Genomic DNA, 217,063 nt, shown 5'->3' with positions numbered 1-217,063 from the left:
CGAACGATACCTTGCTCAACACGACCTGTTACTACAGTACCACGGCCCTGGATTGAGAATACATCTTCGATTGGCAGGATGAACGGCTTGTCGATAGCACGCTCTGGCTCTGGGATGTAGTTGTCCAGCGCTTCAGCCAGCTCAACAATTTTCTCTTCCCACTGAGCTTCGCCATTCAGCGCGCCCAGAGCAGAACCCATGATTACTGGGCAATCGTCGCCTGGGAAGTCGTACTCAGACAGAAGTTCACGCACTTCCATCTCAACCAGCTCCAGCAGCTCTTCGTCATCAACCATGTCACACTTGTTCATGAACACGATGATGTAAGGGATACCAACCTGACGACCCAGCAGGATGTGCTCACGCGTCTGTGGCATTGGGCCATCAGTCGCAGCAACAACCAGGATACCACCGTCCATCTGAGCAGCACCGGTGATCATGTTTTTCACGTAGTCGGCGTGTCCTGGGCAGTCAACGTGCGCGTAGTGGCGAGTCGGAGTATCGTACTCTACGTGAGAAGTAGAGATAGTGATACCACGCTCACGCTCTTCTGGCGCATTATCGATAGATGCGAAGTCACGCGCAGAACCGCCGTATACTTTAGACAAAGTAGTACAGATTGCAGCAGTCAGAGTGGTTTTACCGTGGTCAACGTGGCCGATAGTACCAACGTTAACGTGCGGTTTCGTACGTTCAAATTTTTCTTTAGACACGATCGTGTTCCTTCCTAGTTGTGATTCGCCCCACATATTGGTGGGACGCGTCAGAAGTTGTATTTTATGCGGCAACCGAAGCTGACGCAATATTTCTGCTAATGTTTAGCCGCGTTCAGCGATGATTCCATCGGCGATATTCTTCGGAACTTCAGCATATTCGCTGAACTCCATTGAATAGGAAGCACGGCCTTGGGTAGCAGAACGAAGATCCGTTGCGTAACCAAACATCTCAGAAAGCGGAACATGGGCACGGATAATCTTAAGCCCAGCAGGGCCTTCATCCATACCGCCAATGATGCCGCGACGACGGTTTAAATCGCCAACTACATCACCCATCCAGTCTTCCGGAGTGGTTACTTCAACTTTCATCATAGGTTCAAGAATAACTGGTTGCGCATCAAGTGCCCCCTTCCTGAACGCCATAGAACCGGCGATCTTAAACGCCATTTCGCTCGAGTCAACATCGTGGTATGAACCATCGAACAGCGTCGCTTTGACGTCCAGTACCGGATAACCGGCAAGCACACCATTTTTCATCTGCTCTTCGATACCTTTGGCAACTGCACCGATATATTCTCTCGGCACTGTGCCACCGACGACTTCGTCTACAAAGACGAAACCTGCATTCGGCTCGGAAGGCTCAATCTTCAGCCAGACGTGACCGTACTGGCCGCGACCACCAGATTGACGTACGAACTTTCCTTCCACTTCCGTTTTACCACGGATAGTTTCACGGAAAGCAACCTGAGGCTTACCAACGTTACATTCAACGCTGAACTCACGCTTCATACGGTCAACGATGATATCCAGATGAAGCTCACCCATACCCGAAATCAGGGTTTGGCCAGATTCTTCATCGGTTTCTACCCGGAATGATGGATCTTCTGCAGCCAGTTTACCCAGTGCAATACCCATTTTTTCCTGGTCGGCTTTCGACCTTGGTTCAACAGCAATCTGAATCACTGGCTCTGGGAATTCCATCCGCTCCAGAATCACTTTGTGTTCTGGGTCGCACAGAGTATCACCGGTAGTAACGTTCTTCAGGCCAATTGCTGCCGCGATGTCGCCAGCTCGAACTTCTTTAATTTCTTCACGCTTATTGGAGTGCATCTGAACGATACGGCCAAAGCGCTCACGCTTATCTTTCACCGTGTTGTAGACGCTATCGCCTGAATTCACAACACCGGAATAAACACGCATAAATGTCAGAGTGCCTACGAACGGGTCGGTTGCGATCTTAAACGCCAGCGCAGCGAAAGGTTCTTCATCGCTTGAGTGGCGGATCACTTCATTGCCATCCATATCTTCACCACGGATTGCTTTTACTTCCGTTGGTGATGGCAAGAATTCCACAACCGCATCCAGTACAGCCTGAACACCTTTGTTCTTAAATGCAGAGCCGCAGGTTGCCAGTACGATTTCATTGTTCAGCGTACGTTGGCGCAGACCGGCTTTGATTTCATCTTCTGACAAGGTACCTTCTTCCAGGTACTTATCCATCAGCTCTTCTGATGCCTCAGCCGCTGACTCAACCAGATTCGTGTGCCATTCTTCGGCCAGCTCTTGCATGTCTGCCGGAATATCTTCATAAGTGAAGCTCATGCCCTGATCGGCTTCATTCCAGTTGATCGCTTTCATTTTAATCAGGTCGATCACACCTTTGAATTCTTCTTCCGCACCAATATTCAGCTGAATAGGTACTGGATTTGCACCAAGACGAACTTTGATTTGCTCAACCACACGCAGGAAATCAGCACCTGCACGGTCCATCTTGTTGACGAAGACCATACGCGGTACTTCGTATTTGTCAGCCTGACGCCATACTGTCTCAGACTGAGGTTCAACACCGGATGAGCCACAGAAAACAACCACTGCACCATCAAGTACGCGTAGGGAACGCTCTACTTCGATAGTGAAATCAACGTGTCCTGGGGTGTCGATAATATTGATGCGATGCTCAGGAAACTGAGCGTCCATACCACGCCAGAAGGTTGTAGTGGCAGCAGAGGTTATGGTAATCCCACGCTCCTGCTCCTGTTCCATCCAGTCCATGGTAGCTGCACCATCGTGTACTTCACCAATTTTATGGGAAAGACCTGTGTAAAACAGGATACGCTCGGTCGTGGTTGTTTTACCGGCGTCTACGTGAGCGCAAATACCGATGTTACGGTAACGCTCAATAGGAGTTTTGCGAGCCACGGTTGAATCCTCTTACTAAGGTTATCCTTAGAAAATGGTACGGGCGCAGCAGGCCAAGCCTGCTGCGCCCATTCGCTAATAATGAAATTACCAGCGGTAGTGTGCGAACGCTTTGTTCGCTTCTGCCATACGGTGAACGTCTTCACGTTTCTTAACAGCAGAACCTTTGTTGTCGGCAGCGTCCAGCATTTCAGCAGCCAGGCGAGCAGCCATAGATTTTTCACCACGCTTACGCGCAGCTTCAACCAACCAACGCATAGCCAGAGCATTACGACGCACAGGACGTACTTCTACTGGTACCTGGTAAGTTGAACCACCTACACGGCGAGATTTAACTTCTACCGCTGGGCGAACGTTATCAAGAGCTTTTTCAAAAATTGACAGGTGCTCTTCACCAGAGCGCTCAGCCATTGAATCCAGTGCAGTGTAAACAATTTTCTCTGCAGTAGATTTCTTACCGTCAACCATCAGGATGTTGACGAATTTTGCCAGCAATTCAGATTTGAACTTAGGATCTGGAAGGATCTTACGCTGACCAATTACGCGACGACGTGGCATGGAAATTCTCCGTTGTCTTCTTCAGGTTTTATCCAAAACTTTTCAGTTTTTTCAAAATTACAAATAATTTAGTGTTTGGCCTTACTTAACGGATTCCATTAAGACTTAGGACGCTTCACACCGTACTTAGAACGACCTTGTTTACGGTCGTTAACACCCGCACAGTCAAGTGCACCACGAACAGTGTGGTAACGAACACCTGGAAGGTCTTTAACACGACCACCACGGATAAGAACAACACTGTGCTCTTGCAGGTTGTGGCCTTCACCGCCGATGTATGACGTTACTTCAAAACCATTGGTCAGACGTACACGACATACTTTACGCAGTGCGGAGTTTGGTTTTTTTGGAGTAGTAGTGTATACACGAGTACATACACCACGTTTTTGTGGACACGCTTCTAGCGCAGGCACGTTGCTCTTAACAACTTGCTTTGCACGTGGTTTGCGTACCAGCTGGTTAATAGTTGCCATTAAATAGCTCCTGATTATTTACTTTCGTAAAGGTGAAAAATCTGCCTCCCAACAACAGGAGGACGCGAAATTTTAGGCGTCGGACTATAAGGTGTCAAGATATATACAGCGATCACATCTATGATCATTTCTTAACCACCCTCTTTCCGGCCGGTTGAATCCTTTTTAACCGCGTTTATTCAGGCCCATTTCATGCAGTTAGGATGACGTACCGTCAACTCCACCAACATGTTGTGATCAATCACATCCACATCCGCGGCAACCCGCCCTGCCAGGCCTCTCGCCAGTAAATCCGTCTCCAGTACGTACACGGCCGCCGCTTGTTTCAATGCAGATTCAAGCTGACCCGGTGAGGTGGCGGCGACAACGCCGTCTTGCAGCAACACAATTTCATCACCGGGTAAAAGTTGAGCAACGCACTGCTGTAAAGCCCGATTTTGAAAAGGAGAAGAAAAAATCATGTGTAACATAGAAAGTCCTGAAAACTGCACGCAGCATAAGTCACCGAGAAACTAGTAACTGAGAATTTTCTGGCAACGGTGAAGTCTTGCGGTCAGATCCTGCGGAGAAAGCAGTTCCGCCTCGATCAGCAAATCATCCAGTGTGAGCCCGCGCTCCGCCATTGACTCGCGGCACACAAACACATCTTCAAGATCATACAGTGGCAGCATTTTAAAGGCGGCACTGTATTCACGCCCCAGCACCGCCGCACCCTGCTGGCCTTTAAGCAGTTGCCATACCCCATCGCCAATAAAGAATAATTGCAACTCTTCACTGTAAGCAGAAGTTGCCAGTACGGCATCTAATCCTTCACGGCCGCTGTTGAGACCCTGTGGTACGGTGGTGAAAACAAATCCGACAGACATAATACTTTCCGGGATAATTAAAACTGAATCACGCGATCAGCACTCAATAACACTTCGGCCAGCCCGCCCAGCCCGGCCTGTTCAAAGCCAGCGGCCAGATTATGACCAGGCAGCGCATGCTGGCTGGCTTCGAGTTCGCTGACCACCCCGCGGCGCAACGCTGCGGCAACACAGGTTTGCAACTCGACCTGATGCTCACGGCCCAGTAGCTGCCAGGCGGCCAGTAAGTCAAACTCATCCGACGCCGGTGCGGCCAGTGCAGAACCGTTGTGAACTCCATCCTGATAGAAAAATACCCGTTGCAATCTGTGCCCATTGGCAATAACGGCCTGAGCAAACTGATAAGCACTGCGTGCATTCTGCGACCCGTAGGCCGGCCCATCGACCACCAGGGCAAACGTCAGGCTCATTTTTCGCCATCCTCCGTTTTGCGCTGGCGTATATATAAGTAGACAGTGTGTTTGGAGATATTCAGGCGGTCAGCAACCCGGTTGATGGCATCTTTAATATCGAAGATCCCTTTGTCGTACAGCTCCATCACTATCTGACGGTTTTTGGCATTATTCGAGACATTCTTGTCGGCATTGATTTCTTCGATCGTGCGCTCAACCGTCTGATCCACCAGCTCATCAACGTCGCTGGCAAAATTCACGCTGGAAGCGGCCTGCTTGGCCTCATCGGTTGGCATGAAGGATTGCAGAATCTGGGAAAAAGGAGCATCCAGGTTAACGTTGATACACAGCAAACCTATGATATTGTCGTCGGCATTGCGAATCGCAATCGTGATGGACTTCATCAATGCGCCACCCTTGGCACGGGTGAAATAGGCCCGGGAGAAATTGCGCTCTGACCCTTCAATGTCACGCAGCATGCGCAAAGCCAGATCAGTAATAGGCGAACCCACTTTGCGGCCGGTATTTTCACCGTTGGCAATTTTGATCGCCGAGGTATTCAGATCGGCCAGTGAATGCAGCACTATTTCACAAAAAGGCCCAATCAGGGTAGCCAGTCCATCAACCACGGCTTCGTATGAGCGTAATATAACAAAGTCGTGCTCAGTAAAAGTACGGGTCTCTATTAAGTCACTTTCCACCATGACTTCAGTGCCAAAGTTATCGGTCGATACCACTTTCAGTCTTCCTTGCTTGTTCCCGCTCCACTGTTGTTGAAGGCAAGCTTCGATTTAAACGAAACGGGGAAAAATTCAATTCTTGCTTGCAAGTTTATCAGAATATGAAAACAGGTCTTCAGAAAATGAAATCTGCAGCGCACAAAAATGATCCTAAATCAGCGCTATAAATGCAAAAAGCCCAGCATCAGCCGGGCTTGAATGTCTTATTAAACGCAATGCTTACTGCTCTGCAGTGGCTTCTGCGTTCTGATCCGCTTTGACGATATCCAGCAGCTCAACCTCAAACACCAGGGTAGAGTTTGCCGGAATACTTGGGTTGGCTTGCGAACCGTAAGCCAGCTCTGGCGGGATAACAAACTTGAACTTAGAACCGACCGGCATCAGCTGCACACCTTCAGTCCAGCCCGGAATCACCTGATTAAGCGGGAAAGTGGCCGGTTGATTACGCTTATATGAGCTGTCAAATTCCGTGCCGTCAATCAGTGTACCGCTATAGTGCACTTGCACTGTATCGGTTGCTTTTGGCATCTCGCCGTTACCTTCAGTCTCAACCTGATACAGCAGGCCAGATTCGGTTTTCTTCACGCCTTCTTGTTTTTCGAAATCAGCACGGAAGTCATCACCGGCTTTGGTGTTTTTTTCAGCTTCTTCTTTGGCTTTGCTCGCCATCATGTCAGAGACACGCTGATCCAGATCCTGCAACGCCTGCTGTGTTTCTTCCTGGCTCATACGGCTGTTACCGGCAAAGACATCGCTCACCCCAGCCAGTACATCTTCTTTTTTCAGATCCAGACCCAGCTCTTTTTGCTGTTCCAGGTTAGCTGACAGATATTGCGCCAGTGAAGCCCCGATAGCATAAGCCGCTTTCTGATCATCAGACTCGAATGCCTTTGTATCTGTCGCAGCCTGCTGCTCAACTGCCACTGGTTCAGCCGTCTCTGCCGGTGCTGACGTTTTCTCATCCTGACAGCCTACCGCCAGCAGAATTGTTGCTGCCAACACAGACATTTTTAGAACTGGTTTCAGAACTGGTTTCATGTATCTCTCCATTTATTCAGAGTCTAAGCTCTTAATTTTACGCAAGGTTCTACACAGCTATGTTAAAACCATGCCATATCAATATACTAATACCAACTATTTTCTTACCGTCATTCACTGCGTCGGACACAAATGCGTCACAGTCGGGACGCAATAGTCTTAAAACGGAAAGTACGATCCATGCGCCAATCATTTTTAGCAGCAACTTTCATTCTGGCACTCTTTACGCTGGCCGGTTGTGATATTTCCGGCCCGGAACGCCAGCGCTGGGATCTGGCCGCTGACGGTGCCACCACATTCAGCCTGAGCCGGGATGGCCGCTTTGCGCTATTTTATTCCGTCCAACAAGGTATCGTGCTCTGGGATCTACAGCAAAACAAAAAGTTAGCTGATTTAGGTTCTCAAGATCCACATCACACAACAGTGACAAACGGCGAGATATCCGACAATCAGCGATTTGCCATTACAGTAACCGCACAAAACTTTGCGGTATGGGATCTGGCCTGGGGTCAGGCACAGGGATTATGGTCTGTCTCTGACGGCATCATACGTGATGCGGCGATCGCCAATGACGGCAAACAGGTACTGCTGGCACTGTCAAACGGCAAAGCGCTGTTCGTCGACTTGGGCAACGGAAGACGACTGGAGTTCCTTGCCCACAGAGAAAAAGTCAATGCCGTCGCCCTCTCCCCTAACGGCCGTTATGCCCTTTCCGGTGGGGATGACAATCTGGCCTACCTCTGGGATACGGACAGCGGCCAGATTCTTTACCGGTTTGAGCACCCGACGCGAGTCAACCAGGTCGCGCTGCAGCGAGACGGCAAGCTGGCTTTCACCGCAGACAACGGTAACCAGGCGTTTCTCTGGGATTTGTCCGACGGCCAGAAACAGTCGGCACTGGCCATTCGCCTGAGGCAGCAAAACTTTTCCAGTTCACGTTTTTCTGATGACGGCAGCTTTCTGGCAACAGGTACCCCTTCCAAACGGGTAGAGCTGTGGAACACTTCAACCGGCGAAAGAGAAGCTTACTGGAAAGCCGCTACACAAGAAAACGAGCGTCCGGGGTCGGCGGTGGTGTATGATGTCGCCATCACACCAGACGGTGACGTTCGCTCAGGCAGCTCAGCCGGCATCGCCCAGGACTGGTATATCACTGACTGAACACAGTAAACAGCAGCCGACATTGACAATGACAGATATCGAACAAAAGCTACAGACTCAGATTGATGAGCTGGAAATGAAGCAGGCTTTTCAGGAACAGACCATTGAAGAGCTAAATAGTGCATTGACCCAGCAGCAGTTTCTGCTCGACAAACTGCTGGTACAGGTACGCTATTTAGCAGGCAAAGTGCAAGGCTCTCAGGCGTCCAATATCGCCAGTGAAAGTGAAGAGACCCCGCCACCGCATTACTGATGCCGCGCAGAAGGCACTGATAAACTGATGATACAAAAACGGGAAGCCTGAGCTTCCCGTTTTTGTCGTCATGACAAGATGACTTAGTGGTTGCAGCAACCGCCATCATGGTCGTGATCGTGGTCATGACCGCCTTCCTGATGGATATGGCCGTGAGCAACCTCATCTTCGGTCGCCGCACGAGTAGCAACGATTTCAACGTTGAAAGTCAACGTCTGACCCGCCAGCATGTGGTTACCGTCAACCACCACTTCATCACCATCCACTTCGGTCACTTCAACAGGGATAGGACCCTGATCCGTATCCGCCAGGAAGCGCATTCCCACAGTAATTTCATCCACACCCTGGAAGACTTCAGCCGGTACTCGCTGAACCATTTCTTCATGGTGTTCGCCATACGCGTCTTCTGGCGCCACAGTCACTTCGAACTTATCGCCAACTTCACGACCTTCCAGTGCATTTTCCAGACCAACGATCAGGTTGTTATGGCCATGCAGGTAATCAAGCGGCGCCTCAGTGGTTGACTCGTCAACAACGACGCCCTCTTCAGTTTTCACTTGATAAGCCAGGCTTACTACTGTGTCTTTAGCGACTTTCATGTTTACTCCGAATTTGAGCAGGGATTTAATCCGCCATCATACCGGATCTGCCCGCTATGACGCCAATTTTGTTCGTGCCGGCGATTTTACTCCGGCTTGAAAATGCCGATCACCTGTTCTGATGTCGAGCCCGCAACATGTTTGCTGTCTTCAACCGATTTAGGCAGGCGCGTATCGGTATGATGGCAAGCCACACACTCGACTTTCTCTACTTCATTTTCCAGCCACCAGCGAAGGGTGTCTTGCTGCTGGCACGCCGGGCATACCGCCCCGGCGATAAAACGTTTCTTACTCATGGTTCCTTTCCTGCTACTGCCAGGTTCTGTTAATCCGAGGGCCGGTCAGTCCCAGCCATTGTGTCGCTCACGTTCGCCCCGCATTTCCCGATCGAAGATCTCTTCCAGCTCTTTACGGGCTTCTCTGGCCCGGGTGGCTAAGTGGACATCTTCCGAATGCTGGGGTAACAAGTCCCGCAAGGCGGTGGTATCTAATTTGCGAAAATGTGCTTCTGCCCGTTTGGCTTTGTAGGGGTGCATACCCAGTGCAACCAGAGCCTGGCGCCCCAGATCCAGCGCGCCGGCAAAGGTCTCACGAGAAAACCTGTCCACCCCGTGGCTGAGCAACTGATGCGCTTCCACCCGGCTGCGGGCGCGTGCCAGTATTTTCAGGCGCGGGAAATGTTGCTGACAAAGGACAACCACCTGCATCACCTCTTCCGGATTGTCGGTACAGATAATGATAGCTTCTGCTTTTTCTGCGCCGGCCGCACGCAGTAAATCGAGCTGGCTGGCATCGCCATAATACACCTTATAGCCAAACTTACGCAGGAACTGAATCTGACTTGGATCCCGTTCTAATATAGTGACCCGGATTTTATTGGCAAACAGCAGCCTGCCGACGACCTGACCAAAACGGCCAAACCCGGTAATGATCACCCTGGGTTCGCGATCGATCACATCGGATTCTGGTTCATCACTGGCTTCAGCCTTAAAAGTACGTATGAACCATTTATCCTGCAAACGTAAGATCAAAGGCGTGGTCATCATAGACAGACTCACCACCACCAGTAAGAAACTGCTCAAATCCGCCTCTAACAACCCTTCGCTGCGTGCAGCAGTAAAGAGTACAAAAGCAAATTCACCGCCCTGACTGAGAATGGCCGCCATCTGGCTGCGCGACTTGGCCTGAATACCGAACAAGCGAGCCAGCAGATATAGGATTAAACCCTTAACCGTCACCAAAGCCACCACAGCCGCGAGAATTTGTAACGGGTATTCCAGCAGCAGGCCGAGATTGACCGCCATACCAACTGAGATAAAGAACAACCCAAGCAGCAGTCCTTTAAACGGCTCGATGGCGATTTCAAGCTCATGGCGGTATTCGCTTTCCGCCAGCAGCACCCCGGCCAGAAAGGTGCCAAGAGCCATAGACAGGCCGAGGATTTCCATGCCCAGAGCAATACCTATCACCAGCAGCAAAGCCGTGACGGTAAAGAGCTCACGTACCCCGGACATCACGACCCAGCGAAACAACGGTCGCAGGAGAAAATGGCCGCCGACCAGCAACACGGCTATGCCTGCCACCATGGCGCCCAAATCCAGCCAGGTGCCGCCATCGCTGCCTGCCAGCAGAGGCAACACCGCCAGCATAGGGATCACGGCGATATCCTGAAACAACAGCACAGCAAAGCCGGATTGCCCGGTTTGCGAGCCGCCTATGCCCTGCTCTTCAATGATCCGCAGTGCTATCGCGGTGGAAGATAACGCCAGCCCCATACCTATCACCAGGGCTACCCGCCAATCCACCGCTCCGACGAATTGCCCGCACAAGAGCACCAGAGAGGCAATTACTAAACTGGTCAGTACCACCTGACTGCCGCCTAAGCCCAAAATGGGTTGTCGCATCTGCCAGAGTTTGCTGGGGTTCAGCTCCAGTCCAATCAAAAACAGCAGCAGAACGACCCCGAACTCGGAAAAATGCAGCACTTCCTCCACATCATTGATCAGCCCCAGCCCCCAGGGACCAATGCCGATCCCGGCCAGCAGATAGCCCAAAACCGACCCCAGCCCGAGGCGCTGGGCAACAGGCACAGCCACAACGGCCGCCGCCAGAAACACCACACCGGCACTCAATACATCAGACGCCATAACGCTTCTCCCTGTCGGCGCCTGTCTCAGCCAATGGTGAGAGCAGCCACTCCCGGTACAACTGCGCATGTTCGCGCCGTTCAGCATCCGGCACCCGTCGTGCCCAGTGCAGCACCAGCGGCGGTATCCAGTGCATCTGGCACAGCTCGGCAGTGAGTTCAAACGGTTTCAGGATGTCGCCCACACTGCTGCGGTTATAACCATCCGGCGTGTAGGCTTCGGCTGCCCCGCCCGTAGTGATCACTGAACGCCAGTATTTGCCCTTGGTGGCCTTGCCATCCCCGTGGGCGAACCCTTTGCTGAGCACCACATCAATCCATTCCTTGAGCAGCGAAGGGCATGAGTACATATAAAGAGGGTGCTGAAAAACCAAAATATCATGCTGAGCCAGCAAGGCACGTTCATAAGTGATATCGATGAAAAAATCCGGGTACTTGCCGTACAGATCGTGAAATGTCACATGAGACAGGTTAGCCACTGTCGATAGCATGGCTTTATTGGCAACAGACGCATCGGGGTCCGGATGCGCGTAAATCAGCAGAATGCGTGGTGGGGCGTGCTCCATAGGCCTGGTCCTCATTTCCCTGAGTAACATCATGAGCATTAACGGGATGTCCCGGCTCTTGAAACATCATACCGAATTCTGACGCCAAAAGATCGCTTAATTCCTGAGATTTCAACAGCAAAATAATGCGCTGCCCATTCCCGGGTCTTCGGCCTTGTTCGCAGTTAACCGAGGTTTAGTATAGACTGCCGCACCAGAAACCTATTTGTTGTGGAGCGGCAACAGCCGGTAGTAACAGGCGATGATCACTTTTTCTGATATTCAATTACTCAGGGGCGGAAATGTCCTTTTAGATCAGGCAACTGCCACTATTCATCCTGGCGATAAAGTCGGGCTGGTGGGCAAGAATGGCTGTGGCAAATCCACCCTGTTTTCGCTGATCAAAAACGAGCTGACCGTCGATGCCGGACAACATTCTGTTCCATCGCACTGGGAACTGGCCTGGGTAGCACAGGAAACACCGGCTTTAGAACGTACCGCACTGGATTATGTGATTGACGGTGACCGGGAATACCGCCAGCTGGAGCAGGCTCTGCAGGCGGCAGAACAGGCCGATGACGGCAACAAAGTGGCCCTGCTGCACGACAAGCTCGACGCCATTGGCGGTTACAGCATCAAAGCCCGGGCATCCGAGCTGCTCGATGGTCTGGGCTTTTCGCAAGCCCAGATGGAGTGGAACCTGACGCAGTTTTCCGGTGGCTGGCGGATGCGCCTTAATCTTGCCCAGGCCCTGCTGTGCCGTTCCGATTTACTGCTGCTTGATGAGCCGACTAACCACCTGGATCTGGATGCCGTACTGTGGCTGGAAAAATGGCTGCAGAATTACCGGGGCACCCTGGTACTGATTTCGCACGACCGCGATTTTCTCGATCCTGTGGTCGGGCGCATTATTCATGTCGAAAACCAGCGTCTGAACGAATACACAGGCAACTACTCATCGTTTGAAAACCAGCGGGCGGAAAAACTGGTTCTGCAACAGTCGATGTATCAGAAGCAGCAAAAGCAAATGTCGCACATGCAGTCCTATATCGATCGCTTCCGCTATAAAGCCAGCAAGGCCCGGCAGGCACAAAGCCGGATCAAGGCGCTGGAGCGGCTGGAAAAAGTGCTGCCGGCCCAGTTCGACAACCCGTTCAACTTTGAATTCCGCGAGCCGGACTCGCTGCCTAACCCGATTATGATGATGGATCAGGTCGCGGCCGGTTATAGTGACACCCCCATTCTGGATAAGATCCGCCTTAATCTGGTACCGGGCAGCCGGATTGGTCTGCTGGGCCGTAACGGTGCCGGTAAATCCACCCTGATCAAATTACTCTCAGGTGAACTGGCGGTACAGGCCGGCGAGCTGACGTACTCGCAAGGGGTGAAAATTGGTTATTTTGCCCAGCACCAGTTGGAAACCCTGCGCCTGGATGAAACCCCGCTCCAGCACATGAACCGCCTGGCCCCTGAGGCAACAGAACAGCAACTGCGCGACTACCTCGGCAGTTTTGGCTTCAAAGGCGACAAGGCACTGGATCTGGTCGGCCCCTTTTCAGGGGGAGAAAAAGCCCGCCTGGTACTGGCACTGATCGTGTGGCAACGCCCGAACCTGCTGCTGCTTGATGAACCGACCAACCACCTGGATCTCGACATGCGCCAGGCGCTGACGCTGGCCCTGCAGTCCTTTGAAGGGGCGATGGTCATCGTCAGCCACGACCGCTATCTGCTACGCGCGACCACAGACGATTTGTATCTGGTGCATGACAGAAAAGTTGAACCGTTCGACGGCGATCTCAATGATTACCACAAGTGGCTGGCAGAGCAGCAGCGCAGTGAGCGCCGCGAGCAGCAAGCCAGTAAGCCGGACACCGCCAGCAAAGACAACAGTGCCGCTTCACGCAAAGAGCTGAAACGCCTGGAAGCTGAGTTCCGCAAACAAACCGCACCACTGCGCAAGCAGGTTGACAAACTGGAAGCGAAGATGGAAAAGCTCAGCCAGTCACTGGCGACAGCGGAAGCCGCCTTGTCTGATGCCAGCATCTATGAAGCGGACAACAAAGCACGACTGAACCAGACCTTGCTTGACCAGAGTCAGGCCAAAGCTGCACTGGAAGAGGTTGAGATGGAATGGATGGAACTGCATGAGCAGTTGGAAAGTATGGAACAGGAATTCAATGTCAAATTCTGAACACACCACACGTCAGCCTTTTCAGCCTGATCAGTTCTGGCGTTTCTGTCTGCAGCACTACAGCCTGGGCGGCGTCAGCCAGGCCTGCCTGCAACTTCAGGACGATTTCCGTGGCAACGTTAATCTGGCCCTGTTATTGCTCTGGCTCGACAGCCAGCAGTACTCATTGTCAGAGACAGAAATCCGCCAGCTGGATAAAGCACTGGCCGCGAGCGACAGCCAGCTCAAAGCCTACCGCCAGTTGCGCCGCGCGCTGAAACCTCAGCTGGATCAGCCTGGTTATCAGCAGATGCTGGACTTTGAGCTGCTGCTGGAACAAAGCCAGCAGCAGGATCTGATTCGCTGTCTGAACCATCAGGCGCAGCAGGCCAGAGCCGCGTTGCCGCCGCCAGCCGACAACCTGGGCCAGTACTGCCAGCATCTGAATGCCGCCAGCCTGACAGCAGCGATTCGCGGCTGACCACCGTGGTGAAAGCTGTATGATCAAGGCAGCCCGGCTGCCTTACCATATCATCACCACACAACCTGCGGTCAGCGCTCCCATCACCAGATTGAATATCCGTCTGGCTTTCGGCTGGTTCAGCCAGCGGCCAATCATGGTGCCAAATCCGGCCCAGAGTGAGACGCAGGGAAAGCCCACCACAAAGAAAATCAGGGCGACCGCCGCCGCTGACAGCCAGTACCCTTCCCCGCTCATGGTAAAGGTACTGATCGCGGTCACCGACATCATCCAGGCTTTAGGGTTAACATACTGGAACAGAGCCGCCGCGAGAAAAGGCATAGGTCTGGCGTCATTGTCTTCAGCCTGAACCCTGCCCCCGGAAGAGGCAATCTTCCAGGCCAGATACAGCAAATAGCCACTGCCCAGCCAGCGCAGGGCTTCATGCAGCACAGGGTATCGCACGAAAAGCACCCCCAGCCCAGCCGCTACCAGCAGAATCATACTCACCAGCCCCCCGCCAATGCCCAGCATGTGCGGCACAGTGCGCCAGTAACCAAAATTAGCCCCTGAGGCCGTCACCATCATATTGTTCGGCCCGGGTGTCCCGGTCATAGTGGCCGCAAATGCGGCCAGAGACATCAAAAATTGCCATTCCAGGTTCATCTGCCACTCCGTGATTCACGCCTTATTGTATCGATACAATTTCAACTTTCACTTGCTTTAACCACGCCAAAGCGGTCAAAATGCAGACTACCAAGGGTGTAATTTGCGATCAAAGGATTTATTGTCACCATGACAATCGAGACCATTCAGCAAGATTTCTTCGAAAGGTGTGACGATGGGCTGCCAAAATACCGTCGCCTGGCCGAAACCATGGCACATCTGATTGAATCCGGCCTGCTGACAGCTGGCAGCAAGCTGCCGACGCACAGAGCCATGGCCGATAAACTGCAGGTGACGGTCGGGACCATTACCCGCGCCTATGCCGAAGCCGAACGCCGGGGGCTGGTGGAAGCCAGGGTGGGAGCCGGCACTTATGTCTGCCAGAGTAACCGTCCGGGCTGGGTATTCAGTTACCCCTCTCAGGCACCCGATGAGTGCAATTTTGGCTATAACATCCCGCCTTATCTCGACAGATCAGCGCCGCTGGCACAGGCCATGCAGACACTCGCACAGCAAGCGGATCAGCTCAACCACCTGATGCTGTATCAGGATCCGCAAGGGTTGAGCGAACACAGAGACGTGATTTGCCACTGGCTCAACCGCCATGGCATTCTGCTCGACCCGGCGCGTATGCATTTCACCTCCGGCGCGCAGCATGCCATTCAGCTGGTGCTGTCTGTGTTCTGCCGCAGCGGCGATACTCTGCTGACCGAGCAAGTGGTCTATCCCGGCTTTCTCGGGCTGGCCCGTCAGATGCAGCTTAATGTCAAAGCGGTGGAAATGGATCAGCAAGGCCTGATACCCGAGAGTCTGGATACCGCCTGTCGCCTGTATCAGCCGCGGATGCTTTACTGCACGCCTACCCTGCAAAATCCGACAACGGCAGTCATGAGCCGGGAAAGGCGCGAAGCGATTCTGGCGGTGTGCCGCCGCCATCAGGTACTGGTGATTGAAGATGATGTCAATGGCCTGCTGCCTGTCGACGCCCCGCCGCCGATGGTCAACCTCGACAGTGAGCAGGTGATCCACTTCGGCAGCCTGTCTAAATGCCTCGCCCCTGGTTTACGACTGGGTTATATCCAGGTGCCGGGCAAACATCAGGACAGACTGAACACGGCGCTGCACCATCACTGCCTGATGATCAGCCCGCTGCTCAGTGCTCTGGCCTGCGAGCTGATCCACCGGGGCGATGCCGATCGGCTGCTGACCGCGATCCGGGAAGACATAGCCCAGCGAAAATTGTTGCTCGACCGCTATCTGCACTCTTATCACATTCAGCATCACGCGCAGAGCTTCCATGCCTGGCTCACCTTGCCGGACAACTGGCGGTTGAGTGATTTTGTCGCCGCAGCGCAAGCCAGAGAGGTGATAGTCAAATCGGCTGAGCTGTTTACGCCGCCGGGCAGCACCATACCCCAGGCTGTGCGTCTGGCCATCAGCGCGCCGCACAGTCATGATAAACTGGAACAAGGTCTGGCAATCCTTGCTGAGCTGCTGGCTCAGGAGCCATACCCTGATTTTCCGCTGTGAGAGAGAAACTGATGCATCATTTTAAGCCCGCCGCTGGCCTGCGTAACGCCCATATACAAACCATTCTGCCGCGGATTATCCGTCGTCAGGCCCGGTTCGAGCCGCTGACAGAGCGGATTCAGACCCCGGATGATGATTTTCTCGATCTGGTCTGGACCGGCACACCGTCTCACCATCCGGCGCACAAGCCTGTCATGATCCTCTTTCACGGCCTGGAAGGCAGTTTTCGCAGCCCTTACGCCCACAGCCTGCTGTTTGCCGCCAAACAGCAGGGATGGCTGGGGGTGATGATGCATTTTCGCGGCTGCAGCGGCGAAATTAACCGTCAGGCGAGAAGCTATCATTCGGGGGAAACCTCAGACGCCACCTTATTTATCCGCCTCCTGCGTGAGCGCTTTCCCCACAATCCCCTGCTGGCGGTCGGTGTCTCGCTGGGCGGGAACATGCTGGTCAATTATCTTGCCGAAACCGGCGCCGCGTCGGAACTCACTGCCGCTCAGGTCATCTCACCGCCCTTGGATCTGGCGGCCTGCTCTGACCGGATACAGCAAGGGTTTTCGCGTGTCTACCAGCGCTACCTGCTGGGCTCTATGAAAAAAAATGTGCTGAAAAAAATGGCGTCATTACCGGATACTCTGCCATTTCAGGCCGATCAGATTACATCGCTACGCTCGCTGCGCCAGTTTGACGATGCCGTCACCGCACCCTTGCATGGTTTCAGCAATGCCGAGGATTACTACCTGCGCTGCAGCGGACTGGGCAAACTGGCCCTGGTCACGACGCCGTTGCGGGTGATTCATGCCGCCGACGATCCCTTTATGACCAAGGCCGTGATACCCAGACAACCGCTGCCGCCGCACATTGACTATCACCTGACCCGGCATGGCGGCCACGTAGGATTTATCAGCGGCAGTTGGCGGGCGCCGAGCTTCTGGCTGGATCACACAGTGCCGGCCTGGTTCAGGGACAAACTGGGGGCATAACAAAACAACGCCTGCAAGCAGGCGTTGTTTTGTCAGTATTAACCTATCTTACCTGTGTCAATTAACTGCTGGATGAGTGGCCGCATGATCAGCTCCATCGCAAAGCTCATTTTACCGCCCGGCACCACCAGGGTATTGTGGCGCGACATAAACGATCCCTGAATCATCGCCAGCAGATACGGAAAATCCACGTTTTTGATGCCGCGAAAACGGATCACCACAAAACTCTCGTCCAGACTGGGGATCGCTTTGGCACTGACAGGGTTCGAGGTATCCACCGTCGGCACACGCTGAAAGTTGATATGGGTACGGGAGAACTGTGGCGTGATGTAATTCAGGTAATCATCCATCGAGCGAACAATGGACTCCATCACCGCCTCGCGGGAATGGCCGCGATCCCGGGTATCACGGACGATTTTCTGAATCCACTCCAGGTTAACAATAGGCACCATGCCAATCAGCAGATCCACATGCTGTGCCACGTTGACATCACCGTCCACCACACCGCCATGAAGCCCTTCATAAAACAGCAGGTCGGTATTTTCCGGCAAATCCTGCCAGGGGGTGAATGTGCCCGGCATCTGGTTATACGGCACGGCCTCGTCAAAGGTGTGCAGGTAACGGCGAAACTTGCCGCTGCCGTCTTCGCCATACTGGCGGAAAAAGTTGCCCAACTGAGCAAAGTCGTTGGCCTGCGGGCCAAAATAACTGATATGACGGCCTTGCTCTTTGGCTTTACGGATCTCCACATCCATTTCAGGACGGGTGAACCGGTGGAAACTGTCCCCTTCCAGCCAGGCCGCATGAATGTTCAACATGTTAAACATTTTACGGAAGGCTTCCGAGGTGGTGGACGTTCCTGCTCCGGAGGAACCTGTTACTGCAATGATCGGGTGTTTTGCAGACATGACATACCTTGTCGTTAATCCTAACGGAATCAGTTAGTAACAGGGCCAGAGAAAGCAGTCAAGTTTCACGGGCCCGTTCATCGGCGTCAGCTTCCGTTTTCTGCTGCCGCTTTTCATTATGGCAGCTTTATTCTGCGCTCAGTGAACGGCGCAGTTTAATATCAACCGTCTCATGGAGTTCAGAGAACATAATCACGGCCTCGCCGCTGTCCAGTTGCTGCCTGACTCTGGCGACTTTCTGTTCCAGACTCAGCTCGCGTTCGCCATAGTCCGTACCTTCGCGCAGAACAAAGTGTTCTATCAAATTATCGAGTGTCTCGGGATCCAATTCTTGCCAGGGGATGATCATACTACTCACCGAAAAATAAGGGGGAAAACCGGCACGGCTTTCCCGAAACACCATTAAGCGGCGACGATTTCATAAGAATGTGTCAGCGTGACACCTTTGCCCAGCATCAGGCACACAGAGCAATATTTTTCCAGCGAATCACCGACCGCTTTGGCCACCAGCGCTTCATCAAGATCATGGCCTGTCACCACGAAATGCAGATTGACCGAGGTAAAATAACGCGGTGCCTGCTCGCGGCGCTCTGAGGTCATGTTTGCTTCGCAGGCCGTGATGGCCTGGCCGGCACTTTTCAGGCCGTCGACCACATCGACGGAGCTGCAACCGCCCGCTGCCATCAGCACCAGTTCCATCGGACTCGGTGCCGTATTGCCGCCGTTGCCGTCCATGACCACACTGTGGCCAGAGTTTGACTGGCCGACAAAAGTCAAACCTTCTACCCATTTAACACGTGATTGCATGCGATGCTCCTTACTACTCAAACCCGCATTTAAAAACTAAGTCACAACTGTGTGATCATGTGCACAGTAAAGCGTCCAAAATGTGCATTTATCGTCACCCAATATCAAGCAATGCGTGTCGAAAAAAGTTAAACTCTTGGACTGAATGTTCACATGCGCTTGCAGCCCAGCCGTTGACTGAATATCCTAGTTGGCAAACAATGATATTGTTATACCCAACCCCAATTCAAGGAATGACGTTGTTGGGCAACACACTGCAGAGGAAGTTAGTAATATGGTTCCAGGTAAACCGCAAACAGATCCAACCTTGGAGTGGTTCCTTTCTCATTGCCACATTCATAAGTACCCTTCAAAGAGTACACTGATCCATGCTGGCGAGAAAGCAGAGACCCTCTACTACATCGTTAAAGGCTCCGTTGCCGTTCTTATCAAGGACGAAGAAGGCAAAGAGATGATTCTGTCCTACCTCAACCAGGGCGACTTCATCGGTGAGCTTGGCCTGTTTGAAGAAGGCCAGGAGCGTACTGCCTGGGTTCGTGCAAAAACACCATGTGAAGTGGCAGAGATTTCCTTTAAGAAATTCCGTCAGCTGATCCAGGTCAACCCGGATATTCTGATGCGACTGTCTGCTCAGATGGCTCGTCGTCTGCAAGTCACCAGCCAGAAAGTTGGCGACCTGGCGTTCCTGGATGTTACCGGTCGTATTGCCCAGACACTGCTGAATCTGGCCAAACAACCTGATGCCATGACCCACCCGGACGGCATGCAAATCAAAATCACCCGTCAGGAAATCGGCCAGATCGTAGGCTGTTCCCGTGAAACCGTTGGCCGCATCCTCAAGATGCTGGAAGAGCAGAACCTGATTTCTGCCCACGGCAAAACCATAGTGGTTTACGGCACTCGCTGATCACTCAGCTGTGATGCAGCCAATGTGAGTATAAGAAAAGCCGCCAGTGCGGCTTTTCTTGCATTTGCACACCCTCCCCCGGCTTTGCATCGTGTTCCTCTAGTCACCTCACAGTTTTTCAGTTGCCTTCCTCATTCCTATTGCTACATTTGGCATATCAGTTTTATGTGGATGCAGCGATATGGATATCGAACGTTTTGCCCCGAATGCGCAGCACAGCCAGGTGCCAACCCGCCCTGTGGTCACTATGGGCCGCTTCCTCACAGCATCAGTGGAAATGACAGGGTTTCAGTCACCCCGTCTGTTACTGGAACAGGAAGCCGGTCTGCACGCCGGGATCCTGAGTCGTGACAACGATGCCTGGGTGCTGCCTTTGGATCAGCAGCACTGACACCAACAGCCTGACCTAAAAAAACAGCGACCAAAAGGCCGCTGTTTAAGGTGTTTTTCAGTCAGGCTGAATCACATATTGGTACTTTCGAAGATTTTGTCGGCTGACGCTTCGACAAAGCCCGGATAGAGTTCCCCGTCTGCCTGATGGTAGCGCTTGGCAAACTCATAAAAACCACCGGGAATTGTGCGAACACCGTCGGTGAAGGACACATCAACACGGTCAGCCATAGTGGATGACTGCTCCAGCATCACTGCCGGATTGCCTTTCACTTCGCCGCCGGCTTCATTAATGCTGAACCCGTTGTGGCGCAGCAAGCTGTTAACCGCCGCCACTTCGGTGAACTGCTCCAGCTGATTGACGCTTACCGTAAAGTGATTGGCGCCGTAACCGTGAGCGGCCACCCAGCCGGCATACTCGCTTTCCGCGGCCAGCATTTCATAGGTCGCAAAATCCAGCTCCCACAAACGGCCGTTATAAAGGAAAGACGCATCATCCATTGCACCGTCAGGGATCTGCTTTACCAGCGCACGCACCGTGTTCTGCAGTTGTGCAGAGCACTGACCAACCAGCAGTTCACTGATAAACACTTTCGGGGCAGCCGGATTCGGGTGCTCGAAGTGCTCCGCGTACAGTTTCTTCTGCTCGAAATGATAGATACCGCAAGGCTTGTAGCCAATGGCGATAAAAGGTGCAGCCAGAACATCCAGACTGACACCAGGCAGATTAAAGGTACGCAACGCAATATGATCATTCTGCAGAGGCTCTTCCTCTGTCAGCAGATCGTGTACCTGCGCCGCCGACGGGCAAAGACGGGTAGTAAAGTCCTGCCACAGGGCATCAAACAATTTTTCCACTCTTTCCATGATGCGGTTCCCCTTCGAAAATACGGGTTAAGTATGAATTACAGTTGGATCCCTGGAGACAGCTGTGCCGGCAATTCGGTTGCCTCACCTTCCATAGATGCCATTGGGTATGCACAGTAATCCGCAGCGTAGTAAGCACTCGGACGCAAATTACCCGAGGCACCCGGACCACCGAACGGCGCATCGCCGCTGGCACCGGTCAACTGGCGGTTACGGTTGACGACGCCCGCACGGATATGATCGATAAAGTATTCCCACTCACTGTCGTCAGTAGAAACCAGACCGGCTGACAAGCCGTAACGGGTATTGTTCGCCATCTCGACCGCCTGAGGCAGTTCCTGATAACGCGCCACCTGCAGCAGCGGCCCGAAGTATTCTTCATCCGGCAGTTCGGCTATCTTGCTGACTTCAATGATGCCCGGAGTCACTATGGCGCCCTGGCCGCGATCGGCTTTCAGCAGCGGCTCGCCGCCCATAGCAATCAGACGCTCCTGGGCTGCCACGATATTATCGGCAGCCAGAGTCGAAATTTGCGGGCCCATGAAAGGTTGTGGCTCGGCAAACGGACCGTCCACCTTAATGGCTTTGGCCGCTTCGACCAGCGCCGTAACCAGTGCATCACCTTCTGCCCCTTCAGGGACATAGAGGCGACGGGCACAGGTACAACGCTGTCCGGCACTGATGAAAGCCGACTGGATAATGGTGTACACAGTAGACTTCAGATCACCGTACGCCTTGGAGATAACCATAGGGTTGTTGCCGCCCATCTCCAGCGCCAGCATTTTACCCGGCTGGCCGGCAAACTGACGGTGCAGGATATGACCTGTATTAGCGCTACCGGTAAACAGCAGACCGTCAATACCGGTAGACTGTGCCAGGGCTTCACCGGTTGCACGTGCACCCTGAACCAGATTAAGCACACCGGCTGGCAGACCCGCCTGCTCCCATAATCTGATGGTTTCTTCCGCCACTTTTGGCGTCAGATCAGAAGGCTTAAACACCACAGTGTTCCCCGCCAGCAGCGCAGGTACAATATGGCCATTTGGCAGGTGACCGGGGAAATTATACGGACCGAAAACGGCCATCACGCCCAGCGGACGGTGGCGTAGCACAGCTTTGGTACCTGCCACGTCTTTTTCACGCTCGCCGGTACGCTCATTGTAAGCACGCAGAGAAATCGCAATCTTACCCACCATGGCACCGGCTTCAGTACGCGTTTCCCACAGCGGTTTGCCGGTTTCTTCGGCAATAGTGCGGGCAATGTGCTCGCTGTTGTCTTTGACCAGGGCAGCGAAGCGCTCAACGATAGCCTGACGCTCTTCCAGACGGGTATGACGCCAGGTAACCAGTGCCTGACGCGCGCTGGCCACAGCCTGCTCAACCTGCTCGGTTGTGGCACTCTTACCTTCCCAGATCACTTCACCGCTGAATGGGTTCAGCGACTGCATCGCTTCACCCTGACCGGCTTGCCAGTTACCTGCTATCCATTGTGTCATTTTGTATTCCACCCTAGTTATTGAGCAATCAGGCGAACCTGATCCCCGTTTTTCACTTCTAACACCTTGGCCATTTCCGGAGAAATGATGGCCAGATTACGTTCACCATCCAGTGCCGCTTTACCTACCGTTGCACGGAAACCGGCAAAACGGGTATTACTGATGATGTAATTATGCGAGCTGTGATGTTCGCCGATCTCAACCGTACAGCGCTGAGATGCACGGACCGACTCAATATGGCGAAGATCGCACTCCACCGTGGGGCCGGCATCAAAAATATCGACATAACCGCGGTTGACGAAACCTTCTGCTTCCAGCAATTTTAGCGCCGGGCGCGTATTGTCATGTACCTGCCCAATCACGGCCTGGGCCTCTTTGCTCAGCAGGTTGACGTAAATGGGCAATTTCGGCATCAGATCGGCAATAAATTCTTTCTTACCGATACCTGTCAGGTAATCGGCTTCGACAAAATCAATCGAGAAAAAGTGCTCTTTCAGCCATTCCCAGAACGGGGAATTTCCCTGCTCATCTGATACACCGCGCATTTCGGCAATCACAGTGTCAGAAAAACGGTGGCTGTGCTCGGCCAGCATAAGGAAACGGCACTTGGACAGCAGCTTACCGTTCAGTCCCTGACGCCACTGAGGACGCAGGAATAAGGTGCACAGTTCACTCACACCCGTGTAGTCATTACCGAACGTCAGTACCTTCAGCACTTTGTGCACATCCAGATGATGTGAATTATGGACCAGGGTGCTGAGGTGATAAGTATAGAATGGGTTATCCAGTCCGACTGCCGCTTCCAGGGCGGTCGTACCAGCAATTTCGCCTGTCTCAGTATCTTCCGCCACCATGAGGTAGCCTTCCGGACCCGGTGCAGTGACGTCTTTATTAAAGCTTTCCACTGAATGCGCGATCCGATTGCTGAGGATCTCCTCATTAACCGGCAATGATGTGAAGCCGTGACCTGATTCGTCGGCGCACATCATCAGTGCAGGTAAATCAGCTTTTGTAATTGGACGTATAACCAGCATCGAACTCCCTCCTGATGCAGGTAGCAACACAGGTTGCTAACTCTGAATATCTGTAATTTCTTTCTCTTCTAAAAACTACCCCGGGCGACACCCGGGGCAGCAAGCAGGGCAAGCTATTGTGCCTGCCCTTGTCTTATTATTGGTTGTAAAGCTTGGCGATGGCACGTTCCAGACGGGCCAGACCTTCTTCGACATCCGATTTTTCAATCACCAGAGAAGGCGTGAAACGCACGACATTGGTACCGGCTACCAGCACCATCAGACCTTCTTCACCAGCAGCCAGTAGCACATCACGTGCACGGCCCTGCCACTCAGCATTCAGTGCAGCGCCCAGCAACAGGCCTTTACCGCGTACTTCAGCGAAGATAGGGTACTGAGCATTGATTTTCTCAATCCCGTCGCGGAACCATTGCTCACGCTCTTTAACACCGGCCAGTACTTCCGGCTTGCTGACTTCGTCAACCACAGCTTCTGCCACGGCACAGGCCAGCGGGTTACCACCGTAAGTCGAACCGTGAGTACCGATTTTCAGGTGCTGTGCCAGCTCAGTGGTGGTCAGCATGGCACCAATCGGGAAGCCGCCACCCAGCGATTTCGCTGTGCTCAGGATGTCAGGCGTCACGCCCAGACCCTGATACGCATAGAATTCACCGGTACGGCCGTTACCTGTTTGTACTTCATCGAAAACCAGCAGCGCGTTGTGCTTGTCACACAACTCACGCACACCCTGGATAAATTCCTGAGTCGGAGAGACGATACCGCCTTCGCCTTGCAGCGGCTCCATCATGACAGCACAGGTGCGGTCAGAGATGTGTGCTGCCAGCGCGTCCAGATCGTTGTAAGGCAGGTGTGTGACCGCCTGAGGCTTAGGACCGAAACCGTCAGAGTATGCCGCCTGACCACCTACGGTCACAGTGAAGAAAGTACGGCCGTGGAAACCTTGTTTAAAGGCGATGATTTCATCTTTTTCCGGACCGAATTTGTCGGCGGCATAACGGCGCGCCAGTTTCAGTGCGGCTTCGTTCGCTTCAGCACCAGAGTTGGCAAAGAAGACTTTCTCGGCAAAGCTGACTTCCGTCAGTTTTTTCGCCAGGCGCAGTGCCGGCTCATTGGTCATGACGTTGCTCAGGTGCCAAATTTTCTCACCCTGCTCTTTCAGTGCTGACACCATAGCCGGGTGGCAATGGCCCAAGCAGCTCACCGCGATACCACCGGCGAAATCGATGTACTCACGATCATCCTGGTCCCACACACGGGCACCTTTACCTTTCACCGGGATGATTTGCATTGGGGCATAACAAGGTACCATGACCTCATCAAAGGTTTGACGTCCTACTTTTTGATCCGTCGCCATTATACTTTCCTTCTGTGTATATCGCTTTGCGCATAGTATTTACATAATTTTAACCGATTCCAATAGCAGAAAATGTTTTTCCTTTGCGGAAAGTGCGTCATATAACTGCGATGGATACATATTTATGCGCGAGTAAGGAAAACTTATTAAGACGATTTTAAGGAAAGGTGTTTTTCCCTGTAGGAATCAATGCCCCTGTTCATGATTTGGCCAAATGCATAAGCTTGCGACAAAGGCCGGATGAATATTTTTCAGTCAATGTTAAGAAAAGTGATGCAGATCGCGCTTGTGAGACAGCCAAAATCGCTAAAAACACCCATTAGAAAGACTAATGGCTCATTAGCCAAGCCACATTTGACAAGGCCTGGCAGCGAAAAAAGAGAAAGAAAGGGGCAGATAACAAGAGAGGTAAAAGCCGGTTTCAGCGACGCAGAAAATTAGCCAGCAGCTGATGACCCTGCTCAGTAAGAATACTTTCCGGGTGGAACTGAACACCTTCCAGCGGCAAAGTGCGATGGCTGATGCCCATAATCTCATCCGGCTTGCCGTCTTTTTCTGTCCATGCCGTGACTTCGAAACAGTCAGGTAAGCTATCGGCCTGCACCACCAGCGAGTGATAACGGGTCACCGTCAGGGGATTATTCAGACCGCAAAACACACTGTGGTTATTGTGTCGCACCGGGGAGGTTTTGCCGTGCATAACCTGCCGGGCGCGCACGACTTTGGCGCCAAAGACCTGCGCCATCGACTGATGTCCCAGGCAGACTCCCAGGATCGGCAGTTTGCCAGCAAAATGAGCAATCGCCGCCAGGGAAATACCGGCATCATCCGGGGTACACGGGCCAGGGGAGATCACCAGATGGGACGGCGCCAGCGCAGCAATCCCCGCCAGATCTATCTCATCATTACGGACCACCTTCACCTCAGCACCCAGCTCACAGAAATACTGGTACAGGTTGTAGGTAAAAGAGTCGTAATTATCAATGATCAACAGCATAAGTCTCCCTGCCCTGGCAAAATCGGCGCCCTATTTTGCAACAGGGAGGGAGAAAGGCAAGCAGGATTGCCTCCTGCCGGCCTTTTTAGCGCCAAAAGCGCAGGATCAGTGCTTCATCTGACAGCTGTCACCGTTATACACAGCTTTCAGGCGGCCGGTTAAGCGCAGCGGCGCGTAGCTGCAAGGCACTTCGAACACCCCGTAAGCCAGCAGGCTCAGGCTCACCTGATCGCCGGCAGCAATGCCGACATGGTTTAAGAACACATTGTCCTCCCGGTAGCGACGCTGCTTGCCCGGCATCAGCCATGTTTGTGTGCTGTCCCAGTACCAGCGATTGAATACCGGATAAACAGGATGGGCACTCTTGTTTTTGAACGTCAGCTGAAACCGGCGCGGATCAGGCTGTGCATAGCGCAGGCTGACCACCACAGGATCATGATCTGAGGCAGAAAAGGGCCCGGCCGATTTCACCAGATCCCCTGTGTGCTTATCTGAGTACTCAAACAAGCTACTTTCGACCGAATTGATGTGCCACTCTTCAATACCCGCCACTTTCCCGGCCAGCGACAGGTTAGCCAGTGCGTGATCCAAACTGCCCAGCTCTCCCTCATAGCTGTAGGAATAAGCCGGCACGTCGTGGCCTTTGTCGGCCAGATTCACCAGGCCCAGCCCTTTGCCTGCTTCCACACCGTGCTCATGCAGCACTTTACCGGCTACCGAAGTGCCGGAAGCCGACAGTATCTTGCGCTCTGCACTGGCCGGATCATAGTCAGTCAGAATGCGGATAGGATCTTCCTTGGCGTACGCATTCATATCACCCAGCACCAGCAGATCACCCTCGATATTTTTCAGTGTCTCAGCCAGTACCATAGCGGCAGAGACCCGGAACGCATTACAGTGGCCCTGTAAATCAGCCGGATCGCTGTCAAATTCACCCCTGACCCAATCTTCGTAGCAACCTGAGCCTTTGGATTTCAGGTGATTCACCACCACGGTCAATGGCTGCGCGTCCGCCGCGCCTTGCACCGCGAAAGTCTGCATCAGGCTGTCACGCTGGTACTTATCCAGCTGTTTCGTCTCGCCCTGAGGACTCTCACCGGACAAGTGCTGCTCCGGCATCCGAATGACCTGCGCCGCTGACGCCGGCTGTACTTTGCCCGGACGGTAAATCAGCGCCACTGTGATGGCATCCGAGCCCAGAAACCGGCCCTGGTGCATGTCAGCCTGCTCAATAGTGATGAAGCTGTAGTGATCCGCCGGATCACTGAACTGCTGGTTCAACGTAGTGACCAGATTGGCCAGCGCACTGTCATCACCAAAACCGTTATTTTCCACTTCCATGATACCGACGATATCGGCATTCATGGCAGTCAGCGCATTGACTATCTTGCTGCGCTGCAGCTGGAAATCACTCAGGGTGTTGGCACCACGGTTGCAGCCATTGGCCGCATCGGCATCGGCCTGATCTTTACACATCGCATTCAGCGCGCCGCCTATGTCACTGTCGCTGGTAAAGAGATTGAGCACGTTGAAACTGGCAATTTTCAGCTGCGTATCCGGCACCGCCTGCGGGGCCGGGGTACGATCGTCATGGTGGATAAAATCCGCTGCCGACAGGGTGTTAGTGGGCAGCAGACGGTACTCGCCGTAGCTGTAGCCAATCACCCCTTCAAGATTCACGACTGTGTCGCCCACCCGAATATAGCCCTGCTCGGCATCCAGTGCCGGAAAATAAGGCATCACGCCATCCGGCGCCTTGGCATCAGTATCAATGTAGAGCTGATTGCGGTCATTCGCTGCCGCCAGTGCTTTGGCTTGCTCGCTGCCGGCCACATAGAGCTGAGTGGGTTTCATTAGCGGCGCAGCGTGTGACAGCACCATATTGTTACGGTACGAGGAGTAATCGAAACCAAAATTGCGGGTCACTTTCAGCTGACTGTCTGTTACCAGCCGGACACGCATGCCTTCATAGCGCTCCATGGCATCAGCCAGCGGCTCACCGTCTCTGACGCTAATGGCAACAGGTGCCGGTACAACGCCCGGCGCTTCGATCACCAGCTTGTCCTGCTCGGCCAGCAACTGCGTCAGGTCGTAGTGCTCTTTAACCCTGGCCTTGAGACACACCGTCATTCCCGGCTGCACATCCGCCGCCACCTTAGTGCCGGTGTAGACAAAGATACCGTCAGAAGTGTCAGGGTTGTCATCACCCTGCGGATCCTGCATGAAGAAGCCTTTATAGAGGCTGTCCGTTTTGGCCGTCACCACCCCGCGCACGTAATAGGCCTCTGAGCTGGTGTACTGGCCGTCAGGGATCACTGGGCTCTTGAGGCCGTCTCCCTGAAGCTGATAAATCGGGATCAGGGTTTGCGTGTCACAGCTAAAGGTGTCGGCCATTGCCTGCACAGGCAATAAGCCCACGGCAGCCGCCAATGGCAAAAGTGTGGTTCGTAGCATGTCTGCAATCCTTTACATTTATTGAGAGCTATATCTAAAAAGGAATGCATTATTTAACACTTATACATCTCATAAATGTGACAGCATTAACAAACACTGCACATATGCACCATGTGACTTCATTTTAGTGATCTTACTCTAAAAAACAGCAGAGGTAATTCGCGGTAAACGGGCACAAAAAAAGCAGAAGGTGCTGCCTTCTGCTTACATTTGTACGCTTAATGAGATTTATGATTAAGGGCGGGCAACAAAACCCACGGCCTGGTAAACCTTCTTCAGCACCTCGGCGGCACGTGCAGAGGCTTTCTCAGCACCGGTTTTCATCACCTGATCCAGGAAAGCGCGATCTTCACGGTATGCGTGATAGCGCGCCTGAAGCGGCTCCAGCATCGCCACCACCGCTTCGGCGGTATCTTTCTTCAGATGGCCGTACATTTTATCGCTGTACTCGGCTTCAATGTCGGCCAGGCTCTTGCCTGTCACACCCGACATGATACCCATCAGGTTCGACACCCCAGGTTTATTTTCGATATCAAACACCACACGTGGCGGCTCTTCAGAATCGGTTACCGCACGCTTGATCTTCTTGGTGATCGCTTTCGGGTCTTCCAGCAGACCAATCACATTGTTGCGGTTGTCGTCTGACTTGGACATCTTCTTCAGCGGATCCTGCAGGCTCATTACACGCGCGCCAACTGGCGGAATGTAAGGCTCAGGCACCACAAAAGTATCGCCATACAGATTGTTGAAGCGAATCGCGATGTCACGAGCCAGCTCCAGGTGCTGCTTCTGGTCATTGCCCACAGGCACCTGATGCGCGCCGTACAGCAGGATATCTGCCGCCATCAGCACAGGATAAGAGAACAGGCCGGCATTGATGTTTTCCGAATGGCGCTGTGATTTGTCTTTAAACTGCGTCATACGGTTCAGCTCGCCCATCTGGGTGTAGCAGTTCAGCACCCAAGCCAACTGAGCATGCTCACGGGCATGCGACTGAACGAACAAGGTGCTCTTTTCCGGGCTGACGCCCACCGCCAGACACAACGCCAGCGCATCCAGCGTGGCTTCACGCAGCGCCGCCGGGTCCTGGCGGACTGTGATGGCATGCAGGTCCACCACACAGTAGTGGCAGTTGTACTCATCCTGCATTTGTTCCCACTGACGCAGCGCACCCATGTAGTTACCAATACTTAACTCACCGGAAGGCTGTACGCCACTAAATACAATGGGTTTACTCATGATGGGATATTCCTGTTTGTCCTAAACATATCCGGCGGCACCTATGCCGCCTGAAAACAATAAGTGACCGGCTAAACCTGACGCCGATCGAGTCAACGCTGCGATTAGGCGATAGCCACTACATCCAGCAACTGGCTGAACTGATCCAGCACCCGGTCCGGGTGACTGTCACTAATCGGCAGGCCATAGTTGTAGCCATAAGTCAGGCCGACAACATAGCATGAGGCCGCCTGAGCCGCCAGAACATCATTACGGGAGTCGCCGACCATCAACATCTCGCTGCAACTCAGGCAATGTTTTTCCATCAGCCAGTGCAGCGCGTAAGGGTCCGGCTTTTTCTTCGGGAAGGTATCGCCGCCGATCACATCGGTAAAATACTGGCTGATCCCGTACTCTTCAAGAATATGCGGCACAAACTGTGAGGGTTTGTTGGTGACAATCGCCATAGGGATCCCTGCCTGATGCAGGGTTTCCAGCGTTTCTGTCACCCCCGGGTAGAGCACTGTTTTCTTGTGACCGCCTTCGCGATAAAAACGGTTAAACATCACCAGTGCTCTTTGATGCAGCTCGGGATCCAGCGCCGGGTCCAGTTCAATACTCTGACTCAGGGCGCGGCCAATCAGAGTCTCAGCACCATTACCTATCCAGGTCTGGGTCTGCGCTTCGGTCACGCCGGGTAAGCCCAGCGCTTGCATGGTTTTATCAGCAGCGTCGGCAAGGTCCGGTACACTGTCGAGCAAGGTGCCGTCCAGATCAAACGCGATAAAGGTAATGCCTTCAATTTTCATTAACGCGTCACCTTGGCCAGTTCTGCCCGCATCTCGTCAATCACGGTTTTGTAATCTGGCTGACCAAAAATCGCCGACCCGGCCACAAACATGTCAGCACCAGCCTGAGCGATTTCGCGGATATTCTCCACTTTCACCCCACCGTCAATTTCAAGCCGGATTTCACGGCCAGAGGCCTCAATCCGCTCGCGCACCATACGCAGCTTTTCCAGGGTATGCGGAATGAAAGACTGCCCGCCAAAACCCGGATTGACCGACATCAGCAAAATCATGTCCAGCTTGTCCATCACGTGGTCGAGATAATGCAGCGGCGTGCCCGGATTGAATACCACACCGGCCTGACAGCCGTGGTCTTTGATCAGTTGCAGGCTTCTGTCCAGGTGCTCGGTCGCCTCGGCATGAATGGTGATCATAGTCGCGCCGGCCTTGGCAAAATCCGGAATAATGCGATCCACCGGCTTAACCATCAAATGCACATCAATCGGCGCAGTAATGCCATAATCACGCAGCGCTTTACAGATGGGGGCACCAAAGGTGAGGTTAGGGACGTAGTGGTTATCCATAACATCAAAGTGGATAACATCGGCACCGGCGGCCAGCACTTTTTCAACGTCTTCACCCAAACGGGCAAAATCGGCAGACAAAATGGAGGGAGCGATCAGAAAATCCGTCATGTTCAGCCTCTGTACTTGAGTGGGTTCCCGCGCGGTATAGCTATACGGGGCAGTAAATGGGCAAAATTCTACCCGATATCCACCCCGATGTCTTACCGATTTGTTCCGCAGCCCTCTCTGTGTTTACAGGCTAAGCTAAAGCGTAAGGAAGCGCAGACGACAGGAGTTACTCATGAAGCACAAACCCGCATCAAAGAAAAACAACCTGTGGCGCAGCGTGGGCGCTGCTCTGCTGGGGGTTCAGTCCGATCACAGCCGGCAACAGGATTTCAGCCAGCCCAGTGCCCTGCCCTTCATTCTGGCAGGACTGGTCGCTATCTTTCTGTTTGTGGGAATGCTGGTGATCATCAGTCGTTTTGTGGCGGGCTGAACAGCGCCAGCAGCTCGTCCACTTTATTGCGGCCACCGCCGTTTCGGCTGATCGTGCGTTTTACCCGCACCACTGACAACGCCGCGCCGTGATACAGGCGGCGGGTCAGCGTAGTGTCGTGATTGGAAATCAGTACCGGAATGTCACGCTCTGTGGCGGCTTTTTCTGCCACATCGGCCAGTGCAGCCTGATCGTCCAGACTGAAACCATTACCGGCATAAGAGGTAAAATTGGCCGTTGTTGACAGCGGCGCATAAGGCGGATCGCAATAAATCACACTGCCTTTGCGGGCGCGGGAAAAGGTCTGGTGGTAGCCTTCACAGATAAAGGTCGCTTTTTTGGCCTTTTCCGCAAAGTGGTACATTTCTGCTTCCGGGAAGTAAGGCTTTTTATACGAACCAAACGGCACATTAAAGCCGCCTTTCTTGTTGTAACGGCACAAGCCATTAAAGCCATGGCGGTTCATATAGAGAAAATACAGGGAACGCAGGTAGGTATCCTGAGTCTGGTTAAACGCTTCGCGGATAGCCAGATAGGCACCTTTCTGGTTGTATTCCGGGGTGAAATACTGCCGAGCGTCTTCGATATAACGCTCGGGTTCATGCTTAATCACATTGTAAAGATTGATTAAATCCGGATTGATATCAGCCAGCAGATAGTCGTCGTAGTCCGTGTTAAGAAACACAGAACCCGCACCGACAAAAGGTTCAACCAGTTTTCGTGCAGGTGGCAGATGTCGTCTGATGTCCTCGACCAGAGAAAACTTGCCTCCGGCCCATTTCAGAAAGGCACGCTGCTTTTTCATTTGGTTAACCTACCACCCATAACGACTGTCTTTTCAAAGGTGGCGGATTGTAACCTATTTCTCACCTGACCCATACTGCTTGGGGACAATTATCCCCCTAACAACTGAATTACTGCCGACCGGGCGCCATGCGGTTACTGAACCCGGTCGATTTCACGGTGAATCTGCGTATAAGATTTCACCCAAGGCTGCACCGATTGCACTTTCGCCGGTAACTGCGCCTGTGCCCGGCGGGCGGCAGCTACGCTACTGTAATCACCGGTGACCACAATATACCAGCGCACACCCTGCCGCTGGGTCTGATACACCTGGGCGGTATCTTCAATCCCGTATTCATTGAGGAAACTGCGGGTGGCGTCCAGCGAATGCATAGCGGCCAGCTGCAGCGCATAATGACGGCTATTGACCGACTTGAGGGTATCTTTATCTTCTGCCATTGCTGCCTGCAGGCCGGTCAGCTGCGGTGCTGTTGGAGCCGCATCTGCCGTTGGCTCTGGCGTCGAAGCGGCGGCGGGAATGCCGGTTTCTCCCCCCTCAGCCGCGGGAGTATTAGCCGCCTGACTGAGAGCGCCCTGGGCTGCCACTGCCAGCTCGCCTGAGCCACCGGTTTCCTGCTCGGTGAGCATGGCATCCACCACATCCGATGGCACCACCACGCGCTGGCCTGCGGTATTGCTGCGGCCAACGGTCAATCCTTCAATCTTGACCGGCTCAGGTAAGATCTCCGCATTTGCCTCAGCAGGTGCGGACGACCCCGCTTCTGCTATCTGGCTATCGCTACTGTCTGTGAGGCCAGCGGCTCCGCTGTCCGTTGCAAGTGGCAGCTCATCATGCTCATCCGGTAACACAGCCAGGCCATCGGCCGATTGCGCCAGCACTTCATCTGCTGCCGTCATATCCGGGCTGGGTGATTCCGTATCGGATTGAGATGATGCCGTCTGATCGGGGAAGTACCAGAACACCAGGCCGGCCGCCGCAATAACCAGCAACAACAGCAAGAGTGCGGCCGGGGAAAAAGCTCTGGAGCTTGTATTGGCCATATACACCACCTCCGTGTGATTGAGTGCCGACAACGCGCCGGGTGTCGGCGCCACATCCTCCGCCTGCGCTTTGAGGGCCCGACGTTGGTTGGCATCGAGTGAATGGGTGGCCAGAACCAATTCCAGAAACGCCTGTACTTCCTGTTCAGGCAGTAAGGGAATTTCCAGCTCCAGTGGCGTCTGTCCCTGACCATGAGAGACCTGATGCAAGGCTTTGGTTAACCGACCAGTCTGACTAAAGAGTAGTACATTCACCTGCCAGTCTGCTGAATCTTGTGCTTTCACCACCAGAGCCCACAGTTCGCCAATCAGTGCCGGACTGAGCATATGGGCATCATCGATCACAAGCAGCAGCTCGACCGGTTTTCCAGCCAGCAGACGCTCGACACTCTGGTGCAGGGGATCACTCTCGTTAAACACTGCGCCCGGGATCAGTTGGTTAAGCAATATGGTTCTGTGCTGGTTGTCATTCTGTGCCGGGTGACACATCAGCAAGGCCTGTCGGGTATTGTTAATACCGTCTGAGTCGGCCCATTGCTCAAGATACCGCTGCGCCAGCCAGGATTTACCGGCCCCGGGTTCGCCGCTGATTTGGATCAAATGGGAGCTGAATCGGGTCAGAAACTGTACCCGGGAAAGCAGTTGGATCTGGCTGTCCAGATCCAGAGACGTCAGAGAAGCGGCTATCGTCATGTATTATTACAACATCAGGGTTCTATCACCTGACGCAGGATATCATTCGGTACATCAGAAACGACCTCAGCACGACCAATTCCAGTCGGTAATACCAGCCTGAGCTTACCTGACAACACTTTCTTATCCCGCATCATGTGCTTGATATAATGGTCAAAGTTCATAGTTTCCGGTGCAACGACCGGCAGGTCAGCTTGCACCAGCAATGAACGGATTTTTTCCGCTTCTGCTGATGTCATCAAACCTAACAGACAAGCCGTTTGTGCTGCTTGTACCGTACCGGCAGCAACAGCTTCACCGTGAAGCCAATTACCATACCCCATCTCAGCTTCAATCGCATGACCAAAAGTGTGACCTAGATTCAGCAGCGCGCGCACACCTGACTCTTTCTCGTCAGCAGCAACCACATCCGCTTTGATCTGGCAGCATCGGGCAATCGCCTGACTCAGTGCTTTGGCATCCAGCGCACGCAATTGATCCAGATGTTGTTCCAGCCATTGGAAGAAATCCTGATCAACGATAATGCCGTATTTGATCACTTCCGCCATACCGGCAGCAAACTCGCGGGCAGGCAGGCTTTTCAGACAGTCAGTGTCAATGATCACCGCCTGAGGCTGATAAAATGCCCCGACCATGTTTTTACCCAAAGGGTGATTGACGGCCGTTTTACCGCCGACTGATGAGTCCACCTGCGCCAGCAGGGTGGTCGGAACCTGAATAAAATCCACCCCACGCTGGAAACAGGCAGCGGCAAAGCCCACGACATCGCCAATCACGCCACCGCCCAGTGCTACCAGCACCACGTCGCGGCCGTAACTGCCTTCCAGCAGAAATGTCATGATTTGATTAAAAGTATCGAGGGTTTTGTACTGCTCGCCGTCAGGGAGGTTGAGCAGGGCCACGTCCTTTGCCAGTGGACTGAGCGTGGCCTGCAGTGTGTCGGCATAAAGAGGGGCGACAGTGTCATTACTGACGATAACAACCCGTCGACCAGTCACAGAGGTGAAATAGTCCGGATCAGACAGTAATCCGGTGCCAATTGAAATATCGTAACTTCTCTCACCCAGACTGACTGTAATCCGCTCCATGACTCGTTGTTTCTCCGTCGTTAACGCTCTTCCAGCATTTTGATAATTTGATTAGCAACGACCTTAGCACTCTGGTCGTCGGTACGTACTGTGTAATCCGCTACTTCTTCATACAATGGATTACGCTCTTCTGCAAGCGCTTCAAGCACTTCACGAGGTTTGTCGGTTTGCAGCAGAGGGCGCTTCTTGTCACGCTGAGTACGTGCCAGCTGTTTCTCAATGGTGGTTTCCAGATACACCACGATACCACGAGCTGACAGACGGTTTCGGCTCTCTTTGCTTTTCACCGAGCCTCCCCCGGTCGCCAGGACTATGCCTTGCTCCTGGGTAAGATCGTCGATGACCGCTTCTTCACGGGCACGGAAGCCTTCCTCGCCTTCTACGTCGAAGACCCAGCTGATGTCGGCGCCGGTACGCTCTTCGATCACAGTATCTGAGTCAAGAAACTCCATATGTAACTGCTGTGCAAGGTGTCTGCCAATGGTGCTCTTACCGGCCCCCATTGGTCCTACCAAGAAAATATTTCGTTTTTCAGCCATGTTTAGCAAATATACGCGCGATTAAAAAATAGACAAAACCGCCCACAGGCTATTGATTTACAAGCCTGAGGCGCCAACTTCCTCACATTTCATTCGTGATAAGACCGAAAATTATCTCAGGACTCACTGCTGTTTGGCAATAGCCAGTCTCAGTCAAGCGTCTAATCTCAGCAAAATAAACACCCCCTGCGCCTGCGCCTGGCCTCACTATCGGAGGATTTTCGGGGTCACGAAAATTAATAATTCACGTCTGGTATCACGTTCAAGCTCTTGCCTGAACAGACTGCCCACTAAGGGGATGTCCCCCAGCAAGGGAACTTTACGCACGGCCTGACTGAACTGGTGCTGGAAAATGCCGCCCAGGACTATGGTCTCGCCATTGTCCACCAGCACCTGGGTGCCAATCCGCTGGGTATCAATCGCCACCGCTTCTCCTGTGCCTGTCATCACCGTCTCGCCGGGCTTATTCTGTGTGACTTCAAGATCCAGCACCAGCTTGTCATCCGGGGTGATCTGCGGCGTCACCATCAGGCTCAGCACCGCTTTCTTGAAGGAAACAGACACCGCGCCACTTGACGAGGCTTCGAGATAGGGAATCTCTGTCCCCTGCTCAATATAGGCCATTTTTTTGTTCGTTGTGACCAGTCGGGGGCTGGAAATGATTTCTGCTTTCTCCTCAGCCTGCAGGGCCGACAATTCCAGATCCAGCAGTTGATCCCCCCACCTTGCCACCTGAAAGGCCATTCTGGCAGCGCCAGCCTGAGCGCCAAGGTTCACATTGAGATAATCACTGACATCCGGTTTAAGGTTATCAGCCCCCAGCGCCGCCAGGTTTCCTTCAATGGAACCCCCGAGCGTCACGCTGCCACTGGTATCTAACATCCCCCAACGTACGCCAAGATCCGTGATATCCTTCTCATTCATACTGACAATGCGCGCTTCTATCTGCACCTGCTTGACCGGTTTATCCAAGGCGTCAATGATAGCAAGCAGGGTCTCCATGCTGTCAGCCACTTCCTTGACAACCAGAGCGTTCGTTCTGTCATCCACATGCAAAGCACCATACTCGGTCAGCAACCCCGATTGGCCGGGTTTACCTGCCAGCATGTCCGCTAAATCCGTGGCTTTAGCGTAACGGATAAGAACCACTTCGGTTTTAAGTTCCCCGTCCTGCAAGGGTTGACGGATAGCCTGCGGCTCCTGAGCAGCCATTGCCGCTCTTGGCGCCACCACCATGATATTGCCGTGCCGCTGATAGGCCAGTCCTTTCATCTGCAACACAATATCCAGCGCCTGAGACCAGAGCACATCTTTGAGATTCAGGGTAATATTGCCCTGCACTTCATCGGAAACCACCAAGTTATGCTGCTGGTGTTCAGCCATCACCTGTAATAACTGGCGTACTGGGACATCCTGAAAATTAAGCGACAATCGCTTCCCATTCGCAGAAGATAGTCCCTCAGACCCTGCCATTGCCGAGGCAGTGCCAAGCACAGAGATCATGCAGTATGTCAGCATGAACAGTGCACAAAAAGTATGCATGTTTTTCTTTCCTGAATAATTCTGCTCAGACTGGAGTCAGGAGGGGTTTTCTGGCGCAATCAACCGCCCACCCCGCCGAGACAGATGAAGAATGTGATGAGTCACAACAGGGCAACCGGGCACACCGCGGGTCTGTAAAATTAATCCGGTTTGCCCGGCATCCACGCTGAGTACTCTGACTCTGGGCCCGATAACCTGATCTGGCCTGGCTTTGAACAGCCGCCCGTCCTCAGCACTCAGCAGCGCCGCCCATCCGTACTCATCCTTGACGCTGCCCTTCATCATCAGCCCCTTAACCAGCATGTCGCTTGCCGATGCTTGGCACGCTACAGGTTCGGCCTCAGTCGCCTCAAAGCGCTGAAACGGAGAACCAAGCGGACTGACGTTATATTCAGGCGCCTCTGCCAGACTGAACCCTGTGACGGGCACAGCCACTAACAGCAAAGCAAAGCTGCCCATGCGATAAAGAAAGAGACGGTAAAAAAAGGGGCGGAGGAATAAATGGCGGAGGAAAAAAGTGATCATTGGTGCATCTCCAGTCTCTGCTCATCAGTCAGAATCGTGTCTCCGGACGGCACAGCTATCTGGTACAGGTGCGCACTTCCAGTGACCCGCAGCTCAGTTGATTGCCCGTCGACAGACTGCATTGTCAGCTCATTGACCACCAGCAGCCAGCGCATGGATGCCAGCCCGGCTAACAATGTCCCTGACGAGTCATAGTCGCCCCGCCATTCAAAGTGCAAAGGCTGCACACTGTACCACTGGTGATTTTCGCTTTTCCCCCAGCGGAGATGCTGCAAGGCTACGTCGGCATCCACACTGAGTATTTCAATTTCCGCCAGTACTTGCGGCCAGGCTGATTTATCTGGCAGCCGGGCAGATTGCTGCCGGTACAGGGCCATCATCTTATCTGTCCGCGCCGACCACTCAGGCAATAACTCCGCCTGTGTGCGTTGCCAGGCAAGCTGCGTCCTCAGTGACCGGGCTTGCTCTTGCAGCTCGTACTCTTGCTGGATCACCGCTTTAATACTCCAATGCCAAAACACCAGACTTAGCATCCCCAGCCCCCCCAGACAGGCAACCAACTGATAACGCAGTGGCCAGCCGGGCATCGACTCCAGTGTCAGATCCCGCCAGTCAGTCATGAACATCCCCCAATAGCGGCGACACTAGAGTCATAGTGACGGAAAATCGCTGAAAGGCTCCGTCGCCGGCTGTGAGCGGCTCACCAGATCCCGCCGAGTTATCGCGTTGCACAGAATGCAGCTGGCTGCGGCTCACCCACTCCTGGCGCTCGATCCGGGCCAGAAAGTCCGGCAACGCCGCCAGTTGCCGGGTCTGACCGGCCAGCACTATGGCATTATCTTTCAGTGTCAGCCTCTCCAGCCCGGCGGACAGCGGCAGGAGATCAGGCAAATGATTAAGCAGGTGAATCAAGGGAAAACGCGCATGATGCCAGCGGCTAACCGCCGCCAAGCGAGACTGGTACATCTGATGCTGACGCTGATAATCAGCCAGTTTGGCAAGATCGGGCGCCAGCGCGAGTATTTGCTGCTGAATGCGATCGTTACTGCTTGTCTGGCGCGCCGTCCGTTCCCCGTAATAAAATCGCAAACTCCCCATGCTCAACACCGCCAGCACCACTGTCGCCGCCAGGCAGTACCAAAACCGGCGGGCATGCGCGATACGCTGCGCTTCACGCCAGGGCAAGAGATTGACCGGGATCAACATGTCAGCGCCCCTCTGACCGCCAAAGCCGCCGCTCTGGCCCAGACGGTATCCAGCGGCACAGCCACCGCCGTCGAGTTGTGCCATAAAGGAAACACCTGCCCGGGGGTCAAAAAAGCAACTGGCAATCCACACGCTTGCTGCCACAAAGCCAGTTCCTTGTCAGACAATGATCGGCCCGTCAGCCACAGCCCGGTTAACGGCGACAGGGAATGATAATGTTGCAGTTGCCGGATCAGTTCCGGTGAGGGCGCATTACCAGACCGGCTCAGCAAAAAGGTACGATGCAGCGGCAGGTTGTGCGAGAAACCAGCGGCCAGATCCGCTTCCTCAGCTCCCAAACAAACCAGCGCAGGATTCGCTCCCATAGCCGTGATTGCCTGCCGGTGACAATATTCCAGCAGCCACAAGAGTGCACGTGCCTGCAATTCCATGATCTCAGGTTCAAAACCCGCCTCACGCACACTCTGGGTTCTTGCTTCTACTAGATGAGTTTTGGCCGCAAAGACCTGAAAGCGCAATCCGCTGTCCGCCGCCTCCTGCCCGGGAGTCGGGGATGGATAATAGTCCAGGCTCAGTGCCTCCGGCTCCATCGACAAGGTATCCGCCAGTATCTTTGCCAGTTCGCTTCCGATATCCTGTCCCCAGCGTTGTTCGAGCGTAAGTTCCCGCTGCACCACCTCACTGTCCGGCAGTGACAGCACAGTGCGAACAGAACGCTTTGGAAGCAGAGTCCGTATTTTACGCAAGGCTGACAACAAGATAGGTCCGGAAAGGCTATTGTGATGGAACCCGCCACCGGGGGACGTCCCGGCAAGTTCTGCAGGAGACAAAACGACTTCAGCGTAATGCAATAACGCAAGCCGCCCTTTATTTTGCTTAAGCACGACCGCCTTTACACTATGGTGGCCGATATCTATCCCGGTCCAGACTGGCTTGTGCAACATGGCGTGGTATGCTCCCCTGGTAAAGACAAGGCAAAATTATTCGAATAAACACCTCTGACGGCGTTAAATTTATTTGAGTTATCTTTATACTACTGACTGAAATAGCGCGGATGGCCTAACGAAGGTGTAACGGGAATTCTCAAGTGAAGTTCATAAAGCGATTATTTATTTTTGCAATCATTTGCATCATTCTTGGAGTCAGCACGATTTTTGGTTTCTACCTTTATCTGAAACCGAATCTCCCTGATGTCGCAACGCTTAAAAACGTTGAGTTACAAACACCTATGCAGGTCTACAGTGCTGACGGCGAACTGATTTCCCAGTTTGGTGAAAAACGCCGCATCCCGCTGACTCTGGATCAAATACCTCAGCAGATGATCAACGCGGTGATCGCAACCGAAGACAGCCGCTATTATGACCACCCCGGCATTGACCCTATCGGCATCGCCCGTGCGGCCTTTGTGGTGGCGACCTCAGGATCGGCCAAGCAAGGCGCCAGTACCATTACCCAGCAGCTTGCGCGTAACTTTTTCCTCAGCAATGAGAAAAAAATCATGCGTAAAATCAAAGAGATTTTCATCGCCGTTCACATTGAACAGCTGCTGAGCAAAGATGAAATCCTGGAACTGTACCTGAACAAAATTTACCTGGGTTACCGGGCGTACGGTGTTGGTGCAGCGGCACAGGTCTATTTTGGTAAAGATGTCAGCCAGCTGACGCTGAGCGAAATCGCCATCATTGGCGGCCTGCCGAAAGCGCCTTCCACCATGAACCCTATCTACTCGCTGGATCGGGCAACCACACGCCGCAATGTGGTATTGAGCCGTATGCTGGATGAAGGCTACATCACCCGGACCGAATTCGAACAGGCCAAAGCAGAGCCAATCGTAGCCCGGTATCACGGTGCGGAAATTGCGCTGAATGCCCCTTACTTTGCCGAGCGCGCCAGAGCCTGGATGCTGGATCGTTACGGCGAAGATGCCTATACCTCCGGTATGAAAGTCTTCACCACTGTCAACCCCAAACTGCAGCGGGCGGCGCAACATGCCGCCATACAAAACCTGATGGATTATGACCAGCGCCATGGCTTCCGTGGTGCGGTAGCCACCCTGTGGATGCCGGAACAGGCGGTGTGGGATGAGCAGATGGTTCTGGATCATCTGGCCAAACAGCCAAGCTACGGTGAACTGGAACCTGCCGTGGTAGTTAAGGTCGGTCAGAAAAATGCGGAGGTCATCCTGCGTAGCGGCCAGCATCAGAATCTGGATTGGGACGGCATGAAATGGGCGCGTCGCTTCATTACCGACTCCAGCCAGGGCCCGGCACCGAAAACAGCCACTGAGATCCTGGCACCCGGCCAGCAAATCTGGGTGCAGCACAAAGGCGAGAGCTGGGTGCTGAGCCAAGTGCCCGATGCCAACACTGCTTTTGTCGCCATTTCGCCATACAATGGTGCCGTACAGGCTATGGTGGGCGGGTTTAACTTCGTACACAGCAAATTTAACCGCGCCACCCAGTCTATCCGCCAGGTAGGTTCGAGCATCAAGCCGTTCATCTATTCAGCCGGCCTCAACTCTGGCATGACACTGGCGACCCTGATCAACGATGCACCGGTGAACAGCTGGGATAAAAGCATGGGCACCGCCTGGCGTCCGAAAAATTCACCGCCGACATACAATGGCCCTACCCGCCTGCGTATCGGTCTGGCGCAGTCGAAAAACGTCATGGCGGTCCGCGTCCTGCAGGATGTCGGGCTGGATGACACCATAAGCTACCTGACCCGCTTTGGTTTCAAGCGTAAAGATATCCCCCGGGCAGAAGCCATTGCTCTGGGTGCAGGCAGCCTGACTCCGCTGGAAATGGTGCAGGGTTTCTCTGTGTTTGCCAATGGCGGCTATTTTGTTGAGCCTTATTTCATCGAACGGGTAGAAGATGCCTACGGCAACCTGGTGTATCAGGCCCATCCGAATGTTGTCTGTAATGATGATTGCCAGCGAAAAGAACAGCTGGCCGGTAACCATGTGGTGGCCAGCCGCGCTGTGATGCATGACATCGCCATCAGTGAAGAAGAACTGGGCCCGACGGGCAGTGCCACTGAAGCCGACCAGCAACCGATTCGTATCGCGCCACAAGTTGTCACCGAGCAGAACGCTTTTCTGGTCCGTGAAATGCTGGAAAGCAATATCTGGGGTGGCGGTGACTGGCGCCACGGCAGCGGCTGGAACGGCACAGGCTGGCGGGGTCAGGTACTGAAACGCCGTGATATCGGGGGGAAAACCGGCACCACCAACGATTCCAAAGATGCTTGGTATACAGGATTCGGGCCGGGTATCGTTGCCACCGCCTGGGTCGGCTTTGATAATCACAGCCGCGAGCTGGGCCGCACCAGCACTAACCCTAACATTACTGATGATCAAACGGCCGGTGCAGAAGCTGGCGCCAAAACGGCGCAACCCGCCTGGATTGGCTTCATGGAGCAGGCGCTGCAGGATGTGCCGGAACAACGCAAGCAGTTACCGCCCAACATTGTTCAGGTGCGTATCGACCGTGACACGGGCAAGCTGACCAAGAAAAATGACTTTACCTCTATGTTCGAGTACTTCATTCAGGGAAGTGAACCGAAAGATTATGTCGGTGAAGGGGGCAGCGACGGCGGCCTTTTTGAATCCGACAGCTCGGACGAACTGTTCTGACCCACTGTGCTGAACACGGATTCTGAATAAGGAAAAACAAGCGCGCCCCTGGGCGCGCTTGTTTTATCTCAGCTGTCCAGGTGCAGACTGATACTGCGCCTGATCTGCTCTGCCAGCTGCTCATAGCGCCCTTTAAGCGGCGAGCCGGGACGATAGGCCAGTGTAATCAAACGGCTCGGTTCAGGATCGCAGGCTTTCAGATAGCACACGCCATCGCGCTTGGCCGTGTGAGGCGTTGCCAGCTTAGGCAGCAAGGTAATACCACTGCCAGCCGCCACCATATTGCGCAGGGTTTCCAGGCTGGTCGCCTTGAAACTGCCGTCTTCCTTCGCACCGGCAGCAAAGCAAAACCCCATCGCCTGATCGCGCAGGCAGTGCCCATCCCCCAGCATCAGCAGAGTATGGCCATTCAGCTCCTGCATTGGCAGCTCACTTTTATCGGCCCAGGGATGCCCCTCTGGCACCGCCAACACCATAGGTTCATGGTAAAGAGACAGCTCTTTGAAATGCTCACTTTCTTTTACAGCAGCCAGAATGATGCAGTCCAGTTTGCCTTCTTCTAGTTGCTGCACCAGCACCTGAGTCTGCGCTTCATGCAGATACAGCTCTAACTGGGGAAAAGCCGCTTTAAGTGCTGGAATAATCAGGGGTAATAAATAAGGGCCGACCGTGGGAATAAAGCCGACATGCAGCGGGCCGGCCATACTTTCCCCCTGCTGACTGGCCATCTCTGCCAGTACCTTGACCTCGTGCAGCACCTTTCTCGCCTGAGTCACCAGACTGAGCCCGACATCCGTAAACAGCACCTTGCGGCTGGTCCGCTCCAGCAAAGACACCCCTAACTCGGTTTCCAGCTTACGGATCTGGCCGCTCAGGGTCGGTTGACTGACAAAGCACGCCTCTGCCGCTTTACGAAAATGACGGTGCTCAGACAGAGCCACCAGATATTCGAGGTCTCGGATATTCATCAATCGGTTCCCATTTCATTTAATAGAAATTAACGATTAATAAGATAACAGCAAACGATTATAGCTATCAATCCAAATTTTGCATACTAGCTCCATCAACAGGAACAAGACAAAAACGTTCCACAAAATATTGAAATTAAAACATCTATCAGGAGAACAACATGTTTACATCAAAAGAAGGTCACGCAATTCCACAGGTTACTTTCCGTACCCGCCAGGGCGATCAGTGGGTTGACGTCACAACCGATGAGCTGTTCAGCAACAAAACCGTTGTCGTGTTCAGCCTGCCGGGAGCGTTCACGCCGACCTGTTCGTCAAGCCACCTGCCGCGTTACAACGAGCTGGCTTCCGTCTTTGCTGCACACGGTGTGGATGACATCCTGTGTGTCTCAGTCAACGATACCTTTGTGATGAATGCCTGGAAAACCGATCAGGATGCAGACAACATTACTTTCATCCCAGACGGCAACGGAGAATTCACGCAAGGCATGGGGATGCTGGTGAAGAAAAACGATCTGGGCTTCGGTGACCGTTCATGGCGCTACAGCATGCTGGTGAAAAACGGCGTTGTCACAAAAATGTTTATCGAGAACGACGAGCCGGGCGACCCGTTCAATGTTTCTGACGCTGATACTATGCTGAACTACATCGCCCCTGATCATAAACTGCAGGAGTCGGTCACCGTTTTCACTAAACCTAGCTGTCCTTTCTGTGCCAAGGCGAAACAAAACCTGATCGACAAGGGTCTTCAGTTTGAAGAGGTGATTCTGGGTAAAGATGCCACCACGGTAAGCCTGCGCGCTGTCTCTGGTCGCAGCACTGTGCCTCAGGTCTTTATTGGTGGCAAGCACATCGGTGGCAGCGAAGAGCTGGAAGCCTACCTGGGCTAATCCATGCCCCAAGGCAGGGCTAAGCGCCCTGCCGGTATTGCACACCCTTGAACTGAATGTCGTTGGAGAGAAAAGATGAAAACCTTAACCGTGGATGTGGCCATTATTGGTGGTGGAACGGCTGGTCTGGGCGCTTACCGCGCAGCCAAAGCGCACACAGACAGCGTGGTCATGATAGAAGGTGGCCCATACGGCACCACTTGTGCCCGTGTGGGTTGCATGCCCTCAAAGTTGCTGATTGCGGCGGCCGAAAGCGTCCACAACATTGAAAAAGCCCCCGCCTTTGGTGTTCATCCACAAGGCGAGATTCAGATCAACGGCCGCGAAGTCATGGACCGTGTCAAACGTGAGCGTGACCGCTTCGTCGGCTTCGTGCTGGAGAGCGTCGATGAGATTGCTGCAGAAGACAAAATCAGCGGCTACGCCCGATTTATCGATGACACAACGCTTGAGGTCGACGGCCACACCCGCATTGAAGCCCAGCGGATTGTGATTGCCACCGGCTCCCGACCTGCCTATCCGGGCGCATGGCATGAGCTGGGTGATCGCCTGGTGATTAACGATGATGTCTTTAACTGGGACGATTTGCCGGCTTCGGTTGCCGTGTTCGGTCCGGGCGTGATCGGACTGGAGCTGGGTCAGGCGCTACATCGCCTCGGGGTTAAGGTCAAGATCTTCGGTCTCGGCGGCCAGGTTGGCCCGCTGACAGACGATGAGGTCATGTCATATGCCAATACCGCCTTCAATGACGAGCTGTACCTGGATGCCGATGTCAAAGTCGAAAGCATGAAACGTGTTGGCGACAGGGTTGAGATTCAATTCCTCAGCAAATCGGGCGAGCTGGAAACTCAGATGTTTGACTATGTGCTGGCCGCAACCGGCCGTCGCCCGAACACCGACAAACTGGCGCTTGACAACACCAGTGTGGAACTGGATGAGCGTGGCGTACCGATCGCCGATCATTTCACCCTGCAAACCTCAGTGGCGTCGATTTTCATTGCCGGTGATGCCAGCAACCAGCTGCCTCTGCTGCACGAAGCAGCCGATCAGGGCCGGATCGCCGGTGACAACGCCGGCCGCTTCCCGGATATTCGCGCCGGACTGCGTCGCTCGAAAATTTCCGTGGTGTTCACCGAGCCGCAAATTGCCATGGTGGGGGAAAGTCGCCGCGATATTACCGAGCGGCTCGGTAACTGTGGCTGCTTTGAGGTAGGTACTGTCTCGTTCGAGAATCAAGGCCGTTCGCGGGTGATGCTGCGTAACAAAGGCATACTGAACCTTTACGGCGAACATGGCACAGGCCGTTTTCTGGGGGCAGAGATGATAGGGCCAAATGCTGAGCATTTGGCGCACTTACTGGCCTGGGCACACCAGAGCAAAATGACAGTGGCGCAAATGCTGGATATGCCCTTCTACCATCCGGTGATCGAGGAAGGTGTCCGTACCGCACTACGTGATCTCAACGCCAAACTGCATCTGGGACCTGAAATGATCAAACACTGCATGGACTGCGGCCCCGGCTGTTAATGTAACCCCAATAACATTGACGGGAAACAATCACCACCGCCATAGGCGGTAGTTTAGGGGTGACAAAAAAGCGCCGGATAACCGGCGCTTTGTTATTCACTCACAGTTGCAGTGTGCTTATCAGGCGACGTTGACGCTCGGAATCACATGCTGCTGATCCAATCTGACTTCCAGTGCCACCTCGTCACAGGCATGCTGACGCGGACACATATCGCAGTCTTTCATGACTTTCTCTGGCAGCAGCGATTTTGAGGTCGGAATAAACTCCTGCTTCATGAAAAATTCAGGCACACGCGTCAGCACAAACACCCGCTTGATGGCCATCTGGCTGGCTTTTTCCAGCAAATGCTGTATCAGTGCCTTGCCCTGCCCCTGATGCTGCCAACCGGCCTCAATACCCAGCGAGCGGATTTCCGCCAGACCTGAGTCATAGACATAAAGCGATGCACAGCCTGTGACCACGCCCTGAGTTTCTGCCACCGCAAATGAGCCGATATCACGCACCAGTTCGTTCCTCGGACGAGGCAGGTTCTCTCCCAGTCCGGCCCAGTACGCCACCATACCTTCAATGGCGTCCAGATCGGTAAGGCGTGCACCACGCACTTTCACACCCGGTGCATGGCGTTTCGACAGCCGTTTTTCCGTCTGTGAAATGGCGTGATCGACCTGATTAGGCGCCACGCCGCCCAGGGCACAGCGTTTCTCCAGACAGGATTCAATCGTCAGGATCGGATACACATCCTCAGCAATCACAGGCGAGAAGGCTTGCATCTCCTCCAGCGACAATTCTTCCAGTGCACAGCCTTTCTCGATAGCCGCCACCACAGCCACGCCAACGATATGGTGTGCTTCGCGGAACGGAATGCCTTTGGCCACCAGGTAATCGGCCAGTTCAGTAGCATTCGAATAGCCCTGCATTGCCGCTTCTAAGGTGCGGTCTTTGTTGACCTTAATACCGTCAAAACACAACGCGGCCATTTCCATACATTCGTGCCAGGTGTCGAGTGCGTCGAACAAGCCTTCTTTGTCTTCCTGCATGTCTTTGTTGTACGCCAGCGGCAGCGCTTTGACCGTCATCATCATGCCCGCCAGTGAACCGTAGACCCGGCCGCACTTGCCGCGGATCAGCTCCAGCGCATCCGGATTCTTTTTCTGCGGCATCAGGGAAGAACCTGAGGTGACGGTATCGGCCAGCTCAATAAAGTTGGACTCGCCCGAGTTGTAGAAAATCATGTCTTCTGCCAGACGGGACAGATGCAGCATGGAAATCGACGCCGTCGACAACAGCTCCATCACATGATCACGGTCAGACACAGAATCCAGGCTGTTGCGCGAGGCCCGATGGAAACCCAGACTGTGAGCCAGGGCTTCCCTGTCAATCGGGTAAGCCGTACCGGCCAGCGCACCGGAGCCTAACGGACAGGTATCTAACCGGTGCAGCGCATCACTCAGACGTGAATGGTCACGCTCAAACATTTCCACATAAGCCAGACACCAGTGGGCAAACGTTACCGGCTGGGCACGCTGCAGGTGGGTGTATCCCGGCAGCACAGTAGCCTGATGCTCACGGGCCACCGTAGTCAGCTGGCTTTGCAGGTGATCCAGCATCATAAGTAACTGGTGTCCCTGCTGACGACACCACAGCTTGAGATCGGTCGCCACCTGATCGTTACGTGAACGGCCGGTGTGCAGCTTTTTGCCCAAATCCCCCACACGGTGGATAAGCTGCTGCTCAACCCAGCTGTGGATGTCTTCGGCGTCAGACTGGAGGATCTGTTGCGGATCCTCCATCACAGCCAGCTTAAGCTCATTGAGTGCCAGCTCCAGCTTCTGCTGCTCCTCTTCGGTCAGTACCCCGACCTGACGCAGTGCTTTTGACCAGGCCACCGAGCCAACGATGTCTTGCTCCGCCAGGCGGTAATCAAAACGCAGGGAATCGTTAAACTGCTTGAACCGAGTATCTGCTGCCTGACTAAAACGTCCGCCCCATAGTGCCATGGTACTTCTCCTTTGCTGTACGACCGACTTGCTCACATGTCTTATTAGTAATGCGCTTTACGCTAGTTAGATTATTTTTTCTGTTCGTTCAGGGCACGGATACGGCTTGCCAGCGAGTACAGGCGGATAAAGCCACCCGCATGGCTGTGGTCGTACACTTCGTCTTCACCGAAGGTAGCGAACTCTTCCGAGTACAGGCTGTTCGGCGAACGTTTCTGAACAGCAGTCACCTGGCCTTTGTACAGTTTCAGCACCACTTCGCCATTGACGTCCTGCGCCAGCTCATTGGCCGCGGCCAGCAGTGAACGGCACAGAGGCGTGAACCAACGGCCATCGTAAATCAGGTGCGAGGCTTTCAGGCCGATGCTTTCACGGAATTCAAACGATTCTTTGTCCAGTACCAGCTGTTCAACGGCACGCAGGGCTTCCATCATGATGGTGCCTCCCGGCGTCTCATAACAGCCACGGGATTTGATACCGACCAGACGGTTCTCGACGATATCGATACGGCCGACACCGTGCTCGGCACCTTTTTTGTTCAGATACACCAGAGCTTCATACGGCGACATGGCTTTACCATCTACCGCCACAATTTCGCCTTTTTCAATCAGTACAGATACTTCTTCCGGGGTGTTCGGCGCATCTTCCGGATCTTTGGTCCACACCCAGCACAGCTCGTTGGACTGGTTCCAGGTGTTTTCCAGTACGCCGCCTTCGGTTGAAATGTGCCAGGCATTCGCGTCACGGGAATAGATTTTTTCCAGCGTTGCCGTGGTTGGAATCTTACGCTCGGCCAGATAATCCAGCAGGGCTTCACGGCTGCGCAGATCCCATTCACGCCACGGGGCAATCACAGTCAGTTGTGGTGCCAGGGCCGCGTAGGCACTTTCAAAACGCACCTGATCGTTGCCTTTACCGGTACAACCGTGGCACAGGGCATCGGCGCCCACTTCCAGCGCACATTCCACCTGGGCTTTGGCGATAATCGGACGGGCCATTGAGGTACCCAGCAGGTATTTCCCTTCATAGACAGCACCGGTTTTCAGGCTTGGATAGATATAGTCTTTGACCATCTCTTCTTTCAGATCGGCGATATAACAAGCCGATGCACCTGACGCCAGGGCTTTCTCTTCAATGCCGACCAGTTCCTCTTCTCCCTGGCCCACATCGGCCACGAAGGCGATCACTTCACAGTCATAGTTCTCTTTCAGCCATGGAATGATGGCCGAAGTGTCCAGACCGCCGGAATAAGCCAATACTACTTTGTTCACCTTGCTCATTGTTACTCTCCTTTGTTGCCTGCTCGACGGTCTACCCGTTCAGGCGATATCAGTCTTTACTGTTTGAAACATCAAACAAAATAAGGGTAATTTTTATATCCAAACGCCGGGTTACCGCCAGCGTTTGTACTCAATTCTGCTGGTTCAGAGCACAAATCGGGTGCCGATTTGTTCACCGTCAAACAGATTCACCAATTGTTCCGGGTAGCGCCAGCCAGCAATTTCCACTGCACGTCCCAGCCCTTTGGCTGCCTCAAATGCCGCTTTGACTTTGACAATCATGCCGTCGGTAATCACGGCCTGCTGGATCAGCGCATCTGCCTGAGGCTCGCTCAACGAGGCAATCAGATGCCCTTTGCCATCCAGCACGCCACTGACATCCGACAGCAGCACCAGCTCGGCATCCAGCGCCGCGGCCACCGCCACCGCCGCCTGATCGGCATTGACATTCATCAGCTCACCGTCAGCCGTCAGGCCAATCGAGCTGACAATCGGCAGATAACCTGCCGCTATGATGCCGGACACTAAGTGGCTGTTTCCCGGTGCGGCTTTGCCGACTGCACCCAGCTCAGGGTCCAGCTCAGTGACCTGACACAGACCACCGTCTGCCAAGCTTAATCCCACCGCTTTCACGCCGGATTTGATGGCCTGGCCCTGCAGCATTTTATTGGCCGTGCCCGCCAATGCGCCGGCAATCACGCCAATTTGGTCAGCAGGAGTTACACGTAGCCCCTGCTTTTTAACCGTCGGAAGATTCAGTTTTTTCATCAGGTCATCGACCAGATAGCCGCCGCCATGGACCAGCACCAAAGGCCGGTTGGCCTTGGCCTGATAGGCATTGATGGCACCAAATACTTTTTCCAGCGTGTCGGTGCACGACAGCACTGCTCCACCCAATTTGATTACTAACGGCGACTGTTCCATCCCGGTTCTCCTCTAACAGCCAGACTTAACCAGCCAGCGCAGTCAATGGCGCAAAACCATTGCGAATATTTATGCATTGCATCGCCTGAGACGATGCGCCTTTTAATAAGTTGTCGATAGCCGACGTGAGAATCACATGCTGCCCCTGCACTTTCCAGCCAATATCACAAAAGCAAGTATTAACGACATCCTGCAAACGTGCTGCGTTATTGCCCAGCAAACGCACCGCCTGATTACCCGGCTGGTTATAGGCCGCTTCCATCGCTTCGGTCACCACTTCCGGGGTCACCCCTGGTGCCAGTTTGGCAGTAATAGTGGCCAGAATGCCCCGTTTGAAATTGCCCAGATGTGGGGTAAAGATGACATCAGTGTCCAGGTGCGCGGCAATTTCCGGCTGATGACGGTGAGTAAAGACACCGTATGCCATCAGGCTGACTTCGCAAAAACTGTTGGTCATGCTGGCTTTACGGCCAGCACCTGACACACCGCTGACCGCATTGATCACAGGCCATTGCTGGGTATCGAGCAATCCCGCTGCCAGCAGCGGTTTCAGGGCCAGTTGGGACGCAGTCGGATAACAGCCGGGCACGGCCACCAGCTGGGCTGTGGCTATCGATTCAGCATTCCACTCCGCCAGACCGTACACAGCCGCATCCAGCCAGTTCGCGTGCTGATGCGCAAAGCCGTAATACTGAGTATAAAATTCATCGCCCTTCACCCGAAAAGCACCGGACAGGTCAAATACCTGACAACCAGCCGCCAGGAAAACAGGGGCCAGGTCATGGCTGACTTCATGCGCCGTTGCCAACAGCACAATATCGGAAGCCTGTGCCACCGCGGCCACATCCGTCAAAGGTTGCAGTGGCAGGTCAATCTGCCCGCGCAACTGGCCATGCAGCTCACTGATCGCCTTATTAGCGTCCAGACTGTTTTCAGACACATAAAGTCCGGCCAATTGCAGATGGGGGTGTTTATGGACCATAGCGGCCAGCTCTGCGCCGGTATAACCGCTGGCACCGATGATAGATGTGTTCAACATATTGGATCCCGTTGTCATCGTTGTGAAATTCACTATCAAGAAAATATGATTACTGTGATTAGCGTGTGGCGCCGGCAGGCGCAATAGAAAGGTGCCAGAGGCACCAGGCGATAGAGACTTAGCGTCGTCGGAAGGAATACTGCTTGTAATTCATCGCCTGGTTCATACTACTACTGATGGCCTCTGGTCATTCGGATAAAAGGGTTGTGAAACGTGATTCTCTGGCGAGAAAGGTTCGAGCGAACCCTACAACAGCAGAAAATATTTTTATTCACTTATTATGAATTTTTATATTTACCTTTTCCTGCCTTTTGTGTCAAGTGAAGCAGAAGAAAAAATGCCTTTGCTGGCGCAACACCAGTGTTAAAGCGCACGCTAGAGCTGTAAAGATAAAGAAAGTAAATTACAGGAATGAGACACGTAACGCCCTTATGCAGGATAAACTGGTGGGATTTTGGTCTAAAAAGGGTGCACTTATTGACCTTTCGCCCCAATGAAGGCTAGATTGTTGGCTACGCCTTGGCGATTGGATGTAACAAAATTACGATATGGATGCGATATGAACGAAAAGTACAGTGCGTTAAAAAGCAATGTCAGTATGCTTGGTCACTTGCTGGGTAATACAATCAAGGACGCCCATGGCAGCGAACTGCTGGAGAAAGTAGAAACCATTCGGAAACTGTCTAAGTCGGCCTGCGCCGGCAACAGCGATGACCGGGAAAAACTGATCACAGAGTTGCAGAACCTGCCGGACGATCAGTTGCTGCCTGTGACTCACGCGTTCAGTCAGTTCCTCAACCTGACCAACATCGCCGAGCAGTATCATACGATTTCTCGCCATTGCGAGGAGCTGGTGTGTAATCCGGATGAAATGGACTCGCTGTTCGCCAAGCTTAAAGATGAAAAGATCGGCGAACTCGACTCCTTGCAAGCGGTCCGCGATTTGAATATCGAACTGGTGCTGACAGCCCACCCGACCGAAATTGCGCGTCGCACCATGATTCACAAGCTGGTGCAAATCAACAAATGCCTGTCCAAACTCGAGCTGAGCGAACTGTCCCACAGTGAGCGCCAGAAAGCCGAGCGCCGCCTGGAGCAACTGATCGCTCAGGCCTGGCATTCCGATGTGATCCGTAAACAACGCCCCAGCCCGCTTGACGAAGCCAAGTGGGGATTTGCCGTGGTTGAAAATTCACTGTGGCAGGCAGTACCGGAGTTTCTGCGTCAGTTTGATGAGAAACTGCACCAGCACCTTGGCGAAAGCCTGCCGCTGGACGCGGCACCGGTCAAGTTCTCGTCCTGGATGGGCGGCGACCGTGACGGTAACCCGTTTGTGACAGCCGAAATTACCCGCGAAGTCTTACTGCTGTCGCGCTGGAAAGCCGCCGACCTGTATCTCAATGATGTCCAGGAGCTGGTCAGCGAGCTCTCTATGGTCGAGTGCAACAGCGAAGTGCGCGAACTGGCCAATGGTGCCCACGAACCTTATCGTGAGATCATCAAAGGCCTGCGGACTTTACTGACCCAGACCCGCGATGTGCTGGATGCTCAGATCAAAGGCAGCGACAGCGTGCCGAAAGTGGCCATCCTGGAAGACATAGATCAGCTGTGGCAACCGCTGCACGCCTGTTACCGCTCACTGCATGAGTGTGGCATGTCTATCATTGCCGATGGGTTACTGCTTGATACCCTGCGCCGTATTCAATGCTTCGGCGTCCACCTGGTGCGCCTGGATATCCGTCAGGAAAGCACACGCCATTCGAATGTCATTTCTGAACTGACCCGCTATCTGGGGCTGGGCGACTACGATCAGTGGAGCGAGCAGGACAAAGTGGCCTTCCTGGTTCGTGAGCTGGCGTCAAATCGTCCCCTGCTGCCACGTAACTGGCAGCCATCGGAAGCGGTACAGGAAGTGCTGGATACCTGCCGTGTCGTAGCTGAACAGCCGCGCCAGGCACTGGGGGCCTATGTAATTTCCATGGCCCGTACCGCCTCGGATGTACTGGCGGTCCATTTGCTGCTGAAAGAATCCGGCTGCACCTTCCGTCTGGATGTCTGCCCGCTGTTTGAAACTCTGGATGACCTCAATAATGCGGAGTCTGTGATTACCCAGCTGATGAGCATCGACTGGTATCGAGGTTTCATCCAGAATCATCAAATGGTGATGATCGGCTATTCCGACTCAGCCAAAGATGCCGGTGTCACCGCGGCAGGCTGGGCGCAATACCGCGCGATGGAAGCCCTGGTCAATGTGTGTGATAACGCAGGTGTTGAACTGACCCTGTTCCACGGTCGTGGCGGCAGTATTGGTCGTGGCGGCGCACCCGCGCACGCGGCCCTGCTGTCTCAGCCTCCGCGCAGCCTCAAAGGTGGTCTGCGGGTGACCGAGCAAGGCGAGATGATCCGCTTTAAACTGGGTCTGCCTGATGTGGCCGTCAACAGCCTGAACCTGTACGCCAGTGCCATTCTGGAAGCCAACCTGCTGCCGCCGCCGGCGCCTAAACAGCAGTGGCGTGATGTGATGGACGTGCTGTCAGATGTCTCCTGCGAAGCCTATCGCTCGGTGGTCCGCGGCCATGATTCCTTCGTGCCTTATTTCCGCGCCGCCACACCTGAAATGGAGCTGGGTAAACTGCCACTGGGTTCTCGCCCGTCCAAGCGGAATCCTCAGGGCGGCGTAGAAAGCTTACGCGCCATCCCGTGGATTTTCGCCTGGAGTCAGAACCGTCTGCTGCTGCCAGCCTGGCTGGGTGCCGGTAAAGCAATTCAGCATGTCATCGATCAGGGCCATTCTGAGCTGCTGGAAGAAATGTGCCGTGAATGGCCATTCTTCTCAACGCGACTAGGTATGCTGGAAATGGTATACAGCAAAACCAATATCCAGATTGCCGAATACTATGATCAGCGGCTGACCGATAAGAGTTTATGGCCGCTGGGACAGGAACTTCGCAATCAACTGCAACAGGATATCAAGGTGGTTCTCAACGTGGAAAACAGCGATCACCTGATGGAGCAGGATCCCTGGGGGGCAGAATCTATCCGGCTGCGCAATGTGTATGTTGAGCCACTCAACATGCTGCAGGCGGAGTTACTGCACCGTACCCGCCAGCTGGAGAGCGAATCGCCGATTCTGGAAGAAGCCCTGATGGTCACCATTGCCGGCATTTCCGCCGGTATGCGTAATACGGGTTAATACTTCACCTCTTCGCAACATCAAACAGGCCGCCGGCAGGTGGCCTGTTTTTTTGTCCATAATTTAGACAGCATAACTTTCTTCCTTTCAACTAAGGTCTATATGAGTGCTGTGAATCAATTTGATTGAAACTTTGTGCACTGCGCGCAGTCTACATAATTGGACGAGCGTCACAAGATAAGTAATTGCTCACTGTTCATCATGGAATATTTATGCTTCCAGTGGTTGCAGAGAATAAATTGATGATATCCTATGTGATCTCGACCGGGCACTGCAACAAGACGATTATAAAAACGCCTGAGAGCGGAAGGGTAACGTTATGCCTGGTCGGTTTATTTTTTTGTAGTATTTTAACGGATAGAAGAGATGTCACTACCACACGTCATATTGACCGTGCTGAGTTCGCGCGACGCGACCGGCTACGACATAACAAAAGAGTTTTCTCACAGTATCGGCTATTTCTGGAAAGCCAGTCATCAGCAGGTTTACCGTGAGCTAAACAAAATGGCCACCAACAATCAGGTTACCTGCAAACTGGAACCTCAGGAAGGCAAGCCGGATCGCAAGGTCTACTCTATCACTGATCTGGGCCGTCAGGCGCTGTTTGAGTGGTTCCAGGAGCCTGCCCGCAATCCGACCATTCGTGATGAATTCTCTGCCAAACTCCTGGTTTGCGGTGTACACAACTCACTGCCTATGCAGCGCCAGTTGGAAGCACTGATCGAGGAATCACACACCCTGATGAACCATTACCACGAGCTGGAAAAAGTCCATTTCGCCAATTACAAAGAAATGGATCGTCAGTCGCGCCTCGATCGCCTGACACTGCGTCGCGGTATCCATAACCGACAGGCTTGGATCGACTGGGCGGAAGAAGTCCTGGTGGAACTGCAAGATATCGACAGCGCCGACAGCAATGTCGCCATGGCCGCTGAGTAACCCTGCAGACACTGATACACTGGCATCAGTGACCTATCGGCTCCTCAGCTACTCATCAGGGCCGATTCATCATGTGCCAGCCAGATACAAAAAAAGCCGCAATGCGGCTTTTTCTTTTCCTGCCCGCTACTGTCATCAGGCAATGACGTCAGCTTCGGCACGCACACCTAAGGTATGGCAAATCGCATAAGTCAGCTCAGCACGGTTGAGGGTGTAGAAATGGAAATCTTTAACCCCTTCACGGCTCAGTACCCGCACCATATCAATCGCGTTACTGGCCCCGACCATCTGACGGCTCAGTAAATCGTCATCCAGCCCCTGATATTGTTTCTCTAACCAGTTAGGGATTTTCACATTGTTGGCCTGCGCGAAGCGCTTGGCCTGCTTCATGTTCACCACAGGCAGGATGCCCGGGACGATTTCGACATCAATACCGGCGGCAACACAGCGATCACGAAAGCGCAGGTAGCTTTCAACATCAAAAAAGAACTGAGTGATTGCACGGCTGGCACCGGCATCGACTTTACGCTTGAGGTTAATCAGGTCGGCCTGGGCACTTTTCGCTTCCGGGTGCACTTCAGGGTAAGCCGCCACAGAAATATCGAAATCCGCTTCTTCACGCAACAGCTCGACTAAATCGACCGCATACATATCCGGCTTACCGCCCTGTGGCGGCAAATCGCCCCGCAGCGCCACGATATTGCGTATCCCGCTTTTCCAGTAGTCACGGGCGATGGCACGCAGTTCATCACGCGTGGCATCGATACAGGTCAGGTGAGGTGCGGCCAGCAGGCCGGTCTGATCTTTGATGTCTTTGATGATCGAGTGGGTACGGTCACGCTCGCCTGAGTTGGCGCCGTAAGTCACAGACACAAATTTCGGCTTGAGCGTTTTCAGACGATGTATTGATGACCAGAGGGTTTCTTCCATCGCAGGCGAACTTGGCGGAAAGAATTCAAATGAAACATTGATTGCGCCGTTCAAATCGGCGATGTTTTGATTTAACGCATCCAAGTGACTGGCGTAAGAATAACCCATAATTGAAACCTTCCTGCTGCTGGCCTGCGGCCTTCCCTCTGAACTCTGACGCCAAACAACCATTTAGACGTCTATATGTCCACAGAATGTCTTGTAACCAAATTAATGTCAACCGCGTGAACATGAATTTTTCTCAACATCAAAACCCAGTTTATTCAAGTCCAGAGTTTTACTATGCCGATTGCCCGCCAGGCAGCACCAATGCTGGGAAAAAACAGCAACAAGAAACAAAAAGGGCAGCGCAAGGCTACCCTTTGGATCTATCTCATAACGGGAAAATCTTACAAAAGCCGGGCCAGTCGGTTCAAATCCGACAATAACGCCCCTGCCGTCACATCCCTGCCCGCACCAGGACCGCGGATAACAAGCGGATTGTCCCGGTACCAGCGGCTTTCAATCGCAAAGATGTTGTCGCACGGCAGCAGGTTCGCCAGCGCATGCTCAGGCTCCAGCGCTTCCAGGCCCACCACGGCGTGACCATTTTTGTCCAACCGCGCGATATAGCGCAGGACTTTTCCCTCACGCTGCGCTTTGCTCAGGCGCGCCTGCAAGCGCTCATCAAGCACATCACTTTGCTCAAAAAAGGCGTCCAGGCTCAGGGCTTCCAGCTCCTCTGGCACCAATGACTCAACTTTGACCTGTTCAGGCTCCAGTGCCAGTCCGGATTCACGCGCTAAAATCACCAGCTTTCGCATCACGTCGCTGCCGTCCAGATCGTGGCGGGGATCCGGCTCCGTCAGCCCCTGCTGCCAGGCCTGTTCAAGCAACTGGCTGAAAGGCAGGCTGCCGTCGAACTGCTGGAACAGCCAGGACAGAGTACCCGAGAAAATGCCGGATACAGCAATAATCGTATCCCCGCTGTCGCGCAAATCTTTGACCGTATGGTTGACCGGCAATCCGGCGCCCACAGTGGCGTTATACAGCCAGTGGCGGCTGCTTTTCTCGAACGCATCAACCACAGCGCGGTAGACTTTGCCTTTTGCTGAGCCTGCGACTTTGTTGGCAGAAATCAGATGCAGGCCGTGGCTGGCAAATTCCGGGTAACGCTCAGACAGTGCTTTGCTGGCGGTGACATCCAGTACCACCAGCTCATCATAGTCATGCTGCCCCAGAGCCGGGAGCCAGTCCGTGCCGTCTGTGGCTTCATCATCAAACCGGGTCAGAGCCTGAACTGGCTCAATGCCCTGCAGATTAAGCCAGTAGCGCCGGCTATCGGCCACCCCTATCAGGGTAAAGCTCATGCCGTGACGCTTTTCCAGTGCCACCTTTTCTTCTTCCAGCAACTCCAGCCAACGGCTGCCGATATTGCCCTTGCCGCACAAGATCAGACCGATACGCTTTTGCGCCTGGAACAAATTTTGGTGAATCAGCTGAACCAGGGCCTGGGTATCGGCCTGCCGCAGCACCGCCACCAGACTCAGCCCGGATTCGGCTTCGGCAATAAATTCGACCGGCTGGCCTTTCAACTGCTGCTGGAAGCCATGACAGTGCACAGGGTTTATCACCACCCCGGCCCCTACCGCGGCCACCATAGTAAAACCGTCGCGCAAACGGATCTCGGCTGGTAAACCGCTGTCCTGCAGCAGTGCCAGTACCCCGTTGGCCACTTCAGCGGTATATGCCAGCAGAATCTGTCCTTTGTCGGTTTCCACCGCTTGAGCCAGCGGGATCAGCTGCGCTTTCGGCAGCAGAGTCGCCAGCTCGCGCTCCACCTGCTCCAGCGTCTGGGCTCGGGAGACAGACAGCTCCAGCAGACAGACCTCATCCAGAGAGGTAATAATTTTGGCGCCACGGCCAGATGCCAGTACCCGCTCCACACGAGTCGAGCCAGATTCCGGCAGCAGACTGCAGCGCAGTGTCAGGTCGATGGCACTCTGGGCCACAGGCTGAAGCGTGCGGCTGTGCAGCACAGGAGCCGCCAGACGAGCCAGCTCGTCAGCCTCATCAAGTCGCAGCAAGGGCAACAGACAAGCATCACTGACCAGACGGGGATCCGCACTGTAGACACCGGCGACATCACTCCAGATGGTCACCCGGCTGACACCGGCCAGGGCGCCGATAACAGTGGCGGAATAATCCGAACCATTGCGCCCCAGCAGTACGGTTTCTCCGGCTTGATTGCTGGCCATAAAACCTGTGATCACCATGCGATGACCACTGTGCTGTGCCAGCTCATTTTGCAGCAACGGCAGTGAACGGCCACGGTCAACTTCCGGCTGAGCGGCGCGCTCGGCACGCAGGAAACTCCGCGAGTCCAGCGCACGTGCCGCCATGCCTTTGTGTGTCAGCAGTGCGGCCAGTAATCGGGAGGACCAGAGTTCACCGTGTCCGAGTACCCAGGCTTGTCTGGCCGGGGTGATCTCGCTGTCAGTGAGCTGACCCAGCTCACTGAACTCCAGATGCAGCGAGGTTAACAGCTCATCCGCCACGGTTTCCTCTAACAGCTCTTCGATGAGGTGCTGCTGGAAGGTGCGCAAATCCTGCAGGCTTTCATGCGCCAGCCGGCCATCTTTGCTCAGCAAAGACAGCCACTGAATCAGTCGGTTGGTTGTTTTACCGGCTGCCGAGACCACCACCAGATCATCGGCGCTGGAATACTGCTCGAGAATATGGGCGACATTACGGTAACAGCTGGCATCCGCTAAACTGCTGCCGCCAAATTTGTGCAACTGACGTGTCAGGGTCATTCACTGACCTCCGCCGCTTTGGTAAAGGCCTGAGCCAGATCGGCAATCAAATCATCGGCATCTTCCAGGCCCACAGACAGACGCAGCAGCGACGGCAAGATACCGGCCTCGCGCTGCGCCTCATCCGACATGGCACGGTGGGTCATGCTGGCAGGATGCGCAATCAGGCTCTCCGTGCCGCCCAGTGACTCAGCCAGAGAGAAATCGTGCAAAGACGCCACAAAAACTTCCAGTTGCTGCATGCTGCCGGCCAGCTCAAAACTCAGCATGGAGCCAAAGCCTTTTTGCTGCCGGGCCGCAATCTCATGACCTGGGTGATCTGCCAGGCTGGGGTGATAAATCTTACCCACCAGCGGCTGGGTTTGCAGATAGGCCAGCAGCCGGGCGGAATTTTCTTCATGGACACGCATACGTGCCATCAAAGTACGTACGCCGCGCAGGGTCAGGTAAGCATCAAAGGGCGCGCCGGTGGCGCCGATACAGTTGGCCCACCAGGACAAGTTCTCGGCGTGCTCGCTGTCTTTCGCAATCAGCACCCCGCCAACCACATCGGAATGCCCATTGATATATTTAGTGGTGGAATGCACCACGAAGTCCGCGCCCAGCGCGATGGGCTGCTGCAGCGCCGGCGAGAGGAAAGTGTTATCCACCGCCACCAGCGCTCCCGCGTCATGCGCCTGCAAACACAGCTGCTCGACGTCAATCACCCGCAACAAGGGGTTGGACGGCGTTTCAACCCACACCAGTTTAGGTTTTCTGGCCAGTGCTTCAGCCAGCGCCTTAGGGTTGCCCTGATCGACAAAAAGCACCTTGAAGTCACCTTTGCCGGCACGGGTATTGAACAAGCGGTAGGTACCGCCGTAGCAGTCATGGGGGGCCACAACCAGATCATCCGGCCCCAGCTGCGCCGTTGCCAGCAGGTTAATCGCCGCTGTACCACAGCTGGTCACCACACCACCCGCTCCGCCTTCCAGTTCCGCCAGAGTGTCTGCCAGTAAATTACGGGTGGGATTTCCCGAGCGGGAATAATCGTACTGAGGTAAAGTCCCTAATTCAGGGAAGCCATAGGTTGAGGTCAAGTAAATAGGTGGCACCACTGCACGAAATTGCTGATCGGTTTCAATGCCGCTGCGAACAGCGATAGTAGCTGTTTTCTTGTCACTCATGTAATTTGCTTCCTTGTTTCCGGGACCAGGCCAGAGGCCGACGAGAGTAAGATGCTTCAACCTTAGCGAGATTTAAAAAAGACGTCAACACTTCTAGACGTCTATATGTCTTTGCTTGTGGCAGTAAATGCCGCTAAAATTCCCCCCATACAATATTTCAAAACCCTATATCGCTGAGAAGGTAAACAATGGCAAAGTGGAACGGTGAGTACATCAGCCCTTATGCGGAACATGGCAAGAAAAATGAGCAGGTCAAGAAAATCACTGTCTCTATCCCATTAAAGGTGTTGAAAATCCTCACAGATGAACGCACCCGCCGTCAGGTAAATAACCTTCGCCACGCCACCAACAGTGAACTGCTGTGCGAAGCATTCCTGCATGCCTACACCGGCCAGCCACTGCCAACGGATGAAGATATCCGCAAAGATCGCCCTGACGATTTACCGGCAGAAGCTAAGGCCATCATGGACAGCCTGGGTATTGAGTACGAAGACATCAACGAATAATCAACATAACGCCTTGAGATAAAAAAAAACCAGCCATATGGCTGGTTTTTTCAATCATAAGCACACACTGTGTGTCATTACACTTCCATGTAACCCACAGGCATTTCGATACGGGCAACGCCAGATTCCACAGCCGCGACCGCAACCGCTTTGGCAACCCGTGGCAACAAACGCGGATCCATAGGTTTAGGGATAATATAGTCCGGACCGAACTCCAGCTTATCCACACCTGCTGCTTTAACAACTTCTGCCGGCACCGGTTCTTTGGCCAGTTCGCGGATAGCGTTCACCGCAGCCAGTTTCATTTCATCGTTAATCTCGCTGGCACGCACATCCAACGCACCACGGAAGATAAACGGGAAACAAATGACGTTATTTACCTGGTTCGGATAATCCGAACGGCCGGTTCCCATGATCAGATCATTACGAACCGCATGGGCCAGCTCAGGTTTAATTTCCGGATCCGGGTTTGAGCAGGCAAACACGATCGGCTTGTCAGCCATCAGTTTCAGCGACTCAGGGGCCAGCAGATCCGGGCCTGAGACACCGACAAAGATATCCGCGCCTTCGATAACATCTTCCAGGGTGCGCTTATCTGTGTTGTTGGCAAACAGTTGCTTATACTCGTTGATGTCATCACGACGGGTGTGAATCACACCTTTGCGATCCAGCATGTAGATTTTTTCACGCTGCGCGCCGCATTTGATCAACAGTTCCATACAGGCGACGGCCGCTGCGCCGGCACCCAGGCAGATGATCACTGCTTCTTTGATATCTTTGCCCTGCAGTTCCAGTGCGTTCAGCATACCGGCTGCCGTTACAATTGCCGTACCGTGCTGGTCATCATGGAACACAGGCACCTGGCAACGTTCGATCAGGCGTTTTTCAATCTCAAAACAATCAGGGGCTTTGATATCTTCCAGGTTAATACCACCAAAGGTATCGGCGATATTGGCCACAGTATCAACGAACTCGTCGATGGTACGGTGTTTCACTTCGATATCAATCGAATCCAGGCCAGCGAAACGCTTGAACAGCAGGGCCTTACCTTCCATAACCGGCTTAGAAGCCAACGGCCCCAGGTTACCCAAACCAAGAATGGCCGTACCATTGGTAATCACAGCAACCATGTTGCCTTTACCTGTGTACTTATACACATTCTCTGCATTCTGGGCGATTTCCCGCACCGGCTCAGCCACACCAGGGCTGTAGGCCAGAGCGAGATCTTCTACTGTATTGGCAGGCTTGCTTAGTTCAACCGAAATTTTCCCGGGGACAGGGTAAGCATGATAGTGAAGTGCTTGTTGACGAAAATCTTCAGACATAATTATTAGAATCCTGAATGGATGGATGTTCTGTTCGGTTCGGTATTGAACAATCAATCATATTCGATAGCAGCACAAAATCCTAGTTCGCACAAGCTGGTAATACCAAGACAATAACCGTGACAGGCCAGAAGATATGCAGGGGATGACAGGTTGGAGTCAATGACTACAAATAAATCAGTCATTAAAGGCGGGAAGAAACAGCAAATAGCAAAAAGGGACGCATATGCGTCCCTTTTCTCGACAGTGTCTTAAAGCAATTACTTGCTAGACAGAGCGCCGAAACGCTTGTTGAATTTGTCGATACGGCCACCGGTGCTCACTTGACGCTGCTTACCAGTGTAGAATGGGTGACATTTGTCACACACATCCAGGCTGATGTCTTTTTTCATGGTTGAATTAAAGACAAAAGCGTTGCCGCAAGAACATTTTGCGTTTACAGCTGTGTATTCTGGGTGGATACCTTGTTTCATGGGAAACCTCTAAGCTAAGGCCGTGTCGCTCTCCCGATCCAAAGCCGGGCACCACACGTGGTTAATAAATACTGCCAGGCCAAAGGCGCTGGACAAATAGGCGGCGTATGATAATCAATCAGCCGACACAGATCAACCTGCAATCGCAGTGTCGTCTTGCTTTGCCTCACCCCTTGTGCAAGGTACACTGCCATCTACCTGTAAGTATAAGTGATATCAGCCAATACCCATGACTGCCACCATTGCCAGGGTTGCCCTGCCCGTTCCGCTGGACAAAAGCTTCGACTACCTGATCCCATCAGGCCAACGGCCCGTGGTCGGTGGCCGGGTACGGGTGCCATTTGGCCGTCAGCAGCTCACCGGGATAGTGATTGCCCTGACGGAGCAGTCCGATTTTCCCCGCGACCAGCTCAAGCCCCTCAAAGCCGTTCTCGATAGCGAACCGCTGTGGCAACCGCCATTGTTTCAGTTGCTGGAGTGGACCAGCCGCTACTACCAGTACCCTTTGGGCGATACGCTGGCCAATGCCCTGCCTTCGGCCTTACGTAAAGGCAGACCGGCCAATGCCGAGATTCGTTACTGGCAATTGACAGAAAAAGGCCAGGAACAACCTCTGGCAGCGCTCAAACGGGCACCGCGGCAGGCTAAAGTGCTGACGCTGCTGCGCCATGGCGCGCTGAGTCACGATGCCTTACTCGACCAGGAGGTTAACAGCGCCACCCTGAAAACGCTGGCAGAAAAAGGCTGGGTCGACAGTTTTCACACCACAGCATCCAGCGGCCACTGGCCAACGGATTTCGCCGTCACCGAAGAGAAACCCCGCCTCAACGAAGAGCAGGCACTGGCGATTGCCAGTATCAATGCCAATCCGGGTTATGCCTGTTATTTACTGGAAGGTGTGACGGGTTCAGGCAAGACCGAAGTCTATCTCAACCTGATTGAGCCGGTGCTGGCCGCCGGTAAACAGGCCCTGGTGCTGGTGCCGGAAATTGGTCTGACGCCGCAGACCATCAACCGTTTTCAGCGTCGCTTTAATGTGCCGCTGTTCACCATTCACTCCGGCCTGAATGATACCGAGCGCCTCAGCGCCTGGCTGGCCGGGCGCGACAATCAGGCCGGCATCATTATTGGTACCCGCTCTGCCCTGTTCACCCCGTTCGCGGATCTCGGCATCATTATTGTCGATGAAGAGCATGACTCGTCCTATAAGCAACAGGACAGCCTGCGCTATCACGCCAGAGACATGGCCGTGCTGCGGGCCAGCAAAGAAAACATTCCGGTTGTGCTCGGTTCAGCCACGCCGGCACTGGAAACCCTGCACAATGCCAGAACCGGCAAATACCACCACCTGCATCTGACCCGCCGCGCCGGTAACGCTCAGGCCGCCCGTCACGGGGTACTGGACATGAAAGGACTCCATCTGGAGGCAGGACTGTCCGCACCGCTGATTGCCCGTATGCGCCAGCATCTGAGCGCTGGCAATCAGGTGATGCTGTTTCTCAACCGCCGCGGGTTCGCGCCGGCGCTGATGTGCCACGAATGTGGCTGGCTGGCGGAGTGTAAGCGATGCGATGCGTATTACACTTACCATCAGCACTCCGGCGAGCTTCGCTGCCACCATTGCCAGACCCAGCGTCCTGTCATGCCCCAGTGTCAGCAGTGCGGCTCGACTCAGCTCCAAACCGTCGGGGTCGGCACCGAGCAGCTTGAACACCAGCTCGCCAGCTTGTTTCCTGAGTTCCGTACCGTGCGCATTGATCGCGACAGTACCCGCCGCAAAGGCAGCCTGGACAATTACCTTGAGGCGGTCAGAAACAAGGAGTACCAGATCCTGATCGGCACCCAGATGCTGGCCAAAGGTCACCACTTTCCGGATGTGACCCTGGTAGCGCTGGTCGATGTCGACAGCGCCCTGTTCAGTAATGACTTTCGGGCTGCGGAGCGGCTGGCACAGCTGTTCATCCAGGTCGCAGGCCGTGCTGGCCGCGCCAGTAAACCGGGTGAAGTGCTGCTGCAAACCCACCATCCGGAACACAGCCTGCTTCAGGCCCTGCTCTACAAAGGGTACGACCACTTTGCTGTTCAGGCGCTGACAGAACGCCGTCAGGCCATGTTGCCGCCTTTTACTTATCTGGCACTGTTCAGAGCCGAAGCAGCGCAAAGTGAGCTGGCCGAGCAGTTTCTGCATCAGATGCGCGGCATTCTGGAGGCCAGCCCGCTGTTTGAGGCTCACACTCTGGTGCTGGGCCCCAATCCGGCGCCTCTCTCCCGCCGCGCCGGTCGCTACCGGTGGCAGTTACTGCTGCAGGCGCCCGACAGGAAAACCCTGCAAACTCTGCTGTCTGTGGCCCGTCCTGCCATTAACTTGCTGCCATTGGCGCGGAAAGTGCGCTGGTCGCTAGACGTCGAACCTCAGGATTTAAGCTGAAGATAAGATAATTAATGCGATTTGGATCACAAGCCCAATGTAATTTATGCTATTTGGCACATGTTTAAACCCGCATAAAGCGCCTACAATAACAGGCTTGTTGGACCAGGTTTCTGCACCGATTTGGCTGCGATCCTCCAGCATTATTGAGAGAAATGTCTTAGAGAGGAACTATTTATGGCGACAATGAAGGATGTTGCCCAGCTAGCCGGAGTCTCTACCGCGACTGTGTCGCGCGCTCTGATGAACCCGGAAAAAGTGTCAGCCTCGACCCGTAAAAAAGTCGAACAGGCTGTCATGGATGCTGGCTATTCCCCGAATTCCCTGGCTCGTAACCTTAGGCGCAATGAATCCAAAACCATTGTCGCTATCGTCCCCGACATCTGCGATCCCTATTTCACGGAAATTATCCGGGGGATTGAAGAAGCAGCGATGGAATATGGCTACCTGGTACTGCTGGGCGACAGCGGCCAGCAGAAAAGCCGGGAGAACTCATTCGTGAATCTGGTGTTCACCAAGCAGGCAGACGGCATGTTACTGCTGGGCACGGATTTACCCTTTGATATCAGCAAACCGGAACAGAAAAACCTGCCTCCTATGGTGATGGCCTGTGAGTTTGCCCCTGAGCTGGAGCTGCCGACCGTCCACATTGATAACCTGACCGCAGCATTTGAAGCCGTGAACTACCTGACCCAGATGGGCCACAAACACATTGCCCAAATCACAGGTCCCGACAGTGCCATGCTCTGCCAGTTCCGCTCTCAGGGTTATCAGCAGGCCCTGCGCCGTGCCGGCACAGAACTGAATCCGGCTTACACGGTAAAAAGTGATTTCACCTTTGCCGGCGGTGCCCGCGCTGTGACCACCCTGTTATCGCTGCCGGAGCCACCGACCGCCCTGCTGTGCCACAACGATGTCATGGCCATCGGCGCCATGCAGCAAGCCAAGCGATTAGGGATCAATGTCCCTCAGGACCTGTCTATCGTAGGGTTTGATGATATCCAGTTCGCCGAATACTGCGATCCGCCGCTGACCACAGTGTCGCAGCCACGCTATGAAATTGGCCGTCAGTCGATGCTGATGCTGCTGGACATACTGCAAGGTAAGGACATAGCTGCCGGTTCGCGCCTGCTGGATGCCAAGCTGGTCATCCGGGAAAGTGCCGCGCCACCGCCAACCAAGCCGCAATAGCCACCTCGACCTGAGCTGAAAAAATCACCACTTTGAGCAAAAGGTCACAGAATGATCGGGAAGCTCTGCCTCTGTGGCAGGTACAGGCTTCCCGACACTAGCCAGTGTGGACACTTCTTTGTACCATGTCAGACCATTAGTCCAACAATCATCAAGACATTGTGGCAACCAAAGATTACGTCAAGCGAGGCCGGGCCGCGAAAAAGCCCGCCAGAAGAACGCCTTCCCGCAGCAGTAAACCCAGTGGCCAGTTCCCGGTAAAATGGGCACTGATTGCCCTGTGCCTGGTTATTGCCCTCGGCTATGGCTTATATTTTCTGTCTTCGTCACCCAAGCCTGCAGCACCCCATGCGACCCCGGTTAAGCCGGCGCCGGTCAAAGACAAAACGCCGCCTGCACCAGCCACCAAACCCAAGCAGGAAACCAGCACCAAAGTCGACACCAAGCCTGTGACTGCGCCTAAGCAACAAGAAAAATTACCGCCTAAGCCTGCAGAAAAATGGCGCTACATTGAAGAGCTGGAAAATAAAGAAGTGCAGGTGGAAGCGAAGAAGGTTCCGGATAAGCCGGGTCGCCCTTATCTGATGCAGTGTGGCGCTTACCGCTCGCCAGGTCAGGCGGAGGAGCGCAAAGCCATGATTGCTTTCCAGGGGCTTACCAGCCAGATCAAAGTGTCTCAGGGTGAAAAAGGCAGCTGGTATCGCGTGGTACTCGGCCCATACCCTCAGAAACGCAAAGCCGAAAGCGATCGCAATATGCTGCGACGGGCTGGGATCGAACCTTGCGCCATCTGGTACTGGGACGCTTGAGTCGTTTGCTGACCTGATAACGGCTAACTACACTGATTAAGGATGCTGAAGCAGACAAAACGCTGCCAAGGCATCCTTTTTTATGGCCTCCACCGCGCAGATTGTTTCGTTTGCCTTGAAATCGGAAACCACCATCCCCAGATCTGCGGCTATACCCATACCGGCCCACGAGCCGGACTGATGCTAAGAGGTAATACCGTGACAACCATAGTCTCTGTACGTCGCAATGGAAAAGTCGTCATCGCCGGTGATGGCCAGGTCTCACTGGGCAATACCGTCATGAAGGGCAATGCCCGCAAAGTCCGCCGCTTATACAACAATCAGGTACTGGCAGGATTCGCCGGCGGTACCGCCGATGCCTTCACCCTGTTTGAGCGTTTCGAACGCAAGCTGGAAATGCACCAGGGGCACCTGATGAAAGCCGCGGTCGAACTGGCAAAAGACTGGCGTACCGACCGTAGCCTGCGCCGCCTGGAAGCCTTACTGGCCGTTGCGGATGCCACCGCCTCGCTGATCATCACAGGTAACGGTGATGTGGTTCAGCCGGAAAACGACCTGATTGCCATTGGCTCAGGCGGTAATTTTGCGTTATCCGCAGCCCGGGCGCTGCTGGAAAACACCGAGCTGGATGCTCGCACCATAGCTGAGAAGTCGCTGACCATTGCTGGTGATATCTGCGTTTACACCAATGACTTCCAGACTGTTGAAGAACTCGATACCCAGTAAGGATTCCCCATGTCTGAAATGACTCCCCGCGAAATTGTTCATGAACTGAACCGCCATATTATCGGCCAGGACAAGGCTAAGCGTGCTGTGGCTATTGCGCTGCGTAACCGCTGGCGTCGCATGCAGCTGCCGGAAGAGCTGCGCGTTGAAGTGACCCCGAAAAACATCCTGATGATAGGGCCGACCGGTGTCGGTAAAACCGAAATCGCCCGCCGTCTGGCAAAACTGGCCAACGCCCCTTTCATCAAGGTTGAAGCCACCAAATTCACCGAAGTCGGTTATGTCGGTAAAGAAGTGGAAACCATTATCCGCGATCTGACTGACGTTGCGGTCAAAATGACCCATCAGCAGGCCACCGAAAAAGTCCGCTTCCGCGCTGAAGAGCTGGCAGAAGACCGCATCCTGGATGTGTTGCTCCCGCCCCCGCGTGATGCCTGGGGCAAGAATGAAGAAAGCGACACCAATTCGGCCACCCGTCAGTCATTTCGCAAAAAGCTGCGCGAAGGCAAGCTGGATGACAAGGAAATAGAAATTGACGTGGCCGCCCCTCAGATGGGTGTCGAGATCATGGCCCCTCCCGGCATGGAAGAAATGACCAATCAGCTGCAGGGCATGTTCCAGAATCTGGCGGGCAACACCACCAAAAAGCGCAAGATGAAAATCAAAGATGCACTCAAAGCGGTGACCGAAGATGAGGCCTCCAAGCTGGTTAATCAGGAAGAGCTGAAAGAGCTGGCTATCCACGCAGTTGAGAACAACGGTATCGTCTTCATTGATGAGATCGACAAAATCTGTAAGCGTGGCGAAAGCTCAGGCCCGGATGTGTCCCGCGAAGGGGTCCAGCGTGACCTGCTGCCGCTGGTGGAAGGTTCGACGGTCTCGACCAAACATGGCATGGTCAGAACCGATCATATCCTGTTCATCGCGTCCGGCGCCTTCCAGGTAGCACGTCCGTCTGATCTGATCCCGGAGCTGCAGGGCCGTCTGCCAATTCGTGTTGAACTTGAAGCCCTGACCAGCGAAGACTTCAAGCGTATCCTGACCGAGCCGAATGCGTCGCTGACCGAGCAGTACCGCGCCCTGATGGCCACGGAAAATGTCACCATCAGCTTTACCGAAGATGGCATTGCCCAGATTGCCGATGCGGCCTGGCAGGTCAACGAGCGTACGGAAAATATCGGTGCCCGCCGCCTGCACACTGTGCTGGAGCGCCTGATGGAAGAGCTCTCTTATGATGCTTCCGAGCAGGGCGGTAAAGAGCAGATCATCGATAAAGCCTATGTGCATGCCCATCTGGGCGAGCTGGTGGAAGACGAAGATCTCAGCCGCTTCATCCTGTAACCCGAGTAGTTAACTTAGCCACTCGGTTATCCTTACTCAGCGGGATGCCAGATTATCGACCGGCATCTCGTTTTTTATCTTCTTGTTGCGCCAGAACAACATTCCTTTCTGTAATCGGGCCATACTCACACCCTATACTGTCTTTATCTTGGGATCATGGCTTTGTCCTCTCTTTCCGTCTGGCTGGATGCGACCCGGCCCAAAACCCTGCTGCTGGCCATGGCCGCTTTGCTGTGCGGTAACAGCCTGGCCGCTGCCCAGGGGCACTTTTCACCGGCGATCGCCCTGCTGGCTCTGCTGACAGCTTTGCTGCTCCAGATATTGTCTAACCTGGCCAACGATTATGGCGATGTACGCAAAGGAACGGATAACCGCCACCGACTGGGGCCGCAGCGCGGACTGCAGCAGGGCCGGATTTCCCTACCTGCCATGCGTGCAGCCATAACCGTGACCCTGACGTTAACCACCCTGAGCGGCATCGCCCTGCTCTGGCTGGCCCGACCGTCCCTCACCGTCTTGCTCAGCTTTATGGCCCTGGGTGTCGCTTCTGTGCTGGCAGCACTGGCCTATACCTTAGGCGCGAAACCTTATGGTTATCGCGGGTTGGGCGATCCTGCGGTACTGATCTTCTTCGGCTGGGTCGCCGTCGGCGGCAGCTATTATCTGCAGAGCCAACAGTTCCAATGGGCCATTTTACTGCCAGCGACGGCCAGCGGACTGCTGGCGGTCGGGGTACTGAATCTCAATAACCTGCGTGATATTGATAACGACAAGGCCTGCGGAAAACTCACTCTGGCGGCAAGACTCGGTCCGACAGCAGGCCGCAGGTATCACCTGCTGCTCATGGCAGCCAGCCTGCTCGGCTTTGCGGCCTATGCCCTGCTGACGGCCCGTTCACCGTGGGGCTGGTTGTTTCTGCTGGCCGCCCCCTGGTTGCTGGCGCATGCCGCTAACGTGCTGGCCACGCAAAAAGCGCAATCATTGGCTCCTATGCTGGCCTTACTGGCTAAAATAGCACTGATGACTAACCTGCTGTTTGCCATCGGATTGCTTGCCGACCGCTAAAGCATGGCGTCGAGATTGCAATGCAGCCTGAGCTGGTTATACTTTCAGCAAGTTAGTGAATGGGCGCTTTCTGCTTCCTGTCCTGCTTAATATTACTGCCAATAAAGAAGCGAGCTTATGGAATACAATACCTCTGAACTCTGTGATATTTACCTCGACCTGGTTGACGTGGTTGAGCCAATGTTCAGCTCTTACGGTGGCCGAAGCTCATTCGGAGGCCAGATCACCACAGTAAAATGTTTTGAAGACAATGGTCTGCTTCAGACTGTGCTGGCAGAACCGGGCGCTGGACGAGTCCTGTTAATTGATGGTGGCGGTTCGCTTCGTCGCGCGCTGATTGATGCCGAACTGGCGCAAATGGCAGTACAGAGTGAGTGGGAAGGCATCATAGTGTATGGCTGTGTGCGCCATGTCGATGAATTAGATGAGCTGGATATCGGTATTCAGGCCATGGCTTCAATTCCAGTCGGCGCTGACAAGCAAGGAACGGGGGAAGTAGACGTCGCTGTTAATTTCGGGGGAGTCACCTTCCTGCCGGAAGATCATCTCTATGCAGACAACACCGGGGTAATTTTGTCTCCGGAACCTCTGGATATCGACTGATACCCCGCTGACATTCTGTGCGCTTTAAAGAAAAACAGAGCCAAATGGCTCTGTTTTTCTTGCGGGTGGCAGTTGTTGTGGAAATTATTCCACCGTTTCCATTTTACCCAGCAGCATGCGGACACGCTCCTGCCACGCCTGATGATCATTACGCAGCTTCTCGTTATCCTGGACCAGTGACTCACGATCTGCGCGCAGTTCCTGAGCAAGGTTTACCAGATTATCGTTTTTCTCTTTCAGTTCTTCCACTTCCATCTGCAGCAGGGAAATGGTATCGACAGCCATTTGCACTTTGGCTTCCAGCTGTTCCAGCATCTCTAAAGACATAATTTTCACCCTATCAGCACCTGCGCAAGACCGCAGCTTAAACTGCGTCTACCAGGCAAATTACAATTCCAATGTAGCCCCTATTCTAACTAGGCCTTATTCGTCTGGCATCTACTAATACCACGCTTTGCCACAATCGGATAAAAATCATCCAAACTTCCACAACATTTTACCTTCAGTAAGGCATCGCGCGCTGCCAGACACAGTGAACTGTTAGCGATCACTCAGTTTTCCCCTGCGCATTTTGAACCACTGCGGCTGACATGCTAGTGTTCGCGCCTCTCAGCACGAAATAGAGTATTAACTCTATTCATACCTTTCGCTTTCCTTTCGATATCGACCAATCAAACAAATTATATGCTCGAACGCACATTTTTAATTCACAACCCTTTCGAAGAAATCACCATTCGAGTATTTTTTGGTCACATAACGATAACAACTCTATTACCTATCACTCGACACAAGGATTGGCACATGACAAAACGACAACCCCCTACGCTGCTTGGCGAATGCCTGGCAGAATTCATTGGCACCGGACTGCTCATCTTCTTTGGAGTAGGCTGTGTCGCTGCGCTGGTGTTAGCAGGTGCTGACTTCGGTCAATGGGAAATCAGTATTATGTGGGGACTTGGAGTCACCATAGCGATTTATTGCACGGCGGGTGTCTCCGGCGCGCACATTAACCCGGCCGTCACCATTGCATTAGCCATTTTTCACGGTTTTGATAAAGCAAAAGTACTCCCTTACATCCTGTCTCAACTGGCTGGCGCCTTCTGCTCGGCCGCGTTGATATACGGCCTTTACAGCAATCTGTTCACCGAATTCGAAAGCACGCATGGGATTGTTCGCGGCAGTGTCGAAAGCCTGGCCACGGCTGGCATTTTTTCTACCTACCCGAATCCTGCCCTGTCATTGAGCGGCGCCTTTGCCGTCGAGTTTGTCATTACCGCTGTGCTGATGTTTGCCATTCTGGCCATAGGTGATGAGAAAAACGGTACTCCCCGTGGTGCTCTTGGCCCGGTACTGATAGGTATACTGATCGCCGTGATTGGTGGCTCACTCGGCCCACTGACTGGCTTTGCCATGAACCCGGCCCGGGATTTTGGCCCCAAGTTTTTTGCTTACCTGGCTGGCTGGGGCGACATGGCGCTGACTGGCGGAAAAGATATTCCTTACTTTATCATCCCTATTCTGGCGCCGATTGCCGGTGCCGGCTTCGGTGCCTGGCTGTACCCGAAAGTCATTGGTGTCTATCTGCCGGGCAACCGCTGTACCCTGCCGAACCAATGTGAATCAGACAATGAGAAAGAAGTCGCGCAAGCCTGATTGCAGCGCTATCTATAATTAATCAGAGAAGAGGACCCTCAGATGACCACAGAACAAAAGTACATCGTCGCACTCGATCAGGGAACCACCAGTTCACGCGCTGTGATCATGGATCATGACGCCAACATAGTCTGCACTGCGCAGCGCGAATTCACTCAAATCTACCCCAAAGCGGGCTGGGTTGAGCACGACCCGATGGAAATCTGGGCCAGCCAGAGCTCCACTATGGTGGAAGCCCTGGCCAAAGTCGGTATCCGCACCGATCAGATTGCCGGTATCGGTATCACCAACCAGCGTGAAACCACCATTGTCTGGGACAAGAACACAGGCAAACCTGTCTACAACGCCATTGTCTGGCAGTGCCGCCGTACCGCCGACATCTGCCAGCAGCTGAAACAGCAACAGGATCTGGAAGCCTACATCCGTGACAACACAGGCCTGGTCGTGGACCCGTATTTCTCCGGCACCAAAATCAAGTGGATTCTGGACAACGTCGAAGGAGCCCGTGAGCAGGCCGAAGCAGGTAACCTGCTGTTCGGTACCGTAGATACCTGGCTGATCTGGAAACTGACCCAAGGCCGTGTTCATGTCACCGACTACACCAACGCCTCCCGGACTATGCTGTTTAACATCAACTCGCTGGAGTGGGATGAAAAACTGCTCAAAGTCATGGATATCCCGCTGTCTATGATGCCGGAAGTGAAAGCCTCTTCCGAGATCTACGGTCAGACCAACATTGGCGGCAAAGGCGGCACCCGTGTGCCTATCGCGGGTATTGCCGGTGACCAGCAGGCCGCACTGTTTGGTCAGATGTGTGTGGAACCGGGTCAGGCCAAAAATACCTACGGCACCGGCTGCTTCCTGCTGATGAACACAGGCAAAGAGAAAGTCAACTCGCAGAACGGCCTGCTGACCACCCTGGCCTGCGGCCCGAAAGGCGAGCCGGCTTACGCACTGGAAGGGGCGGTCTTCATGGCCGGTGCCTCGATCCAATGGCTGCGTGATGAGCTGAAACTGCTGGGCGATGCCAAAGATTCTGAGTACTTTGCAGAAAAAGTGGGCAGTGCCAACGGTGTGTATGTGGTGCCGGCCTTCACCGGTTTAGGCGCCCCTTACTGGGACCCGTATGCGCGCGGCGCCATTGTCGGCCTGACCCGAGGTGTCAACAACAACCACCTGATCCGCGCCACACTGGAAAGCATTGCTTACCAGACCCGTGATGTTCTGGATGCCATGCAGGCGGATTCAGGGATCCATCTGGCCGCACTGAAAGTGGACGGCGGTGCGGTGTCCAACAATTTCCTGATGCAGTTCCAGTCTGATCTGCTGAACACCGAAGTGCACCGCCCCGTGGTGACAGAAGTCACCGCACTGGGCGCCGGGTATCTGGCCGGTCTGGCGGTGGGCTTCTGGGACAGCATTGATGAGCTGAAAAACAAAGCCGTACTGGAGCGCAGTTTCACCCCGTGTCCGGATGACAGCAAACGCGCCCGACGCTATAAAGGCTGGAAGCGCGCCGTGGAATGCGCCAAAGGCTGGGCCATCGACGAGGACGAGTAATCCCCGCCGAGCCGTTGTCACGCCGAGTCTTTTCACGCAGAGTGTTTTAACTCTGACCACAAGCCTGCCCTTCCCGCAGGCTTGTTTTTTTATCGATACCTTGCAGCAGGAAACGCTGCGCTGGCGTCTGTGTTACAATTCGCGCAGAGAATCGACACCCCGATATCTGTGACTGACCTGATATCTTTTTACTGAGTAGTTCTGGAGTTCCCATGAAACGCGATTTGGCAATGGCTTTTTCCCGTGTCACTGAAGGTGCCGCGCTGGCAGGTTACAAATGGCTCGGCCGTGGCGACAAAAACGCCGCTGACGGCGCTGCTGTCGAGGTCATGCGTACCCTGCTAAACAAAACCGAGATCACCGGTGAGATTGTTATCGGTGAAGGGGAAATTGACGACGCCCCTATGCTGTATATCGGCGAGCAGGTGGGTGCCGGTGGCGATGCGGTCGATATCGCGGTCGATCCGATAGAAGGCACCCGGATGACCGCCATGGGCCAGAACAATGCGCTGGCGGTGCTGGCGGCCGGTGAAAAAGGGGCGTTTCTCAAAGCACCTGACATGTATATGGAAAAACTGGTGGTCGGCCCGCAAGCCAAGGGACAGATAGATCTCAATCTGCCGCTGGAAGACAACCTGGTCAATATCGCCGCCGCGCTGGGTAAGCCGTTAGAAAACCTGGTGGTGACCACACTGGCGAAACCTCGCCATGACGAGATTATTGCCAAAATGCAGGCCATGGGCATTCGTGTCTATGCCGTGCCGGACGGCGATGTAGCCGCTTCCATTCTCACTTGCATGCCAGACAGCGAAGTCGACGTAATGTACTGCATCGGCGGTGCGCCGGAAGGTGTGGTCTCGGCGGCGGCCATCCGGGCGTTAGGCGGTGATATGCAAGGGCGCCTGCTGCCACGTTTTCTGGTCAAAGGCGGCAGTGATGACAATTACCGCATGGGCCAGCAGGAAATGGACCGCTGCCGCGAAATGGGTATTGAACCCAATCAGGTCCTGCCGCTGGAGCAAATGGCGAAAAGCGACAATGTGATCTTTGCCGGTACGGGTATCACCAAAGGCGATTTGCTGGACGGCATTACCCGCAATGGCAATATCGCCACCACAGAGACCCTGCTAATCCGCGGTAAATGCCGCACGATCCGCCGAATCAAGTCGATTCATTACCTGGACAGAAAAGACCCGGCTATTCTGCCTCATATTCTCTGACAGCGCTCTGCCGTCCCGGTATGTGATAAGTACCGGGATAACCGCCTGATCATAATAAGACTTTCACTGCTTTTTTTATAAAGCTGGGCTATGCTATTTAGTAAAGCCATTGCTTTATATACTTAGCTGGCCACATAATAGGCGCATGAATACAAGTAATACGACTATGAAAACCATAGATAAAATTCTCCATAGAATGAAGCAAGACGGCCCGGTCACTGCCAAAGCCCTGTCAGAGGAGCTGAGCCTGACGACTATGGGAGTGCGCCAGCACTTGCAGGGATTGGAAGACGACGGTCTGGTGGGGTTTGAAGATATCAAAGCCAAAGTCGGCCGGCCAACCCGTCACTGGCACCTGACGGCTCAAGGCCATGAGCAGTTTGCCGATCGTCACGGTGACCTGATCATTCAAATGCTGGATTCAGTGGAAAATCTGTTCGGTCAGGAAGGCTTGCAGAAGATTTTGCTGCAGCGCGAAGAAGGCACGCTGAACCAGTATCAGCAGGCCATTGCAAAGGCCACAGATTTAAAAGAAAAACTTCAGATTCTGACTACACTGAGGGAAAAGGAAGGCTACATGGCACAGCTGGAGTCCGATGAACACGGCTTCATTCTGATTGAGAACCATTGTCCTATCTGCCATGCCGCGAAGCGCTGCCCCTCTCTTTGTCGATCTGAACTGGCGGTCTTCCAGCGTCTGCTGGGAGACAGTGTGACAATAGAGCGTAACGAACACATTATTGCCGGACAGCGCAGATGCAGCTACCGCATTAATCCGTCCTGAGAATCTGACTATGTAAGAAGGAGATCACAATGGCTGACTGGATCCCTGCCAAGGTTATCAGTAATCGTCACTGGAACAGCGAACTGTTCAGTTTAACGCTGGAGGCGAATATTGAACCCTTTAAAGCCGGGCAATTTACCAAGCTGGCGCTGGAATGCGACGGCAAAATGATCCAACGCGCCTACTCCTTTGTCAATCCGCCCAGCAGCCATCAGATTGAAATCTACGCCACCAGAGTGGCTGACGGTTTGTTGTCCCCTCGCCTGCACGCCCTGCAAGCCGAAGACGAAGTCTTCATCACCGCCCGGGCTAACGGCTTCTTTATCTTAGATGAAGTGCCTGACGGGGATAGCCTGTGGCTGTTGTCAACCGGGACGGCCATCGGGCCATATCTGTCCATTTTGCGTGAAGCCACCGCCTGGCAGCGCTTTCGTAAAATCGTACTGGTGCATGCCGTTCGCTTTGCCGCCGATCTCAGCTATCAGGCAGAAATCAACGCGCTCAAAGCAGCCCATCCCGAACAGCTGATCGTCCAGCCCTTTGTCAGCCGCGAGCCGGCACCACTTGCGCTCACCGGCCGCATTCCTCAGGCCATTTCAGACGGCCTGCTGGAACGCCATGTCGGCATACCGCTCAATCCTCAAACCTCGCAACTGATGCTGTGCGGTAACCCGGCGATGGTGAAAGACACCAAGGCGGTACTGGAAGCGCGCGGATTTGTGAAAAACCTGCGCCGTAAGCCCGGCCAGATCACCGTCGAGCACTATTGGTAACCGGGCTGGTAGCAGGCTCAGAAGCCACTGCCAGTCTTATTCCCTGTACACTCAGGTCACTTTTATTGAGCGTCTCATCAATGAGACGTTTTTTTCATTCCCCGCCATCTAGTGTTAAGTAAGTCACAGATTTGACGCTTGGGGAATGAGTTATGCAGACGTTACCATCCTTTGATGAACTCAAAAAACTGGCCGAAACGGCACCTGAAGAGCTGGAAGCCTTGCGACTGCGAATGAGCGAGGAAATCATTGAAAACGCCAGCCCAGCCATGCAACCACGCTTGCGCGCGCAGATGAGCCACATCAACCAGGTCATTGCGCGGGGTAAAAACCCGAACCATACCAATATGCTGCTGCGGGCTGAATTACAACAACAATTACAGCGCTTTGCCCGCTCACTTACAGCGCCGGAAACCCTGACAGAACATGAAGCGAAAGTGATGCCGTTTCGCCGTCAGGCATAATGCCAGCGATACGAATACCGAGGGCCAGCCTGAATGCTGGCCCGTTTTTTTGGTCTGAGAGTTAAAGATAGGATCTCCACTTCCAGCTTCAGCTGTCTTTTCAGCTTCAGCTATCTTTTCGACTTCAAATAGGTGTCGCTTTCCATATCCCGGATTTCAATCGTCAGGCTGTCAATCGTCGCAGCGTGCTGCTCCAGCAGCGGCATCAGACGCTCTGCCAGTCCGCGCTTACAGTCATCGTCACGCCCCGACAACAAAGCCAGTTCCAGATGAATAAAATTATGAGCATCACCGCCCTCTCCCACCTGCCACTGATGACAAGGATAGGCGCGAGATTTCACAGAGGCGGGTTCAAATACCCCGCAGGTTAGCAATGACTGATGAAGATCTTCCAGTAAGGCTGCAACGTTAACGCGCTCAGCAACGGGATCGGCAAATTCCAGCTTCAGGTGGGGCATACAACTCTCCTTGTTGGTCAGGGGCGACCCGATATTCCATTAACTGGCGCATAACTTAGCCGATTTTACTGACGACAGCGACACGGGCATGCAGAAATTCCCTGTTGATCACTTTTCACCATCAATGTGGCTAGCCGCTCTGAGTTGAAAGTGAAAATTTATTACAGCTCAGAGTTCACTTTTGCCGTTGAAACAGGTACAACCGGGCATGGATTTGTTCGAGATTAAGGAAGTTTACGTCTATCGGGCGTATACTGTCGGACGTTTAAACCTGCATTATCAGGCAGGCTGCACTGAACACACTACTGCCTGACAGCGGTGTACTCAGTTTAGTCTGACTTTAGACATCACATAGATATGGAGAAAATCTTATGCGTCATCCTGTAGTTATGGGTAACTGGAAACTAAACGGCAGCAAAGAAATGGTCACCAACCTGCTGACAGGTCTGGATGCCGCGCTGGCTGGCGTTGAGGGCGTTGATGTGGCAGTCGCGCCACCTGTGATGTACCTGGATCTGGCACAGCGTCTGATCAGCCAGGGCAAGAGCAAGATCATTCTGGGTGCCCAGAACGTTGATGTGAACGCCAGCGGTGCTTACACAGGTGATATCTCACCTGAGATGCTGAAAGATTTCGGCGCCAGCCACATCATCATCGGCCACTCAGAGCGTCGTGAGTACCATCACGAGTCGGACGAGTTCGTGGCTCAGAAGTTTGCCTTCCTGAAAGAGAACGGCCTGACGCCTGTACTGTGCATCGGTGAATCTGAAGCGCAAAACGAAGCCGGCGAAACGGTTGCCGTTTGTGCCCGCCAGCTGGACGCTGTGATCAAAACACAAGGTGTTGAAGCCCTGAACGGTGCCATCATCGCCTATGAACCTATCTGGGCCATCGGTACCGGTAAAGCGGCGACTGCCGAGCAGGCACAGGACATTCACGCCGCTATCCGTGCCCACATCGCGTCTTTCAGCGCGGAAGTCGCGAAAAACGTAGTGATCCAGTACGGCGGTTCGGTTAAAGCTGGCAATGCCGCTGAGCTGTTTGCGATGCCAGACATCGACGGCGCCCTGGTTGGCGGTGCAGCGCTGGATGCAGAAGGCTTTGCCGCTATCGCGAAAGCAGCAGCTGAAGCCAAGAAATAAGATACCATCAGGGGCGGCACACGCCGCTCCGGCAGCATCCTGTCTCAGGCAGGAGCACAAAAAAGCCGACCACAGCAGCGTCGGCTTTTTTTATTCACTTGTCCCGTCCTGAAATGATCAGAACAGCTTATCGGCAACCTTGTACAAATCTGTGCGCACCGGGCGTTTCATATTTTCGATGGCATCAATAATGTCGTGGTGGACCATTTTTTCATTCTGCACCCCCACGCAACGGCCACCTTCGCCCTGCATCAGCAAATCAACCGCGTAAGCACCCATACGAGAAGCCAGAATACGGTCAAAGGCAGTTGGCTGTCCGCCACGCTGGATATGGCCCAGCACGGTGGCGCGGGTTTCGCGGCCGGTTTCCGTCTCGATATACTTAGCCAGCTGATTGACGTCTGTCATCAGCTCGGTAATCGCCACAATTGCGTGCTTCTTACCTTTGTAGATGCCTTCTTTGATTTTGGCCAGCAGCTGCTCTTTGTGCAGGCCGGTTTCCGGGGTGATGATGTACTCACAGCCACCGGCAATCGATGCCATCAGGGTCAGATCGCCGCAATGACGGCCCATGACTTCAACAATCGAAATACGCTGGTGCGACGATGAGGTATCACGCAGGCGGTCAATCGCATCAATTACGGTATTCAGCGCCGTCATAAAACCGATCGTATAATCAGTACCGGCCACATCGTTGTCTATGGTGCCGGGCAGGCCGATACACGGATAGCCCATCTCGGTCAGCTTTTTCGCCCCCATGTAAGAGCCATCACCGCCGATCACCACCAGCGCATCGATACCGTGAATTTTCAGGTTTTCGATCGCCTGAGCACGGACTTTCTCATCACGGAATTCAGGAAAACGGGCAGAGCCAAGAAACGTGCCGCCCCGGTTGATCACGTCAGAGACACTGGAGCGGTCAAGTTTCTGAATACGGTTCTGATGCAGGCCCTGATAGCCATCATATACACCGTAAACTTCCAGGCCTTCTGATAAACCTGCGCGAACAACTCCGCGAATCGCCGCGTTCATACCTGGGGCGTCACCGCCACTGGTCAAAACACCAATCTTTTTAATCATGGTTACCCTCTGACTTTGGGAAATGAAAATCCTTTCCTTTGCGAGCTGGCCCAAGTCAGCGACTCCGCCTCGCCTCCCTCACGGTGGCGACTCGCGTAAACTGTAACTTTCCTACTAATGTAGGAGTATTACAATTTAGAAAAACGATGTATTGATTCATATCACGTAAACTTGCCATGTGTCGGCAGCCTTGTTGGCATACTGGAACCCCGAGTGTGTTTTGTACCCCAGGTTGCCGCCAGGCTATATGCCACTAAGTATATGCTTAGTTCGCAATGTCGGCCGCCTCGCCGGCAAATTCTCCCGAACCCTGACGGTAAGTATGGTTTCCGGCCACATGGACAGCTAAATATTATTCGCAGTATAGCGGTTTTGTGATGAAATTTAATAACAAAATTGACAAGTTAAGCTCATGGTGACAACAAAAAAAGCCACAACATTTCGTTGTGGCTTCGGTATTTTCAGTCAAATGCAGCATTATTCACTGTGTTTTTCTTTCCATTTCGCCATGCACTCTGCCTGCTTCTCAGCTTTTAATGTCTTGTACTGTGCTTTCTGCTCCGCTGTCAGAATGTTGAGCATGTCATGACGTTTTTTCATCATGCTCACACGACGCTCAATTTGTTGATCTGACATTTGCTTGGCCAGATCACGCACTGCATTTTCATCAAAGTTGTCGGCTAGCAGCAAATCTTGCATCTTGTCGTGATTTGCTTTCATGGCTTCACGGCCCTGGGCCATGTTTTCGCGCATCTCTGCCTTATTGCTCTCGCGCAGGCTGCGCATCTGCTCTTTTTGCGCGTCGGTCAGATCCAGAGACTGCATAACGCCGCGCTCGGCACGATGACCACCACAGTCGCCATAATGACCTTTACCATGAGACTTGCCCCCTTCCGCCAGTGCCGAAACGGAGCCCAGCAGCATAGGTACCGCTAATACCATAGCGACTGTCGTTTTCATTTTCCGGGTCATAGTCTTATTCATATCCTGTTCTCGCTCTGTTGATGTCCGATAAGCAAATACTACCCGCTAGCAGGTAAACTGTTGTCGTGAAAACGTAAAGCTGGGTAAAGCACTGTCATCCGGCTTGGCCTGCTTTCGGGCATAGGGGATACTTAACCTGAATCATTTAGAGGGTATGGAATCAGTATGGCAAACATTCTTCTGGTCGATGACGATAATGAACTGACAGCACTGCTCAATGACATCCTTCTGCTGGAAGGCTTCACAGTGCGCGTCGCGCACAATGGTGAGCAAGGGCTGTTAATGGTTGATGAAGACACAGATCTGATCCTGCTGGACGTCATGATGCCAGTCATGAATGGCATTGATATGCTGCGTAAACTCCGCGAAACCACCAGCACGCCAGTGCTGATGCTGACCGCTAAAGGCGAAGAGATCGACAGAGTGCTGGGACTCGAGCTGGGCGCGGATGACTATTTACCCAAGCCTTTCAGTGACAGGGAGCTGTTGGCCCGCATGCGTGCTATTTTACGCCGCTCCCGCATGGTGCAGGACAACCAGAGCGAACCAGACTGCATGACCTATCTGGATCTGACCATTTATCCCGGTCGCCAGGAAGTTACCTGTAACGGTGAGCTGATCGACATGACAGCGACTGAGCTGGCCCTGCTCAGCCACCTGATCCGCCACCCCGGCACAGTAGTGACCAAACAGGATCTCAGCCTGGAAGTGCTGGGCAAACGCCTGGCGCCGTTTGACCGCGCCATCGACATGCATGTCTCAAACCTGCGTAAAAAACTCCCCCCGCGCGAAGACGGTAAGCCCAGAATAAAAACCCTGCGCGGCAAAGGCTATCTGTTTGTGGAGGCGGGATGAAGCGGCCCCTGTTTAACCTGCCTGTGTTCAGCCTGCCCATTTTCAACCGGCTCTCCAGCCGGATCTTTGCGATTTTCTGGCTGACCCTGATGCTGGTCGTTGTGGTGCTATTACTGTTACCGCACCTTGACCCACGCTCGCAACACACTATTCCTCAGCCGGAACTGAATCGTTATCAGGACGCGGCGGAGCGCATCTCTGAGCGCTTGAGCAGTCAACCCGGCACCCTGCTGGAAAAACTGCAGCCGCTGGCTGATCCCAAGCGCCACAAAGGTATGCAGTTGTATTTCACCAATGACGACGGCGAGCTACTCACGCCGCATCAGCGCACCAAAGCGTTGCGCAATTTCATTACCAGTGCCGACAGCCCGGACGCGCCGCGCCAGAAACTCTACGGCCGCTGGATGGTGGCCGGGCCTTTTCTGGTCAAGGATCAGCAGCAAAGCGCGCTGATGTATATCGGCAGGGTGTCGCACCGGCCACCGCCTTTCTTTCTGCGCATTCTCGATCAGCCTTTTCATCTGCTGCTGCTGACTATGCTGATCAGTACGCCGCTGCTGTTGTGGCTGGCCTGGGCATTAAGCCGCCCGGCGCGCAAACTGCAGGAAGCGGCGCAGCGGGTGGCAAGCGGACAATTCACCCAGGATCCGGCACTCGAATCCTCCGGGCCGCGCGAATTTCGCCAGGCTGGTGCCAGCTTCAATCAGATGGTCACCTCGGTCAATCAGATGATAGGCGGGCAACAGCGGTTGCTGTCGGATATCTCTCACGAGCTGCGCTCTCCCCTGACCCGGCTTCGCATGGCGACCGCCCTGGCCCAGCGCAAGCAGGGCAACAGTCCGGAACTGGATCGGATTGATACCGAAGCCGAACGACTGGAAGCCATGATCGCCAAACTGCTGGAACTGTCGCGGATGCAGATACACGGGCAGGAAACCCGCGAATACAGTGATGCGGTCAGCCTGTGGCAGGAGATGCTGGATGATGCCGAATTTGAAGCCAGTCAGCACCAGAAAAGCCTGACCTACAGCCCGCTGCTGCCCTGGCCGCTGGCCGGAAACCCCGAGCTGTTGATCAGTGCCCTGGAAAATGTCGTTCGTAATGCCATCTACTACAGCAAAGATCGCATCGAAGTTCAGTTCAGCGCCAATGACCACTCGCTGACCGTGACCATAGACGATAACGGCGAAGGGGTGCCCGATGATCAGTTGAAAGATATTTTCCGGCCTTTCTACCGGGTATCAACCGCCCGGGATCGCCACAGCGGCGGCACCGGATTGGGGCTGGCCATCACAGAAAATGCCATTCGCCAGCACAATGGCAGCATCACCGCCAGCCGCAGTCCGCTGGGCGGACTGAGAGTGACCCTGCTGCTGCCGCTGGCACAGAAAAGCCAGCGTCACTCGTTGTCACAGCCGGAAGCACGATAGTCCCGGATCCCCATGCCGGTCCAGCGTTTGAACGCTTTGGCAAACGCACTGTCGTCCGCATAGCCAAAGTACAGCGCCAGGTTAGCCTGTGTGCTGCCCTTTTGGTTCAGCATCTGCAGCGCCTGCTGTTTTTTTATCTGCTCAGACAATGCCCTGAAGCTGACGCCAAAATCCGCCAGCTTGCGGTTGAGGTGGCGCTCGCTGAGATTACACAAGGCCGCGGTCTGGGCGCGGGTCAGGCTGGGTTGCTGTGTCAGCAGATGGCTGATCTGCTCCAGAAAAGACGCTGGAGCCAGGCGTTTCATCTGCTGCTGGGCCAGCCGTATCAGCTGAGCCTGCAATTCCGGCTGGATGTCACGCCGGCTGCACAGCCAGTCTTGATCACTGAAAACCATGTAGTTCCCTGTCCGGGAAAAACAGACCTGGGTATCGCCAAACACCTCATGGTACAGGGCTAACGGCGCCTGAGGCGAATGCTCGAACGCGACCAGCTTTGGGATCACCGGGCCGCTGGCGACCACGGCAGCGCCCTGCATCACGCTGGCAAAAATGGCTTCCAGCCGCGCGGCTCTGGCCGCTTCAAAATGAGGACGGTAGACCAGGTGCCAGCCTTCCTGACTGTGGAACCGGGCAAAGCGTCCGCCTTCTCCGACCAGATCAGAAAAACGCAGCAAATTGTCCACCGCACCGGCCAGATTGACACTGCTGAGTAACAAAAAGCCCAGCATATCAAACTGATCGATCTGCAGCTGGCGGCCAATCCGCAACCCGACCCCGTCGCAATCGGCGTGATCCGCAATCGCCTGCCAGAGCTGATCCTGCAGCGACAGCGGCAAGCGCTCACCGGCCGGACAGGCAGCCACCTGACGTCGCAGCGCGTCCGGCAGAGCTATCCCCAAAGACGGCAGAAATTTAAGAATCGCTTTGCTGAATCCTGATGTAACAGTGCTGGGGTACATAGCGCTAACCCGGGCAGTCAATTGATCATACTTACCGCCGTTATACCACAGGCCCGCCGGCGAGCACTGTGATACGGCTCGGAACCCGGCTGTTATTTCGGGCCATTACGTCCCGAATTAACCTGTTCACGTCCCGTCTGGGCCATAGCAAAGTGTTAACAAAAAGTTAATGATAGTATTCAGGACCTAAACAGAGAGTCATTCAGTATGCATCCCTACGTTGTGATTGGAGCCGGGCCTATGGGCCTGTGCACAGTGCGCCGCCTGGCCGAACAAGGATTGCCTGTCATCGGGCTGGAAGCCCATGCCGATGTCGGCGGACTGTGGGACATCAGCAGCCCGACCAGTACCATGTACCAATCGGCTCACCTGATTTCCTCCAAGCGAATGACAGAATTCTCTGATTTTCCCATGGCGGATCATGTGGCCACCTACCCGAAACATGATCAGCTTTGTCGCTATTTTCAGGATTATGCACGGCACTTTAATCTGTATGGTCACTATCGTTTCCATGCCTGGGTGGAAAAGGTGGAACCTTGCCAGGGCAACTGGCTGGTCACTTACCGTCAGCATGGTGAGACCTTTACCCTGATGGCATCCGGGGTATTGCTGGCCAATGGTACGCTACATCACCCCAGACGGGGCAACTTTGGTGGTGACTTCCAGGGTGAGCAATTTCACAGCAGCGATTATAAAAGCGCCGAGGTCTTTGCCGGTAAACGTGTACTGATTGTCGGCTGTGGTAACAGTGCCTGCGACATTGCGGTGGATGCCGTGCACCGCGCCCGCTCGGTTGATATGGTGATCCGCCGCGGGTATTACTTCCTGCCCAAATTTGTGGCGGGCATACCCACAGATACCCTGGGTGGCAAAGTGCGCTTGCCGAACCGGCTGAAGCAAATGGTCGACGGCACCCTGGTCCGGCTGATCTCCGGCAAACCCAGCCAGTTTGGCCTGCCAGATCCCGACTACCGTATGTATGAATCCCACCCTGTGGTCAATTCCATGTTCCTGCACCACATAGGGCACGGTGATATCACTGTGCGCCCGTCGATTGAGCAACTGTTGCCGACTGGTGCGCGTTTTCAGGACGGGCAGGAAGCAGAGTATGATCTGATCCTTGAGGCCACCGGCTACTCTCTGCATTACCCCTTTATTGACCGCCAGCACCTTAACTGGAACGGTGATGCACCTGGCCTGTACCTTAATATTTTCACGCCACAGCATGACAACCTGTTTGTGATGGGGATGGTAGAAGCCTCAGGTCTTGGCTGGCAGGGACGCGATGATCAGGCTCAGCTGGTGGCCCGTTTTATCCGGGCCCGCCATGAGAAACCGGCCGCAGCAGAAAAATTCATGCACAAAGTCCGCCAGCAGGCCAGCCGCAGAATTGATGGCGGTATTGCGTACCTGAATCTGGAACGCATGGCCTACTATGTACACAAAGCCGATTATCTGGCGGCGCTGAACCACGAAATTCGCCAGCTGCAATGGGAGAGCTGAATGTCGAGCACTAGCCTGCTGTTACTGAATCTGATTCTGGCGATGATGATGTTTGGCATCGCCCTGAGTCTCAAACCGGCCGACTTCCGCCAGGTTGTTCGCCAGCCCAAAGGCCCCCTGACCGGGCTGGCTGCCCAGTTTGTGCTGATGCCGGCGCTGACCTGGCTGCTCACCCTGCTGGTGCCCATGCCCGCCGAAGTGGCGCTGGGATTAATCCTGGTCGCCAGTTGTCCCGGCGGCAGCTTTTCCAATATCGTCACCTATCTGGCCAAAGGCAACACGGCCATGTCCATCAGTATGACAGGGATAGCCAGTGTCGCCGCGTCCTTCATGACCCCCTTTAATTTCATGTTTTATGCCAGCATGAACCCGCACACCGCCCAGTTACTGAAGCAAATTGCCGTACCACCGGAAAGCCTGTTTATTGTGGTGGCACTGGTGCTGGCGTTACCGCTGACGCTCGGACTGATCTGCAGCCAGATGGCCCCCGGCTTTGCCAAACGCAGCGAACCCTTTTTCCGCATCATCTCGCTGCTCACCCTGTTCGGTTTTGTGGCTATCGCGCTGATCACTAACTGGCCGCGCTTTATCGCCGGCGCCAGTGTCTTCCTGCTGGCCGTTATCTTCCACAATGCTCTGGCGCTGGCCATCGGCTGGCTCTGTGCCTGGGTCATGAAGTTGCCGGTTGCTGATCGCCGGGCGATCACACTGGAAGTCGGCCTGCAGAACTCCGGCCTGGGACTGGGCATCATTTTCACCTTTTTCGGCGATCTGACCGGTATGGCCATTATTGCCGCTGGCTGGGGGATCTGGCATCTGATCAGTGGCATGGGACTGTGCTACTGCTGGCACCGGCTGGATAACCGCCGCGCTGCCCTCACCTCACCTGTTTCATCCACTCGCGAACAGCATAAAGGGACCTTATGACACAGCGAATTTTAATCACCGGCTGCCAGGGCTATCTGGGCCGGCAGCTCAGTGTACGCCTCGCCCAGCACGCCGAGGTATTTGGTATTGATATTCATGATGCTCAGCCTGAGGGCGTCACCTACCAGAAAATGGACATTCGTTCTGCCGCGCTGAGCGATTTCATCGGACGTCACCACATCAGCCATGTCATCCATCTGGCCAGTATTGTGCAGCCATCCCGTGACAGGCAAAGAGACTATGACATTGATGTCAACGGGACGGAAAACCTGCTCAAAGCCTGTATCAATCATCAGGTCGCCCATCTGACGGTCACCAGCAGCGGCGCTGCGTACGGCTATCATGCCGACAATGCCGAGTGGCTGCGTGAATCCGACCCGCTGCGGGGCAACCGGCATTTTTCCTACAGCTACCACAAACGACTGGTGGAAGAGATGCTGGCCGCATACCGCGTCGCCTACCCGGAACTGCAGCAGCTGATCCTGCGCCCGGGCACTGTGCTGGGCGCTGAGACCAACAATCTGATCACTGACCTGTTTCGCAAAGACAAGTTACTGGCCGTTAAAGGCTCGCCGTCGCCGTTTGTCTTCATCTGGGATCAGGACGTCGTCGATATCATCACCGAGGGGGTCAGCCATAGTAAATCCGGGCAATTCAATCTGGCGGGAGACGGTGCCCTCAGCGTTCACCAAATCGCCGATATTCTCGGTAAAGACACCCGTGATTTACCGGCCTGGCTGCTGAAAAGCGCCCTGCGGGTCGGCAAGCTGCTGCGTATGACCCAATACGGACCCGAGCAACTGGATTTTCTTCGCTATCGCCCCGTGCTGGCAAACTACGCGCTGAAATTTGATTTTGGCTATATCCCGAAAAAAACCTCGCTGGAGGTGTTCGAATATTATGCCAGCCAGCAAGGGTTGATCCCGGCCAGGGGGTGTCAGCATGACTGAGCACAAACCTGTTGCCATCCTCACCGGCGCCGCCTCAGGGCTGGGCCGCGATCTGGCGATTCGTCTGTCATATGGCTACCGGCTGTATCTGATAGACAGGGACCAGGATAAGCTGACTGAACTGGCCGCCACGCTGGAAGACAGCCGTTTTTTTGTCTGCGATCTGGCTGACAGCCATGCCATAGACACGCTGATTACTGATATCCGGCAGCGCGAGTCTGAGATTGCGCTGCTGATCAACAATGCCGGTATTACCCACCGCTCGCTGTCCCGCATTACACAACCGGCAGTGATAGAAAAAGTCATGGCGGTGAACTTCTTCGCGCCGGTCCGCCTGACCCAGGGGCTGCTGCCGCTGCTGGTGCAACACCAGGCCAAAGTGGTCAACATCAGCTCGATGGCAGGCTGGATGCCTGTTTTGGGCCGGGCCGGTTACTGCGCCTCTAAATCAGCCCTGCACCAGTATTTTGAAACTTTCCGGGCTGAAATGCACAGCGACGGCGTGACAGTTCTGATGGTCTACCCGAGCTTTCTCGATACCCCCATAGAGCGCAACGCCCTCAATGGCGACGGGGGCCGCAGTCGCCATCAACGCTCTATGGTCGGTAAAATACGCCCCAGTTCGTGGATGGCCGAGCAGATTGTCACTGCCATCAGGCAAGACAAACAACGGCTGTTCCCGGATGCCTTTACCCATTTTTCCAGCCTGCTGTACCGTTTGCTGCCGCGGGTTTTTCTGCACCTGATGAGCCGGAAATTTGCCACTGAGCTTGAGGTCAAACCATGACACTGGTGTGGCTGGGCCTGGCGATTATTCTGGCCTTTGGTATTGAAGCCATGACGGGATTTGGCAGTATAGTGCTGGCGCTGTCGCTGGGGGCGCTGGTCATGGATCTGGCATCACTGGTTCATATTCTGGTGCCGCTGAATCTACTGATGACGGCGCCGCTGGTCTGGAAGCTCAGACAGCACATACAGGTTTCATTCCTGCTGCGTTCCGTGTTGCCCATGATGCTGGTCGGCACAGCCGTCGGCGTCGGGCTGACCCCCTATGTCCCCGAACTGCTGAGCAAAACCCTGTTTGCCGGCCTGATCATCTGGTTCGCCGCCCGAGCCCTGCTGCAACCAGCAGCGGTTGAGATGCCTTCACTGCGGCGGCACTCCACCATCACGGCGGCCGGGATCACCCACGGCCTGTTCGCGTCCGGCGGCCCGCTGCTGGTTTATGCGCTGGCCCGCACCTCGCTGGATAAAACCCAGTTCAGGGCAACCTTGCTGACGGTCTGGCTCAGCCTCAATGGTTGTCTGACCCTGTATTTTATCCAGGCCGGCGAACTGGCACCCTACCGGGAAACCTTGCTCTGGCTGGCACCCTGTGTCGGTATAGGGGCATGTATCGGTAACCGGCTGCACCACAGTATCGATCAGGCGCACTTCAGCAAGCTGGTGTTTGGTGTCCTGCTGGTCGTCGGGCTGATTCTGATGACCAACACATTGTTTTCCTGGGCAGCGCTCAACACTGGTTCCTAGCCATGAATGCAGGCTACAATAGTGTTTTTGTCGCTGTTGTAGCCTGATCATGTTTGATATCGCCCTGTACGAACCTGAAATTGCGCCCAATACGGGCAACATTATTCGCCTGTGCGCCAATTGCGGTGCGCATCTGCACCTGATTGAGCCGTTAGGCTTTGATCTGGAAGAGAAGAAATTACGGCGTGCCGGTCTGGACTACCACGATCTGGCCCATGTGCATCGTCACGCCAACTTTGAGGCCTTCCTGGCCGCCACTGCCGGTCGCCGCCTGTTTGCCTGCACCACCAAAACCACCCAGTACCACACTCAGGCCCGGTTTCAGGACGGCGACATACTGTTGTTCGGCCCGGAAACCCGCGGCCTGCCGGCAGCTGTCATAGAGAGCCTGCCCCAGGCGCAGCGGCTGCGCATCCCTATGCATCCGGACAGCCGCAGCCTGAATCTCTCCAACGCAGCCGCCATCATTGCCTATGAGGCCTGGCGCCAGTTTGATTTTGCCGGAGCCAGATAGCCCGGGCAGCAAGACAAAAAAAGGGGTCTGCCGACCCCTTTTTCACGATGAGATATTGAAGGCAATCGGCACTCAGATACCGTCACCGGCAATAAAAGTCTGGTAAATGCCATTAAACTGCTGGTCCATATCCATGGAAGGTTTGTCGCTGCTCGGACGGCCGACAATTTTCGCCGGTACTCCGGCCACTGTGGTATGAGGCGGCACAGGTGCCAGCACCACTGAGCCCGAACCGATCTTGGCCCCTTCACCCACTTCAATATTCCCCAGCACTTTGGCACCGGCGCCTATCATCACCCCTTCACGTATTTTAGGGTGACGGTCGCCGCACTCTTTGCCTGTCCCGCCCAGCGTCACATCCTGCAAGATAGACACATCGTTTTCGATAATTGCCGTCTCACCAATCACGATACCTGTAGCGTGGTCAAACATGATGCCCTGACCGATGCGGGCCGCCGGATGCACATCCACCTGACAAGTCACTGAAATTTGATTTTGCAGATAAATGGCCAGTGCTTCGCGCTTTTGCTTCCACAACCAGTTGGCAACACGATAGCCCTGCAAAGCGTGAAAGCCCTTCAGATACAGAAGCGGCACAGAAAATTTGTTGATAGCAGGGTCACGGTCAACGACGGCGCGAATATCGCACGCGGCCGATTCCGTCAGCATACTGTCCGCAACATACGCCTCTTCCACCACTTCCCGCACTGCCATTGCAGGCATGGAAGGGGTAGCCAGCTTGTTCGCCAGTATATAGCTGAGTGCGGCACCCAGATTATCGTGCTTAATGATGGTGGCATGGTAAAAACTGGCCAGCATGGGCTCCTGCTCAGTCAGCACCTTGGCCTCTTGCTTGATCGTCTCCCAGACGGCTTGCTGTTGACACTCCCTCACGTCGTCCCCTGTATATCCTTTATGTGTTTGCACCATAGCCTGCACCCTACTCACCTGATGAGTATCGACTGCTGATAATGGTTATAACTTTAAACTTCTCAGAAAAAAAAACAACGCGGGCTTTTTTGCCCGCGCTGTGTTGTTCCGGTAAGGCAACTTTTCCAGCCGCTCACTCGTCTTTCTTGGCCCGTGCCAGCAGATCTCTGGCGGCCTCGCGCGCATCTTTACCCTGATAAAGCACCTGATAAATCTGCTCGGTGATCGGCATATCCACACCAAAACGCTGGGCAAGAACCCAGACTTCTTTGGTATTACGATACCCCTCAACCACCTGGCCGATACTGTGCTGCGCTTCATCAACCTGTTTTCCCTGCCCCAGTGCCAAGCCAAAACGGCGGTTGCGCGACTGGTTATCGGTACAGGTCAGCACCAGATCGCCCAGCCCGGCCATACCCATAAAGGTTTCCGGCTGAGCACCCAGCGCCGCACCCAGACGGCACATCTCGGCCAGTCCGCGGGTGATCAGAGCGGTGCGGGCATTGGCACCATAACCAATCCCGTCTGACATTCCGGCACCGATAGCAATCACATTCTTCACCGCGCCACCCAGCTGCATACCGATAAAATCGTTATTGCTGTAGACCCGGAAGCTTTTATCGCAGTGAATTTTATCCTGCAGATCTTTAACAAACCCGGCATCCGGTGACGACACCGCTATCGCGGTGGGCAAACCGGCGGCCAGCTCTTTCGCGAACGTTGGCCCGGAGAGGACAGCCAGAGGCACCCCCTCGCCCAGGATCTCATGGGCGACATCCTGCAACAGACGTCCGGTTTCCGGCTCCAGCCCTTTGGTGGCCCAGCAGATCCGCGAATCATCACGCAGGAAAGGCTTCATCTGTTTCAGCACATCGGCAAAAGCATGGCTGGGCACCACCAGCAGTAAATCCCGGCTGGCTTTAACGGCGGCTTCCAGATCCACACTTAGGATCAGCGAGTCCGGAAAGGCCACGCCAGGCAGAAATGCCTCGTTGGCCCGATCTGTTTCCAGCTGCGCCATATGCGCAGCGTTATGGCCCCATAAAATGACATTAGCGCCATTACGGGCCAGCGAGATGGCCAGCGAGGTGCCGTAAGAACCGGCACCCAGCACTGTCATCGTTATTGCGTTATCAGTGATTGAGGTCATGCTGTGTCGCCAATCAGGCTTGAGTGCTTTCCTGGTTACCTTCCGCCTGACTTTGCAGGTAGTTCATGAACAGGGCATCAAAGTTAACCGGTGCCAGGTTCAGTTGCGGGAAAGTGCCTTTGACAACCAGGCTGGAGATAGTTTCACGTGCGTACGGGAACAAGATGTTCGGGCAGAATGCACCCAGGCAATGGGCCAGTTGTGGCGCTTCCATACCGGCTACAGAGAAAATACCGCCCTGCTGAACTTCACACAGGAACGCCGCTTCTGACGCATTGTTCACTGTGACTGTCAGACGCAGTACGACTTCGTACACACCTTCCGCCAGCTCACGACTCTGCGTATCCAGATCCAATTTCACTTCAGGGTTCCATTCTTTCTGGAACATTTCCGGCGAGCTTGGCGCCTCGAAAGACACATCTTTCAGGAAAATGCGTTGGATTTGGAAGTTCTGTTGCGCTTCGTTGGTCGCTGCTTCAGCCATGTTATTGTCCTTTTTTGATGATTTCGTTAAGAAATCTGTCATTTTTACCGGAATCTTCCGGCCTGAAATAAAGGGCAGCTGACACCGTCAGCCACCTGAGAGTTCAAGAACTTATTTCTTTCCCTGCACCAGAGGCAAATTGGCCTCATTCCAGGAAATCAATCCGTCCTTCAGCAGGCTAACTTTAGCGTAACCCGCTTTGTGCAGCAGGCTGGCACTTTCCTGCGCCGTCTGACCTGTTTTGCATACCACAATGATGGGGGCTGACTTATACTTTTCAAGCAGTCCAAAGTTCTCGGCTTTAATTTCGCTTGGTAAAATGTGAAGTGCGCCTGCAATGTGGCCACGCTGGAAATCATCTTTGCTGCGAATATCGACAAACACGCCGTCTTCACGGTTGACCAGCACTGTCGCCTGATTAGGGGTGACAACGGCATAACCCGCGGTTTTTTGCTTCACCATGGAAGATATCAGGGCCAGAACCAGGCCAACCCAGACCAGTGACAAAATGGGATTACTCGTAACAAACTCTATGAATTGCTGCATGATTTTCGCTCTATTAACCTTTACTGCCTGCCGGATTCCCGCACAGTGGCAAGATTCAACCAAAATTAAGGAAACTGAGTATACCTGTGGCCGGAATGATGTACAGCCACCCGCCACATTTACGCGTCACGGCTCACTGCTTTCTGCGCAATAACCACACATCGCAAGGCGCCGCCTATAACTACAATAGAAAAAAACGCATTCTCAGATCTTACGTTACACAGTAGAAATGAATATATTCTAGGTAGTAAAGATAACAAACCATTTACAGCAATGTTTGATCTGAACTACAAAGTAGCGGTGATTTTGTAGTAAAATTACCGACCTGACTACTTACCTGAGCGCCTTGATACGACATTACAGCCGGATGTTGAGGTAATTGGTCTACATTTTCAGATTGTTCACATTTATGGAGAGGACAGCTTATGTCTGCTAAGAAACCACTGGCTCTGGTGATTCTGGACGGTTGGGGATACCGCGAAGATACCGCAAATAACGCGATTGCCAACGCCAACACCCCGGTACTGGATAACCTGATGGCGCATGAAGCCAACACCCTGATCCAGGCCTCCGGGCTGGACGTGGGTCTGCCTGATGGCCAGATGGGTAACTCAGAAGTGGGCCATACCAATATCGGTGCCGGCCGCGTGGTGTATCAGGATCTGACCCGCATTGCCAAATCCATCTCCGACGGTGAATTCCAGCATAATCCTACACTGGTGAAAGCCATGGACAGCGCTATCTCAGCGGGGAAAGCCGTTCACATCATGGGCCTGATGTCACCGGGCGGTGTTCACAGCCACGAAGATCACATTGAAGCGGCCGTGAAAATGGCGGCAGAACGCGGTGCCGAGCATATTTACCTGCACTGTTTCCTGGACGGCCGTGACACGCCACCGCGCAGCGCACAAGCCTCTCTGGAACGTTTCGACGCGCTGTTTGCCCAGCTGGGCAAAGGCCGCACCGCCTCTCTGATTGGCCGTTACTACGCCATGGACAGGGATAACAACTGGGAGCGTGTCGAGTCTGCCTATGATCTGCTGACCGCAGCCAAAGGGGATTTCACCGCCGCCTCTGCCGTCGAAGGCCTGCAGGCTGCGTATGCCCGCGAAGAAAACGACGAATTCGTCAAAGCCACTGTGCTGCGTGCCGACGGCCAGCCTGATGCTGCCATGCAGGACGGTGATGCAGTTGTCTTCATGAACTTCCGTGCCGACCGGGCCCGTCAGATTTCCCGCGCCTTCCTGCCTGCTTTCAGCAGCTTTGAACGCAAACAGTTCCCGGCATTGCACTTCGTGACCCTGACCCAATATGCCGCCGATATCGATTTGCCATCCGCGTTCCCGCCGGAAAGCCTGACCAACACCTTGGGCGAATGGCTGTCGAAACAAGGCAAAACCCAGCTGCGCATTTCTGAAACCGAGAAATATGCCCACGTGACCTTCTTCTTCAACGGCGGTGTCGAAACCGAGTTTGACGGCGAGTCCCGCGCTCTGGTGGCATCTCCTAAGGTCGCCACTTATGATCTGCAGCCTGAAATGAGCGCCCCTGAGCTGACCGACAAGCTGGTCGCGGCCATCAAAGGCGGCGAATTCGATATGATCATCTGTAACTACCCGAACGGCGACATGGTCGGCCACACAGGTGTGTACGATGCGGCGGTGAAAGCCTGTGAAGCGATTGATGAAAGTATCGGCCGCGTGGTTGAAGCCATTAAAGAAGCGGGCGGACAGCTGCTGATCACCGCTGACCACGGTAACGCTGAAATGATGGTGAACCCGGAAACCGGGGGCATTCATACCGCCCACACTAACCTGCCTGTGCCGCTGATTTATGTCGGCGACAAGCAGATCAGCCTGAAAGACGGCGGTAAGCTGTCTGATCTGGCGCCAACCATGCTGTCATTGACCGGGCTCCAAATCCCGTCAGAGATGACTGGTCAGGTGCTGTACGATCTGAAATAATCCCTGCCATGCGGGAATTATTTTATTGTGTCATCGGTACACTCCGCGCCAGTGCCTTAGGCACTGGCGCTTTGTTATGCCTGGCGTTCAGTGCATCCGTGTCTGCTGACGGTCAGAATCAGCTTGATGGCATGAAGCAGGAAATCGCACGGCAGCAAAAACAGCTGAGCGATAAAAAACAGCAGCTCAACGATGTCCAGAAAACCCTGAAACAACAGGAGCTGGCCATCGCCAGAGCGGCCGGCAATATTCACGCCGCCGAGCAAAAGGTCGACGGCCTGACACTTTCTATCAGCCAACTGGAAAAAGAACAGCAGGCGCTGCTACAACGCCAGATTGGCCAGCGTGAGCTGCTGAAAGAACTGCTCACCAGCCAGTACAAAATGGGCAAATCCTCGCCGCTCGCCAACTTGCTGGGCGAAAGCGACCCTGCCCGGTTAGACCGAATGGCCATCTACGCCTCGCACCTCAGCCAGGCTCGCAGCCATGCGCTGGATGAACTGGCCGCCACGGATACCGAACTGCAGCTCAAAAAACATCAGTTAAGCGAACAGCGTAATGAGCAGCAAACCCTGCTTAGCCAGCTGAAAAAAGACAGGGCGACACTGCTGGGCAGCCAGCAGGCGCGTAAAAGCACGGTCAGGGAATTGCAGGGCCAGTTGAACGCAGATAAACGCTACTTAACTGAACTGAAAAGCAATGAATCACGCCTGATCACCGAAATTGCCAAAGCCCGCAAAGCGGCCGAGGACGCGGCGCGTCAGGCCAGAGTCAGTATGGATGGACTGGGCAAATACAAAGGTAAATTGCCCTGGCCGGTTTCGGGCAGAATTCGCCACGCATACGGTAGCCCGCTTCAGGGTGAGCTGCGCTGGAAAGGCATGGTGATCGGTCAAGCTGTGGGCAGCGAAGTAAAAGCCGTACATGGCGGGAAAGTCGTCTTTGCCGACTGGTTGCGCGGCTACGGCCTGATGGTTGCCGTGGATCACGGCCAAGGCGATATGACCTTCTACGGTTATAACCAGACCGTGCTGAAAAAAGTGGGCGATACCGTGCAGCGTAACGAAGCCATTGCCTTGGTTGGCGACAGCGGCGGGCAGGAATCACCGGGACTGTATTTTGAAATCCGCCGTAAAGGCACGCCAACCAATCCGCAGCCCTGGCTGACCCGTTAACCGCATTTTATGACACGCAGCACCCAGTAGCAGAACAAGGATGGTTCGAATGAAGGGGTTATTCAGTGTAGGGCTGGTCTGGCTGTGGCTCTGGGCATCGCCGGCACAAGCGGCCAGACTGGCGATTGTGATTGATGATCTGGGTTATCAGCATATGCCTTCCCCGTTATCAGCACTCCCGCCACAAATCAGTGTCTCCATCTTGCCGGAGACACCTTATGACCAGCTGACCGCCCACCAGGCCCGGCGGGAATTCAGAGACGTGCTGCTCCACATGCCGATGCAGCCAAGCAGGACGGCGCCACTTGAAATGACGACCCTGACCGAGGCCATGAGCAAGGAAGAACTTCAGAGTAAGCTCCGCTATGCGCTGACACGCGTGCCGGGTGCGGTTGCGGTCAATAATCATATGGGCAGTGCCCTGACCCAGAATCCGACCGCGATGGGCTGGGTGATGGAAGTGCTGAAACAAGAGCATCTGGCCTTTCTCGACAGCCGCACCACGGCCAGATCCGTCGCGCAATCGCAAGCTCAGGCGGCTCACATTCCCGCCCTGCGCCGCCATGTTTTCCTGGATCATGTCCCGACCGAAACCTTCATCCGCCGCCAGCTGAAACAGGCCGTCTTACAGGCGAAAAAACAAGGCACTGTGATCGCGATAGGCCACCCGCACCCAATCACACTATCGACACTCACTGCCATGCTGCCCGAAATTCAGCAACAGGTCACCCTGGTTCGCTTGTCTGAGCTGTTTCCCGCCGGCAGCTGACAAAAAAACGGTGTGCCGAGGCACACCGTTCCGTTTGTTTGCATCTGAGGGGAAATCAGTCCCAGCTCAGAATGACTTTACCGGACTGGCCGGAGCGCATGACATCAAAGCCCTGCTGGAAGTCATCCACATTATAGTGGTGGGTAATGATTGGGCTCAGATCCAGGCCAGACTGAATCAGGCTCGCCATCTTGTACCAGGTTTCGAACATTTCACGGCCATAGATACCTTTGATCACCAGACCTTTGAAAATCACCTGAGTCCAGTCGATACCCATGCTCGATGGCGGAATGCCCAGCATAGCCACCTTACCGCCGTGGTTCATGCTCGACAGCATGCTGTTAAACGCAGCAGGCACACCCGACATTTCCAGACCGACATCGAAGCCCTCTGTCATGCCCAGCTCTGCCATCACGCCTTCCAGCTTTTGCTCTGCCACGTTGACCGCACGGGTCACACCCATCTTGCGGGCCAGATCCAGCCGGTATTCGTTCACATCAGTAATCACGACATGACGGGCACCTACGTGCTTGGCAACCGCCGCCGCCATGATACCAATAGGGCCGGCACCTGTGATCAGCACATCTTCGCCTACCAGGTCGAAAGACAGCGCAGTGTGCACAGCATTGCCGAACGGGTCAAAAATCGACGCCAGATCGTCAGAAATGTTGTCCGGGATCTTGAATGCGTTGAACGCCGGAATCACCAGATACTCAGCAAAGGCCCCTTCACGGTTGACACCCACGCCGATAGTGTTACGGCACAGATGGGTGCGGCCGCCACGGCAGTTACGGCAGTGGCCGCAAGTGATATGGCCTTCGCCGGAAACACGGTCACCGATGTCAAAACCACGGACTTCCTGGCCAATCGCGACCACTTCACCCACGTATTCGTGACCCACCACCATAGGCACTGGAATCGTATTTTGTGACCACTCGTCCCAGTTATAGATATGGACGTCAGTGCCACAGATAGCGGTTTTCTTAATCTTGATCAGCAGATCGTTATGGCCCAGTTCAGGCTTGTCGACCTCTGTCATCCAGATGCCTTCTTCTGGCTTCAGTTTTGCTAATGCTTTAATTTTCATGATGCTTTCCACAAGTAGCCCAGAAGCGGTATCACACCGCTCCTGCAGCAAATTCAGTGATTATCAGATGATGCCCATCTCTTTACCAATGCGAATAAACGCATCGATAGTATTGTTCAGCTGCTCTGCGCTGTGCGCGGCAGACATCTGAGTACGGATACGCGCCTGGCCTTTCGGCACCACAGGGTAAGAAAAGCCCACCACGTAAATGCCTTCTTTCAGTGCACGCTCAGCAAACTCGGCGGCTACTTTAGCATCACCCAGCATGATTGGGATAATGGCATGATCGGCACCTGCCAGCGTGAAGCCGGCATCAGACATACGGGTGCGGAACTGCTCAGCATTTTTCCACAGCGTTGCACGCAGATCGCTGCTTTCTGCCAGCAGATCCAGCACGCGGATAGAGGCTGACACAATCGCCGGGGCCAGCGAGTTAGAAAACAGGTACGGACGAGAACGCTGGCGCAGCCAGTCGATCACTTCTTTCTTACCTGCGGTATAACCGCCTGACGCTCCGCCCAGGGCTTTACCCAGCGTACCTGTGATGATATCGATACGATCAATCACATCATGATATTCATGAGTACCACGGCCATTGTCACCCATAAAGCCTACGGCGTGGGAATCATCGACCATTACCAGCGCATCATACTTGTCCGCCAGATCACAGATAGCCGGCAGGTTTGCTACCACGCCATCCATAGAGAAGACACCGTCGGTTACAATCAGCTTGTGGCGCACACCGGCTTCATTGGCAGCGATCAGCTGTTGCTCCAGCTCGGCCATGTCATTGTTGGCGTAGCGGAAGCGTTTTGCTTTACACAGACGTACACCGTCGATGATAGAAGCGTGGTTCAGCGCATCAGAAATAATGGCATCTTCAGGGCCGAGAATGGTCTCGAACAGACCTGCATTTGCATCAAAACACGAAGAGTAAAGGATAGTGTCTTCCATGCCTAAGAAGGCCGACAGCTTACTCTCCAGCTCTTTATGTGCGTCCTGCGTACCGCAGATAAAACGCACTGAAGCCATACCAAAACCGTGCTCATCCATGCCTTGTTTGGCAGCCTCAATCAACGCCGGGTGGTTAGCCAGACCCAGGTAGTTGTTGGCACAGAAATTCAACACCTGATCACCGCTGGCAATCGCAATATTGGCTTCCTGAGCAGAAGTGATTACACGCTCACTTTTGTATAATCCTTCTGCTTTCACTTCCTGAATCTGATCGGCGATCTGTTGATAAAAGGCAGCTGACATCTTGCTCTCCAAACATGTAAAGGCGTATTTGCCACTTTTAGCGAACAACCTACTATTAAATTAGCAATCATTCGCCACAATGTTACAAAGTTTGCCGGATTCTAAGAGCTAAACTCTACTCAGTCGACAACTATGAAACATCCCGCTCCACTTGATCACAATAATGTGATTCAAGTTGAAGAACGACATCCCGCCCCTCCATACTGGTCAGAGGTCTTATTACTGAAAGCATCTGCAGCACCCCCTGATAGATGACAGCTTTGGTAATTTTAGCCTCAGGTGCCTGCGCGGTCTGGTAACTGATCCAGCTGGTTGCCACCAGCTTGAGCGTGGTTGCCAGGCTAAGCAAATCATCATCGTTCAGGGTGACCAACCCTAAGGAACGAAAATGGCGCATCACCACCATGATATCCTGATGGAGGTTTTCCTGCGCTTCCAGATACTTATGCTGTAGCACAGGATCCCGGCTGAGAATGTCGGGCAGATTGGCGTAGAAGAAACGGTAACGCCACATCAGCATAAATACCGCATCGAGGTATTGCAGCAGGCTGTCAGCAGACAACACCGCCTCTTCCCGCGGCTGGAAGCGAACCCGCAAATCCTGAGCGTATTCATCAAAAATACTGTGTATAATCTCTTCTTTATTACGAAAATGGTAATACAGGTTGCCTGGGCTGATGCCCATATATGCCGCAATATGGTTGGTGGTGACGTTGGGTTCCCCTCCGTCATTAAACAACTCCAATGCAGCATGAATGATTTTATCGCGGGTTTTCATAAGCCTCTCACTTGCGTCGCCCTGGGCAGTCTCGGTTTGTTATCTTATGTGGGTCAAAATCAAGATCAACAAACCCTGATGATGTTATCATAACTACTGACTAAATTTTGACGCGGTGGTGCAGTTCTTCTGCTACGCTTCTGGCCTCTTACTACCGGGTCCATCTGACAAAACTGGAAGTGCCATGATTATAGTGACTGGTGGCGCCGGCATGATCGGCAGCAACATTGTAAAAGCGCTCAATGAACAAGGGTATAGCGACATTCTGGTCGTCGACAACCTCAAAGACGGTACCAAGTTCGCTAATCTGGTCGATTTGGATATCGCCGATTATATGGACAAAGAAGATTTCATCACCCAAATCATGGCGGGTGATGACTTTGGCCCGATTGAAGCCGTCTTCCACGAAGGCGCCTGCTCTGCTACCACAGAGTGGGACGGCAAATACATGATGCTCAATAATTACGAGTATTCCAAAGAGCTGCTGCACTTCTGCCTGGAGCGCGAGATCCCGTTCCTGTATGCCTCTTCCGCCGCGACCTACGGCGGCCGTGACCGTGATTTCATTGAAGAAAAAGCCTACGAAGGTGCGCTGAACGTTTACGGTTACTCCAAGCAGCTGTTTGACAACTATGTCCGCCGCCTGTGGCAAGACGCCGAAGCGCACGGTGAAACGCTGTCACAAATCACCGGTTTCCGTTACTTCAACGTCTACGGCCCGCGTGAGCAACACAAAGGCAGCATGGCATCAGTGGCTTTCCACCTGAATGAACAAATTGCAAAAGGCGAAATGCCGAAGTTATTCGAAGGGTCAGACACCTTTAAACGCGACTTCATTTATGTTGGCGATGTTTGCAAAGTGAATTTGTGGTTCTGGCAAAATGGCGTCTCTGGCATTTTCAACTGCGGCACTGGCCGGGCAGAAAGTTTTCAGGCCGTAGCAGATGCAGTCATCAAGCATCACGGTAAAGGTCAGGTAGAATCTGTTCCGTTTCCTGAGCACCTGAAAGGCCGCTATCAGGCCTATACTCAGGCAGATCTGACCAAAGTCCGTGCCGCGGGTTATAACGAAGCGTTTAAAACCGTTGCCGAAGGCGTCGCTGAGTATATGGCGATTCTGAACAACTAATACTAACAAACCTTTCAGCGACACCCTGATTCGCTCTGGGTGTCGCTGACTTGTATAAAAAGATTGATTTGATGACTATACCAACTTTCGTTGTCAGCTTAGCGCGGTCTTCTCATCGCCGTGAGCACATGCAAACGTTAATGGCTCAGGCTGAGGTTCCTTTCCAGTTTTTTGATGCCGTTGATGGCATTGACTCTGAACATTTCCTGCACAGTGAAAAGGCTACACCAGCGCTAACCTTCAAACGAAAAGGCTATCAATTGGTCACGGCTGAAGTTGCCTGTTTTGCCAGTCACTATGCCCTGTGGGAAAAGTGCCTTGAACTGGATACGCCAATATTGATCCTCGAAGACAATGTCAACGTGCTGGCTGACGACGTTCACTCCGTGCTGGCTGACATTCAGCCATACATTGAACAATACCATTACATTAAACTGTCAGCGCATCAGCCAAATACATTTAAAGCCCTGTTTGCTGTCTCAGATACCCACTCAATCGGTGTTTACCGAAAAGGCACCTGCGGTACCAGCGCTTACATCATTACACCGGTTGCCGCAAAAAGTTTCCTGGACAATGCCCAGCTGTTTATCGAGCCGGTCGACGACTATATGGAGAAGCCCTGGCGACACGGTATTCATGCCTACCATGTCTATCCGTCAGTGTTTGAACGCTCGCAAACTGCGACTACAATTGGCTCCACCCGCAAACAGAAACAATCTGTGGGATTCTCCCACAAACTGTACATCGAAGGTTTCAGAACATATGAAACTATTATGAGAAAACTGAAAAGCATAAAATAAAAAATAATCAGCCTTATCAATATGACCCACTATTTCAGAGCAATCAGTGATGCAATTTAACGCGCAAATAAAACGACTCATTAACTCTCGGGGCTTTTGTCTGGCGATGCTGTGCTGCATTGTGGGCTATGTGCTGTTCAAGCGCTCTTACCGCGAAATAGGCGATATCTTTCAGTCAGTCTTTTTGCTGGCGTCCGTGGCAGCCTTATTTGTCGACAGAAAACAGTTCGCCAAAGATAAAATGTTGTGGGCACTATTCTTTGCTATCGCTATTCAGATACTCAGCTGGGCCAATTCGCTGATAGACATACCTGAACTCGCCTATTCCAGCCCGCATATTGGTGTGTTAGCTGACCTGTTTGTCTTTATTTTTGTTGCCTATTGGCTGAAAGGATCACTCAACAATGTTTACCTGATCTGGTGGGCTATGTGCCTGGGTATTTTGCTGGCGTTTTACAGCCATTCCGACATTGTTCAGCAGGTGCAATTGGGGCTCCAGGGTGTTCGCATCGATTTCAATATCATCAATGCCCAGTATCCGGCCATGTACAGCGGAGTTGGCTTTCTGCTCTCCTCCTTCTTTCTGGTGAAGTACCTGTGCCTCAGTGTCCGGACCAGAAAGGCTCAATATATTGCTCTTTTCTTCTCTGCGCTGCTGCTGTTTATTGCCTTTGTTTTCGTAGTGATTACTACCCAGTCCCGTCAGGTTTGGGTCGGTTTGCTGGCAGCCTATGTTATAGGCACGGTTCTTTATGCCATATTACATAAAGAAAAGCTGAATAAGATCATTCTGGTAGGTTCATTGTCTCTGTTGGGATTTGCCTTCTACTCCTATGCCAGCATGCCTTTAGTCCATGACAGAGTGCAAAGAGAGATGGGCACCGCCACCAGCATAGTCACTAATGGTGACATGTCTAAAATACCGTTCAACAGTGCGGGTACGCGCCTGCATTTATGGTACGAATCCATCAAATGGATCAAAGAAAGACCACTGCTGGGCAGCGGCTACAACACCCGTGAGACGGTCATTAAACAGGCAACGCATTTTCCACCCAATATCCATAAGTATTTCACGCACCTGCACAGTTCGCACATCGAACTGCTGGTCTCCTACGGTATCGTGGGCCTGGCGTTAATGTATTTTGTCTTCGGATGGGTCATTCGAAGTACTCAAGTTGCCCCAGAGAAACGCGGTATCAACGAGGTTCTGCTGATTTCTGTACTGTTTACTGTTTACTGGCTGACAGTAAACCTGTTCGAGTCATTCTTCTTTTCCAATAATGGTCAGTGGATCCATAACGTGATGTTAGGCAGTTGTTATACCTTCTACCTCACGTATAAACTGAACCGTTTACCGCCTTCAGAACAAGCGAGCTCATGATTAAAAGAATCCACGCCATCTGGCTTGGCAATAAAATGCCACCATTAGCCTTCGTCTGTATTGATGACTGGAAAAAACAAGGTTTTGACTACACCCTGTGGACGGAAAACAATCCGCTGCTTCAGCAATGGATCAGCGAATGCCGGTTTGCAAAAGAGTGTTACGATAAGGGCCTGCTGGCCTTTGTCACTGATTATCTGCGATTGAAAATTCTCCAGCATGAGGGCGGACTGTATCTGGATGTGGATGTCACCATCCAGCAGGATCCTTTCCCGTTATTTGACAATTGCCTGTTTTCAGTAGGTTATGAGACGGAGGCACTGCTGGGCACCGCAGCTATCTATGCAGAGCCGCATTCGACGATTCTGAATCAACTCATTCAATTCTATGAGAATGACATTTATCAGTCCCCGCTGTATATGGGCCCTGACATCATGACTCACTTCCTGATCGAGAAAGCCCTCAGCAACACTGAAAGCAGCCAGCTTTACCCGGTAGCCTATTTTTATAACTATCAGGGTGAACCCATGCATTTTGAAAAACCCGCCAATGCTTATCTGACACACTGGTTTCAGCACAGCTGGAAAAAGTCGAAAGGACTGGTGTTTCTGAAATCCAAGCACATGGGACTACTGGGGAAATTCTACGTCTGGCAGAAGTATTTTTTCCGTACATAATCATGCCGCTCCTGTTTCCAACCGGTTGATTAGAGTTTACAGCTAAAAGAGAGAGCATCTTTTGACTACAGTCCGAACCCGCGTATCACAGGATGAACTGGCACCAGGCTATCGTCCGTCTTTCCAGTGGTCTTTTTTGCACCCCCGTCATTGGGGAACTTGGATCAGTATTCTGCTGTTAAGCCTGCTGGCACTGTTGCCCTGGAGAATCCGCGATCCAATCGCGGGCTTTCTGGGTTTGCACATAGGTCGGAAAGTCAAAAAAGCACGGCACCGTGCCAGAGTTAACCTGACACTGTGCTTTCCGGAACTGACCGATCAAGAACGGGAAGAGAAAATCGACGCCATGTTCACAGTCGCCGCCAAAGTGGTTTTGGCCATGGGCGAATTGTTGTTCAGAAGTCGCCGCCATCTCCAGCAGCGCACTGAAGTTTTCGGTCAGAAAAATATTGATAAAGAAGTTGAAGCAGGCAATCCTGTCATTATTTTAGTCCCTCACTGTTGGGCCATTGACTTTCCGGCTATCTACTGGGCATCACTGGGTCTGCCTGTCGCTGCTTTGATGCAGCCTCAACATCGCCAACCCGTTTTCGACTGGTTAATCAGTTGTCAGCGTCTGCAGTATGGGGGAATTTGTTATGCACGAGAAGGCGGATTAAAGCCTTATTTTCGTGCAATCAAGTCAGGTTTTCTCGGCTATTACCTACCTGATGAGGACTTCGGGCCAGAGCAGAGCCAGTTTACTGATTTCTTTGCGACTCAAAAGGCGACATTTTCTGGTCTGGGTAAGATTGCCAAACTGACAGGCGCCTCCGTAGTACCTATGATCCCTGTATACAACACGACAAACGGTAAATTTGAGATTCATATCTCCCCGGCACTGAAACCACTTCCGGGGCCTGATGCGCAGCATGATGCCAATTTACTGGCAAACGCACTGGAAAAAATGGTCGCCCCCTACCCTGAGCAGTACATGTGGAATCTGCAATTGCTGAAAACACGCCCTGATGGCAGCAAACCCTACTGAAGTTAATGAGCAGCGTCATATGAAAATTCTTATTATCGGTCCATCCTGGGTTGGCGACATGGTGATGTCGCAATGTCTGTATACCAGTCTGAAACAGCGGTATCCGCAGGCTGAGATTGATGTGCTGGCACCGGCCTGGTGCCGGCCTATCCTGGAGCGCATGCCCGAGGTACACCGCGCGCTTGAGATGCCAATCGGCCACGGTGAATTTAACCTCAAAGGTCGCTACCGGATTGGACGCTCTTTGCGTGAGCATGGCTATGATCAGGCGTATATCCTGCCTAATTCGGCGAAATCTGCGCTGATCCCGTTTTTTGCCCGCATTCCGGTCCGTACCGGCTGGAAAGGAGAAAGCCGCTACGGTCTGCTCACTGATCTGCGTGGCAACAAGCGTGATTTCGGCCTGATGATCGAGCGCTACTGCGCACTGGCTTATCCCAAAGCGGACATGACAGGCAGTGCGGCGCTGCCACTACTTCCCAAGCCGGCACTGACGGTTGACAGTCACAATCAGGCCAGCGCAATGAAGCGCCTGGCGCTCAATAGCGATCGCCCTGTGATTGGCCTTTGCCCGGGGGCGGAATTTGGTCCGGCCAAACGCTGGCCTGACGCCTATTTTGCTCAGGTCGCGCAGAGAATGATTGAGCAGGGTAAACAGGTCTGGCTGTTCGGCTCGGCAAAAGATCAGCCTGTCACCGCCGCCATCAAGCAAGCCCTTCCTGCTGAATTACAAGCTTTCTGCCACGATTTAGCCGGACAAACCAGCCTGATTGAAGCGGTTGATCTGCTCGCTGCCTGCCATACGGTTGTCAGTAACGATTCGGGGCTGATGCATGTCTCCGCGGCGGTTGGCTGTAGAGTAGTCGCTATTTACGGCTCGACCTCACCAGACTATACCCCGCCACTGGCAGAACAGGTCGCCATCGTATATACAGATATTGAGTGCCGTCCGTGCTTTAAACGTGAATGTCCCTACGGGCACCTTAAGTGCCTGAAAGACTTACCGGCAGATCGTGTCATTCAAGCCATTGACGACCTAACGACTCCCAAAACAGATTAATGATGACCTTGATACAACGACATAAAAATAACAAAGTCGCTTTTTACAGTCGTAACATACTGCGCTCTCTGACGCCCAAGCTAATCTACCATCGCAGGTTACAGTACCTGCTGAATACGCTGGACAGCTACGACAGGCAGTACATTGTCTCCAGGGTCAATTACTACCTCAAGCACAATGACGCATTCTCATTGCCCGACGATAAAGCCGTATCCATCAAGCGCTATCGCAAAAAAGGTCAGAGTGCCTATTATTACGATCTGAAAGAATACCTGCATTACTTTGATCGGCACTTCAAAGTGACCTACCGCTTTGGCGATGACACCCACCTGGAACCTTACCCGTTCCTGGTCAAAGCCAGACCTATTGCCGGTGACAATGCCAACGCCGTTTTATTTAAGCTCAATAAAGTCCGCCACTTTAATTTCATTGAAGATTCGCTGAGTTTTCGTGAAAAAACTGACAAGGCCGTCTGGCGCGGTGCCGCCTACCAGCCCCATCGTGCCAGCTTCGTCAGGCAATACTACAATCATCCCCTTTGTGATATCGGCCAGACCAACCCAGGCGACACACCGCAGCCGTGGGATAAAGGCTTCATGTCGATTGCTGAGCAGCTCGGTTATAAATTTATTCTCTGTATCGAAGGCAACGATGTCGCCACTAACCTGAAGTGGGCCATGTCATCGAACTCTCTGTGTATGATGCCCAAACCTAAATACGAGACATGGTTTATGGAAGGAACACTCAAGGCTGGGGTCCATTATGTCGAGCTGAAGGATGACTTTTCTGATTTAGAAGAAAAGATTCACTACTACAATCAGCACCCTGAAGCGGCCGAGGCTATCATTGCCAATGCTCATGAGCACGTCCACCAGTTCTGTCATCCGCGGCAGGAGAAACTGATAGGTCTGCTGGTACTGAAGAAATATTTCGAACTGTCCGGCCAATGGCAACGGGAAGCGAATAAGTGATGCTACGCTTTCTCTACACCTGCCTGCTCGCTGTAGCGGCTCCGATACTGCTGGTGTCACTCTATAAAAAGCGGCCGGGTGTCCCGCCTATTGGTCAGCGCTGGAAAGAGCATTTCGGGGTCAGTCCTCAGGTGCAGGGCCAGCGTCCACTTTGGATACATGCAGTGTCCGTCGGGGAAACCCTGGCTGTCACGCCGCTGATCAAAGCCCTGAAAGCCCAATATCCCGATTTACCGATACTGCTGACGACCACAACAGCCACGGGAGCAGAACAGGCCGCACGCCTCGGATCACTGGTTGAGCACCGCTATATGCCGCTCGATTTTCCCTGGGCACTGCGCCGCTTCATCCGAATACAGCAACCGCGGGCACTGTGCATCATGGAAACTGAGCTCTGGCCCAACACGCTGGCGGAAACAAAGCATGCCGGCCTGCCCGTCACTGTGTTCAACGCCCGCTTATCTGAGCGCTCCTGCCAGCGCTATGCCAGAGTACAACCTCTGTTTAACCTGCTTGCCTGTAACCTGGATCAGGTATTATGCCAGCATCAGGATGATGCCGAGCGCTTCATCCGCTTAGGCGTTTCGCCGGAAGCGGTACAGATTACCGGCTCTATCAAGTTTGACCTTGCTTTACCTGAAGGGCTGGAACAGGCCAGCGAAATACTGAGAGATGAGCTGGGCAGCCAGCGTCCGGTGTGGATTGCCGCCAGCACCCACCAGGGCGAAGATGAGCAGGTACTTGAGGCGCACAGACAGATTTTACGCCGCCATCCTGACGCGCTGCTGATTCTGGTGCCAAGGCACCCCGAGCGATTCGACCCTGTCTACGCGCTGATTGATCAACAGGGTTTTACCGCCGCCCGCCGCACTCAGAGCAATGAGCCGCTGGCCGGTAAACAAGTCTATCTGGCCGACACTATGGGCGAAATGATGCTGCTGCTCGGCGCCTGCGATCTCGCGTTTGTCGGCGGCAGCCTGCTGGGCAACAAAGTCGGCGGTCACAACTTGCTTGAGCCTGCCGCACTGGCAAAACCTGTTCTGAGTGGCCCGAGCTATTACAACTTTACCGACATTACCACTCAGCTGTTAAACGCGGGTGGCGCAGAAATCGTCGGCAACAGCGAGGAATTAGCGCGCGCCGTGTCACGCCTGATGGCGGATAAAGCAGAACAAGCCAAGACAGGCCAGGCCGCCCTTGACGTGGTAAAAACCAATCAAGGCGCCATAGCGCGCACCTTGCATGCACTCTCTGCCAGCTTCAATTAATCGGCAGGCGATCGGCGGTAACCTGACAACAGTTGCTGCCAGTCGCTTTCCTGCCAGTGAATACCGGCTTTATCGACTTCTTTGACAAAAGAGCGGCGCAGCCGGGACAAGTTGTCCTCCTGCCAGCCATCATCGTCACGATGAATACTGCATTTATCAAAATCGATCAGCCAGATCTGCTCTTGATTATCCAGCAAAATATTGTGCGCATTCAGGTCAGTGTGATTAACCCAGCAATCGTGCATACGGCGAACCATGTCGCCCACCGCCTGCCATTGCCCGGCTGACAAGGCGCCCTGCTGCAAACGAGCCACCAGGTCAGTCGCCTGCGGTACTTTTTCTGTCAGCAGATCAGCCCGATAGTAAGGCCCGGATTTACACACCCTTGCCGCGACAGGTCTCGGCACTCTGACGCCCTGCTCCACCAGATGCTGCAACAGGGTAAATTCAGCCATGCTGCGGCAAGTTGACCAGGTGTTAAACCAATACTGATCTTTCACCAGCTTACCGAACAGCCCGCCACGGAAGTAATGCCGCAATGCCATATCGATCTGTTCGCCGCGCACAAACCAGGTGGTTCCCCGCCCTTTGGCACTGCCCAGCACAGCCTGCTGACGCTGCCAGAAATCCGGCTCAAAGCACTGCCAGGGATCTTCTGCCAGCAAAGCAGGGTCAAACATGACCTGGCAGTTATCTTGCTCCCGTATTTCCATTGCGCGGTATCCCAAACTACTGAAAAGATCTATTTTATACAGGTTTGTCCGTGCCCGTCATGGGATAGACAGAATCTTTGCACAGTGTTCGCGCAATCACGCTGATTCCGGCATGCTATATGTATATAATTCCCAACACACAATCACATCTATTCCGTTGAAAGCAGGTGTCATGACATTATTCCACTCCGCTCCCCAGTCTTTGTGCATCCTGCGCCTGTCGGCGATTGGTGATGTCTGCAACAGTATTGCCATGGCACAGGCTATCCAGCGGCAATGGCCTCAAACGCGCCTGACCTGGATCTGCGGTAAAGCAGAGGCACGGCTGCTGAAAGATTTACCGGGCATCCGGGTGATCATCTTCGATAAAAAGCAGGGCTGGCAGGGTTACAAAGCTGTCTGGCAGGCACTCAAAGGCGAACGTTTTGATGCGCTTTTGCATATGCAAACCGCCATTCGTGCCAGTATCGTCAGTCTCGGTATCAAAGCCAGATACAAGCTGGGATTTGATGCCGCCCGCAGCAGCGATCTTCAGCAGCTGTTCACCAATGTGAAAGTCCCGTCACCGGATTCCCCCCATGTGCTGGATGGCTTCATGCAGTTTGCCGCCACTCTGGGCGTTACCGATCTGACACCTAAGTGGGATATCCCTTTATCTGAAGATGACCACCGTTGGGCCGATCAGCAAATCCATCAGGACGCAACATTGGTCATCACACCCGCAGCCAGTAAAGGCTATAAAAACTGGACGCCGGAAGGGTATGCCGAATTAGCCCGCCATGCCCGCCAGCAGGGCTATGAGATCATTCTGGCCGGCAGCCCGGCAAAGATTGAGATTGATCTGGGCAATGCCATTGAAGAAAATCTGAATTTTCCGATCACCAACCTGATTGGCCAGAGCAGCCTGAAACAACTGCTGGCCCTGCTACAGAAAGCAGCACTGGTGTGCGCGCCGGATACCGGCCCGGCCCACATGGCGGTGGCTGTCGGTACCCCGGTGCTGGGATTGTATGCCCACCATAACCCCAAACGTACCGGCCCTTACCTGTCACGGCAGTATGTAGTGAGTGTATACGATGAATGCATTGCGGCCGAAACAGGTAAAGCCCCTGAGTTGCTGCCCTGGCGCAGCCGGGTCAAAGATGACGCAGCGATGAAACGTATCACGGCAGAGCGCGTCATCGCTATGTTCGACAAAATTACCTCTGAACTGTGATCGTATGCATTTCAGACGAAATGAAAGCGATAGATTGATCCCTGAATCAGGGCCGGGGTTTTACATTCCCCACCCCGGTCGGCATAATCGTTCGCATATCACTGCTTTGACAGTCACTACTCATCTACCTGAAAACTGGACACCTAATGGCGCCTAACACCTCCAACACCACTTTGGGTGTGCTGATGATCATCAAGAACGAAGCCAAGCATCTGGCTGCCTGCCTGGATACGGTGAAAGACTGGGTCGACGAAATTGTAATTATTGACTCCGGCAGTACGGATGATTCGGAAAACATTGCCCGTCGTTACACAGATAAATTCTTCCGCTATGACGACTGGCCCGGCTTTGGCCCGCAGCGCCAGCGCGCCCAGCAGCATGCAACCACAGATTGGGTACTGGTGCTGGATGCCGATGAGAGGGTCACCCCTGAGCTGAAAGCGGCAATACAGTCTGCGGTCAGCAGCAACCCGACCGGTGTTGCCTTTAAGATAAACCGCCTGAGCGACGCCTTTGGCAAAACCATCCACCATTCGGGCTGGTCGCCGGATTGGGTGATCCGCCTGTACCGCCGCGACGAAACCCGCTACAACGATGCCCTGGTGCATGAAAAAGTGCTGACGGATGGCCTGACTGTCCGCCCGCTAGAAGGCCGGTTACTGCATTTTACCTATGACAATCTGCACCATTACATAGGCAAGACCACTCAATACCTCAAAGCCTGGACGGATGAACGCGAAGGCCGGAAAAAAGCCGGACTGGGTACCGCTTTGCTGCATGCCCTTGCCAGTTTTCTGAAAATGTACATTCTTAAGCTCGGTTTTCTGGATGGTCGCCATGGTTTTATTCTGGCGTGGCTCAGCATGCACTCGACCTTCGTAAAATATATTGATCTCTGGCTACGGAATTATCAAAAAGAGAGAAATCAATGAAAGTCGCTCTCATTATTACGACTTACAACTGGAAAGAAGCCTTACAGGCCGTATTGGACAGCGTGAAGCGCCAATCTGAGTTACCTGATGAAGTGATCATCGCCGATGATGGCTCCCGAGCAGATACCGCTGAACTGATTCAGTCCTACCAAGCGCAGTTCCCCTGCCCCCTGATACATTCCTGGCAACCCGATGACGGCTTCCAGCTCGCCATGAGCCGTAACCGTGCCATGGCTAAATCGCAGGCGGACTATATCATTATGATTGATGGCGACATTGTTATGTCTCCGGATTTTATTCGTTCTCATAAGCAGGCGGCAAAGCTCGGTTATTTCGTTCAGGGTGGGCGCGTGCTGGCTAACAATGATATCAGCCAGCAGATCATGCATCAGCAGGTAGTACCCAATCTGTTCTCTCCCGGCATTAAAAACCGCCACAACTGCATCAGCAGTGCCTGGCTCAGCAAATTATGCTCGTATGAGCGCAATAATGATGCCTCAACGCGTGGCTGTAACATGGCATTCTGGCGAGCCGATCTGATCGAGGTCAACGGCTTTAATGAAGACTTTGTCGGCTGGGGCCGTGAAGACAGTGAATTTGTTCACCGCATGCTAAATAGCAGTAAAAAAAGGCTGTATCTCAAATTTGCCGGCGTAGGCTACCACCTCTACCATGATGAGAGTTCAAGAGCATCGTTAGCCAAGAACGATGAGATACTGGAAAATACCGTCCGTCAGAAACTGACACGTTGCGAAAATGGTATTGATAAATTTCTGGATGAAAAATCATGACAACCCGAGTCATTTACCCCGGCACTTTTGACCCTATCACTAACGGCCATCAGGATCTGATTGAGCGCGCTGCCGCCATGTTCGATCAGGTGGTCGTCGGTATCGCTTTCAGCCCGAGCAAAAAGCCGTTATTCGACCTGCAGGAGCGAGTGAATCTCGCCCAAGCCATCACCAGCCATCTCACTAATGTTGAAGTGGTGGGGTTTTCTGGTCTGTTGGTCGATTTTGCCCGTGAGCAGCAAGCAACGATTCTGGTTCGTGGCCTGCGTGCGGTGTCAGACTTTGAATATGAGTTCCAGCTGGCGAATATGAACCGCCGCCTGATGCCGGAACTGGAAACGGTTTTCCTGACACCGGCCGAGGAGAATTCTTTTATCTCGTCCACCATAGTCAAAGAAGTGGCACTGCACAAAGGACAGGTGGATCAGTTCGTTCACCCGACTGTGGCACAGGCACTGAAAGCCAAACTGGCTAAATAACACTCAAACCGAACACTCAGAACTGACGGCTCGCCACTTAGCGCGCCGTCATGTTTTCCTTCCCCTGATGCCCGTAATACCCCAGATACCAGTCCACAAATTGCTGCACCCCCTGTTCAATACCCACCTGTGGCCTGAATCCTGTCGCCTCAAATAAATCGTCGGTGTTGGCAAAGGTGGCATAAACGTCGCCCGGCTGCATCGGCAGGAAGTCTTTGCTGGCCTCTCTGCCCAGTGCCTTTTCCAGCGCGGCAATAAAGTCCATCAGCTTAACCGGCTGACCATGGCCGATGTTATACACACGGTACGGCGCGGAACTACTGGCCGCAGAGCCCTGTTCGGCGCTCCAGTCAGGCTGGCGGGCAGGAACCACATCCTGAATTCTGACCACACCTTCGACAATATCATCAATGTAGGTGAAATCGCGCTGCATATCGCCGTGGTTATATACCTCGATCAGCTGCCCGGCCATGATCGCTTCAGCAAAACGAAATAATGCCATGTCAGGTCTGCCCCACGGCCCGTACACAGTAAAAAAGCGCAAGCCCGTGGTAGGCAGACCATAGAGGTGGGAATAGGTGTGTGCCATCAGTTCATTGGCTTTTTTGGTGGCGGCATACAGGGATACCGGATGATCGACGCTGTCAGAGGTCGAGAAAGGCTGCTTGCGATTAAGGCCATACACAGAGCTGGAAGAAGCATACACCAGATGCTCAACCTGATGACGGCGACAACCTTCCAGAATCGTCAGGTGGCCGATCAAATTACTGTCGGCGTAGGTCATAGGGTTGTCCAGCGAATAGCGAACCCCGGCCTGCGCGGCCAGATGGATAACTCTCTCAAATCTGTGGGTGAGAAACAAACGGGCAATGGCTTCCCTGTCTGCGATATCGCAATCCAGCACCAAAAGCGCCGGATGGGCAATATGCCTGACTCTGGCCTGTTTCAGCTTCACATCGTAGTAGCTGTTGAAATTATCAATGCCCACCACTTCATGGCCCATATGGCACAAACGCTGAGCCACTGCACTGCCAATGAAACCGGCCACTCCTGTTACCAAAATGCGCATGCACACCCCCGAAGAAGGCGTGTTGCTGCCCTCCTTCTCTTCCCTAAAGACAGATATGAGGGCCTATCTCTCTGACAAACTTATTATCGTTGGCACTCACTACAATAGACTGTAGCACGCTGGCCGATTTTGACCTCATTCAGGATATGTCCACAGTTCGGACAGGGTTTCCCCGCCTTTCCATAGACTTGCAACTCTTGTGCAAAATAGCCCGGCTTACCGTCACTTTGTTTGAAATCTTTCAGTGTTGTACCGCCCTGAGCAATCGCCTTACTCAGCACCCGCTTGATTTCATCGACCAGAGCAGCCAGTCGCTCAGCCGTCAGTTGCCCTGCCGGAGTCTGCGGATGAATACGCGCCGCAAACAGGGACTCATTAGCATAGATGTTACCGACACCCACTACTACCTGGTTATCCATGATGAACTGTTTAATGACGGTGCGCTTGCCCTGGGCTTTTTTCGCCAGATAGCCGGCATCGAAGTTCTCAGCCAAAGGCTCTGGCCCGAGCTTACTCAGCACAGGATGTTCGCTGTCACGCTCCTGCCACAGCCAGGCACCAAACCGGCGGGGGTCGTTATAACGCAGCACTTCACCACTGGCGAGCAGCACATCAACATGATCGTGTTTAACCGGTGGCACTTCGGCGGGCAAGATACGTAAGCTGCCTGACATCCCCAGATGAATAATGGCAAAACCGGCATCCGTTTCCAGTAACAAGTATTTGGCTCTGCGCGTCACACCACGAATGATCTGCCCCTGTAATAACTGTAATTCAGCAGGGATAGGCCAACGCAGGCTGGCATTGCGAACCGTCACACTGATGACGGTCTGGCCCACCACATGAGGCGTGATCCCCATGCGGCTGACTTCAACTTCAGGTAATTCAGGCATCTTCTCTCTGGTTAATCTTAGCTGTTGGTGAGTGCAGGATATCAGATTTCAGGGAACAGGTAGCTGGCCTCGACGGTAATCGCCAGCCATTCTCCCTGCCAGTTTTGCAATAACCAGAACTGAGGAAGCTGATACACAGTCAGGCGGTAAGGCTCTTCATGATTTTCCAGCCACACTTCCACGCTACGCGGCGATGCCAGCTTATCGTTCAGCTGGGCAAAGGTTTCTGAGTCAATTTTAGTACCGGCGACATCCTGCCAGTTTGCCACTATGGCCGACGGATCACCGGCTATGACGGGCTCAGATTGCCATTGGCCAGCGCTTTGCGTGAAAGCAACATTGGGTAAGGCCAGCCGGGTCACCTGTGCATCCGGGGGGAGCAGCCGCACCAGGCCAGCAGTATTCGCCGCTTGCGGTTCATGACCGGCCATCCGCTCTTTCGGCAATGACTGTAATTGGATGATTGCGACAAAAAGCAACACCCCGATAATGATGATGTTATTCCATCCTTTCCGTGACAATTTCATGCCGTCCTCTCCGCAATACACGTCAGTGATGGTAGCCCGCTTGCGGGCGATAGCCAAGCCACCTCAAACGACAGCCATAAAAAAACCCAGCCTTGGCTGGGTTTTTATCAAAAAGCAGAATAAACCAATTACTTGATTTTTGCTTCTTTGTACAAAACGTGCTGGCGAACAACTGGATCAAATTTCTTGATCTCAAATTTGCCTGGCATGTTACGTTTGTTTTTGTCGGTAGTGTAGAAGTGTCCTGTGCCGGCAGATGATACCAGACGGATCTTCTCACGAATGCCTTTAGCCATTCTTCAAATCCTCTTAAACGTTCTCGCCGCGAACACGCATTTCAGACAGAACGGTATCAATACCTTTCTTATCAATGATACGCATGCCTTTCGCAGAAAGACGTAGTTTAACGAAGCGTTTTTCGCTTTCTACCCAGAAACGATGAGTTTGCAGGTTCGGCAGAAAACGACGCTTGGTGGCATTACGTGCGTGTGAACGGTTGTTACCCGTTACAGGACGTTTACCAGTTACTTGGCATACTCGGGACATTACTGTCTTCTCCAAATCGTTTCAGCTCGATATCAACCGCGATTAACCGAACGCAAAAAGCATTCCACCTAACCGAAGCTATCAAAGGTCGCGCATTATACTAAGTCAAAACCAGTTGCTCAAGTCCCGAGCAGATCCTTTCTCGTCTTTTTGATCAATTTCGGCCTAGTTTGACATCAAGCTGCACAATAATCAGCTTGATAGTTACAGCCATCCTCTTTCAGCAAAAGAAACCACTTCCCCGTCTCCGACGACAAAATGATCGAGGATCCGAATATCTACCAAGGCCAGCGCATCGCTGATCCTCTGAGTAATTCGCCGATCGGCCTGACTTGGCTCCGCCACGCCTGAGGGGTGATTATGCGCTAAAATCAACGCCGCTGCATTAAGTTCCAGTGATCTTTTTACCACTTCTCTCGGATAAACACTGGCGGCATCAATCGTTCCTTCAAACATCACCTCACCGCTAATCACCCTGTGCTGGTTATCCAGAAACAGCACATAAAATGCCTCGCGGTGGCGATCACGCAGCATCCGGCTTAAATATTGCCGCGTGTATTCCGGGCTGCTGAGGGCATCCCCTTTTGCCAGTTTCTCTGATAAATAACGCAGGCTCATCTCCAGCACCGCCTGTAACTGGACATATTTAGCCGGTCCCAACCCTTTGTGCTGGCAAAAGGTTTTGCAATCAGCCGCCAGTAACGCACGCAGAGAACCGAACTCTTCCAGCAGCTGGCCGGCCAGCTCAATCACATTCACGCCCGGCAGACCCGTGCGTAGAAAAATGGCCAGCAGCTCTGCATCCGACAGCGCATTGGCCCCACGCTGCAGCAATTTCTCCCTGGGACGCGATTCCGCAGGCAAATGTTTCAATACCATGGCGCTTCAACCCTTTCACTGTGTCTGCGCCAAAGAAACGCACATGTTGCTCCCGAGACAAAGCCCGGTACTTGAAAATGCGGCGGCAGGCGCAGCTCTGGTGTCTTGTTACAATGTTCCGGCCTTGCCGTGTCGAGCGATAGCTCGGTCTCTGCCCTCCATCACAGCCTGACGGCATTTTTCTCACGACTAAAGCGATGAAACCTCATCACTTTGGTGATATCTTGTTGCCAGTTTTTTCACGACACAGGCAAGCGAATGAAAACTCTGGCAGGAAAGAAAATACTTCTGGGGATCAGCGGCGGCATCGCAGCATACAAGTGTGCAGAGCTGACACGGCGTCTGATTGAACGAGGCGCAGAGGTTCGCGTCGTCATGACCCCGGCCGCCAAGGAATTCATTACCCCGCTTACCATGCAGGCCGTTTCCGGTCACCCGGTGGCCGACAGCCTGCTCGACCCCGCCGCCGAAGCCTCCATGGGCCATATTGAACTGGCAAAATGGGCCGATTTAGTGCTGCTGGCACCCGCCTCCGCCGATCTGATTGCCCGGCTTCGTGCCGGTATGGGCAACGACCTGCTGACGACTTTATGTCTGGCCACCAGCGCGCCTATTGCTGTCGCGCCCGCCATGAACCAGCAAATGTATCGTCAGCCTGTCACCCAGGATAACTTGTCTGTGCTGGCAAGCTGGGGACATAGAATCTGGGGTCCAGCCAGCGGCGAGCAAGCCTGTGGCGATGTCGGCCCGGGTCGGATGCTGGAACCTATGGCACTGGTAAGTGAGATAGAAAACGCATGCCAGCCACAAGACCTGGCCGGTGTCCGTATCGCCATTACTGCCGGCCCGACCAGAGAAGCCCTGGATCCGGTACGCTACCTCTCCAACCACAGCTCAGGCAAAATGGGCTTCGCCATCGCGCAGGCTGCAGCACAACGCGGTGCCAGCGTCACGCTGATCAGTGGCCCGGTCAACCTTGCCACCCCGGCCGGCGTTAACCGTATCAATGTGGAAAGTGCTGTAGACATGCACCAGGCCGCCACTGAGCAGGCAAAGGCGCATGATATTTTTATTGGCTGCGCGGCAGTGGCCGATTTCCGCCCGGCGGAAATCGCGTCACAAAAAATGAAAAAACAGCAAGGACAAGACGAGCTGGCACTGAAACTGGTGAAAAATCCGGATATTATCGCCAGCGTCGCTGCTCTGACTGACCAACGTCCGTTTACGGTAGGCTTTGCTGCCGAAACGCAAGACGTCGCGCGCTATGCGCAGGACAAGCTGCAGCGTAAAAACCTCGACCTGATTTGTGCCAATGATGTCGCGCAGCAGGGACAAGGATTTAACAGTGATAGCAATGCCCTTCACCTGTATTGGAAGAACGGTGACAAGGCGCTGCCCCTGACAGACAAAGCATCACTGGGGCGACAATTAATTACTGAGATCATCAACCGCTACAAAGCGCAAGACTAAGCCGATTTCGTTGAACTCTCAGCGAAACCGGCAAAAGCACTAAGCGGTTCATTCATTTTTGGCAGCCAGCTCTCAAGCTTACACTCTGGCTGTCGATACAGATAACACTGCCTGATCCAGACACTTTCCATGCCCTGTGCGCATGGCTAAGATAATCAGGCTTTTTCTGTCCGGACACAGTCTTATATCGAAAAGGAACGGTTATTCATGGCTGGCAATAAAAAAAACAACCGCCGCGAAGAAATCTTACAAGCGCTGGCTGAAATGCTGGAATCCAACCAGGGGAGTCAGCGCATTACTACCGCTAAACTGGCTGCTCAGGTGGGCGTTTCCGAAGCGGCACTGTATCGCCACTTTCCCAGTAAAGCCCGTATGTTTGAAGGCTTGATCGAATTTATTGAAGACTCGATCACTACACGTATTAACCGTATCCTGGATGACGAAAAAGACACCATGACCCGCCTGCGTATGGTGCTGCAGTTATTGCTGGTATTTGCCGAGCGCAACCCCGGGCTTACCCGCATCATGACAGGCCATGCCCTGATGTTTGAGCAAGACAGGTTACAGTCGCGTATCAACCAGCTGTTCGAGCGCATTGAAACCCAGCTGCGTCAGATCCTGCGTGAGCGCAAACTGCGCGAAGGCCGTGGTTTCCCCATTGATGAAAACCTGTTATCCGCCCAGCTGCTGGGCCAGGTAGAAGGCAGCTATAACCGCTTTGTGCGCTCCAGCTTCCGTCACAAGCCGAATGACAATTTCGATGCTTACTGGGAACTGCTGACCGGTCAACTGAGCTAACCTTTTCATCTCCTCTCTTGTATCGGGCTCAGCACACATCAGTATCGAGAACGCAGTCGTATTCAGAACACAGAAAAAAGGGTTGGCACATTGCCAACCCTTTTCCTTTGCACGCTCTGCCCTGCAACAAGCAGAATCAATCAGATACCATACTGAGCGCGATACGCTTTCACCGCTTCCAGGTGCGCGTCCATACCATCCTGCTCTTCCAGATAGCTCACCACATCACCCAGAGAAACAATAGAGATCACTGCACAACCGAAGTCGCGCTCGACTTCCTGAATCGCAGAGAGTTCGCCTTTGCCTTTTTCCTGACGGTCAATCGCCACCAGCACACCGGCCAGATCTGCTCCATTGGCCTGGATGATTTCCATCGACTCGCGGATTGCCGTGCCAGCCGTAATCACATCATCAACCAGCATAATGCGGCCTTCCAGCGGGCTGCCCACCAGATTGCCGCCTTCACCGTGGTTTTTGGCTTCTTTGCGGTTAAAACAGTAAGGCGTGTCCACATCATGGTGATCGGCCAGCGCGACCGCTGTCGTGGTCGCGATCGGAATGCCTTTATAAGCAGGACCAAACAAGACATCAAACTCAATACCGGAATCTGCCAGTGCCGCGGCATAAAAGCGGCCCAGACGCGCCAGATCGCGACCAGTATTAAACAGGCCGGCATTAAAGAAATACGGGCTCTGACGGCCAGACTTCAGGGTGAACTCACCAAACTTCAATACGCCTTTTTCCAAAGCAAATTCGATGAACTGACGCTGATATGCTTTCATTGTTTCTCCTCGAGCGATTGGTCGCATGCTTCAGCCAGACACGGGCGCTGGCCGGTCAATCCCCCGCAGCCTTAGCTTGCTGCAGGCAAAAAAAAGCGGCTCCGACAGGAACCGCTCCAAAAACATTAACTTTCCAGCGAAGCCTGCTGGATAGTGATGATCTCGGCAATGCCGTCTTTGGCTAACGACAGCATCTCCATTAATTCTTCAGTGCTAAAGGCATCTCCTTCAGCCGTCCCCTGAATCTCAATAATCTTGCCATCACTGTTCATAATGACATTCATATCGGTCTCGGCATTCGAGTCTTCCGCATAATCCAGATCGCACACTGGCGTACCCTGGTAGATGCCCACAGACACGGCAGCGATAGTGGTTTTCAGCGGGTTTTTCTTGAGCTGGCCTTTTTCCAGCATCAGATTAATCGCATCTGTCAGTGCCACCATGGCCCCTGTGATAGATGCGGTGCGCGTACCACCGTCGGCCTGAATCACATCACAGTCGACCGTGATCATCTGCTCACCCAGCACTTCCAGATCCACTGCCGCGCGCAGGCTGCGGGCAATCAGGCGCTGAATTTCCAGTGTCCGCCCGCCCTGCTTACCGTTAGCCGCTTCGCGACGGTTACGGGAATGAGTCGCGCGTGGCAGCATACCGTATTCCGCCGTTACCCAGCCCTGGCCTTTGCCTTTCAGCCAGCGCGGCACATTTTCTTCAACGCTGGCAGTACAAATGACCTTGGTATCGCCAAACTCAACCAATACCGACCCTTCGGCATGGGCGGTGAAATGACGGGTGATAGTAATAGGACGAACTTGACTGGCACTTCTTCCACTTGGACGCATCGGGTTTCACCTTGGCTGATATTGAGTGCTGATAACAAAGCCGCTGTGCGGCCGACAGACATTAACCGGCGATTATAGCCAGATCTGCGCCGCAGTGCACGCTTGTCAGCAGGCTCCCGCCCCGGAGAGATTTCCATTATTCGTACCGGCGCGTATAATCAAGCCATCATTTCTTAAGGGCCGACAGCCAATGATTCACAGTATGACCGCCTATGCCCGTCGCGAAGTAAAAGGCGACTGGGGCAGTGCCGTTTGGGAAATCCGCTCGGTAAACCAACGATACCTGGAAACTTACCTGCGCCTGCCAGAACAGTTCCGCAGCCTGGAGCCTGTCCTGCGCGAGCGCTTCCGCCAACGTCTGGCCCGGGGCAAAGTCGAATGCAGCCTGCGCTTTGAAGCCAATCCGGCTTCCAGCAGCGAACTGCGTATCAACGAGCAGTTGGCCAAGCAGGTGATCAAGGCAGCAAGCTGGGTAAAAGAAGCCGCAGGTGAAGGCAATATCGGTCCGTTTCAGGTGCTGAACTGGCCCGGCGTGATGGAAACGCCTGAGCAGGACATGGACACCATCAACCAAGAGCTGCTGACGGCATTTGACGGCGCGGTGGACGACTTCCTGGCAGCACGCGCCAGCGAAGGGGCCAATATGAAAGATCTGATTGACCAGCGTCTGGCCGCTATTTCAGAGGAAGCCGGCAAGGTGCGCGCCCTGATGCCTGAAGTTATGCAATGGCAACGCGATCGCATTCTCAACCGTCTGGAAGAAGCCAAAGTGGAGCTGGATGCCAACCGCATCGAGCAGGAACTGATTATGCTGGCGCAAAAAAGCGATGTCGCCGAAGAGCTGGATCGCCTGGATTCCCACGTTAAAGAAACCCACAAAATCCTGAAAAAAGGCGGCGCCTGTGGCCGACGCCTGGACTTCATGATGCAGGAATTCAACCGTGAATCGAACACCCTGGCTTCCAAATCCATCAACACAGAGATCACCGCCTCAGCCGTCGAGCTCAAAGTGCTGATTGAGCAGATGCGCGAGCAAATTCAGAATATAGAATAAGTTCTTCATCCATCCAAGCACGTCTCAGAAGCCCTGTATTCCCTTGTTAAGAGCATTGTAAATACAGGGCTTTTTTATTTTTCCCGTCCAAAAAGGTTTGCAGTTGTCCGTTGCCAATTGCTGATTAAGTGATAGGCAAAATTCCATTTAATGTCCCTTGCGGACGCCAGAAAGTTTTCAGCCTGTTTCATAAGAAATGGTAGTTAAGCGCGTTGTCTGTGTCGGTAATATTCAGATGAAGCCCATGCTTGCCAACGATCGGGTTTAAGTCATAAGCCGGTGATAACTTCCAACCTTTGTTGGTTATTGTCTAAAAAATCACGGTCAAGAAAATCAGCTGAGCCGGATCGCTTAAAACGAATACCACCCATTCGGTAGGAGTCATGAGTAGTTGAGTACAACATCAGCCGTCTCAGCCTTTAAACCGCTGTAGTGATAATACACCTGAAAAGACGTGGCGGTGATCTCAGCACGGCTTGAAATTTGCCTCAGAGCTTGGCGTTGTTTACTGCCTAAAACTCCGTCCAGACGCTCAAATCGGTAGGATTGATATTCGCTCACGGTAACCTGTTTAACGTTTTATTAGTGCTAAAGTGTGAATTGGAATGTTTGCGCTAACAACGGCTGAAGCTGCACTTTTGGCGGTTTGCGATCTTCTGAAGCAAACCGTTTAGGATCGACAGTGACAAATCCCCAAAACTGTAAAAAGCGTTCAATAAAGCGCGATTCAATTAACACGCCAAGCCTTTTTTCTGGCGAGTAGTAATCGTCTGGCTCGACCTGGCGCAATAAATCAGGGAAGGCCGTGACGATATCATCAATTAATTGATCTGGGCTGGTATGGTTTTGCAAGCGCCACAACATAAAGAGCCAGATGATAACACTGGTCAAACGACTGCCACAGCAACCATAGCTGGCGAAATGACATTTGCCCTGTAAGCTCAAACTTTTTAATGGTAGGAACTGGCAACATTTCAAGGCTTCTGGTGAACAGAATTTTGCCACTATCTCATCGCCGCCGAATACCGCATTTCAAATGCCCAGCCCGCCTTCACCCTCTTCCGCTTTTATTCTGGCTGAGGCGGCGAAAAATTCATACACTGTCGATTTATTATTTTTAGGCACTTTGATGAAATCCCACAATCCATCACAACTGAAGAAGCTATGGGAACTAATCCTCTCAAGCACACCTCTCACTCAACTGCACAGAAGTGAAATTGCGTTTTTATCCGATCCACAAATACTGATGCTCTCGCTTCCCTTTGGCATCAATATGCCTGAAGACGTTTCAGAGAAGTGTGGTAAGACCTTTCTGCAGTATTTTGATTACATGATCAATGAGCTGTGTATTCACCTGCGCGGCTCCCCCAATCAACAGCTACCACAGCAGCTCAGCGATACCATCATTGAACAGATTCAACATAAGACAATGAACCTCTTGATGACCTATGAAATGGTCAAAATCATCAAAGCGCATCAGTTGCCGATTGATCAGCAAATCCTCGCTCGCTTAACCGAAATGCAGATGCAAACATCGGAAAATCATTATTCTGCTTCCCTCGCCCCCGAACAAATGGCAGCAGCAATGAATGAGATAATCCAGCAGCAGGGTATTCGAACCGGCTTTGAATTTTGTCATTTTATCAGTGATGATCTGGCTATATTGCCGCCGGATGCCGTGAGGTTAATGCTCCCCAGCTTTGTTTCAAACGACTGGATAGTCGATGCACTGCTATTACTCACCCTGCATCAAGAGCCGGAATTAGGCCAGGTCGCGGCAGAACTTCTCACCCAGCTACCCGATAAAAAGTGGAAACAACTCACCAACCGCAACTACCTCACACTGGTGCAGCGTTTTGGCGATGACGCAGTCAAGGCCCACCTTCCTGAGTGGAGCCGACTGGCGATGAAATACGCCAGACAAAACGCACCTTGCCAAGTGGTTGAGCTTTACGCTTCGTTCGCGGATGGCAATCAATCCATCCTCTTCTGTGGTCTGATAAAAGAGCCGGAGACAAAGGCTCAGCACCTGATAGGTAGCGTATTCCGTGTAGGTTATGGTTTAGTGGATAGCTACTTTACCCCCCACATCGAACAGGCTCAATACAGACAGATTGCAAATGCCTTTTCCAATGAACTACAAGCAATACCGTGCGATCCACTATTACTGAGCCATGTGATTCCCTGGGCTTTGGCGACGCAGCTAAACAGTCCAGAAAAAATGAATGTGGAAATGCTCCAGTTACTGGCCTTGCTCCCTCCGCAATGGACCGAGCCACAACCCTTCGATCTGAACCGAGTCTCTCAGGTATGTAAGATCGATAGCCAAGACCCTGCATGGAAAGAAAAAAATCGCAAAAGCAGTAAATTTCTGCTCAACACACCAATGACTCGCAGCTGGATTATCGATAATATCGCCCCGCGTTTTACGAAACCACGACAGGTCAGAGATCACTATTACCTGAGCAACCCACAGCCTTATGTTGAAGCGCTTGCGCTGGCTGGATTGCTGTCGTTTTACTATCAGCAACCGCCTTCTCTGGTTATTTCCAGTCCACAACTTTATCTGGCAAGTGCCTATCTGCTTGCAGAAGGCAATCTTGGCCAAAAAAGCTTCCCACTGTTTGACTGGTTAGCCGAAGAGAGCCTGCTGCATCGTGATCACCAGAATAAGCTTGCCTTACTCGATCAACATATTGCTTCGCCGACAGGGTACGTGATCAAAGTTGAACTGGTGGGTTCAAAACCTAAAATATGGCGTCGCTTTACCGTTTCCAGCGCGATGGATTTAGAATCCTTCCATCAACTTCTGCAAGACATCATGGGATGGGAGAATGCCCATCTCTATATGTTCCATACTCCACTGGGCCACATTGATAATACCGATGAAACTGACTTGCCTGCTGATGACATCCCATTGATGGCAGTACTGCAAGAAGAAGGCGACCGCATAGACTACATCTATGATTATGGTGACCACTGGGAGCACCGCATCTCCTTAGAGAAGATCAATAAACGAGGTTGCAGCCTTCCCAAAGTCACTGCAGGAAACGGTGCCTGTCCGCCAGAGGATTGCGGCGGAATTTGGGGCTATGCGTTACTGCTGGCGCTGACCAAGAAGAAAAACCTCAGTGAAGACGAGCAGGATCAGCTGATGTGGTACGGTATGGATGACGACTGGAATGCACGCCAATTCGATAAAGATCAGGTTAATACCCTGATTGAAAATACAATAAGTTAGGATCACATCTACATTCTGCCCCGCAGTCTGCCGCCTCCCAGACCGCGAAGTTGACCCGCGCCAATGTTTGGCCGGTTCATCATGCCGCGCTGAACAGCCGGACGGTTCGCGCGAATGGCAGAGCGGTCGACAGGCCCCTGCTCGCGGCGGGTTTGCAATTGCTGTCGGACGCGCTGTTGCGTCTCCGGCGGCAGACTCTGCCATTTCTGATCAAGCTGGGCTTTGACCGCCGGCAGATTGTCGGCAATATCAGCACGATCACCCTGCCAGTTGTCAAACTTGTTTTTGATCTCCTGCTGCTTGTCCGGATCCAGACTTTGCCACCAGTCTGACACCATATCCTTGTATTCACCATCACCCTGGCAGCAGTTCGGATAATAATGGTGCCAGTAATAGAGGTAATCGTCGTACCACCAATCATTGCTGTAGTGATAGCTGGCTGGACCCGATGAATCAGCTCCAGTGCTGCCGCATCCGGTTAACAGCAAGAGCAGACAAAAAAACAGAGAGCGAATCGGCATCTTGTTGGACTCCGTGTAGCGATGTAATGAAGAGTGCTGGCCACCTAGCCCGGCAATAAATCACAAATAAGCCTGATAATCAGGTTAGCAGATCCGACTCAAACCCGATCAGGCAAGGGATATTTCCCTCGCTTCTCCCCGCTGTTTTCATCTTCTTACCTCAACTTTTGCATGACTTTACTACGTCGACGCTCAGTACCTGCCTGCACTGACTATAGTTAACAATAGCGGCGAAAATATAGCATAAAAGTTCAATTAACAGCCGCAGCTAGCCACTGATTTTCAAGGGATAATGCAGAAGGGCAAAAGCATGACAGCAAAAACAGACAATAAAGTCATCCTGATAGGTGCGGGTTACATATCGGATGTTCACGCTGCGGCGCTCCGGTCGCTGGACGGTATCCGGCTCTGTGCTGTTGTCGATCCCAATCTCTCTGCCGCACAAGCACTGGCAGAGCGTCACCACATTCCGTTGTACTTCAGCACTGTGGAGCAGGCGCTGGCTGAAACCGAATTTACCGCCGCCCATGTGCTGACCCCGCCCAATCTGCATTATGCGCTGGCCAGCCAGCTGCTCAGTCACGGCAAACATGTGCTGGTCGAGAAACCGCTGGCTGAAACCGAAGAGGAGTGCGAGGCGCTGATTAGCCTGGCTCAGCAACATGGCGTCACCCTGGCCGTTAACCAGAATTTCATCTTTCACCCTGTGATGGAGCGGGCAAAGCAGCATCTGGCCAATAATGATATTGGCCCGGTCAAATCGGTTTCCCTGCGCTATGAAATGCCATTACGCCAGCTGACGGCCGGTCAGTTCAGTCACTGGATGTTCCGCCAGCCCGTCAACTTACTGCTGGAGCAGGCCGTGCATCCGCTGTCGCAACTGATGAGCCTGTTCGGACGCCCGACAGCACAGTCGATGGCTAATAAGATGTTGGGTAAGCTAAGCCAGATCCAGCGGCTCAGTAATGGCCAGCCTTTTATTCAACGTTTAGATGCCATTGGTGAGCTGGACATCCCGGTGCATTTTACTTTTGCAATGGGTCAGGACTTTCCGGTGTGGGAAATGCAGATCACCGGCGAAGACGGCTGTCTGAGGCTGGATTTTGTCCGCCAGCAAACCATAGTGCAAAGCCGCAGTCGTTTTCTGCCTGCGCTGGATACCGCGGTGACCGCCTGCGCCCAGGCAGGCAGCCTGCTGTCGCAAGGGCTACGGCAGTTCACCAACTATGCCTTGACCACGGCCGGTCTCAAAGCTTCGCAGGACCCTTTTTTGCTGTCGATGAAAACCAGTATCAGCCAGTTCTATCAGGCTATCTCTACCGGGCAGCCCTTACTGCATGATGGGGAATTTGGCCGTGATCTGGTGGCCCTGTGCCACTATCTGGCCAGCCAAACCCAGGGCGCAGATCGGCTGACAGCAACCACACCGCCCGGTAATCACGCAATCGAAGATGACTTCCAGCCTTTCGATGTGCTGGTGATTGGCGGCACCGGCTTCATTGGCCGTCATGTGGTGGAGCAATTGCTGGCCAAGCACTATTCAGTGGGTGTCATGGCGCGCAATATTCAGGCCTTACCCGCTTTATATCACCAGCCGACCGTTCAGCTGATCCAGGGGGATGTGTGCGACCCTGCCGCCCTTGATGAAGCGGTGCAGCGTGCTACTTACGTCATCAACCTGGCCCACGGCGGTGCCAGCGGTGACTGGGAGGCGATCAAGCACGCCATGGTCGATTCGGCCCGTGATATTGCCCAGGCCTGCCAGACACACCAGATCACCCGGCTGGTGCATCTTGGCTCCATCGCCTCGCTCTATCTCGGCAGCGACAGGATTATGATTCACAGTGACACACCGCCGGATCCCGCCGCTGATCAGCGGGCACATTACGCCCGCGCCAAAGCCATGGCGGATCACCTGCTGCTGCATGAGAGCAAGGGGCAAGATCTGGTCGTGCTCCGGCCCGGCATTGTGGTCGGCCAGGGGGGGCCGGTCAATCACACAGGTGTCGGCTTTTTTAATAACAACCAGTACTTTATCGGCTGGAACTTAGGCCACAATCCCCTGCCTTTTGTCCTGGCCGAGGATGTCGCCAGCGCCACGGTTTCCGCCCTCACAGTGCCGGGCATTGCCGGCAGGTCATTGAATCTGGTCGGTGATGTGCGCCCCAGCGCGCGTGAATATGTGGCCATGATCAGCAAAGGACTGGGCCGTCCCTACCGCTATGTGCCGCAGTTCACCTTCTGGCTGTATCTGCAGGAGCTGGGCAAGTGGGCCATCAAACGCCTGTCCGGCCGCAACACCCTGCTGCCCGCGCTGCGGGATCTGCGATCCCGCGCCCTGAATGCGCGCTTTGATACCAGTGTCGAAAAGCGTTTGCTGAACTGGCAGCCAGTCAGCGACTGGGACTGCTTCTATCAACACGCGATTCTGGTTCACAGAACGCCGCCCGCGACTATGCCAGCCGCAGAAGCCCCCCGTAATGAAAAACCCGTTCCGCTCCCCGTGCAAGCTGACAAGGTGGCATCAGAATGACCCGCATACTGCATGTGTTTTCAACCTTTGCCGTTGGCGGCCCGCAGATCCGCTTCGCACAGCTGGCCAATGCTTTGTCCGGCCAATATCGCCACACCATTATCTCGCTGGACGGCGCCAGCCAGGCGATGTCCCGGCTGGCAACCGATGTGCAGGCCGAGTTCCTGCCGATGCCGACACTGAAAGCCATGAGCCTGCCGCAGCGGTTGCACGCCATTCACCGCACGCTCAGCCATCATCAGTCCGATATTCTGATGACCTACAACTGGGGCGCGATAGAATGGGCGTTTTGCAATCGCCTGCTGCACCTGTGTCGCGGCATTCACTGGGAGGACGGATTCAGCCCGGATGAAGCCAGCCAACTGTACCGGCGCCGCAATCTGTTCCGCCGCCATGCGCTCAGCGGTCAGACTCAGGTCGTGGTGCCATCTCACACCCTGATGGCCATTGCCCGCCAGCACTGGCAGATCCCCGCTCAGCGGCTGCACTATTTTCCCAATGGTATTGCCATGCCGGAGGCAATCAGCAAAGGGCCGCCTTCCGCGCTCACCACACTGATTACCCTGGCGAGCTTACGCGCCGAGAAAAACCTCCACCGCCTGATCGACACCTTTGCCAGCCAAGCCACCCACAGTCGCTTACTGATAGGCGGCGATGGCCCTATGCTGACTGAACTTGAGGCTTACATAGATAGCCTTAATCTGACCAACAGTGTCAGGCTGGCCGGACGCATTGATGATGTCTGGGGATTTCTGGCACAGGGCGACATCTTTTGCCTGTCGTCCGATACCGAGCAGATGCCGCTATCTGTGCTGGAAGCCATGGCCGCCGCCCTGCCGGTCGTCGCCACCGATGTCGGCGATGTAAAAACCATAGTGGCCGCGGAAAACACCCCTTTTGTGGTGCCGCCCGCTCACTACGCCAGCGCGTTTCGCCGGATACTGTCTGAACCCAGGCACTGGCAAGCGATAGGAGAAGCCAATTACCAGAAAGCCCGCCAGCACTACAGCTTCCAGAACATGCTGGAGAATTTCACCCGCCTCACTGCCCCGATCCGCTAACCCGGCAACAAGCTGCTATTTTTTATAAGAGCAGGGTGACAAACGCAGTTTTTGGCCCGAGAGCGAAACTTACACGTGCCGATTCAATTTAGCTGCAGTTCGTGATACCCTGCGCGCCCTTTCTTCCACTTGAGTGACAATGGTAATGAGCAAAGGCACGCTTTACATAGTTTCGGCACCCAGCGGCGCAGGTAAATCCAGCCTGATCAACGCCCTGCTGGAAACCAACCCGACCTATGACATGAAAGTCTCCGTATCCCACACCACACGCGGTATGCGTCCGGGTGAAGTTCATGGTGTGCATTACAATTTTATCGGCGTGGAAGAATTTAAAGAACTGGCTGAACAGGGTGCGTTTCTGGAACATGCCGAAGTGTTCGGTAACTTCTATGGCACGTCACGCCTGTGGATCGAACAGCAGCTGAACAAAGGCATCGATGTGTTTCTCGACATCGACTGGCAGGGCGCGCAGCAGATCCGCCTGCTGATGCCAGCAGCCAAAAGTATTTTTATACTGCCGCCGTCCAAAGATGAGCTGGAGCGTCGTCTGAACGCCCGCGGTCAGGACAGCGAAGCCGTTATCGCCAGACGCATGGATGAAGCACGCTCAGAAATCTCGCATTTCACAGAGTACGACTATGTGATCGTGAATGACGATTTTGATGTCGCATTAATCGATTTTAAAGCGATCATCCGCGCTGAGCGATTGAAGCAAGACAAGCAAGCTGCTAAATATAGCAGCATGTTGACTGCGCTACTGGCGCAACAGTAAGTAATTTTGTACAATTTTCCGTCTTTTTATTAAACCCACTGGAGTCCTCGATGGCACGTGTAACTGTTCAAGATGCTGTTGATAAAATCGGCAACCGTTTCGACCTGATCCAAATTGCTTCTCGCCGTGCACGTCAAATGCAGACTGGCGGTAAGGATCCATTGGTTCCTGAAGAGAATGACAAGTACACAGTGATCGCACTGCGCGAGATCGAAGAAGGCCTGATCACGAAAGACATTCTGGATGCACGTGAGCGTCAGGAAATGCAAGAGCAGGAAGCCGCAGAACTGGCGGCGGTCAGTGCTATTGCAGGTAACCAGCGCTAATTCAAGGAAGCGGGCAATTTGTATCTCTTTGATAGCCTGAAAGAAGTTGTAATTGAATACCTGCCTGAGACTCAGATTGAGGCGCTCAGGCAGGCCTATTTGGTAGCCAGAGACGCCCACGAAGGCCAGACGCGTTCCAGCGGCGAGCCTTACATCATCCACCCGATTGCCGTTGCTCGAATCCTGGCCGAAATGCGCCTGGACTTTGAGACCCTGATGGCAGCCCTGCTCCACGACGTGATCGAAGATACCGATGTCACCAAAGACGACCTCGACAGTCGTTTCGGCTCGACCGTGGCAGAGTTGGTGGACGGCGTGTCCAAGCTGGACAAGCTTAAGTTCCGCGACCGCAAGGAAGCTCAGGCGGAAAACTTCCGCAAGATGATCATGGCCATGGCCAATGACATCCGGGTTATCCTGATCAAACTGGCCGACCGGACCCACAACATGCGAACCCTGGGTGCGCTGCGTCCTGACAAACGTCGCCGCATTGCCCGCGAAACGCTGGAAATCTTCTCGCCCCTGGCCCACCGTCTGGGTATTCACAACATCAAGACCGAGCTCGAAGAGCTGGGTTTCGAGGCCTTGTATCCGAACCGCTACCGGGTGCTGAAAGAAGTGGTGGCTGCCGCCCGCGGTAACCGTAAAGAAATGATCAACCGCATCCACGCCGAGATTGAAGGCCGCCTTCATGATGCGGGGATCAACGGCCAGGTGCTTGGCCGCGAGAAAAACCTGTACTCCATCTACAACAAGATGAAGAACAAAGAACAGCGTTTTCATTCCATCATGGATATCTACGCGTTCCGGGTGCTGGTCGATAACTTGGATACCTGCTATCGGGTACTGGGTCAGGTACACAACCTGTACAAGCCTCGTCCGAGCCGGATGAAAGACTATATCGCCATCCCGAAAGCCAACGGCTATCAGTCATTGCACACTTCACTGGTCGGCCCGCACGGTGTACCGGTGGAAGTGCAGATCCGCACCGAAGACATGGATCAGATGGCGGACAAAGGGGTCGCAGCTCACTGGGCCTACAAAGACGGTGAAAGCTCAGGCACTACAGCACAGGTCAAGGCCCAGCGCTGGATGCAAAGCCTGATCGAGCTGCAGCAAAGCGCCGGTAACTCGTTTGAATTCATTGAGAACGTGAAATCCGATCTGTTCCCGGATGAGATTTACGTTTTCACCCCTAAAGGCCGGATTGTCGAACTGCCGGTCGGCGCGACCGCGGTCGACTTCGCCTATGCCGTTCATACCGATGTCGGCAACACCTGTGTCGGCGCCAAGATTGATCGCCAGCCTTATCCGCTGAGCAAGCCGCTGAAAAACGGCCAGACGGTGGATATCATCAGCGCGCCGGGTGCCCGTCCGAACGCCGCCTGGCTCAACTATGTGGTAACCTCGCGGGCTAGAACCAAGATCCGTCAGGTACTGAAAACCATGCGCCGTACCGAGTCGATCACTCTGGGCCGACGTCTGCTCAATCATGCCCTGGGCGAGCTGAACATAGATCAGATTGAACCGGTAACACTGGACAAAGTGCTCAAAGATCTGCGTCTGAAGGACGTCGATTCGCTGCTGGCGGCCATTGGTCTGGGCGAGCTGATGAGTGTGGTGGTTGCCCGCCGCCTGCTGGGCACGCTGGATGAAGAAACCCAGGCGGATGACAAACGCCGCATGCCTATCCGGGGTGCTGACGGCATTTTGCTGACCTTCGCCAACTGCTGTCATCCTATTCACGGTGACCCAATCATGGCCTATGTCAGTCCGGGTAAAGGACTGGTCATTCACCGCGAAGAATGCGCCAATATCCGCGGCTACCAGAAAGAATCGGACAAATACATGCCGGTTGAATGGAGCCGTGACTTCGAGCAGGAGTTTGTCACCAACCTCAAAGTGGATATGCAGAACCACCAGGGGGCACTGGCCGATCTCACCAACACCATCGCCAATACCGGGTCCAACATCCAGGGATTGTCGACGGAAGAGAAAGACGGCCGCCTGTATACCATTACAGTGCGCCTGACGACCAAAGGCCGTGTCCATCTGGCCAACATCATGCGCCGGATCCGGGTGATGCCGAACGTTGTCCGGGTTGCCCGGCAGAAGAACTAAGGTGCCGCGCTCAGCTGCACTGACTACTCAAACGCCCGTCCCGGGCGTTTGTGCTTTCCCGAGTGCTGAATTATAAGCCGTTCAGCCAGAACTGAAACAAGACAAGAATCATGACGCCAGAACGTTACCAGAGGATCCAGTCAGTGCTGGCTACCCGCCAGCCAGATTTAACCCTATGCCTGGAAGAAGTGCACAAACCCAATAACGTCTCCGCCATTATCCGTACCGCCGACGCCGTAGGCGTGCACAAGATCCACGCGGTGTGGCCGGAAAAAATGCGGGTTCTTGCCCACACGTCCGCCGGCGCGCGCAACTGGGTCGAGCTGGAAACCCACACCAGCATGCCAGAGGCCATCGGCCAGCTGAAACAGCAAGGCATGCAGGTACTGGCTACCCATCTGTCTGATCGTGCGGTAGATTTTCGCGAGATTGATTACACCAAACCCACGGCTATTATTCTGGGCGGCGAAAAAAACGGGATCACTGCCGAAGCGCTGTCACTGGCTGATCAGGATATCATCATTCCTATGGTGGGTATGGTACAGTCACTCAATGTCTCGGTAGCCAGTGCGCTGATCCTTTATGAAGCACAGCGCCAGCGCCAGCTAGCCGGTATGTATGACAGAGAAACCACACCGCTGCCGGCAGACACAGTGCACCGCATCTTATTTGAACGCGGCCACCCTGTGCTGGCGAAAGTCGCCAAACGTAAACAGCTGCCTTATCCGCCGCTGGATGACGCCGGTCAGATAGTGGCAGATGACGCCTGGTGGCAGGCGATACAAGCCAGGGATAAGCCCCGGCGCAACAAATAACCCTGAACGGACAGAGCACAGAGTAAGCAGGCATGAGCGGACAGATGCTAGACACCATCGCCCTGACAGAATTGTCAGGCGTCGGCGCCAAAATGGCGGAGAAACTGAGCAAAATCGGCCTTCACACCGTACAGGATCTGCTGTTTCACCTGCCGCTGCGTTATGAAGACCGCACCCGGATCTGGCCGATTGCCGCCGTGCAGCCCGGACAGCACCTGACGGTGCAAGGCGAAGTGCTGCATAACGCCATCAGTTTTGGCAAGCGCCGGATGCTGACGGTCAAGATCAGCGACACAACCGGCTCTGTCACCCTTCGCTTTTTCAATTTCAACGCCGCGATGAAAAACGCCCTGTCCGAGGGAAAACAGGTCAAAGCCTACGGCGAGATCCGCCGCGGCCAGCACGGGCTGGAAGTGATCCATCCAGATTACAGCGTGTTTTCTGAACCGACCACACTGGCAGTTGAAGACACCCTCACCCCTGTCTACCCCACCACAGACGGCTTGCGTCAGTTAACCTTGCGCAGCCTGACCGAACAGGCGCTGAACCTGCTCGACAAAGCCGCGGTCAGCGAATTACTGCCCGAAGGCCTGTACGACAGGCAAATGACCCTGGCCGATGCCCTGCACCTGATGCACAGGCCCACGCCGGATGTGTCGCTGGATCAGCTGGAAAAAGGTCAGCACCCGGCGCAGCAAAGACTGATCCTGGAAGAATTGCTGGCACAGAACCTCTCTATGCTGGCGGTTCGCCAGAAAAGTCAGCAGCACCAGGCCTGGCCCTTGCCGCCCAGTACCTCACTCAAACAGCAGTTACTGGCCGGCCTGCCCTTCAGCCCGACCGGCGCGCAGCAACGTGTAGTGGCCGATATCGAAACAGACCTGGCCAGAGCCATCCCTATGATGCGTCTGGTGCAGGGCGATGTCGGTTCAGGTAAAACACTGGTCGCCGCTTTGGCGGCCGTCCGCGCCATTGACCACGGTTATCAGGTCGCACTGATGGCACCGACCGAATTACTGGCCGAACAGCATGCCCTCAACTTTGCCCAGTGGCTGGAACCGCTCGGCATTCAGGTGGGCTGGCTGGCCGGCAAACTCAAAGGCAAAGCACGGGACACCGAGCTGGCCCGCATTGAAAGCGGCGAGGCCAAAATGGTGGTCGGCACGCACGCATTATTTCAGCAGCAAGTCGTGTTCAACAACCTTGCTTTGGTGATCATCGATGAACAGCACAGGTTCGGTGTTCACCAACGGCTGGAATTAAGGGAGAAAGGGGCCAACGAAGGCCGGTACCCGCACCAGTTAATCATGACGGCCACGCCGATTCCGAGGACACTGGCGATGACCGCCTATGCCGATCTGGAAACCTCAGTGATTGACGAACTGCCGCCCGGACGAACCCCAATCCAGACCGTTGCCGTTTCAGACACACGTCGTGCCGACATCATAGCGCGCATCCGCGCGGCCTGCCTCAATGAAGGCCGCCAGGCTTACTGGGTGTGTACCCTGATTGATGAGTCTGAAGTACTGGAAGCCCAGGCGGCTTCTGATACGGCCACCGAGCTGACGGCACAACTGCCAGAGCTGAAAATCGGGCTGATACATGGCCGGATGAAAGCCACTGAGAAACAAGACATCATGCAGCGCTTCAAAACCGGAGAGCTGCACCTGCTGGTCGCCACTACTGTGATCGAGGTCGGTGTCGATGTGCCCAACGCCAGCCTGATGATCATCGAAAACCCGGAGCGACTGGGGCTGGCCCAGCTCCACCAGCTGCGCGGCCGGGTGGGCCGGGGCAATGTGGCCAGCCACTGCGTGCTGCTCTACCATGCGCCGCTGTCCAAAACCGCCCAGCAGCGGCTGGCGGTACTGCGCGAAAGCAGCGACGGCTTCGTCATTGCCCAGCGTGATTTAGAAATTCGCGGTCCGGGTGAGCTGCTGGGCACCAAACAAACCGGGATTGCCGATTTCAAAGTCGCCGATCTGGTGCGCGACCAGCACCTTATTCCCCAGGTGCAAAAGCTGGCGCGTTACCTGCACGAGCAATATCCGGCCAACGCCAAAGCCATCATCGAGCGCTGGCTGGGCCAGAAAGAAAATTACTCTAACGCCTGATCGCCAGCCTTTTCTTTGCTGATAGCGAAAAAGTGCGTTCATTTTCTGCTTTTAGTCGCTATTTTGCCGTCAATTTAATTACGCAATCGTTTGCTAAAAATAACAACCTCATTAAAATAGTGGCCACTTTTGACCCAAGGGTCATGGTCGGCTTCAGCGTCTGTCTCCCTCTCAATCTGAAGCCGTCCTGTCGACGCACATAAGGAAGCATCATGACTGGCCAGCACCAAGAAATAACGCCACCGCGTTCATCCGATTTGATCTACCGACTCGATGACAGACCGCCTTTACCACAAACCCTGTTTGCGGCTGTGCAGCATTTGCTGGCGATGTTCGTGGCCGTGATTACGCCGTCGCTGATTATCTGTCAGGCGCTGGGCCTGCCCGCCAGCGATACCAATACCATAGTCAGTATGTCGCTGCTGGCTTCCGGGGTCGCCTCCTTCATTCAAATCCGCACCATAGGCCCGGTCGGCTCCGGTCTGCTGTCGATTCAGGGCACCAGCTTCAACTTTCTTGGCCCAATCATAGGGGCCGGGCTGGCGATGAAAGCCGGCGGGGCCGACGTGCCCACCATGATGGCGGCGATTTTCGGTACTATCCTTGCGGCTTCTCTCACTGAAGTCGCTATTTCGCGTATTTTGCAGCACACACGCCGCATCATCACGCCATTGGTGTCCGGCATTGTAGTCACCCTGATTGGTCTGACGCTGATTCAGATCGGCCTGACCTCTATCGGCGGCGGCTATGCCGCCATTGAAAACGGTAGCTTTGGCAGCCTGGACAAGCTCCTGCTGGCAGGCATAGTGCTGGGACTGATCGTGCTGCTGAACCGGATGAAAAACCCGTATCTGCGTGTCTCGTCGATTGTGATTGCCATGGCGGCTGGCACTCTCACAGCCTGGGGAATGGGCATGATCGACAGCAGCCAGCTCGCGGAAACCAGCCTGATTGCAGTCCCCGCACCGATGCAATACGGCCTCGGATTTGACTGGTCTTTGCTGATCCCGCTGGTAATCGTCTTCGCCATTACTTCACTGGAAGCCATTGGCGATATCACGGCTACCTCGGAAACCTCTGAACAGCCCGTCAGTGGTCCTGTCTACATGAAGCGCATCAAAGGCGGCGTGCTGGCTGACGGCATCAACTCGGCACTGGCTGCAGTGCTGAACAGCTTCCCGAACTCCACCTTCAGCCAGAACAACGGCATTATCCAGCTGACCGGCGTGGCCAGCCGCTACATCGGCTATTTTGTCGCAGGTATGCTGGTACTGCTCGGCCTGTTCCCGGCTGTTGCCAACCTGGTACAGCTGATCCCGGAACCTGTGCTGGGCGGCGCCACTATTGTGATGTTCGGCACCATTGCCGCTTCTGGGGTGCGGATTATCTCCCGCTGTGAGCTGGACCGCCGCGCCATTCTGATCATGGCACTGTCTTTCTCTATGGGGCTGGGCATTGCGCAAAAACCGGAAATTCTGCAGTTCATGCCGGATATTGTGAAGAGCATTCTGTCCTCCGGCATGGCGGCCGGTGGCCTGACGGCGATTTTGCTGAACCTGATCCTGCCGGAAGAAAAGAAAAGCTGATTCTGTATGATCCCTCCCCCTTTTCAAGGGGGAGGTCAGGAGGGGACTAGGAAAAGAACTTAAGACTTCACACTCCGCTTGCCATTGTGTTTGACTGTCCGCACCGGCAGGCTGATCTGCACTTTCAAGCCACCGGCACTGCGGTTACTGAACTGAATGTCGCCCTGATGCTGATCCACAATACGCTTGACGATAGCCAGTCCCAGTCCGGTGCCTTCCGCGTCACTGCCCCGGGCACTGTCGCCGCGGGTCAGCGGCTGCATCATTCTGGCCACCTGATCCGGCTCAATGCCCGGACCATCATCCTCAACACAGAACCAGGCCATCTGGCGATCGGCCGTCATGCCGCTGGTGACTCGCACCCAACCGTGACCGTAGCGAAGCGCATTCACCAGCAGGTTGCTGATCAACCGCTTAATGGCTACCCCGTTGGCATACACTTTGCCGTTAATGGTCCCCAGTGACTGCTCAATCCCGCGCTCAATGCCCCCTTCTGCTTCTGCCACATCTTCAAGCAGAATATTCAGATCGAGTAGTTCCTGCTCCAGCAATTGGGTGGATTTCAGGTACTCCATAAACTGACTGATGATGGCATTACACTCCTCGGTGTCTTTAATCATGCTTTCAGCCAGATAGGCATCTTCGGGCGACATCATTTCGGTCGCCAGGCGGATACGGGTCAGCGGGGTGCGCAAATCATGGCTGACACCGGCCAGCAGCAATGCCCTGTCGTCTTCGAGCTGTTTAATACCATCACCCATACGATTAAAGGCTTTGGTGACCGCCCGGATCTCCGAGGCTCCCTGCACATCCAGATGTGGCGGAGATCCACCTTTTGCCACCTCTAAAGCCGCCTGCTCCAGCGCCACCAGAGGACGATTCTGGATACGGATAAACATCCAGCCCCCGGCGATCACCATCACAGCAATAAACAGGCTGTAACCAAACAGCGGCGCAAAATCTTCTTCCTGCAATTCGGACAGTGGCACCCGCATCAGGTAACCCGGCATGGCGTCGCAGTCGAGCCACAGCACATAGCTGTCTGTCCCCAGCACCAGGCGCACTTCCGTCGGTGTGTTCAGCTCTCGGGTCATTTCCTCACTGAGGTAATCAATGCGGGTCGCTTCCCTGAATTCAGCCGATTCCGGACTGTCATCGGCGTGAAGCGTGACCCCCAACTGCTCCAGCAGTTGCCGGCGCAGCGGGGTATCGAGATGAAACTTGTGGCCGTCGGCCAGCTCCACATCTTCTTTGAGCATCAGTTTGACTTCATAAGCCATGATGCGGTTGAACTGCTGCAGACTCGGTAGCAGTGCGTAATTCAGCACCGCCAGATAGGAAAAAATCTGGCTGGCTATCAACAAGCCAGCCAGCAGGATCAGGGTGCGGGTAAAGGTCGAGCGCGGCGACAGGCGCATCGGCATGGTTTAGGCCTCGCTGCCGTCTGGGACAAACACGTAACCCAGCCCCCAGACGGTCTGAATATAACGCGGACGGCTCGGATCTTCTTCAATCATGCGGCGAAGACGCGAGATCTGTACGTCAATCGAACGCTCCATCGCCGAGTATTCGCGGCCGCGGGCCATGTTCATCAGCTTGTCGCGCGACATCGGCTCGCGGGCGTTGGTCACTAAGGCTTTGAGCACCGCAAATTCACCGGAGGTCAGCGGCATGGCTTCCTCCCCGCGGAACATTTCCCGGGTACCCAGATTGAGGCGAAACTCACCAAAGGTGATGATTTTACCTTCCACACTCGGCGCGCCAGGTGCTTCGACCGTCTGACGACGCAGTACTGCACGGATACGGGCCAGCAACTCGCGCGGATTAAACGGCTTGGGCAGGTAATCGTCGGCACCGACTTCCAGACCGACAATCCGGTCGACTTCGTCGCCCTTGGCCGTCAACATCAGGATAGGCAGCATATTGTTGGCATTGCGCAGACGACGGCAGATAGACAGGCCATCTTCGCCCGGCAACATCAGATCCAATACCATCAGGTGGAAATTCTCACGGGCCAGCAGGCGGTCCATTTGCTCGCCATTGGCTACACTGCGCACCTGGAATCCCTGCTCAGACAGGTAACGCTCCAGCAAGGCGCGCAGGCGCATGTCGTCATCAACCACTAAAATCTTGAAATTGTCTTGCATCGTTCCACCTTATGCTTCGAACTCTGGATGTCGCCGAGGTGCTATTTTACGCGACCGCTGCCTGTTCTGACTGAAACAGTGAGCAAATGATCACCGTGAAATTGTTACCGAGTGTGTCCCCACCCCCGGCATGCCTTTAGATATTAGTCTGTTACGTAAGTTATCGTATTGATGAACCAGACTTTATCACCCTCTGGCGTGCGTACTACCACTTCATCATCCACTTCTTTTTTCAGCAGCGCCCGCGCCATCGGCGAATCGATAGAAATGTAATCCCTGCGGCCGAAAATTTCGTCATAGCCGACAATGCGGAATTTTTTGCTGTCACCGGCTTCGTTCTCCACCTCGACCCAGGCACCGAAAAACACCTTGCCTTCCTGCACCGGGGAATAATCGACAATTTTCACTTTCTCTAACGTTTTGCGCAGGTAACGCACCCGGCGGTCAATTTCACGCAGACGCTTTTTATTATACTGATAATCAGCATTCTCCGAGCGATCACCCAGACTGGCCGCCCAGGTGACTTTCTTGGTGACTTCCGGCCGCTCTTCCTGCCACAGAAAATCCAGCTCCTGCTTGAGCCGGTTATACCCTTCCCGGGTGATCAAAGGGGTTCTCATTGCGTCTGTCTCTGCTTACTGGTAATGGCTTGATTATACGATGTTGTAAGGCCTGACGGCGAGTTGTTCGCATGCTCCGGACGGCACCAAGATCACACCTGTCCGCACGGCTGGCAAACTCCTGACATTTTGCCGGTGCAAGAACGCTGACGGCCAGGCGGAATTGTGGTTAGATGGTCGGCCTGAGACAAACTGTATCCAAAGGAATTCTATGACCACGAGTATCCATCACCTGATTGCGTCTGAACTGAATGTCAAAACGCAGCAGGTTGCCGCAGCCGTGGCGCTACTCGATGACGGTAACACCGTCCCCTTTATTGCCCGTTACCGTAAAGAAGTGACCGACGGGCTGGACGATACCCAGCTGCGTAATCTGGAGTCCCGCCTGGGCTACCTGCGTGAGCTGGAAGACCGCCGTCAGGTGATCCTCAAATCCATTACCGAGCAGGACAAGCTGACGCCTGAGCTGAAAGCTGAAATCTTATCAGCCGACAGCAAAACCCGGCTCGAAGATCTGTACCTGCCTTATAAACCCAAGCGCCGCACCAAGGGCCAGATTGCGATTGAAGCCGGTCTGGAGCCGCTGGCCGATCTGCTGTGGTCACAACCGGACAACGATCCGGACATCGCTGCTGCCAGCTATGTGTCTGCCGACAAAGGTGTCGCCGATAGCAAAGCGGCACTGGACGGTGCCCGCGCTATTTTAATGGAGCGCTTTGCCGAAGACGCGGCGCTGCTGGATAAAATCCGCCGCCACCTGCAGGGCAATGCCGAACTGACTGCCCGCGTGGTAGAGGGCAAAGAGCAGGAAGGCGCCAAGTTCAAAGACTACTTCGAGCACAACGAGAAACTGACCCAGGTGCCGTCACACCGTGCGCTGGCGATGTTCCGCGGCCGTAACGAAGGGGTGCTGCAACTGGCGCTCAACGCTGATCCGAATCAGGAAGAAGGCGTGCGCGGCTCTTACTGTGAAGTCATTATTGCCGATCACTATGGCGTGAACCTGGGCGCAAAACCGGCGGACAGCTGGCGTAAACAGGTGATCAGCTGGGCATGGCGCATCAAGATTCTGATGCACATGGAAACCGAACTGATGGCGGCGTTGCGCGAGAAAGCCGAAGACGGCGCGATGCAGGTGTTTGCCGACAACCTGAACGATCTGCTGATGGCCGCCCCTGCCGGCCCGCGCATGACACTGGCGCTCGATCCGGGCCTGCGTACCGGCTGTAAAGTGGCCGTCGTCGACAGCACAGGTAAGCTGGTCGATACCGCTACCATTTATCCGCACCAGCCACAGAAACAGGTGGCCCAGTCCGCCGCCACTGTGCTGGCACTGCTGAAAAAACATAACGTTGATCTTATTGCGATCGGTAACGGCACTGCTTCACGTGAAACCGACAGTTTCGTGGCAAAGCTGCTGAAAGACAACAACCTGAAGATTCAGAGCGTGATGGTCAGCGAAGCCGGGGCCTCGGTGTACTCGGCCTCTGAGCTGGCCGCCAACGAGTTCCCGAACCTGGATGTGTCGCTGCGCGGCGCGGTTTCCATCGGACGTCGCCTGCAGGATCCGCTGGCCGAGCTGGTGAAAATCGATCCCAAATCCATCGGTGTCGGCCAGTATCAGCACGATGTCAGCCAGAGCAATCTGGCCAAGCGTCTGGACGCGGTGGTGGAAGACTGTGTTAACGCCGTGGGTGTCGATGTCAACACCGCCTCACCAGCCCTGCTGACCCGCGTGGCCGGTCTGTCGCCGGCGATTGCCAGCAATATCGTGGCTTACCGTGACGAGCACGGCCGCTTTGATGCCCGCACCACACTGAAGAAAGTGTCGCGTCTTGGCCCCAAAGCCTTTGAGCAGTGTGCCGGTTTCCTGCGGATCATGAACGGTAAGAACCCGCTGGATGCTTCCGCCGTCCACCCGGAATCCTATGATGTGGTCAAAGCCATCGCAGCGAAAAACGGCAAGCCGCTCGATGCCCTGATCGGAAACAGTGAGTTCCTGCGCGGTCTGAAAGCAGCCGACTACACCACGGACGAAGTCGGCCTGCCGACCGTCACCGACATCATTCGCGAGCTGGACAAGCCAGGCCGCGACCCGCGCCCTGAGTTCAAAACCGCCACCTTTGCCGAAGGCATTCACGAAGTGAAAGATCTGGTGCCGGGCATGGTATTGGAAGGGGTGATCACCAATGTGACCAACTTCGGCGCCTTTGTCGATATCGGAGTTCATCAGGACGGTCTGGTCCACATTTCGGCGCTGTCGGACAAATTCATCTCCGATCCGCGCGAAGTGGTCAAAGCCGGCGATGTGGTGAAAGTCAAAGTGATGGAAGTGGACTTGCAGCGCAAACGAATTGCCCTGTCGATGCGCCTGAGCGACGAGCCGGGCCAGGATGCCAGCCACAAACCGCAGGGCGGCCAGCGTCAGGGCGAGCAAACACGCCGGGCGCCTCGTCAGCAGCGTGATAGTCAGCCGGACAACAACGCCATGGGCGGTGCCTTTGCCGCGGCGTTTGCCAAAGCCAAGAAGTAATCCTCAGCCATAAAACCATTAAGGCGGGTCTGACCCGCCTTTTATGTCTTTCACTTATAAAAATACTCAATCAGACAATTTTCAGCATTTCGGTGGGCGGATTCGGCACTGTGGCCTGGGCATACTTGTAGCGGATCACGCTGCGGATACGTTCCATTTTGCTGATCTGGGCCAGCTCTTCAAGCAGCGCCCTTGGCAAGCGGATGTGCATGCTGTAACCCAGCTCGCTGACATCTTTCATATAACTGTCTGCCGACAGTGCCAGCACCAGTTGTTCAAATTCCTGCTGATAGCCGTAGCTTTTTTGCTGGGCGGCATCCAGCGAAGCGTAATCCGGATGTTCACTGGGATCCCAGCCTGGCCGCCGCATTTGTTTGTCATCGCCTTTGAGCGAAGGCTCGCTGCCAGAGGGGAGACTGGCACTGGCCGGGCGCACTTTTTCACGGATCTTGTTATCGCGCGCAGCCTGCTCCGTCATCGGATTTACCGATGGCGCCAGTGTCGGTATACCGGCATTCAGGGGCGACACTATCATCTTCAGGCGACTCCTACAGTGAGCCACAGGCTCTACGCTGACGCACCCGAGCAACGGCTGTCGTGCGCCTCATGAATAACTGCAAAAATGGCAGAAATCTCTGCCGCTACACACCGATTATCGGCCAAGAAAGGTTTTACTTTAATATTTCTGTGGATTCTGTCGCCAGGGCTGCCGAGGCATCACCTTCAATAAACACCTGTAATGACTGCAGAAAGTCCTGCGGGTGAGAAATAAAGGGCGCATGGGAGGCTTGCGGAAAAACCACTTTCTCTGACTGCGGTGCCAGCTTGTCCATATCGCTGGCCACTTTGACCGGCACCAGCCCGTCAAGCCGGCCATAGAGACGCAGCCAGGGCTGCTGGATCTGAGCCAGCTGCCGGCGCAAATCCACCTCCGCCAGCATGTCCAGACCGGCAGCCAGCGCGTCCGGTGACGGCTGGGGACGCGACAGCACGGCCTGTTTGAGTAACCGGATGTCCTGCCGCGCACTCGGGCTGCCCATCGCCTGCAGCGCCATAAAGCGCTCAACCGTCAGGCTGAAATCGTCACTGAGCTGTTGCTGGAAGTCACTCAGTACCTGAGGCCTGATGCCGCGCCAGCTATCCATCGCGGCAAAACGCGGTGAACTGGCCACAGTGATCAGCTTGCTGACCCGCTCAGGCGCCTGCAGCGCCGCCTGCTTGGCGATCAGTCCGCCCAGCGACCAGCCCAGCCAGACCGCTCGTGCCGGCGCGCTAGCCAGTAAGGCGTCCGCCATCGCTTCAACAGACTGCGCCTTGACACCGGCACTGTAACCATAGCCCGGCATGTCAACAACATGCACCCGGTATTGTTCTTCCAGCTGCGGCACCAGATGCTGCCAGACGGCGCCATTCATGCCCCAGCCATGAATGAGAACCAGATCGGAACCCTGAGCCAGGTCCTGACCAAATGCTTGCCAGTAGACAGATGCCGTCATGTACACTTCCTTCACTTCAAACCGGATGGCAAGGATGTTATCCCCTGTGGCTGTAAGATCAATCTTTCGTTGGCCAAACCAGCGATGCGCCTTGTGCCGTTTACCGCTGCGTGACGGTGATCACTACTGGTGTCTGCATTGCCTGGCCAGCCTGCCTCGGCCGCCTTATTGCCAGCGCTGCGGAGCCACCACACTGGAGCCCGTCAGCCATTGCGGCCACTGCCTGCGTCAGCCGCCGCCCTGGGATCGGCTGGTGCGCCTCGGAGAATATGGCTTTCCGCTCAACCGGCTGGTTCAGCAATACAAATTTCAGGGTAAATTCTGGCTCAGCCAGCCACTGGCCGGTTTGTTAGCCGAGCAGATGACAGAACCTGCCCCGCTGCTGCTGCCTGTGCCACTGCATCCCTGGCGCCGGCTGATCCGCGGATTCAATCAAAGTGCGCTGCTGGCTGATGCACTGGCGGAGATCACAGGTGGCGATACCGATCACCAGGCACTGCGCCGGACCCTATCGGCCCGCCCGCAGCATCAGCTGTCGAGAAAAGCCCGCCTGCAGAATCTCAAGCAGGCATTTATACTTAACAAAAGAGTGTGGCCGGAGCACGTGGCTATCGTCGACGATGTGGTGACCACAGGCAGTACCGTTTCCGTGTTGTCTCAGCTGCTCAGGAAGCAGCACGTCGCCCGGATCGATGTCTACTGCCTGGCCTTTACACCGCATTATCGCTGATCAGTGACGGTTCATTTTGACTGTTCAAAAAAACCACACAAGATTCAGGGGTGCGAGTTCTTCCGCCAAAGAGTAGAATAGGTTTAACGCTTACTAAGTCAGGTATTACGTCGTGTCTATGATTACTATTTCAGAAAATGCACAGCAGCATTTCGTTAAGCTGCTGGCCCAGCAGCCGGAAGGCACTAACATCCGTGTCTTCGTGGTCAATCCGGGTACCCCAAATGCTGAGTGCGGCGTGTCTTATTGCCCGCCGGAAGCCGTAGAAGCCAGTGACACCGAAATTAAGCTCGGTATGTTCTCGGCTTATGTTGATGAGCTGAGCCTGCCCTTTCTGGCCGACGCTGAGATTGATTTTGTCACCGACAAAATGGGTTCACAGCTGACACTGAAAGCGCCCAATGCCAAAGTACGTAAAGTGTCAGACGATGCGCCACTGATGGAGCGCGTGGATTATATGATTCAGACCCAGGTCAACCCTCAGCTTGCCGGTCACGGCGGCCATGTGTCCCTGTCTGAAATCACTGAAGATGGCGTTGCTATTCTGCAGTTCGGCGGCGGCTGTAACGGCTGCTCAATGGTGGATGTGACCCTCAAAGAAGGGATTGAAAAGCAGCTGCTGGCCGAGTTTGAAGGCGAGCTGAAAGGTGTTCGCGACGTGACTGAACACGCCCGCGGTGATCATTCTTACTACTGATTTATGCCCGCGCGGAATCTCATCCCTACTCTCGCGCACCGGGTAAATCACATAAAAAAAGCCGCTTTCGCGGCTTTTTTCATTCTTGTCTGTGCTTAATGCCTATCAGGATAATCAGGCTTTCGTGCGATTATTCGGCTAGGTATTGTGCGATATCAGGCTTTTAAAACGGTGATAGTCACAGCGCGTCGGCCCCAGTTTTTAGCAGCCCGGACATCACGGCCCATGTAGATATCAATTTTCTTTGACCAGCGGTGATGCATCTTATCCAGCACCACATACTCACCAGGCAGGCCTGAGATTTTTACTTTAGAGCCGTGTTTGAGGCCCATTTTCAAAAGGTCTCGAGATACTGCGATTGCCTTCATTCCCGGCTTTAGTCTGTCTCCCCAGGCAGCAATTGACGGGCTGCTGTCGGTCTGGGCTGGCACGGAATTATACGCCGTTGCCGTCACTCGAACTTTGGCTCCCGGAGCCACTGCACTAGCATTAAAACACCACAGTAAACCCATAAAAAGCAATAAAAAAACACCGATTTTTTGTTTCATTTTCAACCTGCTCAACTCCAAAACAGGTCATATTTTAAACACTATCAATAAGAAAGGACAGGGTTATTGGCCCGTATAGGTTTATTGAACAGCATAAAATATGATAACTATTTGTTAGAACAGGCCTCTTCAAGAAAAATATTTTTTTGCCATTGATACGCAAAAATAGCCGCTAGCAACAGCCCTCGCATGGCCAGAAAACCTAACATCGCCGCCCACAACGCATGGTTGCCAAACTGGCTAAACAACTGCCATATCAGGAAGAAACTACAGGTCGCGATAAACATGCTGTTGCGCATTTCTTTGCCTCGGGTCGCGCCGATAAAAATACCATCCAGCAGAAAGCACCACATTGCCACCAGAGGCACGGCAGCCAGCCAGGGCAAATAACGACTTGCTTCGCGCTGCACCGCTGGGATATCCGAGATCAGGGCAATAATCGCATCCCCGAACAGCGTGAAGGCCAGTGTCATCAGCAAAGCAATCACTACACTCCACAAAGTGGTGCTGATCAGCGTCCTGCTCAGGGCTTCGCGGTTTCTGGCGCCTATGGCTTTGCCCACCATAGCTTCCATGGCATAGGCAAAGCCGTCCATACCGTAAGACACCAGCATCAGGAAACTCATCAGCACCGCATTGGCCGCCACCACGTTATCCCCCAGGCTGGCCCCCTGAAACGTCATGAAACTGAAAGCCAGCTGCAGGCACAAGCTGCGCAGGAAGATATCCCGGTTCAGGCGTAATAAGCGGACTATTCCTTGTCCGACTTTATTGAGCTGGCTACGCCAGGGCGGCAAATTCAGGGTTTTCCACTGACAGGCAACAAAATACAGCCCCAGTACCATGCCGCTGTATTCCGCGATCACAGAGGCGGCGGCCGCGCCGGCCACCTGCCAGCCCAGCCCCAGTACAAACAGAATATCGAGCAGGATATTAATGCTGTTGGTGATGATCAGCAGCCACATGGGCAGCTGGGCATTCTGACTGCCCAGCAGCCAGCCCATGATGACAAAATTAGCCAGGGCCGCCGGCGCCCCCCAGATACGAATCGAGTAATACTGATCCGCATAGGTTTTGACTGCATCGCTGGCGTCGCTGACGGAAAATACTGCATCCGCTATCAAGCCATGGCTGAGGATAAGAAGCGCCGCCAGCCCCCAAGCCAGGGCTATCCCCTGCAGTAGTACAGTCGCCTGCGAAGACTTGTTACTTGCGCCGTACGCCTGCGCGCACAGCCCTGTTGTTGCCATACGCAAAAAACCGAGCAACCAGAAGGTCACGCTGATCATGGTGCCGCCGACAGCCACGCCCCCCAGATACCAGGCATGCTCAAGATGGCCGATCACAGCCGCATCCACCAGCCCCAGCAAAGGGACAGTGATATTGGACAGCACCATAGGAAGCGCCAGGGCAAAGACCTGGCGGTGGAGGGAGATATCTTTTAATGCGGCCAGCACAGTTCCAACCTTATGATTCACACGCTTAAGCCGCACAGTGTAACAGCAGGACCCATGACTGCCAGCTGTTAGCATAAATCTGCCTGTGTTAGGCCAGCAGTATTCCCAGCCAGTGGTCAGCCAGTAACACGACAAACAGTCCCAGCAGGTGCCAGATAGAGAACTTGAACGTGGCCCAGGCATGGCCGGGTTCATCGGCAAACTTGAGCTTAACCGCGTACCCGACAAAGCCCAGATTCAGCACCAGACTGCCCGCCAGATACAGCGCACCACTCATGCCTGTCAGCCAGGGCAACAGACCGATCAGCGTCAGAATCAGGGTATAGAGCAGTACCATGGTCTTGGTGAAGGCAATCCCGTGCGTCACCGGCAGCATAGGAATATCGGCTTTGGCATAATCATCGCGGCGATGTATCGCCAGCGCCCAGAAATGCGGTGGTGTCCAGGCGAACACCAGCATCACCAGCAACAGCGCATGAGGATCAAACTGGCCGGTTACTGCTGCCCAGCCAAGCAATGGCGGCGCGGCACCGGCCAGACCACCGATAACAATATTCTGCGGCGTCGCGTGCTTTAACCACAGGGTATACACCAGTGCGTAACCCACCAGACTGGCCAGCGTCAGCCAGGCGGTCAGCGGATTCAGCTGCCACAGCAAGGCAAAGCCCACTATCATCAGCACAGTGGCAAAAATCACCGCATTGACAGTCGGCACCCGCCCACGCGCCAAGGGCCTGTGATGAGTGCGGGCCATCTTGGCGTCTAATTGCCGATCAAGCACGTGATTAAAGGCCGCCGCAGACGCCGACTGCAAGCCGATACCCAGCAAACCCAGCACTACGGCTTTGACGGGCGGGATCCCCGGGACTGCCAGACACATGCCCACCAGCGCCGTCAGCAGTAACATCGCCACGACTTTTGGCTTGGTCATCATCAGATAATCGCGCCCCAGCTGTTGCCAGCTTCGGCCTGAATACGTTATCTGGCGTTGTTCCAGTGACTGTGATTTCGCCATGTCGCCTACCTCCCTGATTTAGCCTGACTTGGGTGTCATTCGGCCAAAATGCGTTTGCCTTCCATGTGTTCCTGCCTGCACCTGAATCAGTGCATGGCGGACCGTTTTCACTCGCGGTATAGATGCAGCCCGGCTGACATTCACCGCAGCCCGAGCCATAAACAACGCCCAGTTCGCCGCCAGTACGCTGAGCAGTAAACCTAATCCCCCCAGGTTATGCGCCACAGCCACTGGCAGTGGCAGGCTGGCCAGTACATTCGTCACGCCCAGCGCGATCTGCACAGAGAGCAGCGCCAGTATCAGCACGGCGTAGCGCCGCCAGCCGATATGGCACAGCCGCCAGACAAGCAGCAGGATCACCAGGGTGGTCAACATGGCGCCGATACGGTGCGCGGCATGAATAGACACTCGCTGGTCAAAATTGAGCACGCCATATTGATAAGTCTGAAAACCCGGCTGCCAGGGCTCAAACGCCCTGATATCAAATTTACTTACCCAGTCCACTTCGCAAACAGGCAGCTGAGTACAGACCACAGCGGCATAGTTGGCTGCCGTCCAGCCGCCCAGTGCAATCTGCACTGCCACCACTATCAGCCCGGCTACGGCTAAGCGCCGGACACTGACTAACGCAGGAGAGGAAGCAACCGCTGTCGCAGGCCGCTTTCTGTGTCTCAGCAGCATCCGCAACCAGAGCACCAGTAACAGGCTGGCTGTGGTAAAGCCGCCAAGCAGGTGACCCATCACTATCACCGGCTTGAGCGACATGGTCACGGTCCACATCCCCAGCAACGCCTGAAACACCACCAGCCCCAGCAACACCAGAGGTAAGCGGCGTGGTCTGTCACCACGGCGACGGGCCAGTACATTCAAAGCGACTATCAGCAACCCGAGCGCACCGGCCATGTAGCGATGGATCATTTCATTCCAGGCTTTATGCACTTCCACCGGGTGATCCGGAAAAGCCTGTTGAGCCAGTGCATGCTGATCGTCAGTTTTGGGAACTGTCATGAAACCATAGCAGCCGGGCCAGTCCGGGCAGCCAAGCCCGGCTTCTGTCAGCCGGGTATACGCCCCCAGGGCTATCACAGCAACGGATAATAAGAGAGTCAGTCCAACCAGCCAGGTAAAGCGCCGGTCGGCCTGCCGGTAACGGGAAGAAGCCATTGATAACATCGCCACTCCTTAGCGCATGCGGTTTGCAGCATCAGCCTATTTTGGAAACCTTCAGTAAACGTTTAAGATCCCTCAGCATGTCCTTACCCTGAGCCAGCACCTGCGTCTGCCCTTCCACCAGAGGATAAGCCAGCATGACGTTGCCCTGCGGATCTGAGATATAAATGGCCTGGGCACCGAATTCCAACGCACGGATCTGAGCAAGGACAGGCTCCGGTGCGGCCAGTACTGTACTGCCGCCGGCCTGCACATGCTCTACAGCAGGCAAGCCTGTATCCCCCTGACCTGAGACCAGCACCAGGCTGGCAATACGCTCCTGCTCGGCGCCCATGGCCTGAGGCACCTGACGCAAATTAAACAAGGCGCCCTGACAGCGGGTATCACACTCTGCCGGCAACAGATACACCAGCTGCCATTTGCCACGCATCCCCAGCCAGTCGGTCACCACAGGCTGCTCCAGCAATTGTCCCCGATTGATGGCTCCCCCCTGATACCAGTGGTTGTCCAGCACCAGCTTGGCCACCACCACAGGTAGCACAAACAACAGTAACAACAACACTAAATTGATGTGTTTTCTCATCCCTGACTCCTGTTTCTCAGTGCCTACTGCGTTCTCAGTGCGAACTGCGTTTCAGCCACCACAAGGCCAGTCCGGCGACGGCCAGCGCCAGCAGAAACCACTGCACAGCATAGGCATAATGCTTTTCCGGCCCCATCACTACGGCCTGCCAGTTCTGCTTGAGCGCCAGCGGGTCATCCGCCGCTATCTGTATGACCCAGTCAGGCAAGGGCAATCCCGTTGCACCTGCCAGTTCTTGTGGCTTGATATTTTGCACCCGCCTTGGCCAGCCGTTTTCTGTCCCTGCCTCGCTCAGCTCAGGAAGCTGAGTTGAGGGTGCAATCATGCCCGTCAGCATGACCTGGCCATGAAATTCGGGTAACACAGGCAGCTCATCCCGGTATTGCGGCGCAGGCAACCAGCCTAAGTTCACCAGTACCCAGGCGCCGTTTTCCGTCCGGAACGGGTAAAACAGGTGATAACCCGGCCGGCCACGATCCAGCTGGTTATCCAGTAAAACTGCTTTGCTGTGATCGTATTCGCCGCTTAGCCTGACCCGGTACCACAAAGGATCATCCGGCAGGCTGGCGACACTGTAGAACGTCTGCTCTCCCCTGAGCTTCAGCGCTGCTGTCAGCGTTTCTTTTTCCTGTCCCCGTGAGATCTGCCACATTCCCAGCTTGACCAACACCGACAGGACCACCAAAGTAAAAAGAATAAAACCTGTCCGTCTCATCGCGTCCTGTGCCTCATCCCTGACGCCCTGATTCAGCCAACCACGGAGCTATCATGTTGCTGAAAATCCTGATTGTCTGCCTGCTGTTCTTTATCTTGTTTAACTTATTCCGTGCCTTGCCAGTGATGCTGAAAGGCAAGCAAAGCAAACCTATGTCTCACTACCTTGGCCGGCGCGTGCTGTTTTCTGTCCTGCTGTTTGCCCTGTTGTTGCTGGCACTGGCAACGGGTCTTATTGAGCCGCATCCCCGGCCGTTCTGATGCCCTCTGGCATCAGAGAATATAGACAAAGACAAACAACCCCAGCCACACCACGTCAACGAAGTGCCAGTACCAGGCTCCGGCCTGAAAGGCAAAATGGTGCTCTGGTGAAAAGTGCCCTTTCAACACCCTAAGCCAGACGATAAAGAGAATAAGAGTACCCAGAGTCACGTGCAGGCCGTGAAAGCCGGTCAGCATAAAGAAGGTATTGCCGTAGACCCCGGCATCTAACGTCAGATCCATGTCTTGATAGGCATGGATATATTCGACACCCTGCAGGTACACGAACAAGCTACCCAGCAGCACAGTTAACAGCAGATAAAGGGTCAGGCGCGGGCGGTTACCTTTTTCCAGCGCCACATGGGCAAAATGTACCGTCACAGAAGAAGTCAGCAGAATTAAGGTATTGTAGAGCGGCAGACCAAGCGGTCCCATGGCCTGGGTTTCCGTACCACCAGGTGTCATGATCAACGGCCACTGTGCGACAAACTCCGGCCACAGCACTTCGTGTGTCATGGCGTTATTACTCGCCCCGCCCAGCCAGGGCACAGCTATCATCCGGGCGTAAAACAGCGCCCCGAAAAAGGCGGCAAAAAACATCACTTCAGAGAAAATGAACCAGCTCATGCCCTGACGAAAGGAGCGGTCCATCTGTGAGCTGTACAGGCCGGTCATTGATTCGCGGATCACATCGCGGAACCAGCCCACCAGCATGATCAGCAGCAAACCCACCCCGCTCATCAAAATCCAGGGACCATTGCCGCCGAACAGTCCACCGACGGTGGCACCGGCGCCCATGGCTATCAAAAATAACGCCACAGCCCCCACTATCGGCCAGGCGCTGGCCGCCGGCACATAATAATGCTCATGGGAAGGCTTCAGGGACTGTTCATGTTCTGTGTACGGATTCGCCATGGTCGACCTCATTGCGTTTGCGCCGCAGGTTCCGGCTGAGCGTTAAACAAGGTATAAGCCAGTGTCAGTGTATTGATATCCTCAGGCAGTTTGGGATCAATATAGAAGAGCAAAGGCAGCTCTGCTGACGCTCCGGCAGCCAGTGGCTGACGGTTAAAGCAAAAACATTCAATCTTGTTAAAATACTGCGCCCCCAGCCCCGGAGAAACGGACGGTACCGCCTGGCCCACTGTGGCGGTCTGAGTCAGGTTCTGGGCCGAATACAGCACTTTGTAGGTTTCGCCCGGATGCACCACCAGCTTGGTCACTTCCGGTTCGAATCGCCAGGCCATGCCGGGATTGATATAGGCCATAAATTCCACAGTAACGGTTCGCTTGTCGTCTACCTGTTCACTGGCAATGGCGGCCTGATTGGATGTTTTGCCATTGATGCCAGTAACTTCACAAAACACGTCATAGAGAGGCACCAGCGCAAAGGCGAAGCCAAACATCCCCAGTGACAGTAAAATCAGGCTCAGTAACGACTTCTTCTTACCTTTTTCCTTATCGGTGTCAGCCATATCGCCCCCTTAGTCCACCTTAGGTGGCGTGGAGAAAGTATGATGAGGCGCCGGAGAAGGGACTGTCCATTCCAGCCCTTCAGCGCCATCCCAGGGTTTCGCGCCTGCCGGTTCCCCGCCACGCACACACTTCACGACGACCGCCAGGAAAATCAGCTGCGACAGACCAAACAGAAAGCCGCCAATACTGACGATGGCGTTCACATCGGCAAATTGCAGCGCATAATCCGGAATGCGGCGCGGCATGCCTGCCAGTCCCAGGAAATGCATAGGGAAGAACAGAATATTGACGGAAATCACTGAGCACCAGAAATGCCATTTCGCCAGGCGTTCATCGAACATATGCCCCGTCCATTTAGGCAGCCAGTAATAAGCCGCGGCCATGATGGAGAAGATCGCGCCAGACACCAGTACGTAGTGGAAATGAGCCACCACAAAATAGGTATCGTGATACTGGAAATCTGCCGGGGTGATCGCCAGCATCAGGCCGGAGAACCCGCCTATGGTAAAGAGGACAATAAAGGCGATGGCAAACAGCATAGGAACTTCAAAGGTCAGTGAACCTCGCCACATGGTAGCCACCCAGTTAAACACTTTTACCCCGGTCGGCACGGATATCAGCATGGTGCAGTACATGAAAAACAGCTCGGCAGCCACAGGCATCCCTGTGGTAAACATATGGTGTGCCCACACCAGGAAACTCAAACCGGCAATAGACGCCGTTGCGTATACCATGGAACTGTAGCCAAACAGCCTTTTGCGCGAAAACGCCGGAATAATCGCGGAAACAATACCGAAACTCGGCAAAATCATGATGTACACTTCCGGGTGACCGAAGAACCAGAAGATATGCTGGAACATCACAGGATCCCCGCCACCGGCGGCATCAAAGAAACTGGTGCCGAAGTATTTGTCGGTCAGTACCATAGTGACCGCTCCCGCCAGCACCGGCATCACAGCAATCAGCAGAAACGCCGTGATCAACCAGGTCCAGACAAACAGCGGCATTTTCATGTACGTCATGCCAGGCGCACGCAAGTTCATAATAGTGACTATGACGTTGATAGCCCCCATGATGGAACTGATACCCATGATATGAATAGAGAAGACAAACAGGCCAGTACTCTGCGGACTGTAAGTCGTCGAGAGCGGCGCATAGAACGTCCAGCCAAAGTTCGGGCCGCCGCCTTCCATAAACAGCGACCCCAGCAGCATGGCGAAGGCAAACGGCAGAATCCAGAAGCTCCAGTTATTCATCCGCGGCAGCGCCATGTCCGGCGCCCCTATCATCAGTGGCACCATCCAGTTAGCCAGCCCGGTAAACGCAGGCATCACGGCACCAAAGACCATGATCAGACCGTGCACTGTGGTCATCTGATTAAAAAAGTTAGGATCCACCAGTTGCAAGCCAGGCTGGAACAATTCGGCCCGGATCACCATCGCCATCGCCCCACCGACCAGGAACATAGTGAAGCTGAAAATCAGGTACAGGCTCCCGATATCCTTATGGTTGGTAGTAAACAGCCAGCGCTTGATACCACTTTGATGATGATGTGTATCATGCTCCGTATGACTGGCCTCTTCCACTGCCTGTTCACGCATCATGTCCGTCATGCCCTGTTACTCCCTAAAGCTGTTCGCCCTTAAGAATTGCCTGTACTTCTGCTGCCTGAACCATATCGCCGGTATTGTTACCCCAGGCATTACGCTCATAGGTAATCACAGATGCCAGCTCCTTCAGGCTCAGTTGCGGGCCGAACGCCTGCATTGCCGTACCGTTACGTCCGTGGACCACAATGCTGATGTGTTCCAGTTTTTTAGCCGGATCAACCGAAATCCCTGTTCCGGCCAGTGCCGGAAACGCGCCCGGCAAACCCTGACCATTGGCCTGGTGACACACAGCACAGCGGGTGTTATAGACTGTCTCGCCCATCGCCATCAGCTCATCCATGGGCATTTGCATATCCAGCAGACGCAGCTCTTCAGCTTTCGCCTCCCGCTGGGCGGTTTTGGTGACTTGCAGCCATTCCTCAAAATCGGCCTGCGGCTTAGCTATTACCACAATCGGCATAAAACCGTGATCCTTGCCGCACAGCTCAGCACATTGCCCGCGGTAGATACCCGGCTTATCAATCTTGGTCCAGGCTTCGTTAATGAAACCGGGATTGGCATCTTTCTTGACGGCAAACGCGGGCACCCACCAGGAATGAATCACATCCTGTGAGGTCATCAGAAAGCGGATTTTCTGCCCGACAGGCACCACCAGCGGATGATCCACTTCCAGCAGGTAGTTATCGCGCTTTTGCCGTTCATTGTTAATTTGCGCCTGAGAGGTGGCTAAGTTGGAGTAAAACTCAACACCTTCGCCGAAATAGCGATAATGCCACTTCCACTGTGAACCGGTTATCTGAATAGTGATATCCGATTGCGAGGTATCTTCCATCGCCAGCAGGGTTTTGGTCGCCGGAATGGCCATTACGATCAGAATGACAAAAGGTATCAGGGTCCAGAGCAGTTCAACCCGGGTACTTTCATGAAAGGAGGCCGCCACAGCACCCCGCGACTTTCTGTGATGAATAATGGCCCAGAACATCACGCCGAATACCACGATACCAATCGCGACACAGATATAAAAAATCGTCATGTGCAGTGAATAGACCTGCTGACTGACCCCGGTAACCCCCTGGGTCATATTCAGCGGCATCGACTGGGTTTCTGCCCATGCGGGCAAACTCAGCAAGCCCAATAATCCATAAAACAATCGCCGCATCATTCCGTGGATCCCTCCCTCAGTCACCCTGACAGTCAAGTGCCAGTTACCGTCCCACGCCGGAGACAACAGACACCTGTCTCAGCCAGGATTCCCTAATCAGCGCAAAATAGCTATAACAGCTTGTTTACATTTAACTTAGGACAGATTTGCCAGAATGAACAAAATTTTGAGTGAGAAATAGTCAACGCCCACAAGAAATGGGCGCTGGTAGACATAAGCGGGCAGAATGAGAAAAGGTCGGGCTTAAAAACGAAGGTGCGACACCACAGGTGTCAATCTGTGACCGAACGAAGGTAAGTGCGACAGCCAACGCTGCCAGGGGCGCCAGCGCGGACAAGGCACAGTGAGTGGCGAGTGGCTGGATACTTGCTCTGCCCAGGGCAGCCATTGCAGCAACTGGCGGACAGGATCTTCAAAACCATGAGCATAATCCTGTGTCCCTAATTTATGGCCCAGACCGCTGTCACAGCGATCACCGGCCAGCACGAGGCACAATTCCAGTTGATTGAAATGACAACCAATCCGCTGGACAAATTTCGCCACTTCCTGCGCAGAAATCTGCAACAACGCCTGATCACAAACCAACATAACAGGTGAAGAAAAAGCGGTTGGCAGCTGGGATAACCAGTTCAGATCCGTTACAGAGCCCGGCCGCATCCGATACCGCTCACTGGCGTGAAACAACTTTTGCCGCCACAGCAGGTTCTCATTGCAGTCCAGCTCCAGCCAGCGGCACCGGCCATTATCCAGCCGGTAGAAGCGGGTATCCAGCCCTGCTCCGACATTGATGACATGGCCATTAGGAAAACGACGCAGAAAATGCTGTACCCGCTGATCCACCAACAGGGTCAAGGTCGCGTGCAGCAACTGGTGTTGATCAACATTACCGGCCAGGCAATCGGGGGCCAGATGACACTGCTGGCAAGCCGCTGCGGCTAAGGGGTCATAAATCAAACCACCGTCAGCCAGACTCTCGCGACTACGCAGCCAAAGCGGCTGCAAGAGTGCAGCCGGAATATGATAGCGGGCAGATTTAGTCATTGTCGTCATCGTCTACAAGGTGATACCTTGATGATAATGACTATCATTAACTATTGCAAAGAAATCGTCGGTTCTTTACACGCAATCAGACCTCAGCCCCAGTCGCCGTTACGGATAACACCCACGGCAATGCCTTCAATGGTCAGGTGCTGCTGGGTCAGATCCACCACAATCGGTGCAAACGCCTCGTTTTCGGCATGCAGATACACCTGAGACCCTTTCTTTTCAAGACGTTTTACCGTCACATCATCATCAACACGGGCAACAACCACCTGGCCGTTACGGACATCCTGGGTTTTATGCACCGCCAGCAAATCGCCATCCATAATCCCTATGTCTTTCATGCTCATGCCATTGACACGCAGTAAGAAATCCGCCTGCGGCTTAAACATTGACGGGTCAACATCGTAATGGGTTTCAACATGTTCCTGAGCCAGAATCGGCTCACCGGCGGCAACACGCCCGATGAGCGGCAGACCACGTTCCTGTGCATCCTCGTCATTCACCAGCAGGCGAATACCGCGTGATGCACCCGGTACGATTTCAATCACCTGCTTACGGGCCAGCGCTTTTAAATGTTCCTCTGCCGCGTTGGCAGATCGGAACCCCAGTTCACGGGCAATTTCCGCCCGAGTCGGCGGCATACCGGCGACTTCAATTTTTGCTTTGATCAAATCAAAGACTTCTTGTTGGCGTGGCGTTAACGGCTTCATGACATACCCTGTCTTTTTATACAGTTCACTGTGAGTATATCCAGTGTTCATTGTTTTGAAAAGACTATATTCAATGAAATGCTGGCTTGGCTGACCCTGCCACAACGCCAGCGAACAAAATTTTACTCTTTGCTATCCTGTATCGTATTTTTCGCAGCAATACCCGGCGCGTTTTCTGCTATCCTTGCCACGCATTAAGATTTCGAGGCTAGTTATAAACATGTCAAGTTGGCAGAAATTTTCGCAAAGTCTTCTGAATTTGCCGCTTTCTTTACTGGTTAAGACCCGTACAATCCCGTCCGATCCTGTTTCTGAACTGGAACTGGATCTCGACCGCCCTATTATCTACACCTTGCCTTTCAGCTCGCAGACCGATCTGCTGACCCTGAGTGCAGCGACCCAAGCCGTCGGGCTGCCCGATCCGCTGGAGCCTGTTGTCATCAATGGCCAGGTGTTCCCCCGCTATGTCTTCGTCGCCAACAGCCCGAGTATTTTCGGCAGTGACGGCCAGCTACCGGCCAAATCCTTAACCCTGTTTACCGATTTGCTGGCGGCCCATAAAGCCGATCCGCAACTGGATGTTCAGCTGCTGCCCGCTTCAATACTGTGGGGCCGCAAACCCGGCACTGAAGGTGAGCAAAAACCGATACTGAAAGCCTTAAATGGTCCGGAAAAATGCTTCGCCGTACTGGCGCAGGGCCGGGATTGTATGGTCCGCCTCAGCCCGACCATGTCGTTACGCTTTATGGCCGATAAGCACGGGACAGATAACGCCATTGCCAATAAGCTGGCCCGGGTGGCTAAGATCCATTTCTCCCGCCAGAAGCTGGCGGCGGCAGGCCCTCGCCTGCCACAGCGTCAGGCACTGTTTAACCGCCTACTGGCTTCCAAAGCGATAGAAAAAGTGGTCCGCGAGGAAGCGGAAAGCCGCGATGTGCCTTTAGAAAAAGTGCGCAAAGAAGCCATTGATATGATGGAAGAAATTGCGGCCGATTTTTCCTACAGCCTGGTTCGTCACGGTGACCGTTTCCTGAGCTGGTTGTGGAACCGTCTTTATAAAGGGATCAATGTCAGCAATGCCCAGCGGGTCCGCCAATTAGCGCAGGACGGCCATGAAATTGTCTATGTCCCCTGTCACCGCAGTCATATGGATTACCTGCTGCTGTCTTACGTGCTCTATCAGGAAGGCATGGTACCACCACACATTGCGGCAGGTATTAACCTGAACTTTTTCCCGGCCGGGCCGATTTTCCGCCGCGGCGGCGCGTTCTTTATCCGCCGCAGCTTTAAAGGCAACCGCCTCTATTCAACAGTATTTCGCGAATATCTCGGTGAGCTGTTTGCCAAAGGTTACTCGGTGGAATATTTCAGTGAAGGCGGCCGCTCCCGTACCGGTCGCTTGCTGGCACCGAAAACCGGCATGCTGTCGATGACCATTCAGGCCATGCTGCGCGGCCTCAACCGCCCGGTCACTCTGGTGCCTGTGTATATTGGTTACGAGCACGTGATGGAAGTGGCCACTTACGCCAAAGAGCTGCGTGGAAAGCGAAAAGAAAAAGAAAGCTTGGGTCAGGTATTGCGCACCCTGCGTAAATTGCGCAATTTCGGACAGGGTTACGTCAACTTCGGTGAGCCTATCCCGCTGAATCAGTACCTGAACGAACAGGTGCCGGACTGGCGTCAGCATATCGACCCGATTGAACCTGCCCGCCCGCAGTGGCTCAACCCTGTGGTCAACAACCTGGCCGATAAGATGATGACCCACATCAACGATGCGGCAGCAACCAACGGCCTGACTCTCTGTGCGCTGGCATTGCTGGCCTCTCGCCAGCGCGCACTGAGCCGTGAAGAGCTGGAGCAACAGATTGACTGTTACCTTCAGCTGCTCCATAACACGCCGTATTCGTCGGACTGTACTCAGCCGTCAGACACAGCGGCTGAGCTGGTTGAGAATGCCATCAGCATGGATAAGTTCATGGTTGAGCGTGACAGCCTGGGAGAGATAGTGTCGCTGGATCGGCAGCAGTCACTGCTGATGACCTATTACCGCAATAACATCATCCACCTGTTTGCGCTGCCTTCGCTGATAGCCCACATAGTCGTTTCACACCAGCGCCTGAGCCGGGCCGAAATGCATCGTCAGATCAGCCTGCTGTATCCGTTTTTGAAGGCCGAGCTGTACCTGCGTTTTGACTGGGCGGACTTACCGGAAGCGCTTGATGCCCTGATTGATGAGCTGATCCGGCAGCGGCTGATCCTGAGTGACGGCAATGAGTTGTCGCTTAACAGTGTCCGTATCGGCCCGCTTCAGTTACTGGGCAATACCATTACCGAAACCTTGCAGCGCTACGCCATTGCCCTGACGCTGCTGCGCAGTGAACCTCAGCTGATGAAGAGCGATCTGGAACAGCAAAGCCAGATGATGGCACAGCGCCTGAGCCGTCTTCACGGTATTAATGCGCCCGAATTCTTCGATAAGGGCGTCTTCTCTGCGATGGTCAAAACCCTGCGTCAGGAAGGCTATCTGAATCAGGACAACCATGCGGTCTCACGTCCGGTGGCCACCCTGGCCGATTTACTGGCCGATTTGGTTTCTCCGGAAGTGAAGCTGACCATTCAGGCAGTCATGAACCGGGAAGAGAAAAAAGAGCCGGGGCCGGATTCAGCGGATAAATAATTCGCCGCTTAGAACAGCAAACGCCCGCAAAATGCGGGCGTTTTTATAACGGAGCGGAATCATCACCTCAGAGCATTAAGCCGGCAGCCATGCCCAGCCACACCAGCATCCCCACATAGTTATTGTTGAGAAAAGCCTTAAAACAAGGTTCACGTTCCCTGCCGCGAATGAGCATCTGCTGATAAACAAACAAAGCTGCAGCGCCAAGCAGGCTCCAGTAATACAGCTGAGACAACCCCATCTGCATACCCACCACAATCAGCAACCCTAATGTGCCCAACTGCAACAAGCCGATAATGCGCTTGTCATTGCGGCCAAACAGGATAGCGGTTGATTTGATCCCGATTTTTAAATCATCATCCCTGTCGACCATGGCGTACTGGGTATCATAGGCAATGGTCCAGAGTATGTTGGCGACAAACAGCATCCAGGCCACAGGCGGTAAAGCGCCAGACTGCGCGGCATACGCCATTGGAATGGCCCAGCCGAAGGCCATGCCCAGCACCAGCTGCGGCAGATGGGTATAGCGCTTCATAAACGGATAAGCCGCCGCCAGCAGCAGACCAACTACAGACAGCTGGATAGTCAGAGTATTCATGGTCAGTACTAACGCAAATGACACTAACGACAACACGGCAAAAAAGCCCAGCGCTTCGCGCTCGCTGATCAAACCGGAAGGCAGAGGACGCTGCGCGGTACGCTTCACATGGCCGTCAAAATGCCGGTCTGCGTAATCATTGATGACACAGCCCGCCGCCCGCATCGAAAAAACCCCGAGCACGAACACCACCAGCACCTTGATATCCGGCATGCCATCTGCGGCCAGAAATAATGCCCACAGGGTCGGCCACATCAATAACAAACTGCCAATCGGGCGATCCATCCGCGCTAGCTGCCAGTACGCCCTGGCCTTGGTGATCTCCAAACCTTCACTCTCCTACTTTTGTTCGTAATGGGCGGCTTTCTCGCTGCCCGATAACGCCGGTAATGTGCCGCTGAATGGCGCTGTTATCCTGATAAACCGGAGCGGGTGCCAGAAACAGCTCAGCCACCAGCATCGGCTTTTCTTTTACCCACAGGCGAGAGCGACGCGCCCACAATACATCGTCATTAACAGTAAGGCGGGCCAGCTGCAGGGCGTCACGGCGCGCGCTCTGATCGGTAAACACCCGGTAACCCAGGGGCGACTCTCCCAGCCGGGCAATGTCCTGCTCCTCACCCGTCATGGTCGGCACAGGGATCAGCGTGCGGCCAAACACCCAGGGTACACCGTCGCCATGTAAGAGTACGATACGCTCCAGGCAATCCACTGGCCCCAGCATCGCCTGTTCATCAGGCTGTAAGCTGCTGGCTTTGATCGGCTCCTGCGCCAGCAGAAGCACACTGAACTGATGACAATAACGGGCAAAACGGCGTGACAACGAGCCATTTTCCTGCAACCAGCTTTGCAGTTGCGGCTGATTGAGGTGTATGTTTTCTGTCAGTTGCCAGTCGGCATTGTCCAGAGCGGACTGATATATCTGCTTGAATTTCGACATCTTCCCAATTCAATTCCTAGAAAGGGTGATAGAATGTGGCCAATTGATAACACTGAATGATGCCCTATTGTAGCAAGCCGTCACGGACAGGAATATCATTCCTCGCCAAAGTAGGCACTTGGGTAACAGATTTTTCCCTGATACAGATGGATAGCAAGATGAAATCTCTACTCCTGACATTGGCGATGGTGCTGATTACCCTGACTCAGCCTGCGCTGGCACAATCTGCGCCGGCAAAGACCCCTGAATACAGTTATTTCACCCTGACGCCGGATATCACCACTAACTATATCACCCAAAGTAAAAAGCTGGGTTATCTGCGCCTGCAGGTCGATCTCATGGTCTCCGACCCGGACTATATCCCTCTGGTTGAACACCATGCGCCGCTTATCCGTGATGCCATTATCCAAATCATTGGCGAACAGCCGGAAGTGAAAATCAAGTCTCTGGCCGGTCGCGAAGCCATACGCCAGCAATGCCTGGACAAAGTGAATGACCTGCTGATAGCAGAGACCAACCAAAAGCTATTAACTGAGCTGCTGTTCACCAAATATCTGTACCAGTAACCTCAGCAAAACAATCAACACCGCCATAACCTGTGGTTTAGAGGTTACAAAAAAAGCGCCCGGTGGGCGCTTTGGTCTTTTTCCCGTATTTCATTACAGTGTATCAGGCTGCAGCATGCGCCTTGGCATGTTGCGAAGCAATATACTCTGCCACCGCCTGTTGCTGATCACTACTCAGATACAGCCCCAGTTTGCTGCGCCGCCACAGAGCATCGTCTGCGCTGACAACGAACTCACGGCTCATCAGGTAATCGAGTTCTCTGGCGTAAAAACCTTCGCCAAAATGCTGCCCCATCTCCGCTTCACTGCTGACACCTTCCAGTATCTGCCAGCTCATGATCCCGTAATTCGTTGCCATGCGATCTGCGGTAAACGCGCTCATCCAGCTAAAACGGTGGCGTAAATCAGCACTGAGGCGCTCACGGTCAAAATCCGCCTCGCCGCCGGGCAGGCAGGCTTGCGCCGTCCAGGCCGGTCCCATGTCCGGGAAGAAAGGTGCCAGCTTGCGCAGTGCCGATTCCGCCAGCTTGCGATAGGTGGTCAGCTTACCGCCAAACACAGACAGCAAGGGCGGCTGAGAGCCTTCCTGTTCCAGTTCCAGGGTGTAATCACGGGTCACGGCTTGCGGTGAGTCTGATTCGTCATCACACAGCGGACGGACGCCGGAGTAAGTCCATACCACATCCTGACGCTGCAGCTTGTGCTTAAAGTGATCGTTGTACACGTTGAGCAGGTAGCGGATTTCGTCTTCATCAATCGCCACCTTACGCGGGTCACCGTGATATTCCACATCTGTGGTACCAACAATGGAGAATCTGTCCAGATACGGAATCACAAATACGATTCGATTATCTTCGTTTTGCAGAATGTAGGCCTGAGGCTCATCGTGCACGCGCGGTACCACTATGTGCGAACCTTTGATCAGGCGAATATTGCGTGGCGACGGGGTATCCAGGCTGGTGTCATAAAAGGTTTTCACCCAAGGGCCGGCCGCATTCACCAGTGCATGCGAGCGACGGATGAAACGCTCGCCGGTCTGACTATCGAGCACAGTCACTTGCCACAGCTCGCCATCACGCTCGGCCTTTTCAACACGACAGCGGTTACGGACTTCACCGCCACGGGCCGCAGTTTCCATCGCATTCAAGATAACCAGACGGGCATCATCGACCCAGCAGTCTGAATATTCAAAGCCGCGGGTAATTTCAGGCACCAGGGCGGAATCCGCGCCAAAGCGTAATCCTTCACTGGCTGGCAGCGTGGTGCGTTTTCCTAAGTGATCATACAAAAACAAGCCAGCCCGAATCATCCAGGCAGGACGCAGGTGCGGCCGGTGCGGCAGGCGAAAACGCATTGGCCGGGCAATATGCGGGATCTTGCGCAGCAGAACTTCTCGCTCTGCCAGGGCTTCGCCAACCAGACGAAACTCGTAATGCTCAAGATAACGCAGACCCCCGTGGATCAGCTTTGAACTGGCAGACGACGTCGCAGATGCAAAATCATCGGCTTCAAACAATGCCACTTTCAATCCGCGACCTGCGGCATCTGCGGCAATACCCGCGCCGTTAATGCCACCCCCTACGACGATAATATCCAGAATCTCATTTGCTGCTGTCATGCCTTTCACCTGTGCCTTAACTGCGCTGCGCTCTTACCGAATACATTTCCTCTCTGCTTATATTAGGACATGCATTCGAAAGTGTTCACTTTGTATAAATGTTCGATATCGCTCAATATAGCCAATTGGAAAGCGAATATCATCCTTTTTATGCTCGAAAAATGACACTGATATGATCATACGCACAAAAAAAGCTGCCTTATCAGGCAGCTTTCCGAGAATGTGCAGGCAGATTAATGCTCGCCGCGACCGTTATGAGCGAAAACGCTCATAACAAGGTCAGTCAGTCGATTATGATTTCGAGATGGGTATCCAGCTCTGCCATCCGCTTGGCCAGCGGCTCTGGTGGTGTTTTATTGGTGAACAGCATATCAATCTGGCTGATATCACCCAGATTCACCATGGCATTGCGGCCGAATTTCGTATGATCGACACCCAGCATGACACAGCGGCTGTTTTCTATAATGGCTTGTTTTACCCGTACTTCGTGATAATCGAAATCCAGCAGGGAGCCATCGAGATCAATGCCGCTGATCCCTATGATGCCAAAATCCAGACGGAACTGAGAGATGAAATCCAGGGTCGCTTCGCCCACTATACCGCCGTCACGATTACGCACTTCACCACCGGCCAGAATCACCCGGAAATCATCTTTCCCGGTCAGAATACCGGCCACGTTCAGGTTATTGGTCACGATCCGCAAATCTGAGTGGTCCAGCAAGGCGCGTGCAACCGCTTCCGGCGTGGTTCCTATATCAATGAACAGCGTGGCGCCGTCGGGGATATGCTTGACCATCGCCTGCGCGATACGATCTTTCTCGGCCAGTTGCATCACTTTACGGGTTGTGTAGGAGGTGTTGACCGAGCTGGACGGCACAGTCGCCCCGCCGTGATGGCGCCGGATTTTATTCTCTTCGGCCAGCTCATTGAGATCCCTGCGGATTGTTTGCGGGCTGACGTTAAAACGGGCAACCAGGTCATCGGTACTGACATAGCCCTGAGTTTTCACGAGATCGATGATCTCCTGATGACGTTTGCTTTGCTTCACTGCTGTTACTGCTCCTGATTGACGAAGTTCCAATGACCGTAGTGGCCCGCTTTCCGGGCGTGCTCATCTTACTGGGCAATCGGTCTGGTTACTAGGTAAGTGATCCCACTCCTGGCTGAAACCTTAATGTGCCGAATCCGCCGGCTGTCGCAGATGCGCATCGACAAAGGCCAGCAGACACCCTGAGATCAGCCCGAACAGATGCGCCATATTAGCCACTTCAAATCCCATCACGCCGACGAAACCTAAAACCAGCCAGACCAGCATAAAGACGACATAGCCATTGGGAATAGTGAGGCCCCGCGATGGTGCCAGCCAGCCCAGCCACCACAGGTAGCCCATCAGCGCGTAAACCACCCCGGATAACCCGCCGAAGTTAGGGCCGTGGAACCAGAACTGTGCAAGGCCGGAGACCAGCGCGGAAACGATGAAGACTTCCAGTAACTTGCCGCTGCCGCTGTGCCGCTCAAGCCGTCCGCCCAGCACCCACCACCACAGACAGTTGAATATCACATGCAGTGCGGAGAAATGGATCAGGCTGTGAGACACATAGCGCCAGACTTCCCAGCTGTCTCCCTGCATGGTAGGAAAATGCAGCCAGTAAAAAAGCGGCGCCTGCCAGCCCAGCAACCAGCCGCCGTATATGCCGACCGCCAGCACCATCACCAGCAGACAGACAGGACCGGCACCCGATTTCACCATGTCAATCATACTGGGACTGTCATAGCGAAACGACGGTTGCTGACGGCGGTTAGCCACCTGCCAGGAGGCAGCCTGGTATTTCTGATCGTCAGGATGGCGGATAAACTGCTGCCACTCGGCTTCGGTTTCTACCTGATGCGCTGGGTCAGACAACCAAATGGCAAACTGGCCGCCGGGTTCAGCGGCCAGGGTAAGTTCAATACCACGGGAGGCCATATAATCTATAAAGGCCTGTGCCATTCGGGGGTTATTGAGCACGGCGATGCGCTGCATCTCAGACTCCCTGTTGAAATTTGTGCGCCGCAGGCGTCGCTGGCAAGCGCAGGATGATCATCTGGCTGAATTACTGCTCAACACACGGATAAGCCTGACGGCGCCACGCTTCAAAGCCGCCGTCCATGCTGTACACGGTTTCATACCCCTGATTAATCAGATACTGGGCAGCCCCCTGAGAGCTGATCCCATGGTAGCACATCACGATCACCGGCTGCTCGAAGTCAACGTCATCCATAAAACTGACCATAGAGTCATTGGTCAGGTGAAAAGCAGACGCCGGATGAGATAAAGCGTGGGATTGAGGATCGCGAATATCGACCAGTACCGCCTTAGTGTCGGACTGTTGTAATAATGCGTACGCTTGCTCAACCGAAATATGTTCAAACTGCTCCATGATGACCTCATTCTGTAATTATCAACCGGGGTGCCAGCATCTGGCTGCGCTAATCCCCCTCATCACACGATCTGACGCGACATGCTATCGACGCGAAAACCAGCAATGGTGGACCCAAGGGATCCTGGCGCATTCAGCACTGTATCCCCTACTCATTCAATGCCAGCCAGTATACTCAGTTACTCACAGCTTTGAAAAAAATCTGGCTGCCTTTTGCGTGCGGGCTTTGCCGAATATCCTTACAGGATCGAGAGTTAGTCTGGCTGGCTGGGCCAGCCAGTAGCCTGCTGATCATAGTTTCGCCAGCTGTGGAAAAAACTGTGAATAGCGTTGATAATGTGTTTCTGCCCAAAAGGATCCACTAGATATAGTAAAGATCCGATCAAAGCCTGTGGATAACATTTTTAGCCTCAGCCGGCTATGCCAGCAGCCACTCAGCAAACCGCCATTCCATAGGTGTTCAGGCACAAAAAAACCGGCTCAAAGCCGGTTTCTTCATTCAATAAGTTTGTGGATAGAAAATCCAGCGACCCGCAGGGATCCTCATCCCAAGGATCCTACACCATGCGGATCGTTACAGAGCGTCACCGACGGCATCTTTCAACTTGCGCATCGCGTTTTTCTCCAGCTGGCGGATTCGCTCGGCTGAGACACCATAATGATCAGCCAGATCCTGCAATGTGGACTTATCGTCCTCCAGCCAGCGTGAACGCACGATATGCTGACTGCGGTCATCCAGATTCGCCAGTGCCAGTGACAGACGATTGTTGGCGTGATCTTCCCAGTTATTTTCTTCATAGCTGAGCGCCACGTCAGATGACTTGTCTTCCAGAAAATACACAGGTGCTGTGTAGCTGTTTTCACGTTCGTCATCATCAGCCGGCATATCAAAGGTGGCATCCTGCGCGGCAAGACGGGACTCCATCTCACGCACTTCACTGGTTTCTACACCCAGTTGCTCGGCCACCATTTCGACTTCTTCATTGTTAAACCAACCAAGGCGCTTTTTCGCCTTACGCAGGTTGAAGAACAGTTTACGCTGAGCCTTAGTGGTCGCGACTTTCACGATCCGCCAGTTACGCAGCACATACTCATGAATTTCAGCCTTGATCCAATGGACAGCGAAAGACACCAGCCTGACACCCACTTCCGGGTTGAAGCGTTTTACCGCCTTCATCAGACCAATATTGCCTTCCTGAACCAGATCAGCCATTGGCAGGCCATAACCTGTATAGCCGCGGGCAACATGGACTACAAAGCGCAGGTGCGACAATACCAGACTGCGGGCAGCCTCAATATCACCGTCATAATGCAGACGCTCAGCTAACTCCCGCTCCTGCTCGGCTGTCAGCATCGGATGGCTGTTTACAGACCGGATATAGCCTTCCAGGCTATCAGCAGAAACTAAAGCTAATGAAGTCATCTCTTTTGTCATTCAAGTAACCCCTGTGGATGCTTTGCCAGGGCCAAATACCCTGGACTTTCACCTAAATCAAGCAGCATTACACTGCCAGACCGACAATAATGCCTTCAATGCTGCACAAAATGCAAGCATGCGTAACCAATACGTAGAGTCTTATTCATCACATTGGTTCAATTTCTTTTAAGTGTCTGCCGGCTGAAAGACGGGCTGCCAGTATGCCCAGCAGAGCCGATAAGAGAATGAGTAGCAGGCATTCATCCCAAGCCAGACCGGTTAGGTGGAAATCACTGCCATACAAAGCGGCCAGCTTATCAACTGCACTTTCCAGTATAAAGCTTACCAGCGTAGTGAGCACTAACGCAGACACCGAGGCCAATAAGCCATACCAGGCGCCTGTGTACAGAAATGGCCGCAGAATATACGTGTTGGTCGCCCCGACCAGTTTCATAACCTGCACCGCCTCTTTCTGATTTTGCAGCTGAAGACGCAGCGTATTACCCACTATCAGGAACACGGCCAACAGCATCAGGCCAGCCATGATCATGGTCAGCGTGACACTGAGTTGCTTGATGGCTTCAAGACGCTGCAGCCAGTCGCTGTCCAGCCGGACATCATCCACACCAGCCTGCTCACTGAGCTTGCGGGCCAGTATTTCCGCCTGGCTGCCCGACTGCCATTGCACCGACGGTTTGATAATCAGCACCGCCGGTAAGGGATTTTCATCCAGCAGGCTCAGGGCCTTGGCAAAGCCTGCGTGCTCACGGAATTCATCCAATCCCTGCTGAGGAGAGACATAATCCGCCGAACTGATTTCCGTCCAGCCCGCCAGACTCTCTCTCAGGGTGCGGGCGTCTGCATCGCCGGCACCCGGCGCCATATAAACAGTCAGCTGAGTCGGGTTCTGCCAGGCCTGGCTGACAATCGCAATATTCTTTGCCGCCAGATAAAAACAGGCCGGTAAGGTCAGGGCAAAGGCCAGCACTGCCAGCGTCAGGACATTGCCCACCGGACGGCGCCATAGATCAGTGAGTGCCTGCTTACCCACCTGACGCTGGACAGAGAACCAGCTTTGAGCTTTACGCGCCATACGCCACCTCGCGCAAACTGCCCTGGTGTAAATCAAGCCGTCTGTAACTGTGACGGCTTAATAAAGAGGTGTCGTGCGTGGCCATCAGTACACTCACCCCAACCCGGTTAAATTCGGCAAACAGTCCCATCATCTGCTGGGACAGATCGGCATCCAGATTACCGGTCGGTTCATCCGCCAGCACCACCAGCGGTTTATTGACCACGGCCCGGGCAATCCCGACCCGCTGCTGTTCCCCGCCGGACAGCTGAATCGGCAGGCATTGTGCTTTATCCAGCAGGCCGACTTTATCCAGTGCGGCGGAAACCCGTCGCTTCACATCACCGGCCGGAGACTGGGCGATTTGCAGTGGCAGCGCCACATTGTCAAACACAGTCCGGTCCATCAACAGTCTGTGATCCTGAAAAATCATCCCGATGTGACGGCGAAGAAAAGGAATCTGATGGCTGTCTATCCGGGTAATATCATGATCATTGAAGAAAATCCGGCCGTCACTCGGCCGTTCAACTGCGGCGATCAATTTCAACAGCGTGCTTTTACCGGCACCGGAATGGCCGGTGAGAAAAGCCATCTCACCTTTTCCCAGATGGAAATCCACTTTTTGCAGGGCCTGGCGACCGCCCCGATATGCTTTACTGACCTGCTGAAACCGAATCACAGTTAATCCTCGTCGCTGAACAGAGCCTCAATAAATTCCTGGGCGGCAAAAGGACGCAAATCTTCAATACCTTCACCAATACCAATGTAACGGATAGGGATATTGAATTGATCTGCGATGGCAAAAATTACACCACCCTTAGCCGTGCCATCCAGTTTGGTCAGTGTAATACCAGATACTGGTGCCACTTCACTGAACAGTTTGGCCTGACTGATCGCATTCTGGCCAGTACCGGCATCAACGGTCAGCATAATTTCGTGCGGCGCCAGCGGATCAATTTTCTGCATCACCCGGACAATCTTACGCAGCTCTTCCATCAGATTGCCTTTGTTCTGCAGACGGCCGGCAGTATCGGCAATCACCACATCGACATTGCGTGCTTTGGCTGACTCAATCGCATCGTAGATCACTGAAGCACTGTCGGCACCGGTATGCTGGGCGACCACAGGCACGTTATTACGATCGCCCCACACTTGCAGCTGCTCTACCGCCGCGGCACGGAAGGTATCCCCAGCGGCCAGCATGACTGACAGCCCCTGCTGCTGGAATTGCTTGGCCAGCTTACCGATAGTGGTGGTTTTACCTACGCCATTCACACCCACCATTAAAATCACATAAGGCTTGCGGCTGGTATCAATCACCAGTGGCTGCTCAACTTTTGCCAGCATCTCACTCAGCTCCTCTTTCAGCAGACCGTACAGGGCCTCGCCGTCTTTGAGCTGTTTGCGGTCGGCTTTTTCGGTCAGGTTTTCGATAATCTTGAGCGTGGTGTCCATACCGACATCTGCCACCAGCAGCTGCTCTTCCAGCTCTTCAAACAGATCATCATCAATCTGCTTGCCCCGGAATAAACCGAAGAAGCCAGCCCCTAGATTATTGCGGGTTTTCTTCAGCCCTTTCATCAGCCGGGCAAAGAAACCCTCGCGCTGCGGTTTTTCCTGCACCGCCGGCTCCTCAGAAACAAGGGCCGGTTCAGCCGCGGCTTGCAGGCTTGGTGGCTGTGCATCTTCTTCTGCCGGCCGGATATGTGTATCTGCCTCGACATCCAGATGCACACTCTGCTCAGGTAATTCGGGCTCGGCGTCGCGGTGCGTCAGCGGGGCTTCCGCATCCGCCATGTCCTGATGAGGTGGAACCGACTCCTCTGCAGAAGCAGGCTGCGTTTGTGCCTCCTGAGTCTGTTCCGGCTCTATGGTCTCTTCTTGCGGTTTATGTTGTTCTTTTTGCTCGGTTTGTTCTTCTTCACCAAACCCCAGCCATGAAAATAATCCGCGCTTCTTTTTTTCTGCCATTGGCAAATCCTAGACATTGATTGGTACAATTTACGGCCTGAAAATAAAGGGCCTGTTTATCTTTGGGCTTGCCAGCTTAGTAGGCCTGGCGAACATAACCAATCGTCAGGGTAACAACGAACAAACACAAAGATAATCAGGCCCATGTATACTACCACTTTCTCTACGGTCGAAGAAATGTATGACTAGACGTAAGACGCATTCCGGACACAAAGCTAACCCGCCCAGCCAGGCAGGCTTTGTACGTATCATCAGTGGCCGCTGGCGAGGACGTAAACTGCCGGTCCACGATGTTGCCGGGTTACGCCCGACAACCGACCGTGTCAAAGAAACCGTTTTTAACTGGCTTGCCCCGGATATCCACGGCTCACGATGTCTGGATCTCTTTGCCGGCAGCGGCAGCCTTGGTCTTGAAGCCTTATCGCGTGGTGCGGAGCACCTGACACTGCTGGAGCTAGACACGAAAGCCGCCAGTCAGCTGAAGCGTAATCTGGACACCTTAGAGACAGATAAAGCTGAGCTGCATCAGACCGACAGCCTGTCTTTTCTCAATAAACCGGGGTCGGCTTTTGATCTGGTGTTTATTGATCCGCCTTTTCGGCGCGACATGCTGCCGGAGGTGATTCGCCTGCTGGAAGCCAATGGCTGGCTGACCCCGCAAGCCCTGATTTATCTGGAAGCAGAAAAAGAACTGGGACTGCCTGATACGCCCGAACACTGGCAGCTCATCAAAGAAAAATCGGCGGGACAAGTTTGCTACCGCCTGTATCAAAGAGAGGAAATATGAAAGCGCTGATTTTACTGGCGAAAGTGGCGATCGGATTTGTCTGGGCGGTACTTTTGCTGAACCTGTTCCACCCTTTCCCGGGTGTGGCGGCAATCGCACTGTATATCATGACGGCGTTTCTGCTGGCGATGCACGGCCTGCAAATGCTGATTTTCCTCGGTGCGTTTGGTGACAAACTGTCTCTGAGTCGCTGGGAAAAATGGTCGATACTGATTTTCGGCATCTTTGCTTTGCTGGATATTCGCCGCAAGCACATGGTGTAAAAAGCTAACGGCAAGGGTGCCTGGCTGGTGCCCTTCGTTTATCCTGCTCTTCAGCAGTCAGTCTCAGGTTTATCGGTGCCACATTGCCAGCACCAGTCAAACTGACCTTCGTTCTCTTCGCCGCAGGACACACATCGCCAGCGCCGCTGATTGCCCGTCTCGTACCCGGCAAGTAACTGGCGTGCCTTTACCGCATCCTGTTCCGATACCCAGAGTGTCACCTGTACCACATCAGCCGGTAATTCACCGGCAGCCGCCCCGAGATTCTCCCCGGTCAGACGCACCGCCAAACCGGCATGTTCCAGCAATCCTTTCAGGGTATGCGCTTCAAGGCTGTTGCCCGCCCGGTAGATCTGTTGCCAGCTAGCTGCCATTACCAATCTCTTCTCTTTATCATCAGCGTAGCAGCACACTGACCACTAAGAGCGACTGGGCAAGATAATAGGTAGTCATGATACTGCCTGTCGCAGCTCTGAAATTGCCTCTGAACCGGTCCAGGGCCAGCAAAGTATCTGATACCAGAAAGACCATCGCCCCGGCAAAAGCGGCGAGGCCGGCGCCTGTTCGGGTGGTTAGCCAGTACTCACCCGCCGCCCAGGTCATTTGCAAAATCACCCCTATATATACTCCAACCGGCAGAGCCAACCGGCCCAGAGACGGCAGCAACAACAGATAAACGATAATCCCGGCCCCCATCAGCAAGGCAGGCAGCCACCACACTATCGGGCCAGACAATTCATTCCAGAAGGCCAGTGAATACACTATGTGCGCCAGCAGAAAACTGGTCAGGCCCGGCAAAAACTTGTCTTTGGGCAACATAAGGAAAATGTCCCCGGCGACGGAGCACAACAGACCGGCAATGATCCATTGCTGGTATCCATCACCCTGGCCAAACTGCAGGATTGTTGCCAGCAGCAAGACAATCGTCAGCGGCTTAAACAAATAAAACTGCCACTGTGGACCGCGATAAGCGGCATTGATATGTAACAAAGCAGAAAAAGAGACGGCTAACCAGACCCACATACGTTCACCCGAGTTATCAAAGCTGTGACAGTGTAAAAAGCAAACGCCGTTTGTCTAGCTCAGATAGGCCAGAAACCCGGTCAATTCTCACCTCTGTGATCCATCACACTTTCATATAACTTATTCCTTTACCGCCACTTTTATTCCTTTTCGTTCAATGCTATGGCTGCATCTCCCAGGCTGGTCACAAAAACAGTGCAGTTCCGCTGTCAAAAGCGTCAGGCTCATACTAATGCGATAAATACCGCTTTAGTTTAGCCATCAAGAAACGAAAACAGATAGAAACCACGTTCAAAATAAAACATAAAAATTAATAAAAACAAATAAATAAAATAAAACCCAGCACCAAAATCAGCTCAGAGCTTCCTTAAGTTATTTTACCTAACATCTACACAGTTACAGAGCGTTGAATGTCGATAAATAACGAAAATCGTATGCAAAAACCTAACCCGGCTGTATACCTGAACCGGTTTTCTTTAGTTTTATCACGAAAAACAATGATAGCTAACGCCAGATGCCGCCAGAGCACAAAACCATAAGCAGAACTTAAACACGGATAAAAACAAAAACACGAATATATTAAAACAACAAAATAATCAAATACTTAAAATAAAATTAAAACTTAACAACCCAATCAGATTGTTTTTTGACCTCACCATTTTCATCAGCCAAATGTCATCAACAAAGGGATTTCATGACAACTAAAAGTAAATTTATTGCTAAATATCACACTCTTCCTTTGATCGAGCGACAAAAAAAGTGCTATTCTTTTCTTACACCAATTTTCCAGCAACATAACAGGAGCCTATAACTATGTTATCACCCTCTCAAAAACAAGGGCTTGTCATGATCGCCGTTGTCGCCGGTCTCATGTTGCTGCCTGTGCTTTATTAAGCAAAAGATAAAATTAGCCAATAAAAAAGGTGCCTGAGGCACCTTTTTTATTTTGTCGCTATCATGCGCCACCCGTTACGGATCCAACTTTATATGGTGCCAATTGTTAGAGTAAAACCACAGCGCCAAGGCGGTCATGCCTAACACTAACAACACGGCAACCGCCCACACCCTGCGCGCGCTGCGGGGCGTCAGCTCTTTTTCGCACTCCTGACAGGCCCGGCGAAAGCCACGACTGTCATCCAGGCTAAATCCTTCCTCATGCACCACTTTATTGCGTATGGTGGCCACATAACGCAAGGTGGGGATGATCTCGTGAGGCAAACGCTCTTCACAACTGGTAATTAACTGATGCAGCCCTTTTCCTTCCGCATGATAATGGTGCCGCAGCAAATGCTCGAGTCGCCGGCTCCGGCTCACCACTAATTCAATCTCTGACACCCACATCTCTCCTGCTACCTGCTTCTTCTTTAACCTTACAGGGAGATCAGCCAGTTGCAAATCTACCGGCGGCGATCTCACCATAACCGCATTCTGTCACAGACAATCCGATATACACTCAAGCATAATAGCGGGCAGTTACCTAAGGAGCCTGCTATGCCCGTTAACCCTTTTCTGATTCTTCTGGTGTTACTTGTTGTTGCTGTCGCCTCATTCGTTCACATCTACCGCCGTCATCTGTCGGGCAACGCAGCGATAGAAAAAACAATAGAGGTGCTGATACTCGATAAACAGAGTGTCGCTGTCGGCAATACTCCACCAGGCGGTGACAGTGAGGAATATTGGCTTTATGTCCAGCCGGTAACAGGCGGCCCCAAACGTGATTTCCAGATAGGGCCGCACTATTTCCACGCCCTGAATGCCGGTGACTCAGGTACCCTGACCTACCGGGGGCGACGATTTATGCACTTTGCACTGAAGCGCTGACAAATGTCGCCATCGTCTGTAAGACAATACATCAGGGCACCAGCCAGGCCGTCAACCGGTGACGGCTAAGCAGCCAGCTCGCCAGCAAAGCAAGCCCGCCGGCCACCAGAGTCCAGAACGGGATCATCACAACAGGATGAATAAAGTACCAATCAAACGCTCTGACCGGCCACAGAAAAATCGGGTGCAGCAAGTAAATACCCAGACTATAGCGACTCACAAAGGCCAGTTTGGCAAGCATACCTTCACTGAGGCGATCGGCAATATAACGGCACACCACAAAAACCATCGCGGCGATGAGCACAGTATTCAGGGTTTTGTAAGACAGCCAGCGGCCAACAGTGTATTCACCCGCTGCAAAGCTGCGGCTGAGTACCATATAATCTGTCAGCAGCAATGCCGCTATCCCCAAAGGCAGTAACCAGCCCAGTGTCGGCCAGGAATAGCGATAAAGGCAATAGCCCAGCAGCAAGTACCCACTGTACAGCACCAACTGGTGGCTCCAGGGGCCATCGATATAAAACAAAAACAAAGCCGTCAGCAGCATCCACACCAGCGTCACCCCTTTCACTGCTGTCGGATCAGCCCGCTTCACCCACGCCTGCAAAAACGGCATCACCAGATACAAAGGCAGAAAATAGTAGAAGAAGCCCAGGTGATAATAGGTTTCGTGTTCCGGCATGTTAGCCAGTGTCGCCATCGCGGTACTGCTCTGATAGCCATCTAAGGTCAGGCCTGAAAAAAACGCATAAAACACCGACCACACCAGAAAAGGGAGCAATACCTTGCCCAGCCGCCGCCGGACATAATAGCCAAACTCAAACGGCCGGGTGTCTGTCAGCATGAGCGCGCCACTGATCATGATAAAGACAGGCACAGCCCAGCGGCTGAAGCTGTTATAACTCACCGCAGTTATCCAGGCATGGTCCGGGATCTGCCCGAGCAGTTCACGGTAAGGCCCTAACACATGAATCACAACCACAGCGGTGGCAGCAACACAGCGCAGTAAGTCGACAAAGACTATTTTTTCCCGCATGGGATCTCCTTCACTTGTTACAGCCCCTCTTTCGATACTAAAGCGCCATGAGCGGCCTGATCAGAATTTGTGCATACCTCACTGGCGTACAATCTAAGCAAACTAAAGGCAGACGCTTATCAGTATGTTATCAAATTGATAATTTGAATGATGTTTTATTAAATTCACACCAAAACGAGATATTAATCACATTTTTGTGGCCATCATAGCAAGCAGGCCAAGCAAAACTGAGCCCTTTATTCTCTGAGCCACTCGCACAAATAATCAACAGAAAGCATATAAAAAAGTAAAATGGTCCACTGGCAACACAAAAATAAACACAAAAAACTAATCTGAACGTCAATATGCAGTCATAAAATACACAACAGAAACATTTAGACACATTTTTATCTTGTTTATGGCATTAACAATAGCGTAACCTCCCGCACCGATTAGATGCCCATTGACGGGTACATGACGTAAGAATGGAGGTCGTGATGCATTCGAGTGCTTCACAAAAACAGTTGAATACCAAAAAAACGCTCTTTACGCGTTTTCTGGATACGGTTGAGTGGCTGGGCAACCTGCTGCCGCACCCAATCACCCTTTTCGCCCTGTTCAGCCTGGCAATACTGATTGCTTCCGGCATTGCCGGCTACTTTGGCGTTTCAGTGCCAGACCCGCGCCCGGAAGGCGCCCCAGGGCGTGCCGCTGACGGCATGATCCACGTTATCAGCCTGATGAACGCCGAAGGTCTGCAAATGATCGTGGCGAATCTGGTGAAAAACTTCACAGGCTTTGCCCCGCTGGGTACTGTGCTGGTGGCCATGCTGGGTGTCGCGATTGCAGAATATTCTGGCTTACTTTCTGCTGCAATGCGTGGCCTGGTCATGGGCGCTTCCCGCCGTATGGTAACTCTGGTTGTGGTGTTTGCCGGTATCATTTCCAATACGGCTTCAGAGCTGGGTTATGTGGTGCTGATCCCACTGGCCGCCATGCTGTTCCACTCGCTGGGTCGTCACCCTCTGGCGGGTCTGGCCGCGGCTTTTGCCGGTGTCTCCGGCGGCTACAGCGCTAACCTGCTGCTGGGCACAGTTGATCCCCTGCTGTCCGGGATTACCCAGACGGCAGCGCAAATGATTGACCCGACCTACCAGGTTGGCCCGGAAGTGAACTGGTACTTCATGTTTGCTTCAACGTTCGCGATCACCATCATGGGTGCCTTCGTGACCGAGAAAATTGTTGAGCCAAAACTGGGCACTTACAATGTCGAGGAAGCCAGCGACGATCTGAGCAAAGACAAAATGGGCAAGCTGACGGATCTCGAAAAGAAAGGTCTGAAAGTGGCGGGACTGGCTGCACTGGCGGTATCTGTTCTGCTGGCGCTGACCATAGTGCCGGAAAACGGTATCCTGCGTCATCCTGATACCGGCCTGGTGGCAGGCTCGCCTTTCCTGAAAGGCATTGTGGCTTTCATCTTTGTGTTCTTCGCCATCCCTGGCTTTGCGTACGGTAAAGTCGTTGGCACCATGAAGACAGATCGCGACGTGATCAGTGCGATGTCGGCTTCTATGTCGTCAATGGGTATGTATATCGTACTGGTGTTCTTTGCCGCCCAGTTCGTGGCATTCTTCAAGTGGACTAACTTTGGTCAGGTCTTTGCCGTGGCGGGTGCAGACATGCTGCAATCCATCGGCCTGACCGGGCCAATGCTGTTCTTCGCCTTTATCCTGATGTGTGGCTTCATCAACCTGATGATAGGTTCAGCCTCGGCACAGTGGGCAGTTACCGCCCCTATCTTCGTGCCTATGCTGATGCTGGTCGGCTATGCGCCGGAAACCATTCAGGCGGCGTACCGTATCGGCGACTCTGTCACCAATATCATCACCCCTATGATGAGCTACTTCGGTATGATTCTGGCGGTGGCGACCCGTTACCAGAAGAATCTGGGACTGGGCACCCTGATTGCCACTATGCTGCCATATTCCATGGTCTTCGTGGTCGGCTGGAGCCTGATGTTCTATGTCTGGGTGTTTGTACTGGGTATCCCGGTTGGTCCGGGCGCCGCGACCTATTACAACATTGGCGGCTAATCCTGCTTCCTCCTGAAACGACAAACCGGGCAAACGCCCGGTTTTGTTTTTCCTCTTTTCCCCAGCGGGATACACAGCTTATTTCTGATACGGGATCTGATAGCTGGCCAGCCAGCGCAGCGTCTGGTGATACACATTCGCCACCTGAGCTTCATTCATTCCCAGCCGCTGGCAATACCGGGCGGTACTTTCCCAGTCGGCATTGTCGTAGGCATCCAGTAAATTCAGAATATCGCCCAGCGGCCCCTGCCGCAGCAATAAAGCGCGGTGGACTTCCTCAGACAGAGGTAACAGCTCCAGCAGTTTAGGCAGCGGCTTATCGAGCAAGGCATCGAGCAGCGAAAACATCCCCGCCAGAAACGCCTGATCACTGTTCAGGGCAATACCGCTTCCCCTCGCCAGCTCTTCGCACATGCGCGCCCGCTGCAGCGACAGAATATACAGCTCGCGCGGTTTGCGGATAGAAGCATGAGCCGCGGCCACCACTGAGACAAACAGCTTAATTTTCTCTTCACCCAGATACACCAGCGCCTGCTTAAAGTTACCGATTGGCGTCAAGGTTCGGTGGGCGGCGGAATTGACATAACGCAGCAAAAGATAAGACAGGGAAACGTCGCTGGCAATAATGCGCTCGACACGGGGAAAATCGACCGGAGTGCGACTGATTTCACGCAGCAGTCTCAGGGTGGTCAGCGTTTCAGGCGTCACCTGACGGTTTTTCAGCAGCTCAGGTTTGCTGAAATAATAGCCCTGAAACAGATGAAAACCGGCAGCCCGGGCGGCTTCAAACTCTTCCCGGCTTTCTACTTTTTCGGCCAGGAATTTCAAGCGGCGATTCTCATGCTGGGCCACAAAAGCACAGGCGCGCTGACAACCCAGTTTGATGAAATCAAGCTTAATCACATGCACATAGGGCATGAAGCGCTGCCAGGCCGGTTGCAGATCAAAGTCGTCCAGCGCTATGGTATAACCCTGTTTATTCAGATGACGTATCGCCGCAAACAGCTCATCATCCGGGGTGCAGGTTTCCAGCACTTCTATCACCACCTTGTGCCGCGGCAGCAACAACGGTAGCAATCTCACCAGGCTGTCATAGGGGAAATTGATAAAGGTACGCTGGCTTGCGGTGGCAAGATCGTCACCGACAGCCATGTAGTTTTCCACCAGTAAACGGCTGGTTGCCGTGTTGGCTTCGATGTCCGGAAAGGCATTCTGCTCCCCATCACGAAACAGCAATTCATAACCAACGGTTCTCTGCTGGCGGTTCAAGATAGGTTGACGAGCAACGTAGGCGTACATATTGGGGAAATTAATGATCCTGTCCGGTGGAAGACAATAACAATAATAGAATGGCATCAGATTTGATGCCGTATCCAAAACCATCAACACTTTACGTTATACTGGAACATATTACTAATTCCTTTATATCGCCACAAAGAGCTGACAAATGTTGGACAAGCTTCCCATGACTCAAGGTTTTTCCTTTTCCCTCCCTGCCGGGGCGATCAGCATGGAATCCGATTTCGCGGCCACCATGGCAGGGCCGGTGGCCGAGTGCTGGGCTCAGCGCCGGCAAAGCCAGTTCGACGGTGTCGGAGGCGTGCCCATTGCCTGGATGAGCCTGACCGGCTTCAGTACTGACAGAGCTATAGTGCTGGTGAATGGCAGGGTCGAAACCTTCCATAAATATCAGGAGCTCTGCTGGGAGCTGACCCGTCAGGGCTACGATGTTTTTGCCCTGGACCACCGCGGCCAGGGCTGCTCCGGCCGCTTGACCCCAGACAGCCAGCTCGGCCATGTGGAAGAATTTACCGATTACGTCAGTGATCTCCATACCTTTGTGGATACCATAGTCAAACCGGCCGGTTACCAGCAGCTCTTTATGCTCGGTCACTCGATGGGCGGCACAGTGACCAGCCTCTATCTGGCCCAGTACCCGGATGATATTGCGGCCGCCGTGCTGAGCGCCCCGATGCACGGCATCAAAGTCAGCCACTGGATGAAGCCTATTGCCTCGCCGCTGGCCAGAGTGGCCGAGCAGCTCCAGCGTCAGCCCGGCTATGCGCCAGGCCAGACCCCTTATTATCCCAAGCCCTTTGCCGATAACCCCTTATGCCAGAGCCAGTGCCGTTACGAGTGGTTCCGCAAGCTGTATGAAGACCAACCGGCACTCAAACTGGGCGGGCCCAGCTCCCGATGGGTCTGGCAGGCATTGAGCGCCGCCCGCCAATCGGTGGTACTGGCCGGTCAGATCCGCTGCCCGGTACTGCTGCTGCAAAATGAACAGGACACCATAGTCGATAACCGGGCGCAGAACCTGTTTTACCAGCAGATCAAACAGACCGGCGGCCAGTGTCAGGTGAAGGTGATCAAGGGCGCCCGCCATGAAGTGCTGTTCGAACAGGATTCGCAGCGGGTACAGGCAGTCACAGCTGTGCTGGAACACTTCGCCCGGTTAAGCCAGCCAGCGACTGTCGCCACCCCGCTGGTGGCCAGCGGTCAACCAAGCTGAACCCACACTGACAGGAATAGCGGAAAAAACCAGAGTCGCAGATTAGCCTCTTTTCTTGATCTAATCTGGTTTACACTGCCTGTGTATGTCAATCACCCGGCTGGCCCGAAGCGGTGCAGCCATCAAAGAAAGAGACGTGCCATGTATAAAATTGTTGCTTCTGATCTCGACGGTACTCTGCTGACACCCGATCATAAAATCGCCCCTTTCACCAAAGAGGTGCTCCAGCAGCTGCACCAGCAAGGCAAAGATTTCGTCTTCGCAACCGGCCGCCACCATATCGATGTGGCCGAAATGCGCGAGCAACTGGGCATTCCGGCTTTCATGATCACCTCTAACGGTGCCCGGGTGCACACTTGTCAGGGCGAAGTGCTGTTCCAGCAGGACGTGCAGCCTGAGGTAATTCTGGGATTGATGGAGCTCACCAAAGACGAGCCGGACTTACGTATTCATATCTACCGGCATGATGACTGGCTGCTCAACATCGAAGATGCGTATCTGCGTGATTTCCACGAAACCTTTACATACAAATTGTTTGACGTAAACAATCCACCGCTGGATGGCGTAGCGAAGGTTTTCTTTACCCGTGATGATAAAGACCACGACAAACTGGTTGTGCTGGAGGACAAGTTCCGCGCCGTGTTTGGCGAGCGTGCCAGCATCGCCTTTTCCACGCCCTGGTGTCTGGAAGTGATGGATGTCGGGGTGTCGAAAGGCCACGCCCTGGCAGCGGTTGCCGAAGCGAAAGGCTATGCGCTGACAGACTGTATCGCCTTCGGTGACGGCATGAATGATGTGGAAATGCTGAGCATGGCCGGCAAAGGTCTGGTGATGGGTACAGCTCACCACAAAGTGATGGCCGCCCTGCCTGACAACGGCGTGATTGGTTCATGCGCCGACGAAGCCGTAGCGCATTATCTGGCCGAGCATCTGCTGTAAGCCACTTTTCCCTAGTCCTATTCAAGGGGAGGGAATACTCAACGCTTCAGCAAACTCAGTACGATCCCTCCCCCTTTTCAAGGGGGAGGCTAGGAGGGGGGTTATACGGCACAAACGCTAAATCCGCGCCCGCCGCTCGAACCACACCCTAACCCTCCCCTTGCCAAGGGGAGGGAATATTCAAACAATAAACCATTACAAGTGCGTTAAAACTGTCCTGTCATCCGCAGCACTTCCTGCCACTGCTGTTCCGTAACCGGCATGATACTGAGGCGGTTACCGCGCTGCACCAGCGGCATTTCATGCAGCGCATCATTGGCTTTGATGCTTTTCAGCGTTACCAGGCGCAGATGGCGCACATATTCGATGTCCACCATCACCCAGCGCGGATTGGCGGGATCGGATTTCGGGTCGAAATACGGGCTGTCGGGATCAAACTGAAAATGATCGGGATAGGCCTCGCGCACCACTTTGGCAACCCCCACCACCCCAATGTCTTTGCACGAAGAGTGATAGATAAAGACCTGGTCACCCACTTTGACGTCATCACGCATCATGTTGCGCGCCTGATAGTTACGAACGCCTTCCCAGCAAGCCACATTCATCTGCTTGAGAGTATCAATAGAGAAAGTATCCGGTTCCGTTTTGAATAACCAATAAGCCATATCGCATCCTGTTGTCGTGATTTTGTGGTACCAGAGCAGTAACATCTGAGGTCACAGACTCAAGAATACCATAAGCGATGGCAACCATGAGCGCCGAACCTGCTCCACAAACGGTAACACCCTGCCCGAATTGCGGCTTTGTTCATAATTGTATCTGCCATGCCGAGGTGCGCCTGCGCTCTCAGGCGATCTTCGTGCTGCTGACTCACAGCAAGGAATTTGGCAAAGACACCAATACCGGGGCGCTGATGGCCAGAACGTTGCCGCATTGCCAGCGCCTGCTTTGGTCTCGTACCGAGCCGCCCGAGGCGCTGCTGACGCTGATAGCCGATGACACGATCCAGCCCTGGCTGCTGTTTCCCGCCGACGACGCCCATCCCGCGGTACCCTTTGCACGCGAGACAGGCAAGACCCCTTTATTCATTCTGCTTGATGCCACCTGGCAGGAAGCACGCAAGATGATGCGCAAAAGCCCGTGGCTGGCTAAGCTGCCCCGGCTCAGTCTGAGTGTGGATCGCGACTCCTGTTACTCGCTGCGCCGCAATCAGCAAACGGGCAATCTGTGCACCTGCGAAACAGGCATTGCCCTGCTGGAGTTGCTGGGAGAGCACAGCGATGCCAAGGCGTTACTGCAGTATTTCGACGCCTTTCTGGCGGCCTTCCCGGCGGAAAAAAGCGGGCATCCGCGTCGTCGGCCTGAGCCATAATCGCGCTGCGCCTCACGGGCTGCACCTCACAGAACGGTATTTAAATTTGCCGATTTCTTGCACGCAGCGCTGAGCCGCCCTATATTAAAACCGACTAGTCAGTCGGTATATGGATAAATCGGCTGGCATTCTCTGATACTCAACCGCGTGTACGCGGTTCACTCTGTCAAAACAGGAGATAGGGATGACCTTTGCCACTGCGAGCCAAGACAGCCAGCAGATTTTCACTATGCAGCGACTGTTCCACACCCAGCGCAATGAGTACCTGACGCAGACCATGCCGGACTATGCCAGCCGGATTGCCCGACTCAAACAGCTGAAAGCCGCATTGCTTGCTCACAAAGACGCGCTGTGTGAAGCACTGTCTGCCGACTTTGGCCACCGCAGTCACCAGGATACCCTGCTGAGCGACATCCTGCCCTGTGTCCAACAGATCAACTACACCATTAAACGACTGAAAAAATGGATGCGGCCATCGCGGCGTCACGCCGGCTTGCTATTGATGCCGGCCAAAGTGGAAGTCATTTACCAACCGGTCGGTGTGGTCGGTATCGTGGTGCCCTGGAACTTCCCTGTCATGCTGAGTATAGGCCCGCTGATCCCTGCGCTGGCGGCTGGCAACCGTGCCATGATTAAGCTGAGTGAATTCACCCCGCAAACCAACCAGCTCATTACCGCCCTGCTGGCAGATATCTTTGCTGACACTGAGGTCGCCGTCATTGAAGGGGAAGCCGACATTGCGGCGGCGTTTACGGCACTGCCGTTTGATCACCTGTTGTTTACCGGCTCCACCGCCGTCGGCCGCCATGTCATGCGCGCTGCGGCGGATAACCTCACCCCGGTTACGCTGGAACTGGGCGGTAAATCGCCAACTCTGATCGCCCCGGATGCCGATATGCCGCAGGCGGTTGAGCGGATGATTTTCGGCAAGTGCCTGAATGCGGGTCAGATCTGCGTGGCACCGGATTACGTTTTAGTGCCGGAAGGCAAAGAAGATGCGTTCATTGCCGAGTTCAAGAAACAATTTACGCAAATGTATCCGCAAGGCGTGCACAGCCTGGACTTTACCTCAGTTGTCAACCAGCGCCAGTTCGACCGTCTGAGCCAGTGGCTGGCAGAAGCTGTCCCGAACAACACCCGGATTGAAACCGTCCACCCGGATGCCATCGACCCCGGTGCGCACCGTATGGTGCCGCATTTGCTGGTGAACCCGAGCGACAGCCTGACCCTGATGCAAGAAGAGATCTTCGGCCCCTTGCTGCCGGTGATCACCTACAGCAACATCGACGAGGCCATCCAGTACATTCAGCGGCGTCCCCGCCCGCTGGCCTTATACCTGATGACGCAGGACAAAGCCCTGCAAGAGCGCGTAAAATCTTATGTTCACGCCGGTGGCATGGCCATCAATGATTCGGTCTTCCATGTCGCGGCCGACGATGCGCCATTCGGCGGTATCGGCCCGTCTGGCATGGGGCATTATCACGGCAAGGAAGGCTTTCTGACCTTCTCCAAAGCCAAAACCGTGCTGACCAAAGGCCGCATCAATACCGCCAAACTGGCCGTACCGCCTTTCACCGGCTGGCGGGCCACAGTGCAAAAGCTGATGATGGCTTTCTTCTTACGCTAAACCTGTATTATGCTGGCTCACCCCGATGAGCCAGTTTCTCCACTGACAGCGAGCTATGAGCCAGAATAAGAAACAACAATTATTAGATGCCGCCCTCAGCCTCTTTACCCGGCAGGGTATTCAGGCCACTGCCACTGCCAAGATCGCCAAAGAAGCCGGAGTGGCCAATGGCACGTTGTTCCATCACTTTGCCAGTAAGCAGGTGCTGGTCGAAACCCTGTATCTGAGCATAAAAGCAGACATGGCAACGGCCCTGACACCACCGGACACCAGCCTGAGCGTGCAGGCGCAATTGCAGCATATCTGGCAAGCCGCCATCAACTGGGGACTTGCCCATCCGCAGCAGTTTCAGTTCCTGCGCCAGATGGCCAACGACCCGCAGTACCTGCTCAGCCAGCAGCATGCCATGCTTAGCCAGGCCCTGCCTTTCCTGCCGCAACTGATAGAGCAGGGACAACAGCAAGGGGAACTGGCAGGCTGGCCGCAACCTCTGATGCTCAACACCTGCCACAGCCTGTTTTTATCCACCGTGAGCCTGTTTGCCGAGCAACCGGCACTGGCGGCCGATCCCGCCTCACGTCAGGCGGCTTTTGATATGTTGTGGTACGGCATGGCCCGGCAAGCCTGATAGCAAACCACTATTGGCGATAAAAAATTCTTCTTTATCGCGACTTTTCATATATTCCTGACGGGAATTTCACGCTTGCTTCACGTTTTCTTCGTTATTCTGGCTACATAGATAGCACGATGACAGCGGCAAATCGTTGCTCAGCTGTCATACTGAAAACAGTCGCTGCTCCCATGAGCCCGATAACGGAGAACCCAGTCATGAAAAAAGTGATCTTCTTATTTGCCACTCTGGCCCTGCCCCTGGCCGCTACCGCCGCTCAGGGAGGCTACACAGGACCGAATGAAACCCAGGGCGTCAACTCAACCGTCGCCCAGGCTATGCAGGCCAAAGACGACGCGCGCGTCACCCTGACCGGCCATATCGTCGCCTCACTCGGCGATGAAGACTACCGCTTCAAAGACAGCACAGGCGAAATGATCGTCGAAATCGACAACCACCTGTGGGGCGATAAACAAGTCGGCCCGGAAACTCAGGTCACCCTGATGGGCGAAGTCGACAAAGACCTCAACGGCACCACAGTGGATGTGGATAGCGTGCAGATTGGGCAGTGAACGATAAGCCTAAACAACAAAGCCCCGCGATGCGGGGCTTTGTTCTCTCTTTGCTTTATCCGCTCATAAATAATTTTCCATTTTTAACCTTATATTCAGCTCATTTAATCCCAAGACAATTTTCACATCATAAAGCTAACATTTTTATTCACTAAGAAATAAAACCTGATATTATTATTTTTCCATAAAATCAGAGAGAAATATGATGAAAAAATTATTGCTGGCATTAATGTTTTTTATTTACCCAAATTTATCTCAAGCAGAAATTGTGGTAACCAACACAGGCTTAATAACAGGAATATACAGTTGGGGAGTTGCTGAAGTCGTCCCTTCATTAGACGGTGATACTTTAATTACTATGCCGACAGGTCTTACTGAATGCCCCGGTGGTGTATATATTAAAGACTCCGACTACGCAGATCGGCTACTTTCCATGGCTATGGCAGCATACCTAGCAAAACAAACTGTTCGATTTCAGGTCTGGAATGATGCAGATAGATTTTGGAAGGGTTCTAGCGATAATTACTGCCAATTAAGAAGCGTTCAACTAAGAAAATAACGACTTAAGGCTATTTTATGAAAAAGATAACCCCACTTTTACTGTTCTATTCTTTTTGTTCATTTGCAGACCCTATTCACACCCCTACCGGTATCCCCAAAAACCTTCATGTATATGACATGAATGGTAATACATTTGTTGATCTGGTTACTCATGGGTGTTCAGGTACCAGATATTATTTAACACCTAACCATCCTAAATATGATGCGATCGTCTCTATTTTATTGACGGCACAAGCCTCCAATAAACCCGTAATTATTCGCTTTGAGGACTGTACACCTCAGGGACAAGGTAACATTGTTGGTGTATACCTCAAATAAAGATTTCATATGAAAGTCAGAGTTAGATTTTAATGAAAAATTTATCAACTTGTTTGTTCTTACTCTTGCCACTGCTGAGTTTTCACTTGCAAGCAGCAAGCTACTCTCAAGATAGTGGCGTGATAAGCAGGATCTTTGTCAGTGCCGAAGGCGCAGTTGCAGCCCAACTAAAAGGCGGTTTTCCAAGGGCGACCTCAGATAATCAATGCCCGGAAAACAATGGCTGGGCCGGGCTCCGTATGGCTGATAACACCATCAAATCTGCCATTCTGGCAGCTAAAACCGCCAACCTCTCTGTCACTATCACAATTGAAGGCTGCGAAGGTCCTTGGTTTAAAATAAAAGATATATACCTTAACTAAAGATCAAGCCCGTGAGTAATATTCACGGGCTGATTTGGCAGGCCGGTTAATTAAAGGAGACATACTTGATGTCTTCACCATCACCCCAGCGCATACAGGTACCAGCACCTTCAATATAAACGGCTTTTCCGCTGGCTTTCGCTGCCAATAACAGGCTGTACTGCGACTTTCCGTATGTGCTGTTTTCGTCTTTTATCATCCAGTAATTATAGTCCTTTGCACACTCTGCACGATTAAGTATCTCACCATTAATGTAAACATAATGCAGACCATCATCCCTGACGATGATACGCGATACCGTGCCAGTCACCGAGCCAGCAAAGACAAATGAAGAAGAAATGAGCAAAAATACGGAAATGAACAGCTTCATCGCACTGGAGTTTTTCATTACTTAATTGATCCTATATAAACAGGTACAGGCGCACTACCATAAGTAGCTAATGTGCTGCAGTCGCCCGAGCCTGGGTAGTAAAATATCGCTTTGGCGTACGATTTCTGAATGTTTTGTAACATGCTGGTCCACATCGCACAGGTGGTGATACCCACACCTTGTCTTGCTGTGTTCAAATTACAAATATAGGTGTACTCATTTCGACCGGAATGCAGGACATTCACACTGCCATTTGCATAAACCAACACGCGATTGACTTCAACTTCACAGCTAAATTCCGCCAACGCAGTTGTCGAAAACATCAGAGATAAAATCGCTATCACCTTTTTTAACATTCGTTCTTACCTCAGCCTCATGATTCTGCGGTACACACTGTTATTACCGTCCCACGCTTCACAACTACCCACATTGGTATAGGAAACCGTAATTGAAGTACCAGCAGTTTTTGCCGCTAATAGCATCGAATACATTCTTGCTCTTCCTTCACTGGATAAGGTATTACTGATCGCAAACGCTCGCTTATCAGAACATTCAGCGACGTCCTTACCATTGTTATCCAAGTAGACCAAAATGGTTTCCGTAGTCGCATACGTGGCAATGTTCAATACTTTCCCTGTTGTATCAATCCAATACTCTGATGAAAAAGCATTCGATGACAAACAGACTGCTATCAGTATAAAAATGTGTTTTCTCATCATATGCCCCTATCGGATATGTAAGCCTGTTGCCATACAGGTTTCACTGTCATTTTTCTTATAATAAACCCTGACCACCTTGAAGCCAGCGCTCTTAGCTGCCAGGACCTGAGAGAACATGGCTTTGCCCGATTCTGTAGAAAGGTCCAGATACATAATATTCCACTTACACCCAGTTAAAGCTTCCGCAGTATAAAACCCTGCCGTCGTCGTGCCTTCGGAGAATACCTGGGTAATAGTAAATGGCTGGTTAAATTCAGGATCACCTTGCTCTGCAAACACTGAGAATGGTAATGCAATCATTACAATGAAACTTAAAATTAATTTTTTCATCTTAATCAACATTTTTACTCTTAACATTCAATATGCTGAAGCCAACTAAAGATCATCGCTGAACATTTAATGGCTAAAAACTTAATTTAATCAATATCCTATTGGTACTGGATCGCATAAAGATGACAATACTTACCTGTTGGTGAACCCGGCCACATTTCATCAGGTAACCCGTACGCTATCACACGCGATTTCGCGTGAAATGCTGCAATTGCCATCGACAAATTGGCATCAAAGCCAGGATCCGTTTTTCTTAACCAATATCCACTTGGGCAAGATGTGGTCTCTGGTTCTGCAAGCTTTAAGTAAACATCCCCACCACCAAACTCTGAATAAGAATGAATGGTTTTTATGGTTGAAACACTTGAACCGACGAAATTCATATCTACGGCATAAGTCTTTATAGATACAAACACCATTAAAAAGACAAAGAGTTGCCTCATCATACTCTCCAAAAAATTCTCTTATTAGTTAATTAACATCAGCCAGCCGGGTCAACCTGAATCACTAAACAGTATTGACCACCTGTTTCGATACCAGAGGTATACACAGTCGCCATTCGGTTATTGGCAGCCCACTGCGCCAGAACAACAGATACCATAGTGGTGTTTTCCTGCTTTATTTTCATCCAGTTATAAGGTGTACCAACACAGTTTTCAGGAATGATTTGATTCTCTACTTTCACTAACAATGCGCCTTCGATAGCGGTAATGTTGGTGATTTTACCTGACACGTAATTTTCTGCAGCCATCGAAAATGGGGTTGAAAACAGAAAGAATAGCAAGCCTGCAGATTTGATTAACTTGATCATTTACCGAATCCTTACTTTATACGGAGAAACACCATAATGAGTTTTTTCACATTCAATGCCACTGCTCAATGGAAAAGCCAGCATGACTTGTTTACCCGACGCATGCGCCGCAAGTACGATAGAGACTCGGCTGTCTAAAGCCGGTTCCAGGTAAGTGCCCAGCTGTTTCCATCCCTGTCCTTCTAAATGCACCAACACATTTTCAGGCTGAACCTGAAGCTCAAGCACTTTGGTATAGGGACAATAAATCGCATCTGTCGCTGTAGAATTAGCTGACCAAAACAAAGATAAACACAGGAAAGTCAGCTTACATATTTGATTTATTTTCATTTTATGCGCCTTTACATAAACATTCGGACATAACTGACTTCACAGTCTTCCGAGTTTTCAACAATCCGGACCGTAAGTTGCTTTTGAGTAGAAAGCGCAGTCAGTACTGTCGAATACATGGCATCAAACACAGGGTGGGTGTTTTTTAACACCATAAAATGGCCTTCGACCAGCTTACAATTCAGCTTCTCTTTCCCTGCCGGCGCTTGTAAGTAAATGTGCCCGGTTTGATTAGGATAAACTGATAACAACGCCTCTTTTCCAACGCCAACACATGCCGTTGGGATACATTCCGCAATCACTGTCGGACTACAAACCATTAACAAAAATAAGAAATAGCGCATTATTTCCAACCACTATCATGGGTTCATAGTCACATAGGAAACTTCACACTCAGGTGAGTTTTCCACAATTCTAATTTGCAACTGTTTCTGAGCCGCAATACCTGTCAAAATCGTCGAATAGATCTCCCGATATAATAAATGATTCATTTTAAGAGTCATATATTGACCTTCAAAAAGATCACATTTCAGGTTTTCTTTACCAACAGGAGCACCAATGTAGATATTTCCTGTTGATGACAGGTAAGTTCTGGTTAAAACATCTTTGCCTACACCGTAGCAGGCGATGTTGTTGCAGCCAGCCCAAGAGGCAGATGTAAATAGTAAAAACGTCAAAACTAAGTAGCGCATTCATAACACCTATATAATTTATGTGCCTTGTAACATAACATCGATATAAACTTTATATGAACTTATTGAATCTTAACGAGAAGTATCCCCAGCACATAGAAACAATCAAATTAATAACAAACATGAATAATAATGAAACAGGACCAACAAAAACAGTAATCAAGGTTACAAAAACAAAGGCCGCTATTGTAAGCTTGTTCTTATATAATGGTTTCTTATCCTTAAAGTCGATAAAAAAAGCAATCAACAAAACGGACAAACCTAAACCTGAATATGTTATTCTCGTCATTAAATCAACTCCTGGTTGTATTCCAAGATACAAACCCAAAGAGTAAGTAATTAACAACCCAAAGTAATATTTTGCCTGTAATGCATTGGTCATAATACAATCTATATTAAAATACAAAGACAGAAAGTTAAACAAAATAGTGCTCAAAAACATTAACGTTTAACCTTTTATGTGGTTATCTATTATTATCTATTTCGTAACCTTAACCCATCCAACAATTGCTCTATTGTCTTCACAGGTTTCAGTATTATAAAAAGCTAAGTTTTTATCCGCAGTGAAGGCAGTAAGAACAATCGAAAACTTCCAGTTTGCGATAGCTTCATTTGGACTTTTAACTCTATAGAGTGCACCACCACAATCGTGAGGAACTGTAGAGTTAAATTCAAAAACTGTCGAGTCACTATCCAGTTGATAGACATAATCAACTTGACTTCTACTGATATCCTTGCCAGCAAATACTGAAACTGAAAAAATTGCAATCAATAAAGATGAAATTATTTTCATTTTCTTCTCCTTTAAACTTAGTTAAATCTTGTTGTTCATATTAATTTTACAATTTTAGCCTATCCATTCTATTTCCCACACCATGGTAGCGATGTTTAGTTTGCTATCAAATATATTACGGGTAGGTAAAAATCCTATATGCACAAGTTAACATCAACTTTACATCGCCTAAATTTAACTGACAAACCCCATCTATTGAAAATAGCATACAATGCTAACGCTTCTACGTGAAATCTTTGGCTTCTAGCTTTCTGAGAGCATCAGATTTCACGGAGGGAAAGCAAAAGTTCACATATTGTACAAAGTAGAATCCCGCCCTGTAATAAACCTCACACACTGTGCAATTTTTCTTAATCGTAAGCGTCACCAAGATAAATAAAATCGTCAGCTAGCCAAAACCAGTAGCCACCTTTACACGCGAATATTTTTTCCAATAGCTCACTGAAGGAAAGAGCTAGAACGGGACATTCTCCGGGCGATGCATGTATGTCCCAAAAACTGTCGTAGCATTTACCAAAACGATTTTTATGAAGATCAATCGATATTCTTTGTTCTGGTCCAGCTTCTGCTACAATATACCAGTCATTTGATATGTCATCTTCAGGTACATCAACTTCCCAGCCATCAGCTAGTATTACAGGATTAGACAGAACTAATTTGTCAGGGGAAACGATCTCCATAGCATAGTCGCTACCTATAAAAAAACTAACCCCACCACACTCCTTATAAAATTCTTCTAAATCTTTAGGTAAAGCGTGCTCATCATTAATCTGTGGTAATCCACAAGGGGGTAGAACAATACAGTCCGTTGAATTCCTAATTTCATCTAATATCGATTTCATAATTATTGTCCGTAGATATATTGATTAAAGTCATTGTAAAAATTCTGTCTAGCCTCCATCGGTACTTTCGCTGCGTCGAACTGCCTCTCGGCCATCTCATGCATTTGTCTAGGTGAAAGATTTTTAGCTTGACCTTGTACAGATCCCATAGTCTCCCTTAGATAATCATTTCCAGCTTTATGTGCGGCCTTATGCCCATCCACACTCAGAGCCATGGTCGGATTATCAGCGGCTCTACTTTTATATCCAGGAATATTATTTTTAGCCCAAACATCGTTAACACCATGGTGGTTTACCAAGGGAGAGTTTGTCGGTCGGTAAGGTACAGTATCAAACTCTTCTACACTCCTTGTAACTTTCTCTGCTAAGGTTGATAGCTTATTCCATTTAACCTTATTACTGACAATACCAATAGTAGCAAACTTAATCGCCTCAAATACCCCTTCTTCTTCAGCATAACTCCAAGCATCAGAAATAACATTAATTACAAAAGAAGGATCTAAAAATTGAACCGTCTCATTCCGTAACCAATTGACTGCACGACCAAAAGGGGTTGGATCTGCTTTAAAAACTTTAAATGCTTCTGCAAGACTTTCAGTTTTACTAGGTAAATCATCCTCTTTATACCGTTTAGGTTCACTGCCTGTATTACGTCCATTTCTATCGAAGTGTATCTCTTTACCAGACGAGTCGATATGAACTGAACGACCTAAACCATCACTACCACCCGATCCTTCAACATATCTGAACCCTGTCGGATCAATAAATTTGAGTGGATTATTTAGCGTATAAGTATAGCGGTTGAAGCTGCCCGTCACATAAGGTGACTGGATCAGCGGATCTGCACTCAGGAAGCGGCCGAGTTCCTGGTCATACACACGGCCGTTCATGTGGATCAGACCCACTTCTTCGATATGCTCGTGTCCGGTGTAGCCGCGATTTGTCTTAGCATCCTGCAAAAGCGACTGCCGCTTAGTATCACGCCATTGCACTGCTCGCATGCGACCCCAAACATCAAAACTACGGCGTTCAACAAGTAAACCGTAACCGTCGGTGATCATATCGACGGAATTCAGCGCATCGTAATGCAGATACCGAATCTCTTTTGTTTCTAATTGGTTTTCTGCATTTTTAGTCTGGGTGTTCAGCGCAATCAGTTTGCCATCAGCATAGATATAATGCTGATGCTGTACTTGTCCGGTTTTGGTGTCGGTTATGCGCTCATACTGATTGCCTATATAGACCGTTTGCTTACCATCACTGGATTTTTTCAGATACCGGTTATGGTTGGCGTCGTAGACAAATTCGACAGTGTGGTTGTCCCGCGAAATCTTCACCGGTTTGTTGAAGGCACTCCACACAATCACGCGTTCTGGCGTACTGGTGCTGCCAGCCGAAGCGCGCACCATGTTACCTGCACTGTCGTAGTAGTACGTCAGACCATTTGCCTGTGTCACTGCGTGAGGTCCGGCATTGTGTTGACTGTAGCTGTAGCTGCCCACGCCTGTTTTTGCGGTGATATTACCCAGCTTGTCGTAACTGAAATGGAACGGGGCGGCAAAATCAGGGTTATCCGGCCCGTGCAGATCAGGCGTGTCCAGCACGATACGATTGGTCGTCACCCGGTCCAGACCGTCATAGTCATACCTGTCGGTGATACCCAGTTCACTGTCGTTACGGTACACCACATTGTTGTGATTATCGTATTTGTAATGTAAGAATCGTTCAGCGCGTCCTTTGTCTGTTATTCTTGGTACAGCATTATTAAACAGCGCATTACTATCATGCGTTACGATGTAATCCGGCCGGCCGGTTGCTGCATTGTGACTGTAGGTGTTCACCAGCCCGTTACCCAGGGTTTCTGCCAGCGTATGATCAAACGCATCAGTATCGCGGCGTTGCCAGTAATACACATAAGCTGCATTATCGGCAGAATCTGCTGCTAGCTTTGATTCCGTCATAATGGCGTTGAGGTGATCTGCCTGACCCACCTGCTGCGTCTTCGCACATCGACTGCCTGTCGCGTGCTGTATTTGCTGACCACCCAGCTGATTGGCGTAGTCGCAGTAGAGACCCGTTAGATCAGCGACGCGCTCTGACAACGCAACTAAGTCACTCGCCAGATCGGTGTAAAATTTATAACGCTGCCCCGAAATACGCGCAGCTTCAGCCAGATCTTCTGCGGTAAAAAGCAATTCTTCACGGGTTTCACCATCGGCGTGTGCCGCGTAAATATCCCGATTGCTCATCAGATCTTTGTGACCGTTGCCGTCATAGTCCGCCAGAATCAGGTCGTCAGAAGCCTTTAGTGAGAGTTTGTCAAACTCCGCTTTCGTGAACTTATGAATCGTGGCATTGTAATTACGCTTGCCACCGCTGGTGCCAGCCAAGGATGTCTCTAGCTGGTACACCGCTTCACCTAATGTGATATCTAAGGGAACACTAATATCATCATGCAGCAGGACCCAGGTCGCCGGACGCAGATAACACTGCCCCTGACTGTCGCACCATTGCTTGAAGCGATAACTGCTACCTAACAGACCTGCCGAAGAAGCATCCAGATTCCGGATATTCACGGTTTTCTGCTGATATTCTGCTGCCTTATTTTTAAAGAAGGCTTCACGGGTGGCATACTTCTCAGCCGTAACCACATACTGCATGGCCTGAGCTATAGCCTCATCCAGCAATGTTTTAATTTCTTCACGGAAACTGATGTCGGTGAAGGCTTTATCCGCGTACGTTTTCGGACTGCGGACCGCCGACATATAGCCATGTGGATTATAAATGTACTCAACGGCCAGGCGGTCCAGGGTATTTTCTTTATCGCTGAGTTGATTCACGATGCCCAAAGCAGAGCTGTCGGCGCCATTCGGACGAACCTCACGGCTGACCCGCTCATAGTTATCGTATAAATATTTAGTACTGAGTTTCTCCCCTCCGATCTGGACAGCAACTTCTTCAGTCAGTCCGGCAGCGTTGTAGTAATAGTCGGTCCGGTTACCATAGCCTTCAAAGTAGGACAACTCACCCGTCAGTCGTGTGTCATACACCCAGTAAGAGGTATTGCCACCTTCAACCTGCTTGGTTTTACGGCCGAGGTTATCGTAAGTCACCGTCGTCGTAACACCATTGGCGTCTTGCTTTTCAACCAGCTCACCCAGAGCGTTATAAATGTATGTCCACTTTCCTAAGTCCGGATCATCAAGAGAACGACGATGGCCTAAGTTGTCATAACGAACAATGGTGCTGTTGCCGGCCGAGTCGGTTGAGGAACGTAGCAAACCGTCCGGATAATAGGTATAACTCTGCGAGGCACCTTCCGGTTCGTTTTTCTGCAGTATGTGACCCAGCAGGTTTTGGACTGTGCTGTGTTGAAAGCCGCGTGCATCCGTGACTGTGGTTGTTAAGCCGTGATAAACAGTGGTGAATTCCGCACGCCCGCCATTGCTGGCAGGTTCCGACTTCTTAATTTCACGATTCAGCGCATCGTAAGCAATGGTCACGTAAGGTGCAGAAGCATTTTTTGAGACAAACTGAGGCCGGGTGATCTTCACTTTGCGGCCATTGCGGTCCCATACCGTATCCACCACCACAAACTGACCATTGAAGGCTTTATGCAAACGGCGAATTTCCCGGCCGGCAAAATCGTACTGAGTGACTACCTCACCACCGGCAGCGGCTTTGGTCACAGAACATGACACCGTTTTAGATGTCGTGTGAGGGCAGGCTCCATTCAGGGTGTAAGTGTAAGACACTGTATTACCTGCACCGGGCAGTGTTTCCAGCTTCAGTCGGTTAAATGCGTCATAGCTGTAGCTTTGTTTGCGCCCTTGCGGATTCGTACTGGATGCCAGCACACCATCGCGGTTAAAAGACACATCCGTTTCATGACCCAGTGCATTGATCATGCGATCGACAAATAAGCCCGCACTATCGTAAACCGTGACAGTTTCGCGTTCTGCCACGTTTGTGCCAGATACAGTTTCTTCCGTCAGATTCCCCCAAGAATCGTAACTGAAATTTTTGGTTAGGAATTTGCTGGCCAGACCAATTGTCGACCCCGCTTCGTAATCTGATGCTGTGGTCGTTGATGAACGGATCAATCCATTGGATGTGTACTCAAATTCGTTCTTAACTGTACGTGTCAGACCCGTTTGAACATCAGTGATTGTGCTTTCTGTCGATTTCAGCGCACCGACTTGCCAGTACCTGTCACCGACTTCAGTAATCAATTGCGCAACGGTTCGGGAACTGGAGGAAAGTTCTGCATCGCTGTCACTGTTGACATTTTTAAATACAAATGTGCCACCACAGGCTTTGGGCGAGACTTTATTAAAATCAGAAGCGGAAATAGCGGACAGGTTACCGGTATAGGTTGTCACGCCAAATGCGTTCGTCGAAGAGCTACTGCCATCGTAACGGTAATAATTGTTGTATTTTTCCAGTACAATCGGGGTTGAGACATCACCATGAATCAGAATGACAAAATCACTGGGTTTAAAGTAAGCCTTACCGTCTGAACCACAGTATTTTTGCATGCCAGCTTTAAACGAAGACAAGGTCGCTGAGGTTACTCCAGTAAAGGTATTCACATCATAAATTAAATGACTTTGTATTGAGCCTGCCGATAAATATTCATTTTTGATCGTCTGAGTAAAATTACCGGCATGTTCATCAGTACCCAACAGGGTTGTTTTCTCTTCGGTCACATTACCAAAAGCATCAAGCGTCCGTGCGATAACTTCTCTTTTAGTAATTAAAGACGTGTTATGCAAGTCATACTGCACTGATTCTGATCGATTGGCATAAACCTGATAAACATTACTTTCTTCTATACTTTTATAATCATTCTTAGAATAAGACACCTTCTTGCCGTCTTTAAAGACGGTGATGCTTTTTATTTTTCCGGATTTTATGGGGTCAGTATTTTCAAATTCAGTTACACGTACTGTTTTAACGTCACCATTTTCTGTTTCAGTGACTTTAGCAAAACCTAAGAATCCGTAACCTTCCCGATGAGACTTCGCACCTTCATACACATAGTTATAGGTGGTTTTGGCATAGCCGCGTGGTGTCTTGGAAACATCTGACACCAGATAGCGACGAGGTGTCGAGTTTTGAATCGGGTACTGGTGAGCTATCTTTTGCTTAAGGACAGAAGTGTCTGATGCTGGTTTATATGTAATAGCGTAATCAACCCCATATTCTGCGATTGATTTGATTTTATCCTGAGCAAAAGGAATACTTCTTTTGATTGTTTTGTTTGCGATGTTGTCAGGCCAGCCATCTGAGTTTACATCAGTAATTGAATTATTGTCGGCAATTGCATAAAGATAAGAACTATCCTGTCTGTTGCTGGAAAAATATCCGCCCTGATTACCATAAGCAGTAGTATGGTAAATAATTTCCAGGTAACCATCATTATTGAGGTCGGCTAGAGCAACTTTCTTGGGGGTGAATTTATATTCATTATATCTTCTTATTCTTCCACGACCTCCCCATTCCTCTGTTTTTTCAATGACCTTTCCTTGTTGAGATATATTAATACTGCTCGTAAGGACAAATGAACTCCCTGTGAATGTATAAACTTTTATTCTATAAACAACATTTCCTGGTTCATTTTTTTGACTTACCCAATCTTCTAAGCCAGTAACAAGATCAAGATAGCCATCACCGTTAATGTCACCTATAGTAAGCAACTTCGTATTAGTTATTGATTGTACTAAAGAATTATTTCTGTAATACTCAATTTTAGTTGTAGAGCTTGGCGCCTTAATATATTCAACATTCCGGCTATCTCCATCGAAATCATAAACGTTACATTCAGAGCATTTGCTTTCTAATTTATATTTACCATCCCCATTTAGATCTGATGGGAACTTATACTTACTAGCCCAAGACCAATTACTAGAGCCAATATCACCATCAAAATATAGTTGACTTTTCCCACTACCAATTGGATAAGAGTACAGCGTACCAAGTTCGCTAGCTGAACCTTTTGATTTATTTGGCCAAGCACAAAATGCCCTATACTCAGGTTTATTATTTCCTGCCCAATCTGCAACTATTAGATCATGACATAATGCATCTGCTCGAGTAGGGTAAGTAATCAGACTCCCGGGTAGTTTAGCTTTAGCATCGTTATTGGTATATACACTTCTTTTATTGGTTGAAAGTGCAACAATTTCTAGATGACCATCCCTTTCTACATCATAAAATTTATGTCCTGCAACGTTATCAGAAAAGATTGCCTTTTCAGATTGAAAGCTTGGTTTCGCTTTAGACTGCCATGAAAACGAAACCGGTGTACTACAGGTACCACTCACGCATTGCTCTATCTTAGTCAGTAATGAACGTTGCGTACCCGCTGACTGTTGATAAGAAAGGTTATAAGTGGAATATTCACTCCCCAAACTATTTTTAGTAGTAACGGACTTGATTCTGTAGGACTGGTTGAGCTTGCTGCCTTTCAGATAAGAAAATGTTTTGTCAGTACGAGAGTCATAGTTGATCGCTATCGAGCCACCGACGTAACTCACAGTGCTCAGTCTATGGGTGCCAGCCGCATTATCTTCCGAGTAGGTATATGTAATCGCATTCCTTCTGGTTTTATCTGTCAGCTTGTTCAGCGACCACTTATAGACATCTGACTTACCGGGTAATTCCACTCTTGAGTCTGCGGACACACCGTAATCAAACACCTGCCCGGATTTCGTCCAGACTTTAAAGTACTGAGGACCACTGCCTTGCTTACCAATCGATACAATCTTGCGGTAATCGTTAATGTGAGTGCGATATTCTGTTTGATCGCCACCAGGCTTACCGTTAACCGCGACCAAGCGTTCACCATCAATACAATATTGATCACTGGCATCTAGATTAACGCCTCCCCAGGCACCATCAATCGCAAGATTCTTACCACAACGATAAACAGAAGACAGCCCCTTCAAGTGCCAACCCACACCAAGCGGACCATTGCCACTATTACTGCGGTATTCAAAGCTGAGTTGCGGTTGATGCCCGGCGCGCCCTGGCGCTACAGCGATGGGTAATGAATACGTGGCTTCACCGCCAGCGGTTTGATATTCCCCGCTGAGCACAATGCTTTTCCCGTCACCTGAGGTTAGCGCCAAAGCCTCCGCTGGCGCTAAGCCCAGTGACAATCCCATAAATAAACATGCACGAGCAGTCAAAAATTTGACCATAAGGTGGCGAGAACGTCCGTGTTTCATTATATTTACCTGCAAACTGATATTTTTATTCGTTAGAATTTTTAGTTGATAGCACTGTATTTAAGGCTTCCAGCCGTTGCTTCAGATCATGGATCTCACTCGCTTGACCTATATCTACAACCACTTCGCCATCTTTAATATTATCTTGTGAAAATTGGGCTAACTCGCCTTTTAATAAAGGTAAATCCGGCGCATCCTGATTCACCAGACCGTAAGCCACAGTTTGCTGCAACTGCTGTACGGGTGATGGATAGCTCGCATCTTCGCTCAAAGGAGATTCATAAAGATCATTTTTCGATTTCACGTTAACTGTTATGTCCTGAGCTTGCTCAGTCTTACTGGTTTCTGGCTTCGCCAACAACAGAAAATAGCCACCCGTGAGTACGATAATGAGTAAAACAATAATGACTATTACCAAAATGGCATTGACCGAAAACGCTTTGTTTTGAGTGACCACTCAATTCCCTTCGAAATGACATATTCACAAAACACATTACCAATAAAAGCTGTTCACCTTGATCTCTCGATAAGGAAGAACAGATAGTTGGCAATCCATGTATTACTTTTTAGACTGGCAATATAGTAAACCGATTCAAACAGTAAACAATAATTTACTCGCATTCAGTCTAAAAGTGTGCCCTAAAGCACAAAATTACTTTGTGTATATTGAATTTATTAATCATAGGAAATGTATGTTTAAGCACTTATTAACAGGTGGGGTTCTGTTAATCTCATCTCTCCCCCTAAAAGCTGATCCCTGGTCTGATACAACACGGATCAACTGGATTTATCCAACAGCAAGTGGATTGATCTTCGCCACTCAAGACTATTCCAATAAGGAATTAAGTAATTGCGATAATGGTCATCGATTTATCATTCCTCGTTCAATCGATAATTATGAAGTGATGAGCAGTTCAATGATTGCAGCTTTCATGGCGGATAAACGTGTCAAAATTAATATTGACGGTGAAAGCTTAAGTGGTGCGGTATGTGAGCCCAGTATTAATCGCTTTATTGTATTTAAGTAATACTGGTTATCGAAATGCCCTGGTTATTTATATAACCCTGAAAATGTCCTTATAGATAAAAGCCCCGCGATGCGGGGCTTTGTTCATTCAAGGCATTCAATACAGCGCAGCTTACACATGCTGGCCGGCGACAAAGCCGGAGCTCCAAGCCCACTGGAAGTTGTAGCCGCCGAGCCAGCCGCTGACGTCCATCACTTCGCCGATGAAATACAACCCGGGCACGGTTTTGGCTTCCAGGGTTTTCGACGACAGGCCGTCGGTATCGACGCCGCCCAGGGTGACTTCGGCGGTGCGGTAGCCTTCGGTGCCGTTGGGAGCGATCTGCCACTGGTGAAAATAGTCGTGCAGTGCCTGAACCTCTTTCGGGTTGAGCTGTTTGAGCGGCTTGTCTTCGAGATCACCACGCTCAATCATGGCTTCCACCAGGCGTTTGGGCAGCAAACGGGACAGCGAATTTTTCAGGCTCTGGTTCGGGTGCTTGTCACGCATCGCCTGCAGAGTGTCGTCGAGGCTGAGGGTCGGCAGCAAGTCGATAGAAACCGCCTGCCCCGGCTTCCAGTACGAGGAGATCTGCAAAATTGCCGGGCCGGACAGACCGCGGTGGGTGAACAGAATATTTTCTTTGAAACTGGTGCCGTCGGCGGCCGTGACCACAGCGGGAACCGCGATACCGGACAGATCGGCAAAAGCGTCTTTGTCTTCGACATGCAGAGTAAAAGGCACTAGGCCGGCCGTGGTCGGGATCATTTTCAGGCCGAACTGCTCGGCAACCTGATAGCCAAACGGGGTGGCGCCGAGCTTGAGCATCGACAGACCGCCGGTGGCAATCACCAAAGATTCACAGGATACTGTGTCTGCGTTGATTTTCAGGTGAAAGCCGCTGTCGGTTTTACTGATATCCAGGACATCACTGCGATAACGCTGTTGTACCGTCGGCAAGTCGCATTCTTTAAGCAGCATCTCGACGATGTCTTTGGCCGAATCGAGGCAGAACAGCTGGCCGTGATCCCGCTCTTCGTAGGCAATTTCGTGCTTGGCGATCATGGCGATGAAGTCCCACTGGGTGTACTGCGCCAGCGCCGATTTAGCAAAGTGCGGGTTGCGGCAGACATAGTTGCTGGCCGTCACATCATAGTTGGTAAAGTTACAGCGGCCGCCGCCGGAGATCAGAATTTTCCGGCCCGGCTTTTTACCGTGTTCAACCACCAACACAGAGCGGCCGCGTTTACCGGCCTCGGCGGCACACATCAGCCCGGCGGCACCAGCACCGATAATCACTACATCAAACTTTTCTGCCATTCTCTTATCCGCAATCCGACTCAGCGACAAAATAAAAAGGATGCGGTAATGACATGCATTACCTGGCATCCTTTTCAAGTGCGCGTATTTTACCCGTCTGCGGGCGGATTACCAAATCTGTCAGCAATAATCGATCAAATTCCCAGATAAGCGACGACAAAGATAGAGACCAGGAACACCATCAGGCTGGTACTGGCAAGGACAAACAGCTTGCGTACCTTGTCGCACTTGGCCATGAAAAGCTCGTCGTGGTGCTTATGGTACTGCTGGCTGCGGATGTAATGGAAAAGCCGGATTTGCTTGTTCACATTCCCCTGGGAGGAGAAAAAGCCCCGGCCGTCTACCTGCTGGTAAAGCAGCGGGTCACAGTCACGCATCACCACCAGTAAGGTTTTCAGCGTGCTGACATACCGAGAGATATTGACTACAGCCACCAGAAACAGGGCCATCAGAATTGCATCACCACTAAACATAACACCCTCCGAACAACGACCATGGTTCTTTGCTGGCCGGGAAGGGTTGGGGGGTGCAAACAGCAGCGACGCACTTTCGGAAAGGGGCGCCGCCGTGCATTTCCCAGAGCCTGTTAGCCGGCCTGCTGACCCATGACAGAGCTGGATTCCTGCTTCGCCATGGCGGCAAGATCTTTGTCAATGAAGAACAAGGCTTTGCCGTCTTCACCCACCAGTTCGATCTTGTCCAGAATACCTTTAAACAATTTCTCTTCTTCGTGTTGCTCTGAAACATACCACTGTAAGAAGTTAAACGTTGAGTAGTCCTGAGTGGTAAACGCCACATGTGCCAGCTTGTTAATACGCTCAGTGATCAGTCGCTCATGTTCGTAAGTGGCGCGGAACACTTCACCCAGTGAACTGAACTCATGCTGCGGTGCTTCAATCGTACCCAGAATCGGCAATGCACCCGTCTCGCTGACATAGGTAAACAGACGTTGCATGTGCTGCATCTCTTCTGCTGCATGAATGCGCAGGAACTCTGCCGCTCCTTCAAAGCCCTTATCTTCGCACCATGCACTCATCTGCAGGTACAGGTTGGATGAAAAGAACTCCAAATTGATTTGTTCATTCAGTTTCTCAACCATTGCTTGAGCAAGCATCGAACTACTCCTTCCTAATCAAGTGTAATAAACACATTGTCACTATGCATAACTGAGTTTGCAACTCATACGACAAGGTATCATGCTTAACCTGCCGGTAAGCAATAAAAATCCCAAAACGATCCAACTGCTTACCTAACGTGTCACAGAATTTTCCGTTAGCGTAAGCAATGCGATCAGCACGGCATTTTTTACCCATACGCCATGCTAGCATATAAAAAACCTTACAGGAGAGCGGGTTATGACCTATCAACATATTCTGGTTGCGGTTGATTTATCTGAAGACAGTCACATTCTGGTCAGTAAAGGGGCTGCGCTGGCAGAGAAACTGGGGGCCAAGCTGTCTCTGATCCACATAGATACCAACTATGCCGAGCTGTATACCGGCCTGATTGATATCAACATGGCCGAAGCCCAGTACCGCATGGCGGATAACGCCCAGGAGCAATTGCAGGATCTGGCTAAAAAAGCAAACTATCCTGTAACTCATACTTTTGTCGGCAGCGGCGATCTGAGCGATGAAATCTGCAATACCATCAAACAGTCTGATGTTGATTTGATGATCTGCGGCCACCACCAGGATTTCTGGAGCAAAATTCTGTCTTCGACCAAACAGTTAATTAATCATACCCCGGTGGATTTACTGATGGTGCCGCTGCACTGATCACACCCCGTACAGATAACTATCCTGGCTGGCCACTGTGAACGCCAGCCAGTGCCTGATCAGGACAGACCAGCCTCTCATTGGCTATCACTGAATTTCGGTTACACTAGGCGGCCAAAATTCAAAGGACATGTCAAATGGGATACTTAACTGCGATTACGCTGCTCTGGGCGTTTTCCTTCAGCCTGATTGGGGTTTATCTGGCCGGGCAGGTCGATGCCTGGTTCTCGGTACTGACCCGGGTGGCACTGGCCACCCTGGTATTCTTGCCGTTTCTGCGTCGTCAGCACCTGACGGTCAAGCTGGCACTGAAACTCATGGTGGTGGGTGCTTTTCAGCTCGGCATCATGTACTGCTTTTACTACCAGTCTTTCCTTTACCTGTCGGTGCCGGAAGTGCTGCTGTTCACCATTTTTACCCCCATTTATGTCACCCTCATTTATGATTTGCTGCAGCGCCGTTTTTCGGCCTGGTATCTGATCACCGCCGTCATTGCGGTATTAGGCGCCGCCGTCATCAAATTCGAAGGCATCAATGAAGACTTTGTGCTCGGTTTCCTGATTGTGCAGGGGGCTAACCTGTGCTTTGCCATCGGCCAGGTGGGTTACAAAGTCATCATGGAAAAAGAGCAGGCCGATCTGCCTCAGCACACGGTATTTGGCCTGTTCTATCTCGGTGCCGTCTGCGTGGCCCTGCCGATGTTTTTACTGTTCGGCAACACAGAAAAACTGCCGACCACCGACACCCAATGGGGCATTCTGGTGTATCTGGGTATTGTCGCTTCCGGTCTGGGCTATTTCATCTGGAATAAGGGAGCAACCCTGGTAAACGCCGGGGCGCTGGCTATCATGAACAACGCCCTGGTACCGGCGGGTCTTATCGTTAACCTCGTGATCTGGAACCGGGATGTCGACTACCCGCGTCTGATCGTGGGCGGCGCTATTATCCTGCTGTCGCTGTGGGTTAATGAAACCTGGGTCAAGCGCCGCGTCGCGGCCGCCCACGCCTGATAATTTTTCCCGCCTGTATAAAAAAGCCCCTGACATCCACCGATACCAGGGGCTTTTCTTTTTACCAGCAACAATCAGATAAAGGCGTAAGCGTCGGCATACATCCGCTCGCGATCGGCCCCTTTCTCAGCCGTAAACTGTTCACGGGCAGCACCCGCCATCTCAAAACGGCCACAGATATAAATGTCATAAGAAGACAGGCTGACAAAATCGTCATTCACCGCTTCGAGCACGTTACCCACTTTGCCCTGCCAGGCTGGTGGCGCACTTTCTACCACAGGGACATAAGTCAGATTAGCGTGCTTGGCAGCCAGTGCAACGAGCTCGTCATGGGCATACAACTGGCATTCATCACGGCCGCCCCAGTAGACAAAAATCGGCTGCTTCATGCCGCGGCTCAGGCAATTATCCAGCAGGCTGCGCACGTAGGAAAAGCCCGTGCCGCCGGCAATCAGCAGCAAAGGCTGATTACTGTCTTCACGCAACCAGGCATCACCCAACGGGGCTTCGACATCAAATGCCCTGCCGTCTTCCATCGCCTGACGCATGGCTTCCACCACTTCCATGGCATAGGGATTGTGGTCAGCCGCACCTATGTGCAGTTCCAGCTCGCCACTGCGGCAAGGGCTGCTGGCAATGGAAAATGCACGCTTGTCTTTTTCACCCATCACCGCCAGCAAATACTGCCCGGCTTTAAAATCAACCTGTTGCTTAGGTTGCAACAGGATACGGTACGTATTACACGCCAGTGACTCGACTGACTTCACTTCACACTGAATCGACATTCTGTTCCTCTATTCCAAAGTCAGTACCAGATCGCTGCGGGCCATAGCCAGGCAGGGAAATATCCATCCCTCAGCCTGCTCTTTCTCCGTCAGCACCGGTGCCAGCCGGTAAGTGACCTCACCCGCCAGCTTGCGGCATAAACAAGTGGCACACACCCCGACCTGACAGCGGTGGGGGAAAGCCAGTCCTGCCCGGCGTGCTGCGCTCAACAGGGTTTCCTCTTCCCCGACGCTGAACATGACGTCCTGCGGCAACACACGAACCTGATACATTGCGGTAAACCTTCTTGCTGCGTTATCCGGCGTTATTGCGCCAGAATACCCAGTTCATCCCAAATGGCGTCCACCTTAGCAACCACTTCCGGGTCTTTAATGATAGGTGTCCCCCACTCGCGCTGTGTTTCACCCTGCCATTTATTGGTGGCATCCAGACCCATCTTTGACCCCAGGCCAACCACAGGCGAGGCAAAATCCAGCGAATCGATCGGGGTGTTTTCTATCATCACAGTATCCCGCGCCGGATCCATCCGGGTGGTAATCGCCCAGATCACGTCATTCCAGTCACGGGCATTGACATCATCGTCACAGACTATCACGAACTTGGTGTACATGAACTGGCGAAGGAAAGACCACACGCCCATCATCACCCGCTTGGCATGGCCCGGATACTGTTTCTTCATTGTCACTACGGCCATACGGTAGGAACACCCTTCCGGCGGCAGGTAAAAATCGACAATTTCCGGAAACTGCTTTTGCAGAATCGGCACAAACACTTCATTGAGCGCCACGCCCAGCACAGCCGGTTCATCCGGCGGGCGGCCGGTATAGGTGCTGTGGTAAATCGGATCTTTGCGCATAGTCACGTGTGTGACGGTAAAAACGTGGTGGCTTTCCACTTCGTTGTAATACCCGGTATGGTCACCGTACGGGCCTTCGTCTGCGTATTCATTGGGATCAATATAGCCTTCCAGCACGATTTCTGCGCTGGCCGGAACATCCAGATCATTGCTGATGCTTTTGACCACCTCGGTCTTGCTGCCGCGCAGCAGACCGGCAAAGGCATACTCAGACAAGGTATCAGGCACAGGCGTTACCGCCCCGAGAATCGTTGCCGGATCGGCCCCAAAAGCGACAGAAACCGGAAATTTCTCGCCGGGATGGGCCTGCATGAACTCGCGCATGTCCAGCGCACCGCCTCGGTGAGCCAGCCAGCGCATGATCACTTTGTTCTTGCTCAGCTTCTGCTGGCGGTAAATGCCCAGGTTCTGGCGTTTCTTTTCCGGGCCGCGGGTAATCGTCAGCCCCCAGGTCAGCAGCGGCGCCACATCGCCCGGCCAGCAACTCATGACCGGAATCTTATCGAGATCGACCTCATCGCCCTGCCAGACGATCTGCTGGCACGGCGCTTTACTCAGGCGCTTAGCAGGCATATTAAGGACTTGCTTGAAGACCGGCAGCTTGTCGATGGCATCACGGAAGCCTTTCGGCGGTTCCGGCTCTTTGAGATACGCCAGCAGTTTGCCGACTTCCCGTAGCTCCAGCACATCCTCACGTCCCATGCCCATAGCAACCCGCTCGGTAGTGCCAAACAGGTTCGCCAGCACAGGGATATCGTAACCCACCGGATTTTCAAACAGTAATGCCGGTCCGCCTGCCCGCAGGGTGCGGTCGCAGATTTCAGTCATTTCATACCGGGGATCGATCGGCTGCTTGATGCGCTTAAGTTGCCCACGCTCTTCCAGGTAGGCGATAAAGTCGCGCAAATCATTGAGTTTCATTCCTGCACCCTATCTGTTTTGCTCGACCCGGCTTACGGACAGCCGGGATAAAAATAGGACACATTATATACTGAATCCCTGACAAGATGCTTGTGATGCAGGCATTTATTGGTGGTAAAACAAGGTACTGAAAAGAAATCTTCCCGCCCCTGCAGCGCACTGTACCGGGCATCAGGGCATGGATGCCGATAACGCGGTTTCCAGATTACGCTTTAACGTGTAACTCTTAGTGCCTGCGGCGAGTGTGGTGAGCCAGCTAGAATGACCCTGATTGACCAGTTTACTGGCCACCAGCTCACCGTCTTCCGGCTCGGACAGCTTGGCTAACAGAAAGATTTCCACCTCGTCCGGCAGTGGTTTGAGGGTAGCCAGTGCCTGGTATGCCTGAGCTTTCAGGGAGGGATTACGAGTTGCGGCCATCAGTTGGTTCACAGCCAGTTTGCCCGGCAGATCATCTGCCAGCCGGTTCAGCTCGCCCCGGCTGTACTGATCGGTGCGACGACGCCACAATTGCTGGTACAAACCTTCATCCCCGGTTATCGCGGCCAGCTTGGCCAGTAAGCCGTTATCAGACAGCCAAAGCAGTTGTCTGTCGGACAGAAACTGATCGGCAAGATACCTCACGCCTGTGCCGGACAGCGCAGAAAGCTGCGCCAGGGCAATATCGCGCCGGGTGCGCTGGGTATTGAGATCACCGGCCAGCCAGTCTGCCAGCACTAAATCACCGGCATCAACCTGACGGACAAAGGATTCCGCCAGCTGCTCACGCTGCCAGCGCTGCAACAGCTGGTGTGCCCGGGTGCCGTAGGTAAATGCTGCCCGGGTAACCCGGTAGCCATCGCCCTGTTCTGTCAGGGTGAAACGTGATTGTCGGGCCGCTTGTGTTTCAAGCCAGGCGATCTTTTCATCATCCAGCTTTTTCAAGGTATGGGCGTAGTCCACCAGTGCCGAACGCAGGGCTTCCTGCTCCAGCACAGAGAAATCAGCCAGCTGATAATTGAGCTGGGCAATATCACTTTCCCGGTACAGGGTTTTGAGCGATTTTAATGCCGGTGTGATGTCCTGCGTGACCTGCTGGTATTCCTGCTGACTGATTTCATCAGCCCTCAGGGGTAGCGCGACCAGCAGTAACCACAACCAGACCCACATGCCTCTTCCATGTTGCATGTTGCATACTCCATGTCATTGCTGACTTGATTCATTGTTGGTTCCCGAGCCGCTGAGCATCAGGTCCATTTCAGCCCACCTTCCTGGCAGACCGGCAAAGTCTGAAAGAGGATAACCTCAGTCGTCAATTGAATGCTGTTTCAAACAACATGCCGATATTATCAGCAATAAAAAAACGCCACACAAGGTGGCGTTTATACAATCTGTGACATCAAGCCAATGGAATCAGGACTTCTGACGACGCATCGCTTCGAAGAACTCGTCGTTGGTCTTGGTCATGCCCAGCTTGTCGATCAGGAATTCCATGCTGTCGGTCTCATTCATTGGATGAACGATCTTACGCAGGATCCACATCTTCTGCAGCTCATCTGGCTTGGCCAGCAGCTCTTCACGACGGGTACCGGAACGGTTGAAGTCAATTGCAGGGAATACGCGCTTCTCGGCAATCTTACGCGACAGGTGCAGTTCCATGTTACCTGTACCTTTAAATTCTTCGTAGATCACTTCGTCCATCTTAGAACCGGTATCAACCAGTGCCGTCGCGATGATGGTCAGGCTACCGCCTTCTTCCACATTACGGGCCGCACCGAAGAAACGCTTCGGACGGTGCAGGGCGTTGGCGTCGACACCACCGGTCAGTACTTTACCGGAAGATGGCACCACTGTGTTGTACGCACGGGCCAGACGGGTAATAGAATCCAGCAGGATAACCACATCTTTTTTATGCTCAACCAGTCGCTTGGCCTTTTCGATCACCATTTCGGCAACCTGAACGTGGCGGGAAGCCGGCTCGTCAAAGGTAGAAGCGATCACTTCGCCTTTTACCAGACGCTGCATCTCGGTCACTTCTTCAGGACGCTCGTCAATCAGCAGCACCATCAGCTCACACTCTGGGTGATTGTAAGCAATGCTCTGTGCAATGTTCTGCAGCAGCATAGTCTTACCCGCTTTTGGCGGTGCAACAATCAGACCACGCTGACCCTTACCGATAGGTGAGGCCAGATCCAGTACACGAGCAGTAATGTCTTCGGTTGAGCCGTTACCACGTTCCATACGCATGCGATCATTGGCGTGCAGCGGGGTAAGGTTTTCAAACAGGATCTTGTTGCGGGCGTTGTCTGGTTTGTCGTGGTTTACTTCGTTGACTTTCAGCAGGGCAAAGTAGCGTTCACCGTCTTTTGGTGGCCGGATTTTACCTGAAATGGTATCACCGGTACGCAGGTTGAAGCGGCGAATCTGGCTTGGTGAGACATAAATATCATCCGGGCCTGCCAGGTATGAACTGTCTGCGCTACGAAGGAAGCCAAAGCCGTCCTGCAGAATTTCCAAAACCCCGTCGCCAAAAATGTCCTCACCACTTTTCGCGTGCTGTTTGAGAATGGCAAAGATGATGTCCTGTTTTCTCAAACGCGCTAGGTTTTCGAGTCCTAAGCTTTCGCCGAGCGCAACCAACTTTGAGATAGGCTGGTTCTTCAGTTCTGTAAGATTCATAGTGGTGGGTTTCTTGTCAGTCAAATTAGGGGTTCTATGGTTAATTGAGAAAAGCTTCGACCAATGGGGCTGGTCAAGAAATGAACTGTCGTATAATTTACGTGCAATAACTTAGCACTAAAGCCAGCATCCGTCTAGTGGCCTGAAAAAGACACCGCGTACAAAAGGATCATTGTACGCGGTTTCGCGTTACTGTAGGCCAATTACAGGTTGGCGTCCAGAAACTCTTTCAGTTGAGACTTAGACAGTGCGCCGACTTTGGTCGCAGCCACATTGCCGTCTTTGAACAGCAACAGAGTCGGAATACCACGGATACCAAATTTTGGTGGTGTCGCGGCATTGTGATCTATGTTCAGCTTTCCGATAGTCAGCTTGTCTTGGTACTCGTCTGCGATTTCGTCAAGAATTGGCGCGATCATTTTACACGGTCCGCACCACTCAGCCCAAAAATCGACTAAAACTGGGCCTGCAGCGTTAATCACATCGTTATCAAAACTTGCGTCTGTCAGCTGCACAATCTTGTCGCTCATCTTCCACTCCAATGGTTGATTTTCAACGCTGATTCTATTTTAACCAGCAAATCGATGCCCTATTTGAATTGAATACGTTTCGTATTGCAACCCTAAGCTGATATTCTATACGAATGAAGACGACTCATATCACAGAGCAGAAATTTGCCGACCTGGGACTAAACCCCCTGGTTTTACAAGGACTGGAAGACAAGGGGTTTCATAACTGTACCCCTATCCAGGCCCTGGCATTGCCGGTATTGCTCTCCGGCCGTGACATTGCTGGTCAGGCACAAACAGGGACTGGTAAGACCCTGGCTTTCCTGACAGCGACCTTTAACCATTTGATGCTGAACCCAGCATCCGAGGAGCGAAAAACCAATCAGCCCCGTGCAATTATTATGGCACCTACACGGGAACTGGCCATTCAGATTTACAATGATGCCGCACCGTTGCTGGCAAGCACTGGCCTGAAAGCCGGTCTGGCTTATGGTGGCGAAGCGTACGAAAAACAGAAACAGCACCTGGAAAACGGTGTAGATATTCTGATCGGCACCTGTGGCCGTATCATCGATTTCTACAAGCAGCGTGTGATAGATCTGCACAGCATTCAGGTTGTGGTACTGGATGAAGCCGACCGTATGTTCGATCTGGGCTTTATCAAAGATATCCGTTTCCTGTTCCGACGTATGCCAAGCCCGAAAGGACGCCTGAACATGCTGTTCTCTGCCACCCTGTCATACCGGGTCAAAGAGCTGGCGTTCGAGCACATGAACAACCCGGAAAGTGTGGTGGTTGAGCCTGAGCAAAAAACCGGTCACCGTATCCAGGAAGAGCTGTTCTACCCGTCCAATCAGGACAAAATGCGTTTGCTGCAGACCCTGATCGAAGAAGACTGGCCGGATCGCGCCATCATTTTTGCCAACACCAAACACCGTTGTGAAGACATCTGGGCGCACCTGGAAGCCGATAACCACCGTGTTGGCCTGCTGACCGGCGACGTGCCGCAGAAAAAACGCGTACGCATTCTGGAGCAGTTCACCCAAGGTGAAGTTGATATCCTGGTGGCAACCGACGTTGCAGCGCGCGGTCTGCACATTCCTCAGGTGACTCACGTCTTTAACTACGATCTGCCTGACGATGCCGAAGACTATGTTCACCGTATTGGCCGTACCGGTCGTGCCGGCGAAAGCGGTCATTCCATCAGCTTTGCCTGTGAAGAATACGCCATTAATCTGACGGCGATTGAAACCTACATCGAGCACACGATTCCGCAATCAAAATACGATGCCGAAGCGCTGCTGGATGATCTGCCGCCACCGGTAAAATTCCAGCGGGCACCTCGCCAGAGCGGTGGTCGTCGCAACAGTGGTTCCCGTCAGGGACAAGGACAGGGACGCCAGCGCAGTAATAACCGCCGTCGCTCACCACAGAAAACACAGTAACTGAAGAAGACGCTATGGAAAGTTGTGTCGTATCCCCGCTGTATGCAGCCATTGACCTTGGCTCTAACAGTTTTCACATGTGGATCGTGCGTGAAGTCGCAGGCAGTGTGCATACGCTGGCTAAAATCAAGCGCAAAGTACGGCTGGCAGCCGGCCTTAACGGCCAGAATGAACTGAGCCAGGAAGCCATGCAGCGCGGCTGGGAATGCCTGGCAATGTTTGCAGAACGATTGCAGGATATTCCGGCTGAACGGGTCCGCATTGTTGGTACCGCGGCACTGCGAACCGCCGTGAATGCCGAAGACTTTCTTTCCAGAGCCATCAGTATACTGGGTCACCCCATCGACATTATTCCTGGTGAAGAGGAAGCACGCATTATCTACCAGGGCGTTGCACACACCTCTGGCGGTCAGGGAAAACGCCTGGTCGTCGATATCGGTGGGGCCAGTACTGAAGTCATTATCGGTGAAGGTTTTGATGCCAAGGCACTGACCAGCCTGAAAATGGGTTGTGTCACCTGGCTGGAACGCTATTTCAAAGACAGGCACTTGTCAGCCGACAATTTCAGCGCGGCAATCCTGGCGGCAAAACAAGCCATTGCGCCTATCGTGGAGCCCTACCGCAAACTGGGTTGGGACCACTGTGTCGGCGCCAGCGGCACCGTACAGGCGCTGCAGGAAATCATGGTTGCCCAGGGCATGGACGAGCTGATCACCCTGTCTAAACTCAAGCGTCTGCAGCGTCAGGCCATGCAATACGAACGCCTGGAAGATCTTGATATTGAAGGGCTGACATTAGAACGGGCCCTGGTGTTTCCGAGTGGCCTGTCGATTCTGATCGCCTTGTTTGAATCGCTGGACATCCAAACCATGACACTGGCCGGCGGCGCCCTGCGCGAAGGCATGGTGTATGACATGATGAGCCAGATGCGTCACGACGATGTGCGAGCCAGAACCCTGAACAGCCTGCAATACCGTTTTCAGGTTGATACCGAACATGCCCAAACCGTGGCCGACACCGCGCAGGCTTTACTGGAGGACTGTCAGCCCGCCTGGCAGACCGATGAGCAAGCCCGCTCTTTGCTCCAGTCCAGCGCCATCTTGCACGAAATAGGCACAGGTATCGGCTTCAAGCAAAACGGCGATCATGCCGCCTATCTGGTCCAGCATCTGGACTTGCCCGGTTTTACCCGCGCGCAGAAACACCTGCTGGGCGAGCTGCTGCGCAGGCACAGGGACAACCTGACCAGCCTGCCGGAACAGCATGCCATCCCCGCAATCAACGCTGTGCGTATCTTGCGCCTGCTGCGCCTGGCGGTCATTCTCTGCCACCGGCGTGACAGCCAGCACCAGCCCCCTGCGCACCTGATGGTCGATGACAATCAGCTCACCCTGATACTGCCAAAAGCCTGGCTGACAGCCAATCCGCTGACTGATGCTGAGTTACAACAGGAAGCCCACCGCCAAAGCGATCTCGGCTGGCCACTGCAGATCAGCGAAGAAAGCTGAACACCTGCCACATAACACTGTGGCTCAAGACAATGCTCAAAAAAAGGCTCCCGACGGGAGCCTTGTCTGATCGAGTATATTTAACCTGTGATACCGCTGTGACGCAGCAGGGCATCGATCTTAGGCTCGCGGCCGCGGAAGCGTTTGAACAAATCCATCGGCTCCTCACTGCCACCGCGCTCAAGAATACAGGCCAGGAAATCCGCCCCGGTTTGCGGGTTAAAAATACCTTCTTCCTCGAAGCGGGAATAGGCATCGGATGACAGCACTTCAGCCCACAGGTAACTGTAGTAGCCCGCGCTGTAACCACCAGCAAAGATATGGCCGAAACTGTGCGGGAATCGGCCCCATTCCGGGCTTGGCAACACAGACACCTGACGCTTGATAGCAGCCAGTGTATCGAGCACCTGCGCGCCCGTTTCCGGATCGTAATTGGTGTAGAGTGAGAAATCGAACAGACCGAATTCCAGCTGGCGCAGCATACCCAGTGCTGAATGGAAATTCTTCGCCGCCAGCATTTTCTCCAGCAACTCGGCCGGCAAAGGTTCACCGGTTTCATAATGGCCGGAGATAAAGGCCAGCGCCTCTTCTTCCCAGCACCAGTTTTCCAGGAACTGACTCGGCAGTTCGACCGCATCCCAGGGCACACCATTGATGCCAGAGACCGAAGACTCATCAACCTTGGTCAGCATATGGTGAATACCGTGGCCGGTTTCGTGGAACAGGGTCACCACTTCATCGTGGGTAAACAGCGCTGGCTTACCGCCAACCGGTTTGTTGAAGTTACAGGTCAGGTAGGCCACCGGGTGCTGCAGACTGCCGTCCTGACGCACGCGGCGCACGATACATTCGTCCATCCAGGCACCACCGCGCTTGTGCTCGCGGGCATACAGATCCAGGTAGAAACTGCCGCGCAGTTCGCCGCTGGCATCAAAAATATCGTAGAAACGGACACTAGGATCCCAGACATCCACATCTTCACGCTCAGTCACTGTCATGCCAAAGACACGCTTGAGCACCTCAAACAAGCCGGACACCACTTTCTGCTCCGGGAAATACGGCCGCAGCTGCTCATCGGAAATGCTGTATCTGTGCTGTTTCAGTTTCTCGGCATAGTAAGGAATATCCCAGGGCTCCAGTGCATCGGCACCGAACTCGCTGCGGGCAAACTCACGCAGCTCTGCCACTTCCTGTTCGCCCTGCGGCTTAGCGCGGGCGGCCAGATCATTGAGGAAACCCAGCACCTGATCGGTGGATTCCGCCATCTTGGTCGCCAGCGACTTCTCGCTGTAGGTATTAAAGCCCAGCAAACGGGCCAGTTCATGGCTGAGTTTGAGTTTTTCAGCAATGATTTCACTGTTATCCCATTTCCCCGCGTTCGGGCCGCGATCCGAGGCACGGGTCACGAAGGCTTCATACATTTCGCGGCGCAATTCGCGATTATCACAGTAGCTCATGACAGGCAGGTAGGAGGGAATTTCCAACGTAAACAGATAACCCTGCTCACCTTTGTCTTCCGCCGCCGCCGCGGCCGCTTGCAATGCCGACTCCGGCAGGCCCGACAACTCGCCGGCATCGGCAATCAGCTTGCTCCAGCCCATAGTGGCATCGAGCACATTGTTGCTGAAAGATGACGACAGCTCAGACAAACGCTTGCTGATTTCACCATAACGGTGCTGTTCACTCGCGGGCAGGCCGATGCCCGACAACTCGAAGTCTTTCAGTGCATCGGTAATGGATTTTTTCTGCGCCTGAGACAGGGTCGCAAACGCATCGCTGTGGCGGATACTTTTGTAGGCTTCATACAGACCCTTGTGCTGACCCAGCCAGGTGCTGTAGTCCGACAGCATTGGCAGACAGCTTTCATAGGCCTCGCGCAGTTCCGGGCTGTTTTTCACCCCGTTGAGATGGCCCACCGGTGACCAGATGCGATTCAGACGATCATCGGTTTCCGCCAGCGGCGCACAAATGCTGTCCCAGCTGGGTGTCTCGCCGCTGGCCAGGACGTCTTCTACCTTGGCCCGGCAGTCTTTAATGGCCTGCTCAACCGCAGGAAAGATGTGTTCGGGTTTGATTTGCGAAAACGGGGGCAGATCTGTCATGGTCAGTAATGGGTTCGACATCAGCGTATCCTTTTTAAGTAGGTTCCTGAGGAAATGCGTCTGCATAAGGGGATTTTCAATCCCTTCGCGCAATTTAGGCTCGCAGTTCACTCTATTTTAGTGGCCACGAGGATGACAGACCACAATCCCGCTGCATAATCGGCCGGATTACGCCATAATAACGCCCTTCGTCGACCACCACAGAGTAACCCATGCTGAGTTATCGCCACAGTTTTCACGCCGGCAACCATGCTGACGTGATCAAACACATAGTCCAAAGCCTGATCCTTGATGCGCTCAAGCAAAAGGACAAACCTTTTGTGTATCACGACACCCATTCGGGTGTGGGGCGTTATGATCTACAGGATGAGCGCAGTGAAAAAACCGGCGAATACCTGCAAGGCATTGCACGCCTGTGGCAGCGCGACGATCTGCCGGAAGCACTGGCCTCTTACCTGGATGCCATCCGGGTGCTGAACCAGGGTGACACCCTGCGCTACTACCCGGGTTCACCCAAGGTGGCCCGCGCCCAGATCCGTGACCAGGACCGCATGATCCTGACCGAGCTGCACCCAACCGATTTCCCGCTGCTGCTGCAGGAGTTTCGCGGCGATCGTCAGGTACGTATCTACAAAGAAGACGGTTTTGCCCGTCTCAAAGCCAGCTTGCCGCCCAAAGAACGGCGTGGTCTGGTGCTGATCGACCCGCCCTACGAGCTGAAACACGAGTACATGGACGTGGTGAAAGCCATAGGTCAGAGCGTCAGACGCTGGGCGACCGGCACTTATGCGATCTGGTACCCTGTGGTGTATCGCAGCAATATCGACGCCATGCTGGAAGCGCTGGAGAACCTGGGGATCCGCAACATTCTGCAGATTGAACTGGGTGTCGAGCCGGATACCGAAGAGCGCGGCATGACGGCCTCGGGCATGATTGTCATCAACCCGCCGTGGAAGCTGGAAAGCCAGATGGCTGCCCTGCTGCCCTGGCTGCAGTCTGTGATTGCACCCACCCGCGGCCACACCACACTGCGCTGGGTGGTGCCGGAATAATCCCCGCCGTTTAATGATATCCGGTGCAAAGCCAGGCATGCTGCACCGGAATGATTAGCCCTTCCCTTACTTCCCGGCATCAAGATCACCACAGATTCCACGGCAAAGACGTCAGTTTCGCCGAACCTAGCATCTGAAGGCGACTTAGGTATACACTGTCGTCCAGCTAAGATTTCACAGCATAGAGAGAACAGTCATGGCAACGCATTTTGATTACATCTGTATTGGTGGCGGCAGCGGCGGGATTGCATCAGCTAACCGCGCGGCAATGTACGGCGCAAAAGTGGCGCTGATTGAAGCCAAAGCCCTGGGCGGCACCTGTGTCAACGTCGGTTGTGTACCGAAAAAAGTGATGTGGCACGGCGCTCAGATTGCAGAAGCCATGCATCTGTATGCCAAAGATTACGGCTTTGACGTGGACGTGAAAAACTTCAACTGGGCTACCCTGGTGGAAAGCCGCGAAGCCTATATCGGCCGCATCCATCAGGCCTACGATAACGTGCTGGGCAAGAACAAGATTGAAGTGATCAACGGCTTTGCCAAATTCGTAGATGCCAAAACCGTGGAAGTGAACGGCCAGCATTTCACTGCCGATCATATTCTGATTGCCGTTGGCGGTGAGCCAACCATCCCGGACATTCCGGGTGCGGAACACGGTATCGACTCTAACGGCTTCTTCGAGCTGACCGAGCAGCCTAAGCGTACAGCTGTTATCGGCGCCGGTTACATCGCAGTCGAAATCGCTGGTGTGCTGAGCGCGCTGGGTACAGATACCCACCTGTTCGTACGTAAAGAATCGCCGCTGCGCAGCTTCGATCCCATGATTGTCGACACCCTGGTCGAAGTCATGAACAACGAAGGCCCGACCCTGCACACCCACTCAGTGCCCAAAGAAGTGGTGAAAGAAGCCGATGGCACCACCACGCTGCATTTTGAAAACGGCGAATCACACAATACCGACCTGCTGATCTGGGCCATCGGCCGCAACCCTGTGACGCACAAAATCAACCTGAACGCGACCGGTGTGGAAACCACAGGCAAAGGCTACATCAAGGTCGATGAATATCAGCAGACCAACGTACCGGGCATTTACTGTGTCGGTGACATCATGGACGGCGGCATCGAGCTGACCCCTGTGGCCGTCAAAGCCGGCCGTCAGTTGTCTGAGCGCCTGTTCAACAACAAGCCAGACGCCAAGATGGACTACAAACTGGTGCCAACCGTGGTCTTCAGCCATCCGCCAATCGGCACTATTGGCCTGACGGAGCAGGAAGCCATCGCCCAGTACGGCGAAGAGAATGTGAAAGTGTACCAGTCCGGCTTTACGGCCATGTACACAGCCGTCACCAGCCACCGCCAGCCTTGTAAGATGAAACTGGTCTGCGCCGGTCCGGAAGAAACTGTAGTCGGCCTGCACGGCATCGGCTATACCGTGGACGAAATGATCCAGGGCTTCGGCGTTGCCATGAAGATGGGCGCCACCAAAGCCGATTTCGACAGCGTGGTCGCCATCCACCCAACCGGCTCGGAAGAGTTTGTGACCATGCGTTAATCCCTCAGGATCACGTTCAGCATTAACATACAAAAGACCAGCGGGATTGCTGGTCTTTTTATGTCCTCGTCACCTCAGCGCTGTTACAACATGTCGCGCTGTTTATACTCTTCCGTGTATTCGGGTAAAGATACTGTTGTGGTCATGTTGCTATAATCTTACCGGTATTAACCGCAGCTTTCAGTTTCTTTCGCCACATCAATATACTGGCGTATTATTTTGTCTAACTCTGGCAATTGCTCATCAGTACAACTAAATGCAACTTCATAGACACCATAAATCGGAGTTCTTAAAAATTCTTCCACGCCATATCCATGGGCACACACTGTGTATTGATAAAATGATTCGTACCCCATGTAGCGGTATTGTTTGTCTCGAACAAATGGAATGACCTCAGTTTGAGCTTTTTTATGAAACCCCGTCATTTTGAACGACAGCAAGGCAAAAGCTCCTGCGCCGACAAAGGCCAGCGGCCCGACCATCAGGGTGGCAATCACGCACACTACAATGCCGATATAGGCCATGCCCCGCGTTGCCTTGTAGAAGATTTCCGGCACCCGTTCTGTTTTCTGAACAATGATGCCTTTGGGGGTAATTTGGCCTTTGTAGTCGTAGTCGGCATCAAACAGAAAATAGCTGACAGGTACCATGACCAACATGAGAGACGCCCAAAAATAAATTAAATGAAAGTCACCACTTAAAAAATAAAAAACACCAAACATGACACTCAAAATACCTGACATAATTATGGGTGTATAAGGTTTAAATGTTGAGCGTAATATACACTCCCATTCATGCACCACCTCAGCCTCCAGCACTTGCTGGTGTTGCTGCTGTTTATACTCTTCCGTGTATTCGGGTAAAGATACTGTGGTTGTCATATTGCTATACCCTTACAGTGCTTCACCAAAGCATTCCCTCTCTTTTGTTACATCAATATACTGACGAATAATCTTGTCTACCTCAGGGAATTGTTCTACTTGACAATAGATCTTCACCCAATATTCAAGATTATTATTTCT

General features: G+C 53.0%; 215 protein-coding genes. 90 read left to right on the top strand and 125 right to left on the bottom strand.

The window, feature by feature from the left end; genetic code table 11:
• From Q4491_RS05660 to fkpA, 9 genes are all read right to left on the bottom strand, one after another.
• On the bottom strand, positions 1 to 713 hold a 713-nt coding region (locus Q4491_RS05660), incomplete at its 3' end, for an elongation factor Tu (protein WP_303455601.1).
• Positions 714 to 818: 105 nt separating this feature from the next.
• Positions 819 to 2,915: an elongation factor G gene (gene fusA / locus Q4491_RS05655; RefSeq protein WP_192015910.1), complete on the bottom strand. Its 2,097-nt coding sequence runs from the start codon at positions 2,913 to 2,915 to the stop codon at positions 819 to 821.
• An 87-nt stretch (positions 2,916 to 3,002) separates the two neighbouring features.
• Complete coding sequence (rpsG, locus tag Q4491_RS05650; RefSeq protein ID WP_027250668.1) at positions 3,003 to 3,473, bottom strand: 30S ribosomal protein S7; 471 nt, start codon at positions 3,471 to 3,473, stop codon at positions 3,003 to 3,005.
• A 98-nt stretch (positions 3,474 to 3,571) separates the two neighbouring features.
• Positions 3,572 to 3,946, bottom strand: coding sequence for a 30S ribosomal protein S12 (gene rpsL, locus Q4491_RS05645; protein ID WP_004399892.1), 375 nt, complete (start codon positions 3,944 to 3,946; stop codon positions 3,572 to 3,574).
• A 179-nt stretch (positions 3,947 to 4,125) separates the two neighbouring features.
• Positions 4,126 to 4,416, bottom strand: coding sequence for a sulfurtransferase complex subunit TusB (tusB, locus tag Q4491_RS05640; RefSeq protein WP_192015911.1), 291 nt, complete (start codon positions 4,414 to 4,416; stop codon positions 4,126 to 4,128).
• 42 nt (positions 4,417 to 4,458) lie between these two features.
• Positions 4,459 to 4,815 (bottom strand): sulfurtransferase complex subunit TusC, encoded by a 357-nt coding sequence (tusC, locus tag Q4491_RS05635; RefSeq protein WP_192016095.1) that lies wholly within the window; start codon positions 4,813 to 4,815, stop codon positions 4,459 to 4,461.
• A 14-nt stretch (positions 4,816 to 4,829) separates the two neighbouring features.
• Positions 4,830 to 5,222 (bottom strand): sulfurtransferase complex subunit TusD, encoded by a 393-nt coding sequence (gene tusD / locus Q4491_RS05630; protein ID WP_192015912.1) that lies wholly within the window; start codon positions 5,220 to 5,222, stop codon positions 4,830 to 4,832.
• A complete protein-coding gene (locus Q4491_RS05625; RefSeq protein WP_120513808.1) occupies positions 5,219 to 5,941 on the bottom strand; it encodes a transcriptional regulator in 723 nt (240 codons plus the stop codon). The genes tusD and Q4491_RS05625 overlap by 4 nt, the downstream gene beginning before the upstream one ends.
• Before the next feature lie 222 nt (positions 5,942 to 6,163).
• Positions 6,164 to 6,970, bottom strand: coding sequence for an FKBP-type peptidyl-prolyl cis-trans isomerase (gene fkpA, locus Q4491_RS05620; protein WP_303455619.1), 807 nt, complete (start codon positions 6,968 to 6,970; stop codon positions 6,164 to 6,166).
• 192 nt (positions 6,971 to 7,162) lie between these two features.
• On the opposite strand from fkpA, the gene Q4491_RS05615 reads away from it, so the two are divergent.
• Together Q4491_RS05615 and Q4491_RS05610 are read left to right on the top strand one after the other, a co-directional pair.
• Entirely contained in the window at positions 7,163 to 8,143 is a 981-nt protein-coding gene (locus Q4491_RS05615) for a WD40 repeat domain-containing protein (RefSeq protein WP_303455591.1), read from the top strand.
• Between the two features lie 28 nt (positions 8,144 to 8,171).
• Positions 8,172 to 8,396 carry a SlyX family protein gene (locus Q4491_RS05610; RefSeq protein ID WP_192015914.1) on the top strand — a complete coding sequence of 75 codons (225 nt, stop codon included), beginning with the start codon at positions 8,172 to 8,174 and terminating at the stop codon, positions 8,394 to 8,396.
• Positions 8,397 to 8,479: 83 nt separating this feature from the next.
• Here the strand turns inward: Q4491_RS05610 and slyD are convergent, their stop codons facing one another.
• From slyD to kefG, 4 genes are all read right to left on the bottom strand, one after another.
• Positions 8,480 to 8,995 carry a peptidylprolyl isomerase gene (slyD, locus tag Q4491_RS05605; RefSeq protein ID WP_192015915.1) on the bottom strand — a complete coding sequence of 172 codons (516 nt, stop codon included), beginning with the start codon at positions 8,993 to 8,995 and terminating at the stop codon, positions 8,480 to 8,482.
• An 86-nt stretch (positions 8,996 to 9,081) separates the two neighbouring features.
• Positions 9,082 to 9,291, bottom strand: coding sequence for a YheV family putative zinc ribbon protein (locus Q4491_RS05600; protein WP_027250660.1), 210 nt, complete (start codon positions 9,289 to 9,291; stop codon positions 9,082 to 9,084).
• Positions 9,292 to 9,336: 45 nt separating this feature from the next.
• Positions 9,337 to 11,142: a glutathione-regulated potassium-efflux system protein KefB gene (gene kefB, locus Q4491_RS05595; RefSeq protein WP_192015916.1), complete on the bottom strand. Its 1,806-nt coding sequence runs from the start codon at positions 11,140 to 11,142 to the stop codon at positions 9,337 to 9,339.
• A complete protein-coding gene (kefG, locus tag Q4491_RS05590) occupies positions 11,132 to 11,707 on the bottom strand; it encodes a glutathione-regulated potassium-efflux system ancillary protein KefG (RefSeq protein WP_303455585.1) in 576 nt (191 codons plus the stop codon). Before kefG ends, kefB begins: the two co-directional genes overlap by 11 nt.
• 241 nt (positions 11,708 to 11,948) lie before the next feature.
• Here kefG and Q4491_RS05585 point away from each other — a divergent pair, with 241 nt between their 5' ends.
• Together Q4491_RS05585 and Q4491_RS05580 are read left to right on the top strand one after the other, a co-directional pair.
• Positions 11,949 to 13,877, top strand: coding sequence for an ABC transporter ATP-binding protein (locus Q4491_RS05585; protein WP_192015918.1), 1,929 nt, complete (start codon positions 11,949 to 11,951; stop codon positions 13,875 to 13,877).
• On the top strand, positions 13,864 to 14,337 hold the full coding sequence (locus tag Q4491_RS05580) for a TIGR02444 family protein (RefSeq protein WP_192015919.1): 474 nt from the start codon (positions 13,864 to 13,866) through the stop codon (positions 14,335 to 14,337). Before Q4491_RS05585 ends, Q4491_RS05580 begins: the two co-directional genes overlap by 14 nt.
• Before the next feature lie 42 nt (positions 14,338 to 14,379).
• Here Q4491_RS05580 and Q4491_RS05575 read toward each other — a convergent pair whose 3' ends face one another.
• Positions 14,380 to 14,982 (bottom strand): LysE family translocator, encoded by a 603-nt coding sequence (locus Q4491_RS05575; protein ID WP_303455581.1) that lies wholly within the window; start codon positions 14,980 to 14,982, stop codon positions 14,380 to 14,382.
• A gap of 129 nt (positions 14,983 to 15,111) precedes the next feature.
• On the opposite strand from Q4491_RS05575, the gene Q4491_RS05570 reads away from it, so the two are divergent.
• On the top strand, positions 15,112 to 16,512 hold the full coding sequence (locus Q4491_RS05570; protein ID WP_303455578.1) for a PLP-dependent aminotransferase family protein: 1,401 nt from the start codon (positions 15,112 to 15,114) through the stop codon (positions 16,510 to 16,512).
• An 11-nt stretch (positions 16,513 to 16,523) separates the two neighbouring features.
• On the top strand, positions 16,524 to 17,495 hold the full coding sequence (locus Q4491_RS05565) for a hydrolase (protein ID WP_303455576.1): 972 nt from the start codon (positions 16,524 to 16,526) through the stop codon (positions 17,493 to 17,495).
• 38 nt (positions 17,496 to 17,533) lie between these two features.
• Here Q4491_RS05565 and Q4491_RS05560 read toward each other — a convergent pair whose 3' ends face one another.
• From Q4491_RS05560 to Q4491_RS05550, 3 genes are all read right to left on the bottom strand, one after another.
• The gene (locus Q4491_RS05560) at positions 17,534 to 18,403 is read right to left on the bottom strand and encodes a phosphoribulokinase (protein WP_027250653.1); all 870 of its coding nucleotides are present in this window, start codon (positions 18,401 to 18,403) and stop codon (positions 17,534 to 17,536) included.
• Positions 18,404 to 18,530: 127 nt separating this feature from the next.
• Entirely contained in the window at positions 18,531 to 18,752 is a 222-nt protein-coding gene (locus Q4491_RS05555) for a YheU family protein (protein WP_192015923.1), read from the bottom strand.
• Between the two features lie 53 nt (positions 18,753 to 18,805).
• Complete coding sequence (locus Q4491_RS05550; protein WP_027250651.1) at positions 18,806 to 19,210, bottom strand: OsmC family protein; 405 nt, start codon at positions 19,208 to 19,210, stop codon at positions 18,806 to 18,808.
• Positions 19,211 to 19,484: 274 nt separating this feature from the next.
• On the opposite strand from Q4491_RS05550, the gene crp reads away from it, so the two are divergent.
• Positions 19,485 to 20,117: a cAMP-activated global transcriptional regulator CRP gene (gene crp, locus Q4491_RS05545; protein ID WP_027250650.1), complete on the top strand. Its 633-nt coding sequence runs from the start codon at positions 19,485 to 19,487 to the stop codon at positions 20,115 to 20,117.
• A 181-nt stretch (positions 20,118 to 20,298) separates the two neighbouring features.
• Positions 20,299 to 20,508 (top strand): hypothetical protein, encoded by a 210-nt coding sequence (locus tag Q4491_RS05540; protein WP_192015924.1) that lies wholly within the window; start codon positions 20,299 to 20,301, stop codon positions 20,506 to 20,508.
• A gap of 71 nt (positions 20,509 to 20,579) precedes the next feature.
• Here the strand turns inward: Q4491_RS05540 and Q4491_RS05535 are convergent, their stop codons facing one another.
• The 9 genes from Q4491_RS05535 to rpe all read right to left on the bottom strand — a co-directional run bounded on the left by Q4491_RS05535 (position 20,580) and on the right by rpe (position 31,410).
• Positions 20,580 to 21,374, bottom strand: a complete 795-nt coding sequence (locus tag Q4491_RS05535) for a DUF1338 domain-containing protein (protein ID WP_192015925.1) — start codon at positions 21,372 to 21,374, stop codon at positions 20,580 to 20,582.
• A gap of 38 nt (positions 21,375 to 21,412) precedes the next feature.
• On the bottom strand, positions 21,413 to 22,870 hold the full coding sequence (gene astD, locus Q4491_RS05530; RefSeq protein ID WP_192015926.1) for a succinylglutamate-semialdehyde dehydrogenase: 1,458 nt from the start codon (positions 22,868 to 22,870) through the stop codon (positions 21,413 to 21,415).
• A gap of 17 nt (positions 22,871 to 22,887) precedes the next feature.
• Positions 22,888 to 23,904, bottom strand: a complete 1,017-nt coding sequence (astA, locus tag Q4491_RS05525; RefSeq protein WP_027250646.1) for an arginine N-succinyltransferase — start codon at positions 23,902 to 23,904, stop codon at positions 22,888 to 22,890.
• Positions 23,905 to 24,040: 136 nt separating this feature from the next.
• A complete protein-coding gene (locus Q4491_RS05520) occupies positions 24,041 to 25,258 on the bottom strand; it encodes an aspartate aminotransferase family protein (protein ID WP_192015928.1) in 1,218 nt (405 codons plus the stop codon).
• A 421-nt stretch (positions 25,259 to 25,679) separates the two neighbouring features.
• On the bottom strand, positions 25,680 to 26,255 hold the full coding sequence (locus Q4491_RS05515) for an aminodeoxychorismate/anthranilate synthase component II (RefSeq protein WP_192015929.1): 576 nt from the start codon (positions 26,253 to 26,255) through the stop codon (positions 25,680 to 25,682).
• Positions 26,256 to 26,360: 105 nt separating this feature from the next.
• Positions 26,361 to 28,709 carry an ExeM/NucH family extracellular endonuclease gene (locus tag Q4491_RS05510; RefSeq protein ID WP_303455559.1) on the bottom strand — a complete coding sequence of 783 codons (2,349 nt, stop codon included), beginning with the start codon at positions 28,707 to 28,709 and terminating at the stop codon, positions 26,361 to 26,363.
• A gap of 234 nt (positions 28,710 to 28,943) precedes the next feature.
• Positions 28,944 to 29,948 carry a tryptophan--tRNA ligase gene (trpS, locus tag Q4491_RS05505; protein WP_192015931.1) on the bottom strand — a complete coding sequence of 335 codons (1,005 nt, stop codon included), beginning with the start codon at positions 29,946 to 29,948 and terminating at the stop codon, positions 28,944 to 28,946.
• 104 nt (positions 29,949 to 30,052) lie between these two features.
• The gene (locus Q4491_RS05500) at positions 30,053 to 30,736 is read right to left on the bottom strand and encodes a phosphoglycolate phosphatase (RefSeq protein WP_192015932.1); all 684 of its coding nucleotides are present in this window, start codon (positions 30,734 to 30,736) and stop codon (positions 30,053 to 30,055) included.
• Entirely contained in the window at positions 30,736 to 31,410 is a 675-nt protein-coding gene (gene rpe, locus Q4491_RS05495) for a ribulose-phosphate 3-epimerase (protein ID WP_303455556.1), read from the bottom strand. The genes Q4491_RS05500 and rpe overlap by 1 nt, the downstream gene beginning before the upstream one ends.
• Before the next feature lie 172 nt (positions 31,411 to 31,582).
• On the opposite strand from rpe, the gene Q4491_RS05490 reads away from it, so the two are divergent.
• Entirely contained in the window at positions 31,583 to 31,780 is a 198-nt protein-coding gene (locus tag Q4491_RS05490) for a DUF2970 domain-containing protein (protein WP_192015934.1), read from the top strand.
• Here Q4491_RS05490 and dam read toward each other — a convergent pair.
• The 9 genes from dam to pilM all read right to left on the bottom strand — a co-directional run bounded on the left by dam (position 31,758) and on the right by pilM (position 40,162).
• A complete protein-coding gene (dam, locus tag Q4491_RS05485) occupies positions 31,758 to 32,585 on the bottom strand; it encodes an adenine-specific DNA-methyltransferase (protein ID WP_192015935.1) in 828 nt (275 codons plus the stop codon). The genes Q4491_RS05490 and dam overlap by 23 nt on opposite strands.
• A gap of 134 nt (positions 32,586 to 32,719) precedes the next feature.
• Entirely contained in the window at positions 32,720 to 34,318 is a 1,599-nt protein-coding gene (locus Q4491_RS05480; protein WP_303455555.1) for an AAA family ATPase, read from the bottom strand.
• A 14-nt stretch (positions 34,319 to 34,332) separates the two neighbouring features.
• Positions 34,333 to 35,406, bottom strand: a complete 1,074-nt coding sequence (aroB, locus tag Q4491_RS05475; protein WP_218384420.1) for a 3-dehydroquinate synthase — start codon at positions 35,404 to 35,406, stop codon at positions 34,333 to 34,335.
• A 20-nt stretch (positions 35,407 to 35,426) separates the two neighbouring features.
• Positions 35,427 to 35,945 carry a shikimate kinase AroK gene (aroK, locus tag Q4491_RS05470; protein WP_027250635.1) on the bottom strand — a complete coding sequence of 173 codons (519 nt, stop codon included), beginning with the start codon at positions 35,943 to 35,945 and terminating at the stop codon, positions 35,427 to 35,429.
• A 207-nt stretch (positions 35,946 to 36,152) separates the two neighbouring features.
• Positions 36,153 to 37,487, bottom strand: a complete 1,335-nt coding sequence (locus Q4491_RS05465; RefSeq protein WP_303455552.1) for a type IV pilus secretin PilQ — start codon at positions 37,485 to 37,487, stop codon at positions 36,153 to 36,155.
• Positions 37,488 to 37,523: 36 nt separating this feature from the next.
• Positions 37,524 to 38,012, bottom strand: a complete 489-nt coding sequence (locus Q4491_RS05460) for a hypothetical protein (protein WP_192015939.1) — start codon at positions 38,010 to 38,012, stop codon at positions 37,524 to 37,526.
• The gene (locus Q4491_RS05455; protein WP_303455548.1) at positions 38,009 to 38,632 is read right to left on the bottom strand and encodes a type 4a pilus biogenesis protein PilO; all 624 of its coding nucleotides are present in this window, start codon (positions 38,630 to 38,632) and stop codon (positions 38,009 to 38,011) included. The genes Q4491_RS05460 and Q4491_RS05455 overlap by 4 nt, the downstream gene beginning before the upstream one ends.
• Positions 38,625 to 39,302, bottom strand: coding sequence for a PilN domain-containing protein (locus Q4491_RS05450; RefSeq protein WP_192015941.1), 678 nt, complete (start codon positions 39,300 to 39,302; stop codon positions 38,625 to 38,627). Before Q4491_RS05450 ends, Q4491_RS05455 begins: the two co-directional genes overlap by 8 nt.
• The gene (gene pilM / locus Q4491_RS05445; RefSeq protein WP_192015942.1) at positions 39,212 to 40,162 is read right to left on the bottom strand and encodes a type IV pilus biogenesis protein PilM; all 951 of its coding nucleotides are present in this window, start codon (positions 40,160 to 40,162) and stop codon (positions 39,212 to 39,214) included. The genes Q4491_RS05450 and pilM overlap by 91 nt, the downstream gene beginning before the upstream one ends.
• Positions 40,163 to 40,305: 143 nt before the next feature.
• Between pilM and Q4491_RS05440 the strand changes: the two genes are divergently transcribed.
• Positions 40,306 to 42,855, top strand: coding sequence for a penicillin-binding protein 1A (locus Q4491_RS05440; RefSeq protein ID WP_192015943.1), 2,550 nt, complete (start codon positions 40,306 to 40,308; stop codon positions 42,853 to 42,855).
• A gap of 68 nt (positions 42,856 to 42,923) precedes the next feature.
• Here the strand turns inward: Q4491_RS05440 and oxyR are convergent, their stop codons facing one another.
• Positions 42,924 to 43,823, bottom strand: a complete 900-nt coding sequence (gene oxyR / locus Q4491_RS05435) for a DNA-binding transcriptional regulator OxyR (RefSeq protein WP_027250629.1) — start codon at positions 43,821 to 43,823, stop codon at positions 42,924 to 42,926.
• A gap of 161 nt (positions 43,824 to 43,984) precedes the next feature.
• On the opposite strand from oxyR, the gene Q4491_RS05430 reads away from it, so the two are divergent.
• Positions 43,985 to 44,713, top strand: coding sequence for a glutathione peroxidase (locus Q4491_RS05430; protein WP_303455542.1), 729 nt, complete (start codon positions 43,985 to 43,987; stop codon positions 44,711 to 44,713).
• Positions 44,714 to 44,788: 75 nt separating this feature from the next.
• Positions 44,789 to 46,240: a dihydrolipoyl dehydrogenase gene (locus tag Q4491_RS05425; RefSeq protein WP_303455540.1), complete on the top strand. Its 1,452-nt coding sequence runs from the start codon at positions 44,789 to 44,791 to the stop codon at positions 46,238 to 46,240.
• Positions 46,241 to 46,360: 120 nt separating this feature from the next.
• On the opposite strand, the gene argH is transcribed toward Q4491_RS05425, so the two are convergent.
• The 4 genes from argH to argC form a co-directional block, all read right to left on the bottom strand.
• On the bottom strand, positions 46,361 to 48,238 hold the full coding sequence (gene argH, locus Q4491_RS05420; protein ID WP_303455538.1) for an argininosuccinate lyase: 1,878 nt from the start codon (positions 48,236 to 48,238) through the stop codon (positions 46,361 to 46,363).
• 71 nt (positions 48,239 to 48,309) lie between these two features.
• A complete protein-coding gene (locus tag Q4491_RS05415) occupies positions 48,310 to 49,518 on the bottom strand; it encodes an argininosuccinate synthase (RefSeq protein ID WP_303455536.1) in 1,209 nt (402 codons plus the stop codon).
• Between the two features lie 144 nt (positions 49,519 to 49,662).
• Entirely contained in the window at positions 49,663 to 50,442 is a 780-nt protein-coding gene (gene argB / locus Q4491_RS05410) for an acetylglutamate kinase (protein WP_046220340.1), read from the bottom strand.
• 25 nt (positions 50,443 to 50,467) lie between these two features.
• Positions 50,468 to 51,481 carry an N-acetyl-gamma-glutamyl-phosphate reductase gene (gene argC / locus Q4491_RS05405; RefSeq protein ID WP_303455533.1) on the bottom strand — a complete coding sequence of 338 codons (1,014 nt, stop codon included), beginning with the start codon at positions 51,479 to 51,481 and terminating at the stop codon, positions 50,468 to 50,470.
• A gap of 559 nt (positions 51,482 to 52,040) precedes the next feature.
• Here argC and ppc point away from each other — a divergent pair.
• Both ppc and Q4491_RS05395 read left to right on the top strand, forming a co-directional pair.
• Positions 52,041 to 54,674 (top strand): phosphoenolpyruvate carboxylase, encoded by a 2,634-nt coding sequence (gene ppc / locus Q4491_RS05400; protein ID WP_237794883.1) that lies wholly within the window; start codon positions 52,041 to 52,043, stop codon positions 54,672 to 54,674.
• A 366-nt stretch (positions 54,675 to 55,040) separates the two neighbouring features.
• A complete protein-coding gene (locus tag Q4491_RS05395) occupies positions 55,041 to 55,613 on the top strand; it encodes a PadR family transcriptional regulator (RefSeq protein ID WP_120513767.1) in 573 nt (190 codons plus the stop codon).
• Positions 55,614 to 55,748: 135 nt separating this feature from the next.
• On the opposite strand, the gene metF is transcribed toward Q4491_RS05395, so the two are convergent.
• The 3 genes from metF to Q4491_RS05380 all read right to left on the bottom strand — a co-directional run bounded on the left by metF (position 55,749) and on the right by Q4491_RS05380 (position 60,504).
• The gene (gene metF / locus Q4491_RS05390) at positions 55,749 to 56,651 is read right to left on the bottom strand and encodes a methylenetetrahydrofolate reductase (RefSeq protein ID WP_192015950.1); all 903 of its coding nucleotides are present in this window, start codon (positions 56,649 to 56,651) and stop codon (positions 55,749 to 55,751) included.
• Positions 56,652 to 56,932: 281 nt separating this feature from the next.
• Positions 56,933 to 59,338: a bifunctional aspartate kinase/homoserine dehydrogenase II gene (locus Q4491_RS05385; RefSeq protein WP_303455526.1), complete on the bottom strand. Its 2,406-nt coding sequence runs from the start codon at positions 59,336 to 59,338 to the stop codon at positions 56,933 to 56,935.
• Positions 59,335 to 60,504 (bottom strand): O-succinylhomoserine (thiol)-lyase, encoded by a 1,170-nt coding sequence (locus Q4491_RS05380; RefSeq protein ID WP_192015952.1) that lies wholly within the window; start codon positions 60,502 to 60,504, stop codon positions 59,335 to 59,337. The genes Q4491_RS05385 and Q4491_RS05380 overlap by 4 nt, the downstream gene beginning before the upstream one ends.
• 188 nt (positions 60,505 to 60,692) lie before the next feature.
• On the opposite strand from Q4491_RS05380, the gene metJ reads away from it, so the two are divergent.
• Positions 60,693 to 61,010, top strand: coding sequence for a met regulon transcriptional regulator MetJ (metJ, locus tag Q4491_RS05375; RefSeq protein ID WP_027250617.1), 318 nt, complete (start codon positions 60,693 to 60,695; stop codon positions 61,008 to 61,010).
• A gap of 77 nt (positions 61,011 to 61,087) precedes the next feature.
• Here metJ and Q4491_RS05370 read toward each other — a convergent pair whose 3' ends face one another.
• Positions 61,088 to 62,335, bottom strand: coding sequence for a malic enzyme-like NAD(P)-binding protein (locus tag Q4491_RS05370; RefSeq protein ID WP_161445616.1), 1,248 nt, complete (start codon positions 62,333 to 62,335; stop codon positions 61,088 to 61,090).
• Positions 62,336 to 62,595: 260 nt separating this feature from the next.
• Positions 62,596 to 62,808, bottom strand: coding sequence for a 50S ribosomal protein L31 (gene rpmE, locus Q4491_RS05365; protein ID WP_192015953.1), 213 nt, complete (start codon positions 62,806 to 62,808; stop codon positions 62,596 to 62,598).
• A gap of 229 nt (positions 62,809 to 63,037) precedes the next feature.
• Here rpmE and priA point away from each other — a divergent pair, with 229 nt between their 5' ends.
• The 7 genes from priA (at position 63,038) to rraA (ending at position 70,971) form a co-directional block, all read left to right on the top strand.
• A complete protein-coding gene (gene priA, locus Q4491_RS05360; protein WP_218384444.1) occupies positions 63,038 to 65,236 on the top strand; it encodes a primosomal protein N' in 2,199 nt (732 codons plus the stop codon).
• 177 nt (positions 65,237 to 65,413) lie between these two features.
• Positions 65,414 to 66,427, top strand: coding sequence for a DNA-binding transcriptional regulator CytR (gene cytR / locus Q4491_RS05355; protein WP_192015955.1), 1,014 nt, complete (start codon positions 65,414 to 65,416; stop codon positions 66,425 to 66,427).
• 161 nt (positions 66,428 to 66,588) lie between these two features.
• Positions 66,589 to 67,236, top strand: a complete 648-nt coding sequence (locus Q4491_RS05350) for an SPOR domain-containing protein (RefSeq protein WP_303455512.1) — start codon at positions 66,589 to 66,591, stop codon at positions 67,234 to 67,236.
• Positions 67,237 to 67,434: 198 nt separating this feature from the next.
• Positions 67,435 to 67,962 (top strand): ATP-dependent protease subunit HslV, encoded by a 528-nt coding sequence (gene hslV, locus Q4491_RS05345; protein WP_027250611.1) that lies wholly within the window; start codon positions 67,435 to 67,437, stop codon positions 67,960 to 67,962.
• A 9-nt stretch (positions 67,963 to 67,971) separates the two neighbouring features.
• Positions 67,972 to 69,303, top strand: a complete 1,332-nt coding sequence (hslU, locus tag Q4491_RS05340; protein WP_218384448.1) for an HslU--HslV peptidase ATPase subunit — start codon at positions 67,972 to 67,974, stop codon at positions 69,301 to 69,303.
• Positions 69,304 to 69,459: 156 nt separating this feature from the next.
• Entirely contained in the window at positions 69,460 to 70,368 is a 909-nt protein-coding gene (locus tag Q4491_RS05335) for a 1,4-dihydroxy-2-naphthoate polyprenyltransferase (protein ID WP_303455510.1), read from the top strand.
• A gap of 117 nt (positions 70,369 to 70,485) precedes the next feature.
• Entirely contained in the window at positions 70,486 to 70,971 is a 486-nt protein-coding gene (rraA, locus tag Q4491_RS05330) for a ribonuclease E activity regulator RraA (RefSeq protein ID WP_192015960.1), read from the top strand.
• Between the two features lie 84 nt (positions 70,972 to 71,055).
• Here the strand turns inward: rraA and zapB are convergent, their stop codons facing one another.
• A complete protein-coding gene (zapB, locus tag Q4491_RS05325) occupies positions 71,056 to 71,298 on the bottom strand; it encodes a cell division protein ZapB (protein WP_192015961.1) in 243 nt (80 codons plus the stop codon).
• A 474-nt stretch (positions 71,299 to 71,772) separates the two neighbouring features.
• Here zapB and Q4491_RS05320 point away from each other — a divergent pair, with 474 nt between their 5' ends.
• The 6 genes from Q4491_RS05320 to Q4491_RS05295 all read left to right on the top strand — a co-directional run bounded on the left by Q4491_RS05320 (position 71,773) and on the right by Q4491_RS05295 (position 77,425).
• Positions 71,773 to 72,624 (top strand): MIP/aquaporin family protein, encoded by an 852-nt coding sequence (locus tag Q4491_RS05320; protein ID WP_303455504.1) that lies wholly within the window; start codon positions 71,773 to 71,775, stop codon positions 72,622 to 72,624.
• A 42-nt stretch (positions 72,625 to 72,666) separates the two neighbouring features.
• Positions 72,667 to 74,184, top strand: coding sequence for a glycerol kinase GlpK (gene glpK, locus Q4491_RS05315; protein WP_192015963.1), 1,518 nt, complete (start codon positions 72,667 to 72,669; stop codon positions 74,182 to 74,184).
• 212 nt (positions 74,185 to 74,396) lie between these two features.
• The gene (gene glpX / locus Q4491_RS05310; RefSeq protein WP_192015964.1) at positions 74,397 to 75,404 is read left to right on the top strand and encodes a class II fructose-bisphosphatase; all 1,008 of its coding nucleotides are present in this window, start codon (positions 74,397 to 74,399) and stop codon (positions 75,402 to 75,404) included.
• 166 nt (positions 75,405 to 75,570) lie between these two features.
• Entirely contained in the window at positions 75,571 to 76,188 is a 618-nt protein-coding gene (locus Q4491_RS05305) for a metalloregulator ArsR/SmtB family transcription factor (RefSeq protein WP_192015965.1), read from the top strand.
• Between the two features lie 29 nt (positions 76,189 to 76,217).
• Positions 76,218 to 76,961 carry a ferredoxin--NADP reductase gene (locus tag Q4491_RS05300; protein WP_192015966.1) on the top strand — a complete coding sequence of 248 codons (744 nt, stop codon included), beginning with the start codon at positions 76,218 to 76,220 and terminating at the stop codon, positions 76,959 to 76,961.
• 152 nt (positions 76,962 to 77,113) lie between these two features.
• Positions 77,114 to 77,425, top strand: a complete 312-nt coding sequence (locus Q4491_RS05295) for a DUF3135 domain-containing protein (protein ID WP_192015967.1) — start codon at positions 77,114 to 77,116, stop codon at positions 77,423 to 77,425.
• A 110-nt stretch (positions 77,426 to 77,535) separates the two neighbouring features.
• Here the strand turns inward: Q4491_RS05295 and Q4491_RS05290 are convergent, their stop codons facing one another.
• On the bottom strand, positions 77,536 to 77,883 hold the full coding sequence (locus tag Q4491_RS05290) for a 5-carboxymethyl-2-hydroxymuconate Delta-isomerase (protein ID WP_192015968.1): 348 nt from the start codon (positions 77,881 to 77,883) through the stop codon (positions 77,536 to 77,538).
• A gap of 371 nt (positions 77,884 to 78,254) precedes the next feature.
• Here Q4491_RS05290 and tpiA point away from each other — a divergent pair, with 371 nt between their 5' ends.
• Positions 78,255 to 79,025 carry a triose-phosphate isomerase gene (gene tpiA / locus Q4491_RS05285; RefSeq protein WP_192015969.1) on the top strand — a complete coding sequence of 257 codons (771 nt, stop codon included), beginning with the start codon at positions 78,255 to 78,257 and terminating at the stop codon, positions 79,023 to 79,025.
• Positions 79,026 to 79,142: 117 nt separating this feature from the next.
• Here the strand turns inward: tpiA and pfkA are convergent, their stop codons facing one another.
• Positions 79,143 to 80,105, bottom strand: a complete 963-nt coding sequence (pfkA, locus tag Q4491_RS05280; RefSeq protein ID WP_027250596.1) for a 6-phosphofructokinase — start codon at positions 80,103 to 80,105, stop codon at positions 79,143 to 79,145.
• A gap of 477 nt (positions 80,106 to 80,582) precedes the next feature.
• Positions 80,583 to 81,065, bottom strand: a complete 483-nt coding sequence (locus Q4491_RS05275; protein ID WP_192016097.1) for a CpxP family protein — start codon at positions 81,063 to 81,065, stop codon at positions 80,583 to 80,585.
• 189 nt (positions 81,066 to 81,254) lie between these two features.
• Here Q4491_RS05275 and Q4491_RS05270 point away from each other — a divergent pair, with 189 nt between their 5' ends.
• On the top strand, positions 81,255 to 81,944 hold the full coding sequence (locus Q4491_RS05270; RefSeq protein WP_192015970.1) for a response regulator: 690 nt from the start codon (positions 81,255 to 81,257) through the stop codon (positions 81,942 to 81,944).
• Positions 81,941 to 83,374 carry an envelope stress sensor histidine kinase CpxA gene (cpxA, locus tag Q4491_RS05265; protein WP_303455493.1) on the top strand — a complete coding sequence of 478 codons (1,434 nt, stop codon included), beginning with the start codon at positions 81,941 to 81,943 and terminating at the stop codon, positions 83,372 to 83,374. Before Q4491_RS05270 ends, cpxA begins: the two co-directional genes overlap by 4 nt.
• Here the strand turns inward: cpxA and Q4491_RS05260 are convergent.
• Positions 83,344 to 84,333: an AraC family transcriptional regulator gene (locus tag Q4491_RS05260; RefSeq protein WP_303455490.1), complete on the bottom strand. Its 990-nt coding sequence runs from the start codon at positions 84,331 to 84,333 to the stop codon at positions 83,344 to 83,346. The genes cpxA and Q4491_RS05260 overlap by 31 nt on opposite strands.
• Positions 84,334 to 84,540: 207 nt before the next feature.
• Here Q4491_RS05260 and Q4491_RS05255 point away from each other — a divergent pair, with 207 nt between their 5' ends.
• The 6 genes from Q4491_RS05255 to trmL are packed head-to-tail and all read left to right on the top strand — an operon-like array spanning position 84,541 to position 89,757.
• The gene (locus Q4491_RS05255) at positions 84,541 to 85,836 is read left to right on the top strand and encodes an NAD(P)/FAD-dependent oxidoreductase (RefSeq protein ID WP_192015973.1); all 1,296 of its coding nucleotides are present in this window, start codon (positions 84,541 to 84,543) and stop codon (positions 85,834 to 85,836) included.
• Complete coding sequence (locus tag Q4491_RS05250) at positions 85,837 to 86,763, top strand: bile acid:sodium symporter family protein (RefSeq protein WP_303455485.1); 927 nt, start codon at positions 85,837 to 85,839, stop codon at positions 86,761 to 86,763.
• Positions 86,760 to 87,713: an SDR family oxidoreductase gene (locus Q4491_RS05245; RefSeq protein ID WP_303455482.1), complete on the top strand. Its 954-nt coding sequence runs from the start codon at positions 86,760 to 86,762 to the stop codon at positions 87,711 to 87,713. Before Q4491_RS05250 ends, Q4491_RS05245 begins: the two co-directional genes overlap by 4 nt.
• Positions 87,706 to 88,500, top strand: coding sequence for an SDR family oxidoreductase (locus Q4491_RS05240; protein WP_303455480.1), 795 nt, complete (start codon positions 87,706 to 87,708; stop codon positions 88,498 to 88,500). Before Q4491_RS05245 ends, Q4491_RS05240 begins: the two co-directional genes overlap by 8 nt.
• The gene (locus Q4491_RS05235) at positions 88,497 to 89,243 is read left to right on the top strand and encodes a sulfite exporter TauE/SafE family protein (protein WP_303455477.1); all 747 of its coding nucleotides are present in this window, start codon (positions 88,497 to 88,499) and stop codon (positions 89,241 to 89,243) included. Before Q4491_RS05240 ends, Q4491_RS05235 begins: the two co-directional genes overlap by 4 nt.
• Positions 89,244 to 89,292: 49 nt before the next feature.
• Positions 89,293 to 89,757: a tRNA (uridine(34)/cytosine(34)/5-carboxymethylaminomethyluridine(34)-2'-O)-methyltransferase TrmL gene (gene trmL / locus Q4491_RS05230; RefSeq protein WP_218384462.1), complete on the top strand. Its 465-nt coding sequence runs from the start codon at positions 89,293 to 89,295 to the stop codon at positions 89,755 to 89,757.
• Positions 89,758 to 89,829: 72 nt separating this feature from the next.
• Here trmL and cysE read toward each other — a convergent pair whose 3' ends face one another.
• From cysE to Q4491_RS05210, 4 genes are all read right to left on the bottom strand, one after another.
• Entirely contained in the window at positions 89,830 to 90,651 is an 822-nt protein-coding gene (cysE, locus tag Q4491_RS05225; RefSeq protein WP_192016098.1) for a serine O-acetyltransferase, read from the bottom strand.
• Positions 90,652 to 90,820: 169 nt separating this feature from the next.
• Positions 90,821 to 91,837 carry an NAD(P)H-dependent glycerol-3-phosphate dehydrogenase gene (gene gpsA, locus Q4491_RS05220; RefSeq protein ID WP_311567646.1) on the bottom strand — a complete coding sequence of 339 codons (1,017 nt, stop codon included), beginning with the start codon at positions 91,835 to 91,837 and terminating at the stop codon, positions 90,821 to 90,823.
• Positions 91,838 to 91,850: 13 nt separating this feature from the next.
• A complete protein-coding gene (gene secB, locus Q4491_RS05215) occupies positions 91,851 to 92,321 on the bottom strand; it encodes a protein-export chaperone SecB (protein WP_027250588.1) in 471 nt (156 codons plus the stop codon).
• Positions 92,322 to 92,432: 111 nt separating this feature from the next.
• Positions 92,433 to 92,867, bottom strand: a complete 435-nt coding sequence (locus tag Q4491_RS05210; protein ID WP_192015979.1) for a rhodanese-like domain-containing protein — start codon at positions 92,865 to 92,867, stop codon at positions 92,433 to 92,435.
• A 425-nt stretch (positions 92,868 to 93,292) separates the two neighbouring features.
• Between Q4491_RS05210 and gpmM the strand changes: the two genes are divergently transcribed.
• The 3 genes from gpmM to Q4491_RS05195 are packed head-to-tail and all read left to right on the top strand — an operon-like array spanning position 93,293 to position 96,775.
• Positions 93,293 to 94,831: a 2,3-bisphosphoglycerate-independent phosphoglycerate mutase gene (gene gpmM / locus Q4491_RS05205; RefSeq protein ID WP_303455468.1), complete on the top strand. Its 1,539-nt coding sequence runs from the start codon at positions 93,293 to 93,295 to the stop codon at positions 94,829 to 94,831.
• An 8-nt stretch (positions 94,832 to 94,839) separates the two neighbouring features.
• Positions 94,840 to 96,006: a peptidoglycan DD-metalloendopeptidase family protein gene (locus tag Q4491_RS05200; RefSeq protein ID WP_303455465.1), complete on the top strand. Its 1,167-nt coding sequence runs from the start codon at positions 94,840 to 94,842 to the stop codon at positions 96,004 to 96,006.
• A 49-nt stretch (positions 96,007 to 96,055) separates the two neighbouring features.
• Positions 96,056 to 96,775 (top strand): divergent polysaccharide deacetylase family protein, encoded by a 720-nt coding sequence (locus Q4491_RS05195; protein WP_192015982.1) that lies wholly within the window; start codon positions 96,056 to 96,058, stop codon positions 96,773 to 96,775.
• A 55-nt stretch (positions 96,776 to 96,830) separates the two neighbouring features.
• Here Q4491_RS05195 and tdh read toward each other — a convergent pair whose 3' ends face one another.
• From tdh to Q4491_RS05180, 3 genes are all read right to left on the bottom strand, one after another.
• Complete coding sequence (tdh, locus tag Q4491_RS05190) at positions 96,831 to 97,862, bottom strand: L-threonine 3-dehydrogenase (protein WP_237794913.1); 1,032 nt, start codon at positions 97,860 to 97,862, stop codon at positions 96,831 to 96,833.
• Positions 97,863 to 97,925: 63 nt separating this feature from the next.
• Positions 97,926 to 99,119 carry a glycine C-acetyltransferase gene (locus Q4491_RS05185; protein ID WP_218384465.1) on the bottom strand — a complete coding sequence of 398 codons (1,194 nt, stop codon included), beginning with the start codon at positions 99,117 to 99,119 and terminating at the stop codon, positions 97,926 to 97,928.
• A gap of 130 nt (positions 99,120 to 99,249) precedes the next feature.
• Positions 99,250 to 99,897 (bottom strand): TetR/AcrR family transcriptional regulator, encoded by a 648-nt coding sequence (locus tag Q4491_RS05180; protein ID WP_192015984.1) that lies wholly within the window; start codon positions 99,895 to 99,897, stop codon positions 99,250 to 99,252.
• Positions 99,898 to 100,081: 184 nt separating this feature from the next.
• Between Q4491_RS05180 and rfaD the strand changes: the two genes are divergently transcribed.
• The 8 genes from rfaD to waaA all read left to right on the top strand — a co-directional run bounded on the left by rfaD (position 100,082) and on the right by waaA (position 108,210).
• The gene (gene rfaD / locus Q4491_RS05175; protein ID WP_192015985.1) at positions 100,082 to 101,026 is read left to right on the top strand and encodes an ADP-glyceromanno-heptose 6-epimerase; all 945 of its coding nucleotides are present in this window, start codon (positions 100,082 to 100,084) and stop codon (positions 101,024 to 101,026) included.
• Positions 101,027 to 101,097: 71 nt separating this feature from the next.
• The gene (locus tag Q4491_RS05170) at positions 101,098 to 101,826 is read left to right on the top strand and encodes a glycosyltransferase family 25 protein (RefSeq protein ID WP_225445186.1); all 729 of its coding nucleotides are present in this window, start codon (positions 101,098 to 101,100) and stop codon (positions 101,824 to 101,826) included.
• Between the two features lie 49 nt (positions 101,827 to 101,875).
• The gene (locus Q4491_RS05165; protein WP_303455614.1) at positions 101,876 to 103,207 is read left to right on the top strand and encodes an O-antigen ligase; all 1,332 of its coding nucleotides are present in this window, start codon (positions 101,876 to 101,878) and stop codon (positions 103,205 to 103,207) included.
• Positions 103,204 to 103,884, top strand: coding sequence for a glycosyltransferase family 32 protein (locus tag Q4491_RS05160; protein ID WP_237794916.1), 681 nt, complete (start codon positions 103,204 to 103,206; stop codon positions 103,882 to 103,884). The genes Q4491_RS05165 and Q4491_RS05160 overlap by 4 nt, the downstream gene beginning before the upstream one ends.
• Before the next feature lie 61 nt (positions 103,885 to 103,945).
• A complete protein-coding gene (gene lpxM, locus Q4491_RS05155) occupies positions 103,946 to 104,911 on the top strand; it encodes a lauroyl-Kdo(2)-lipid IV(A) myristoyltransferase (RefSeq protein ID WP_237794917.1) in 966 nt (321 codons plus the stop codon).
• Positions 104,912 to 104,930: 19 nt separating this feature from the next.
• Positions 104,931 to 105,971 carry a lipopolysaccharide heptosyltransferase II gene (gene waaF / locus Q4491_RS05150; RefSeq protein WP_303455404.1) on the top strand — a complete coding sequence of 347 codons (1,041 nt, stop codon included), beginning with the start codon at positions 104,931 to 104,933 and terminating at the stop codon, positions 105,969 to 105,971.
• Complete coding sequence (locus tag Q4491_RS05145; RefSeq protein ID WP_225445188.1) at positions 105,971 to 106,942, top strand: glycosyltransferase family 90 protein; 972 nt, start codon at positions 105,971 to 105,973, stop codon at positions 106,940 to 106,942. Before waaF ends, Q4491_RS05145 begins: the two co-directional genes overlap by 1 nt.
• Positions 106,939 to 108,210 carry a lipid IV(A) 3-deoxy-D-manno-octulosonic acid transferase gene (gene waaA / locus Q4491_RS05140; protein ID WP_303455399.1) on the top strand — a complete coding sequence of 424 codons (1,272 nt, stop codon included), beginning with the start codon at positions 106,939 to 106,941 and terminating at the stop codon, positions 108,208 to 108,210. The genes Q4491_RS05145 and waaA overlap by 4 nt, the downstream gene beginning before the upstream one ends.
• On the opposite strand, the gene Q4491_RS05135 is transcribed toward waaA, so the two are convergent.
• Positions 108,207 to 108,923, bottom strand: coding sequence for a 3-deoxy-D-manno-octulosonic acid kinase (locus Q4491_RS05135; RefSeq protein ID WP_303455396.1), 717 nt, complete (start codon positions 108,921 to 108,923; stop codon positions 108,207 to 108,209). The genes waaA and Q4491_RS05135 overlap by 4 nt on opposite strands.
• Before the next feature lie 172 nt (positions 108,924 to 109,095).
• On the opposite strand from Q4491_RS05135, the gene Q4491_RS05130 reads away from it, so the two are divergent.
• From Q4491_RS05130 to coaD, 4 genes are all read left to right on the top strand, one after another.
• Positions 109,096 to 110,139, top strand: a complete 1,044-nt coding sequence (locus Q4491_RS05130) for a glycosyltransferase family 9 protein (protein WP_303455393.1) — start codon at positions 109,096 to 109,098, stop codon at positions 110,137 to 110,139.
• 146 nt (positions 110,140 to 110,285) lie between these two features.
• On the top strand, positions 110,286 to 111,071 hold the full coding sequence (locus tag Q4491_RS05125) for a glycosyltransferase family 2 protein (protein ID WP_303455390.1): 786 nt from the start codon (positions 110,286 to 110,288) through the stop codon (positions 111,069 to 111,071).
• A complete protein-coding gene (locus tag Q4491_RS05120; protein WP_303455387.1) occupies positions 111,068 to 111,862 on the top strand; it encodes a glycosyltransferase family 2 protein in 795 nt (264 codons plus the stop codon). The genes Q4491_RS05125 and Q4491_RS05120 overlap by 4 nt, the downstream gene beginning before the upstream one ends.
• Positions 111,859 to 112,341, top strand: a complete 483-nt coding sequence (coaD, locus tag Q4491_RS05115; protein WP_192015994.1) for a pantetheine-phosphate adenylyltransferase — start codon at positions 111,859 to 111,861, stop codon at positions 112,339 to 112,341. The genes Q4491_RS05120 and coaD overlap by 4 nt, the downstream gene beginning before the upstream one ends.
• Positions 112,342 to 112,378: 37 nt before the next feature.
• On the opposite strand, the gene Q4491_RS05110 is transcribed toward coaD, so the two are convergent.
• The 6 genes from Q4491_RS05110 to radC all read right to left on the bottom strand — a co-directional run bounded on the left by Q4491_RS05110 (position 112,379) and on the right by radC (position 116,255).
• Positions 112,379 to 113,410 carry an NAD-dependent epimerase gene (locus Q4491_RS05110; RefSeq protein WP_303455383.1) on the bottom strand — a complete coding sequence of 344 codons (1,032 nt, stop codon included), beginning with the start codon at positions 113,408 to 113,410 and terminating at the stop codon, positions 112,379 to 112,381.
• 83 nt (positions 113,411 to 113,493) lie between these two features.
• Positions 113,494 to 114,303: a bifunctional DNA-formamidopyrimidine glycosylase/DNA-(apurinic or apyrimidinic site) lyase gene (mutM, locus tag Q4491_RS05105; protein WP_303455380.1), complete on the bottom strand. Its 810-nt coding sequence runs from the start codon at positions 114,301 to 114,303 to the stop codon at positions 113,494 to 113,496.
• Between the two features lie 41 nt (positions 114,304 to 114,344).
• The gene (locus Q4491_RS05100; RefSeq protein WP_303455378.1) at positions 114,345 to 114,830 is read right to left on the bottom strand and encodes a hypothetical protein; all 486 of its coding nucleotides are present in this window, start codon (positions 114,828 to 114,830) and stop codon (positions 114,345 to 114,347) included.
• A gap of 128 nt (positions 114,831 to 114,958) precedes the next feature.
• Positions 114,959 to 115,126: a 50S ribosomal protein L33 gene (gene rpmG, locus Q4491_RS05095; RefSeq protein ID WP_005371942.1), complete on the bottom strand. Its 168-nt coding sequence runs from the start codon at positions 115,124 to 115,126 to the stop codon at positions 114,959 to 114,961.
• Positions 115,127 to 115,139: 13 nt separating this feature from the next.
• Complete coding sequence (rpmB, locus tag Q4491_RS05090) at positions 115,140 to 115,376, bottom strand: 50S ribosomal protein L28 (protein WP_192015998.1); 237 nt, start codon at positions 115,374 to 115,376, stop codon at positions 115,140 to 115,142.
• 204 nt (positions 115,377 to 115,580) lie between these two features.
• Positions 115,581 to 116,255 carry a DNA repair protein RadC gene (gene radC, locus Q4491_RS05085; protein ID WP_303455329.1) on the bottom strand — a complete coding sequence of 225 codons (675 nt, stop codon included), beginning with the start codon at positions 116,253 to 116,255 and terminating at the stop codon, positions 115,581 to 115,583.
• Positions 116,256 to 116,513: 258 nt separating this feature from the next.
• On the opposite strand from radC, the gene coaBC reads away from it, so the two are divergent.
• Complete coding sequence (coaBC, locus tag Q4491_RS05080) at positions 116,514 to 117,725, top strand: bifunctional phosphopantothenoylcysteine decarboxylase/phosphopantothenate--cysteine ligase CoaBC (protein WP_303455326.1); 1,212 nt, start codon at positions 116,514 to 116,516, stop codon at positions 117,723 to 117,725.
• A 207-nt stretch (positions 117,726 to 117,932) separates the two neighbouring features.
• Positions 117,933 to 118,523, top strand: coding sequence for a nucleoid occlusion factor SlmA (gene slmA, locus Q4491_RS05075; RefSeq protein WP_027250562.1), 591 nt, complete (start codon positions 117,933 to 117,935; stop codon positions 118,521 to 118,523).
• 140 nt (positions 118,524 to 118,663) lie between these two features.
• On the opposite strand, the gene pyrE is transcribed toward slmA, so the two are convergent.
• A complete protein-coding gene (gene pyrE, locus Q4491_RS05070; protein WP_192016001.1) occupies positions 118,664 to 119,305 on the bottom strand; it encodes an orotate phosphoribosyltransferase in 642 nt (213 codons plus the stop codon).
• A 125-nt stretch (positions 119,306 to 119,430) separates the two neighbouring features.
• The gene (rph, locus tag Q4491_RS05065) at positions 119,431 to 120,147 is read right to left on the bottom strand and encodes a ribonuclease PH (RefSeq protein ID WP_192016002.1); all 717 of its coding nucleotides are present in this window, start codon (positions 120,145 to 120,147) and stop codon (positions 119,431 to 119,433) included.
• Between the two features lie 190 nt (positions 120,148 to 120,337).
• Between rph and Q4491_RS05060 the strand changes: the two genes are divergently transcribed.
• Positions 120,338 to 121,201, top strand: a complete 864-nt coding sequence (locus Q4491_RS05060) for a YicC/YloC family endoribonuclease (RefSeq protein ID WP_192016003.1) — start codon at positions 120,338 to 120,340, stop codon at positions 121,199 to 121,201.
• A gap of 588 nt (positions 121,202 to 121,789) precedes the next feature.
• Here Q4491_RS05060 and Q4491_RS05055 read toward each other — a convergent pair.
• The gene (locus Q4491_RS05055; protein WP_303455620.1) at positions 121,790 to 122,092 is read right to left on the bottom strand and encodes a hypothetical protein; all 303 of its coding nucleotides are present in this window, start codon (positions 122,090 to 122,092) and stop codon (positions 121,790 to 121,792) included.
• Between the two features lie 145 nt (positions 122,093 to 122,237).
• Between Q4491_RS05055 and Q4491_RS21515 the strand changes: the two genes are divergently transcribed.
• Positions 122,238 to 124,442 carry a plasmid pRiA4b ORF-3 family protein gene (locus Q4491_RS21515; protein WP_368393397.1) on the top strand — a complete coding sequence of 735 codons (2,205 nt, stop codon included), beginning with the start codon at positions 122,238 to 122,240 and terminating at the stop codon, positions 124,440 to 124,442.
• 8 nt (positions 124,443 to 124,450) lie between these two features.
• Here Q4491_RS21515 and Q4491_RS05045 read toward each other — a convergent pair whose 3' ends face one another.
• Positions 124,451 to 124,963 (bottom strand): hypothetical protein, encoded by a 513-nt coding sequence (locus Q4491_RS05045; protein ID WP_303455319.1) that lies wholly within the window; start codon positions 124,961 to 124,963, stop codon positions 124,451 to 124,453.
• 310 nt (positions 124,964 to 125,273) lie between these two features.
• Here Q4491_RS05045 and Q4491_RS05040 point away from each other — a divergent pair, with 310 nt between their 5' ends.
• The 8 genes from Q4491_RS05040 (at position 125,274) to Q4491_RS05005 (ending at position 136,291) form a co-directional block, all read left to right on the top strand.
• Positions 125,274 to 127,496: a Gfo/Idh/MocA family oxidoreductase gene (locus tag Q4491_RS05040; RefSeq protein ID WP_303455316.1), complete on the top strand. Its 2,223-nt coding sequence runs from the start codon at positions 125,274 to 125,276 to the stop codon at positions 127,494 to 127,496.
• Complete coding sequence (locus Q4491_RS05035; protein ID WP_303455313.1) at positions 127,493 to 128,557, top strand: glycosyltransferase family 4 protein; 1,065 nt, start codon at positions 127,493 to 127,495, stop codon at positions 128,555 to 128,557. The genes Q4491_RS05040 and Q4491_RS05035 overlap by 4 nt, the downstream gene beginning before the upstream one ends.
• A 145-nt stretch (positions 128,558 to 128,702) precedes the next feature.
• Complete coding sequence (gene gmk, locus Q4491_RS05030; protein ID WP_192016009.1) at positions 128,703 to 129,329, top strand: guanylate kinase; 627 nt, start codon at positions 128,703 to 128,705, stop codon at positions 129,327 to 129,329.
• 50 nt (positions 129,330 to 129,379) lie between these two features.
• A complete protein-coding gene (gene rpoZ / locus Q4491_RS05025; protein ID WP_027250547.1) occupies positions 129,380 to 129,655 on the top strand; it encodes a DNA-directed RNA polymerase subunit omega in 276 nt (91 codons plus the stop codon).
• Between the two features lie 18 nt (positions 129,656 to 129,673).
• The gene (gene spoT / locus Q4491_RS05020) at positions 129,674 to 131,776 is read left to right on the top strand and encodes a bifunctional GTP diphosphokinase/guanosine-3',5'-bis pyrophosphate 3'-pyrophosphohydrolase (protein WP_192016010.1); all 2,103 of its coding nucleotides are present in this window, start codon (positions 129,674 to 129,676) and stop codon (positions 131,774 to 131,776) included.
• A 110-nt stretch (positions 131,777 to 131,886) separates the two neighbouring features.
• A complete protein-coding gene (gene trmH, locus Q4491_RS05015; protein ID WP_303455303.1) occupies positions 131,887 to 132,591 on the top strand; it encodes a tRNA (guanosine(18)-2'-O)-methyltransferase TrmH in 705 nt (234 codons plus the stop codon).
• Positions 132,592 to 132,623: 32 nt separating this feature from the next.
• Entirely contained in the window at positions 132,624 to 134,705 is a 2,082-nt protein-coding gene (gene recG / locus Q4491_RS05010; protein WP_303455300.1) for an ATP-dependent DNA helicase RecG, read from the top strand.
• Between the two features lie 212 nt (positions 134,706 to 134,917).
• Positions 134,918 to 136,291, top strand: a complete 1,374-nt coding sequence (locus Q4491_RS05005; protein WP_303455297.1) for a uracil-xanthine permease family protein — start codon at positions 134,918 to 134,920, stop codon at positions 136,289 to 136,291.
• A gap of 59 nt (positions 136,292 to 136,350) precedes the next feature.
• Here Q4491_RS05005 and envZ read toward each other — a convergent pair whose 3' ends face one another.
• The 3 genes from envZ to greB all read right to left on the bottom strand — a co-directional run bounded on the left by envZ (position 136,351) and on the right by greB (position 139,058).
• Positions 136,351 to 137,709, bottom strand: coding sequence for a two-component system sensor histidine kinase EnvZ (gene envZ, locus Q4491_RS05000; RefSeq protein WP_237794971.1), 1,359 nt, complete (start codon positions 137,707 to 137,709; stop codon positions 136,351 to 136,353).
• Positions 137,710 to 137,718: 9 nt separating this feature from the next.
• Positions 137,719 to 138,438: a two-component system response regulator OmpR gene (gene ompR / locus Q4491_RS04995; RefSeq protein WP_027250541.1), complete on the bottom strand. Its 720-nt coding sequence runs from the start codon at positions 138,436 to 138,438 to the stop codon at positions 137,719 to 137,721.
• A 143-nt stretch (positions 138,439 to 138,581) separates the two neighbouring features.
• Positions 138,582 to 139,058, bottom strand: a complete 477-nt coding sequence (gene greB, locus Q4491_RS04990; RefSeq protein ID WP_046220413.1) for a transcription elongation factor GreB — start codon at positions 139,056 to 139,058, stop codon at positions 138,582 to 138,584.
• Positions 139,059 to 139,269: 211 nt separating this feature from the next.
• Here greB and Q4491_RS04985 point away from each other — a divergent pair, with 211 nt between their 5' ends.
• Entirely contained in the window at positions 139,270 to 141,591 is a 2,322-nt protein-coding gene (locus Q4491_RS04985; RefSeq protein WP_303455291.1) for a Tex family protein, read from the top strand.
• Between the two features lie 70 nt (positions 141,592 to 141,661).
• Here the strand turns inward: Q4491_RS04985 and Q4491_RS04980 are convergent, their stop codons facing one another.
• Both Q4491_RS04980 and bioH read right to left on the bottom strand, forming a co-directional pair.
• Positions 141,662 to 142,126: a hypothetical protein gene (locus Q4491_RS04980; RefSeq protein ID WP_027250538.1), complete on the bottom strand. Its 465-nt coding sequence runs from the start codon at positions 142,124 to 142,126 to the stop codon at positions 141,662 to 141,664.
• Positions 142,127 to 142,262: 136 nt separating this feature from the next.
• A complete protein-coding gene (gene bioH / locus Q4491_RS04975) occupies positions 142,263 to 143,087 on the bottom strand; it encodes a pimeloyl-ACP methyl ester esterase BioH (protein WP_303455286.1) in 825 nt (274 codons plus the stop codon).
• 46 nt (positions 143,088 to 143,133) lie between these two features.
• Here bioH and Q4491_RS04970 point away from each other — a divergent pair, with 46 nt between their 5' ends.
• Both Q4491_RS04970 and nfuA read left to right on the top strand, forming a co-directional pair.
• A complete protein-coding gene (locus tag Q4491_RS04970; RefSeq protein WP_303455283.1) occupies positions 143,134 to 143,817 on the top strand; it encodes a ComF family protein in 684 nt (227 codons plus the stop codon).
• 118 nt (positions 143,818 to 143,935) lie between these two features.
• Positions 143,936 to 144,514 (top strand): Fe-S biogenesis protein NfuA, encoded by a 579-nt coding sequence (gene nfuA, locus Q4491_RS04965; RefSeq protein ID WP_192016104.1) that lies wholly within the window; start codon positions 143,936 to 143,938, stop codon positions 144,512 to 144,514.
• 155 nt (positions 144,515 to 144,669) lie between these two features.
• On the opposite strand, the gene Q4491_RS04960 is transcribed toward nfuA, so the two are convergent.
• The 6 genes from Q4491_RS04960 to Q4491_RS04935 all read right to left on the bottom strand — a co-directional run bounded on the left by Q4491_RS04960 (position 144,670) and on the right by Q4491_RS04935 (position 150,002).
• Positions 144,670 to 145,062, bottom strand: coding sequence for a 3D domain-containing protein (locus Q4491_RS04960; RefSeq protein ID WP_192016017.1), 393 nt, complete (start codon positions 145,060 to 145,062; stop codon positions 144,670 to 144,672).
• Between the two features lie 107 nt (positions 145,063 to 145,169).
• The gene (gene dinF / locus Q4491_RS04955; protein WP_303455608.1) at positions 145,170 to 146,519 is read right to left on the bottom strand and encodes an MATE family efflux transporter DinF; all 1,350 of its coding nucleotides are present in this window, start codon (positions 146,517 to 146,519) and stop codon (positions 145,170 to 145,172) included.
• Positions 146,520 to 146,607: 88 nt separating this feature from the next.
• Positions 146,608 to 147,534 (bottom strand): heme o synthase, encoded by a 927-nt coding sequence (gene cyoE, locus Q4491_RS04950; RefSeq protein ID WP_303455280.1) that lies wholly within the window; start codon positions 147,532 to 147,534, stop codon positions 146,608 to 146,610.
• A gap of 18 nt (positions 147,535 to 147,552) precedes the next feature.
• The gene (locus tag Q4491_RS04945) at positions 147,553 to 148,707 is read right to left on the bottom strand and encodes a heme A synthase (protein ID WP_303455277.1); all 1,155 of its coding nucleotides are present in this window, start codon (positions 148,705 to 148,707) and stop codon (positions 147,553 to 147,555) included.
• Positions 148,708 to 148,738: 31 nt separating this feature from the next.
• Complete coding sequence (locus Q4491_RS04940; RefSeq protein WP_303455274.1) at positions 148,739 to 149,287, bottom strand: cytochrome oxidase; 549 nt, start codon at positions 149,285 to 149,287, stop codon at positions 148,739 to 148,741.
• A 34-nt stretch (positions 149,288 to 149,321) separates the two neighbouring features.
• Complete coding sequence (locus tag Q4491_RS04935; protein WP_303455272.1) at positions 149,322 to 150,002, bottom strand: SURF1 family protein; 681 nt, start codon at positions 150,000 to 150,002, stop codon at positions 149,322 to 149,324.
• A gap of 53 nt (positions 150,003 to 150,055) precedes the next feature.
• Between Q4491_RS04935 and Q4491_RS04930 the strand changes: the two genes are divergently transcribed.
• A complete protein-coding gene (locus Q4491_RS04930) occupies positions 150,056 to 150,262 on the top strand; it encodes a DUF2909 family protein (RefSeq protein ID WP_027250530.1) in 207 nt (68 codons plus the stop codon).
• 12 nt (positions 150,263 to 150,274) lie between these two features.
• On the opposite strand, the gene Q4491_RS04925 is transcribed toward Q4491_RS04930, so the two are convergent.
• The 6 genes from Q4491_RS04925 to lexA form a co-directional block, all read right to left on the bottom strand.
• Positions 150,275 to 151,177, bottom strand: coding sequence for a cytochrome c oxidase subunit 3 (locus Q4491_RS04925; protein ID WP_192016021.1), 903 nt, complete (start codon positions 151,175 to 151,177; stop codon positions 150,275 to 150,277).
• Between the two features lie 8 nt (positions 151,178 to 151,185).
• The gene (locus tag Q4491_RS04920; protein ID WP_192016022.1) at positions 151,186 to 151,737 is read right to left on the bottom strand and encodes a cytochrome c oxidase assembly protein; all 552 of its coding nucleotides are present in this window, start codon (positions 151,735 to 151,737) and stop codon (positions 151,186 to 151,188) included.
• 9 nt (positions 151,738 to 151,746) lie between these two features.
• Positions 151,747 to 153,351: a cytochrome c oxidase subunit I gene (gene ctaD / locus Q4491_RS04915; protein ID WP_192016023.1), complete on the bottom strand. Its 1,605-nt coding sequence runs from the start codon at positions 153,349 to 153,351 to the stop codon at positions 151,747 to 151,749.
• Between the two features lie 13 nt (positions 153,352 to 153,364).
• Positions 153,365 to 154,510: a cytochrome c oxidase subunit II gene (coxB, locus tag Q4491_RS04910; RefSeq protein ID WP_303455267.1), complete on the bottom strand. Its 1,146-nt coding sequence runs from the start codon at positions 154,508 to 154,510 to the stop codon at positions 153,365 to 153,367.
• A 243-nt stretch (positions 154,511 to 154,753) separates the two neighbouring features.
• A complete protein-coding gene (locus Q4491_RS04905; RefSeq protein WP_303455265.1) occupies positions 154,754 to 155,551 on the bottom strand; it encodes a class I SAM-dependent methyltransferase in 798 nt (265 codons plus the stop codon).
• A 92-nt stretch (positions 155,552 to 155,643) separates the two neighbouring features.
• A complete protein-coding gene (gene lexA / locus Q4491_RS04900; protein WP_192016026.1) occupies positions 155,644 to 156,264 on the bottom strand; it encodes a transcriptional repressor LexA in 621 nt (206 codons plus the stop codon).
• A 220-nt stretch (positions 156,265 to 156,484) separates the two neighbouring features.
• On the opposite strand from lexA, the gene plsB reads away from it, so the two are divergent.
• Entirely contained in the window at positions 156,485 to 158,941 is a 2,457-nt protein-coding gene (gene plsB, locus Q4491_RS04895; RefSeq protein ID WP_192016027.1) for a glycerol-3-phosphate 1-O-acyltransferase PlsB, read from the top strand.
• 67 nt (positions 158,942 to 159,008) lie between these two features.
• On the opposite strand, the gene ubiA is transcribed toward plsB, so the two are convergent.
• Positions 159,009 to 159,866: a 4-hydroxybenzoate octaprenyltransferase gene (gene ubiA, locus Q4491_RS04890; RefSeq protein ID WP_303455257.1), complete on the bottom strand. Its 858-nt coding sequence runs from the start codon at positions 159,864 to 159,866 to the stop codon at positions 159,009 to 159,011.
• 4 nt (positions 159,867 to 159,870) lie between these two features.
• Complete coding sequence (locus Q4491_RS04885; protein WP_303455254.1) at positions 159,871 to 160,479, bottom strand: chorismate lyase; 609 nt, start codon at positions 160,477 to 160,479, stop codon at positions 159,871 to 159,873.
• Positions 160,480 to 160,637: 158 nt separating this feature from the next.
• Here Q4491_RS04885 and Q4491_RS04880 point away from each other — a divergent pair, with 158 nt between their 5' ends.
• Positions 160,638 to 161,045 carry a flagellar basal body-associated protein FliL gene (locus Q4491_RS04880; RefSeq protein WP_192016030.1) on the top strand — a complete coding sequence of 136 codons (408 nt, stop codon included), beginning with the start codon at positions 160,638 to 160,640 and terminating at the stop codon, positions 161,043 to 161,045.
• A gap of 103 nt (positions 161,046 to 161,148) precedes the next feature.
• On the opposite strand, the gene glpD is transcribed toward Q4491_RS04880, so the two are convergent.
• From glpD to ftsY, 8 genes are all read right to left on the bottom strand, one after another.
• Entirely contained in the window at positions 161,149 to 162,663 is a 1,515-nt protein-coding gene (gene glpD / locus Q4491_RS04875; protein ID WP_303455248.1) for a glycerol-3-phosphate dehydrogenase, read from the bottom strand.
• 283 nt (positions 162,664 to 162,946) lie between these two features.
• Positions 162,947 to 163,711 carry a DeoR/GlpR family transcriptional regulator gene (locus Q4491_RS04870; protein ID WP_218384509.1) on the bottom strand — a complete coding sequence of 255 codons (765 nt, stop codon included), beginning with the start codon at positions 163,709 to 163,711 and terminating at the stop codon, positions 162,947 to 162,949.
• 123 nt (positions 163,712 to 163,834) lie between these two features.
• The gene (gene glpG, locus Q4491_RS04865) at positions 163,835 to 164,686 is read right to left on the bottom strand and encodes a rhomboid family intramembrane serine protease GlpG (protein ID WP_192016033.1); all 852 of its coding nucleotides are present in this window, start codon (positions 164,684 to 164,686) and stop codon (positions 163,835 to 163,837) included.
• Between the two features lie 70 nt (positions 164,687 to 164,756).
• Positions 164,757 to 165,083 carry a thiosulfate sulfurtransferase GlpE gene (gene glpE / locus Q4491_RS04860; RefSeq protein ID WP_161458539.1) on the bottom strand — a complete coding sequence of 109 codons (327 nt, stop codon included), beginning with the start codon at positions 165,081 to 165,083 and terminating at the stop codon, positions 164,757 to 164,759.
• A gap of 574 nt (positions 165,084 to 165,657) precedes the next feature.
• On the bottom strand, positions 165,658 to 166,518 hold the full coding sequence (rpoH, locus tag Q4491_RS04855; protein ID WP_192016034.1) for an RNA polymerase sigma factor RpoH: 861 nt from the start codon (positions 166,516 to 166,518) through the stop codon (positions 165,658 to 165,660).
• Between the two features lie 148 nt (positions 166,519 to 166,666).
• Positions 166,667 to 167,593: a permease-like cell division protein FtsX gene (gene ftsX, locus Q4491_RS04850; RefSeq protein WP_303455232.1), complete on the bottom strand. Its 927-nt coding sequence runs from the start codon at positions 167,591 to 167,593 to the stop codon at positions 166,667 to 166,669.
• The gene (gene ftsE / locus Q4491_RS04845; RefSeq protein WP_027250514.1) at positions 167,583 to 168,251 is read right to left on the bottom strand and encodes a cell division ATP-binding protein FtsE; all 669 of its coding nucleotides are present in this window, start codon (positions 168,249 to 168,251) and stop codon (positions 167,583 to 167,585) included. Before ftsE ends, ftsX begins: the two co-directional genes overlap by 11 nt.
• Positions 168,252 to 168,253: 2 nt before the next feature.
• Positions 168,254 to 169,543 (bottom strand): signal recognition particle-docking protein FtsY, encoded by a 1,290-nt coding sequence (ftsY, locus tag Q4491_RS04840; protein ID WP_303455228.1) that lies wholly within the window; start codon positions 169,541 to 169,543, stop codon positions 168,254 to 168,256.
• 181 nt (positions 169,544 to 169,724) lie between these two features.
• Between ftsY and rsmD the strand changes: the two genes are divergently transcribed.
• Together rsmD and Q4491_RS04830 are read left to right on the top strand one after the other, a co-directional pair.
• A complete protein-coding gene (gene rsmD / locus Q4491_RS04835) occupies positions 169,725 to 170,330 on the top strand; it encodes a 16S rRNA (guanine(966)-N(2))-methyltransferase RsmD (RefSeq protein WP_192016037.1) in 606 nt (201 codons plus the stop codon).
• On the top strand, positions 170,327 to 170,593 hold the full coding sequence (locus Q4491_RS04830) for a DUF1145 domain-containing protein (RefSeq protein WP_027250511.1): 267 nt from the start codon (positions 170,327 to 170,329) through the stop codon (positions 170,591 to 170,593). The genes rsmD and Q4491_RS04830 overlap by 4 nt, the downstream gene beginning before the upstream one ends.
• 50 nt (positions 170,594 to 170,643) lie before the next feature.
• Here the strand turns inward: Q4491_RS04830 and Q4491_RS04825 are convergent, their stop codons facing one another.
• The 3 genes from Q4491_RS04825 to Q4491_RS04815 all read right to left on the bottom strand — a co-directional run bounded on the left by Q4491_RS04825 (position 170,644) and on the right by Q4491_RS04815 (position 172,951).
• Positions 170,644 to 170,967: a DUF2007 domain-containing protein gene (locus tag Q4491_RS04825; RefSeq protein WP_218384518.1), complete on the bottom strand. Its 324-nt coding sequence runs from the start codon at positions 170,965 to 170,967 to the stop codon at positions 170,644 to 170,646.
• 22 nt (positions 170,968 to 170,989) lie between these two features.
• The gene (locus Q4491_RS04820) at positions 170,990 to 171,616 is read right to left on the bottom strand and encodes a lysoplasmalogenase (protein WP_303455223.1); all 627 of its coding nucleotides are present in this window, start codon (positions 171,614 to 171,616) and stop codon (positions 170,990 to 170,992) included.
• 969 nt (positions 171,617 to 172,585) lie between these two features.
• A complete protein-coding gene (locus tag Q4491_RS04815) occupies positions 172,586 to 172,951 on the bottom strand; it encodes a DUF4145 domain-containing protein (protein WP_192016107.1) in 366 nt (121 codons plus the stop codon).
• Between the two features lie 156 nt (positions 172,952 to 173,107).
• Between Q4491_RS04815 and Q4491_RS04810 the strand changes: the two genes are divergently transcribed.
• Positions 173,108 to 173,437, top strand: a complete 330-nt coding sequence (locus Q4491_RS04810; protein WP_303455220.1) for a DUF2500 domain-containing protein — start codon at positions 173,108 to 173,110, stop codon at positions 173,435 to 173,437.
• 31 nt (positions 173,438 to 173,468) lie between these two features.
• Here the strand turns inward: Q4491_RS04810 and Q4491_RS04805 are convergent, their stop codons facing one another.
• On the bottom strand, positions 173,469 to 174,473 hold the full coding sequence (locus Q4491_RS04805) for an acyltransferase (protein WP_218384522.1): 1,005 nt from the start codon (positions 174,471 to 174,473) through the stop codon (positions 173,469 to 173,471).
• A 476-nt stretch (positions 174,474 to 174,949) separates the two neighbouring features.
• On the opposite strand from Q4491_RS04805, the gene Q4491_RS04800 reads away from it, so the two are divergent.
• Complete coding sequence (locus Q4491_RS04800) at positions 174,950 to 176,545, top strand: AbgT family transporter (protein ID WP_303455213.1); 1,596 nt, start codon at positions 174,950 to 174,952, stop codon at positions 176,543 to 176,545.
• A gap of 78 nt (positions 176,546 to 176,623) precedes the next feature.
• On the opposite strand, the gene Q4491_RS04795 is transcribed toward Q4491_RS04800, so the two are convergent.
• Positions 176,624 to 177,844 carry an EAL and HDOD domain-containing protein gene (locus tag Q4491_RS04795; protein ID WP_192016108.1) on the bottom strand — a complete coding sequence of 407 codons (1,221 nt, stop codon included), beginning with the start codon at positions 177,842 to 177,844 and terminating at the stop codon, positions 176,624 to 176,626.
• 148 nt (positions 177,845 to 177,992) lie between these two features.
• Between Q4491_RS04795 and Q4491_RS04790 the strand changes: the two genes are divergently transcribed.
• Both Q4491_RS04790 and Q4491_RS04785 read left to right on the top strand, forming a co-directional pair.
• Positions 177,993 to 179,057, top strand: a complete 1,065-nt coding sequence (locus Q4491_RS04790; RefSeq protein ID WP_368393393.1) for an alpha/beta fold hydrolase — start codon at positions 177,993 to 177,995, stop codon at positions 179,055 to 179,057.
• A gap of 141 nt (positions 179,058 to 179,198) precedes the next feature.
• Positions 179,199 to 179,996, top strand: coding sequence for a Cof-type HAD-IIB family hydrolase (locus Q4491_RS04785; protein ID WP_192016043.1), 798 nt, complete (start codon positions 179,199 to 179,201; stop codon positions 179,994 to 179,996).
• Between the two features lie 206 nt (positions 179,997 to 180,202).
• On the opposite strand, the gene Q4491_RS04780 is transcribed toward Q4491_RS04785, so the two are convergent.
• A complete protein-coding gene (locus Q4491_RS04780) occupies positions 180,203 to 180,661 on the bottom strand; it encodes an EVE domain-containing protein (RefSeq protein WP_218384524.1) in 459 nt (152 codons plus the stop codon).
• A 77-nt stretch (positions 180,662 to 180,738) separates the two neighbouring features.
• Between Q4491_RS04780 and Q4491_RS04775 the strand changes: the two genes are divergently transcribed.
• From Q4491_RS04775 to Q4491_RS04745, 7 genes are all read left to right on the top strand, one after another.
• Positions 180,739 to 181,368 (top strand): tRNA-uridine aminocarboxypropyltransferase, encoded by a 630-nt coding sequence (locus Q4491_RS04775; protein WP_303455206.1) that lies wholly within the window; start codon positions 180,739 to 180,741, stop codon positions 181,366 to 181,368.
• A gap of 229 nt (positions 181,369 to 181,597) precedes the next feature.
• Entirely contained in the window at positions 181,598 to 182,995 is a 1,398-nt protein-coding gene (locus Q4491_RS04770) for a coniferyl aldehyde dehydrogenase (RefSeq protein ID WP_303455603.1), read from the top strand.
• Positions 182,996 to 183,050: 55 nt separating this feature from the next.
• A complete protein-coding gene (locus Q4491_RS04765; protein WP_192016045.1) occupies positions 183,051 to 183,623 on the top strand; it encodes a TetR/AcrR family transcriptional regulator in 573 nt (190 codons plus the stop codon).
• 173 nt (positions 183,624 to 183,796) lie between these two features.
• Positions 183,797 to 184,177, top strand: a complete 381-nt coding sequence (locus Q4491_RS04760) for a NirD/YgiW/YdeI family stress tolerance protein (protein WP_237794960.1) — start codon at positions 183,797 to 183,799, stop codon at positions 184,175 to 184,177.
• Positions 184,178 to 184,379: 202 nt separating this feature from the next.
• Positions 184,380 to 184,736 carry a hypothetical protein gene (locus Q4491_RS04755; RefSeq protein ID WP_303455189.1) on the top strand — a complete coding sequence of 119 codons (357 nt, stop codon included), beginning with the start codon at positions 184,380 to 184,382 and terminating at the stop codon, positions 184,734 to 184,736.
• 17 nt (positions 184,737 to 184,753) lie between these two features.
• Positions 184,754 to 185,056: a hypothetical protein gene (locus Q4491_RS04750; RefSeq protein ID WP_218384532.1), complete on the top strand. Its 303-nt coding sequence runs from the start codon at positions 184,754 to 184,756 to the stop codon at positions 185,054 to 185,056.
• Positions 185,057 to 185,088: 32 nt separating this feature from the next.
• The gene (locus Q4491_RS04745) at positions 185,089 to 185,418 is read left to right on the top strand and encodes a hypothetical protein (protein ID WP_192016049.1); all 330 of its coding nucleotides are present in this window, start codon (positions 185,089 to 185,091) and stop codon (positions 185,416 to 185,418) included.
• Between the two features lie 46 nt (positions 185,419 to 185,464).
• Here the strand turns inward: Q4491_RS04745 and Q4491_RS04740 are convergent, their stop codons facing one another.
• The 13 genes from Q4491_RS04740 to Q4491_RS04680 all read right to left on the bottom strand — a co-directional run bounded on the left by Q4491_RS04740 (position 185,465) and on the right by Q4491_RS04680 (position 197,994).
• The gene (locus Q4491_RS04740; RefSeq protein WP_303455182.1) at positions 185,465 to 185,806 is read right to left on the bottom strand and encodes a hypothetical protein; all 342 of its coding nucleotides are present in this window, start codon (positions 185,804 to 185,806) and stop codon (positions 185,465 to 185,467) included.
• Positions 185,806 to 186,144, bottom strand: a complete 339-nt coding sequence (locus tag Q4491_RS04735) for a hypothetical protein (protein WP_192016050.1) — start codon at positions 186,142 to 186,144, stop codon at positions 185,806 to 185,808. The genes Q4491_RS04740 and Q4491_RS04735 overlap by 1 nt, the downstream gene beginning before the upstream one ends.
• 369 nt (positions 186,145 to 186,513) lie before the next feature.
• Positions 186,514 to 186,849 carry a hypothetical protein gene (locus Q4491_RS04730; RefSeq protein ID WP_303455177.1) on the bottom strand — a complete coding sequence of 112 codons (336 nt, stop codon included), beginning with the start codon at positions 186,847 to 186,849 and terminating at the stop codon, positions 186,514 to 186,516.
• Positions 186,850 to 186,935: 86 nt separating this feature from the next.
• Entirely contained in the window at positions 186,936 to 187,283 is a 348-nt protein-coding gene (locus tag Q4491_RS04725) for a hypothetical protein (protein ID WP_303455175.1), read from the bottom strand.
• Between the two features lie 35 nt (positions 187,284 to 187,318).
• On the bottom strand, positions 187,319 to 187,648 hold the full coding sequence (locus Q4491_RS04720; RefSeq protein WP_303455173.1) for a hypothetical protein: 330 nt from the start codon (positions 187,646 to 187,648) through the stop codon (positions 187,319 to 187,321).
• Complete coding sequence (locus Q4491_RS04715; RefSeq protein ID WP_303455170.1) at positions 187,649 to 187,978, bottom strand: hypothetical protein; 330 nt, start codon at positions 187,976 to 187,978, stop codon at positions 187,649 to 187,651. It lies immediately after the preceding gene.
• A gap of 11 nt (positions 187,979 to 187,989) precedes the next feature.
• A complete protein-coding gene (locus Q4491_RS04710; RefSeq protein WP_303455167.1) occupies positions 187,990 to 188,331 on the bottom strand; it encodes a hypothetical protein in 342 nt (113 codons plus the stop codon).
• Positions 188,332 to 188,337: 6 nt separating this feature from the next.
• Positions 188,338 to 188,670: a hypothetical protein gene (locus Q4491_RS04705; RefSeq protein ID WP_303455164.1), complete on the bottom strand. Its 333-nt coding sequence runs from the start codon at positions 188,668 to 188,670 to the stop codon at positions 188,338 to 188,340.
• Positions 188,671 to 188,722: 52 nt separating this feature from the next.
• Positions 188,723 to 189,052 carry a hypothetical protein gene (locus Q4491_RS04700; RefSeq protein WP_303455161.1) on the bottom strand — a complete coding sequence of 110 codons (330 nt, stop codon included), beginning with the start codon at positions 189,050 to 189,052 and terminating at the stop codon, positions 188,723 to 188,725.
• Between the two features lie 96 nt (positions 189,053 to 189,148).
• Complete coding sequence (locus tag Q4491_RS04695) at positions 189,149 to 189,463, bottom strand: hypothetical protein (RefSeq protein ID WP_303455158.1); 315 nt, start codon at positions 189,461 to 189,463, stop codon at positions 189,149 to 189,151.
• A 350-nt stretch (positions 189,464 to 189,813) separates the two neighbouring features.
• On the bottom strand, positions 189,814 to 190,305 hold the full coding sequence (locus Q4491_RS04690) for an SMI1/KNR4 family protein (RefSeq protein ID WP_303455155.1): 492 nt from the start codon (positions 190,303 to 190,305) through the stop codon (positions 189,814 to 189,816).
• Between the two features lie 2 nt (positions 190,306 to 190,307).
• Positions 190,308 to 197,537 (bottom strand): RHS repeat-associated core domain-containing protein, encoded by a 7,230-nt coding sequence (locus tag Q4491_RS04685; RefSeq protein WP_303455152.1) that lies wholly within the window; start codon positions 197,535 to 197,537, stop codon positions 190,308 to 190,310.
• A 25-nt stretch (positions 197,538 to 197,562) separates the two neighbouring features.
• The gene (locus tag Q4491_RS04680) at positions 197,563 to 197,994 is read right to left on the bottom strand and encodes a hypothetical protein (protein ID WP_303455149.1); all 432 of its coding nucleotides are present in this window, start codon (positions 197,992 to 197,994) and stop codon (positions 197,563 to 197,565) included.
• 235 nt (positions 197,995 to 198,229) lie between these two features.
• Here Q4491_RS04680 and Q4491_RS04675 point away from each other — a divergent pair, with 235 nt between their 5' ends.
• Complete coding sequence (locus Q4491_RS04675; protein ID WP_303455146.1) at positions 198,230 to 198,565, top strand: hypothetical protein; 336 nt, start codon at positions 198,230 to 198,232, stop codon at positions 198,563 to 198,565.
• A 111-nt stretch (positions 198,566 to 198,676) separates the two neighbouring features.
• On the opposite strand, the gene Q4491_RS04670 is transcribed toward Q4491_RS04675, so the two are convergent.
• The 3 genes from Q4491_RS04670 to ftnA form a co-directional block, all read right to left on the bottom strand.
• The gene (locus Q4491_RS04670; protein WP_303455143.1) at positions 198,677 to 199,864 is read right to left on the bottom strand and encodes an NAD(P)/FAD-dependent oxidoreductase; all 1,188 of its coding nucleotides are present in this window, start codon (positions 199,862 to 199,864) and stop codon (positions 198,677 to 198,679) included.
• A 134-nt stretch (positions 199,865 to 199,998) separates the two neighbouring features.
• Positions 199,999 to 200,337 (bottom strand): universal stress protein UspB, encoded by a 339-nt coding sequence (gene uspB / locus Q4491_RS04665; RefSeq protein ID WP_046220460.1) that lies wholly within the window; start codon positions 200,335 to 200,337, stop codon positions 199,999 to 200,001.
• A gap of 113 nt (positions 200,338 to 200,450) precedes the next feature.
• Complete coding sequence (ftnA, locus tag Q4491_RS04660) at positions 200,451 to 200,978, bottom strand: non-heme ferritin (RefSeq protein ID WP_027250494.1); 528 nt, start codon at positions 200,976 to 200,978, stop codon at positions 200,451 to 200,453.
• A gap of 241 nt (positions 200,979 to 201,219) precedes the next feature.
• On the opposite strand from ftnA, the gene Q4491_RS04655 reads away from it, so the two are divergent.
• Both Q4491_RS04655 and Q4491_RS04650 read left to right on the top strand, forming a co-directional pair.
• Positions 201,220 to 201,642: a universal stress protein gene (locus tag Q4491_RS04655; protein WP_027250492.1), complete on the top strand. Its 423-nt coding sequence runs from the start codon at positions 201,220 to 201,222 to the stop codon at positions 201,640 to 201,642.
• A 137-nt stretch (positions 201,643 to 201,779) separates the two neighbouring features.
• Complete coding sequence (locus tag Q4491_RS04650) at positions 201,780 to 202,652, top strand: carboxylate/amino acid/amine transporter (protein WP_303455135.1); 873 nt, start codon at positions 201,780 to 201,782, stop codon at positions 202,650 to 202,652.
• A gap of 74 nt (positions 202,653 to 202,726) precedes the next feature.
• On the opposite strand, the gene fre is transcribed toward Q4491_RS04650, so the two are convergent.
• The 6 genes from fre to trxA form a co-directional block, all read right to left on the bottom strand.
• Complete coding sequence (gene fre, locus Q4491_RS04645; protein WP_303455132.1) at positions 202,727 to 203,437, bottom strand: NAD(P)H-flavin reductase; 711 nt, start codon at positions 203,435 to 203,437, stop codon at positions 202,727 to 202,729.
• 9 nt (positions 203,438 to 203,446) lie between these two features.
• Positions 203,447 to 203,710, bottom strand: a complete 264-nt coding sequence (locus tag Q4491_RS04640) for a 2Fe-2S iron-sulfur cluster-binding protein (protein ID WP_218384555.1) — start codon at positions 203,708 to 203,710, stop codon at positions 203,447 to 203,449.
• 32 nt (positions 203,711 to 203,742) lie between these two features.
• Positions 203,743 to 205,215 (bottom strand): 4-hydroxy-3-polyprenylbenzoate decarboxylase, encoded by a 1,473-nt coding sequence (ubiD, locus tag Q4491_RS04635; RefSeq protein WP_192016065.1) that lies wholly within the window; start codon positions 205,213 to 205,215, stop codon positions 203,743 to 203,745.
• Between the two features lie 171 nt (positions 205,216 to 205,386).
• Positions 205,387 to 206,382, bottom strand: a complete 996-nt coding sequence (locus tag Q4491_RS04630) for a hypothetical protein (RefSeq protein WP_303455123.1) — start codon at positions 206,380 to 206,382, stop codon at positions 205,387 to 205,389.
• 225 nt (positions 206,383 to 206,607) lie between these two features.
• Positions 206,608 to 207,873: a transcription termination factor Rho gene (gene rho / locus Q4491_RS04625; protein ID WP_046220468.1), complete on the bottom strand. Its 1,266-nt coding sequence runs from the start codon at positions 207,871 to 207,873 to the stop codon at positions 206,608 to 206,610.
• Between the two features lie 203 nt (positions 207,874 to 208,076).
• Positions 208,077 to 208,403 (bottom strand): thioredoxin TrxA, encoded by a 327-nt coding sequence (gene trxA, locus Q4491_RS04620; RefSeq protein ID WP_046220469.1) that lies wholly within the window; start codon positions 208,401 to 208,403, stop codon positions 208,077 to 208,079.
• 113 nt (positions 208,404 to 208,516) lie between these two features.
• On the opposite strand from trxA, the gene rhlB reads away from it, so the two are divergent.
• On the top strand, positions 208,517 to 209,827 hold the full coding sequence (gene rhlB, locus Q4491_RS04615) for an ATP-dependent RNA helicase RhlB (protein WP_027250484.1): 1,311 nt from the start codon (positions 208,517 to 208,519) through the stop codon (positions 209,825 to 209,827).
• A 14-nt stretch (positions 209,828 to 209,841) separates the two neighbouring features.
• A complete protein-coding gene (gene gppA, locus Q4491_RS04610) occupies positions 209,842 to 211,335 on the top strand; it encodes a guanosine-5'-triphosphate,3'-diphosphate diphosphatase (RefSeq protein ID WP_303455110.1) in 1,494 nt (497 codons plus the stop codon).
• Positions 211,336 to 211,415: 80 nt separating this feature from the next.
• Here the strand turns inward: gppA and prlC are convergent, their stop codons facing one another.
• The gene (gene prlC, locus Q4491_RS04605) at positions 211,416 to 213,458 is read right to left on the bottom strand and encodes an oligopeptidase A (protein ID WP_303455108.1); all 2,043 of its coding nucleotides are present in this window, start codon (positions 213,456 to 213,458) and stop codon (positions 211,416 to 211,418) included.
• A gap of 191 nt (positions 213,459 to 213,649) precedes the next feature.
• On the opposite strand from prlC, the gene Q4491_RS04600 reads away from it, so the two are divergent.
• Positions 213,650 to 214,489, top strand: a complete 840-nt coding sequence (locus tag Q4491_RS04600) for a 23S rRNA (adenine(2030)-N(6))-methyltransferase RlmJ (protein WP_303455107.1) — start codon at positions 213,650 to 213,652, stop codon at positions 214,487 to 214,489.
• A 196-nt stretch (positions 214,490 to 214,685) separates the two neighbouring features.
• A complete protein-coding gene (gorA, locus tag Q4491_RS04595) occupies positions 214,686 to 216,041 on the top strand; it encodes a glutathione-disulfide reductase (protein WP_192016070.1) in 1,356 nt (451 codons plus the stop codon).
• 167 nt (positions 216,042 to 216,208) lie between these two features.
• Here the strand turns inward: gorA and Q4491_RS04590 are convergent, their stop codons facing one another.
• Positions 216,209 to 216,922 (bottom strand): hypothetical protein, encoded by a 714-nt coding sequence (locus tag Q4491_RS04590; RefSeq protein ID WP_303455105.1) that lies wholly within the window; start codon positions 216,920 to 216,922, stop codon positions 216,209 to 216,211.
• Positions 216,923 to 217,063: the final 141 nt, after the last annotated feature.

Source organism: Photobacterium sp. 2_MG-2023 (genome assembly GCF_030547675.1).
Taxonomy (GTDB): Bacteria; Pseudomonadota; Gammaproteobacteria; order Enterobacterales; family Vibrionaceae; genus Photobacterium; species Photobacterium arenosum.
This window is presented reverse-complemented; position numbering and strand designations above follow the sequence as displayed.

Excerpts from the sequence above, each read along its gene's own strand:
- rpsG (WP_027250668.1), bottom strand. The coding sequence starts at position 3,473 with ATGCCACGTCGTCGCGTAATTGGTCAGCGTAAGATCCTTCCAGATCCT.
- rpsL (WP_004399892.1), bottom strand. The coding sequence starts at position 3,946 with ATGGCAACTATTAACCAGCTGGTACGCAAACCACGTGCAAAGCAAGTT.
- tusB (WP_192015911.1), bottom strand. The coding sequence starts at position 4,416 with ATGTTACACATGATTTTTTCTTCTCCTTTTCAAAATCGGGCTTTACAG.
- tusD (WP_192015912.1), bottom strand. The coding sequence starts at position 5,222 with ATGAGCCTGACGTTTGCCCTGGTGGTCGATGGGCCGGCCTACGGGTCG.
- Q4491_RS05615 (WP_303455591.1), top strand. The coding sequence starts at position 7,163 with ATGCGCCAATCATTTTTAGCAGCAACTTTCATTCTGGCACTCTTTACG.
- Q4491_RS05610 (WP_192015914.1), top strand. The coding sequence starts at position 8,172 with ATGACAGATATCGAACAAAAGCTACAGACTCAGATTGATGAGCTGGAA.
- slyD (WP_192015915.1), bottom strand. The coding sequence starts at position 8,995 with ATGAAAGTCGCTAAAGACACAGTAGTAAGCCTGGCTTATCAAGTGAAA.
- Q4491_RS05600 (WP_027250660.1), bottom strand. The coding sequence starts at position 9,291 with ATGAGTAAGAAACGTTTTATCGCCGGGGCGGTATGCCCGGCGTGCCAG.
- kefB (WP_192015916.1), bottom strand. The coding sequence starts at position 11,142 with ATGGCGTCTGATGTATTGAGTGCCGGTGTGGTGTTTCTGGCGGCGGCC.
- kefG (WP_303455585.1), bottom strand. The coding sequence starts at position 11,707 with ATGGAGCACGCCCCACCACGCATTCTGCTGATTTACGCGCATCCGGAC.
- Q4491_RS05585 (WP_192015918.1), top strand. The coding sequence starts at position 11,949 with ATGATCACTTTTTCTGATATTCAATTACTCAGGGGCGGAAATGTCCTT.
- Q4491_RS05580 (WP_192015919.1), top strand. The coding sequence starts at position 13,864 with ATGTCAAATTCTGAACACACCACACGTCAGCCTTTTCAGCCTGATCAG.
- Q4491_RS05575 (WP_303455581.1), bottom strand. The coding sequence starts at position 14,982 with ATGAACCTGGAATGGCAATTTTTGATGTCTCTGGCCGCATTTGCGGCC.
- Q4491_RS05570 (WP_303455578.1), top strand. The coding sequence starts at position 15,112 with ATGACAATCGAGACCATTCAGCAAGATTTCTTCGAAAGGTGTGACGAT.
- Q4491_RS05565 (WP_303455576.1), top strand. The coding sequence starts at position 16,524 with ATGCATCATTTTAAGCCCGCCGCTGGCCTGCGTAACGCCCATATACAA.
- Q4491_RS05560 (WP_027250653.1), bottom strand. The coding sequence starts at position 18,403 with ATGTCTGCAAAACACCCGATCATTGCAGTAACAGGTTCCTCCGGAGCA.
- Q4491_RS05555 (WP_192015923.1), bottom strand. The coding sequence starts at position 18,752 with ATGATCATCCCCTGGCAAGAATTGGATCCCGAGACACTCGATAATTTG.
- Q4491_RS05550 (WP_027250651.1), bottom strand. The coding sequence starts at position 19,210 with ATGCAATCACGTGTTAAATGGGTAGAAGGTTTGACTTTTGTCGGCCAG.
- crp (WP_027250650.1), top strand. The coding sequence starts at position 19,485 with ATGGTTCCAGGTAAACCGCAAACAGATCCAACCTTGGAGTGGTTCCTT.
- Q4491_RS05540 (WP_192015924.1), top strand. The coding sequence starts at position 20,299 with ATGGATATCGAACGTTTTGCCCCGAATGCGCAGCACAGCCAGGTGCCA.
- Q4491_RS05535 (WP_192015925.1), bottom strand. The coding sequence starts at position 21,374 with ATGGAAAGAGTGGAAAAATTGTTTGATGCCCTGTGGCAGGACTTTACT.
- astD (WP_192015926.1), bottom strand. The coding sequence starts at position 22,870 with ATGACACAATGGATAGCAGGTAACTGGCAAGCCGGTCAGGGTGAAGCG.
- astA (WP_027250646.1), bottom strand. The coding sequence starts at position 23,904 with ATGCTGGTTATACGTCCAATTACAAAAGCTGATTTACCTGCACTGATG.
- Q4491_RS05520 (WP_192015928.1), bottom strand. The coding sequence starts at position 25,258 with ATGGCGACGGATCAAAAAGTAGGACGTCAAACCTTTGATGAGGTCATG.
- Q4491_RS05515 (WP_192015929.1), bottom strand. The coding sequence starts at position 26,255 with ATGCTGTTGATCATTGATAATTACGACTCTTTTACCTACAACCTGTAC.
- Q4491_RS05510 (WP_303455559.1), bottom strand. The coding sequence starts at position 28,709 with ATGCTACGAACCACACTTTTGCCATTGGCGGCTGCCGTGGGCTTATTG.
- trpS (WP_192015931.1), bottom strand. The coding sequence starts at position 29,948 with ATGAGTAAACCCATTGTATTTAGTGGCGTACAGCCTTCCGGTGAGTTA.
- Q4491_RS05500 (WP_192015932.1), bottom strand. The coding sequence starts at position 30,736 with ATGAAAATTGAAGGCATTACCTTTATCGCGTTTGATCTGGACGGCACC.
- rpe (WP_303455556.1), bottom strand. The coding sequence starts at position 31,410 with ATGACGGATTTTCTGATCGCTCCCTCCATTTTGTCTGCCGATTTTGCC.
- Q4491_RS05490 (WP_192015934.1), top strand. The coding sequence starts at position 31,583 with ATGAAGCACAAACCCGCATCAAAGAAAAACAACCTGTGGCGCAGCGTG.
- dam (WP_192015935.1), bottom strand. The coding sequence starts at position 32,585 with ATGAAAAAGCAGCGTGCCTTTCTGAAATGGGCCGGAGGCAAGTTTTCT.
- Q4491_RS05480 (WP_303455555.1), bottom strand. The coding sequence starts at position 34,318 with ATGACGATAGCCGCTTCTCTGACGTCTCTGGATCTGGACAGCCAGATC.
- aroB (WP_218384420.1), bottom strand. The coding sequence starts at position 35,406 with ATGGAGCGGATTACAGTCAGTCTGGGTGAGAGAAGTTACGATATTTCA.
- aroK (WP_027250635.1), bottom strand. The coding sequence starts at position 35,945 with ATGGCTGAAAAACGAAATATTTTCTTGGTAGGACCAATGGGGGCCGGT.
- Q4491_RS05465 (WP_303455552.1), bottom strand. The coding sequence starts at position 37,487 with ATGCATACTTTTTGTGCACTGTTCATGCTGACATACTGCATGATCTCT.
- Q4491_RS05460 (WP_192015939.1), bottom strand. The coding sequence starts at position 38,012 with ATGATCACTTTTTTCCTCCGCCATTTATTCCTCCGCCCCTTTTTTTAC.
- Q4491_RS05455 (WP_303455548.1), bottom strand. The coding sequence starts at position 38,632 with ATGACTGACTGGCGGGATCTGACACTGGAGTCGATGCCCGGCTGGCCA.
- Q4491_RS05450 (WP_192015941.1), bottom strand. The coding sequence starts at position 39,302 with ATGGCACAACTCGACGGCGGTGGCTGTGCCGCTGGATACCGTCTGGGC.
- pilM (WP_192015942.1), bottom strand. The coding sequence starts at position 40,162 with ATGTTGCACAAGCCAGTCTGGACCGGGATAGATATCGGCCACCATAGT.
- oxyR (WP_027250629.1), bottom strand. The coding sequence starts at position 43,823 with ATGAATATCCGAGACCTCGAATATCTGGTGGCTCTGTCTGAGCACCGT.
- Q4491_RS05430 (WP_303455542.1), top strand. The coding sequence starts at position 43,985 with ATGTTTACATCAAAAGAAGGTCACGCAATTCCACAGGTTACTTTCCGT.
- Q4491_RS05425 (WP_303455540.1), top strand. The coding sequence starts at position 44,789 with ATGAAAACCTTAACCGTGGATGTGGCCATTATTGGTGGTGGAACGGCT.
- argH (WP_303455538.1), bottom strand. The coding sequence starts at position 48,238 with ATGGCACTATGGGGCGGACGTTTTAGTCAGGCAGCAGATACTCGGTTC.
- Q4491_RS05415 (WP_303455536.1), bottom strand. The coding sequence starts at position 49,518 with ATGAGCAAGGTGAACAAAGTAGTATTGGCTTATTCCGGCGGTCTGGAC.
- argB (WP_046220340.1), bottom strand. The coding sequence starts at position 50,442 with ATGGAACAGTCGCCGTTAGTAATCAAATTGGGTGGAGCAGTGCTGTCG.
- argC (WP_303455533.1), bottom strand. The coding sequence starts at position 51,481 with ATGTTGAACACATCTATCATCGGTGCCAGCGGTTATACCGGCGCAGAG.
- ppc (WP_237794883.1), top strand. The coding sequence starts at position 52,041 with ATGAACGAAAAGTACAGTGCGTTAAAAAGCAATGTCAGTATGCTTGGT.
- Q4491_RS05395 (WP_120513767.1), top strand. The coding sequence starts at position 55,041 with ATGTCACTACCACACGTCATATTGACCGTGCTGAGTTCGCGCGACGCG.
- metF (WP_192015950.1), bottom strand. The coding sequence starts at position 56,651 with ATGGGTTATTCTTACGCCAGTCACTTGGATGCGTTAAATCAAAACATC.
- Q4491_RS05385 (WP_303455526.1), bottom strand. The coding sequence starts at position 59,338 with ATGACCCTGACACGTCAGTTGCACAAATTTGGCGGCAGCAGTTTAGCG.
- Q4491_RS05380 (WP_192015952.1), bottom strand. The coding sequence starts at position 60,504 with ATGAGTGACAAGAAAACAGCTACTATCGCTGTTCGCAGCGGCATTGAA.
- metJ (WP_027250617.1), top strand. The coding sequence starts at position 60,693 with ATGGCAAAGTGGAACGGTGAGTACATCAGCCCTTATGCGGAACATGGC.
- Q4491_RS05370 (WP_161445616.1), bottom strand. The coding sequence starts at position 62,335 with ATGTCTGAAGATTTTCGTCAACAAGCACTTCACTATCATGCTTACCCT.
- rpmE (WP_192015953.1), bottom strand. The coding sequence starts at position 62,808 with ATGAAACAAGGTATCCACCCAGAATACACAGCTGTAAACGCAAAATGT.
- priA (WP_218384444.1), top strand. The coding sequence starts at position 63,038 with ATGACTGCCACCATTGCCAGGGTTGCCCTGCCCGTTCCGCTGGACAAA.
- cytR (WP_192015955.1), top strand. The coding sequence starts at position 65,414 with ATGGCGACAATGAAGGATGTTGCCCAGCTAGCCGGAGTCTCTACCGCG.
- hslU (WP_218384448.1), top strand. The coding sequence starts at position 67,972 with ATGTCTGAAATGACTCCCCGCGAAATTGTTCATGAACTGAACCGCCAT.
- Q4491_RS05335 (WP_303455510.1), top strand. The coding sequence starts at position 69,460 with ATGGCTTTGTCCTCTCTTTCCGTCTGGCTGGATGCGACCCGGCCCAAA.
- rraA (WP_192015960.1), top strand. The coding sequence starts at position 70,486 with ATGGAATACAATACCTCTGAACTCTGTGATATTTACCTCGACCTGGTT.
- zapB (WP_192015961.1), bottom strand. The coding sequence starts at position 71,298 with ATGTCTTTAGAGATGCTGGAACAGCTGGAAGCCAAAGTGCAAATGGCT.
- Q4491_RS05320 (WP_303455504.1), top strand. The coding sequence starts at position 71,773 with ATGACAAAACGACAACCCCCTACGCTGCTTGGCGAATGCCTGGCAGAA.
- glpK (WP_192015963.1), top strand. The coding sequence starts at position 72,667 with ATGACCACAGAACAAAAGTACATCGTCGCACTCGATCAGGGAACCACC.
- glpX (WP_192015964.1), top strand. The coding sequence starts at position 74,397 with ATGAAACGCGATTTGGCAATGGCTTTTTCCCGTGTCACTGAAGGTGCC.
- Q4491_RS05305 (WP_192015965.1), top strand. The coding sequence starts at position 75,571 with ATGAAAACCATAGATAAAATTCTCCATAGAATGAAGCAAGACGGCCCG.
- Q4491_RS05300 (WP_192015966.1), top strand. The coding sequence starts at position 76,218 with ATGGCTGACTGGATCCCTGCCAAGGTTATCAGTAATCGTCACTGGAAC.
- Q4491_RS05295 (WP_192015967.1), top strand. The coding sequence starts at position 77,114 with ATGCAGACGTTACCATCCTTTGATGAACTCAAAAAACTGGCCGAAACG.
- Q4491_RS05290 (WP_192015968.1), bottom strand. The coding sequence starts at position 77,883 with ATGCCCCACCTGAAGCTGGAATTTGCCGATCCCGTTGCTGAGCGCGTT.
- tpiA (WP_192015969.1), top strand. The coding sequence starts at position 78,255 with ATGCGTCATCCTGTAGTTATGGGTAACTGGAAACTAAACGGCAGCAAA.
- pfkA (WP_027250596.1), bottom strand. The coding sequence starts at position 80,105 with ATGATTAAAAAGATTGGTGTTTTGACCAGTGGCGGTGACGCCCCAGGT.
- Q4491_RS05275 (WP_192016097.1), bottom strand. The coding sequence starts at position 81,065 with ATGAAAACGACAGTCGCTATGGTATTAGCGGTACCTATGCTGCTGGGC.
- Q4491_RS05270 (WP_192015970.1), top strand. The coding sequence starts at position 81,255 with ATGGCAAACATTCTTCTGGTCGATGACGATAATGAACTGACAGCACTG.
- cpxA (WP_303455493.1), top strand. The coding sequence starts at position 81,941 with ATGAAGCGGCCCCTGTTTAACCTGCCTGTGTTCAGCCTGCCCATTTTC.
- Q4491_RS05260 (WP_303455490.1), bottom strand. The coding sequence starts at position 84,333 with ATGTACCCCAGCACTGTTACATCAGGATTCAGCAAAGCGATTCTTAAA.
- Q4491_RS05255 (WP_192015973.1), top strand. The coding sequence starts at position 84,541 with ATGCATCCCTACGTTGTGATTGGAGCCGGGCCTATGGGCCTGTGCACA.
- Q4491_RS05250 (WP_303455485.1), top strand. The coding sequence starts at position 85,837 with ATGTCGAGCACTAGCCTGCTGTTACTGAATCTGATTCTGGCGATGATG.
- Q4491_RS05245 (WP_303455482.1), top strand. The coding sequence starts at position 86,760 with ATGACACAGCGAATTTTAATCACCGGCTGCCAGGGCTATCTGGGCCGG.
- Q4491_RS05240 (WP_303455480.1), top strand. The coding sequence starts at position 87,706 with ATGACTGAGCACAAACCTGTTGCCATCCTCACCGGCGCCGCCTCAGGG.
- Q4491_RS05235 (WP_303455477.1), top strand. The coding sequence starts at position 88,497 with ATGACACTGGTGTGGCTGGGCCTGGCGATTATTCTGGCCTTTGGTATT.
- trmL (WP_218384462.1), top strand. The coding sequence starts at position 89,293 with ATGTTTGATATCGCCCTGTACGAACCTGAAATTGCGCCCAATACGGGC.
- gpsA (WP_311567646.1), bottom strand. The coding sequence starts at position 91,837 with ATGACCTCAATCACTGATAACGCAATAACGATGACAGTGCTGGGTGCC.
- secB (WP_027250588.1), bottom strand. The coding sequence starts at position 92,321 with ATGGCTGAAGCAGCGACCAACGAAGCGCAACAGAACTTCCAAATCCAA.
- Q4491_RS05210 (WP_192015979.1), bottom strand. The coding sequence starts at position 92,867 with ATGCAGCAATTCATAGAGTTTGTTACGAGTAATCCCATTTTGTCACTG.
- gpmM (WP_303455468.1), top strand. The coding sequence starts at position 93,293 with ATGTCTGCTAAGAAACCACTGGCTCTGGTGATTCTGGACGGTTGGGGA.
- Q4491_RS05200 (WP_303455465.1), top strand. The coding sequence starts at position 94,840 with ATGCGGGAATTATTTTATTGTGTCATCGGTACACTCCGCGCCAGTGCC.
- Q4491_RS05195 (WP_192015982.1), top strand. The coding sequence starts at position 96,056 with ATGAAGGGGTTATTCAGTGTAGGGCTGGTCTGGCTGTGGCTCTGGGCA.
- tdh (WP_237794913.1), bottom strand. The coding sequence starts at position 97,862 with ATGAAAATTAAAGCATTAGCAAAACTGAAGCCAGAAGAAGGCATCTGG.
- Q4491_RS05185 (WP_218384465.1), bottom strand. The coding sequence starts at position 99,119 with ATGTCAGCTGCCTTTTATCAACAGATCGCCGATCAGATTCAGGAAGTG.
- Q4491_RS05180 (WP_192015984.1), bottom strand. The coding sequence starts at position 99,897 with ATGAAAACCCGCGATAAAATCATTCATGCTGCATTGGAGTTGTTTAAT.
- rfaD (WP_192015985.1), top strand. The coding sequence starts at position 100,082 with ATGATTATAGTGACTGGTGGCGCCGGCATGATCGGCAGCAACATTGTA.
- Q4491_RS05170 (WP_225445186.1), top strand. The coding sequence starts at position 101,098 with ATGACTATACCAACTTTCGTTGTCAGCTTAGCGCGGTCTTCTCATCGC.
- Q4491_RS05165 (WP_303455614.1), top strand. The coding sequence starts at position 101,876 with ATGCAATTTAACGCGCAAATAAAACGACTCATTAACTCTCGGGGCTTT.
- Q4491_RS05160 (WP_237794916.1), top strand. The coding sequence starts at position 103,204 with ATGATTAAAAGAATCCACGCCATCTGGCTTGGCAATAAAATGCCACCA.
- waaF (WP_303455404.1), top strand. The coding sequence starts at position 104,931 with ATGAAAATTCTTATTATCGGTCCATCCTGGGTTGGCGACATGGTGATG.
- Q4491_RS05145 (WP_225445188.1), top strand. The coding sequence starts at position 105,971 with ATGATGACCTTGATACAACGACATAAAAATAACAAAGTCGCTTTTTAC.
- Q4491_RS05135 (WP_303455396.1), bottom strand. The coding sequence starts at position 108,923 with ATGGAAATACGGGAGCAAGATAACTGCCAGGTCATGTTTGACCCTGCT.
- Q4491_RS05130 (WP_303455393.1), top strand. The coding sequence starts at position 109,096 with ATGACATTATTCCACTCCGCTCCCCAGTCTTTGTGCATCCTGCGCCTG.
- Q4491_RS05125 (WP_303455390.1), top strand. The coding sequence starts at position 110,286 with ATGGCGCCTAACACCTCCAACACCACTTTGGGTGTGCTGATGATCATC.
- Q4491_RS05120 (WP_303455387.1), top strand. The coding sequence starts at position 111,068 with ATGAAAGTCGCTCTCATTATTACGACTTACAACTGGAAAGAAGCCTTA.
- coaD (WP_192015994.1), top strand. The coding sequence starts at position 111,859 with ATGACAACCCGAGTCATTTACCCCGGCACTTTTGACCCTATCACTAAC.
- Q4491_RS05110 (WP_303455383.1), bottom strand. The coding sequence starts at position 113,410 with ATGCGCATTTTGGTAACAGGAGTGGCCGGTTTCATTGGCAGTGCAGTG.
- mutM (WP_303455380.1), bottom strand. The coding sequence starts at position 114,303 with ATGCCTGAATTACCTGAAGTTGAAGTCAGCCGCATGGGGATCACGCCT.
- Q4491_RS05100 (WP_303455378.1), bottom strand. The coding sequence starts at position 114,830 with ATGAAATTGTCACGGAAAGGATGGAATAACATCATCATTATCGGGGTG.
- rpmG (WP_005371942.1), bottom strand. The coding sequence starts at position 115,126 with ATGGCTAAAGGCATTCGTGAGAAGATCCGTCTGGTATCATCTGCCGGC.
- rpmB (WP_192015998.1), bottom strand. The coding sequence starts at position 115,376 with ATGTCCCGAGTATGCCAAGTAACTGGTAAACGTCCTGTAACGGGTAAC.
- radC (WP_303455329.1), bottom strand. The coding sequence starts at position 116,255 with ATGGTATTGAAACATTTGCCTGCGGAATCGCGTCCCAGGGAGAAATTG.
- coaBC (WP_303455326.1), top strand. The coding sequence starts at position 116,514 with ATGAAAACTCTGGCAGGAAAGAAAATACTTCTGGGGATCAGCGGCGGC.
- slmA (WP_027250562.1), top strand. The coding sequence starts at position 117,933 with ATGGCTGGCAATAAAAAAAACAACCGCCGCGAAGAAATCTTACAAGCG.
- pyrE (WP_192016001.1), bottom strand. The coding sequence starts at position 119,305 with ATGAAAGCATATCAGCGTCAGTTCATCGAATTTGCTTTGGAAAAAGGC.
- rph (WP_192016002.1), bottom strand. The coding sequence starts at position 120,147 with ATGCGTCCAAGTGGAAGAAGTGCCAGTCAAGTTCGTCCTATTACTATC.
- Q4491_RS05060 (WP_192016003.1), top strand. The coding sequence starts at position 120,338 with ATGATTCACAGTATGACCGCCTATGCCCGTCGCGAAGTAAAAGGCGAC.
- Q4491_RS21515 (WP_368393397.1), top strand. The coding sequence starts at position 122,238 with ATGCCCAGCCCGCCTTCACCCTCTTCCGCTTTTATTCTGGCTGAGGCG.
- Q4491_RS05045 (WP_303455319.1), bottom strand. The coding sequence starts at position 124,963 with ATGCCGATTCGCTCTCTGTTTTTTTGTCTGCTCTTGCTGTTAACCGGA.
- Q4491_RS05040 (WP_303455316.1), top strand. The coding sequence starts at position 125,274 with ATGACAGCAAAAACAGACAATAAAGTCATCCTGATAGGTGCGGGTTAC.
- Q4491_RS05035 (WP_303455313.1), top strand. The coding sequence starts at position 127,493 with ATGACCCGCATACTGCATGTGTTTTCAACCTTTGCCGTTGGCGGCCCG.
- gmk (WP_192016009.1), top strand. The coding sequence starts at position 128,703 with ATGAGCAAAGGCACGCTTTACATAGTTTCGGCACCCAGCGGCGCAGGT.
- rpoZ (WP_027250547.1), top strand. The coding sequence starts at position 129,380 with ATGGCACGTGTAACTGTTCAAGATGCTGTTGATAAAATCGGCAACCGT.
- trmH (WP_303455303.1), top strand. The coding sequence starts at position 131,887 with ATGACGCCAGAACGTTACCAGAGGATCCAGTCAGTGCTGGCTACCCGC.
- recG (WP_303455300.1), top strand. The coding sequence starts at position 132,624 with ATGAGCGGACAGATGCTAGACACCATCGCCCTGACAGAATTGTCAGGC.
- Q4491_RS05005 (WP_303455297.1), top strand. The coding sequence starts at position 134,918 with ATGACTGGCCAGCACCAAGAAATAACGCCACCGCGTTCATCCGATTTG.
- envZ (WP_237794971.1), bottom strand. The coding sequence starts at position 137,709 with ATGCGCCTGTCGCCGCGCTCGACCTTTACCCGCACCCTGATCCTGCTG.
- ompR (WP_027250541.1), bottom strand. The coding sequence starts at position 138,438 with ATGCAAGACAATTTCAAGATTTTAGTGGTTGATGACGACATGCGCCTG.
- greB (WP_046220413.1), bottom strand. The coding sequence starts at position 139,058 with ATGAGAACCCCTTTGATCACCCGGGAAGGGTATAACCGGCTCAAGCAG.
- Q4491_RS04985 (WP_303455291.1), top strand. The coding sequence starts at position 139,270 with ATGACCACGAGTATCCATCACCTGATTGCGTCTGAACTGAATGTCAAA.
- Q4491_RS04980 (WP_027250538.1), bottom strand. The coding sequence starts at position 142,126 with ATGATAGTGTCGCCCCTGAATGCCGGTATACCGACACTGGCGCCATCG.
- bioH (WP_303455286.1), bottom strand. The coding sequence starts at position 143,087 with ATGACGGCATCTGTCTACTGGCAAGCATTTGGTCAGGACCTGGCTCAG.
- nfuA (WP_192016104.1), top strand. The coding sequence starts at position 143,936 with ATGATTACTATTTCAGAAAATGCACAGCAGCATTTCGTTAAGCTGCTG.
- Q4491_RS04960 (WP_192016017.1), bottom strand. The coding sequence starts at position 145,062 with ATGAAACAAAAAATCGGTGTTTTTTTATTGCTTTTTATGGGTTTACTG.
- cyoE (WP_303455280.1), bottom strand. The coding sequence starts at position 147,534 with ATGGCGAAATCACAGTCACTGGAACAACGCCAGATAACGTATTCAGGC.
- Q4491_RS04945 (WP_303455277.1), bottom strand. The coding sequence starts at position 148,707 with ATGTTATCAATGGCTTCTTCCCGTTACCGGCAGGCCGACCGGCGCTTT.
- Q4491_RS04940 (WP_303455274.1), bottom strand. The coding sequence starts at position 149,287 with ATGAGAAAACACATCAATTTAGTGTTGTTGTTACTGTTGTTTGTGCTA.
- Q4491_RS04935 (WP_303455272.1), bottom strand. The coding sequence starts at position 150,002 with ATGAGACGGACAGGTTTTATTCTTTTTACTTTGGTGGTCCTGTCGGTG.
- Q4491_RS04930 (WP_027250530.1), top strand. The coding sequence starts at position 150,056 with ATGTTGCTGAAAATCCTGATTGTCTGCCTGCTGTTCTTTATCTTGTTT.
- Q4491_RS04925 (WP_192016021.1), bottom strand. The coding sequence starts at position 151,177 with ATGGCGAATCCGTACACAGAACATGAACAGTCCCTGAAGCCTTCCCAT.
- Q4491_RS04920 (WP_192016022.1), bottom strand. The coding sequence starts at position 151,737 with ATGGCTGACACCGATAAGGAAAAAGGTAAGAAGAAGTCGTTACTGAGC.
- ctaD (WP_192016023.1), bottom strand. The coding sequence starts at position 153,351 with ATGACGGACATGATGCGTGAACAGGCAGTGGAAGAGGCCAGTCATACG.
- coxB (WP_303455267.1), bottom strand. The coding sequence starts at position 154,510 with ATGATGCGGCGATTGTTTTATGGATTATTGGGCTTGCTGAGTTTGCCC.
- Q4491_RS04905 (WP_303455265.1), bottom strand. The coding sequence starts at position 155,551 with ATGACTAAATCTGCCCGCTATCATATTCCGGCTGCACTCTTGCAGCCG.
- lexA (WP_192016026.1), bottom strand. The coding sequence starts at position 156,264 with ATGAAGCCGTTAACGCCACGCCAACAAGAAGTCTTTGATTTGATCAAA.
- plsB (WP_192016027.1), top strand. The coding sequence starts at position 156,485 with ATGTCAAGTTGGCAGAAATTTTCGCAAAGTCTTCTGAATTTGCCGCTT.
- Q4491_RS04885 (WP_303455254.1), bottom strand. The coding sequence starts at position 160,479 with ATGTCGAAATTCAAGCAGATATATCAGTCCGCTCTGGACAATGCCGAC.
- Q4491_RS04880 (WP_192016030.1), top strand. The coding sequence starts at position 160,638 with ATGAAATCTCTACTCCTGACATTGGCGATGGTGCTGATTACCCTGACT.
- glpD (WP_303455248.1), bottom strand. The coding sequence starts at position 162,663 with ATGACAGCAGCAAATGAGATTCTGGATATTATCGTCGTAGGGGGTGGC.
- glpG (WP_192016033.1), bottom strand. The coding sequence starts at position 164,686 with ATGCAGCGCATCGCCGTGCTCAATAACCCCCGAATGGCACAGGCCTTT.
- glpE (WP_161458539.1), bottom strand. The coding sequence starts at position 165,083 with ATGGAGCAGTTTGAACATATTTCGGTTGAGCAAGCGTACGCATTATTA.
- rpoH (WP_192016034.1), bottom strand. The coding sequence starts at position 166,518 with ATGACAAAAGAGATGACTTCATTAGCTTTAGTTTCTGCTGATAGCCTG.
- ftsX (WP_303455232.1), bottom strand. The coding sequence starts at position 167,593 with ATGGCGCGTAAAGCTCAAAGCTGGTTCTCTGTCCAGCGTCAGGTGGGT.
- ftsY (WP_303455228.1), bottom strand. The coding sequence starts at position 169,543 with ATGGCAGAAAAAAAGAAGCGCGGATTATTTTCATGGCTGGGGTTTGGT.
- rsmD (WP_192016037.1), top strand. The coding sequence starts at position 169,725 with ATGACTAGACGTAAGACGCATTCCGGACACAAAGCTAACCCGCCCAGC.
- Q4491_RS04830 (WP_027250511.1), top strand. The coding sequence starts at position 170,327 with ATGAAAGCGCTGATTTTACTGGCGAAAGTGGCGATCGGATTTGTCTGG.
- Q4491_RS04825 (WP_218384518.1), bottom strand. The coding sequence starts at position 170,967 with ATGGCAGCTAGCTGGCAACAGATCTACCGGGCGGGCAACAGCCTTGAA.
- Q4491_RS04820 (WP_303455223.1), bottom strand. The coding sequence starts at position 171,616 with ATGTGGGTCTGGTTAGCCGTCTCTTTTTCTGCTTTGTTACATATCAAT.
- Q4491_RS04810 (WP_303455220.1), top strand. The coding sequence starts at position 173,108 with ATGCCCGTTAACCCTTTTCTGATTCTTCTGGTGTTACTTGTTGTTGCT.
- Q4491_RS04805 (WP_218384522.1), bottom strand. The coding sequence starts at position 174,473 with ATGCGGGAAAAAATAGTCTTTGTCGACTTACTGCGCTGTGTTGCTGCC.
- Q4491_RS04800 (WP_303455213.1), top strand. The coding sequence starts at position 174,950 with ATGCATTCGAGTGCTTCACAAAAACAGTTGAATACCAAAAAAACGCTC.
- Q4491_RS04795 (WP_192016108.1), bottom strand. The coding sequence starts at position 177,844 with ATGTACGCCTACGTTGCTCGTCAACCTATCTTGAACCGCCAGCAGAGA.
- Q4491_RS04790 (WP_368393393.1), top strand. The coding sequence starts at position 177,993 with ATGTTGGACAAGCTTCCCATGACTCAAGGTTTTTCCTTTTCCCTCCCT.
- Q4491_RS04785 (WP_192016043.1), top strand. The coding sequence starts at position 179,199 with ATGTATAAAATTGTTGCTTCTGATCTCGACGGTACTCTGCTGACACCC.
- Q4491_RS04780 (WP_218384524.1), bottom strand. The coding sequence starts at position 180,661 with ATGGCTTATTGGTTATTCAAAACGGAACCGGATACTTTCTCTATTGAT.
- Q4491_RS04775 (WP_303455206.1), top strand. The coding sequence starts at position 180,739 with ATGGCAACCATGAGCGCCGAACCTGCTCCACAAACGGTAACACCCTGC.
- Q4491_RS04770 (WP_303455603.1), top strand. The coding sequence starts at position 181,598 with ATGCAGCGACTGTTCCACACCCAGCGCAATGAGTACCTGACGCAGACC.
- Q4491_RS04765 (WP_192016045.1), top strand. The coding sequence starts at position 183,051 with ATGAGCCAGAATAAGAAACAACAATTATTAGATGCCGCCCTCAGCCTC.
- Q4491_RS04760 (WP_237794960.1), top strand. The coding sequence starts at position 183,797 with ATGAGCCCGATAACGGAGAACCCAGTCATGAAAAAAGTGATCTTCTTA.
- Q4491_RS04755 (WP_303455189.1), top strand. The coding sequence starts at position 184,380 with ATGATGAAAAAATTATTGCTGGCATTAATGTTTTTTATTTACCCAAAT.
- Q4491_RS04750 (WP_218384532.1), top strand. The coding sequence starts at position 184,754 with ATGAAAAAGATAACCCCACTTTTACTGTTCTATTCTTTTTGTTCATTT.
- Q4491_RS04745 (WP_192016049.1), top strand. The coding sequence starts at position 185,089 with ATGAAAAATTTATCAACTTGTTTGTTCTTACTCTTGCCACTGCTGAGT.
- Q4491_RS04740 (WP_303455182.1), bottom strand. The coding sequence starts at position 185,806 with ATGAAAAACTCCAGTGCGATGAAGCTGTTCATTTCCGTATTTTTGCTC.
- Q4491_RS04735 (WP_192016050.1), bottom strand. The coding sequence starts at position 186,144 with ATGTTAAAAAAGGTGATAGCGATTTTATCTCTGATGTTTTCGACAACT.
- Q4491_RS04730 (WP_303455177.1), bottom strand. The coding sequence starts at position 186,849 with ATGTTGATTAAGATGAAAAAATTAATTTTAAGTTTCATTGTAATGATT.
- Q4491_RS04725 (WP_303455175.1), bottom strand. The coding sequence starts at position 187,283 with ATGATGAGGCAACTCTTTGTCTTTTTAATGGTGTTTGTATCTATAAAG.
- Q4491_RS04720 (WP_303455173.1), bottom strand. The coding sequence starts at position 187,648 with ATGATCAAGTTAATCAAATCTGCAGGCTTGCTATTCTTTCTGTTTTCA.
- Q4491_RS04715 (WP_303455170.1), bottom strand. The coding sequence starts at position 187,978 with ATGAAAATAAATCAAATATGTAAGCTGACTTTCCTGTGTTTATCTTTG.
- Q4491_RS04705 (WP_303455164.1), bottom strand. The coding sequence starts at position 188,670 with ATGCGCTACTTAGTTTTGACGTTTTTACTATTTACATCTGCCTCTTGG.
- Q4491_RS04700 (WP_303455161.1), bottom strand. The coding sequence starts at position 189,052 with ATGACCAATGCATTACAGGCAAAATATTACTTTGGGTTGTTAATTACT.
- Q4491_RS04695 (WP_303455158.1), bottom strand. The coding sequence starts at position 189,463 with ATGAAAATAATTTCATCTTTATTGATTGCAATTTTTTCAGTTTCAGTA.
- Q4491_RS04690 (WP_303455155.1), bottom strand. The coding sequence starts at position 190,305 with ATGAAATCGATATTAGATGAAATTAGGAATTCAACGGACTGTATTGTT.
- Q4491_RS04685 (WP_303455152.1), bottom strand. The coding sequence starts at position 197,537 with ATGAAACACGGACGTTCTCGCCACCTTATGGTCAAATTTTTGACTGCT.
- Q4491_RS04675 (WP_303455146.1), top strand. The coding sequence starts at position 198,230 with ATGTTTAAGCACTTATTAACAGGTGGGGTTCTGTTAATCTCATCTCTC.
- Q4491_RS04670 (WP_303455143.1), bottom strand. The coding sequence starts at position 199,864 with ATGGCAGAAAAGTTTGATGTAGTGATTATCGGTGCTGGTGCCGCCGGG.
- uspB (WP_046220460.1), bottom strand. The coding sequence starts at position 200,337 with ATGTTTAGTGGTGATGCAATTCTGATGGCCCTGTTTCTGGTGGCTGTA.
- ftnA (WP_027250494.1), bottom strand. The coding sequence starts at position 200,978 with ATGCTTGCTCAAGCAATGGTTGAGAAACTGAATGAACAAATCAATTTG.
- Q4491_RS04655 (WP_027250492.1), top strand. The coding sequence starts at position 201,220 with ATGACCTATCAACATATTCTGGTTGCGGTTGATTTATCTGAAGACAGT.
- Q4491_RS04650 (WP_303455135.1), top strand. The coding sequence starts at position 201,780 with ATGGGATACTTAACTGCGATTACGCTGCTCTGGGCGTTTTCCTTCAGC.
- fre (WP_303455132.1), bottom strand. The coding sequence starts at position 203,437 with ATGTCGATTCAGTGTGAAGTGAAGTCAGTCGAGTCACTGGCGTGTAAT.
- Q4491_RS04640 (WP_218384555.1), bottom strand. The coding sequence starts at position 203,710 with ATGTATCAGGTTCGTGTGTTGCCGCAGGACGTCATGTTCAGCGTCGGG.
- ubiD (WP_192016065.1), bottom strand. The coding sequence starts at position 205,215 with ATGAAACTCAATGATTTGCGCGACTTTATCGCCTACCTGGAAGAGCGT.
- Q4491_RS04630 (WP_303455123.1), bottom strand. The coding sequence starts at position 206,382 with ATGCAACATGGAAGAGGCATGTGGGTCTGGTTGTGGTTACTGCTGGTC.
- rho (WP_046220468.1), bottom strand. The coding sequence starts at position 207,873 with ATGAATCTTACAGAACTGAAGAACCAGCCTATCTCAAAGTTGGTTGCG.
- trxA (WP_046220469.1), bottom strand. The coding sequence starts at position 208,403 with ATGAGCGACAAGATTGTGCAGCTGACAGACGCAAGTTTTGATAACGAT.
- rhlB (WP_027250484.1), top strand. The coding sequence starts at position 208,517 with ATGAAGACGACTCATATCACAGAGCAGAAATTTGCCGACCTGGGACTA.
- gppA (WP_303455110.1), top strand. The coding sequence starts at position 209,842 with ATGGAAAGTTGTGTCGTATCCCCGCTGTATGCAGCCATTGACCTTGGC.
- prlC (WP_303455108.1), bottom strand. The coding sequence starts at position 213,458 with ATGTCGAACCCATTACTGACCATGACAGATCTGCCCCCGTTTTCGCAA.
- Q4491_RS04600 (WP_303455107.1), top strand. The coding sequence starts at position 213,650 with ATGCTGAGTTATCGCCACAGTTTTCACGCCGGCAACCATGCTGACGTG.
- gorA (WP_192016070.1), top strand. The coding sequence starts at position 214,686 with ATGGCAACGCATTTTGATTACATCTGTATTGGTGGCGGCAGCGGCGGG.
- Q4491_RS04590 (WP_303455105.1), bottom strand. The coding sequence starts at position 216,922 with ATGACAACCACAGTATCTTTACCCGAATACACGGAAGAGTATAAACAG.